The 230686-nt window shown below is 58.3% G+C and carries 209 protein-coding genes and 3 pseudogenes (2 of these 212 only partly in view); 99 read left to right on the top strand and 113 right to left on the bottom strand.

The window, feature by feature from the left end; translation table 11 throughout:
• The 3 genes from RDA78_RS24435 to RDA78_RS24425 all read right to left on the bottom strand — a co-directional run.
• Positions 1–238 carry the 5' portion of a ParB N-terminal domain-containing protein gene (locus RDA78_RS24435; protein ID WP_434052364.1) on the bottom strand. It extends 635 nt beyond the left edge of the window, so the window shows 238 of its 873 coding nt (coding positions 1–238); it begins with the start codon at positions 236–238; its stop codon lies beyond the left edge, outside the window.
• Between the two features lie 2 nt (positions 239–240).
• Positions 241–804 (bottom strand): hypothetical protein, encoded by a 564-nt coding sequence (locus tag RDA78_RS24430; RefSeq protein WP_434052363.1) that lies wholly within the window; start codon positions 802–804, stop codon positions 241–243.
• A gap of 238 nt (positions 805–1042) precedes the next feature.
• Entirely contained in the window at positions 1043–1609 is a 567-nt protein-coding gene (locus RDA78_RS24425; protein WP_434052362.1) for a recombinase family protein, read from the bottom strand.
• An 810-nt stretch (positions 1610–2419) separates the two neighbouring features.
• Between RDA78_RS24425 and RDA78_RS24420 the strand changes: the two genes are divergently transcribed.
• Complete coding sequence (locus RDA78_RS24420) at positions 2420–2932, top strand: hypothetical protein (protein WP_434052361.1); 513 nt, start codon at positions 2420–2422, stop codon at positions 2930–2932.
• Positions 2933–3487: 555 nt separating this feature from the next.
• Here RDA78_RS24420 and RDA78_RS24415 read toward each other — a convergent pair.
• Both RDA78_RS24415 and RDA78_RS24410 read right to left on the bottom strand, forming a co-directional pair.
• Positions 3488–3940 (bottom strand): annotated as a pseudogene (locus RDA78_RS24415) (IS3 family transposase); the annotation flags it as partial.
• 103 nt (positions 3941–4043) lie between these two features.
• Positions 4044–5153 (bottom strand): DUF6161 domain-containing protein, encoded by a 1110-nt coding sequence (locus tag RDA78_RS24410; protein ID WP_434052360.1) that lies wholly within the window; start codon positions 5151–5153, stop codon positions 4044–4046.
• A 750-nt stretch (positions 5154–5903) separates the two neighbouring features.
• Between RDA78_RS24410 and RDA78_RS24405 the strand changes: the two genes are divergently transcribed.
• The gene (locus RDA78_RS24405; RefSeq protein WP_434052359.1) at positions 5904–6866 is read left to right on the top strand and encodes an IS5 family transposase; all 963 of its coding nucleotides are present in this window, start codon (positions 5904–5906) and stop codon (positions 6864–6866) included.
• Between the two features lie 75 nt (positions 6867–6941).
• Here RDA78_RS24405 and RDA78_RS24400 read toward each other — a convergent pair whose 3' ends face one another.
• The gene (locus RDA78_RS24400) at positions 6942–7280 is read right to left on the bottom strand and encodes a helix-turn-helix domain-containing protein (RefSeq protein WP_434056202.1); all 339 of its coding nucleotides are present in this window, start codon (positions 7278–7280) and stop codon (positions 6942–6944) included.
• A 1525-nt stretch (positions 7281–8805) separates the two neighbouring features.
• Between RDA78_RS24400 and RDA78_RS24395 the strand changes: the two genes are divergently transcribed.
• Both RDA78_RS24395 and RDA78_RS24390 read left to right on the top strand, forming a co-directional pair.
• Positions 8806–9189, top strand: a complete 384-nt coding sequence (locus RDA78_RS24395) for a winged helix-turn-helix domain-containing protein (RefSeq protein WP_434052358.1) — start codon at positions 8806–8808, stop codon at positions 9187–9189.
• Between the two features lie 183 nt (positions 9190–9372).
• The gene (locus tag RDA78_RS24390) at positions 9373–9765 is read left to right on the top strand and encodes a hypothetical protein (protein ID WP_434052357.1); all 393 of its coding nucleotides are present in this window, start codon (positions 9373–9375) and stop codon (positions 9763–9765) included.
• On the opposite strand, the gene pcaF is transcribed toward RDA78_RS24390, so the two are convergent.
• Together pcaF and RDA78_RS24380 are read right to left on the bottom strand one after the other, a co-directional pair.
• Complete coding sequence (gene pcaF / locus RDA78_RS24385; RefSeq protein ID WP_434052356.1) at positions 9732–10937, bottom strand: 3-oxoadipyl-CoA thiolase; 1206 nt, start codon at positions 10935–10937, stop codon at positions 9732–9734. The genes RDA78_RS24390 and pcaF overlap by 34 nt on opposite strands.
• Positions 10938–11033: 96 nt before the next feature.
• A complete protein-coding gene (locus RDA78_RS24380) occupies positions 11034–12422 on the bottom strand; it encodes a mannose-1-phosphate guanylyltransferase/mannose-6-phosphate isomerase (protein WP_434052355.1) in 1389 nt (462 codons plus the stop codon).
• A gap of 179 nt (positions 12423–12601) precedes the next feature.
• On the opposite strand from RDA78_RS24380, the gene RDA78_RS24375 reads away from it, so the two are divergent.
• From RDA78_RS24375 to RDA78_RS24340, 8 genes are all read left to right on the top strand, one after another.
• Positions 12602–13453 carry an ATP-binding cassette domain-containing protein gene (locus RDA78_RS24375; protein ID WP_434052354.1) on the top strand — a complete coding sequence of 284 codons (852 nt, stop codon included), beginning with the start codon at positions 12602–12604 and terminating at the stop codon, positions 13451–13453.
• The gene (locus RDA78_RS24370) at positions 13443–14243 is read left to right on the top strand and encodes a metal ABC transporter permease (RefSeq protein ID WP_434052353.1); all 801 of its coding nucleotides are present in this window, start codon (positions 13443–13445) and stop codon (positions 14241–14243) included. Before RDA78_RS24375 ends, RDA78_RS24370 begins: the two co-directional genes overlap by 11 nt.
• Before the next feature lie 40 nt (positions 14244–14283).
• Positions 14284–14694 carry a Fur family transcriptional regulator gene (locus tag RDA78_RS24365; RefSeq protein ID WP_434052352.1) on the top strand — a complete coding sequence of 137 codons (411 nt, stop codon included), beginning with the start codon at positions 14284–14286 and terminating at the stop codon, positions 14692–14694.
• A gap of 168 nt (positions 14695–14862) precedes the next feature.
• Positions 14863–15444 carry an NnrU family protein gene (locus RDA78_RS24360; RefSeq protein ID WP_434052351.1) on the top strand — a complete coding sequence of 194 codons (582 nt, stop codon included), beginning with the start codon at positions 14863–14865 and terminating at the stop codon, positions 15442–15444.
• Between the two features lie 194 nt (positions 15445–15638).
• On the top strand, positions 15639–16319 hold the full coding sequence (locus RDA78_RS24355) for a tetratricopeptide repeat protein (RefSeq protein ID WP_434052350.1): 681 nt from the start codon (positions 15639–15641) through the stop codon (positions 16317–16319).
• Positions 16316–17668 carry a PQQ-binding-like beta-propeller repeat protein gene (locus RDA78_RS24350; protein ID WP_434052349.1) on the top strand — a complete coding sequence of 451 codons (1353 nt, stop codon included), beginning with the start codon at positions 16316–16318 and terminating at the stop codon, positions 17666–17668. Before RDA78_RS24355 ends, RDA78_RS24350 begins: the two co-directional genes overlap by 4 nt.
• 152 nt (positions 17669–17820) lie before the next feature.
• Complete coding sequence (gene der, locus RDA78_RS24345) at positions 17821–19248, top strand: ribosome biogenesis GTPase Der (RefSeq protein WP_434052348.1); 1428 nt, start codon at positions 17821–17823, stop codon at positions 19246–19248.
• Positions 19249–19328: 80 nt separating this feature from the next.
• Complete coding sequence (locus RDA78_RS24340) at positions 19329–20129, top strand: inositol monophosphatase family protein (protein WP_434052347.1); 801 nt, start codon at positions 19329–19331, stop codon at positions 20127–20129.
• 188 nt (positions 20130–20317) lie between these two features.
• Here the strand turns inward: RDA78_RS24340 and RDA78_RS24335 are convergent, their stop codons facing one another.
• The 11 genes from RDA78_RS24335 to rpsF form a co-directional block, all read right to left on the bottom strand.
• Positions 20318–20689: a VOC family protein gene (locus tag RDA78_RS24335; protein ID WP_434052346.1), complete on the bottom strand. Its 372-nt coding sequence runs from the start codon at positions 20687–20689 to the stop codon at positions 20318–20320.
• A gap of 122 nt (positions 20690–20811) precedes the next feature.
• On the bottom strand, positions 20812–21537 hold the full coding sequence (locus RDA78_RS24330) for an SDR family NAD(P)-dependent oxidoreductase (RefSeq protein ID WP_434052345.1): 726 nt from the start codon (positions 21535–21537) through the stop codon (positions 20812–20814).
• 11 nt (positions 21538–21548) lie between these two features.
• A complete protein-coding gene (purF, locus tag RDA78_RS24325) occupies positions 21549–23015 on the bottom strand; it encodes an amidophosphoribosyltransferase (protein ID WP_434052344.1) in 1467 nt (488 codons plus the stop codon).
• 152 nt (positions 23016–23167) lie between these two features.
• Positions 23168–23779, bottom strand: a complete 612-nt coding sequence (locus tag RDA78_RS24320) for a CvpA family protein (protein ID WP_434052343.1) — start codon at positions 23777–23779, stop codon at positions 23168–23170.
• Positions 23780–23852: 73 nt separating this feature from the next.
• The gene (gene radA / locus RDA78_RS24315; protein ID WP_434052342.1) at positions 23853–25247 is read right to left on the bottom strand and encodes a DNA repair protein RadA; all 1395 of its coding nucleotides are present in this window, start codon (positions 25245–25247) and stop codon (positions 23853–23855) included.
• A gap of 11 nt (positions 25248–25258) precedes the next feature.
• On the bottom strand, positions 25259–26401 hold the full coding sequence (alr, locus tag RDA78_RS24310; protein WP_434052341.1) for an alanine racemase: 1143 nt from the start codon (positions 26399–26401) through the stop codon (positions 25259–25261).
• A 145-nt stretch (positions 26402–26546) separates the two neighbouring features.
• Positions 26547–26822, bottom strand: a complete 276-nt coding sequence (locus RDA78_RS24305; protein ID WP_434052340.1) for a PilZ domain-containing protein — start codon at positions 26820–26822, stop codon at positions 26547–26549.
• A 198-nt stretch (positions 26823–27020) separates the two neighbouring features.
• On the bottom strand, positions 27021–28505 hold the full coding sequence (locus tag RDA78_RS24300; protein WP_434052339.1) for a replicative DNA helicase: 1485 nt from the start codon (positions 28503–28505) through the stop codon (positions 27021–27023).
• A 369-nt stretch (positions 28506–28874) separates the two neighbouring features.
• Positions 28875–29486, bottom strand: a complete 612-nt coding sequence (gene rplI / locus RDA78_RS24295) for a 50S ribosomal protein L9 (RefSeq protein ID WP_434052338.1) — start codon at positions 29484–29486, stop codon at positions 28875–28877.
• A 108-nt stretch (positions 29487–29594) separates the two neighbouring features.
• Complete coding sequence (gene rpsR / locus RDA78_RS24290) at positions 29595–29843, bottom strand: 30S ribosomal protein S18 (RefSeq protein ID WP_029066450.1); 249 nt, start codon at positions 29841–29843, stop codon at positions 29595–29597.
• A gap of 6 nt (positions 29844–29849) precedes the next feature.
• Positions 29850–30278, bottom strand: coding sequence for a 30S ribosomal protein S6 (gene rpsF, locus RDA78_RS24285; protein WP_434052337.1), 429 nt, complete (start codon positions 30276–30278; stop codon positions 29850–29852).
• 531 nt (positions 30279–30809) lie between these two features.
• Here rpsF and fabD point away from each other — a divergent pair.
• From fabD to gmk, 7 genes are all read left to right on the top strand, one after another.
• Complete coding sequence (fabD, locus tag RDA78_RS24280) at positions 30810–31754, top strand: ACP S-malonyltransferase (protein WP_434052336.1); 945 nt, start codon at positions 30810–30812, stop codon at positions 31752–31754.
• Positions 31755–31820: 66 nt separating this feature from the next.
• Positions 31821–32558: a 3-oxoacyl-[acyl-carrier-protein] reductase gene (fabG, locus tag RDA78_RS24275; protein ID WP_434052335.1), complete on the top strand. Its 738-nt coding sequence runs from the start codon at positions 31821–31823 to the stop codon at positions 32556–32558.
• Between the two features lie 244 nt (positions 32559–32802).
• Positions 32803–33036, top strand: coding sequence for an acyl carrier protein (locus RDA78_RS24270; protein WP_006931822.1), 234 nt, complete (start codon positions 32803–32805; stop codon positions 33034–33036).
• An 83-nt stretch (positions 33037–33119) separates the two neighbouring features.
• Positions 33120–34385 carry a beta-ketoacyl-ACP synthase II gene (gene fabF, locus RDA78_RS24265; RefSeq protein WP_434052334.1) on the top strand — a complete coding sequence of 422 codons (1266 nt, stop codon included), beginning with the start codon at positions 33120–33122 and terminating at the stop codon, positions 34383–34385.
• Positions 34386–34508: 123 nt separating this feature from the next.
• Positions 34509–35642: an endolytic transglycosylase MltG gene (mltG, locus tag RDA78_RS24260; protein ID WP_434052333.1), complete on the top strand. Its 1134-nt coding sequence runs from the start codon at positions 34509–34511 to the stop codon at positions 35640–35642.
• 66 nt (positions 35643–35708) lie between these two features.
• Positions 35709–36602 (top strand): YicC/YloC family endoribonuclease, encoded by an 894-nt coding sequence (locus RDA78_RS24255; RefSeq protein ID WP_434052332.1) that lies wholly within the window; start codon positions 35709–35711, stop codon positions 36600–36602.
• 5 nt (positions 36603–36607) lie between these two features.
• Complete coding sequence (gene gmk, locus RDA78_RS24250; RefSeq protein WP_434052331.1) at positions 36608–37303, top strand: guanylate kinase; 696 nt, start codon at positions 36608–36610, stop codon at positions 37301–37303.
• Positions 37304–37327: 24 nt separating this feature from the next.
• On the opposite strand, the gene rsmA is transcribed toward gmk, so the two are convergent.
• The 6 genes from rsmA to RDA78_RS24220 all read right to left on the bottom strand — a co-directional run bounded on the left by rsmA (position 37328) and on the right by RDA78_RS24220 (position 44994).
• Positions 37328–38176, bottom strand: coding sequence for a 16S rRNA (adenine(1518)-N(6)/adenine(1519)-N(6))-dimethyltransferase RsmA (gene rsmA / locus RDA78_RS24245; RefSeq protein ID WP_434052330.1), 849 nt, complete (start codon positions 38174–38176; stop codon positions 37328–37330).
• A 9-nt stretch (positions 38177–38185) separates the two neighbouring features.
• Positions 38186–39205, bottom strand: a complete 1020-nt coding sequence (gene pdxA, locus RDA78_RS24240) for a 4-hydroxythreonine-4-phosphate dehydrogenase PdxA (protein WP_434052329.1) — start codon at positions 39203–39205, stop codon at positions 38186–38188.
• A 6-nt stretch (positions 39206–39211) separates the two neighbouring features.
• A complete protein-coding gene (locus tag RDA78_RS24235; protein ID WP_434052328.1) occupies positions 39212–40132 on the bottom strand; it encodes a SurA N-terminal domain-containing protein in 921 nt (306 codons plus the stop codon).
• Between the two features lie 277 nt (positions 40133–40409).
• Complete coding sequence (locus RDA78_RS24230; protein ID WP_434052327.1) at positions 40410–42779, bottom strand: LPS-assembly protein LptD; 2370 nt, start codon at positions 42777–42779, stop codon at positions 40410–40412.
• 5 nt (positions 42780–42784) lie between these two features.
• The gene (gene lptG / locus RDA78_RS24225) at positions 42785–43879 is read right to left on the bottom strand and encodes an LPS export ABC transporter permease LptG (protein WP_434052326.1); all 1095 of its coding nucleotides are present in this window, start codon (positions 43877–43879) and stop codon (positions 42785–42787) included.
• Complete coding sequence (locus tag RDA78_RS24220; RefSeq protein WP_434052325.1) at positions 43876–44994, bottom strand: LptF/LptG family permease; 1119 nt, start codon at positions 44992–44994, stop codon at positions 43876–43878. The genes lptG and RDA78_RS24220 overlap by 4 nt, the downstream gene beginning before the upstream one ends.
• 298 nt (positions 44995–45292) lie before the next feature.
• On the opposite strand from RDA78_RS24220, the gene RDA78_RS24215 reads away from it, so the two are divergent.
• Positions 45293–46792 (top strand): leucyl aminopeptidase, encoded by a 1500-nt coding sequence (locus RDA78_RS24215; RefSeq protein WP_434052324.1) that lies wholly within the window; start codon positions 45293–45295, stop codon positions 46790–46792.
• Between the two features lie 452 nt (positions 46793–47244).
• Positions 47245–47697, top strand: a complete 453-nt coding sequence (locus tag RDA78_RS24210) for a DNA polymerase III subunit chi (RefSeq protein ID WP_434052323.1) — start codon at positions 47245–47247, stop codon at positions 47695–47697.
• Between the two features lie 58 nt (positions 47698–47755).
• Here the strand turns inward: RDA78_RS24210 and RDA78_RS24205 are convergent, their stop codons facing one another.
• The 3 genes from RDA78_RS24205 to RDA78_RS24195 form a co-directional block, all read right to left on the bottom strand.
• Positions 47756–48538 carry a hypothetical protein gene (locus RDA78_RS24205; protein ID WP_434052322.1) on the bottom strand — a complete coding sequence of 261 codons (783 nt, stop codon included), beginning with the start codon at positions 48536–48538 and terminating at the stop codon, positions 47756–47758.
• A gap of 34 nt (positions 48539–48572) precedes the next feature.
• A complete protein-coding gene (locus RDA78_RS24200) occupies positions 48573–50456 on the bottom strand; it encodes an ABC-F family ATP-binding cassette domain-containing protein (RefSeq protein WP_434052321.1) in 1884 nt (627 codons plus the stop codon).
• A 100-nt stretch (positions 50457–50556) separates the two neighbouring features.
• Positions 50557–51630, bottom strand: a complete 1074-nt coding sequence (locus RDA78_RS24195) for an alpha/beta hydrolase family protein (protein ID WP_434052320.1) — start codon at positions 51628–51630, stop codon at positions 50557–50559.
• Between the two features lie 144 nt (positions 51631–51774).
• On the opposite strand from RDA78_RS24195, the gene RDA78_RS24190 reads away from it, so the two are divergent.
• A complete protein-coding gene (locus RDA78_RS24190; RefSeq protein WP_434052319.1) occupies positions 51775–52812 on the top strand; it encodes a helix-turn-helix domain-containing protein in 1038 nt (345 codons plus the stop codon).
• Here the strand turns inward: RDA78_RS24190 and RDA78_RS24185 are convergent.
• Positions 52782–53639 carry a DUF4344 domain-containing metallopeptidase gene (locus RDA78_RS24185; RefSeq protein WP_434052318.1) on the bottom strand — a complete coding sequence of 286 codons (858 nt, stop codon included), beginning with the start codon at positions 53637–53639 and terminating at the stop codon, positions 52782–52784. The two genes, RDA78_RS24190 and RDA78_RS24185, sit on opposite strands and share 31 nt — an antisense overlap.
• A gap of 527 nt (positions 53640–54166) precedes the next feature.
• Here RDA78_RS24185 and ndk point away from each other — a divergent pair.
• From ndk to RDA78_RS24165, 4 genes are all read left to right on the top strand, one after another.
• Entirely contained in the window at positions 54167–54589 is a 423-nt protein-coding gene (gene ndk, locus RDA78_RS24180; protein WP_421982610.1) for a nucleoside-diphosphate kinase, read from the top strand.
• Between the two features lie 176 nt (positions 54590–54765).
• Positions 54766–55863 carry a YHYH protein gene (locus RDA78_RS24175; RefSeq protein WP_434052317.1) on the top strand — a complete coding sequence of 366 codons (1098 nt, stop codon included), beginning with the start codon at positions 54766–54768 and terminating at the stop codon, positions 55861–55863.
• 113 nt (positions 55864–55976) lie between these two features.
• Complete coding sequence (locus RDA78_RS24170) at positions 55977–58085, top strand: molybdopterin-containing oxidoreductase family protein (protein ID WP_434052316.1); 2109 nt, start codon at positions 55977–55979, stop codon at positions 58083–58085.
• Positions 58086–58387: 302 nt separating this feature from the next.
• Positions 58388–61534: a hypothetical protein gene (locus RDA78_RS24165; protein WP_434052315.1), complete on the top strand. Its 3147-nt coding sequence runs from the start codon at positions 58388–58390 to the stop codon at positions 61532–61534.
• Positions 61535–61615: 81 nt separating this feature from the next.
• On the opposite strand, the gene RDA78_RS24160 is transcribed toward RDA78_RS24165, so the two are convergent.
• The 3 genes from RDA78_RS24160 to RDA78_RS24150 all read right to left on the bottom strand — a co-directional run bounded on the left by RDA78_RS24160 (position 61616) and on the right by RDA78_RS24150 (position 64873).
• The gene (locus RDA78_RS24160; RefSeq protein WP_434052314.1) at positions 61616–62023 is read right to left on the bottom strand and encodes a DUF983 domain-containing protein; all 408 of its coding nucleotides are present in this window, start codon (positions 62021–62023) and stop codon (positions 61616–61618) included.
• Between the two features lie 178 nt (positions 62024–62201).
• Positions 62202–63596, bottom strand: coding sequence for a PLP-dependent aminotransferase family protein (locus RDA78_RS24155; protein ID WP_434052313.1), 1395 nt, complete (start codon positions 63594–63596; stop codon positions 62202–62204).
• A gap of 116 nt (positions 63597–63712) precedes the next feature.
• Complete coding sequence (locus RDA78_RS24150) at positions 63713–64873, bottom strand: WD40/YVTN/BNR-like repeat-containing protein (RefSeq protein ID WP_434052312.1); 1161 nt, start codon at positions 64871–64873, stop codon at positions 63713–63715.
• Between the two features lie 191 nt (positions 64874–65064).
• Between RDA78_RS24150 and RDA78_RS24145 the strand changes: the two genes are divergently transcribed.
• The gene (locus RDA78_RS24145) at positions 65065–65946 is read left to right on the top strand and encodes an amidohydrolase family protein (RefSeq protein WP_434052311.1); all 882 of its coding nucleotides are present in this window, start codon (positions 65065–65067) and stop codon (positions 65944–65946) included.
• A gap of 32 nt (positions 65947–65978) precedes the next feature.
• Here the strand turns inward: RDA78_RS24145 and purN are convergent, their stop codons facing one another.
• Entirely contained in the window at positions 65979–66629 is a 651-nt protein-coding gene (gene purN, locus RDA78_RS24140) for a phosphoribosylglycinamide formyltransferase (protein WP_434052310.1), read from the bottom strand.
• Complete coding sequence (gene purM, locus RDA78_RS24135) at positions 66626–67708, bottom strand: phosphoribosylformylglycinamidine cyclo-ligase (protein ID WP_434052309.1); 1083 nt, start codon at positions 67706–67708, stop codon at positions 66626–66628. The genes purN and purM overlap by 4 nt, the downstream gene beginning before the upstream one ends.
• Positions 67709–68005: 297 nt before the next feature.
• Here purM and RDA78_RS24130 point away from each other — a divergent pair, with 297 nt between their 5' ends.
• The 4 genes from RDA78_RS24130 to RDA78_RS24115 all read left to right on the top strand — a co-directional run bounded on the left by RDA78_RS24130 (position 68006) and on the right by RDA78_RS24115 (position 73626).
• A complete protein-coding gene (locus RDA78_RS24130) occupies positions 68006–69094 on the top strand; it encodes an AI-2E family transporter (protein ID WP_434052308.1) in 1089 nt (362 codons plus the stop codon).
• A gap of 11 nt (positions 69095–69105) precedes the next feature.
• On the top strand, positions 69106–69786 hold the full coding sequence (locus tag RDA78_RS24125; protein ID WP_434052307.1) for an AAA family ATPase: 681 nt from the start codon (positions 69106–69108) through the stop codon (positions 69784–69786).
• 110 nt (positions 69787–69896) lie between these two features.
• Positions 69897–72104 carry an RNA degradosome polyphosphate kinase gene (locus tag RDA78_RS24120; protein WP_434052306.1) on the top strand — a complete coding sequence of 736 codons (2208 nt, stop codon included), beginning with the start codon at positions 69897–69899 and terminating at the stop codon, positions 72102–72104.
• Between the two features lies 1 nt (position 72105).
• Positions 72106–73626, top strand: a complete 1521-nt coding sequence (locus RDA78_RS24115) for an exopolyphosphatase (protein WP_434052305.1) — start codon at positions 72106–72108, stop codon at positions 73624–73626.
• 10 nt (positions 73627–73636) lie between these two features.
• Here the strand turns inward: RDA78_RS24115 and rnd are convergent, their stop codons facing one another.
• Positions 73637–74824, bottom strand: coding sequence for a ribonuclease D (gene rnd / locus RDA78_RS24110; protein ID WP_434052304.1), 1188 nt, complete (start codon positions 74822–74824; stop codon positions 73637–73639).
• A gap of 144 nt (positions 74825–74968) precedes the next feature.
• Between rnd and RDA78_RS24105 the strand changes: the two genes are divergently transcribed.
• From RDA78_RS24105 to RDA78_RS24095, 3 genes are all read left to right on the top strand, one after another.
• The gene (locus RDA78_RS24105) at positions 74969–75595 is read left to right on the top strand and encodes an AAA family ATPase (RefSeq protein ID WP_434052303.1); all 627 of its coding nucleotides are present in this window, start codon (positions 74969–74971) and stop codon (positions 75593–75595) included.
• A gap of 212 nt (positions 75596–75807) precedes the next feature.
• Entirely contained in the window at positions 75808–77589 is a 1782-nt protein-coding gene (gene aspS / locus RDA78_RS24100; protein WP_434052302.1) for an aspartate--tRNA ligase, read from the top strand.
• Positions 77590–77688: 99 nt separating this feature from the next.
• Positions 77689–79494 carry an ABC transporter ATP-binding protein gene (locus RDA78_RS24095; RefSeq protein WP_434052301.1) on the top strand — a complete coding sequence of 602 codons (1806 nt, stop codon included), beginning with the start codon at positions 77689–77691 and terminating at the stop codon, positions 79492–79494.
• Between the two features lie 61 nt (positions 79495–79555).
• On the opposite strand, the gene RDA78_RS24090 is transcribed toward RDA78_RS24095, so the two are convergent.
• Together RDA78_RS24090 and RDA78_RS24085 are read right to left on the bottom strand one after the other, a co-directional pair.
• Positions 79556–80725: a hypothetical protein gene (locus tag RDA78_RS24090; RefSeq protein ID WP_434052300.1), complete on the bottom strand. Its 1170-nt coding sequence runs from the start codon at positions 80723–80725 to the stop codon at positions 79556–79558.
• Positions 80726–80847: 122 nt separating this feature from the next.
• A complete protein-coding gene (locus tag RDA78_RS24085; protein WP_434052299.1) occupies positions 80848–81747 on the bottom strand; it encodes a sugar kinase in 900 nt (299 codons plus the stop codon).
• A gap of 157 nt (positions 81748–81904) precedes the next feature.
• Here RDA78_RS24085 and RDA78_RS24080 point away from each other — a divergent pair, with 157 nt between their 5' ends.
• The 4 genes from RDA78_RS24080 (at position 81905) to RDA78_RS24065 (ending at position 88506) form a co-directional block, all read left to right on the top strand.
• Entirely contained in the window at positions 81905–83548 is a 1644-nt protein-coding gene (locus RDA78_RS24080; protein WP_434052298.1) for an EAL domain-containing protein, read from the top strand.
• Between the two features lie 147 nt (positions 83549–83695).
• Positions 83696–84253, top strand: a complete 558-nt coding sequence (locus RDA78_RS24075; RefSeq protein WP_434052297.1) for a TetR/AcrR family transcriptional regulator — start codon at positions 83696–83698, stop codon at positions 84251–84253.
• A gap of 20 nt (positions 84254–84273) precedes the next feature.
• Positions 84274–85368 carry an efflux RND transporter periplasmic adaptor subunit gene (locus RDA78_RS24070; protein WP_434052296.1) on the top strand — a complete coding sequence of 365 codons (1095 nt, stop codon included), beginning with the start codon at positions 84274–84276 and terminating at the stop codon, positions 85366–85368.
• A 33-nt stretch (positions 85369–85401) separates the two neighbouring features.
• Positions 85402–88506, top strand: coding sequence for an efflux RND transporter permease subunit (locus RDA78_RS24065; RefSeq protein WP_434052295.1), 3105 nt, complete (start codon positions 85402–85404; stop codon positions 88504–88506).
• Positions 88507–88609: 103 nt separating this feature from the next.
• Here the strand turns inward: RDA78_RS24065 and RDA78_RS24060 are convergent, their stop codons facing one another.
• Both RDA78_RS24060 and RDA78_RS24055 read right to left on the bottom strand, forming a co-directional pair.
• Entirely contained in the window at positions 88610–88771 is a 162-nt protein-coding gene (locus tag RDA78_RS24060; RefSeq protein WP_434052294.1) for a hypothetical protein, read from the bottom strand.
• A gap of 72 nt (positions 88772–88843) precedes the next feature.
• Entirely contained in the window at positions 88844–89029 is a 186-nt protein-coding gene (locus RDA78_RS24055; RefSeq protein WP_306143521.1) for a YdcH family protein, read from the bottom strand.
• A 124-nt stretch (positions 89030–89153) separates the two neighbouring features.
• On the opposite strand from RDA78_RS24055, the gene RDA78_RS24050 reads away from it, so the two are divergent.
• The 4 genes from RDA78_RS24050 (at position 89154) to RDA78_RS24035 (ending at position 92771) form a co-directional block, all read left to right on the top strand.
• On the top strand, positions 89154–90092 hold the full coding sequence (locus tag RDA78_RS24050) for a LysR substrate-binding domain-containing protein (RefSeq protein ID WP_434052293.1): 939 nt from the start codon (positions 89154–89156) through the stop codon (positions 90090–90092).
• A gap of 11 nt (positions 90093–90103) precedes the next feature.
• Positions 90104–91318, top strand: coding sequence for a trans-sulfuration enzyme family protein (locus tag RDA78_RS24045; protein WP_434052292.1), 1215 nt, complete (start codon positions 90104–90106; stop codon positions 91316–91318).
• Between the two features lie 132 nt (positions 91319–91450).
• Positions 91451–91771, top strand: a complete 321-nt coding sequence (locus RDA78_RS24040) for an antibiotic biosynthesis monooxygenase family protein (protein ID WP_319387053.1) — start codon at positions 91451–91453, stop codon at positions 91769–91771.
• Between the two features lie 139 nt (positions 91772–91910).
• On the top strand, positions 91911–92771 hold the full coding sequence (locus tag RDA78_RS24035; protein WP_434052291.1) for a GNAT family N-acetyltransferase: 861 nt from the start codon (positions 91911–91913) through the stop codon (positions 92769–92771).
• 11 nt (positions 92772–92782) lie between these two features.
• Here the strand turns inward: RDA78_RS24035 and RDA78_RS24030 are convergent, their stop codons facing one another.
• From RDA78_RS24030 to RDA78_RS24020, 3 genes are all read right to left on the bottom strand, one after another.
• The gene (locus RDA78_RS24030; RefSeq protein ID WP_434052290.1) at positions 92783–94111 is read right to left on the bottom strand and encodes a GNAT family N-acetyltransferase; all 1329 of its coding nucleotides are present in this window, start codon (positions 94109–94111) and stop codon (positions 92783–92785) included.
• A 121-nt stretch (positions 94112–94232) separates the two neighbouring features.
• The gene (locus RDA78_RS24025; protein ID WP_434052289.1) at positions 94233–95009 is read right to left on the bottom strand and encodes a glycerophosphodiester phosphodiesterase family protein; all 777 of its coding nucleotides are present in this window, start codon (positions 95007–95009) and stop codon (positions 94233–94235) included.
• A 51-nt stretch (positions 95010–95060) separates the two neighbouring features.
• Complete coding sequence (locus RDA78_RS24020; protein WP_434052288.1) at positions 95061–95525, bottom strand: RidA family protein; 465 nt, start codon at positions 95523–95525, stop codon at positions 95061–95063.
• A gap of 273 nt (positions 95526–95798) precedes the next feature.
• On the opposite strand from RDA78_RS24020, the gene RDA78_RS24015 reads away from it, so the two are divergent.
• Positions 95799–96671 (top strand): cell envelope integrity EipB family protein, encoded by an 873-nt coding sequence (locus RDA78_RS24015; RefSeq protein ID WP_434052287.1) that lies wholly within the window; start codon positions 95799–95801, stop codon positions 96669–96671.
• A 52-nt stretch (positions 96672–96723) separates the two neighbouring features.
• On the opposite strand, the gene RDA78_RS24010 is transcribed toward RDA78_RS24015, so the two are convergent.
• The 3 genes from RDA78_RS24010 to RDA78_RS24000 are packed head-to-tail and all read right to left on the bottom strand — an operon-like array spanning position 96724 to position 99034.
• A complete protein-coding gene (locus tag RDA78_RS24010; RefSeq protein ID WP_434052286.1) occupies positions 96724–98028 on the bottom strand; it encodes a DNA polymerase IV in 1305 nt (434 codons plus the stop codon).
• 51 nt (positions 98029–98079) lie between these two features.
• Complete coding sequence (locus RDA78_RS24005) at positions 98080–98742, bottom strand: hypothetical protein (RefSeq protein WP_434052285.1); 663 nt, start codon at positions 98740–98742, stop codon at positions 98080–98082.
• The gene (locus RDA78_RS24000) at positions 98735–99034 is read right to left on the bottom strand and encodes a DUF3572 domain-containing protein (protein ID WP_434052284.1); all 300 of its coding nucleotides are present in this window, start codon (positions 99032–99034) and stop codon (positions 98735–98737) included. The genes RDA78_RS24005 and RDA78_RS24000 overlap by 8 nt, the downstream gene beginning before the upstream one ends.
• 133 nt (positions 99035–99167) lie before the next feature.
• Between RDA78_RS24000 and RDA78_RS23995 the strand changes: the two genes are divergently transcribed.
• The gene (locus tag RDA78_RS23995) at positions 99168–99539 is read left to right on the top strand and encodes a response regulator (protein ID WP_434052283.1); all 372 of its coding nucleotides are present in this window, start codon (positions 99168–99170) and stop codon (positions 99537–99539) included.
• 517 nt (positions 99540–100056) lie between these two features.
• Here RDA78_RS23995 and rpmG read toward each other — a convergent pair.
• The 12 genes from rpmG to ruvX form a co-directional block, all read right to left on the bottom strand.
• Positions 100057–100224, bottom strand: a complete 168-nt coding sequence (gene rpmG / locus RDA78_RS23990; RefSeq protein WP_299471361.1) for a 50S ribosomal protein L33 — start codon at positions 100222–100224, stop codon at positions 100057–100059.
• Positions 100225–100387: 163 nt separating this feature from the next.
• Complete coding sequence (locus RDA78_RS23985) at positions 100388–100780, bottom strand: RidA family protein (RefSeq protein ID WP_434052282.1); 393 nt, start codon at positions 100778–100780, stop codon at positions 100388–100390.
• An 11-nt stretch (positions 100781–100791) separates the two neighbouring features.
• Entirely contained in the window at positions 100792–101538 is a 747-nt protein-coding gene (locus RDA78_RS23980; protein WP_434052281.1) for an NUDIX hydrolase, read from the bottom strand.
• Entirely contained in the window at positions 101535–102005 is a 471-nt protein-coding gene (locus RDA78_RS23975; protein ID WP_434052280.1) for a DUF983 domain-containing protein, read from the bottom strand. Before RDA78_RS23975 ends, RDA78_RS23980 begins: the two co-directional genes overlap by 4 nt.
• Positions 102002–104254, bottom strand: coding sequence for a ribonuclease R (rnr, locus tag RDA78_RS23970; protein WP_434056201.1), 2253 nt, complete (start codon positions 104252–104254; stop codon positions 102002–102004). Before rnr ends, RDA78_RS23975 begins: the two co-directional genes overlap by 4 nt.
• Positions 104255–104316: 62 nt before the next feature.
• Complete coding sequence (gene topA / locus RDA78_RS23965) at positions 104317–107007, bottom strand: type I DNA topoisomerase (protein WP_434052279.1); 2691 nt, start codon at positions 107005–107007, stop codon at positions 104317–104319.
• 216 nt (positions 107008–107223) lie between these two features.
• Positions 107224–108363, bottom strand: a complete 1140-nt coding sequence (gene dprA, locus RDA78_RS23960) for a DNA-processing protein DprA (RefSeq protein WP_434052278.1) — start codon at positions 108361–108363, stop codon at positions 107224–107226.
• Positions 108360–109025, bottom strand: a complete 666-nt coding sequence (gene plsY, locus RDA78_RS23955; protein ID WP_434052277.1) for a glycerol-3-phosphate 1-O-acyltransferase PlsY — start codon at positions 109023–109025, stop codon at positions 108360–108362. The genes dprA and plsY overlap by 4 nt, the downstream gene beginning before the upstream one ends.
• A 156-nt stretch (positions 109026–109181) precedes the next feature.
• Complete coding sequence (locus tag RDA78_RS23950; protein WP_434052276.1) at positions 109182–109961, bottom strand: DUF3108 domain-containing protein; 780 nt, start codon at positions 109959–109961, stop codon at positions 109182–109184.
• A 396-nt stretch (positions 109962–110357) separates the two neighbouring features.
• On the bottom strand, positions 110358–111659 hold the full coding sequence (locus tag RDA78_RS23945) for a dihydroorotase (RefSeq protein ID WP_434052275.1): 1302 nt from the start codon (positions 111657–111659) through the stop codon (positions 110358–110360).
• 11 nt (positions 111660–111670) lie between these two features.
• Positions 111671–112627, bottom strand: coding sequence for an aspartate carbamoyltransferase catalytic subunit (locus RDA78_RS23940; protein ID WP_434052274.1), 957 nt, complete (start codon positions 112625–112627; stop codon positions 111671–111673).
• Between the two features lie 118 nt (positions 112628–112745).
• Positions 112746–113231, bottom strand: a complete 486-nt coding sequence (gene ruvX / locus RDA78_RS23935; RefSeq protein WP_434052273.1) for a Holliday junction resolvase RuvX — start codon at positions 113229–113231, stop codon at positions 112746–112748.
• A 140-nt stretch (positions 113232–113371) separates the two neighbouring features.
• Here ruvX and RDA78_RS23930 point away from each other — a divergent pair, with 140 nt between their 5' ends.
• The 3 genes from RDA78_RS23930 to RDA78_RS23920 all read left to right on the top strand — a co-directional run bounded on the left by RDA78_RS23930 (position 113372) and on the right by RDA78_RS23920 (position 115887).
• Positions 113372–114076, top strand: coding sequence for a metal-dependent hydrolase (locus tag RDA78_RS23930; RefSeq protein WP_434052272.1), 705 nt, complete (start codon positions 113372–113374; stop codon positions 114074–114076).
• Positions 114077–114135: 59 nt separating this feature from the next.
• Entirely contained in the window at positions 114136–114621 is a 486-nt protein-coding gene (locus RDA78_RS23925; RefSeq protein WP_434052271.1) for a cupin domain-containing protein, read from the top strand.
• 342 nt (positions 114622–114963) lie between these two features.
• Positions 114964–115887 (top strand): hypothetical protein, encoded by a 924-nt coding sequence (locus RDA78_RS23920; RefSeq protein WP_434052270.1) that lies wholly within the window; start codon positions 114964–114966, stop codon positions 115885–115887.
• Positions 115888–116002: 115 nt separating this feature from the next.
• Here RDA78_RS23920 and RDA78_RS23915 read toward each other — a convergent pair whose 3' ends face one another.
• The 3 genes from RDA78_RS23915 to RDA78_RS23905 form a co-directional block, all read right to left on the bottom strand.
• Positions 116003–117199, bottom strand: coding sequence for a lytic murein transglycosylase (locus tag RDA78_RS23915; RefSeq protein ID WP_434052269.1), 1197 nt, complete (start codon positions 117197–117199; stop codon positions 116003–116005).
• A 142-nt stretch (positions 117200–117341) separates the two neighbouring features.
• Entirely contained in the window at positions 117342–117839 is a 498-nt protein-coding gene (locus RDA78_RS23910) for a hypothetical protein (protein WP_434052268.1), read from the bottom strand.
• 180 nt (positions 117840–118019) lie between these two features.
• Entirely contained in the window at positions 118020–119204 is a 1185-nt protein-coding gene (locus RDA78_RS23905) for a hypothetical protein (RefSeq protein WP_434052267.1), read from the bottom strand.
• Between the two features lie 275 nt (positions 119205–119479).
• On the opposite strand from RDA78_RS23905, the gene RDA78_RS23900 reads away from it, so the two are divergent.
• From RDA78_RS23900 to RDA78_RS23890, 3 genes are all read left to right on the top strand, one after another.
• Positions 119480–120667: an ABC transporter substrate-binding protein gene (locus tag RDA78_RS23900; protein WP_434052266.1), complete on the top strand. Its 1188-nt coding sequence runs from the start codon at positions 119480–119482 to the stop codon at positions 120665–120667.
• A 201-nt stretch (positions 120668–120868) separates the two neighbouring features.
• Positions 120869–121369 (top strand): TetR/AcrR family transcriptional regulator, encoded by a 501-nt coding sequence (locus tag RDA78_RS23895; protein WP_434052265.1) that lies wholly within the window; start codon positions 120869–120871, stop codon positions 121367–121369.
• A 111-nt stretch (positions 121370–121480) separates the two neighbouring features.
• Complete coding sequence (locus RDA78_RS23890; RefSeq protein WP_434052264.1) at positions 121481–122587, top strand: alkene reductase; 1107 nt, start codon at positions 121481–121483, stop codon at positions 122585–122587.
• A gap of 107 nt (positions 122588–122694) precedes the next feature.
• On the opposite strand, the gene RDA78_RS23885 is transcribed toward RDA78_RS23890, so the two are convergent.
• Complete coding sequence (locus RDA78_RS23885; RefSeq protein ID WP_434052263.1) at positions 122695–124044, bottom strand: sugar porter family MFS transporter; 1350 nt, start codon at positions 124042–124044, stop codon at positions 122695–122697.
• A 163-nt stretch (positions 124045–124207) separates the two neighbouring features.
• Here RDA78_RS23885 and RDA78_RS23880 point away from each other — a divergent pair, with 163 nt between their 5' ends.
• From RDA78_RS23880 to RDA78_RS23865, 4 genes are all read left to right on the top strand, one after another.
• Positions 124208–124423, top strand: coding sequence for a hypothetical protein (locus RDA78_RS23880; protein WP_434052262.1), 216 nt, complete (start codon positions 124208–124210; stop codon positions 124421–124423).
• A 139-nt stretch (positions 124424–124562) separates the two neighbouring features.
• Positions 124563–125600, top strand: a complete 1038-nt coding sequence (locus tag RDA78_RS23875) for a class I SAM-dependent methyltransferase (protein ID WP_434052261.1) — start codon at positions 124563–124565, stop codon at positions 125598–125600.
• Between the two features lie 4 nt (positions 125601–125604).
• Positions 125605–125925, top strand: coding sequence for a hypothetical protein (locus RDA78_RS23870; RefSeq protein ID WP_434052260.1), 321 nt, complete (start codon positions 125605–125607; stop codon positions 125923–125925).
• Between the two features lie 139 nt (positions 125926–126064).
• Positions 126065–127153, top strand: a complete 1089-nt coding sequence (locus tag RDA78_RS23865) for a metal-dependent hydrolase (protein ID WP_434052259.1) — start codon at positions 126065–126067, stop codon at positions 127151–127153.
• A 4-nt stretch (positions 127154–127157) separates the two neighbouring features.
• Here the strand turns inward: RDA78_RS23865 and RDA78_RS23860 are convergent, their stop codons facing one another.
• The 3 genes from RDA78_RS23860 to RDA78_RS23850 form a co-directional block, all read right to left on the bottom strand.
• The gene (locus tag RDA78_RS23860) at positions 127158–128099 is read right to left on the bottom strand and encodes a hypothetical protein (protein ID WP_434052258.1); all 942 of its coding nucleotides are present in this window, start codon (positions 128097–128099) and stop codon (positions 127158–127160) included.
• Positions 128100–128457: 358 nt separating this feature from the next.
• A complete protein-coding gene (locus RDA78_RS23855; RefSeq protein WP_434052257.1) occupies positions 128458–128982 on the bottom strand; it encodes a TerB family tellurite resistance protein in 525 nt (174 codons plus the stop codon).
• Between the two features lie 65 nt (positions 128983–129047).
• On the bottom strand, positions 129048–131234 hold the full coding sequence (locus RDA78_RS23850) for an anthranilate synthase (RefSeq protein WP_434052256.1): 2187 nt from the start codon (positions 131232–131234) through the stop codon (positions 129048–129050).
• 405 nt (positions 131235–131639) lie between these two features.
• On the opposite strand from RDA78_RS23850, the gene sthA reads away from it, so the two are divergent.
• Positions 131640–133040, top strand: coding sequence for a Si-specific NAD(P)(+) transhydrogenase (gene sthA, locus RDA78_RS23845; protein WP_434052255.1), 1401 nt, complete (start codon positions 131640–131642; stop codon positions 133038–133040).
• A 111-nt stretch (positions 133041–133151) separates the two neighbouring features.
• Entirely contained in the window at positions 133152–134570 is a 1419-nt protein-coding gene (locus RDA78_RS23840) for an 8-oxoguanine deaminase (protein ID WP_434052254.1), read from the top strand.
• A gap of 69 nt (positions 134571–134639) precedes the next feature.
• Here the strand turns inward: RDA78_RS23840 and RDA78_RS23835 are convergent.
• Both RDA78_RS23835 and RDA78_RS23830 read right to left on the bottom strand, forming a co-directional pair.
• Positions 134640–134933: pseudogene (locus RDA78_RS23835) on the bottom strand (rhodanese-like domain-containing protein); the annotation flags it as partial.
• Positions 134934–135020: 87 nt separating this feature from the next.
• Positions 135021–135404: pseudogene (locus tag RDA78_RS23830) on the bottom strand (FKBP-type peptidyl-prolyl cis-trans isomerase); the annotation flags it as partial.
• 111 nt (positions 135405–135515) lie between these two features.
• On the opposite strand from RDA78_RS23830, the gene RDA78_RS23825 reads away from it, so the two are divergent.
• Positions 135516–136547 carry a M23 family metallopeptidase gene (locus RDA78_RS23825; RefSeq protein ID WP_434052253.1) on the top strand — a complete coding sequence of 344 codons (1032 nt, stop codon included), beginning with the start codon at positions 135516–135518 and terminating at the stop codon, positions 136545–136547.
• A gap of 65 nt (positions 136548–136612) precedes the next feature.
• Here RDA78_RS23825 and RDA78_RS23820 read toward each other — a convergent pair whose 3' ends face one another.
• Entirely contained in the window at positions 136613–137191 is a 579-nt protein-coding gene (locus tag RDA78_RS23820) for a MarR family winged helix-turn-helix transcriptional regulator (protein ID WP_434052252.1), read from the bottom strand.
• Positions 137192–137416: 225 nt separating this feature from the next.
• Between RDA78_RS23820 and RDA78_RS23815 the strand changes: the two genes are divergently transcribed.
• Positions 137417–138418, top strand: a complete 1002-nt coding sequence (locus tag RDA78_RS23815; protein WP_434052251.1) for a DMT family transporter — start codon at positions 137417–137419, stop codon at positions 138416–138418.
• Positions 138419–138421: 3 nt separating this feature from the next.
• Here the strand turns inward: RDA78_RS23815 and RDA78_RS23810 are convergent, their stop codons facing one another.
• A complete protein-coding gene (locus RDA78_RS23810) occupies positions 138422–139315 on the bottom strand; it encodes an ROK family protein (protein WP_434052250.1) in 894 nt (297 codons plus the stop codon).
• Between the two features lie 367 nt (positions 139316–139682).
• Positions 139683–140618 carry a pirin family protein gene (locus tag RDA78_RS23805; protein ID WP_434052249.1) on the bottom strand — a complete coding sequence of 312 codons (936 nt, stop codon included), beginning with the start codon at positions 140616–140618 and terminating at the stop codon, positions 139683–139685.
• Positions 140619–140765: 147 nt separating this feature from the next.
• On the opposite strand from RDA78_RS23805, the gene RDA78_RS23800 reads away from it, so the two are divergent.
• A complete protein-coding gene (locus RDA78_RS23800) occupies positions 140766–141293 on the top strand; it encodes a DNA topology modulation protein FlaR (RefSeq protein WP_434052248.1) in 528 nt (175 codons plus the stop codon).
• Between the two features lie 36 nt (positions 141294–141329).
• A complete protein-coding gene (locus RDA78_RS23795) occupies positions 141330–141944 on the top strand; it encodes a thiamine phosphate synthase (RefSeq protein WP_434052247.1) in 615 nt (204 codons plus the stop codon).
• A 7-nt stretch (positions 141945–141951) separates the two neighbouring features.
• Here the strand turns inward: RDA78_RS23795 and RDA78_RS23790 are convergent, their stop codons facing one another.
• Complete coding sequence (locus tag RDA78_RS23790; protein ID WP_434052246.1) at positions 141952–142830, bottom strand: LysR family transcriptional regulator; 879 nt, start codon at positions 142828–142830, stop codon at positions 141952–141954.
• A gap of 280 nt (positions 142831–143110) precedes the next feature.
• Here RDA78_RS23790 and RDA78_RS23785 point away from each other — a divergent pair, with 280 nt between their 5' ends.
• Positions 143111–144610 carry a CoA-acylating methylmalonate-semialdehyde dehydrogenase gene (locus RDA78_RS23785; protein WP_434052245.1) on the top strand — a complete coding sequence of 500 codons (1500 nt, stop codon included), beginning with the start codon at positions 143111–143113 and terminating at the stop codon, positions 144608–144610.
• Positions 144611–144657: 47 nt separating this feature from the next.
• On the opposite strand, the gene RDA78_RS23780 is transcribed toward RDA78_RS23785, so the two are convergent.
• Entirely contained in the window at positions 144658–144975 is a 318-nt protein-coding gene (locus RDA78_RS23780; RefSeq protein WP_434052244.1) for a hypothetical protein, read from the bottom strand.
• A 257-nt stretch (positions 144976–145232) separates the two neighbouring features.
• Between RDA78_RS23780 and cydD the strand changes: the two genes are divergently transcribed.
• From cydD to cydX, 5 genes are all read left to right on the top strand, one after another.
• A complete protein-coding gene (gene cydD, locus RDA78_RS23775) occupies positions 145233–147008 on the top strand; it encodes a thiol reductant ABC exporter subunit CydD (protein ID WP_434052243.1) in 1776 nt (591 codons plus the stop codon).
• Positions 147005–148657, top strand: a complete 1653-nt coding sequence (gene cydC / locus RDA78_RS23770; protein WP_434052242.1) for a thiol reductant ABC exporter subunit CydC — start codon at positions 147005–147007, stop codon at positions 148655–148657. The genes cydD and cydC overlap by 4 nt, the downstream gene beginning before the upstream one ends.
• Before the next feature lie 286 nt (positions 148658–148943).
• Positions 148944–150551, top strand: a complete 1608-nt coding sequence (locus RDA78_RS23765; RefSeq protein WP_434052241.1) for a cytochrome ubiquinol oxidase subunit I — start codon at positions 148944–148946, stop codon at positions 150549–150551.
• A 6-nt stretch (positions 150552–150557) separates the two neighbouring features.
• Positions 150558–151715 (top strand): cytochrome d ubiquinol oxidase subunit II, encoded by a 1158-nt coding sequence (gene cydB / locus RDA78_RS23760; RefSeq protein WP_434052240.1) that lies wholly within the window; start codon positions 150558–150560, stop codon positions 151713–151715.
• A 12-nt stretch (positions 151716–151727) separates the two neighbouring features.
• Positions 151728–151859: a cytochrome bd-I oxidase subunit CydX gene (gene cydX / locus RDA78_RS23755; RefSeq protein WP_434052239.1), complete on the top strand. Its 132-nt coding sequence runs from the start codon at positions 151728–151730 to the stop codon at positions 151857–151859.
• A 49-nt stretch (positions 151860–151908) separates the two neighbouring features.
• Here the strand turns inward: cydX and RDA78_RS23750 are convergent, their stop codons facing one another.
• The gene (locus RDA78_RS23750) at positions 151909–152784 is read right to left on the bottom strand and encodes a Vgb family protein (RefSeq protein WP_434052238.1); all 876 of its coding nucleotides are present in this window, start codon (positions 152782–152784) and stop codon (positions 151909–151911) included.
• Between the two features lie 264 nt (positions 152785–153048).
• Between RDA78_RS23750 and RDA78_RS23745 the strand changes: the two genes are divergently transcribed.
• From RDA78_RS23745 to dusA, 4 genes are all read left to right on the top strand, one after another.
• Positions 153049–153486, top strand: a complete 438-nt coding sequence (locus RDA78_RS23745; protein WP_434052237.1) for a TRAP transporter small permease subunit — start codon at positions 153049–153051, stop codon at positions 153484–153486.
• Entirely contained in the window at positions 153483–155039 is a 1557-nt protein-coding gene (locus RDA78_RS23740) for a TRAP transporter large permease (RefSeq protein ID WP_434052236.1), read from the top strand. The genes RDA78_RS23745 and RDA78_RS23740 overlap by 4 nt, the downstream gene beginning before the upstream one ends.
• A gap of 16 nt (positions 155040–155055) precedes the next feature.
• On the top strand, positions 155056–156120 hold the full coding sequence (locus tag RDA78_RS23735) for a TRAP transporter substrate-binding protein (protein WP_434052235.1): 1065 nt from the start codon (positions 155056–155058) through the stop codon (positions 156118–156120).
• Between the two features lie 98 nt (positions 156121–156218).
• Entirely contained in the window at positions 156219–157238 is a 1020-nt protein-coding gene (dusA, locus tag RDA78_RS23730) for a tRNA dihydrouridine(20/20a) synthase DusA (RefSeq protein WP_434052234.1), read from the top strand.
• 12 nt (positions 157239–157250) lie between these two features.
• Here dusA and RDA78_RS23725 read toward each other — a convergent pair whose 3' ends face one another.
• The 4 genes from RDA78_RS23725 to RDA78_RS23710 all read right to left on the bottom strand — a co-directional run bounded on the left by RDA78_RS23725 (position 157251) and on the right by RDA78_RS23710 (position 160181).
• Positions 157251–157967 carry a retropepsin-like aspartic protease family protein gene (locus RDA78_RS23725; RefSeq protein ID WP_434052233.1) on the bottom strand — a complete coding sequence of 239 codons (717 nt, stop codon included), beginning with the start codon at positions 157965–157967 and terminating at the stop codon, positions 157251–157253.
• Positions 157967–158146 carry a DUF1289 domain-containing protein gene (locus RDA78_RS23720; RefSeq protein ID WP_434052232.1) on the bottom strand — a complete coding sequence of 60 codons (180 nt, stop codon included), beginning with the start codon at positions 158144–158146 and terminating at the stop codon, positions 157967–157969. The genes RDA78_RS23725 and RDA78_RS23720 overlap by 1 nt, the downstream gene beginning before the upstream one ends.
• A 71-nt stretch (positions 158147–158217) precedes the next feature.
• A complete protein-coding gene (locus RDA78_RS23715) occupies positions 158218–159405 on the bottom strand; it encodes an alpha/beta hydrolase (RefSeq protein ID WP_434052231.1) in 1188 nt (395 codons plus the stop codon).
• Between the two features lie 26 nt (positions 159406–159431).
• The gene (locus RDA78_RS23710; RefSeq protein ID WP_434052230.1) at positions 159432–160181 is read right to left on the bottom strand and encodes an adenosylcobinamide-GDP ribazoletransferase; all 750 of its coding nucleotides are present in this window, start codon (positions 160179–160181) and stop codon (positions 159432–159434) included.
• A gap of 228 nt (positions 160182–160409) precedes the next feature.
• Between RDA78_RS23710 and cobT the strand changes: the two genes are divergently transcribed.
• Positions 160410–161432: a nicotinate-nucleotide--dimethylbenzimidazole phosphoribosyltransferase gene (cobT, locus tag RDA78_RS23705; RefSeq protein WP_434052229.1), complete on the top strand. Its 1023-nt coding sequence runs from the start codon at positions 160410–160412 to the stop codon at positions 161430–161432.
• A gap of 2 nt (positions 161433–161434) precedes the next feature.
• Here cobT and RDA78_RS23700 read toward each other — a convergent pair whose 3' ends face one another.
• Entirely contained in the window at positions 161435–162985 is a 1551-nt protein-coding gene (locus RDA78_RS23700) for a sensor histidine kinase (RefSeq protein WP_434052228.1), read from the bottom strand.
• Positions 162986–163116: 131 nt separating this feature from the next.
• On the opposite strand from RDA78_RS23700, the gene RDA78_RS23695 reads away from it, so the two are divergent.
• Both RDA78_RS23695 and RDA78_RS23690 read left to right on the top strand, forming a co-directional pair.
• A complete protein-coding gene (locus tag RDA78_RS23695; RefSeq protein WP_434052227.1) occupies positions 163117–163755 on the top strand; it encodes a uracil-DNA glycosylase family protein in 639 nt (212 codons plus the stop codon).
• Between the two features lie 160 nt (positions 163756–163915).
• The gene (locus tag RDA78_RS23690) at positions 163916–164401 is read left to right on the top strand and encodes an Lrp/AsnC family transcriptional regulator (protein WP_421984461.1); all 486 of its coding nucleotides are present in this window, start codon (positions 163916–163918) and stop codon (positions 164399–164401) included.
• A 13-nt stretch (positions 164402–164414) separates the two neighbouring features.
• On the opposite strand, the gene RDA78_RS23685 is transcribed toward RDA78_RS23690, so the two are convergent.
• Complete coding sequence (locus RDA78_RS23685) at positions 164415–165059, bottom strand: TetR/AcrR family transcriptional regulator (RefSeq protein ID WP_434052226.1); 645 nt, start codon at positions 165057–165059, stop codon at positions 164415–164417.
• Positions 165060–165224: 165 nt separating this feature from the next.
• Here RDA78_RS23685 and RDA78_RS23680 point away from each other — a divergent pair, with 165 nt between their 5' ends.
• The 3 genes from RDA78_RS23680 to RDA78_RS23670 all read left to right on the top strand — a co-directional run bounded on the left by RDA78_RS23680 (position 165225) and on the right by RDA78_RS23670 (position 169719).
• Positions 165225–167264, top strand: a complete 2040-nt coding sequence (locus tag RDA78_RS23680; protein WP_434052225.1) for an FAD-dependent oxidoreductase — start codon at positions 165225–165227, stop codon at positions 167262–167264.
• 141 nt (positions 167265–167405) lie between these two features.
• The gene (locus RDA78_RS23675; protein ID WP_434052224.1) at positions 167406–168641 is read left to right on the top strand and encodes an aromatic ring-hydroxylating oxygenase subunit alpha; all 1236 of its coding nucleotides are present in this window, start codon (positions 167406–167408) and stop codon (positions 168639–168641) included.
• Positions 168642–168645: 4 nt separating this feature from the next.
• A complete protein-coding gene (locus RDA78_RS23670) occupies positions 168646–169719 on the top strand; it encodes a 2Fe-2S iron-sulfur cluster-binding protein (protein WP_434052223.1) in 1074 nt (357 codons plus the stop codon).
• Here the strand turns inward: RDA78_RS23670 and RDA78_RS23665 are convergent.
• Entirely contained in the window at positions 169716–170414 is a 699-nt protein-coding gene (locus RDA78_RS23665; RefSeq protein ID WP_434052222.1) for a DNA alkylation repair protein, read from the bottom strand. The two genes, RDA78_RS23670 and RDA78_RS23665, sit on opposite strands and share 4 nt — an antisense overlap.
• 320 nt (positions 170415–170734) lie before the next feature.
• Here RDA78_RS23665 and RDA78_RS23660 point away from each other — a divergent pair, with 320 nt between their 5' ends.
• The 4 genes from RDA78_RS23660 to RDA78_RS23645 all read left to right on the top strand — a co-directional run bounded on the left by RDA78_RS23660 (position 170735) and on the right by RDA78_RS23645 (position 174385).
• Positions 170735–171820, top strand: coding sequence for a LysR family transcriptional regulator (locus tag RDA78_RS23660; RefSeq protein WP_434052221.1), 1086 nt, complete (start codon positions 170735–170737; stop codon positions 171818–171820).
• Positions 171821–172139: 319 nt separating this feature from the next.
• Positions 172140–172991, top strand: a complete 852-nt coding sequence (grxC, locus tag RDA78_RS23655) for a glutaredoxin 3 (protein WP_434052220.1) — start codon at positions 172140–172142, stop codon at positions 172989–172991.
• 87 nt (positions 172992–173078) lie between these two features.
• Positions 173079–173618, top strand: coding sequence for a hypothetical protein (locus tag RDA78_RS23650; RefSeq protein ID WP_434052219.1), 540 nt, complete (start codon positions 173079–173081; stop codon positions 173616–173618).
• 233 nt (positions 173619–173851) lie between these two features.
• Positions 173852–174385 carry a hypothetical protein gene (locus RDA78_RS23645; protein ID WP_434052218.1) on the top strand — a complete coding sequence of 178 codons (534 nt, stop codon included), beginning with the start codon at positions 173852–173854 and terminating at the stop codon, positions 174383–174385.
• Positions 174386–174486: 101 nt separating this feature from the next.
• Here the strand turns inward: RDA78_RS23645 and RDA78_RS23640 are convergent, their stop codons facing one another.
• From RDA78_RS23640 to RDA78_RS23610, 7 genes are all read right to left on the bottom strand, one after another.
• Positions 174487–175449, bottom strand: coding sequence for a hypothetical protein (locus tag RDA78_RS23640; protein WP_434056200.1), 963 nt, complete (start codon positions 175447–175449; stop codon positions 174487–174489).
• Positions 175450–175632: 183 nt separating this feature from the next.
• Positions 175633–177054, bottom strand: coding sequence for an amidase family protein (locus RDA78_RS23635; RefSeq protein WP_434052217.1), 1422 nt, complete (start codon positions 177052–177054; stop codon positions 175633–175635).
• Between the two features lie 300 nt (positions 177055–177354).
• Positions 177355–178650 (bottom strand): TRAP transporter large permease, encoded by a 1296-nt coding sequence (locus tag RDA78_RS23630; RefSeq protein ID WP_434052216.1) that lies wholly within the window; start codon positions 178648–178650, stop codon positions 177355–177357.
• Positions 178647–179210 (bottom strand): TRAP transporter small permease subunit, encoded by a 564-nt coding sequence (locus RDA78_RS23625; protein ID WP_434052215.1) that lies wholly within the window; start codon positions 179208–179210, stop codon positions 178647–178649. Before RDA78_RS23625 ends, RDA78_RS23630 begins: the two co-directional genes overlap by 4 nt.
• 55 nt (positions 179211–179265) lie before the next feature.
• On the bottom strand, positions 179266–180261 hold the full coding sequence (gene dctP / locus RDA78_RS23620; RefSeq protein ID WP_434052214.1) for a TRAP transporter substrate-binding protein DctP: 996 nt from the start codon (positions 180259–180261) through the stop codon (positions 179266–179268).
• Positions 180262–180302: 41 nt separating this feature from the next.
• Positions 180303–180956 (bottom strand): GntR family transcriptional regulator, encoded by a 654-nt coding sequence (locus RDA78_RS23615; RefSeq protein WP_434052213.1) that lies wholly within the window; start codon positions 180954–180956, stop codon positions 180303–180305.
• Positions 180953–181819: a dihydrodipicolinate synthase family protein gene (locus tag RDA78_RS23610; protein ID WP_434052212.1), complete on the bottom strand. Its 867-nt coding sequence runs from the start codon at positions 181817–181819 to the stop codon at positions 180953–180955. The genes RDA78_RS23615 and RDA78_RS23610 overlap by 4 nt, the downstream gene beginning before the upstream one ends.
• 89 nt (positions 181820–181908) lie before the next feature.
• Here RDA78_RS23610 and RDA78_RS23605 point away from each other — a divergent pair, with 89 nt between their 5' ends.
• A complete protein-coding gene (locus tag RDA78_RS23605; RefSeq protein ID WP_434052211.1) occupies positions 181909–182757 on the top strand; it encodes a PfkB family carbohydrate kinase in 849 nt (282 codons plus the stop codon).
• A gap of 94 nt (positions 182758–182851) precedes the next feature.
• Here RDA78_RS23605 and RDA78_RS23600 read toward each other — a convergent pair whose 3' ends face one another.
• Together RDA78_RS23600 and RDA78_RS23595 are read right to left on the bottom strand one after the other, a co-directional pair.
• The gene (locus RDA78_RS23600; RefSeq protein ID WP_434052210.1) at positions 182852–183961 is read right to left on the bottom strand and encodes a serine/threonine protein kinase; all 1110 of its coding nucleotides are present in this window, start codon (positions 183959–183961) and stop codon (positions 182852–182854) included.
• 206 nt (positions 183962–184167) lie between these two features.
• The gene (locus RDA78_RS23595) at positions 184168–185151 is read right to left on the bottom strand and encodes an NAD(P)H-binding protein (protein ID WP_434052209.1); all 984 of its coding nucleotides are present in this window, start codon (positions 185149–185151) and stop codon (positions 184168–184170) included.
• 245 nt (positions 185152–185396) lie between these two features.
• Between RDA78_RS23595 and RDA78_RS23590 the strand changes: the two genes are divergently transcribed.
• Positions 185397–185936, top strand: coding sequence for a heme NO-binding domain-containing protein (locus RDA78_RS23590; RefSeq protein ID WP_434052208.1), 540 nt, complete (start codon positions 185397–185399; stop codon positions 185934–185936).
• Positions 185936–187666 carry a response regulator gene (locus tag RDA78_RS23585; RefSeq protein WP_434052207.1) on the top strand — a complete coding sequence of 577 codons (1731 nt, stop codon included), beginning with the start codon at positions 185936–185938 and terminating at the stop codon, positions 187664–187666. Before RDA78_RS23590 ends, RDA78_RS23585 begins: the two co-directional genes overlap by 1 nt.
• 136 nt (positions 187667–187802) lie before the next feature.
• Here RDA78_RS23585 and RDA78_RS23580 read toward each other — a convergent pair whose 3' ends face one another.
• Together RDA78_RS23580 and RDA78_RS23575 are read right to left on the bottom strand one after the other, a co-directional pair.
• Positions 187803–189350 carry a permease gene (locus RDA78_RS23580; RefSeq protein ID WP_434052206.1) on the bottom strand — a complete coding sequence of 516 codons (1548 nt, stop codon included), beginning with the start codon at positions 189348–189350 and terminating at the stop codon, positions 187803–187805.
• Positions 189347–190144: an ABC transporter ATP-binding protein gene (locus tag RDA78_RS23575; protein WP_434052205.1), complete on the bottom strand. Its 798-nt coding sequence runs from the start codon at positions 190142–190144 to the stop codon at positions 189347–189349. Before RDA78_RS23575 ends, RDA78_RS23580 begins: the two co-directional genes overlap by 4 nt.
• 210 nt (positions 190145–190354) lie before the next feature.
• Between RDA78_RS23575 and RDA78_RS23570 the strand changes: the two genes are divergently transcribed.
• Both RDA78_RS23570 and araD read left to right on the top strand, forming a co-directional pair.
• Complete coding sequence (locus RDA78_RS23570) at positions 190355–191803, top strand: xylulokinase (RefSeq protein WP_434052204.1); 1449 nt, start codon at positions 190355–190357, stop codon at positions 191801–191803.
• A 192-nt stretch (positions 191804–191995) separates the two neighbouring features.
• Positions 191996–193726, top strand: a complete 1731-nt coding sequence (araD, locus tag RDA78_RS23565; RefSeq protein WP_434052203.1) for an L-arabinonate dehydratase — start codon at positions 191996–191998, stop codon at positions 193724–193726.
• A gap of 603 nt (positions 193727–194329) precedes the next feature.
• Here the strand turns inward: araD and RDA78_RS23560 are convergent.
• The 5 genes from RDA78_RS23560 to RDA78_RS23540 all read right to left on the bottom strand — a co-directional run bounded on the left by RDA78_RS23560 (position 194330) and on the right by RDA78_RS23540 (position 199520).
• Complete coding sequence (locus RDA78_RS23560) at positions 194330–195448, bottom strand: patatin-like phospholipase family protein (protein WP_434052202.1); 1119 nt, start codon at positions 195446–195448, stop codon at positions 194330–194332.
• Between the two features lie 326 nt (positions 195449–195774).
• Positions 195775–196944, bottom strand: coding sequence for a trans-sulfuration enzyme family protein (locus RDA78_RS23555; protein WP_434052201.1), 1170 nt, complete (start codon positions 196942–196944; stop codon positions 195775–195777).
• A gap of 43 nt (positions 196945–196987) precedes the next feature.
• Positions 196988–197899, bottom strand: a complete 912-nt coding sequence (locus RDA78_RS23550; protein WP_434052200.1) for an ABC transporter permease — start codon at positions 197897–197899, stop codon at positions 196988–196990.
• Complete coding sequence (locus tag RDA78_RS23545; protein ID WP_434052199.1) at positions 197896–198609, bottom strand: ABC transporter permease; 714 nt, start codon at positions 198607–198609, stop codon at positions 197896–197898. The genes RDA78_RS23550 and RDA78_RS23545 overlap by 4 nt, the downstream gene beginning before the upstream one ends.
• Before the next feature lie 134 nt (positions 198610–198743).
• Positions 198744–199520 (bottom strand): ABC transporter substrate-binding protein, encoded by a 777-nt coding sequence (locus RDA78_RS23540; protein ID WP_434052198.1) that lies wholly within the window; start codon positions 199518–199520, stop codon positions 198744–198746.
• A gap of 403 nt (positions 199521–199923) precedes the next feature.
• Here RDA78_RS23540 and RDA78_RS23535 point away from each other — a divergent pair, with 403 nt between their 5' ends.
• Positions 199924–200571: a glutathione S-transferase family protein gene (locus RDA78_RS23535; RefSeq protein ID WP_434052197.1), complete on the top strand. Its 648-nt coding sequence runs from the start codon at positions 199924–199926 to the stop codon at positions 200569–200571.
• 112 nt (positions 200572–200683) lie between these two features.
• Here RDA78_RS23535 and RDA78_RS23530 read toward each other — a convergent pair whose 3' ends face one another.
• Complete coding sequence (locus tag RDA78_RS23530; RefSeq protein ID WP_434052196.1) at positions 200684–201607, bottom strand: LysR family transcriptional regulator; 924 nt, start codon at positions 201605–201607, stop codon at positions 200684–200686.
• A gap of 182 nt (positions 201608–201789) precedes the next feature.
• Between RDA78_RS23530 and RDA78_RS23525 the strand changes: the two genes are divergently transcribed.
• Positions 201790–202785: an MBL fold metallo-hydrolase gene (locus RDA78_RS23525; protein WP_434052195.1), complete on the top strand. Its 996-nt coding sequence runs from the start codon at positions 201790–201792 to the stop codon at positions 202783–202785.
• Between the two features lie 36 nt (positions 202786–202821).
• On the opposite strand, the gene RDA78_RS23520 is transcribed toward RDA78_RS23525, so the two are convergent.
• The 7 genes from RDA78_RS23520 to RDA78_RS23490 all read right to left on the bottom strand — a co-directional run bounded on the left by RDA78_RS23520 (position 202822) and on the right by RDA78_RS23490 (position 208338).
• Positions 202822–204099 carry a molybdopterin molybdotransferase MoeA gene (locus RDA78_RS23520; protein WP_434052194.1) on the bottom strand — a complete coding sequence of 426 codons (1278 nt, stop codon included), beginning with the start codon at positions 204097–204099 and terminating at the stop codon, positions 202822–202824.
• Positions 204096–204617, bottom strand: a complete 522-nt coding sequence (mobB, locus tag RDA78_RS23515; RefSeq protein ID WP_434052193.1) for a molybdopterin-guanine dinucleotide biosynthesis protein B — start codon at positions 204615–204617, stop codon at positions 204096–204098. Before mobB ends, RDA78_RS23520 begins: the two co-directional genes overlap by 4 nt.
• A complete protein-coding gene (gene mobA / locus RDA78_RS23510; RefSeq protein ID WP_434052192.1) occupies positions 204614–205267 on the bottom strand; it encodes a molybdenum cofactor guanylyltransferase MobA in 654 nt (217 codons plus the stop codon). The genes mobB and mobA overlap by 4 nt, the downstream gene beginning before the upstream one ends.
• Positions 205264–206127: a formate dehydrogenase accessory sulfurtransferase FdhD gene (gene fdhD, locus RDA78_RS23505; RefSeq protein WP_434052191.1), complete on the bottom strand. Its 864-nt coding sequence runs from the start codon at positions 206125–206127 to the stop codon at positions 205264–205266. The genes mobA and fdhD overlap by 4 nt, the downstream gene beginning before the upstream one ends.
• 248 nt (positions 206128–206375) lie before the next feature.
• Positions 206376–206834, bottom strand: coding sequence for a BLUF domain-containing protein (locus RDA78_RS23500; protein WP_434052190.1), 459 nt, complete (start codon positions 206832–206834; stop codon positions 206376–206378).
• Positions 206835–207036: 202 nt separating this feature from the next.
• Positions 207037–207627, bottom strand: coding sequence for a GNAT family N-acetyltransferase (locus tag RDA78_RS23495; protein ID WP_434052189.1), 591 nt, complete (start codon positions 207625–207627; stop codon positions 207037–207039).
• Between the two features lie 30 nt (positions 207628–207657).
• Positions 207658–208338 carry an SDR family NAD(P)-dependent oxidoreductase gene (locus tag RDA78_RS23490; protein ID WP_434052188.1) on the bottom strand — a complete coding sequence of 227 codons (681 nt, stop codon included), beginning with the start codon at positions 208336–208338 and terminating at the stop codon, positions 207658–207660.
• 251 nt (positions 208339–208589) lie between these two features.
• Here RDA78_RS23490 and apbC point away from each other — a divergent pair, with 251 nt between their 5' ends.
• Complete coding sequence (apbC, locus tag RDA78_RS23485; protein ID WP_434052187.1) at positions 208590–209738, top strand: iron-sulfur cluster carrier protein ApbC; 1149 nt, start codon at positions 208590–208592, stop codon at positions 209736–209738.
• A 309-nt stretch (positions 209739–210047) separates the two neighbouring features.
• Positions 210048–211286 carry a multidrug effflux MFS transporter gene (locus RDA78_RS23480; protein ID WP_434052186.1) on the top strand — a complete coding sequence of 413 codons (1239 nt, stop codon included), beginning with the start codon at positions 210048–210050 and terminating at the stop codon, positions 211284–211286.
• Between the two features lie 40 nt (positions 211287–211326).
• Here the strand turns inward: RDA78_RS23480 and moaA are convergent, their stop codons facing one another.
• From moaA to RDA78_RS23465, 3 genes are all read right to left on the bottom strand, one after another.
• Positions 211327–212316, bottom strand: coding sequence for a GTP 3',8-cyclase MoaA (gene moaA / locus RDA78_RS23475; protein WP_434056199.1), 990 nt, complete (start codon positions 212314–212316; stop codon positions 211327–211329).
• A 404-nt stretch (positions 212317–212720) separates the two neighbouring features.
• Complete coding sequence (locus RDA78_RS23470; RefSeq protein WP_434052185.1) at positions 212721–213167, bottom strand: MarR family winged helix-turn-helix transcriptional regulator; 447 nt, start codon at positions 213165–213167, stop codon at positions 212721–212723.
• On the bottom strand, positions 213160–214266 hold the full coding sequence (locus tag RDA78_RS23465) for an Acg family FMN-binding oxidoreductase (RefSeq protein WP_434052184.1): 1107 nt from the start codon (positions 214264–214266) through the stop codon (positions 213160–213162). Before RDA78_RS23465 ends, RDA78_RS23470 begins: the two co-directional genes overlap by 8 nt.
• Positions 214267–214425: 159 nt before the next feature.
• Here RDA78_RS23465 and RDA78_RS23460 point away from each other — a divergent pair, with 159 nt between their 5' ends.
• From RDA78_RS23460 to RDA78_RS23435, 6 genes are all read left to right on the top strand, one after another.
• Positions 214426–214872 (top strand): cupin domain-containing protein, encoded by a 447-nt coding sequence (locus RDA78_RS23460; RefSeq protein ID WP_434052183.1) that lies wholly within the window; start codon positions 214426–214428, stop codon positions 214870–214872.
• Positions 214869–215210, top strand: a complete 342-nt coding sequence (locus tag RDA78_RS23455; protein WP_434052182.1) for an ArsR/SmtB family transcription factor — start codon at positions 214869–214871, stop codon at positions 215208–215210. The genes RDA78_RS23460 and RDA78_RS23455 overlap by 4 nt, the downstream gene beginning before the upstream one ends.
• Positions 215207–215641 (top strand): SRPBCC family protein, encoded by a 435-nt coding sequence (locus RDA78_RS23450; RefSeq protein WP_434052181.1) that lies wholly within the window; start codon positions 215207–215209, stop codon positions 215639–215641. The genes RDA78_RS23455 and RDA78_RS23450 overlap by 4 nt, the downstream gene beginning before the upstream one ends.
• Before the next feature lie 100 nt (positions 215642–215741).
• Positions 215742–217178: a cryptochrome/photolyase family protein gene (locus RDA78_RS23445; RefSeq protein ID WP_434052180.1), complete on the top strand. Its 1437-nt coding sequence runs from the start codon at positions 215742–215744 to the stop codon at positions 217176–217178.
• A 63-nt stretch (positions 217179–217241) separates the two neighbouring features.
• Positions 217242–217610 (top strand): gamma-butyrobetaine hydroxylase-like domain-containing protein, encoded by a 369-nt coding sequence (locus tag RDA78_RS23440; RefSeq protein ID WP_434052179.1) that lies wholly within the window; start codon positions 217242–217244, stop codon positions 217608–217610.
• Positions 217611–217783: 173 nt separating this feature from the next.
• Complete coding sequence (locus tag RDA78_RS23435) at positions 217784–218512, top strand: DNA helicase (RefSeq protein WP_434052178.1); 729 nt, start codon at positions 217784–217786, stop codon at positions 218510–218512.
• Between the two features lie 75 nt (positions 218513–218587).
• Here the strand turns inward: RDA78_RS23435 and RDA78_RS23430 are convergent, their stop codons facing one another.
• From RDA78_RS23430 to RDA78_RS23405, 6 genes are all read right to left on the bottom strand, one after another.
• The gene (locus tag RDA78_RS23430; RefSeq protein ID WP_434052177.1) at positions 218588–219181 is read right to left on the bottom strand and encodes a L,D-transpeptidase; all 594 of its coding nucleotides are present in this window, start codon (positions 219179–219181) and stop codon (positions 218588–218590) included.
• Positions 219182–219531: 350 nt separating this feature from the next.
• Positions 219532–221223 (bottom strand): DUF1963 domain-containing protein, encoded by a 1692-nt coding sequence (locus tag RDA78_RS23425; RefSeq protein ID WP_434052176.1) that lies wholly within the window; start codon positions 221221–221223, stop codon positions 219532–219534.
• A gap of 142 nt (positions 221224–221365) precedes the next feature.
• Entirely contained in the window at positions 221366–223003 is a 1638-nt protein-coding gene (locus tag RDA78_RS23420) for a fumarate hydratase (RefSeq protein WP_434052175.1), read from the bottom strand.
• A 138-nt stretch (positions 223004–223141) separates the two neighbouring features.
• Positions 223142–223699, bottom strand: a complete 558-nt coding sequence (locus RDA78_RS23415) for a YceI family protein (protein WP_434052174.1) — start codon at positions 223697–223699, stop codon at positions 223142–223144.
• 24 nt (positions 223700–223723) lie between these two features.
• Positions 223724–224308, bottom strand: a complete 585-nt coding sequence (locus tag RDA78_RS23410; protein ID WP_434052173.1) for a cytochrome b — start codon at positions 224306–224308, stop codon at positions 223724–223726.
• Positions 224309–224364: 56 nt separating this feature from the next.
• The gene (locus RDA78_RS23405; RefSeq protein WP_434052172.1) at positions 224365–224949 is read right to left on the bottom strand and encodes a YceI family protein; all 585 of its coding nucleotides are present in this window, start codon (positions 224947–224949) and stop codon (positions 224365–224367) included.
• A 389-nt stretch (positions 224950–225338) separates the two neighbouring features.
• Here RDA78_RS23405 and RDA78_RS23400 point away from each other — a divergent pair, with 389 nt between their 5' ends.
• Positions 225339–226061, top strand: a complete 723-nt coding sequence (locus tag RDA78_RS23400; protein ID WP_434052171.1) for a glycerophosphodiester phosphodiesterase — start codon at positions 225339–225341, stop codon at positions 226059–226061.
• A 158-nt stretch (positions 226062–226219) separates the two neighbouring features.
• Here RDA78_RS23400 and RDA78_RS23395 read toward each other — a convergent pair whose 3' ends face one another.
• On the bottom strand, positions 226220–226399 hold the full coding sequence (locus tag RDA78_RS23395) for a hypothetical protein (RefSeq protein ID WP_434052170.1): 180 nt from the start codon (positions 226397–226399) through the stop codon (positions 226220–226222).
• A 49-nt stretch (positions 226400–226448) separates the two neighbouring features.
• Here RDA78_RS23395 and RDA78_RS23390 point away from each other — a divergent pair, with 49 nt between their 5' ends.
• The 3 genes from RDA78_RS23390 to RDA78_RS23380 all read left to right on the top strand — a co-directional run.
• Positions 226449–227276, top strand: coding sequence for a FecR domain-containing protein (locus tag RDA78_RS23390; protein ID WP_434052169.1), 828 nt, complete (start codon positions 226449–226451; stop codon positions 227274–227276).
• A gap of 58 nt (positions 227277–227334) precedes the next feature.
• Positions 227335–230106, top strand: coding sequence for an EAL domain-containing protein (locus tag RDA78_RS23385; protein WP_434052168.1), 2772 nt, complete (start codon positions 227335–227337; stop codon positions 230104–230106).
• 125 nt (positions 230107–230231) lie between these two features.
• Positions 230232–230686 carry the 5' portion of a DeoR/GlpR family DNA-binding transcription regulator gene (locus RDA78_RS23380; protein ID WP_434052167.1) on the top strand. 349 nt of this gene lie beyond the right edge of the window, so the window shows 455 of its 804 coding nt (coding positions 1–455); its start codon is at positions 230232–230234; the stop codon falls past the right edge of the window.

The following is a 230686-nucleotide window of genomic DNA, read 5'->3' as shown; positions in this document are numbered from 1 at the left end:
GCGGTTCGAGTGAACCTTGCGATTTGATTGCTCTCCTGAGGTCTTGAAGGTGCTGTTCCTCCATGGCCCTGGGTTGGAACAATTCCATCCTCTGTTCGATTGCTGTAAGCGGGAGTGACGTTGTGTCTTCAAAGGAGTTTTCACTCGATTGAGCAAGTGCCTCCAGTTCGGCCCGTATTTTCGCTGGGCCAAACTCGTCGTATTCCGTTTCTTCCAAAGGCTCTTGGTGGATGGTCATACTTACTTTAACTCCCGAACAGCTTGAGCGATGTCTTCAATCTCATTTCTCCGCCGCTTTGCCTCCTCGATCTCCTTCTTCGCAAGAAGACTTCCGGCCATCCCAAAGACGTCGACAAACAGCTTGCCCAATGCAAGTGTTACCTCTGCTGGCGCATCGCGATAAATCAGCCGCATTCTGTTGGACGAATGGTCAATTCGGCTCCCACTATGGATATCACCTACACGAATGGTGCGCCTTGCAAGCTGATGCCAAAACGCCCGGTCCGACACGAAGCGGCGCGGTTCGAATTCCTGTAGGATGAACATCGCCATTGCCGTGTCTGCGATCTCTGTCCGGTCCGATGTTTGTGAAAGTTGCTCAATCGCTGCCGCAGCTAGTCGACCGTGGCGGTTCCCAGCTTTGCCACTTCTTGCGAGCCTTAAGCTCTGCTGTGCGTTGTCAACAACAGAAAGCCACCTGCTGTCGATCATCCCCCATAGTGGGCTATCTGTATTGCGCTTGCGGCGCTCTTGGATCAGCCTCAGGTACGGCTTGAGATCTTGCTTTGTGACCGGGATCTGCAAGGGGTCGCCATGCCTTCGTTGATGATTTCGATGTGCTGAACAGAGTTTTCCATATTGTGATGTTGGTCTGGAGCAGTTCGCCATCGAACACACGCGCATAGATCATCCACTTAAATCCTAGTGCCCGTGCCCGTCGTGACAGGCGTGAGCAACAATTTCAATCCGCTTTGCGAGCAATGCGTCCTTGGCCTTCGGTAACAATCAGATTCTGCTTTCGGCATCAATGTTTGAGAACAACCTACTTCAGTCCGGCCTGTTCCAATGCGCGATAAACAGATCCCCTGCCAATGCTGATTTCCCGGGAGATCTCAGAAACGGATTTTCCATCCTTGAATAGCCGTACCACTTCGTTGGCCTTCAGCCGCGCACTCGGTTTGCGGCCTTTGTATTTACCGGCGGCTTTCGCCTTTTGGATGCCCTCGATCTGACGCTCTTTCATCAGGCTGCGCTCAAACTCGGCAAAGGCACCAAACATGTTGAGAATGAAACGACCGTATGCGCCGCTGGTGTCCAGCGTCTCGTTACCGAACTGGAGCACCTTCAGTGCCACTCCGCGCTGGTGCAACTGGTCCACGATATCACCGAGGGCTTGGGTGCTGCGGGCTAGTCTGTCCACCTTCGTGACCACAAGCGTGTCGCCTTCGCGAAGGAAGTCCAAAGCCGCATCGAGCTTTGGGCGTGCGCTCGCCGCTGACACCTGTTCAGAGAAAACCTTCTCGCATCCTTCGCGCTTTAGGTCCCGGAGCTGAGCTTCCAAGCCAGCCACTTGTTCAACGGTGGATGTTCTAGCGTATCCCACGTTCATCAGTTTACCTCGTTCTGTCCAATAGGCTCTAGAGGTATGAGTCAGAAGTGTCCAAATTGCAAGACCCATTTTATTGGACAGCCACTTGAAGAGCCAAAGGGGTGTCCGCTGGACCCTGCTCTATTGGACACAACAGCTTGTTGGCGACAGAGAGGTGGTGTCCCGCTTGTCCATGATGACATCAAGCGAGCCCGGGGGGGGGGGGACCAGCGTAGCATTTTTATCGAATGCCTGTTCACGTATTTTCGCCAAATCCAACTCTGGTTTTTCAGCTCGTTAACACAATTGACAAAATCACATGAGCTGTTGTGGCTTTATGACTTCGTCAAAAGAACCTAATTGATTTTCTTGGTCGTATGCGCTTTTAAAAAATTTGCCTTATGATACAATTATTGATGATCAGATCAACTTCGGTCAATACATGGTTGCGTATTCTAAATATTTGTGGCTTTTAGTTTTTTTTATTGCAGTTCGTGTTTCTGGTACAGTAGCGGCTGACAGCGACTGCCCCGGCCCAGGCTGTCCTTACAGCAGGATAGTGCCCGGGCTTGAATGTAGTGTGTTGAGCGACGGAACCAGTGTATGCAAAAGGATTTTTGAACGTGTCCCAACAGAAAATGTATATCTCTGTGTGACTGCTCTTGGTGCGTGTGCAACGCTAAAGCAAGAACTCGGTTCCGATTGTATGTGTCCCGCGCCTGTCGGTGGTATCCACGGGAAAGTTATACAAAATCAATCTAGTCCGGAAACCTTGCCGTAAATTAGGTAGGATCGAGTAATCGTCAAAACGACAAATCCCCGATAACGAATATGTTCTATTCTATTGAGCAGGATACAATCTATTACATAGCCTTAACAAGGTGGGTGCCGCCCCTTATAACCATTTTGGTTGGTGGTTTATTTGCATCAATCTTGTTTCCGCGATGGCAGGAAAACTATGCAAGGAACAAGGCGCGAGAACAACGAAAGCTTGAAATCTACGAGGAAGTTGCCCGGTGGACATACAGGTACGGGGTGTTTTGGGACCGCTTAATAACGATATCAAGATTAGAAAAAAGTAAAGCGGGTGGTCTTGAAGACGCCGAGATGGAGAGGAAAAAGCAATTCGTCGAAGACCGCAACGAAGCCCGGCTCCAACTGTCCGATGCTCTTTGCAGAGCGGAACTCTACTTTTCAGACGAAACGCTTAGGGCCGTGCAGCGTTTCAGAAAGTGGGATGAAGGTCTGAGCAAGTTGTATCTAAATCAACTACCCAGCAAAGAAAAATTCGATGAAGAGATAAGAATAATCACTCGCTTTTTGTCAAGGGAGTTGATTAAATGAATGCACCATTAAAGATTTTTTTGATTTATTTTATTACATCTGTAGCAATTGGTTGTGCATCCACTAAAGGAGACAATTCAAACGCAACAATTGCTTCAGATATACTTGGAGGCATAACAAGCGCTGTAGCGATTTCGAATGACGCCACGGACACAGATAGTATTATCGAAGATGGAACTAATTCGCCGGAGCCTGATAGTTTGACAGTCGCGCGGGATGCTAATTGTCCAGGACCTGGTTGCCCTAGCAACAAGGATGCTACCGTTAGCAGTACGGTGACGATCAGCCCTCCTGCGAGCGTCCGATAGTGTCTAATTGGCTATGGATTCGTTCAACTTGATGATCTTGTGGCAGGCGATGTGGACCATGCAGGCGATTTCGCGCTTCTTCCCGTCAGACCAATGCCGCCGCTTCCGCCGTCTCTGCACCATCGACAATTCCGGATCGTGCCCACTTATCCATAGTATTCACCATCAGCCCTCTGTCATAGGCAGCTTCACATCTGGATTCGGAGCAAAGCAAGTCCGTTCAGGCCGGACGCTTAAGCGGGCTGCTACGCCGATCATGCAGCGGCTCTTCCGAAGCGTCGAGGACGAGGGTTGCATGTGTCGGTCGACTTACACGCCAGCCGACAATACGGCGAGCAATTGTATTAATGAAGAAGGCGATGTAGATGATGCCCTGTAATGGGGCGACATAGGTGAAATCCGAAACCCAGAGCCTGTTCGGTAACGGTGGCTTGCAATAGCAGTTCACACGGTTGGGCGGACTGGGTACAGACCTGTCCGGGAGCGTCGTCTTTATCGGCTTGCCGCGGATTATCTCCTGAAGCCTCATGGACCTCATGAGCCGGGCAACCGTGCGGCGGGCAACGTCACAGCCTTCCAACTGCAATTGCAGCCAAACCTAGCGCACACCATAGACGCGGAAGTTCTCTTCGAGCGCATGGTGAATCTCGATCTTCAAAGTGATGTCGCGGTGAGCGCTGGGCGACAGGCGATCCGCGTCCAGGGGGAAGCGGCGCTGTTGTTTGTTTGAGTTGGTTCCAAAAATTTTTGCGCCACAACATCCTGATTTCGCCTTTGTTCATGTCGGCAGGGGTTGAGTGATGTCAGTTGGGCTTGCTGATGAAATCGGAGAGGTTGGGGGGCTGAAGGTCTTGTTCTTTAGCTCCCGGAACCGGCCTGAAGAGTGCGTTGAGCATAATCGTTCGGTCCGTATCCTCTTCGACCTTTCCCTCGCCGCTCAAGCGAATAAACGTTTTCGCCATAACGCTTCGTTGCAAGGCATCATCGGCAAGGTTGAGGTTTTGAAGTGTAAAGCGGCTAAGAAGCCGCAGAACCCAAGCACAGGCTAGAACTGGGACCGTTACAAGCACCAGATTTCCCAGAGCAATCGATTGGCCTTCAGGCACCAGGCTCTTTACCGCCAGAGTGACGGGTGTCCAGTGCCAGAGCAAACCAACGACCGCTACAATAATCGTAGCGCTGAATATGAAGGCGCCAAAATAAAAAAAATTCATATGCCGTTTGGCTTTATCTTCCCAGAGTGTCATTGCGTCTTGAAGAATAAAGTTTTCCTTCAATTCATTTTTTACATTCTCAAGATGTTTTTTGCTGTTGTTTTCGATATCTCTCAGTGTGCTCGCTTTTTTTGCGTCAACTTCACTGATGACATTCTTCGTCATTACTTCTATCTGCTGCTCACCAGTCTCACTTATTTTGCTCAACCAAAATTCCGTTTTCTTTCTAGCATTTTGAAGGACGTTTTCCGTCTCTTCGGCGAACGTGGAAGTGGTGAGGGTAGATTGTATTTCAATCATATTCATCAGCGCTGGAACAATCTGCACATGAGGAAGAAAATCCCGAGTGCTGTTCAAACCGAGATGGCTTACTTGCACCTCATTGCGAAAAATTCTTCCCGTCGTACCAAAGACAATGGCGACTATGTTCAGCTCGCTGTTCTTCGGGCGCTGTTCTAGGGTCACTTCCAAGTCGCTTATTGCGTGTTTGTCGAAAGCAAGCGCCTTGTTTGTTGTGGGATTCGCCCATTCGTCAATGAACGTTCTGATGCCATTTCTGTTTGCTCTTACGCCTATGGCATTGAGTAAAAGGAACGCGGTTTCGTAGCCATCGAGTACTTCATCTTTTTCGGCTTCGGCAGTCTCATCTAACCTACTTTTTCGAAACGCGTCCGTCCAGAAAATGACTTCTTCAAGCATAGAGACTTCCCCCAGAACAACCTCGGCCTGGTATCATTTACTACGTTCTAATAATCCTTTCCACATGGGGTTGAGGCACGAGCCAATGGGCCAAAACCTTCACGGCGCAGCGAGCGCAGGTATTCTTCACGCCGGAAGCCAGACCCAGGTTCCCAAAGAAACTGCGGAACGAGAGGGCCAGATTTAGGCATATGCCGAACTCAGACAGGGCGGCGTAGAACTCATCACGAACATTCTGGTGTCAGTCGAAGCTCTCACCGGCTTCTTCGTTCTCGACCTTGGGTACGAGCCCGCGGCGGAACTCGTTCTGTGGTAATCTGATCTTGAAATGATTTTCGAGATTGCAATGAAGTCGACATTGGGAAAGCGAAATTGCGCCAACAGTCAATTCGCAGGCTGTGTCTCGTTCTCGATATACGAAGTGTGCGCAAATTTAGCGACAGGTAAATCCAAAACCCAAATTGCAGCAACTATCGCTAGCAGGAACGTCGCCAAAATCGCAGCCCAACCCTCTATTACCAGCTTGGTTCCACTCGCGTTCTTTTCCAGTTTAATCTTGCAGGGTCCAAGTTGCATTGACATTGCCTCCCTATCCCTGCGTTCGCGATAGATAGTCCGGATCGGTGCGGGCGAAAGATGCCAGTGCATCGACCAATCCACCAAGGTCGCAAACTACTCTCTCTTTAGAGACCTTTGCATAACCTGCTGATTTTGTGATTCACTGAGTTGAATTTGAGTCGGGAGGCGTTGATGCATCGATCGAGTGGTCAGCTTGGGTTTGGCGACGGTTTTTTGGATCCGGGCCTAGGTCGCAATCAGCGTCTGGATGCAATCGACGCGGCGATTGATTGGGAGCCTTTGGATCGTCTTGTGCGCGTGCTTTACAGCGCTGGTGAAGGGCGTCCGAGCTATCGTCCTCTGACGATGGTCAAGGCGCTGTTGCTGCAGCAATGGTACGGTTTGTCTGATGTGCGTTTGGAAGAGGTCTTGTCTGACACGCTGTCTTATCGTCGATTTGTGGGTCTGTCGTTGGAAGATGGCACGCCGGATCACTCGACCATCAGCCGCTTCCGCACGGCACTGTGTCGTCACGAGCTTGATACAGCTTTATTTGAGGAGGTTTTGGGTCAACTGGAAGCCAAGGGCATGGTTCTGAAAGAAGGAACATTGCTGGATGCCACACTGGTTTCGGCTCAGGCACGCCGCCCGGGTCGAGAGGCAGGCATGGGAGGCAAATCCTCTCACGATCCGGACGCGGACTGGACGCGCAAGAACGGGCGTTCCCATTTTGGCTACAAGGCTCATGTTGCCGTCGATCAAGGATCAGGCGTCATTCGCCAGGCCATTCTGACCCCGGCGAAAACCTCCGAAAGCGAGGTGGCTGACGATCTTGTCTGTGGCGACGAACAGGCTGTGTATGCGGACAAGGCTTATGAGCACAAAGAGCGCCGCGCCAGGCTCAAGGCAGCTGGCATCAAGGACCGTGTGATGCACCGGAACCATCGATATCAAGCGGCTCTGCCATACTGGCAGCAGCGGCGCAATGCTCTGATAGCTCCCATTCGCGCTGCCGTGGAGCGCGTATTTGGAACGCTCAAACGAAGTTATGGATACGAGCGTGTGGGCTATGTCGGATTGAAGCGCAACGCAACTCAGTTCCGCCTGCTCTGTATCGCCTTCAACCTCAAAAAAGCGGCTAAGCTGAGCGCCTAACGCTCACAACAACATGAAAAACACCTCGTCCTTCAGACGATCATCAACAAAACCCGCAAAATCAACCAAAACAGATCAAGTCCAACGCCTCAAAGACGTTATGCAAAGGTCTCCTTTAGGAGTGCCCTTGTCTTCGGTTTCCCGCTTCATGAGCCCCAACTGTGTGAGCTTCTTCATAGAGCGTTGAACTGTCCGGTTATCTACTCCCATGCGACTAGCTATCGTTGTAGTGCGTGGGAAAGGCCTCTGTTCGCGGTACCACCAATGCATAGTCACATTGATTAGGACGACTAGGTCCGTGGCCGATAGGCCGAGTTCCGACTGCTTCTTGAGGAGAAGGTCCGGAAGGACTTGGAAACCGGCCTCGCCAGCCTCTTTCCATTTGGTTGTCGCCCTTTGGGGTGCTTTGTCGATGCTCAGGCTCCACTCAAATCACAAGAGGCGTTACCAGTAAATAGATATCTGTTTCTTGACGACATTCGTGTCGCTTTTTCGTCATTTTGTCACACGAGAGGGGAAGAGAGACGAGCGTAAATAGCAGGCCATTTTCATTCGGAATGCTGTCGTTCCACTCAGGGAGCGGATCGAACCTTCTCAAGCTAACAAAATAACGCATCTGTTTGAGAAGGAAAAATTGAAAAAGGCAGTATTTGGTTGAGCATTCGGGTCTAATGTGCATTTGCGCTGACGATGCGGAGAAGGGTCCCTATTTAGGGTACCCGCTAAATGCACCAGGGAAATAAAAAAACAATAAAAACAATCAAATGAGAGGAAGCCTGAGAGCGGACATCGCCTGGCACTGGCACGCGCATCACGGCCGCGTTTAGTTTGCGCAACGGAATGTGTTTCAGGGGCTGAAATAAATTCGCCCCGACAGCCGTTTCCCGGGCGGCTGACGGGGCATTGAAAATTTCTGCTCGCAACAACGTCTAGAAATCGCATTTCGTTACGTAAGTAAACACTTCGTTAAATTTAACCTTAAGATTTAAATCTGCTTGGAACTTCTCGATTTGCTTAACGGTTGAGTTCTGCCTGACAGGGCGTTGCTGCGATCGATCAGAAGGTGATCCGAAGGTCGCCGGTTCGTTGCACTTTCGTGCCGGTTCGTACGCGCTGGATCTGCGGCCCGTCGCGTCAACGCTCGTGTCGCCACCACAGTGTCGCAAATACATCCCTGAAAACATTAACCATTCTGAGCCGTGTCTCAAAATGATACGAAAAGCTGTGAATTTTGAAGTTTTTCCGGGAAGGGAATTGTGTCTTGCGGGTTTTGCAGACGGTGGGGGAGTGGAACTGATGGGATGTGGGTCCCGTTGGTTCGCTCAAATGCAAGGCCGGGAAACCGGCTTGTGTTGAACCAGGTGGATGTTGGGCAAATAGACTGTGGATCTCTCAACTGAACGTACTTCGTTAGACAGCGTATTCGATCATGGCATTCTTGGGTTCAAGAACCCGGGAGGGCTATTCCGGTCCGTGTGTTTTATCCGGGAACCCAAGGATACGTTCAGGCCAGGAGTTCTCGCAGACGGTGGTCCTTCGCTCGAAGCAGAAAAAATCGCTTCCGGAAAAAGCAAGGTCCAGCTCTCTGAAACCGGTTCAGTGAGGCACATCTCCAAAGCTGACGATGTGTCTTGTAGGGCGTGCGCGCCGTCGCTGTTTGACGCGCTTGCCTCGCGTCACTCCAGAATGGATGAAACAGCGTTTCTCAAAGAAAACAGAACCGAACATCGCGGCAGCTGTGCCGGTAAGCCACTCCTGGTGGCTGTGCCGAATGTCGCGGCAAAGAGAGAACGAAACTCCATGAAACCACTAATGCGGCAGACACTAAAAAAACGTGGGCATAATGGGATCGATCCGGAAAGCAAGATCCTCGTCGGAACATCAAACTTGGCAGCGCAAACTGACTGCGCTGTCTCAAAAAATCGCGGAGGGCTTTGAGATGAGCCTTGCGCTTGATTATGAAATTGTGCACCTGCGCGAACAGCTGGAGCAAAAGGAAGCCAGAATTGCGGAGCTGGAGCGTCTGATCGCGGACCAGCAGGTCGCGTTCCCGCCTGAATGGGATCTGACCCGCATCCAGACCCGCATTCTCAGGTTCCTTTTGAAACGGAATTTCGCCAACAGGGAGCAGATCCACGCGTTCCTGTACGCGGACCGGGATGATGGCGGGCCGGAACTTGAAAATGTGCGCGTACACATTTGCCTGCTTCGCAAGAAGCTGAAACCGCACGGTGTGAACATCAGCTGGCTGGTCGGCATGGGCTACAGGCTTGATGACGACACAAAAGAGAAGATCAGAACGTCTTCCTTGCTTCCGGGCTGACGACACAAGCGAAAAGCCTGATGGGCGGGTGCGCCGGACGCGCCCGCCTTTTCGTTTGTGAACGGAATTAACCTTACCACCTAAAATACAACTTAAAACTGAGCAATCTGTATTGCCTGTTTCGCGTGCATCGCCTACCACCTCAAGAGCTTAACGTTTTGTTAATTAAAGCTTGGGGTTGAGATGCGGTTCGTAGCCAAGAATTTTCATATAGTTGTTTTCGCTTGCTTTTCTTTGATTGTTGCGGTCTGGGTTGCAACCGAGCCCGGGCGTGCGGAAAAGATAGCTCGCCCTCTGGTGGAAGATGCCCGCGAGGTCAAAGCGTTGGCATCCGGCGCGTATCGGGAGCTGCGAGACTTTCAATGGCGCGCGGCGTTCGACGAGTTTGTGACGATGTACATCACGGCGATGCGCTTGCCGTCCCTGGTCTTCGAGAGGTTGGCCGAGCGGCTCGACAAATTCAATGACGACATTTCCAAGCGGGCACAAGGCGCGCCCGCTCTGACCCCGGACACGGATGCGAATGGGCGTTTAGCGTTCCATCACGCGGATGCCAGCGCGAGCGCGATGCCCTGACCCAAGCCTATGCACATCGTTGCAAGCGCAAGCTTGCCGCCACGCTTCTTCATTTCAAGCGCGGCAGAGCCGGTGATGCGTGCACCCGACATGCCGAGTGGATGACCGAGAGCAATAGCACCGCCATTGGGGTTCAGCGCGTCGCCGTCTTCAGGCAGTCCAAGGTCGCGCATGACTGCAAGCGCCTGCGCGGCAAAGGCCTCGTTTAGTTCGATCACATCGAATTCACCTGGCGACAGGCCAAGATGCGCGCAGAGTTTTCGCGTCGCCGGCGCAGGGCCAATACCCATGATCCTCGGAGGAACCCCGGCGGTCGCGCCGCCGAGATAGCGCGCAATGGGGACGAGATTGAATTTGCTGACGGCGGTTTCCGAGGCGAGCAGGAGGGCTGCCGCACCGTCGTTGACCCCCGAGGCATTCCCCGCAGTAACGGTTCCGTTTTCCCGGAAGGGTGTTTTCAGCGCTCCGAGCGCATCCCTGGTCGTTTCAGGCCTTGGATGTTCGTCAGCCGTGATCAGGATCGGGTCACCCTTTCTTTGCGGGATCATGACCGGCACGATTTCTTCCTCGAGGCGCCCGCTTTTGCGAGCCGCTGCCGCCTTTTGTTGACTTCTGAAGGCGAAATCATCCTGGTCCGTGCGCGAAATCGAAAACTCCGCCGCGACGTTCTCCGCCGTTTCAGGCATTGAATCGATGCCGTACTGACGTTTCAACAGCGGATTGACGAACCGCCACCCGATCGTCGTGTCGTAGATCTCGGCCTTTCGCGAGAACGCGGCATCGGCTTTCGGCATGACAAGCGGCGCTCGCGACATGCTTTCAACGCCGCCGGCAATTGCAATCTCCATTTCACCGGCCTTGATGGCCCTTGCGGCGGTCATCACGGCATCCATGCCGGAGCCGCACAGCCGATTGAGGGTAAGACCGGGCACGGTGTCGGGCAGCCCGGCAATAAGGGCTGACATACGCGCGACGTTGCGATTGTCCTCGCCCGCCTGGTTGGCGCATCCGAAAAAGACATCGTCAAGCAGAGTCCAGTCCAGGTCCGGGCTCCGCTCCATGAGGGCTTCGATCGGAATGGCGCCGAGATCATCGGTGCGAATACCCGACAGTGCGCCGCCGTAGCGGCCAATGGGTGTTCGGACGTAGTCGCAGATAAAGACATGGTGCATTGGACGTCATCCCGGAAACGCGGTCTCAAAGTCTTGGTCTTGGACAACCTTTCCGCAGATTGCAAGCGCGGTTCCGGCGATTGTCAGGCAGCACCGTCAATCGGTATGGCGGACGATGTCGTCCTCGGCAAGATATGTGCCCGATTGCACCTCGATCATTCTCACGGGTATCTTGCCTGGATTGTGCAGCGTATGACGTGCACCCAGGGGAACATAAGCGGACTGATTTTCTGTCAGCAGGCTTGTCTGGCTGTCGATCGTGATTTCCACGGTTCCCGACACCACGATCCAATGCTCGGTTCGGTGCAGATGGCTTTGCAGGCTCACTCGCTGTCCCGGCTTGATCATCATGGACTGCACTGCGAAGCGCTCGCCCGCGTTGATCCGTTCCGTGTATCCCCAGGGCTTGTAGGCGCGGGTGTGGCGGTCGACTTCGTCGCGGCCTTCGGCTTTCAGCTGATCGACAACCCGCTTGACGTCCTGCGCACTGTTCTTGTGGGCAACAAGCACGCTGTCGCTGGTCGCGATCACCATCACGTCTTCGAGTCCGATCACCGAAACAAGACCCTGCTGCGAGTAGGCGAGGCAATTTCGGCTTTCCAGAAAGCGTGTATCGCCGAGGCCGGAGTTGCCGCGCTCATCCTTGTCCAGCACTGTCCAGATCGCGGACCAGGATCCAAGATCGTCCCACTCGGGCGCAACCGGCGCGCAGGACACGTTTTGCGCCTTTTCCATGATCGCATAGTCGATTGAAATGTCGTCGAGCTCCGCAAAACGCGTCTCGTCGAGCCTTGTGAAATCCAGGTCACCGTGCCGTGTTTCCATGACCTCGCTGACGGCCTTGAACAGGTCGGGCTGATGGCTCTTGAACGCGTTGATCATCGTGTCCGCGGAATAGAGAAAGATACCTGCATTCCAGACGTAGCTGCCGTCATCGAGAAAAGCCTTCGCCCGATCAAGATCCGGTTTCTCGACGAATTTTTCAACGGCGCGGACAGGCGTCTCTCCAGGCGCAACCTTTATGTACCCGTAGCCCGTATTCGGTTCTGTGGGCGTGATGCCGAAGGTTACAATCGATCCGTCACGGGCGGCATTTTCAGCCGAACGGACTGTTTCCAGAAAGACGTCTTCCTTGCGGATGAGGTGATCTGAAGGCAATAGGAGAATGAGTGCGTCCGGATCGATTTCTGCCGCGACGATTGCCGCCATGAGCGCGGGTGGCGCCGTGTTCCGGCCCACTGGCTCAAGCAAGATGCTCGTTGCCGCAATTCCCAGTTCGGCGAGTTGTTCTCCCATTTGAAACCTGTGGGTGTTGCTTCCGATCACGATCGGATCGGCAAACCCCAGCTGCCGCACCCGTTTACAGGTCTTTTGAAAAAGGCTTTCCCCTTCGAAAAGGGGCAGAAACTGTTTCGGCCGGTCTTTGCGGGACAAGGGCCACAGGCGAGAGCCGACACCGCCGGACAAAATGCATGGAAAGATCATTGAACCAAACCTGAAGAAAAACGTTACCGGACATTAGCTTATACACGTCAATGCATCTGAATTAATTAATGGTTCATGTCAACGGACGGGTTCTGACTTGACTGTTTTTCATGTAACAATATAACGCGAGTTCCTGTTTTCCGCTGGAAAACCGGGCGTATTCGGTACAGGCTTGGCAAATGGTCCTTGAAAACAATCAGTTGGTAGCACTCGACAGGGCAGGGATACGCAGAGGCGAACGCTGGCTTGTAAGAGGGGTCGACCTCTCGGTCTCTCCGGGCGAGATTGTGACCCTCATTGGTCCGAACGGATCCGGAAAGTCCACAACCGCGAAAATGACGCTGGGCATATTGAAGCCTTCGGAAGGGGCAAGCCGGCGCAAGAGGGGCTTGAAGGTCGGTTACGTACCGCAGAAGCTCACGATCGACTGGACCCTGCCTCTGACGGTTCCGCGTTTCATGCGTCTGACCAACGCTCTGACGGATAAAGAATGCTTGAGCGCTCTGGAGCAAACCGGTGCGCACCATCTGCTCCATGCCGAAATGCGAACCCTGTCCGGCGGCGAGATGCAGCGCGTCATGCTCGCAAGGGCGATTGCCCGTAAACCTGATCTTCTTGTGCTGGATGAACCGGTGCAGGGCGTCGACTATGCCGGTGAAATCGCCATCTACGGGCTCATTTCACAAATCCGGGATGCGCTGGGATGCGGTATATTGATGATTTCACACGATCTTCACGTGGTGATGGCCGCGGCTGACCAGGTGATCTGCCTGAACGGGCATGTCTGCTGCCGCGGTACGCCGTCGGATGTCAGCAACAACGACCAGTACCAGGCCCTGTTTGGAACGCGGGCGAGCGCCGAGCTTGCTGTCTATAAGCACAAACACGATCACGTCCATCTGCCTGACGGATCGGTAAGGCATGCGGACGGAAGCATTTGCGATGATTGCTCCGGAGAGCATCACGACCACGATCAAGCCTCAAAAAGCGCTCCTGAGAATGCGTCTGGCGGAGCCGTGCATGCTGGATGACTTCTTCACGCGGGCGCTCGTTGCGGGCGTTGGGGTGGCGCTGGTGGCTGGACCCCTCGGCTGTTTCGTGATCTGGCGTCGAATGGCCTATTTCGGAGATACGTTGTCGCACGCCGCGCTTTCGCTCATGTTCGATGTCAATACGACCCTGGCGGTCGGCGCGACCTCCGTAGCACTGGCCTTGATGCTTGTGTCCCTGCGCCGAAGTGAGGTTCTCTCGTCGGACGCCCTGCTGGGGCTTTTGTCACATTCCGCGCTCGCGCTTGGACTGGTGTGCCTGGCCTTCATGACCTGGGTCCGCGTCGACCTCCTTGGCCTGTTGTTCGGAGACATACTCGCGGTAACACGTCTCGACATTGCCATGATTTATGGTGGTGGCGCTTTCGTTCTTTTCGTCCTGGTTGTAGTATGGCGCCGACTGTTCGCCGCGACAGTCAACCCGGACCTTGCAGGCGGGGAGGGCCTGGAGCCCGAAAGAATGGAGCTGGTGTTCATGCTGCTCACGGCGATCGTGATTGCAATATCGCTCAAGATTGTCGGCGCATTGCTGATTACCGCGCTCCTGATCATCCCGGCGGCCGCAGCACGCAGAATTTCCGCCTCTCCGGAACAGATGGCGTGTCTTGCAGCTGTTATCGGAGCGGTCTCCGTTGTCTCGGGGCTTTACGGCTCGCTGACATATGACACCCCATCAGGCCCGTCCATTGTCGTGGCCGCAATGACATTATTTGTCCTCAGTCTTGTCCCTGTAGGGGGACTCATGAGAAGAGTGAAGCCAGGCTCCGACTGATGACATCTCGTGCTGGCAAAAAGAAATCAGGAGACCGTCCGTGTCCGCTCATGCGCATCCAGAATTGACGAAAAACCAGTCACTGGTTTTCGGTTCGCTCTCTGAAGCCGGCGGGCCGCTGACGGCCTATGCGATCCTGGATCTGCTTCGCGAAGACGGGTTCCGGGCACCGCTTCAGGTCTACCGGGCGCTCGACAAGCTGGTCGAATACGGCATGGTGCATCGGCTGGAAAGCCTGAATGCGTTTGTCGCTTGCGCTCACACGGGGTGTTCAGCGCACGGGGCGGCGGCGTTTGCCATTTGCGAACAGTGCGGCGATGTCATCGAGTTCACGCCGGACGAGGCGCTCAAGGTGCTGGGCGAATGGACGAAAGCGCAGCAATTCAGCCTTTCCCGGATGACGATCGAACTGCGTGGAACCTGCAGCACCTGCGCGTTGAAGGCAATTTGAACGCATAAGGAGCCGGTTATTTTCCGCACGCTGCCGCTCCGCCCTCCTTGATTTGGAAAGGTATGCACGCACGCGCGATCATGTTGCAGCCCGGGCCAACGCCTCCTATGGTCCGTCAGCACACGCGGCGCCAGTCGGCAGTTTGCGGGGAAATTGAGGGAGAACGGCATGGCTCTGCTTGTGGCCGGTTTGGTGTTGTTTCTGGGAATTCATGCGGTGCCGATGTTGCCGGCATTTCGCGGCGGCCTGGTCGAGAAACTGGGCGAAAATGGTTACAAGGGCCTTTTCAGTCTCGTATCCTTCGCGGGTTTGGCGCTGACGATCTATGGATACGGCGAAGCCCGTTTTGACGGAGCGCCCATCCTCTACGACCCGCCGGTCTGGCTCAGCCACGTGACAATGCTGCTCATGGTGCCGGTTTTTATTTTCCTGGTCGCGGCCTACATCCCATGCAAGATAAAAAAGGTTCTCAAGCACCCCATGCTTGTCGCCGTGAAGCTTTGGGCGCTGTCGCACCTTCTGGCGAACGGGGATCTGGCTTCGGTTTTGCTCTTTGGCGGGTTTTTTCTTTGGGCGGTGCTTGATCGCATTTCCGTCAAGCGCCGAGGCCCTCTTGCGAGCCAGGGACCGGCTGCTGGAGCAGAACCGGGCCGGTACTCCGATGTCTGGGTGATTCTCATCGGGTTGGTTTTGTACGGGCTTTTCGTGTGGAAGCTGCACGTCCTGCTGATCGGCGTTCCCGTCGCCTAAGCGCGGGCGCGAAAAATCCCTCGGGATTTTGTCATTTCCGGACAGATTGCCCCACTTGCGCCACGAAGGGGGGCTTAAAGCCCGTGCAGGGAATTGCCCAAGACGGATCAAATGGATAATGTGCGCCACTCGAAACAGGGTGGTAGCTCAGCACGCGAACGGGCCGCTGAGATCAATGCAGGAAATAGACACGCATGTCTGATATTTTTCGTGAGGTCGATGAGGACATCCGCCAGGAGAAATACCGCCGGCTTTGGAACAAGTTCGGTATGTGGATTATCGGCTTCGCGGTGCTGATTGTCGTCGGTACGGCCGGGTATCGTTTCTGGCTGGGGTACGAGGAAACGCAGTCGCAGAATGCCGGGGATAAATTCTTCGACGCTGTTGCGCTGTCCGAGCAGCAGCAGTTTCAGGAAGCAGCTGAAATCTACAGTGAACTGGAGAGTTCGGTCGGCGGATATCCTGCACTTGCAAAGTTCCGCAGTGCCACGGATCTCGCCAATTCCGGCGAGTCACAGGAAGCGCTTGATGCGTTCGATGCTCTTTCACGCGACAATGCGCTCATGGAAGCGATGCGGAATGTGGCAGCGCTGCGTGCCGGCTATATCGCCGTTGATACGGAAGACTACACTGCGGTGGCGGATCGGGTTGAAGGCCTGACCGGGGACACCGGTCCGTTCCGGGCAGCCGCGCGCGAGCTGCTTGCACTGAGTGCCTGGAAAAACGGCGACTTTGAAACCGCCAGCCGTTGGATTACAGCGCTGGAAGATGATCCGGAAACACCGGTTGACGTTAGCCGGAGAGCATCGCTGCTCGGCGAGGTGATCCGCGCAAATGACGGCAGTGCAACGTCCGGTGAGGGAAGCGACCAGTGATTTTTGCAGCAGGCTTTGGCGGCAGGCATACGCTGCTGGGAATATTCGCACTTTCGCTGGCATTGACCGGTTGCGGATCGGTGAGCGAGTTTGGCGATTCCATCAATCCGTTTTCGCGTGAAAAGATCCTGCCCGGCGAGCGCCAACCCGTCTTTGATGGTGCTGATCCCGCTGCCAGGGCACTTGGCCAGACCGCCAATGTCGGCCCGGCAACGGGCGGGCAGACATGGACGACCAGCGGTGGCGGGCTGACCAACGATCCGGGAAATGTTGCCGTGTCCGTCTCCGGCAGCCAGTCATGGCGCTCCAACGTCGGAACTTCCGGGCGCGGACTGACGTCTTCCGCCCTGAGACTGTCCGCGCGGCCGGTGAGCGACGGCAGCAAGATCTACATATACAAACCCAATGGCGAGGTTGTCGCGCTGTCGACCGGTGGCGGGCGCGTCTGGACCCAGAACCTGCGGCCGGAAGGCGAGCGGGATGTCGGGCCAGGCGGTGGCGTTACCGTTGCCGATGGCGTGGTCTACGCGGCGACAAGCTACCGGCAGCTGATTGCACTTGACGCCGGCTCCGGACAGGTATTGTGGACCGCCGATCTGGACACGCCTGCGCGTGGTGCTCCGGTTGCCGGGGCTGGACATGTTTTCGTGGTGTCGCAGTCCAACGAAGTCTACGCCCTTTCGCAGTCCGACGGGGCGATTGCCTGGACTTATGCGGGCATTGAGGAAACCGCAGGCTTGCTGTCGGTTGCAAATCCGGCGATTTCCGGCAACCGCGTGATCGTTCCCTTCTCCTCGGGCGAAATCATGGCCATTGACATCAAGTCCGGTGAGGCGGAATGGATTGACAGCGTCTCCCGCGGGTTCAGAACCCTGGCTTTGTCGGGCCTTGCCGATGTCTCCGCCAGCCCGGTCGTTGCAGACAACATGGTTTATGCAACCGGGGTTGCCGGCAGAACGGTCGCAGTCGATGCCAGGACCGGGTTGCGGCGCTGGGAACAGGATCTCGGCAGCGTACACACGCCTGTTGTGTCGGGTAGTGCCATGTTCATGGTGGATCTCGACGACCGCATGGTGGCGCTTGACCTGAAAAACGGCGAGACGTTGTGGGCAACATCCCTGCCGCGCCCGGAAAAGAAGAAGCGCCGGCGCAATTGGGCCGGGCCCATTCTGGCAAACGGTGCCCTGGTCGCGTTTTCCAGTGACGGGCAGATTGCGATCGTGGATGCAACGACCGGAAACATCATGACGTCGCAGCGCACGAATGCCGATGTCTATGTGACGCCGATCGTCGCCGGCGGCCGGATCATCGTCCTGAGCGGCAACGACGGGGTCACCGCATTTAACTAGATTGGCGCTGTTCCCGTTGCCTCGTTGCGATGGAAACCGGTGATCAGGATTCGAATAAAGAGCGATTTGTCCGCGGTCTTGCGGACAAATCGCGTTTTGGCGCGGCTTTGGGGTTGGGACCTGCATCTGCCCGCCTGTCAGGAGAAACTGCTGTGGGCGCAACTGTCGCCATTGTCGGACGGCCGAATGTCGGCAAGTCCACCTTGTTCAATCGTCTGGTCGGCAAGCGGCTGGCGCTGGTTGACGACACGCCGGGCGTCACCCGGGACCGTCGTCCCGGCGACGCGCGCCTGGGCGACCTTCGCTTTACGATCATAGATACGGCCGGGCTCGAGGAAGCGGACAGATCCAGTCTTGAAGGGCGCATGCGCCGGCAGACGGAAGAGGCGATCGACACCGCCGACGCTGTTCTGTTCCTGATAGATGCGCGCGCCGGGGTAACTCCACTGGATGCGCATTTCGCGGACGTCGCGCGGAAAACCACGCGTCCGGTGATCCTTTTGGCAAACAAGGCCGAGGGGCGTGCCGGAGAAAGCGGACTTTACGAATCCTATTCCCTGGGCCTTGGCGAGCCGATTGCAATTTCGGCTGAGCACGGCGAAGGCCTGGCTGATCTTTATGATGCGCTGAAACCGCATGTGGACCGGGTAACCGAAGAGGAAGAGGCGCGCCGCGAGGAAGCGATCACCAATGTCGACGTGAACGAAGACGGCGAGCTGATTGATGAAGAAGATCCGGTCGGGACGGCGGAGCGACCGCTTCGCGTCGCCATCGTCGGCAGGCCCAATGCGGGCAAGTCGACGCTGATCAACAAGATGCTCGGCGAGGACCGGATGCTGACCGGGCCGGAGGCAGGCATCACGCGGGACTCCATATCCGTGGACTGGACCTGGCGCGAACGGCACATCAAGCTGTTCGACACTGCCGGGATCCGCAGGAAGGCGCGCGTTCAGGAAAAACTCGAGAAGCTCTCCGTCGCCGACGCGCTGCGTGCGATCAAGTTTGCCGAAGTGGTTGTGGTCACGCTCGACGCCACGATGTCTTTTGAAAAGCAGGACTTGCAGATCATCGATCTGGTGGCGCGTGAAGGGCGCGCGCTGGTGATCGCGATCAACAAGTGGGATCTAATCGAGGATCGCGAAGCGGCTTGGAGAAAGATCCGCGACGCGAATGAACGGTACTTCAACCAGATCAGGGGCGTCCAGATCGTCACGCTTTCCGGCATTCAGGGGCAGGGCATCGAGCGCCTCGTGGAGACCGTTTTCAAGGCATACGAGGCCTGGAATGCACATGTTTCGACGGCCAAGCTGAACCGCTGGCTCGACAGGGTCACGGCAAATCACCCGCCTCCGGCGGTCGCCGGACGGCGCATTCGCTTGCGCTACATGACGCAGCCGAAGACCCGGCCGCCGCATTTCGTAGTTTTCTGTTCGCGCCCCGAACAGCTGCCTGAAAGCTACACCCGCTATCTGGTCAACTCAATGCGGGAAGCTTTCGACATCAAGGGCACGCCTGTCCGTCTTGTCTATCGCAAGGGTGAAAACCCCTACGCCCCCAAGAAGAAACGAAAGATACAGTAGCAGCCGGTTTGTCGGACCGTCCGCTGCAATGAGTGTGTTTTTCCGGCTTTGCTCGAAAGAGATAATGAAGGAGCTTTTTGATGATTTCCGAACGACTTGCATTTGCCGAAAGCCTTGCGATCAAGGCAGGTGAACTCGGTCTGGAATATTTTCGAAAGCTGGACACGCTGACGATTACCCAGAAGGGACACCAGGATCTGGTCTCCGAAGCGGACAGAAATGTTGAGACGCTCATCCGGAAGGAACTTGCGGCCGCCTATCCCGATGATGGAATTCTGGGCGAAGAACACGGCATGGAAGAAGGCGCATCAGGGTTCACCTGGGTGACTGATCCGATTGACGGCACCGCGAACTTCGTCACCGGCATCCCGCAATGGTGCGTCATCATCGCCTGCGTGCATCAGGGGCAGGTGATCGTCGGCGTCATCCACGATCCGGTCGCCGGTGAAACATTCACCGCGGGTGCCGGGCAGGGCGCGTTTTTGAATGGCAAGGCAATCCGTGTGTCGGACAGCGACAGCCTGGCGGTTGGGTCGGTTGGTGTCGGCTTCAATGGCCGCACAGCGATCACCGATGCCGTCAATGTCGTCGGCGCGCTGGTCTCCAAGGGAGGCGTGTTCTTCCGCAATGCGTCAGGCGGCCTGATGCTCGCCTACACCGCGTCCGGACGCCTGATCGGCTATGTCGAATCCCACATGAATGCCTGGGATTGCCTGGCCGGCATGCTGCTGATCAGAGAAGCCGGTGGCACTGTCATGGATCAGGACGTCAATCATGCGCTTTATCACGGTGCCCGCATTGTTGTCGGTTCGCCAGGCGTATACGGCGACCTGAAGGAAATCGCGGACAGCTCCTTCGCGCCGCTCGAAGCGGCTGAATAACCATCTGCTAGTGCGGTGAATTTGAAGTTCGCATCATTGCTTCTGCAGTCTCCGAAGCGAACTTCAAATTCGTAAACCGCACTAGAAACATAGACTTGCTAGTCACCTTCTTGAATCTGAAGTTCGTTCAAAGCCCGCTGCAAAATGAGTCGAACTTCAGATTCAGGTGACTAGATCAAACGGATAGTCTAGACGTGCTGGTCGACCAGGACCGGGTTTCCATCCGGGTCCACCAGCACGAAACTGGCCGGGCCACTGGTGGTTTCATCGGCTTCCGACTGAAAGGCATAGCCTTTGGCCTTGAGCTCTTTCTGCAACTCCCGGATATCCTGAAACTCGTCGAGTGTCTGCGCGCTCTGATCCCAGCCGGGATTGAACGTCAGCATGTTTTTCTCGAACATGCCCTGGAACAGGCCGATGACGGTGTCACCGTTCTTCAGGATGGCCCATTCGTCCGATCCCGAGCCGCCCAGATCCGAAAACCCGAGTCCTTCGTAAAACGCCTTCGATTTCTGAAGATCCTTGACCGTCAGGCTGATAGAAAACGCACCGAGCTGCATGACACGGCCTCCTGTACCGTTGATTGAACCAACGGCATGGTTTCAAAGGCCGAGAAATGTTGCAAGCTCTGCAGCGCAGTTCCAGTCAGGCGACATACGCCTGGGTGAGCAAAGCGCACCGTTCAGCTGGACCACTCGCCGCTGACACGGTCGAACACGCCGCCTGTGCGGTAAACGTCCGGCGAGACGAGGTCCACGATTTCCCCGGCAATTTCGGCCGGGGTCGGCAGGTTTTCCGGTGTTTCGCCCGGCATCGCTTTGGCGCGCAGCCCCGTGCGCGTCGGACCCGGATCGACCAGGTTGATCTTCATGTTCGTTTGCAGGCTCTCATTCGCCCATGTCTTTGCCATCGCTTCGACCGCGGACTTGCTGATCGACTGCAATCCCCAGAACGCGGTGAGGGTCTGCGACTGAACAGACGTCAGGAAGAGCGCGCGCCCCGCGTCGGACTGCCGCAGGAGAGGGTCGAGCGATCTGATCAGACGCCAGTTGGCGGTGACGTTCACCGCCATCACCTTTTCGAAATCCTTCGGGCTGATATGCCCGAGTGGGGACAGAACACCGAGCATGCCGGCATTGCCGACCAGAATGTCGAGTTTCTTCCAGCGCTCGAAGATGGCTGCGCCCAGGCGGTCGAGTGCATCAAAGTCCGTCAGGTCCACGGGCACCAGGGTCGTCTGACCGCCGGCCGCCTTGATCTCGTCGTCGAGATCTTCCAGTCCGCCGACGGTGCGGGCGAGGGCGATGACGTGCGCACCTCGCGCCCCGAGAAGCTTTGCAAGGTGATAACCAATACCGCGGGAGGCGCCGGTCACAAGGGCGATCCGGCCTTCAAGATCTTTCGTCATGTTCTTGTCTCTTACCCGACCTCCACGAGCCGCGGCGCGCTGACGAAGTCGTTGTCTTCCGACAGGTCCGTCAGGGGCGTCGGGTAGTCGCCGGTAAAGCAGTGGTCCGTGAACTGTGGGTTCGCGTCATCGCGCCCGTCATAGCCCATCGACCTGTAAATGCCGTCGACGGAGAGGAACGCCAGGCTGTCGGCGCCGATATAGGCCTGCATCTCTTCCAGGCTGTATTTTGCCGCAAGAAGCTTTTCGCGAACCGGTGTGTCGATGCCGTAGTAATCCGAGTAGCGGATCGGCGGGCTGGCGAGGCGGAAATGAACTTCGCTCGCGCCTGCTTCGCGGATCATCTGGACGATTTTAACGGACGTCGTGCCGCGTACGAGGCTGTCGTCGACGAGCACGACGCGCTTGCCCTCGATCTGCGCCCGGTTCGCCGAATGCTTCATCTTGACGCCAAGCGCCCGGATCTGCTGGGTCGGTTCAATGAAGGTCCGGCCGACATAGTGATTGCGGATGATGCCGAGTTCGAACGGAACGCCGCTCTCCTGGCTGAACCCGATCGCCGCCGGAACGCCGCTGTCCGGAACCGGGACAATCACGTCGGCCTCGACGCTGGTCTCGCGCGCGAGCTGTTTGCCCATTTCGCGGCGAACGTCATAGACACTCCGGCCACCGACGATCGAATCCGGCCGGGAGAAATAAATGTACTCGAAAATGCAGGGCCGGGCCGTCTGCTTGCCGAACGGGAAATAGGACTGGATACCCGTCGAGGTGCACACGATGACTTCGCCGTTTTCCACTTCCCGGATGAATTTCGCACCGATGATGTCGAGGGCACAGGTTTCCGAGGCCAGGATAGGTGCGCCGTTCAGGTCGCCAAGCACAAGCGGCCGGATCCCAAGCGGGTCGCGCGCGCCGATCAGTTTCTTGGAGGTCAGGGCCACGAGTGAGTAAGCACCCTCCATCTGCATGATCGCTTCAATGAAGCGCTCGACGATCTTGCCCTTTCGGGAGCGGGCCACCAGCTGCAGCACCACTTCTGAATCCGACGTCGACTGGCAGATGGCACCGTCGCGTATCAGCTGCTGTCTCAGGGTGAGGGCGTTGGTGAAGTTGCCGTTGTGACAGACCGCGATACCGCCGCCGTCGAGTTCGGCGAAGAGCGGCTGCACGTTCCGCAGGATCGTTTCGCCGGTCGTTGAATACCGGACATGGCCGATCGCGGCCCGGCCCGTCAGCCTGCCGATCGTTTCGGCGTCCGAAAAGTGATCGCCGACCAGACCCAGGTGGCGCTCGGCCCGGAACTGCTCATTGTCGAATGTGACGATCCCCGCTGCCTCCTGGCCACGGTGTTGCAGAGCGTGCAACCCGAGCGCCGTCAGCGCGCTGGCATCCTCGTGTCCGAGAATTCCGAACACGCCACACTCTTCTCGAAGCGTGTCGCCGTCCATAAGATCATGCACTTCGGTTCCGCCAGCCATGGCGAACACTCCTTCTTATGTTGGCTTGGCGATGAAACCAGCCCGGAAGTTGATTGCTTCGCTATATGCGCGAAAGCAGCATTGTCGTCCAGCACAGGGCAAGGCGAAGGCAGGACATGTCTGTCACAATTCGTAATGCGCCTGTTCGGGCGTCAGTTGTTGTCGCTCGTCAGCTGCTCCAGCCCCTGACGTTCAGCGTCACTGTATTCCGGCTCTTCGGACGGCGCTCCGGCGCCGCTGCCTGTCAGGTCGGCATCCCTGATCCTGTCGAGGATCGCCTTCTCCGGATCCTCCGGCAGCACCGCAACAAGGCGTTCGCCGATCGAAAGCAGAATGGGCCGCGACTTGGCGTCAAGTACCCATTCCGGCTGCTGGTCCGGTTGCACGAACCAGTTGAAGAACATCATCGCCACGACGACCAGAAGCAGGCCGCGCACGGCGCCGAACACGAAACCGAGTGTCCGGTCGAGTGCGCCGATCCGGCTGTCCAGGACGAAATCGGAAATCCGCATGGTTATGTAGCTGACAACGACGAGCGTCACCAGGAAAACAGCGGCAGCCGAAGCTCCCGCGGCAACCAGATCGTGAGATATGTATTGTTTTGCATAGGGCAAGACCCGCTCGTAGAGCAGAAATGCCGCAGCTGCGGCCGCAACCCAGGAAACGATCGACAGAACTTCCCGGACAAAACCGCGGATCATCGCAAGAACCGCCGAAATGAACATGATGGCCAAGAGCAGTCCGTCCAGAATGGTTATCGGCATGTTCCTGAAAAGTCCCTTTGTCTGGCGCTCACATGCGCTTCAATCTCAATCCCGATCCGCCCGGCATTTTGCGTCAAGTGCCCCCCGACGCACCAGCCTCAGCGGACAGTTTGGCAACAAAGTCCCCAAGTTCCGCAAGGCCTGTTGCCTTGAACGGCGACCCTGCACCGTCCTTCAGGTTTCCTTCCGGACATATTGCCTGGTCAAAGCCGAGTTTTTCCGCTTCCTTGAGCCTTGATTGCGCCTGGGCTACAGGCCGGATGGCTCCCGACAAGCTGACCTCGCCGAAATAGACGCAATTGGCCGGAAGGGCAAGCCCGCTGAGCGATGATATCAAGGCCGCCGCGACGGCAAGATCGGCCCCGGGTTCGTTGATTTTAAGGCCGCCCGCCACATTCAGGTAGACATCGTGCTGCGAAAAGCGGACACCGCAGCGCGCTTCGAGCACGGCCAGGATCATGGAGAGGCGGGCGTTGTCCCATCCGATGACAGCCCGGCGCGGAGTGCCGAGCGTAGACTGGGCGACGAGGGCCTGGATTTCGATGAGCAGCGGCCGGGAGCCTTCGAGACCTGCGAAAACGGCAGCGCCGGGGGCGGACGTGGTTCGGTCGCCAAGAAAGAGCGCCGATGGATTGGCGACCTCCACAAGGCCCTTTCCCGTCATTTCGAAGACGCCGATTTCGTCAGTGGCTCCGAACCGGTTCTTGACCGACCGCAGGATGCGGTACTGGTGCGCCCCGTCGCCCTCGAAATAGAGGACGGCGTCGACCATGTGCTCGACAACCCTGGGGCCGGCTATCTGGCCGTCCTTGGTGACGTGGCCAACGAGCACGAGGGTCGTACCGTTTTTCTTCGCATAGCGCACCATCGCCTGCGCGGAGGCGCGAACCTGCGTCACCGTTCCAGGCGGCGATTCCACCTGGTCGGTCCAAAGGGTTTGAACGGAATCGAGGATCAGCATTGCCGGCGGCTTGTCCACCTCCAGCGTTGCAAGAATGTCCTCGACACTGGTTTCCGCCGCCAATGCGACCGGCGCATCCGACAGGCCGAGGCGTTCGGCACGCAGACGGACCTGACCGATGGCCTCTTCCCCCGAAATATAAACTGTCTTGTGGCCGAGATGGGCCAGTTGTGCGGCCGCCTGAACCAGTAACGTGGATTTCCCGATCCCCGGATCGCCGCCGACCAGCAAAGCGGAACCGCGGACAAAGCCACCGCCGGTGACCCGGTCCAGTTCAGCGACATTTGTCTGGATCCGGGGTGCTTCCTTGGTGTCGCCCGACAGGCCGACCAGCGGGACGACACGCCCCTTGCTGCGTGCGGCGCGTGCCGGACCGCCGCCGATCCCGCCGCCCGACTGCTCCTCGACGATCGTGTTCCATTCACCGCAGGACTCGCAGCGGCCGACCCATTTTGCGGTGATTGCGCCACATGACTGGCAGACAAAGGATGTGGACCGCCGGGCCATGCAATCTCCAGTCAGGCGAGGGGGGCGTAGACGCGCTCGAAGCGCCGCCCGAGACTTGTCAGGTATTCGTAGTCGATCGTGTCCGCATAAGCCGCCAGATCCGCCGCTGCAACACCCGGCCCCATCATTTCCACATATGCACCGCGTTCGAGCAGGTGGTCCGGAATGTCAGTCACGTCCAGCGTGATCATGTCCATGGAAATGCGTCCGAGGATCGGGGCCTTGTGACCTGAGATCAAGGCGAAACCGCCGGGTCTCTCATCCGTTGAGCCGGCACGGCGGATCATCCCGTCGGCGTAGCCCGCGGCCACCACGGCGTTCTTGAGAGGGCGTTTGGCCGTGTGCATCGCGCCATAGCCGATCGTGTCGCCCTGCGGCACGTCACGCACGATCATGATCCGTGCCTCAACCTTGGCAACAGGTGCCATCGGGTTGGGTTCGTCATCGATTGCCTTACCGCCGTAGAGCGAGATGCCGGGCCGTACGATATCGAAATGATAGTCCGCCCCCATCAGCACGCCAGCGGAGTTGGCGAGCGATCTCGGTATGCGGGCATGGGGAGCCGTCACCTCGCGAAACAAATCGAGCTGGCGCTTGTTCATCTCGTGAGCCGGAGTTGAACCGCATGCCAAATGGCTCATCAGGAGTGATGGCACAAAAGGGCCCATCGCTTCGGTATCGCCGAGTGCGCCGGAAAACTCCGCCGGAGAGAGGCCAAGACGGTGGATTCCGGTGTCGACATGAACGGCGGCATCGAAGGACCTGCCGGATGCCTTGCAGATCGCAATCCACTCCTTCAACTCGGCAAGAGAGCCGAGCACCGGCCGTATGTTGTGTTCAAGATATGGGCCGCTTGTGCCGGGCAGGAGACCGTTCAGAGCGTAGATGGTCGCCTCCGGCAAGACCCGCCTGAGCGCGACCGCCTCGGCCGGCACGGCGACAAAGAACGTTCGGCATCCGGCCGCGAACAGCGCCGGTCCAACCACCTGTTGGCCTGTCCCGTAGGCATCTGCCTTTATGGCCGCGGCGCATTCACTTCTTCCGTTCAGCCGATCGTTCAGAAAGCGCCAGTTTCGTGAAACGGCGTCGACGTCTATTGTAAGCCGGCCGCCATAGAGATCGGACTGGTATCGGTTTTCTGGAGGGGCTGACACTGTCTGGCGCTGCTCCGGCACTTTGGACGGCTCGAGGATTCGCGCGCCAGTCTAGCCCATCGTCCGGGAAAAGTTCCAATTCAAAAACTGGTAAAATAGACCAAAACTTGCGCATGTTTCACAGCACAGGACGCCCTGGTGCTGCTCAATCCTGATACAGAAATTCGATGCCGGCCTCGTCCGTCCGGATCCAGCGGATCTCGCCGTGAAAGCGCAACATCTTGCTTTCCACCTCAAGCACGATTTTCTCGTTACGTTTCAGGCCTTTTGTCTTGGTCGCAATGCGGCAGCCACCCGCGCTGATGTCTTCAACGACGCAGGGCTGATGAGACTTCTCGAATTTCAGGATTCCGGGCCACTTGCAACGCTTGCGCGGGAAGATCCTGGTCTCCTCGAGTATTTTCTGCGTCGGTGGAAGCACGTGGGTCGTTCCCGGTGTGAGGCGCAACTGACTTAATATTATTGACCTAAAGTAAGAAAAGGGACTTAAGGATGGTTTAAGATTGTTACTTTGTGCAATTCGAAATTGTGGTTAAGTTAGTTGTATTCATAGGCAAACTTCTACCAGGGCGTGTTTTTTGGCGACAGCTCGAAGGTGCATTGGACCCGCGCTGCGAACCTATTCGTAGCGCTGCGGCAGATGATCGTCTTCCGCAAGATCGGAAAAGCGCGTGAATTCGCCCTGGAAGTGGAGGTTGGCCGTTCCTGTCGGTCCGTGACGCTGCTTTGCGATGATCACCTCGGCTTTGCCTTTGGCCGCATCGTGCTTGGCCTCCCAAGCGGCATATTCCGGCGACCCGACCTCAGGCTCGGTCTTGGAGAGGTAGTATTCCTCGCGATAGACAAACAGCACCACGTCCGCGTCCTGCTCGATCGATCCGGATTCGCGAAGGTCGGACATCATCGGCCGTTTGTCGTCGCGCGATTCGACCTGGCGGGAAAGCTGGGAGAGGGCAATGATCGGTACGTTCAGCTCTTTTGCGAGCGCTTTGAGGCCGGTCGTGATTTCCGTGATTTCCTGGACCCGGTTGCCGGAGTTCTTCGCGGAGCCGGACAGAAGCTGGATGTAGTCGACGACCAGAAAGTCCAGTCCGCGTTGCCGCTTGAGCCGGCGCGCCTTCGCCACGAGAGATGCAATGGAGATGCCGCCGGTCTGGTCGACGTGTAGCGGAACCGACTGCATGGTCTGCGCGCATGCGGCAAGTTTCTCGAACTCAGCTTCCGTGATGTCACCGCGGCGGATCTTGGAAGACGAGATTTCGGCCTGTTCGGAAATGATACGGGTTGCCAGCTGTTCGGCCGACATTTCAAGGGAAAAGAATCCGACAACGCCGCCATTCACGGTCTTGATTGCACCGTCCTTTTGTTCTTCCGCCTTGTAGGCCTGGGCGATGTTGTAGGCGATGTTCGTGGCAAGCGAGGTTTTGCCCATTGCCGGACGTCCCGCAAGAACGATCAGATCCGAATGCTGCAGGCCGCCCATGAGCCGGTCCAGTTCACGCAACCCGGTGGAAATGCCCGACAGGGCGCCTTCCCGGTTGTAGGCGGCGTGGGCCATTTCGATCGTTTCTGTGAGGGCGTCGCCGAAAGCAACAAAACCGCCTTCGCTTCGCCCGGTTTCGGCAAGCTCGAACAGCCTGCGCTCCGCGTCGTCGATCTGTTGCCCCGGGGGCACATCGATCGGCGCGTCGAACGCGATATTGACCATGTCTTCGCCGATTCTGATCAGGTTCCTGCGAATTGCGAGATCGTAGATCGTGCGCCCGTAGTCTTCGGCATTGATGATCGAAGCGGCATCACCGGCCAGGCGCAGCAGGAACTGCGTTGCGGACAGGTCCGCAATTTTCGCGTCGGCCGGGTAGAAGGTTTTCAGCGTGATCGGCGACGCGGTCTTGCCGGCACGGATGAGATGGCCGATTTTCTCGTAGATGTCCTGGTGGGACGGAACGAAAAGGTGGTGCGGTTCCAGAAAGTCGGACACCCGGTAAAAGGTTTCGTTGTTCACCAGGATGGCCCCCAGTAGCTGTCTTTCAGCTTCTGCATTATGCGGCGCGAGACGTTGAACGTCTTCTTCTGTTTCGACCTTCTTAAGCGTGCCCTTCATACCGACCCCCGATGACCCAAGTCCATTGGGCATACCTTCACTTGCTGGCCGTCTCAAGGCTCAAAAACAGCTGTCTCTGTTTCCCACCGGCTTATGCAGATCAGCGGGGATAGACTCAAATCCGCCTTGACTCCAAAGCAGTTTGAAGACTCAAGGCGATAGCTCTTAGTCATTGAAATCAATTATGTTTTTAAACACGCTAACAGACAGTTAACGAATTCCGCTGTGCTTTCAAAGCCTTGCCTGAGAATCTGTACCTGTTGGATTAGGGGGGTGCTACCGGGTGCCGCAAAGATTGCCGGCAAAACAAAAAAACGGCGCTGCAAGCAGCGCCGTTTCATAAATTCGCCGGAATGAATCAGAAGCCGTTCAGACTTCTTCTTCCGTTGCAGCTTCCTCGGCAGCTTCGCCTTCGCCGTCGGTTTCAGCCGCAGCTTCTCCGTCTCCGTCTTCGGCTTCTTCGTCTTCCTCGAATTCGAAGACGTCCTGCTCAGGGGTCGTGAGGTCTTCACCGGCAGCCTGGCGTACCGCTTCGTCTTCGGAGCGGGCAACGTTCACGCTGATGGTCACTTCGACTTCCGGGTGCAGGCGGATCAGAACGCTGTGGAGGCCGATCGTTTTGATCGGCGTACGCAGTTCAACCTGGCTGCGGGCAACAGAGAAGCCGGCCTCGGTCAGGCCTTCGGCAATGTCGCGCGTGGATACGGAACCGTAGAGCTGGCCTGTCTCACCGGCGGACCGGATCATGACCAGCGCTTCACCGTCCAGTTTGGAGGCGACGGCTTCGGCTTCGCTCTTGCGTTCCAGGTTACGTGCTTCGAGTTGTGCACGCTCGCGGTCGAAACGCTCCAGGTTGGCCTTGTTGGCGCGAAGCGCCTTGCCCTGCGGCAGAAGATAGTTGCGGGCATAGCCGTCACGAACGCGGACGGTGTCGCCCATCTGTCCGAGCTTGGCGATGCGCTCAAGAAGAATGATTTGCATTTTGTTTCTCCTACTGTCCCGCCATGTGGCGGTTAGAGACCGTTTCTCCGCGGTCCCAATACGGATCTCCCGGGCAGCCCCGGGAGAAGCAGGTTCTGTTCAGCGGCCTTAGCTGATCACGAACGGCAGCAGGCCGAGAAGGCGCGCACGCTTGATGGCGCGGGCCAGCTCACGCTGCTTTTTCGCGGAAACCGCGGTGATGCGGCTCGGAACGATCTTGCCGCGCTCGGAAATGTAGCGCTGCAGCAGGCGGATGTCCTTGTAGTCGATCTTCGGTGCGTTGGAACCGGAGAACGGGCAGGTCTTCCTGCGGCGGAAGAAGGGACGGCGGCTTGGAAGCTGTGCAATATCAACCATTGTCTCTTACTCCTCTTCACCACGGCGCGGCGGACGGCCACCACCCGAACGTTCACCGCGGTCGCCACGATCACCACGGTCGCCACGGCCACCGCCACGGCGGTCGTCACGATCACGCTTCTGCATCATTGCGGACGGTTCTTCGTCCAGTTCGTCGACCTTGAAGGTCATGAAGCGAAGAACGTCTTCGCTGAGGCCCATCTGGCGCTCCATCTCGGCAACAGCCGCATGCGGCGCCGTGATGTTCATCAGCGTGTAGTGAGCCTTGCGGTTCTTCTTGATGCGGTAAGCGAGGGACCGCAGACCCCAGGTCTCGATTTTGCCGACAGATCCACCAGCGCCTTCGATGAGGCCCTTGAACTGTTCGACGAGCGTTTCGACCTGCTGGGCCGAAACGTCCTGGCGCGCCAGGAAAACGTGCTCATAAAGAGGCATGGATATAGCCTTTCTTCGTGTTGACAACGCGGGATTGGCGCAAAGCCTCCTCGTAGACCCGGAAAGGCGAACGAGAAATCTTACGGGAGTGGGAACACGGGAAGTCGGATCTTTTGAAAGGTCCTGGCAAACGCCCTTCCGTTCAGCCCCCGGCCAAAGCCCGGATGAAGCGCGCTCTATACCCTGTTCTGGGTGAAATGCAAGGGCAATCGCTTCAAACGGCGAAATCGTTGCCTATCTAACTTCCATGATGTCGGCGCATGGCTTGATGGACTGACGGCAGCGGAACAGGGTAGAGTGCTTGAGAACACGAAAAATCAGCGCTTGTCCGGTGCAATTCGCACAAAAGTGGCGAGATTCTCGATTTGAACTCCTTCCGGGTCTTGACAGGTCGGGCATCAGCGTATCATAGCCTCGCGCCAAGTTAGACGTCGCCCGGTTCGGCGCGACACTTCGCTTTCTTCCAATCGCCGATGGTCGTTGCCTCAAGCAGGAAGCAGACCCGAGCACGTACATGGAGGCGTATCCCGTATGACCATAGCTTTCACCTTTCCAGGCCAGGGCAGCCAGACTGTCGGGATGGGCAAGGTTCTTACCGACACCTTTCCGGAAGCAAAAGCCGTCTTTGACGAAGTGGATGATGCGCTCGGACAGAAGCTCTCCGACATCATGTGGAACGGTCCTGAGGAAACACTCACGCTCACGGCGAATGCACAACCTGCACTGATGGCCGTCAGCCTTGCCACGATGCGGGTGTTGGAAGCAAAAGGGCTTGACCTGAAGTCGAGCGTTGCCTTTGTCGCGGGTCACTCCCTTGGAGAGTATTCCGCGCTTGCGGCTTCAGGCAGCATCGATGTCGCTACCACAGCCCGGCTCCTGCGCGTGCGCGGCGATGCCATGCAGAATGCTGTTCCGGTTGGCGTGGGTGCCATGGCGGCGCTGCTCGGACTGGATTTTGACCTGGCGGCAGAAATCGCCGAAGAAGCGGCACAGGGAGAAGTCTGCCAGGCCGCCAATGACAACGCGCCCGGTCAGGTCGTGGTTTCCGGGCATCTGGCTGCCGTTGAGCGTGCGGTCGAGATTGCGAAGGCGAAAGGCGCACGCCGGGCTGTGATGCTGCCGGTCAGCGCACCGTTCCACTGCTCCTTGATGGCGCCGGCTGCTGACGCTATGTCCGTGGCACTCGCAAATGCGGACGTGAACTCGCCTGTCGTGCCACTGATCGCCAACGTACTGGCCGAGCCGATCAAGGACCCGGCAGACATTCGCGCCCGGCTGGTCGAGCAGGTGACCGGCACCGTTCGCTGGCGTGAGAGCGTGCTTTGGCTTGCCGGTCAGGGCGTTGAGACCTTTGTCGAGGTCGGCACCGGCAAGGTGCTGACGGGTATGGTCCGCAGGATCAGCAAGGGTTCGACGGGCATCGCTGTTAACACTCCGGAGGACATTGACGCGCTCGTGGAAACGCTCGGCGGATAGCAATTGTCCCAAGCGCTGTGGTTTGGTGATGTCAAAAAACGAAATTCGATGAGGGAAGGACCCCATATGTTCAGCTTGGAAGGCAAGAACGCGCTCGTCACGGGTGCGACGGGTGGTATCGGCGAAGCCATTGCCCGCATGTTGCATGCGCAAGGAGCGTCTGTCTCTCTCTCGGGCACACGCGCGGAAAAGCTGGAGGCGCTCGCGGCCGAACTGGGTGAACGGGCATATGTGACCCCGGCCAACCTGTCGGACCGCGAGGCTGTCGATGCCTTGCTGCCGGCTGCTGAAGAGAAAATGGGGTCGGTCGACATTCTCGTGAACAATGCCGGGATCACCCGCGACAACATCTTCATGCGCATGAAGGACGACGAGTGGGATCAGGTGCTTGAGGTCAACCTGAGTTCCGGTTTCCGCCTTTGCCGGGCTGCGATCAAGGGCATGATGAAGCGCCGCTCGGGCCGCATCATCGGGATCACCTCTGTCGTCGGCGTCACCGGAAATCCGGGCCAGGTCAACTATGCCGCCGCAAAGGCCGGCATGATCGGCATGTACAAGTCATTGGCGCGGGAAGTGGCGAGCCGCAACATCACGGTCAACGCGGTGGCGCCCGGATTCATCGAGACAGCCATGACCGATGCACTCAACGACAAGCAAAAAGAATCAATTCTTGGAAGCGTTCCGGCCGGACGATTGGGGACGTCTGCCGAGATTGCTTCTGCCGTCCTTTACCTGGCGAGCGAAGAGGCGGCTTACGTGACCGGCCAGACTCTCCACGTCAATGGCGGCATGGCTATGATTTAAAAGGGATTTTTGCCGAGCAGGCAAAAAGAATCCGGACCGTTTCAAAGCGGTCGGGACTGGCTGGTAATGGTCAACAAAGTGTGTTACCAACCCGCCGATTGTTACGAATTGCGTTATCGGGCCCGGTCTCCCGGCCAAGTAACGCTGAGACATCTTCAAGACCGCGAGTTGGTACTGTCTCTTTACTCAATGGGCCGAGGCAGTTTCGCGAGTGATGAATAGACGAAAAATAAGGAAGTGAAAGATGAGCGATATCGCGGATCGGGTGAAGAAAATTGTTGTTGAACACCTGGGTGTTGACGCTGACAAGGTTGTGGAAGGCGCAAGCTTCATCGATGATCTTGGCGCTGACAGCCTCGACACCGTCGAGCTGGTCATGGCATTCGAGGAAGAGTTCGGCGTTGAAATTCCCGACACGGCTGCCGAGACCATTCTTACCGTGGGTGACGCGGTCAAGTTTCTGGAAGCAAACAAGTAAGGGCTGGCCTTACTTGAATTTGGTTTTAAGTTTGGGCCGGCGGGGCGAGCTCCGCCTGGCCCTTCCAACGTAAGTGCAGGTGTATGAGGCGAGTTGTCGTAACTGGGTTGGGCATGGTGACGCCGCTTGGCGGTAACGTCGATGTCACTTGGAAAGGGATCCTCGAAGGAAAGAGCGGGGCCAACAAGGTCACGAATTTCAAGGTCGACGATCTGGCTTGCCAGATTGCCGCGCAGATCCCTCGCGACCCTGGCGAGGAAGGGGCGTTCAATCCGGACGACTGGATGGACGTCAAGGAACAGCGCAAGGTCGACGACTTCATCGTCTACGCCATGGCTGCCGCCGATCAGGCGATGGCAGACTCGGGCTTCAAGGCAGAGACCTACGAACAGCAGGCGCGCTCCGGTGTCCTGATCGGTTCGGGCATCGGCGGTTTGCAGGGTATTGAACAGGGTGCTTATCTGCTGGCTGAAAAAGGCCCGCGCCGCGTCAGCCCCTTCTTCATCCCCGGTCGCCTGATCAATCTCGCCGGCGGCTACGTTTCCATCCGGCACAGTCTGAAAGGTCCGAACCATGCTGTCGTGACAGCATGCTCGACCGGTGCGCATGCGATCGGTGATGCGTCGCGGCTGATTGCCTTCGGCGATGCCGATGTCATGGTAGCAGGTGGAGCGGAGTCTCCGGTCTGCCGGCTGGCCATCGCGGGATTTGCCGCCTGCAGGGCCTTGTCGACCGGCTTCAACGACGCGCCCGATAAAGGGTCGCGACCCTATGACGTGGACCGCGACGGTTTTGTCATGGGCGAAGGCGCCGGCGTGGTCGTTCTCGAAGAATATGAACATGCGGTCAATCGGGGCGCCACGATCTATGCCGAGGTGATCGGCTACGGTCTTTCCGGAGATGCCTATCACATCACCGCGCCCTCATCCGACGGCGATGGTGCCTACAGATGTATGGAAGCGGCGCTGAACCGTGCCGGGATCACGCCTGCGGACATCGACTATGTCAATGCACACGGCACCTCTACACCGCTCGGGGACGAGATTGAGCTCGGCGCCGTGACCAGGCTTGCCGGTCAAAACGCGGCTGGCCTGACCATGTCGTCTACCAAGTCCTCGATCGGGCATCTGCTTGGCGCTGCCGGCGCGGTGGAGTCGATTTTCTCGATCCTGGCGATCAGGGACGGCATGGCTCCGCCGACCATCAATCTCGACAATCCTTCTGTTGAAACCGAAATCGATTTGGTGCCGCATACCCCGAAACAAATGGACATCAATGTGGCTTTGTCGAACTCATTCGGCTTTGGCGGAACAAATGCATCACTTGTCTTCCGTAAAGTTGCCGCATAACCCTTTCAAATTCTGTCTGGCCGGGACTGATTCTCAGCGTCCGGCCGGAGAAGTTGACTGTGACGACTGGTCCGCTTGAGCTCAATTCATTCCGGGGGCTCAATTTTGGAGGTGTGACCCAATATGCGCATAAAGCCAAAAAGCCCACGCGAAGCCCTGCAGCCTGAGCCAGCGCCTGCACCGCCGCAGCGTTCCAGGCATGTGCGCAATCCCCTGGTAATCCTGAGCAATCTGATTATCACGCTTGCCGTGTTTGGTCTGGCCGCCGTCGGCGGGGCGCTCTATTTCGGAAAAACGAAATTCGAGGAGCCGGGTCCCTTGACTGAAGATGCGACCGTCGTGATCGCATCGGGGTCGGGTCTGTCGGGCATTACCAACAGATTGGCCGGTGGTGGCGTTATCGGCGACAGCGTATTTGACGAGTGGGTCTTCAATCTCGGCATCCGCTTCTACAAGAATGCGACCGATCTGAAGGCTGGCGAATATGCATTTGCGCCCGGCGTGTCGATGCACGAGATCATGACCGATCTCGTACAGGGCAATGCCGTCACCCATTCGGTGACGATACCGGAAGGCTGGACAACCGCGCAGATCCTGGAGCGTGTGCGCGAGCATCCCATCCTTGTCGGCGAAATCACCGATGTTCCGGTCGAAGGCGATTTGTTGCCGCAGACCTACACGTTTGCCAGAGGCACAACGCGGCAAGAGGTTCTCGGCCAGATGAAGGAGGCGCAGGAGCGGCTTCTTGCGGAAATCTGGGAGCGGCGCACGGACGATCTGCCGGTTACCTCGCCCGAGGAACTCGTCGTTTTGGCGTCAATCGTTGAAAAGGAAACGGCGCTTGCCGACGAGCGTCCGAGGGTTGCGGGTGTTTTTGTCAATCGCCTCAACAGGAACATGCGCCTGCAATCCGACCCGACAATCCTGTACGGGCTCTACGGTGGCGAGGCCTGGCTCAAGGATCGCTCCGCGATCAAGCAATCCGAGATCAACGCCCAGAACGAGTACAATACCTACCAGATCGACGGGCTTCCGCCCGGACCGATCGGTAACCCGGGAAGGGCCGCCATGGAGGCGGTTGCAAACCCGTCCCGGACCCAGGATCTGTTTTTTGTTGCCGACGGCACCGGCGGGCATGTGTTCGCCGAAACCTACGAGCAGCACCAGGAAAACGTTCGCAAGTGGCGGCAGATCGAACGGCAGCGCCGGGAAGCCGAACAGCAACAGCAGAACACGCAGCCTGCGACGTCCAACTAGCCGGATCTGAACGCAGGATCGCAGTCGGACGGGCGCGATGGTCTGTCCCAAGTCCGGAGGGGGCATATGGCGCTAGCCAGCATGACAGGATTTGCAAGATCGATCGGGGAGTCCGGGGCGGTTCGCTGGACTTGGGAACTGAGGTCGGTCAACGGAAAATCCCTGGACCTGCGCATTCGTATTCCAACGGGCCTGGAAGCACTGGAGCCCCAGATCAGGGAGCGGTGCAGCAAGGTTCTGAGGCGCGGAAACGTGTCCATCGGTCTCGCCATGCATCGGGATCAGTCAGAGCAGCTTCTGCAGGTGAACGAAAGCGCGCTGGAAGCGGTGCTTTCGACCATCGATCTTCTGAAAGATCGTGTGCCGGACCTCGCGCCGCCCTCGCTTGACGGGATCCTGTCCCAAAAAGGCGTGTTCGAACTGAAGGAACCCGAGGACGACGAAGAGACACAGGCGGCGTTGCACAGCGCTCTTTTGACAACGCTTGACGCGGCATTGATCGATCTTGTGGACATGCGGCACACGGAAGGGCAGGCGATCAGCGACGTCGTGCGCGGACAGTTTGACAGGATTTCGCAGCTCACGCAGGCGGCTGAAGACCTGCCTGCAAGGCGGCCTGAGGCGATCAGGGAACGGCTGCGCAAGCAGGTCACTGACCTGATGGAAGCCTCCGATGGCCAGTTCGACCCGCAGCGGCTGCATCAGGAAGCGGTGTTTCTGGCGACAAAGGCCGACATCCGGGAAGAACTTGACCGGCTCCACGCCCATGTTTCCGCCGCGCGGGACCTGATGGGCACCGGCGGAGCCATCGGGCGGCGCCTGGATTTTCTTGCACAGGAATTTAATCGGGAAGCCAATACACTGTGTTCGAAGTCCAACGATGTGGATCTGACGGCGATCGGGCTGGACCTGAAGGCTGTTATCGATCAGATGCGCGAGCAGATACAGAACCTGGAGTGACACCGATGACCGCGACACCTGCAGGAACCACCGTCAGTGCAGAAGAGGCGGAACAGCAACGGCGGGGGCTGATGCTGGTGCTGTCCTCCCCGTCAGGTGCCGGCAAATCAACGATCGCCCGATTGCTCCTGGACAAGGAAGAAAATCTGGAACTGTCCATTTCCGTCACGACGCGCGCGCGCCGCTCCAGTGAAGTGGATGGAGTTCATTATCGTTTTCTGGACTCCAAGCGTTTCGAGCAGATGCGCGAGCATGATGAACTGCTGGAGTGGGCGGAAGTTCACGGAAATTACTATGCAACACCCCGTGGCCCTGTCGAGGATGCCATAGAAAGCGGGCGCGATATCCTGTTCGACATCGACATTCAGGGCACCTTCCAGCTTTACGAGAAAATGCGTTCGGACGTGGTTTCGGTATTCATTTTGCCGCCGTCGATCGCGGAAATGAAATCGCGCCTGTTCCGCCGGGCCGAAGATGCCGACGAAATCATAGCAAAGCGCATGAAGACGGCTGTCGGTGAAATGCGTCACTGGTCCGAGTATGACTATGTTGTCGTCAACGACGACCTGGAACGTGCCTATGAGAACGTGCGTGCCATCTTGAGAGCCGAACGTTTGAAACAGTTCCGCTCGCCAAAGATCGGACCTTTGATCCAGGGCATGGTCGATGACCTGGAAACGGAACTGGTCGGCAAAAGCTGACGCTCCAGGGTACGGGTCCACCACCTAGCCCGCTGGCGGCGGAAACGTGTTTGCGAGGCGGACAAATCCGCCAATATCGATTTCCTCCGCGCGCGCTGTCGGCTTGATTCCCGCGGCTTCGATCAGGCCTTCCGCGTCGCGGGACAGCGGTTTGAGACTGGCACGCAACATTTTCCGGCGCTGACCGAAAGCTGCAGCGGTCACTTTTTCCAGCGACTTCAGATCACAGGGCAGGGGATCTGCTTTCGGTGTCAGGTGAACGACGGCAGACGTCACCTTCGGAGGGGGCGTAAAGGCCGTTGGGCTGATATCGAAAAGAATCCCGCGATGACATCGCCAGCCCGCCAAGACGCCCAGTCTTCCATAGGCTTTCGAGCCCGGTTCCGCGGTGATCCGCTCGGCGACCTCCTTTTGAAACATTAGCGTCAGGGAGGACCAGAACGGCGGCCAATCCCGTGCCGTGATCCAGTTCAAGAGCAGTTGTGTTCCAACGTTGTAGGGCAAGTTCGCAACGATCCTGACAGAACCAGTCCCTGTCAGTGAAACCGGGACCAGTTCAAGCGCATCGCCTTCGATCACTTCGAGGCGATCCGGGTAGTGACCGGCGATGTCCGCCAAGGCGGGCAGGCACCTTGTGTCCTTCTCGATCGCGACAACTTTCCGCGCACCGGCGGCCAGCAATGCCCGGGTGAGCCCACCTGGGCCCGGGCCGATTTCCAGCACCGTTGCGTCCGCAAGATCTCCTGCCGACCGCGCGATGCGGGATGTCAGGTTGAGATCAAGCAGAAAATTCTGGCCAAGTGATTTCTTGGCGTTCAGTCCATGTGCCGCGATCACGTCACGCAGCGGGGGCAGGTTGTCGATCTGGGCCACGGGGATCAGCTACAGCAAATGCGGGTTGGACAGGGCATGGGCCATGCGCACGGACGCGGCAAAGCTGTCAATGCGGGCCGTGCCGGTACCGGCGATGGCGTAGGCGGTGCCATGATCGGGGGACGTTCTGACAAAGGGCAATCCAAGCGTCACATTTACACTGTCGTCGAAGCCAAGGGTCTTGGCGGGGATCAGAACCTGATCATGGTACATGCCAAGGACGCAATCGTATTCTCGTCTCGCCGATGCGTGAAACAGCGTGTCCGCAGGGTGAGGTCCGGTTGCGGAAATACCCATTTCGTTGAGTGTCTCGATTGCCGGTTTGATGATGTCCTCGTCCTCGCTCCCCATGGATCCACTTTCACCTGCATGCGGGTTCAGACCGCAGATCGCAATCCGTGGGTTCGTGTATCCAAACCGCGCCTGCAGATCCTTTGCTGCGATCTGAGCGGTCTTGACGATCAGGTCCTGGTCCAGTGCGTCGGGAACCTCTCGGATCGGTATGTGGATCGTGACGGGGACAACCATCAAGTCCGGGCCCGCAATCATCATGACGGGCCTTGCTTCGGTGTCCGGCCAGTGCTTCTGGGAGAGGGCCCCCAGGAATTCCGTGTGGCCCGGAAATGTGAAACCGGTCCTGTAAAGAGCCGCCTTGTTGATCGGATTGGTGACGATTGCAGCTGCGCGGCCGCCCTTTATGTCTTCAACGCAACACTCTATCGACCGGACGACCGTGTGAGCGGCTGCCTGCTGCTCGACACCGGGCGTATCGGTGAGCGGGTCACCTGTCTGCACGACGGGCAATCCCTTGTGAAAAATCTTCGGCGCATCTTCAGGTGAGCAGGAAACGGTTTTGATCTTCAGGCCAATTCTCTTTGCCCGCGCATCAAGCAGGGACTGGTCTCCCCGAACGTAAAAACAGGGCAGCTTGATCGCCTTCCTGTTGTACCAAGCAAGGAGGGAGAGTTCAGGACCGATACCGGCCGGCTCCCCCATGCTGACCGCGATGGGCGCTTGCGTGGACCTCATCCTGGATCAGCGGTAAATGATTGTTGCGCGCCTGCGCACATCCATCAGATATTTCCGCGATTGGCTTTCGCCTTCCTTGGCGCGCAACTCGTTTTCAAGCTCGGCACGGACACCGATATCTGACGCAATTTCCCGTTTACCGCATACGGCGATCATCTCGTAGCCGACCGGCGTCGTCGATGGTTTGGTCAGGTTACCCGGGGTCATGGCGCTGATCTCGTCGCGCATATCGGCGGGCAATTCGGTTTCCAGCCGTCGACCGATCGGTTGAACGACGACTTCACTGTATTGACCCAAAACGCTCCCTGCATCGTCACAACCGCTGAAAGCCGAGCGGATCTTGTTGCTTTCCTGTTTGCGTTTGGACTTGAAACCACCGGACGAGTTTTTCGGCACGACCACAATTACGCGTTTCAGATCGTATTCGACGGATTTCTGCCGGTCAGCCTCGTCTTTCTTCTGCAGGGCAGCGATGATGTCTGACTCGTCAACCTCGATCTTGCCGCTGAACCTGCGTTGAAGCAATTGGTTCCAGGCAAGCTGCGCTTTCAGTCGGGACTTGAGGGTTGCCGGCTGAACGCCGCCGCTGCGCAGCGCTTTGGACAGCTGCGAAGGCGACATCTTCACGTTGCGGGCGATGTTGTTGAACGCGTTGTCGACCTGTGACTCGCCAACTTCGATGCCCATCCTGTCCGCTTCGGCAAGCTTGACCTGATCGTCGATCAGTTCCTGCTGCGCCTGACGCTTTGCCACCGATGAAGACTTGCGCTGTGTCAGCGTGATCAGGCGTGCGCGCTGGCTGATATCGTAATCGGTGATCGGGACGTCATTTACGATCACCTTGATTGCTGCATAGGCCGGGGTGATTGCCGGCGTCATAAGCGCAAGGGCAAGGCTCAAGAAAACAGGGGCAAAACGCAGTCGCATTGGTTAACCTTCTGTGTTGGCCCACAGCCAAACCGAAGTTAGTGTTATTGTGGTTTGCTTTCTCGCATATAAGGGGCGCAAATTCAAAATAATACCTGCATGATGCCTGAATTCATGGCAGCAAAATGTCTCGCGAAATCTTATGCGGACATAATCTCGTGAACCGCAGTATTTTTCGTAACTGTAAACCGTTTCAATGCGCGGCCGGACTAGTCAGGTGAATCTGAAGTTCGACCCATTTTGCAGCGGGCTTCGAACGAACTTCAGTTTCACCGCACTAGTTGAGCGCGCCGCTTGAAACCTGGGTGTTGCCGATCGTTCTCAGGCCGATCCGGAAATAGAGCGTACGGTTGACCGAGTCACCGTCATTTCGGCTGCGGTCCTCAGCATAAGACACGGAGAACGAAAAGCCCTCGTCATCATATCCGAGGCCGACACCGTCCTGGACAATGTTCGAGTTCTCGATGTCGTATCGCATCGAACCGAATACTCGCCAGTTTTCCTGGAGACGCAGGCTTGCAGAGCCGAGGATTTCCTCACGCGGGGAATCAATCCCCACATCGGGTTGCTCACCCAGAAAGGCGTAGGCGAGCGAAGAGACCACAGGTCCGTAGATCGCGCTCGCCTGGGCCTGAAGACGATTGACGGAGAAGTCTTCCCTGTCGAACCGTGCCTGGGCTCCGACTTTGACGCCGTATTGCGTATCCAGATAGAGGCTGCCGACATAGTCGGACAGCGTTGTTGCCAGGCCGGAGTCCTCGGTGGCCCCGAGAATGTCCGGCGTTGCGTAGGAGTTTTCACCGGCCAACTGATACGAGCGCCCAAACAGGCCGCTCAGGTAGTAGCCGCTGTTGAGCTGCAGCTTGTAGTTCAGACCGACATTTAGGCGGGTGCCGCCCTCGGCGCGGTCGAAACCGGAAAACTTGTCGTAGTCGAACAAAGTGGTCGTATCGAACACGATGCTTTGCGCATCGTCGTTCGGTAATTCGCCGATCCTCTGTTCGTTCGGGCGCGCGACAATCTGGGCGATGGGTTCGAAAACCTGGTTGCCGCCTTCGAATGCGGCGATGATCGGATACCGGTATTCAAGTCCGACGGCCGGCATCGCGCGGCCAACGAAGCTTTCCCCGGCCAGCGCAGTGACATCGGAGTCCGGCGACGCGAGGAAGAAGAGATCACCGCGCATGTAGGCGAACGGCGTGAAGGACTGCCCAAGCGGGTCGATGAATGTGCGCCGCCAGTCTCCCTGCAGGGAAAGACGCGAGAACGTACCATCCACACCGCGGAACCTCGCGGTTGTCCCGCCGTCGATCGAAAACGCGTCGGTTTCGTCGCGCGTCAGGGAGGTGAAATTGGCGGCAAGCGACAATTCGCCGGCCAGGATCGGATCAGCGAACACGTAGTCGTAGTCTATCACCGGCAGAACGAGCGGCTGTTTGTCCTGAAGCGAACTTCCGACAGGCGAGAAGCCGTTCGCATCGAAATCGCTGTCCTCATAATCTTCCTGCGAAATCTGGAAGGCATAGGCTTTGACCGACAGCAGATTGCGGTCATTCCTGCCTTCGAAATAGATCTCGGAGGGGTCCCCACCGCCAAAGCTCGCCATGGAGTAGTCTTTGAAGAACTGACGGTCGCTCTTGTAGGTCACGTTCCAGCCGAGGGTCCAGTCTCTGCTCAGATCGAAAGATGCCGTCGAGTTGACCGCGCCGCGCCAGCGTTCGTCAGCCCGAGGTGTCGAAAACTCGCTTGGCTGCGCCTGAAACAGTCCCGCTGCCGAGAAACTGATCTGCCCATGATGGAATCTGTGACGGTATTGAGCGTCGCCAAATAGTCCCTGCTTGGTCAGCGGGGTGAGCGTGGTCGTCAGATCGTAGTGTGGGTTGAGCGCCCAGTAGTACGGAATGGTCACGCCGTATCCGAGTTTGTCATTCACAACGCCGCTGGGTATCAGAAATCCCGATTTTCGTTTGATCGTCGGGTCTGGCATGGACAGATAAGGAAGCCAGGCAATCGGCTTGCCGTAGACTTCGAACGCGGCGTTTTCGAAGCGGATAATCTTTTCCTGCTGCTTGTGAATGATCTTTTCAGCCCGAACGCGCCACAGCGGAGGTTTATCCGGCGGGTTCGTCGGTTTGGTGTAGACCGTGTAGACACCGTTTTCGATCGTGGTGACGTCGTTGCCTTCACGACGCGCCTTTTCCGCCAGAAACCGCGTGCGCTTGGTGGTGTCAATCTGCAGAGCGTTGGCAAACCCCTCGGCGAAATCCTCCGACAGCGTAAGCTCGGACGTGCGCACGACGTTTCCGTCCGCTTCAATGAAGATGACATTGCCGCGTGCCGTCAACTGGCTGGATTTCCGGTCGAAGACAATCTGGTGCGCCTGAACAGTATTGCCGTCATAGTAGACTTGGACATCGCCAGTCGCGATGATGACATCATTGTCGAAATCGTAGGTGATTTCCCTGGATTCCAGCAGCATTTCCTCGTTCGGGTCGACATCGCCAGCCAACCCGCTTGTAAGGTCTTGCGCCTGTGCGCTCGGTGAGACCTGTGAAAATCCGGCTGTGATGGCAAGCAGACTCGCTGCCGCCAGAAGGCTGCCCCGTTTGGCCCATATCTCTTTATTCAGGAAAAGCGGCAAAGACATCGGTCTCACCCGTCCTCCTGATGCAAGAGAATTGTCAAACCCATAAGAACTCCAAACACTCCGGGCGCCCATGCAGCCACCAAAGGGGGGACGATACCGGCGCCCCCGAAATCCTTTGCCAGCTCGGTGAGAACGTAAAGCACGAACCCGGACAGGATTCCACCCAGAATCATGGTTCCCAACCCACCAAATCTCGACACTTTAAGGGAAACTGCCGCTGCAATCAAAATCATGGCGACCAAAAGAAGCGGTCGTGCGAGCAAGGTCTGATATTGCAAATTGTACCTGTAGGCCGGCAATCCCGCATTTCTGGCCAGTTCGATGAAGCGGGGCAGGTTCCAGAACGAAATTGATTCCGGCGAACCAATGCTTTCGCGCACCTCGGTGGCCGTCAGGAATGTGCTGACCTGGTACTGCCCATAAGGCTGTGGATCTTGTTCCGTCGTATAGACAATAGCATCGTTCAGATACCAGATTTCATCTCCAAGACGCGCTTCGTCGGCCTCGATGCGCTCCCGGAACGTGCCGTCCTTGTCGAAGGTGAAAACGGTGACACCGAGAAGCCGCGTTCCGCCATCCAGCAACTGCGAGGCAAGCAGCACCGATTCTCCATCGAGACCATCTTGACGGACCCAGACCTCGCTGCTGTCCTGAAGCAGGAACGTCTGATCGGCTCCGAAGAGCCCTGCGGCAACCTCATCGGATTTCTGCTGGAACCAGACCGCAGCCGGATTGTAGATCGTAACGGACATGATCCCGAGAATGATCCCGACCACGATCGCAGGCATGGAAAACTGCCAGACGGAGATGCCCGAGGCGCGCGTGACCACGAGTTCCAGCGCGCGGCTGAGCGTGACAAACGCTGCAATCGACCCGAACAGCACCGTGAAGGGGATAACCTGCTCGAGAAGCAGGGGCACGCGAAGCAGGGAAATAAGGGAGACTCTGAGCACAGAGAAGCCTTCGCGGTCACCGCCTCTTCGCACCAGTTCGAGAACGTCGAACAGAAAGATCAGCACCGCTGCGAACACAAACAGCCCGAGGATCGCCTTTAGAAAACGATTGGAGAAATAGATCGCGAACGTGCGGCCGAGGATCATGAAGCGCCCCCGGTCTGCCGGTTGTTGAGGCGGTTACTGAGAGCCTCCAGCCTGTCCTGAAACGCGTGATGCAAGGAGCTCAGCCAGCGCGGCTGGGTGCGGCGTTCGTTGAAAATGGAGACCAGCGCCAGGATCGAGCCGGCGATGGGAACGACATAAAGCAGACTGAGGAGAGCATTGGAAACTCCGGCGATGGCTGTCACGCCGAACCCGGATGTCCGCAATATGACGCAACATGCAATGGCGCCGACGATGGCACTTCCTCTTCCCTGCCTGGTTGTTCTCGCCTTGCCGAGAAAGGCAAAGACAATCAGACCGAAGGCGATTGCATAGAGCGGCTGACTGAACCGTTCGTGCAGTTCCTTGGCCAGCTTGTCCGCGTTGTTCAGCGCATAGGCATCATTGCGGCCGGGCGAAAGCAGGTTGGCGGTAGTTCGCTCACTTGCCTTGAAAACCGGCTCTCCCGCTTCCGGGATCAGGTTAGAAAGATCAAAGGCATAAGACTGAAAGCGGACAATGGAGATGTCGCCTTCCTGCTTGGGGCGCCGCTGAATTGTTCCATTCTGCATGACAAGCAGCGTCCGATCCGCCGCCTCGACGATGTTCCCGGTGTCCGCCTGATATGTGAACGCCGTTTCCCCGTCGCGTGTGTCGTGGAGCAAAAGGCCGTCGAGGGTCCCGTTTCCGGACCGGTTTCGGATATGAAATGTGAGTCCGTTTTCGACTGTGATGAACTTGCCCGGCTTGACGATGTTCGCCACGAGATCTGCCCGGACGCGGGTAATCTCCGTCCTGAGCTGAGCCAGTCCCCCGGGCGCCACGTAGAGCGACAGGCCGGCGATGAGGAGCATGACTGCAAGGGAGAAGATCATGACTGGTTTGAGGACAAGAAACCTGGAACCGCCGCTGGCGTCGATGACGATAAGCTCGCTGTCACCGGATAGAGCATTCAGAACAAGGATCAGTGCGAGCATCAGCGCAAACGGGGCGACGATCATGATCAGGAAGGGCAGGGCCAGCATCGTAATGCCGACAAACTGAACGATTGTCTGGCCTTTTGATGTCACCAGATCGAGCTGCCTGAGCGCCTGCGTGGCCCAAACAACACCGGTCATGGCTGCAATCGTCAGAGTGAATGCATACAAGGTCCGCCGGATAATGTACCGTTCGAGCGTCTTCATGTCTGACCGGACATGCCCTTTGCAAAAACTAGAAAAAATCCCCAGTCATCGAATAACACGTAATGTGGTGAACGCCGCATAAATAAGAATGGTTAATTTGCATTAATTTTGTTCGCTGTTGCCGAAAAGTCGTTAAAACCCCATGATTTGCGTTAAACAGGTCACAGTCGCAGGCCCCGCAGACGTGACCTTCGAACACAAAGACAACCGAAAGCCGAACAAGGACCGACGCATGACCAAGCTAGCAAAGATAACCATATCCAAAGCTGACACTCCCAAGAAGGGCGTGGCCGTTGTTTTGGCTACCGAGAAGCTTGGCCTCGGCACCATCGCGCAGGAACTCGTGTCCGGGCTGCAGGGCGGACTGGAGCGGGCTGCGGGCATCGCCGGGTTTTCCGGAAAGAAGAAGACGACGCTGGATCTTGTGGCACCCGCCGGTCTGACACTGGACCGGCTGATTGTCTTCGGTATCGGCAACGCCGGGGACGTCTCGCAAGGAGACTGGCGCGCGTTTGGGGGAGTGGTTCTGGCCGCACTTCAAAAAGCCAAGGCCGATGCGGCTGAAGTCCTGTTCGACGTGCCTGAAGAAGTGGAACTTTCAGCGTCGGACATCGCCGAGTTCTCGATGGGAGCCAAACTCCGCGCCTACAAGTTTGATACATACAAATCGAAGAAGAAGGCAGGTGAGCCTGAGAAGGATCTCAAGCTCACCTTGAAGGTCGCGGACACGAAAGCGGTCAGGAAAAGCTGGAGCGCTTCTGACGCCATTGCCGATGGTGTCATCCTTGCGCGCGACCTCGTGAATGAACCGGCAAATGTGCTGGGTCCCGTCGAGTTTGCAAAAAAGGCCGCGGATCTGGAAAAACTTGGTGTCGAGGTCGAGATCCTGGGCGAGAAGGAGATGAAGAAGCTCAAGATGGCTGCATTGCTCGGTGTGTCGCAGGGCTCCGTCCGTCCACCGCGCCTGGCGGTGATGCGATGGAACGGTGGCAAGAAAGGCGTTGCGCCAGTCGCTTTTGTTGGCAAGGGCGTGGTCTTCGACACCGGCGGCATATCCATCAAGCCATCCGGTGGCATGGAGGACATGAAAGGCGACATGGGCGGCGCTGCCGCGGTCACCGGTGTCATGCATGCTCTTGCCGCCAGAAAAGCGAAAGCCAACGTGATCGGTGTTATTGGTCTGGTTGAGAACATGCCCGACGGCAACGCTCAGCGGCCGGGTGATATCGTGACTGCCATGTCCGGCACAACGATTGAAATCCTGAACACCGACGCGGAAGGGCGTCTCGTTCTGGCGGATGCGCTCTGGTATACCCAGCAGAAGTACAAGCCTGCCATCATGATCGATCTTGCAACGCTGACCGGCGCTGTTCTTGTGGCCCTTGGCAATCTGAACGCCGGCCTGTTCTCCAACGATGACGATCTCGCCGAAAAGCTTCTTTCCTCAGCCGGCGCAAGCGGTGAACCGCTCTGGCGCCTGCCGCTTTCAAAGGAATACGACAAGATCATCGACACGCCGAATGCAGACGTAAAGAACACTGGCGGCCGCTGGGCAGGGTCGGTGACGGCGGCTCAGTTCCTGCAGAGGTTTGTCAATGATGTGCCATGGGCGCACCTTGATGTGGCCGGAACGGCCTTCGGTGCTCCCAAGGACGACATCAGCCAGGGCTGGGCATCCGGTTATGGTGTCCGTCTTCTCAACCAGCTTGTTGCCGACCACTACGAAAGCTGAGGCGCACGTCTTCGCATACATGAAAAAACCCGCCGGAAAGGCGGGTTTTTTTTACGTTCTTCATTGTGCGCTCAGCAGGTCTTGTAGGTCTGGCAGGCGGTTGCCGGCTCGACAAGCATTCCCATTCCAAGCGTTGCTCCGGCAACAACAGCAACCAGCGCACAAAACACAAATACGCGTGCAATCATTCACAAAATCCCCTCTTTGGCCGGTTCGGGACCACCGGACACCGGCCACCCAGCAATGATCCTTGGATCGCTCCCGGGAACGAACACTAGTCAATCGACATTTGCGAAGGGTTAATGATACAGGTCTTGCGGCCTGTCTACGCCGCATGTGCGACGACACGAATTTGTCCGGGAGGCTGTTGCAGGCGCGCATCAGTTTTGCCGGTGCGACTAGATAACCTGTGCAAAAGAAAAAGCTGGCAGGGTTTGGTTTGGAGCGAGGCAATGGGCGTTGAAGTGATGTTCTATCATTTGTTGCACAAGCCGCTTGAGACGGCTTTGCCGCAACTGCTGCTCAAGTGCCTGGAACGGGACTGGAAGGTTGTCGTGCAGACCGGAAGCGAAGAGCGCTGCAATGCGCTGGACGCTCATTTGTGGACCTTTTCCGACGACAGTTTTCTGCCCCACGGCACGAAGACGGACGGTTATGCGGAGCAGCAGCCGATTTACCTCACGTCTCAACAGGACAATCCGAACGAGGCTGACGTGCGTTTCCTTGTGGACAGGGCCGAACCGCCCGCTCTGGGTGGTTACAAGCGCGCGATATACATGTTCGACGGCAACGATGAGGCCGCCCTTACCGAGGCGCGATTGAGGTGGAAGGACGCGAAGTCCGAAGGCTTCGAGATCGCCTATTGGCAGCAGACGTCATCAGGCGGTTGGGAGAAGAAGGCCTAGGTGAATTGCAGAGGCGCGGGACCCCTGCAAACTAGGCCAAGTGGACGGATCGTCGCTGTCAATTGACCCGATTGAACCGGAGGTCATCCTCGGTCGGTGCGTTGCCCGCGGGCAGCGCAGCCGTCTGATCCGGACCGTCGACCGGAGTGTCGGCCGCTGCCGGGTCTTCCGTTGCGTTTCGGAATTCTTCGGTCTTGCCGTCAAGGATCTCTCTTGCCCAATCGACCATTTCATCGTCGATCGCATCGACGCGATTGTCATTGATCATCCCGGCAAGTGCGTCCCTCAGGGCCTCGTCCGAAACGCTGTCTTCAAGCCCGGCGACGTTTGTTTCTGCGTCTGCAAGTTCATTTTCCGCATCTTGCAGATCGGCGAAAGTCTGGCTCTCAACGACGCCGTTCAAGGCATCGATCTGCGATTGCAGAGCTTCAATCTGATCACTCACCGGAACCGCATCATCAGGAAGATCGGTGTCATCCAGTGACTCAAGCTGTGAAATCTGGGTCTCAAGGTCGGTGATCTGCTGGGCGACCTTGTCGGCGATTTCCTGCGTCGACAGACCAGAGATGTCGAAATCAGCCGGCAAACGTGTCTTGTCGATCAAACCCAGCAAAGTATCGCGCGCCGCATCCAGATCTTTGGATAACATTTCCAGGGTTTCCGAAGCTTTCTGGAACTCTATCGACGCCCCGACAAATGCCACGACCGATGCAAGATGCGGATCATTGGAGTTGATATAGGCGTTGTAGTTTCGCTTGAGCGAGTTGAGCCGTTCGAGCCTTGGATTCAGGTTTCTTTGAATTTGGAAAAAGGTCTCGGGGTTCCTGAATGGGGCGGTCACAAAAGGCGGCGAATCGGCAGGAAACGCTCTCCGTTTACCCGGCCTCTTCGAATTCTGCAGAAAGCTCCAGCCATTCCTCTTCGGTCTTGACCAGTTTTTTCTCGCAGTAAGCGCGTTCCTTGGCAAACTTCGTGGCCCGGTCCGGTTCCCGCTGGAAAAACTCCGGGTCCGACAGCGCATCGTCCAGCTTGCCGATCTTCTCCTGCAGGCGCGCCATTTCCTTCTCTGCCGCGTCAATTTTCTGTTTCAGCGGTTTCAGCAGACTGCGCTTCTGGGCGGCCTCCCGTCGCTTGGCCTGCGCAGACGCCCGTTCGGCTTCTTCCTCGGCGCGGGTTCTGGCCTTTTGTACCGCTTCCGGGCCTTGCAGGATCAGCCGGCGGTAGTCCTCCATATCCCCGTCAAAGGGCGCAACCTTGCCGTCGGCGACCAGCCACAGCCTGTCGGCGCAGGCCTCGACGAGATGCCTGTCGTGGCTGATCAGGATAACCGCTCCGCGGTAATCGTTCAGGGCCATCACCAGCGCTTCACGGCTGTCGATGTCGAGGTGGTTCGTCGGTTCATCGAGTATCAGAAGATGCGGGCCGTCGAATGTCGCAAGGCCGAGAAGCAGACGGGCTTTCTCACCTCCCGAGAGATCCTTTGCGGGCGTGTCCATCCGGTCGGTGGGCAGGCCGAAGCGGGCAACCCTGGCACGGACCTTCGCTTCGGGCGCGTCCGTCATGAGCGTCCTGACATGTGCAACGGCGCTTTCGGCGGGACGCAGTTCATCGAGCTGGTGCTGCGCAAAGAAGGCGATCTTGAGTTTTGTTGCCTTCGTGATGTCTCCGTCCATGGCGCCGAGCCGTCCGGAGATCAGTTTGGCGAAGGTCGACTTGCCGTTTCCGTTGGCACCGAGCAGCGCGATGCGGTCATCCGTGTCGATGTTCAGTGTCAGCCTCGACAGGATTTTGGTATCGCCGTATCCGGTCGAAACGCCCTCCAGCTTCATGATCGGGGGGGCGAGTTGTGCACCGGGGTCGGGAAACTGGATCGGTTTGCCGCTTTCTTCTGTCAGCGCAGTGATCGGCTGCAGTTTTTCTAGCATCTTCAGACGCGACTGCGCCTGTCGCGCTTTGCTCGCCTTGTAGCGAAAACGGTCGACGAAAGCCTGCATGTGCTTGCGTTGCGCGTCCCGTTTCTCCTTCGCCTTTTCCGCCAGCACCATCGCCTCGCGCCGCTGGCGGTCGAAACTGTCATAGCCGCCGGAGTAATAGGTCAGTTTTCCGCGCTCCAGATGAACGATGCTGTCCACGGCCTTGTTCAGGAGATCGCGATCGTGGGAGATCAAGAGCACCTGATGCGGATAGCGCGCAACGTAGTTTTCAAGCCAGAGCGTGCCTTCAAGGTCGAGGTAGTTTGTCGGCTCGTCCAGGAGCAGAAGGTCGGGTTCGGAGAACAGGACTGCGGCAAGAGCTACGCGCATGCGCCAGCCGCCGGAAAAGGATGAACACGGACGCTGCTGCGCGTCGGCATCAAAACCCAGTCCCGCCAGGATGGAGCCCGCGCGCGCCTCGGCGGTATGAGCGCCGATGTCCGCCAACCTGGTGTGAATTTCCGCGATCCGGTCAGGGTCGGTTTCCGTTTCCGCATCTGCGAGCAATCGGCTTCGTTCCCCGTCCGCCGCCAGAACGACTTCCATGAGTGTGTCTTCCGTGCCCGGAGCTTCCTGGGCAACCTGACCGATGCGGGCGCGTTTCGGGATTTGCACCGATCCGGTCTCGACGGAAAGGTCGCCAGTTATGATCTTGAACAGTGTCGACTTGCCGGCGCCGTTCCGGCCAACAAGGCCGGTTTTGGATTTTCCGGGCAATGTGACGCTCGCCCTGTCGATCAAAAGGCGATCAGCGATCCGGTAGGTAAGGTCAGAAATCTGCAACATGGCCGGATGTTTGGCGGAGCATCGCAGCGGATGCAAGGGGAAAGGTCGCAGAAACAGCCTGGCGGCGCGGTTCTGCCGCGCCGCGCCCTTATGACGAGGGTCACTGCGCACCCAGAAATCCCAGTATCTCCGCAAGAATACGCTGGTGCTGCGCCTCTCTTTCGGTACCGCCCTTGAGACAGACGATCTCGTCACCTGGCTCGTGTTCCTTGAGAATTGCAAAACCTTCCGGCTTGCAAACGCCCATGAAGTCGAAATGCCCCGCATCGGCGAGTTCAACGTGCTGCATCACTGTCCTTGGCAGGAGCGAGGCAAGCATGCGCGACTCGAGATCCTGATCGAGCATGTCCGCGCGCCCGGAACCCAGAACCAGAACGGGAGTTCGAACCTGACCGAGGCTTTTTGGCGAAAATACTGGCGTGCCGCCAAGATCCATGCTGACGACCTTGCGCACGCGCCTGTCCATCCGCGAAAGTTCCATTTCATGCCGGTCCGCGTCGGTTTCCGCGACAGACCAGCCTTTCAGAACCGGACAGACGACGTTTGTTCCGTCTCTTGCGCACAGGCTTTCATAAAGACCGGTATCGAATTCCGCGCCAGCCAGAAGCAGGACGGTATAGCCGCCGAGGGAATGGCCCGCCGCAAATATTCTGCTCCGGTCGATGCGATCCGCCAGCGCGCTCCGTTCGAGCAGGAACGTGATCAACCGAGACAAATCCACCGGCCGCTCCCACAGTTCGCGTGCCTGATCGGCATCGCGCAGGAAGGTACTTGTGCCAGGGTGATCGACCATCGCCACGACAAAGCCATGGCGCGCAAGGGCGGAGCCCAGCCATGCCTGATTGAGCGTGTTGCCGTACATTCCGTGGGAAACAACGAGCAGCGGAAAAGAGCCGGATGCGGCACTTCCATCCGGATCCGCGTCTGCCATCTGCCAGACCTTGCTCTTGTCCGCCCTTTGAAACTTCTCTGGCGTTGAGGTCGGGTACCAGACAGTGCCGGAGAGCGGGCGGTCCGCGCGCGCGTCGACGACGGTCAACTCCGTTACGCCCGGTCCGTAAGGCAGATCATAGGATGCATCGGCCTCCCGTGGGATTGCAAAAAACAGCAGGCAAAAAACGAGAATGCTTATGGTTCGCGGCGCGCTTGCCATGAACGAATTTGACGCGGGCATTTTTCAACGACCTCCTTTTCGGGTTGGCTCGTTGTCAAAATGTGTTTGCATGGAAGGTGTTGACAATCGCCGGAAGGCCGCTGTCCTGTCCTTAATCGTGATAAAGGACAGGTCGAACAAAGTGTTTTTTCGGCGGGCGATGACATGATCAGCATCCCGGTTTCGTTTTTGCTCGCTGCAGTCTTCCTGGGTCTGGGCCTGTCGGTCCTTTTCTGGCGCGGTCTGCCGCGGTCTTCCATGATGCTGTTCGGTGTGTTCTTTGGTCTGCTTTTTGTTGAAGCGGCATTGGTCGGGCTGCGATTTGCTTACGGGTTTGTCGACTTCGTCGCATTGCAGCGGAGCCTGCCTGTCTGGATCGCACCGTCTCTCTATCTTGGTTTTGCGGCTCTTGCTTTTCCGGAAAGCGCGATACCGCGGTCAATCATCCGGAACGGGTCTGTTGCCGCTGTCCTGACGCTCGCGATGCTGTTTCCGCTTCCGGTTCCCGGCTTCGTGGATGGCCTGATTGCTTTGTGTTTCTCGGTCTACTGTTTTCTGCTGGTTCGGCTCTGGGCAGGGGGACCGGACCGCTTGTCGCAGGCATCGACCGGACAGGCACGCTTCGTTCACAAGCTCCTTGCCGTTGCCGTCCTTATAATGCTCGCCACGATCGCGACGGATCTTTGGATTGCAATGCTTTTCACCCAGCAGATGGAGGAGACGGCATCGCTCGTGATCTCCTATGCGAGTCTTGCTTTCATCGTGACCGCGCTCGGTGTCTCTGTCTTTGTCGCGCGCCAGGGTGTGCCGCGCCGCAAGGCCGGAAAAAAGATCGTTGAGGACGAGGAAAACAAGGCGCTCACGGACAAGGCCAGAGCGATCCTGATCGAACAGGGGCTCTACGCGGACCCAGGGTTGACGCTCACGCGCCTTGCCCGGCGCACGGGGGTGCCGGACCGGGACCTGTCGATTGCGATCAATGATGTGGCCGGTGTAAATGTCAGTCAGTTTGTCAATCAGGTGCGGCTGGAGGAAGCTGCAAGACTGTTGACGGAGACCACGGCCCCGGTCACCCGGATCCACGAACAGGTCGGGTTCCTGACCCGGTCCAATTTCTACCGGGAATTCCGCCGTCAGTTCGGCGACGCTCCGGGCGTGTTCCGGAAAAAGGCTCAGCCGTCTTCTGAAATCATGTCGAGGTAGAGCTCGGCAAACCCACCCAGCAGTTCGTGGCAGATGATGACTTCCCGCGTGTCCACGTCCCAGAATGCGTTGTCTTCCCGGCAAAGCGCAGCGCGGAAGGTGACATTCTCCGGCAATTCGTAAAACGTATCGAACTCAGCGGCGATCGTCTCCAGGATTTTCTCGTCTTTGAGAAACGTGGCCAGGAATGCGAGACTTGCCGGTGCATCCTCGTGGACAACCTTGATCCTTCCGGCCGCCGTATCTTCCTCCCGCACGTAAGGCTCGGTCACGTATTCCCAGGAATCGGCGGCCTGTTCAAAGTCGAGAGCGCAGCTTTCAATGCGGTCCTCCGGAAGCTCGAGATCTTCGGCAAGATCGATGAACGCGTCCTCGTCGGCGCCTACCATCAGGCACAGCATGCGATATCCGCGCTGCTGGTCGAGATCGTGCTCTCCGTAAAAGACCAGGGCGTCGGTGTCCTCTTCCGACATGAGAAACCAGCCGGTCATCGCGTGCGTGAGATAGACGTCCATGTCCTCCGTATCGGCGGCCAGCATGGAGACCGTGGCCAGGTTGTCGACCGCGTCCTCCTCTTGAGCCAGGACCGGGAGTTCCAACTCGGAAACGAGCATGTGTCCGGCCTCGTGGTAGGTCACGAACACCGTGTTGCCGGCGACAAAGTCGAGCAATTCGGCCTGTTCTTCCTCAGGCAAAGCCTGGAACTCCGATGTCAGATCTTTGAACCTGGAGGCATCGTCGGCAGTTGCCGCATCCGGTTGAAGGGCCCCGAGGCTCACTGCAATCGACAAGCAGATCGCAGCCAGCAAGGTATCTGGGTTTCTCACGTGTTTTGTCCTGCCGGTTCAGGTTCTGTCGAAATTCATCGGCGATGCGAAAACGGTCCGCAAGCCGTGTTTCTCAGACGAGGGTACGGTCTCATAGCCGAAGTCAATTTGGTTTGGATCGTTTTGACCAGCTGCGAGAAGCGAAAGCGCAGGAAATGTGGTTCATTTTCAAGCCTTTCGCGACGTGGCAGATGGCCAAAACGGCCAAATCCGAAGGACGGCAAAATGGCTGTACCTCGCAGCGTCACCGCGCTTGACCGGGCAAAAAGCCCGCTCTGCGCACGCTTCCTCCCGAGATCTTGCCATTTCTGCCACCAAATCGGCTTCAGTTATGAGTCCGTACCCTAGGCAGAGTCTCCGGGCAATTCCAGTTCCATTGCGGGTCGCAGGCGTGTTGCGAACGCCAAAAAAATGTCATGGGCGTGCCCCTTGCGGCTCAGGCGCAGCGCCGCTATTAAGGCCGCGAAAACTATGAAATTTTGGACCGGCATGGCGTCGGCTCCTTTTGAAACGAGAAAGACGAAACCATGGCGATTGAACGCACGTTTTCCATGATCAAGCCGGACGCGACGAAGCGGAACCTGACCGGTGCCATCACCGCAAAGCTCGAAGAAGCAGGACTGCGCGTTGTCGCGTCCCGCCGCGTTTGGATGTCACTGCGTGAAGCTGAAGCCTTCTACGCAGTTCACAAGGAACGTCCGTTCTTCGGCGAATTGACGGAATTCATGTCCTCCGGTCCGACGGTTGTTCAGGTTCTGGAAGGTGAAAACGCGATTGCCAAGAACCGCGAAGTCATGGGTGCGACCAATCCGGCTGAAGCTGCTGAAGGCACGATCCGCAAGGAATTCGCGCTGTCCATCGGCGAAAACTCCGTTCACGGTTCCGATGCACCGGAAACCGCAGCCGTCGAGATCGCCTTCTGGTTCTCCGGCACCGAACTGGTCGGCTGAGCCCGCACAGCGCTGCGAACAGACTTGAAAAGCCGGTCCTGTTGGACCGGCTTTTTTCGTTTTGAAACGCTCTCCTGATACATCCCGTTACACATTCATACCAAAAGGCGACAGCACGCCCTGGTTGAACCGGCCATACTGTCCAGGTCGTGGCATTGGATCTGGAGAAAGAAAGCATGCGTTTACGTCTTGCGCTAGCAAGCGCGCTCTTGGCGTCACAGGCCGCGGCTCACGACGGTGGAGCGCCAATCGGCGGAGAGGAACCGATTGAACATATCCATCTGACGGATGAAATCTGGGATTTGCTCCTGCCTCAGGCAAAGGCAAGTGCCGACATCACGGTTCAGGGAGACAGCAGGCGCATTCACGCCAATGGCTATCCCAACAAACCGCCCGGGAAGTTCCCGAACCGTAACAATCCCCACGCCATCGCGAAGAAGAACTACAATTTGAAGGTTCCGCTCAATCCGCAAAAGACTGCCGAGCCGAGGGATGCGCAAGGATCCGTTTTCGGGATCGCGATCAATGGGGTCGTCATGGATCCGGGAACAGCGGAATTCTGGCAGAACGACCGTCGCTCAGGCTGGAACTATGAAGCGCTCGGCGGCGCCTGCAAACTCGGCCTCGACAAGTACAACGCGCATGTTCAGCCAAACGGCACCTATCACTACCACGGCATCCCGACCGGGGTTGTTTCCGACACTGGTGGACGGTCCGTTCCCGCGATGATCGGCTACGCCGCAGACGGCTTTCCGATATACGGTCAGTACGGATACTCCGATCCTGCCGGGAAATCTCCGGTGAAGAAGCTCAAGAGCAGCTATCGGATCAAAAACGGCAACAGGCCGGATGGACCGGGCGGACGCTACAACGGCAAGTTCACGCAGGACTGGGCATATGTGAACGGAGCCGGCGATCTCGACCGCTGCAATGGCCGTTTCGCCGCGACCCCCGAATATCCGGACGGGACCTATCACTATGTGCTCACGGATACCTTTCCGTTCATTCCCCGGTGCTGGATGGGCAATCCGGATCAAAGTTTCACAAGGCTCAAGGGTCGGGGGCAGCGACGTGGTGAACCGCTGCCTGAAAGCAACGCGCCCGACCACGATTTCGCTGCAGTCGGCGATCTGGATGCCGCGCCTTTGATCAAGGTCCAGGGCGGTCCCCCACCGCGCCTGCGGCCCGGCGGTCCGCCACCGCAGCGCGGTCAGCGCGGACCGCGTCAGCAGCGAGGCGGACCCGGAGGACGAGCGCCCTGCAGTGGAAGCTGAGGCATCTGCGGGCGAAGGATTGAAAAGGGAGGCGCTTGACGGCGCCTTCTTTGCTATTCATTAGGTCAGGAGAGGTCTGCCTGCCAGATCGCACAGAGCCGAATGGATAATCAATGAACCAGTCACCGCCGAAAAGCACGTTTTCCACCTGTCCGCACGATTGCCCTTCAGCCTGTGCCGTGGAGGTTCACTTCTATCCGCACGGCGATATCCGGCGGCTGAACGGCGCCAAGGAAAACACGTATACCGCCGGTGTGGTCTGCGCCAAGGTCGCGCGCTACCCGGAGCGGCTCTACCATCCGGAACGTCTGATCAACCCGTTGCGGCGTGTCGGTGCAAAAGGCGAGGGGCGTTTTGAAGAGATTTCATGGGACGAAGCGCTGGATCTGACCGCGCAGAAGTTCCTCGCGGCCGAAGCCGAGTTCGGGGCTGAAAGCATCTGGCCGTACTATTACGCCGGAACGATGGGACAGGTGCAGCGGGACAGCATACACCGTCTGCGCCACGCAAAGGGCTATTCGCGTCAGTTCGACAGCTTTTGCACCAACATGGCCTGGACCGGCTTCATTGCGGGAACCGGACGGCTGGCTGGGCCCGATCCGCGCGAAATGGCTCTTTCGGACCAGATTGTCATCTGGGGAACCAATCCCGTTGCGACACAGGTCAACGTGATGACCCATGTCGTCGCCGCGCGCAAGAAACGTGGCGCGCGCATCATCGTTGTCGACGTCTACGAGACCGAAACCATGAAACAGGCCGATATCGGCCTGGTGCTGAAACCGGGAACGGACGCCGCGCTTGCCTGCGCGATCATGCATGTGCTCTTTCGCGATGGGCATGCGGACCGTGACTATCTCAAGGCGTACACGGACTGTCCGGAGGAGTTCGAGGCCCATCTCGAGACGCGGACGCCGGAATGGGCCGCATCCATTACCGGACTTGAAGCTGTGCGGATCGAGGAAGTTGCCGCGCTGATCGGTGAGACCAAAAAGACGTTCTTCCGGCTCGGCTATGGCTTCACCCGTCAGCGCAATGGCGCTGTCGCAATGCATGCCGCGGCATCCATCGCCTGTGTCACCGGTTGCTGGCAGTACGAAGGCGGCGGGGCCTTTCACAACAATGGCGCCATTTACCAGCTCAACAAGGAAATGATCGAGGCAACCTCGCTCAAGGACACCAAGGTGCGGGCGCTCGATCAGAGCATGATCGGCCGGATCCTGACGGGAAACGAAGACGCACTGCTCGGCGGCCCTCCGGTGAAGGCAATGCTGATCCAGAATACCAATCCCGTTTCGGTCGCGCCCGAACAGGAGCTTGTCAAAAAGGGCTTTGCACGTGAGGATCTCTTCACGGTTGTTCACGAGCAGTTCCTGACCGAGACCGCGAAAATGGCGGATATCGTCTTGCCGGCGACCCAGTTTCTGGAACATGACGATATCTACAAGGGCGGCGGTCACCAGTACCTGTCGCTCGGTCCCAAGGCTGTTGAGCCGCCTGAAGGTCCAAAAGAAAACATATTTGTTATCAACGAGATCGCAAAGCGCGTTGACTCAAAGTCTCATCCGGGTTTCGAGATGAGTGCGCGCGAACACATTGAATGGATGCTTCAGAAATCCGGCTACGGCACCCTGTCGGATCTTGAGGCGGAGAAGTGGCGCGACCTGCAGCCCGACTTCGAAACGTCGCACTTTCTGAACGGGTTCGCTCACGCTGACGGTAAGTTTCGGTTCAGGCCCGACTGGGGAAATACGGCAGCTCCCAACAAACCTGACGGCGAGACCGTCTTCGGACCATTCGCGGATATGCCCGAGTTCCCGGACCAATGGGACGCGATCGAACTGGCGGATCGGGAACACCCGTTCCGTCTTGCGACATCACCGGCGCGGTCCTTTCTCAATTCCACCTTCAACGAAACACAAACTTCACTCAAGAAGGAGGGGCGGCCGGAAGCCTGGATCAGACCGGATGATGCGGCCAGTTTCGGCATCGAGGATGGCGCTAAGGTCGAGATGGGCAACGCGCGCGGTGTTGTCACACTTCATGCCCGTCACGTGGAAACAGTTGCGCGCGGTACGCTGATCTCCGAGGGCATCTGGCCAAATGCGGCGTTCGAGGATGGCAGGGGCATCAATACCTTGACCGGCGCCGACCCTGTCGCTCCCTATGGCGGTGCAGCGTTTCATGACACGGCTGTGTGGATCAGGCTGGCCGAAAGAGAATGACCGAGGTGCAGCGTTCTGCGAAGACCGCTTGAACGTCCGGTTTGTAACTTTCCTTTACAGTCAATTTCACAGTATCCTCTCATTGAATCAAACAGTGCAAACAATTGATGCACTCCGGTACTTGAAATTGCCCAAAGGGCAAATATTGTTAACATGTAACGCGCGCCACCGACCGAAACGCCCAATCATCGTAAGAGGGTCTTGTTCTGATAACGACAGATCAGCGGGATGCCACCAAGCGGAACAATGAGTGGCCGAGCTCTTACGGTGCCCTTTTGCCTCATCTGCAGGATGCGTGGCAGGTGCAGGAGGGAATATATCTTAATCGCCGGCTGAGCGGTGGCAAGTCGGGCGCACTTGTATATCTGGTTGACATCACCACGGAAGCGTTCGAGGGTCTGGCGATCCTCAAACTGGACAATGCCCCGGACCCCGCATTTGAAGACGAGCATGAGGCTTTTCTGCACGCGCAAGCCATCTCGGATGCGCCTGAATTTGCAGACAGACACCTTCCACGCGTTATCCACGCAACCGTTCAAGACGAACAACTGGCGATCCTGTCCACGGTCGCTGGACGGCGCCTTGAAAATGCAATCCCGCTGACCGAATGCTCGCACGAGCGGCAAATCGCAGTTCTTCAAACAGTCTCGAAAGAGCTATTACACGACTGGAATTCGGATTACCGGCTCGACGGGGATGTGCGACCGCCGGAGGACCTGCTTCGATCCTGGCTGGGTTTCCGGTTGAACCCTGAGCAGGGAGGAGGCATTCACAGGTTTGTCGAAGAGATCTGCGGTCTGCCATACGCGATCCCGACATTCAGCTGCAACGGACATTGGCTGCCTAACCCGCTCTTTTTCGCCGAGGGCAGGGCCGATCTGCCAGAGCGACTGGAATTGCGCGGCGCGATCGGCCATTGCCATGGCGACTTTCACGGCCTCAATCTACTTGTCGACAGCAGGTCGGACGACCAGAACAATTACTTCCTGATTGACCTCGCGCATTACCAGAGCAGGCAGTTCCTTTTCTTTGATCACGCCTATTTTGAGCTTGCGCTACTCGTAAACCAACGCGGAAGCGCTTCGGCATCGGATTGGAGCGCGCTGATATCGAACCTGTGCCGCTTTCCAAACCTCGATGAGCAGCCGCCGCTGCGAACGGACGACATTGGCTTGATTGATCTGGTGAATTCGCTGAGGCAGGGCATCGACGGCTGGATTGAGACAAACGAGGTCGAACGCCTTGCCTATATGGAAAACCAGGCACTGCTTGCGCGCGTCGCGGCCGGGCTCAACTTTGCGCACAAAAGGATTGCGCCCGAGCTCAAGCTGATGGGGTTTTACTACGCTGCAGTCAACCTGAAGGACTATTTGAAACTGAACCGCATCGATTGGGATCGGAGTGGTCCGGATTTCGAACTGGAGACGAAGCAGACCGGGCAAACAAACGGCGCAACAGCCACCGGAGCAGACTCCGCGTCAGCGATCGTCGGGTCCGAGCCTCGTATGCCGGTGCCTGCGCAATCTATAAACACGGGAACGAGCGAGCCGCAAACGATAGCGATACCGGAAGCCGACGGCGCTGAGCCCGACGAGCACCAATCCGTGTTTTCGTTTCTGTACGAGTTGCGGCGCAGAAACGTTGTGCGTGTCGCCGGTCTCTACATCGTCGTTTCATGGCTTTGCATGCAGGTCGTTGGCGCCTTACAGCCCGCCCTGAATCTTCCGGAATGGAGCGCATCGCTTGTCGCGGTTCTACTGGCTCTCGGTTTTTTCATTGTCTGCACGATCACCTGGGCATTCGAACTCGGTGAAAAAGGGTTGCAGCGCACGTCAAAGGCATCGTCGACGGAAACACCTGACAAGGCCAAAATCGGTGTCGATTACGCGGTGATGATCGGCATTGTCGTGATTATCCTGATGACTGGGCGTCAATACGTCCCTTTGGATTTCTTCGAGGGGACGCCAGTGCAGCAGGACGTGACTTCCAGGGGCGCCGATGCCTTGCCATCCGGGGAAACGGCCAATCGGCCTTCGATCGCGGTCCTGCCATTTACCGGCCTTGGCAACGAAGGCAGCGATTTCAGAAAAGGGCTCACAATCGAATTGATCAGTGTTCTGGCACAAACCGGAATGTTCCAGATGCCGGGCATCAACTCGTCATTCCAATTCGAAGACACCGCTGTTGATCCGCGTGAGATCGGAGAAACTCTGCACGTTGAGTATCTTGTAGAGGGTGTGGTTCGCGAAAGTGGAGACAAGATCCGCATTGAGGCCAATCTGATCAGGACGTCGGATGGATTTCTCATCTGGTCGAACACCTACAATGCCGGCAAGACAGATCTGTTCGAGACACAGGAAGCGATCGGCCTTGCAATCGGCGCTGCGCTGGCGACACCGCTCAAGATTGAAGCCCGGGCCCTGGAAGCGCAACGAACGGAAAACCCCGAAGCCTACGAAAACTTTCTGAAGAGCCTTCCGTTGCTTGCGCAGCGCGGAAAAGCGCTGCTCAAAGCAGAGGCACTTCTTCTCCAGGCAGTGGACCTGGCGCCTGACTTTGCGGCCGCGTGGGCCGCATTGTCGCTCGCGTATGAGAGAATTCCGAACCATCTCGATGAAATTAACGGTCGCCCCATCCGGCCGAACCTGCTCTATCGCAAGGCAAAGCGGGCGGCGCTGAGGGCACAGGAACTAGCTCCGACACAACCGATCGTCCGGCTCGCCGTCGGCAACATGTATTTGCGGGATCTTCAGTGGGTGGCAGCGGAGACGCAGTTCAGAAGCACGGTGGCCAAGGATCCGTTCTACGTGCCTGTGGTGCTCCCCTATACCGCTTTGCTCTACAGTGTCGGCAAGTTCAAGGAAGCGGAAGAAATCGCCGCGCGGTATGTGGCTCTAGATCCCTTGAATGATTTCCAGATATTCAACAATGTTTTCATAAATGAATACGTCAAGTCCGGTCGCACGAACGTCGACGGGTTCTCAGATCTGTTCTTCAAGAACGCATCCTTGAGGCCGATGATATTGAGGATTTTTCTGGATTACTTCAGCCTGAGAGGGGATCTGGAGTCGGTTTTGCCGATCGTCGAAGCCTGCGAAAACTGCACAGAGGCATTGCTGAACGAGGTGTCCGAGCTTGTGTCCGACACGAGCCGCCTGCCGCCGGAGGATCTTTACTCAAAATACAGGGATCACGGATTTTTTGGCTACGGACTGGCCTTTTCCGTCGGCGGTGCGGACATGGCGTTGCGCCTATTTGAGTATGATGCCGAAGATGTTGGCTCCAGACAGAAGCTCTTCACCGTGCCCTGGAACATAATCACGGAAGTTGGCGCCACACCGGAGTTTGTGCGTATTGCCGAAGAGATCGGGCTGATGAAGTACTGGAAACTCATGGGCTGGCCCGAAGGGTGCCGACCAACCGATGACGGCGGATTTGTCTGTTCCTGAGGCTGTTAAAGGAATGACAGCGCATCCCGGGGGAATGCGCTGCCTTGCCAGACGTGAGCACAGGTTTGGGGCTCCCGGATATCACGGCTGGGTTTGCGGCGTGTCGTCGTCGGCTGTCACAAGCCTTCCTTCCTCGGCCTTGTAGAAATACTGGCTGGAGATAAGCCATCCCTTCAGTGGTCTCAGCATCGGGATACAGGTGAGGAGGATCAGCGGCAGGGTCGTGATCAGATGCACCCAGTAAGGGGCGGTGAACGCGATCTCCAGCCAGATGGCGAAGGCGACCGCAGGTACGCAGCCGAAACAGATCACGAAGAATGCGGGTCCGTCGGCAGGATCTGCGAAGCTGTAATCAAGGCCGCAGTGGTTGCAGCCTGGCTTGAGCTTCAGAAATCCGTCAAAAACCTTGCCTTCGCCACAGCGCGGGCAGCGTCCCCGGATGCCTGTCTGGATCGGTGAAAGCTTCGGCCAGGTTCGGTTCGTGTTCATCTGCTTTCCAGTCCTGAATATGTCCTGAGAAGGGGTCTTGCGCATCTGTTGATTTGCGGTCATTAAAAGAATGACCGTAATTGAATGCAATCAAAATAAGATATTGACGGCCATAGTCAAGGAGAGTCGCTGCGGCAAATTGGCCGGCATGACCCGATCATCCGGGGATGTTTCAACGTCAGAAGTAGACGGAAGACCGCGCCGGCGATGCGTCAAGTGTCTGGGCGAGGACTTCAAGGGCCTGGCTCAGCTGCAACCGGTCTGCCGGACCTCCAAGGCCTATCCGGACACGTTCAGCCGGCTTTCCTGAGACCGTGAATGCGTCAGCCTCCGTGATCCCGATAGGCAGGTTGCGCAGTTGGCTGACCAGGGCGGAGCGGGTCCAGCCATTGGAAAGTTCCAACCACAGGTGAAACCCCTCGGGATCTGACAGAAGATTCTGATTTCGCAAATGTTCTGCTGCGAGCCTCTGACGCTCCGCACTTTCGGTGCGGATATGATCCAGGAGAAGAGAGGCGGTCCCATCTTCGATCCAGCGGGTCGCAAGGGCTGTCATGATCGGGGAGGGCATGACCTGCGATGTACGGACGGCGCGTGAGAATTGCCAGCGCGCTCCCGGGTTCGGCGCAACAACGTAGGCCAGCCGCAATCCGGCACCGAGTGTCTTGGAAAGGGAGCCGATATACCATGTCGATCCGGGTGAAAGAGCAGCAAAAGGAAGGGGAGCCTTGCGGCAAAGCTGCCCATAAGCATCGTCTTCGAGAATTGGGATGCCCCACTTTTCCGCAATGGAGACGAGTTCCTTCCGCCGATGATACGGAATTGTTTTTGTCGTCGGGTTTTGAATTGTCGGGTTGAGATAGAGCGCTTTCAGGCGGCCTGTCCCGACCGCGGATTGCAGACCATCGGGAACAACGCCTGCGTAATCGGTATCCAGTCCGATCAACTCCAGTCCAAGTTGGGCTGCAAGCGAGCGAATGCCGGGATACGTCACGTCCTCGCAGGCGACTTGATCGCCCGGTTCCGTGATCGCCGCGAGGATATGGCTCAGCGCTGCCTGAGCACCGGATGCGAACAGGATCTGTGATGGTTCGGGCGAGAGGCCGGTCCCTTCAAGCCAGCGGGCGGCAGCGCGTTGATCCTGCTCGCACGCCTCGAGGGTCTGGTAGCGCAGCAAAGGCATGAGATCTGCAGAAAGCGCACTGTATCCCGCCTGCATTTTGGCGGCGAGCGCGTGATCAGTCGGCTCTGGCGGCAGGTTCATGGAAAAATCGGGCGGGCTGGTGCGCGCAGGTCCGGCTTCGGAGCGGTCTCCGAACGAGGTGAATGCGGGATCCGTCACGAACGTGCCGCTGCCGACATGAGACGCCAGCAGACCGCGCCGTCTTGCTTCGGTGTATCCACGTGCGACTGTCGTGAAATCAAGGCCCAGGGATTTCGCCAACTGGCGCTGTGCCGGAAGCCTGTCGCCGGGTGACAGTCTGCCGTTGGCAAGGTCGGCTGCAATGCTGTCGGCAATGGCAATGTAACGCGGAGCGTTGCTGCCTTTCAGGTCGGGATTCCACTCGGTCATGCGGTATGTCATCTTTCGGAGAATTGACTGCAAATGACTGTATATAGCAAGCGGATTGACTTGTCACCTGCGGAAGAACAGCATCGCAATGCGACATCCGGTCTCCGGACGTATGCCTAAGTCAGGTCGAGCACTTCGACAGAAAGGATCGTGGGCAGGTGCCTCGCAATTTCGTTCCAGCTTTCGCCTTCGTCGAAGCTTGCATAGAGCGAACCGGAGTTGGTTCCGAAATAAAGGCCTGCGGGGTCTCTTTCATCACCCGCCATGGCTTGTCGAAGCACCGTGAAGAAACATGCGTCGTGCGGCAGTCCTTCGCGCTTTGCCTGCCAGCTCTGTCCGCCGTCTCTGGACTTCCAGACCGCTGCGGAAGCGTCGGGCGGAAACCGTCCGGCGGAGTCGCCGTTGAGCGGGAAAGTCCAGATGGTTTGGGGGTCGCGAGGATGCACCCTGATGGGGAACCCGAAAGTGGAGGGCAGACCGGTATTGATGTCGTCCCAGCTTCGGCCACCGTCGGAAGATCGCCAGACACCGTGATGGTTCTGCTGGTAGAGCAGATCGCCGTTTCCGGGCGCGCGCATCATGTTGTGCACGCAATGTCCCGTTTCGCCGTCCCTGGGGCCGGCAGGATGGCCATGTCCGTCACAGGCGGCAGCATTGGAAAGACGATTGCGCCGTTCCCAGCTCGCGCCGCCGTCCTCGGTCGCAAAAACCCCGGCTGCGGAGATACCGATCCAGAGTTTTTCGGGCGAATTCGGATCGGCGACGATCGTGTGCAGGACGAGACCGGCCGCACCCGGGTTCCAGCTTTCGGCCGATGGGTGGTTCTGGAGGCTTTCAAGGTTCTGAAAGGTTTCTCCGCTGTCGTTGCTCTTCAAGAGCCTTGCCGGTTTGGTGCCTGCGTAGAGTGTCCCGTGGGAGAGGCCGAGCGACCAGATCTGGGAAAATTTGTCGGTGAAAGCCAGCGGTTCATCGCTCCAGCCTATCATCTCGGCAAAATCCGGGTCCGTCGCCGCCCAGTCGTCGATCGTTCCCCTGGTCAGCCTTGTCAGCTCCCAGCTTGTGCCGCCGTCGCCGGAGCGCCAGACACCGGCCCCGTTCCAGTCGCCACCACCTCCTGCCCATATCTGACCCGTCTCCGGATCGCCGATCACGTGGTTGATGGGCCAGCCGTCGCAGTATGGACCCGTAACGGTCCAGCCTGTTCGCTCATGACATCCGGCAACGAAAAAGGCCCCTTTGGTCGTGCCGATGAGCACTGTCAGATCTCCGGAACGCATTTCTTGGGCTCCTCAACTCCATCGTGAATTTTACCACGTTACGCGCTCAGAAGCCTCAGCTGCGCGGAAATTTCGATGATGCGATGCGTAAAACATCAATTTAAATTAAAGAATGATAGGAAAGTCGATTTTTTTCGTTATTCTCAATCCGCCATGAAAAACGGGAAAGGCCGGCAATGCCGGGAGCACGAATGAAACAATTCCGTCTTGCCGGGTTTCTGCTTGTTTTTGCGATGTCTCCGGCCATTGCTGACGGAGACCATGAACCGATCGGTGACGACGTCTGGAACCTTCCTCTGTTCGACGCTCATGTGCACTACAAGGAGCCGGCGTGGGATCGTTATCCGGTCAGCAGCGTCGTTGAACTGATGGACAAGAACGGTGTTGCCATGGCCCTGGTTTCTTCAACACCTGACGAAGGCACCATCATGCTCTGGGAATATGCGCCGAACAGGGTCGTTCCCGAGCTTCGTCCGTATCACGGCGCTGCGGGGTCGTCGAACTGGACCAAGGCGGACGGCATGGATGCCTACTTGGAGAGGCGGCTCGAAAGCTATCCGCATGAAGGCATCGGCGAATTTCATATCCGTCAGCTGGACATGTCTGACGAACCGTTGTTCCGCAAGATCATTGCAATGGCAAAGGAGCGGGACATCTACCTGCATGTTCATTCGGGAACCGAGCCGATCCGCTGGCTCTACAGCCTTGATCCGGAGGTGAAGATCATCTGGGCCCATGCCGGACTGGGAACGCCGCCACCTGAGGTTTACGAACTGATGAACGCGTTTCCCGAACTCCTCGCCGACACCTCATTGCGTGAGTACAGCATTCTCGGGCGCGGCGAGACGCTGGATCCGCAATGGCTTGAAATCATTTTCGATTTTCAGGACAGACTGATGATCGGCAGCGACACATGGGTCAACAGCCAATGGGACAGCTATTCCGAAATCATGACGATGAACAGGCTGTGGTTGTCGAAACTGCCGCGCGAGGTGGCGGAGAAAATTGCCTACAAAAACGCTGAGCGCTATTTCGGGCGCGAGATTTCCATGGACCAGATCGGCACGAAATAAGCGATTTGAGAGACTTCCGGGCGAAACGCAATTCAGCCCGGCCAGAGCAGTTGAAGATCGGAGTCTCTTTCAGTTCCGGTCAGGACACGGGCTCCCGTCACCTTCGTTCTGCCTGTCGCGACAAGCTCAAGCGCCCTGGGATAGATCTGGTGTTCGACTTCCAGAACGCGCGCTGCCAGCGTGTCCGGTGTGTCGTGGTCAAGCACAGGGACGGCACCTTGCACAATGATCGGCCCATCATCCATTTCGGCCGAGACGAAGTGAACCGTCGCACCGTGCAGTTTCACGCCTTCGTCCAGCGCGCGTTCATGTGTGGCAAGACCCTTGAAGGAGGGCAGGAGAGCCGGATGGATATTGATCATGCGGCCTGACCAGGCGTTCACAAGGTAGGGTGTCAGGATGCGCATGAATCCCGCCAGCGCGACAAGCTCGATCCGGTGCTCCTTGAGAACGGTATCAATCGCCTTTTCAAATGCCTCACGATCACCGGCAAACCCGGTATGGTCGACAACGGCGGTCGGAATTCCGAACTCCGCAGCCCGGTCCAGGCCCTTCGCGTCGGGCCGGTTTGAAACGACAAGTGTGATTTCCGCAGGGTAGGAGGGCTCCATCGCTGCTGAGATCAGCGCTCCCATGTTCGTTCCGCGCCCGGAAATGAGAACGGCTGTGCGTTTGCGGCTCATCCGGAAAATCCGAGACTGTTGTCGAACAGGACCGGGGTATCTCCGGCGGTTTCGATCGAACCAATGATCGTGACGGTCTCGCCGTTTTCGCGCAGGACACGGCAAACCTTGTCCGTTTCATCCCTGGAAACGGCGACCACCATGCCGACGCCGCAATTGAAAGTGCGCAGCATCTCGTGTTCGGCGACACCGCCGGTCTTCGCCAGCCATGAGAAGACAGGCGGTGGATCGATCTTCGAGAGGTCGATGCGGGCCGAGCAGTTGTCCGGCAGCACACGGGGAAGATTTTCAGGCAGGCCGCCGCCCGTGATATGCGCCAGTGCCTTGATGCCCCCGGTTTCTTTCAGCGCCGCCAGCAGCGGTTTGACGTAGATCCGGGTCGGCTCCATCAGAACTTCACCGAGTGACTTGCCCGTTTCGAAAGGAGCGCCGTCGGACCAGGAGAGCCCGGCCAGTTCCATGATCTTGCGCACCATCGAATAACCGTTCGAGTGCACGCCGGACGATGCGAGACCAAGGAGAACATCGCCTTCGGCCACATCGCCGCGCGGCAGGATCCGGCCCCGTTCAACTGCGCCGACCGAAAAGCCGGCGAGATCATAGTCGCCGTCGGAATACATGCCCGGCATTTCGGCTGTCTCGCCGCCGATCAGAGCGGCCCCGGCAAGTTTGCAGCCGTCGGCAATACCGGCAACAACGTCGCTCGCCGTGTCGATGTCCAGCGCCCCGGTTGCAAAATAGTCGAGAAAAAACAGGGGCTCGGCCCCCTGAACAACCAGATCGTTGACGCACATGGCAACAAGGTCGATGCCGACCGTGCGGTGCTGTCCGGTTTCGATCGCGATCTTTAGCTTCGTGCCGACGCCGTCATTCGCTGCCACCAGGATCGGATCGGTGTAGCCCGTTCGCTTCAGGTCGAAAAGCCCGCCAAAACCGCCTATATCGCTATCCGCTCCGGGTCGCGATGTCGCCTTGACCAGAGGCTTGATCCGGTCGACGAGGGCATTTCCCGCATCGATGTCGACGCCGGCATCGGCATAGGTCAGGCCATTGCTTCCTTCGGCTTTGGACGGGCTCATGGCTGCTCCAGACGTTCGTTCGCGGGTTGGGCGGCGTATGACCTGGGGTGCGGACTCATAAATGAAGTCAATTCGGTCTCACTTATGAGTCCGCACCCTAGTCTTGCTGCTGCCGCGAATACAGCCTTGCGCCATATTTCTCAAGAGCTGCGCTGACTGTTCACCTGCAAATCCACCTCTTGACCGGGTGACGTCCGACAACCTAAGAGCATTGCGCGGGCGAAATGCATTATTTGTCATGTATAGTACCGCAGATTTTTTGGGACACATTCCCGGTCTTTGTCCGGAGGAACATTTATGACTTTGCGCCGTCAGGTTCAGTTCTGGTTGCTTTCCCTGGCCGTTTTCTGCGTTTTTCTCTACATTTTCTCCGGCGTGCTTCTGCCTTTTGTCGCCGGAATGGCCGTTGCCTATCTGCTGGATCCCGTCTGTGACCGTCTTGAGCGGCTTGGCATGGACCGGCTCTGGGCGACCCTGACGATCCTCTTTTCTTTCATTCTGGTGCTGGTGCTGTTTTTCGTGTTGCTGTTGCCGGTTCTCGGCAATCAGCTGGCCTCGTTTCTGGAAAACTTTCCCGATCTCGTGCGCCGGCTACAAGTCCTGCTTCAGAAGTACTTTCCGGCAAACCTGGCGAGTCTTGCCGGACTGTCGCCGGAAGACCTGCAGTCCTCGATGACGGACCTGATCGGGCAGGGCGCTTCGTTCGTCGGCAAACTGGCCCAGTCCATCTGGAGCGGAGGTCAGGCGCTGCTTTCGATCCTGTCGCTTTTCGTGATCACGCCTGTTGTCGCCTTTTATCTGCTGCTCGACTGGGACCACATGGTCGAGCGTATCGACAGCTGGATCCCGCGCGACCATCTGGAGGAAATCCGCGGTCTCGCAAGGGAGATGGACGAGGCAGTGGCCGGCTTTGTGCGCGGTCAGGTTTCGGTTTGCGTCATCCTAGGTATCTTTTACGCGGTTTCGCTCGCACTCGTCGGGCTGAATTTCGGGCTTCTTATCGGCATGGTCGCGGGCCTTGTCAGCTTCATCCCATTCGTCGGTGCCGCGCTTGGCTTCGTGTTGTCCATCGGTGTTGCGCTCGTCCAGTTCTGGCCGGACTGGCCCTGGATCCTCGCCGTGGGTGCCGTTTTCGCGGTCGGACAGTTCCTTGAAGGAAACATTCTGCAGCCGAAACTGGTCGGAGAAAGCACGGGTCTTCATCCGGTGACCCTGATGTTTGCCTTGTTTGCCTTTGGCTTTCTGTTCGGCTTTGTCGGAATGCTAATCGCGGTGCCTGCGGCAGCGATGATCGGAGTGCTTGCGCGTTTCGGTCTGAGACAATACCTAGCAAGCCCGGTTTACAAGGGAAAAGCTCCGCCCTCGACCGTGAGTAGTGAAGAGTAAATGGAACGATAATGGCGGAACCACCGCGCCAGTTGCCGTTGGAATTGCCGCACGAGGCGGCTCTGGGGCGTGACGACTATCTTGTCGGCGCGTCCAACAAGGCCGCATATGAGTTGCTGGAAAGGTGGCCGGAGTGGCCATCACCGGTCGTCGTTCTTGCAGGGCCCGTCGGGTCCGGCAAGACACACCTCGTGCAGGCGTTTCTGGACGAAAGCGCTGCCTGCGTCGTTGCAGCATCCGATCTTGCCGAGCACATGGTGGATGACTTGGCTGCGGCCCCTGCAGCAGTGGTCGAAAATGCCCATCTCGGAGTAGATGACACGGCGTTGTTTCATCTCCTCAACGCGTCGCGGCAGGCCGGCAAGACTGTCCTGATCACCAGCCGTACTTGGCCGGCGAGCTGGAAACTTGCTCTGCCCGACCTGATATCCCGCCTGCGTGCCGCCACCCCGGTGGAAATTCTCGAACCTGACGATGACCTGTTGCGCCGCGTTCTCGTAAAACTTTTTGCAGACAGGCAGATCTCGGTGGACATCGGGGTGGTCGACTACCTTGTCGTGCGTATGGAACGGTCCCTGGATGTTGCCATGCGTGCCGTGGAGGCGATTGATCAGGAGGCACTGGCCGGACGTGTCAAAATAACCAAGCCGCTTGCAGGACGTGTTCTGGAAGATGTGCATAAGGGGCGTTGAGAAAGCGTGTTGCGACATAGGTTTCATTTTCCTGCCGCGCTCTCCGTGGTACTCACGTCTCAAGGGTTTGCGGCACGGGGCGCCAAAGCCCGGCTCTGAAGGGAAGCACCATGAACGAAACAACCGACCTTTCAGATGTTTTCGCCGCTTCATCCGATCTGCGCGGTGAGATTCAGGAACCGGCATCCGACTCGACGGATGCGCCCGAGCGGTACATGAACCGGGAACTGTCCTGGCTTCAGTTCAACCTGCGCGTCCTGGAAGAAGCGATGAACCAGAACCATCCGCTTCTGGAGCGGGTGAGGTTCCTGTCGATTTCGGCCAATAACCTGGATGAGTTTTTCATGGTGCGGGTTGCAGGGCTCCGCGGTCAGCAGCGGGCCGAGGTGACGAACCTTTCAGACGATGGCCTGACACCCACCGAACAGCTTGAAAGGATCAGCGAGGCCGTGCGCGATCTTCAGGCCTCGCAGCAGCGGATCTGGGGAGAGCTTCGCGGCGAAATCGTCGAGCAGGGTATCGAAATCCTGCACGGAGACACGATCGACGACACGGACAGATCCTGGCTGCAGGACTATTTCCTGGGATATGTTTTCCCGGTCCTTACGCCTCTTGCGATCGATCCGGCGCACCCGTTCCCGTTCATTCCAAATCTGGGCTTTTCCATCGTATTCGAACTCGTGCCCACCTCCGGCGGGCGTGGAATGATTGCACTCCTGAGGATCCCGAACCAGGTGGAGCGGTTTGTTCGCCTGCCCAATCGCGGCGCTGGAGCGGCGCGTTTCATTGCGATCGAACGCGTGGTCAGCATGTTCATCGGCAGACTGTTTCCCGGCTACGAGATCCGGGGAAAGGGCGCTTTCCGGGTCATTCGCGACAGCGACCTCGAAATCGAGGAAGAGGCAGAGGACCTCGTGCGTCTGTTCGAAAGCGCACTCAAGCGCAGGCGGCGCGGGTCAGTCATCAGGCTGGAGATCCAGGAGACAACGCCGCCGGCGCTGCAGGAGTTCGTCGCCGATGCACTTGACGTGAGCGAAAGCGAGATCTTCCAGGCGAAAGGCCTGCTCGCGCTCAACAATCTTACGCAGATCGTCGATCTGGAGCGCCAGGACCTCAAATTCGAGCCGTACACCGCCCGTTTTCCCGAGCGCATCCGCGAACATGGTGGTGACTGCCTCGCGGCGATCCACCAGAAAGACATCATCGTCCATCATCCGTATGAGTCGTTTGACGTTGTTGTCCAGTACCTTCGCCAGGCGGCCCGCGATCCCGATGTCGTCGCGATCAAACAGACGCTCTACCGCACCTCCAACAACTCGCCGATCGTCAAGGCGCTGGCGGAAGCGGCCGAAGCGGGAAAGTCCGTGACCGCGCTGGTGGAATTGAAGGCAAGGTTCGACGAGGCAGCCAACATCAAATGGGCTCGTGACCTGGAACGGGCAGGTGTTCAGGTCGTTTTCGGTTTCATCGAACTGAAAACACATTCCAAGCTGTCCATGGTCATCAAACGCGAGCATGGTCAGCTTAAGACCTACTGTCACATCGGCACCGGCAATTACCACCCGATTACAGCCCGGATATACGAGGATCTGTCGTTTTTCACGGATGATCCGGGGATCGCCGAAGATGCGGCGAGGGTCTTCAATTTCATCACCGGTTACGCGGAACCGGATGAACTCAATCATCTGCTTGTGTCGCCGGTCAATTTGCGACAGCGGATGCTGGAATTGACCGAGGCGGAGATCGAGCATGCGCGAGAAGGGAGGCCTGCCCAGATCTGGATGAAAATGAACTCGCTCGTCGATCACGAGATCATCGACGCGCTCTACCGCGCCAGTCAGGCCGGTGTTCAGATTGATCTGGTGATCCGCGGCATATGCTGCCTCAGACCCGGCATTGAAGGGCTGTCGGACAACATCCGGGTCAAATCCATCGTCGGGCGCTTTCTCGAACACTCGCGGATCTTCTGCTTCGGAAACGGCCATGGCCTGCCGTCGCCCGAGGCACATGTCTATATCGGGTCGGCCGACCTGATGCCGCGAAACATTGACCGGCGCGTGGAAGTGCTTTCGCCTTTGCTCACCGCGACGGTGCATGAACAGGTTCTGGACCAGATCATGGTGGCGAACCTGAAGGACAACCAGCAGAGCTGGCGCATTCTCGCTGACGGAAGCCACGAGCGTATCGAGCCGGGGCCGAACGAAGAGCCTTTCAACGCACACCGTTATTTCATGACCAACCCATCACTTTCCGGACGGGGAAAATCCTTGAAAAGTGACCGCCCCAAGCCGTTTCTGAAACGGCAAAAACGAGGATGACATGAAAAGCCAGTTCAAGCCGGCACGCGGCCGGCTCAACGGGACAGGGCCGGTGGCCGTGGTCGATATTGGCTCGAATTCCGTGCGTCTCGTCATTTACGAGCGCAAGGCCCGCACGCCAACGATGCTTTTCAATGAAAAACTTCTTGCCGGACTTGGACGAGGGGTCGCGGCAACAGGTCAGCTTGCGACCGAGTCCGTGGACCTCGCGCTCGGAGAACTGGTGCGTTTCAAGGCTTTGATCGAACACACCGGGTGCAAGGAGCTTTATGTTGTCGCCACCGCCGCCGCACGTGATGCGGAAAACGGGCAGGAATTCGTGGCGGAAGTGGAGCGCATTCTCGAAGCGCCCGTCCGGATCCTGGATGGCAGCGAGGAAGCCTATTATTCCGCACTCGGCGTTGTTGCCGGTTTCTGGCAGCCACGCGGCATTGTCGGCGACATGGGCGGCGGCAGTCTTGAACTTGTTGAGATCGGCGAAAAGAAGCCTGGTGGCGGCGCGACCTTTCCCCTCGGCGGCCTGCGTCTGTCGGAAGAAGCGGGCGGCTCCATCCAGAAGGCCCACAAGATCACCGAAGCGGCCCTGAAGACCTATGAGTGGCCTGACCTGGCCCCCGGAGAACGCACGTTCTTTGCGGTTGGGGGAACGTGGCGGTCCTTGGGCAGACTGCACCTGATGCAGAACAACTATCCCCTGCACGTAATGCATAACTACGAGATGGACGCCGAAGAGGCGATCGCATTCTGCCGCGAGATCGCCGTTCCCAACCTCGAAAACATAAAAATGGCGGAAGTCGTCTCCAAACAGAGACGTCCGTTGGTGCCGATTGGCGCGGTTGTACTGGAGCAGGTCCTGACGGCCATGAAGGCCGAGCGGCTCATGTTCTCCGCAACTGGCGTGCGCGAGGGCCTTTTGCATGAAAAGCTGTCGCCGGAAATGCAGGAGCAGGATCCCGTCATCGAGGCGGCACGTGAATTATGCGAACTGCGCGCGCGTTCTCCTCAGCACGCCGTCGAGCTGATTGACTGGACGGATGATCTCTTCCGAGAACTTCAGATCGAGGAAACCGCAAACGAAAGGCGGCTGAGGCACGCGGCCTGTCTTCTTTCCGACATCGGATGGCGCGCGCATCCGGACTACCGCGGAGAGCAGAGCCTCAACATTATCTCCAACGCCTCCTTTGTCGGTCTTGACCACGCAAGCCGTGCCTATCTCGCTGCCGCCGTTTTTTACCGGCACCAGGGACTGCGGGAAGGGGCCCTTTCCCAGGTCATCAGGGAACTGTTCACCGACCGCCTCAGGATACGCGCAAAGGTGCTTGGAGCCACCTTGCGCGTTGCATCGCTTCTGAGCGCTTCCATGGCCGGACTGCTTCCCAAGATCGGCGTTGCGCGCACCGAAACCGGGATTGCGATTGAACTGAGCAAGGATCTTGCGAATCTGGACGGAGAACGTCTTCGCAAACGCGCGGCGCAGCTCGGCAAGGTGATTGATGCGGACGTGGTTCTGAAAGTCGCCTAGCGTGTGCCGGCTATTCTGCCGCCTGCGTTTTCACGTCGCCCTGTTCAGCTGATTGCGGTAGCGCAACGATCTGCCGGTTCTGGAAGGCGAGGGCGACTTCACCGCGCTTCAGCTTGAGCGCGAGCTCACCGAACAGTTCGCGGCGCCAGCCTTTCATCGCCGCGACATCGGCGTCGTCGTTTGCCGCTATCTTTTCAAGATCGTCCACAGTCGCAATCACCTTGGCTGCAACACCGTTGGCCTCACTCACCATCTTCAGGAGAACCTTGAGGAGGTCGACGGCGGCTGCCGACCCATCCGGAGCCTGCCGTCCTTTGGGGAGCCTGGGCAGGTTCTCGCGTGGGACTTTCAGTGCGCGGCGGATCGCTTTCAGAATCTCGTCAGCCGACTTGGACCGTTCGAAACCGCGCGGGATCGTCCTGAGGCGGCTGATCGCCTCCGGGTCCTGGGGCTGCTGAGCAGCAAGTTCGTAGATCGCATCGTCCTTGATCACGCGGTTGCGCGGCACGTTCCGCTCCTGTGCTTCGCGTTCGCGCCACGCGGCGATTTCCATCATGACAGCAAGTTCGACCGGCTTGCGCACGCGCAGCTTGAGCCTTTTCCATGCCTGTTCCGGATCGGCCTTGTAGGTCCCGACCGACGTCAGCACTTCCATTTCGTCGCGTACCCAGTGGCTGCGGTTCTGTTCTGCGAGATTGGCTTTCAGGAACTGGTAGGCATCCCGCAGATGCGTGACATCGGCAAGTGCGTAGTCGAGCTGCTTGTTCGTGAGCGGCCGGCGCGCCCAGTCCGTGAACCTCGACGACTTGTCGATTCTCGCACCCGTAACCTTATAAATCAGCTGATCGTAGGAGATGGAATCTCCGAAACCACAGACCATCGCCGCCACCTGAGTATCGAACAAGGGTGCGGGAATCAGTTCACCAAGGTGGTAGATGATCTCGATATCCTGGCGCGCGGCGTGGAACACCTTTGTGACGCTATCGTCGCGCATGAGCGCGAAAAAGGGAGCAAGATCCAGCCCTTCGGACAAGGCATCGACGATGAAAGCCATGTCGGGCCCCGCCATCTGGATCACGCACAGTTTGGGCCAGAAGGTGGTTTCCCTGAGAAACTCCGTATCAACCGTTACGTAGTCGTGGGCTGCAAGACGTGCGCAGGCTTCAGCGAGATCTTTTGTTTTTGTAATCACATGCATGGTGAGACACAGCTATAACGGAGTTCGGCCGCTTTGTCGCCACGAAATGAAGAGTTTAGAATATTCTCCTCTTGTGGAAGCGCAATGAGTGCGCCTATGTTTGGAGGGGCTCAAATTGGTTTGCCATGAAGCAGGAGATGCCGGATGCGCAAAGTACTTGTGGTGAATTCCAAGGGGGGATGCGGGAAAACGACCATCGCCACGAATCTTGCGGTCGCACTTGCTGCGCGGGGAGAAGATGTGGCACTCGCAGATGCTGATCGGCAGAAGTCCAGCCTCTCCTGGGTCAAGCGCCGTCCAAAGAACCTGGTGAAAATCGAGGCGCTCAACTGGAGCAAGGAAGGCAATATCGGTGACATGGACAAGAAACTGGACGCAGTCGTGATCGATGGTCCCGGCGGTCTGCGCTCCGAACTTGCCAAGAACCTGATCGCCGAAGCGTCGGATATCATCGTTCCCGTCCTGGCGTCCGCGTTCGACTGGAACGCCACGCTGAAGTTTCTGGACAACATTTCCGACATCAAAAGGGTGAGAAAGGGCAGGGCGGACATTCTCGTTGTCGCCAACAGGATCAACCGGCGTTCAACCCAGGTGGCAGATCTGGAGCGGACCTTCGCGAAAAAGGGCTACCCTCTGCTCGCGCGGATTTCCGACCGGGTTCTGTATGCGCGCCATGCCGCCAACGGCACAGGCGTGTTCGACAGTTCGGATGCAAAGGCCCACGAGGTCCGGGGTCAGTGGCATCCTTTGTTGCAGGCGGTGGATTCTTAGAACCCGGCCTTGCACGCGGCGGCTTTGTCGGTAAGACATGCGCGCGCCGCATGCGAATCCGCATCCTCCGGGATTTGCAAGGGGATCAGCGGGTATCGGCAAACGCCCTCCCTTGACTTTCGCTCCGCAACATGGCTTTTGCAGCCGGACACGGCCTGCCATTGGTGGGCCGTAACGATTTTTCATGCCAAGAAGAATGCCGAGGAAATAGAATGCACCCCTACCGTAGTCACACGTGCGGTGATCTCCGTCTGTCCGACGAAGGCCAGACCATCCGTCTTTCCGGCTGGGTCCACAGGGTCCGCGATCACGGCGGGGTGCTGTTCATCGATCTGCGCGACCACTACGGCATGACCCAGTGCGTCGTCGATCCCGATTCCGATGCATTCGGGCTTGCCGAGAGTGTGCGTTCCGAATGGTGCATCCGCATCGATGGAAACGTGAAGAAACGCACGGATGAAACCATCAATCCCGAGCTGCCGACAGGTGAAGTCGAGATCTTTATCCGTGAGATGGAAATCCTCGGCTCCGCCAAGGAACTGCCGCTGCCGGTATTCGGTGATCTTGAATACCCGGAAGAGGTCCGCCTGAAGTACCGCTTTCTCGATCTGCGGCGCGAGAAACTGCACAACAACATGATGCTGCGCTCGGACGTCATCCGGGATCTGCGCGATCGCATGTGGTCCATCGGTTTCAACGAATTCCAGACGCCGATCATCACGGCGTCGTCGCCTGAAGGTGCGCGTGACTTCCTGGTGCCGTCCCGTCTGCATCCCGGTAGGTTCTACGCATTGCCGCAGGCGCCGCAGCAGTTCAAGCAACTGCTGATGGTGTCCGGCTTCGACAAGTACTTCCAGATCGCGCCCTGTTTCCGTGACGAAGACCCGCGTGCCGACCGCTCACCGACGGATTTTTATCAGCTCGACATGGAGATGTCCTTCGTCACCCAGCAGGAGGTCTTCGACACGATCGAACCTGTTCTTGCCGGCTGTTTCGAAAAATTCGGCGGCGGACGTCCGGTGAACCGCGACTGGCCACAGATTGCCTACAAGGATTCCGCGCTCTGGTACGGCACCGACAAGCCGGATCTGCGCAACCCGATCAAGATGCAGATTGTGTCCGAACACTTTGCCGGATCCGGTTTCGCCATCTTTGCCAACCTGCTGGAACAGCCCGGAACGGAAATCCGCGCGATCCCGGCGCCCAAGGGAGGCAGCCGGAAATTCTGCGACCGCATGAACAAGTTCGCGCAGGGCGAGGGCCTTCCGGGCATGGGCTACATCTTCTGGCGGAAGGCCGAGGACGGCTCGATGGAAGCTGCCGGACCCCTTGCAAAGAACATCGGTCCCGAGCGGACCGAAGCCATCCGCACACAGCTGGGTCTGGAAGTCGGCGACGCCGCGTTCTTCCTTGGCGGCAAGCCGAAACAGTTCGAAGCCGTGGCGGCAAAGGCGCGTGTGATCATCGGTGAGGAACTTGGCCACACGGACAAGGACCGGTTCGAGTTCGCGTGGATCGTGGATTTTCCGATCTACGAAAAGGACGAAGAAACCGGAGAAATCGACTTCGAGCACAATCCGTTCTCAATGCCCCAGGGTGGTATGGCAGCGCTTGAGGGCGACCCCCTTGACGTCAAGGGCTGGCAATACGATCTGTCCTGCAACGGCAACGAACTTGTTTCAGGTGCGATCCGGAACCACAAGCCCGAGATCATGTACAAGGCATTCGAAATCGCCGGATATCCGGCCGAAGAGGTGGACAAGCGCTTTGGCGGCATGGTGAACGCGTTTCAGTACGGCGCCCCCCCGCATGGCGGCTGCGCGGCAGGCATTGATCGGATTGTGATGCTTCTGGCCAATGAGGCCAACATCCGCGAAGTCATGCTCTTCCCGATGAACCAGAAAGCCGAAGATCTCATGATGGGCGCACCCAGCGATGCGACTGCAGCCCAGCTTCGTGAACTGCATTTGCGGCTGAACCTGCCGGAAGAGTGAGTGCGGCGATTAGCGCCTGTAAACAATTGAGACAAACACGCGTGCTAACATGCCCGGGGCTTTGCGTGTAAAGTCTTGCTCTCCGAGGCGAAGTGACCCATGGAATCAAAACGCTTGGTGCGTAACCCGTTCAAATCGAAAACGTGGACCGATCCGAACGGAATGGTTCAGCTCATCAAGCGCGTCCTGAGTGAAAATTTCAGGAAATACATTCCCAAATACCTTCTGGCATTTGTTTTCATGGGGCTGATCGCGGCAACCACGGCAGCCAGCGCATGGATCATGCGTGATGTTGTAAACGAGGTTTTCGTGAACAAGGACGCCCAGATGGTTTACGTCATCGGGGCATTTGTTCTGTTCATTTTCACGCTCAAGGGCGCGGCGACCTACGGTCAGATTGTCGTCCTGGCACGTGTCGGCAACGAGATTGTCACAGATCTGCGCAGGCGCATGTTCTCGATCCTGCTGCGCCAGAACCAGACCTATTTTGACCGGCACTCCCTCGCGGAGATCAGCGTCCAGGTCAGCCAGGGTGTCGGCGCTGTCAAAACCACTCTCGACATGATCGTCACGACGCTGGGCCGGGATGTTTTGACGCTCATCGGCCTTGGCTTCGTGATGGTGTTTCAAAACCCGTTATTGAGCGTTTTCGCGCTCATCACGATGCCGCCGGCGGTGATCGGCGTGACCTTTCTTATTCGCCGCGTGAAGGAATACGTGAAGCGACAGGTCGTTTCGAAGCAAAAGGTCAGTACGGTGATGCAGGAAACCGTGCTGGGTGTTCGCGTGGTGCGGGCATTCGGCCTGGAGCCGGTGATGCGCGACAAGATGGAAGTCGGTCTCCAGGAAGTGCAGAAGCAGTCGAACAAGATCGCCTCCCTGACGGCCAGGACGTCTCCTTTGATGGATACGCTCGGCGGATTTGCAATTGCGCTCGTCATTTTCTATGGCGGCTATTCCGTAATTGAATTGGATCAGGATCCAGGTGCTCTGTTCTCGTTCATCACCGCGTTGCTGCTGGCTTATGATCCGGCACGGCGGCTCGCACGCCTGAACGTCAATCTCGGCAAACAGGTTGTTGGTCTTCGCATCATGTATGAGCTGGTTGACCGGAAACCCGACCATGAAGATGCGCCTGACGCGCAGGACCTTTCCATCCGCGGAGGAAAGGTGGAATTCCGCGATGTGGAATTTTCCTACGGTGAGAGTGCCGCGCTGCACAAGACGAGCTTCGTGGCGGAAGCCGGAAAAACGACCGCGTTGGTTGGAGCATCCGGGGCCGGAAAGTCGACCGTGTTTTCGCTGCTGGAGCGTTTCTATGATCCGCAGTCCGGCGTGATCTCGATTGACGAACAGAACATCAAGGACGTAACGCAGCGTTCGCTCCGGGAATGCATGGCATTCGTCAGCCAGGATCCGTACCTGTTCAATAACAGTGTTCGCGAAAACATCGCTGTCGGTAAGCCCGGCTGCACACAAGAAGAGATCGAGGCAGCCGCCAGGGCCGCCAACGCGCATGACTTCATCATGGCTCTTGAGGATGGCTACAACACCAGGGCGGGCCAGGGTGGCAGCAACCTGTCGGGCGGCCAGAAACAGAGGATCGCAATCGCACGCGCGATGCTTCGCGATGCACCGATCCTTCTGCTTGATGAAGCCACATCGGCGCTGGACGCGGAGTCGGAAGCAACCATTCAGTCAGCGCTTGAAAAGCTGATGGAAGACCGGACAACCCTTGTGATTGCACACCGGCTGAGCACCGTTCGGCATGCCCACCGGATCTACGTCATGGACAAGGGGCGCGTTATGGAGAGCGGTAGCCACAACGAGCTCTTCGAACACAACGGGATCTATCGCCGTCTGTGCGAACTTCAGTTTCAGGACAAATCCGAAGCTGCCGAATAGCATCCGGTCTGACAAAAAAGCCCGGGGATTGCCCGGGCTTTATTCACCTCTAAACCGAGACCTACTGGTTGGCGGTAATGCCGACCGACAGAATTTGCGGGATCATTTGCGGAGCAAGCATCGCTGTTCCCATCACCTGCGAAAACGGAACCGGAGCACCCGGGGCCGCGGTGATTTCCAGCGATCCGGGAGAGCTCAGGTAGTCGGTCACGGCCTTGGCGACTTGCCCTTCGAGATCCTTGTTCTGGAGCATCCCGAGCATAAGCGGCAAGGTGCCGGTCAATCCTCCGACATAGGTTGGCACGTCAACACCGGCTTTCTTGGCCTCCTGGTCCAGGATGCGTCCGGTCAGCGAAGCATCGTCAAGCCGAATCTTGGCGTTCACGACAGACACGTTCTGCAGCAGCCCCATGGCTTCTTCCGGTTTGTCTGACTTTTCTTCCAACTGCTCCACAACGTCCCGTGTCACGCCGCCAAGAGAAAGGGAGAGTGTCAGGCTGGCGGCGTCCTTCGCATCAATCCTGAGTTCCGGGATATCGACGGTTGCCGCGTCGACGTCCCACTTTCCGGATGCGGTTACGTCAAGAGACAGCGTTTCATATCCGAGCTCGGAGAGCGTTTTCGCCTCCTCGACCTCGAGTTCCTTCACGTCGACGACTGCGCCGTTCAAGGCAAAGCTGCCCGAGGTCGGCAGATCGCCGTCCATGCTGTCGATTGTCGATGAGATCGACTGGATATCCGCGACCTTGCCATCTTCGTCCTGGATCTGGATGGTCTTGATCTCGACGGTTCTGTAGCCCGGCCCGCCGGGCGATGTCTTCGCTGCTGCTTCCGCCGGCGAGGGCAGAACGAGCTGTGTTGCGTCGAGCGTTCCGACGGACATGCCGCCGTCATCCGCTTTCAGTTCGAGCGCTTCAAGGCCGAGGCTCTCGAGCTTGAGACGGCCATTGTCCAGCAATTCGCCGCCGCCGAGCATCGTCTTTGCGATCGTCACCTTGCCGTCACCACCGTCCGAGACCACGAGCCCGTCGATGGTGACCGTATCACCCGACGCGTTGACGGCCTCGTAGCTTTCCACGGTGCCTTCCTGAGCATCCACGACGGACAGAAAGGCATCTGCAATCTCGTTGCCGGTCGGGTCGAATGCGACGGCGGGGATCGACTGGAGGGCGATAAGGCTGACAGCCGTGCAAAGGCCGAACGCAAATCGGGGCGAGGGGGAAAACATCATGTAAAACTCCACCATGAAAAGGCGGGCACACTCTGCTTGATGTTGTGTGCCGAAGCAAGGCCGTTGCACTAATCGTTCGTCGCCGGTGAAGCCGGGCGCTGGCCTTCGGATCATGAACTGCTCTAGGCGGCGGCCTTTTCGCGGAATTCCTGTTTGGCCCGCTCGATATCCTCAAGCGACGGGAGGCTCGCTTCGTTTCCGAGATGCTGGATCGCATGGGTGGATGCAGCCCGGGCAAACTCGAAATGCGCGCTCCAGCTGCGTTCCGGATGCTTGAGATAGGAGGCGATATAAGCGCCGTGAAAGACGTCCCCAGCGCCGTTGGAATCGACAACTTTCTGCATTGGAACGTCGAGTGCAGGCAAGATCTTGTCGGTTCCTCCGGCTTCGTACCAGACCGTGCCGTGTTCGCCGAGCGTCACGGCGCCAACCGGGCAGTTTTTGGATCGGAGATATTGCAGGGTTTCGCCTGTCGACTTTCCGAGTTGCTGGCAAAACCGTTCGGAAACAACGGCAATGTCTATATGGTTGAGCAGTTCATCCGTGTTCTCCCTGACCGCACCGCCATCGAGTGACGTCAGGATGCCGAGATTCTTGCAGGTCGCTGCATAATGGTGCGCGGCGTCAGGCATGTGGCCGTCCAGGTGCAGTGCTTTCATGCCGGTCAGCGTAAGCGGAGGAAAGGGATGGAGAAAGTCATTGTCGCGGCAACGCACGATCGCACGTTTTCCGGATTTGGGCATGATGAATGAAAGCGAGGAGTCGCGCACCTTGCGGCCATGGACGGAAATGCCGTAGGCGGCTGCCATGTCCAGGAACATGCGCGCCAGCCAGTCATCCGCAAGCGAGCACAGAACATCCGGCCGGCCACCGAGCTTTGCGCAGCAAAATGCGGCCGTGACGGCGTTGCCGCCGAAGCTGATGGCATAGTCCCGGGCGATCGCTTTCTCATCGCCTGTCGGGAGGTTGTCGGTCAAAAAGGTAACGTCGATATAGGCTTGGCCGATAAACAGTGCCTGCATGAGCAACTCCCGCATTCCCGTGAAACGTTTCGTAGCGGCATCTGACCACATGCCGGGTTCAGGCCGCCTTGATCTCGATGAAACCCCGACACATTCAGTCCTTGTTTACCCAGATCGGCCATCTTCTTGAAGAGTCTATTGGTCTGCAGGTACAGAATTGTCCTTCCGGTATCTAGGTTTCGCGAAAACGGTCCTGATCGCCCTTGTCCTGGCGACCACGCCGCTATTCGCGATCAATATCATTTTGAACCAGTTTGCCGAGCGCCGGGCGTTGACCGAGATGGAGGCCATGGGCGAGGTATCGATCCATCGCGCCGAAGAAGTTATCAGCACCACCGTCAGTCTGCTTCAAAGGCTCGACCGCGACGGCGTACAGACCTGCAGCGCGGAAGACCGGGTTATCTTCGAAAGACTGATTATTGAAAACGGCATGATAGATGCCCTTGGTCTCGTTGATGGCAAAGGTCAGCGAATGTGCATCGTTCCCGATCGCGATCTCGCCGGCAAGATCATTCTTCCCCCGGTGCGCACCGATGGGCCGCTGGTGGGTATCGGCATGCTGGACCGCGACTATCTGGGTGCGAAGGCGGCGGTCATCAGCTGGGACCTGAAGGACCAGACGAGACTTTTCGCAGAAGTTACACCGGCGGTCATCGCGATGGATCCGGGACCGGAATATCTGAGGTCTTACAGAAGAGCCGAGTTGCGCCTGGGCGACAACCTGCTCTGGTACACAGTCGGCGGCTACAATTCCGAGGCGTCCAGGGCGGAGGGCGTTCTATCGGTTGATGTCATGTCGGAACTCTATCCGCTTGCCGCCACGATCACCGCGCCCGAGAGCGCCGCAGCGCACGTCGTCAAGGATCTTAAAGTTGTCGCGGCAGCTGCCTGCGCCGGAATTGCCGTTCTTTTTGTTGCGATCGGTGTCTGGTTGTCATGGCGGCCTGAAAGCGAAGCCAACGACGAGTTTGTTGCCGCCATCCGCAATGGCGAATTCATTCCGTTCTATCAGCCGGTCATGGACATCGAGACCCTGCGCCTTCGCGGCTGTGAAGTCCTGATGCGCTGGCGCCGTCCGAACGGAACAATCGTGTCGCCGGGCCAGTTCATGGCCTACGCGGAAAACAACGGTCATATCTTCGACATGACCCGTCACATCATGCGTCTTTCTTCGGAGGAGGTGGGGGATCTCTACGGCGAGAACCCCGACTTCAAGCTGTCGATCAACCTTTTCGCGGGACATTTTCTGGATCGTGAGGTGGTCGCCGACATCAAGTCCATATTCGAGAACTCCAAGATCTCGTTCCAGCAGATCGTTGTCGAGGTCACTGAACGGCATCCGCTGGAGGACATGGAATTCGCGCGCAAGATCATGGCGGAACTCCAGGCGCTTGGCGTCCGGGTCGCCCTGGATGATGTCGGCACCGGTCACGGCGGCATGGCGTATCTGCAAAAACTCGGCGTCGATATCATCAAGATCGACAAGATGTTCATCGACACGATCAGTTCTGACGACAACTCCACCACAATCGTCGACTCCATGGTGGAACTCGCGGACAACCTGGGCATGGGCATCATCGCCGAAGGCGTCGAGCAGGAAGAACAGATTGAGCGCCTGCTCGAACTTGGCGTAACGGCGGCACAGGGCTACTTCTTTGCAGCGCCGATGCCGGCTGACGAGTTCATTGCCTTTGCGGAGCGCATGGAACAGGAAGCCCTCGAGCGGACACGCCTGGCGGCCGAAGCTGCCGCTGCCGAAGACGCTGCGAGCGAAGCGGCAATGTCCAACGCGGCTGCCTGATCCCATATCAGACGCCTTGCCTGGCATCTCTTTCCCCTGAACATTTTCAATCAAATTCACAGGGCGGTGAAAATCCGATAAAGCACTTGTCTGTACCGGCTGGACGGTTTATGTATTGCTTAACTATACTGACCAGACGGTTTAGAAATGACGGTACGTGCTTCGAGACAATCTCCGGATTCCAAGTCGGAAATTCTGACGGCAGCGATTGAGGTTATTCGCCGCTCCGGCGCTCAGAATTTCACCATCGATGCGGTCGCGGAGGAAAGCGGGTTTTCCAAGGGCGGTGTCCTTTACAACTTTCCGACCAAGGACGCCCTCATCACGGGAATGGTCGGTTTTCTGGGCGGACAGTTCGAAACCGATGTGCTCGCCGCGCGTGCCGCAAATCTCGGCTCGAAATCGCCGACGCTCAGCGGCATGATCGATGTGACGGAGACATGGCTTGAAACCAGGCGTGACGTTGCGCAGGCCATCCTTGCAACAACGGTGGACCGCCCTGAGTTGACGGAGCCTTTCCTGAAGGTGAAGCGGCGGTTCAAGGCGGCCATTGCGGAAGAGACCGACGAGTTCGGCAAGGCAATGGCAATCTGGGCGAGCCTTGAAGGCCTGCATTTTTCGGTCGCGCACTGTGTTTCGGTGCTGGACGACAACGAACGGGCCAAGGTGCTGAGCGAACTCAGAGACCACCTCGAACAAGACTAGGCAAAACGACGGGACGGCAGATGGTGACGGTTCGAAGAGGGAATATCGCACGCTGGATGGCATTTCTGGTTGCGGCGGCCGTTCTGGCTGCCTGCCAGGACGATGCGGCAAATCCTGTCGCGGAAGCGGAAGCAAAACTTCATGCCGCTCCGAGACCGGCAAAAATATTCACGGTGACCGATGAAATCGGCCTGATCGAACGGCGGTTCGCCGGACGCGTGGCAGCGGTGCAGACGGTCGACCTGTCCTTCCAGGTTTCGGGCAAGCTGCTCGAATTGCCTGTTCTGGAAAGCCAGCAGGTGTCGAAGGGCGACGTGATTGCGAAGCTGGATCCGACGGATTACGAGCGCGCGGTCCGCGAGGCGACGATCAATGTGGATCAGGCAAAGCGCGAGTTGGACCGGCTCGAGACGCTGAAAGAGCGCTCGGTGATTTCCCAGTCCGCATATGACGAGCAGAAAAACGTTTATGATCTTGCTCTGGAACGGCTGGAAGAAGCGCGCCAGAATCTCCAATACACGAGCCTGACAGCGCCTTTCGACGGCATCGTGTCTCTTCGCCTCGTTGACAATTTCACGACCGTCAGCGTGGCAACCCCTATCGTCCGCATGCATGATGTTTCGGAAGTGCAGGTCGACATCAATGTCGCCGAAGCGCTGTTCGGGCGTGTGACGGAATCCGAGGTTTCCTCGATCGAAGCGAAATTCCCGGCCTATGGCGAGGAGATCTTCCCGCTTCAGTATCGCGAACATTCCAGTCAGGTGGACGAGGTCACCCAGACCTACCGGATCACCCTGGCAATGCCGCGGGAGGGTGTTGATCAGCTTTCGCCCGGCATGACGGCGTCCGTCATCGTGAAACTCGTTCCGGAAGGATTGGAGCTCGGCGAGCAGTTGCTCGTGCCGACAGCATCGGTCGCCGTCGATGGCGAGGGCAACACCTATGTCTGGAAGTTTGCCGAAGCGACGGGGGCAGTTTCCAAGCAGCCGGTCGAGATTGGAACGATCATGGGAGACTACATTCCCATCCGCTCCGGCGTTGAAACCGGAGACGAAATTGTTTCAGCCGGCGTTGCCTACCTCAGTGACGGCCAGATCGTGCGCCGCCTGCGCTGACAAGCGCTGCAATAAGTTAAGGGATCACGGACCGTGGACATTGCACGCTACTCCATCGAGAAGCCGGTCAACACATGGATGATCGTGCTGATCGCACTTCTCGGAGGCCTCTGGGGGCTGATTTCGGTCGGGCGTCTAGAGGATCCGGCCTTTACCATCAAGGAAGCGCAGGTCATCACCGCCTATCCGGGTGCAACGGCTGCGGAGGTTGAAAACGAGGTCACGGAGATCCTCGAAACCGCAATCCAACAAATGCCGCAACTCGATGAGATCAGGTCCGTCTCCGAACCCGGACTGTCGCGGATCAGCGTGGAGATCAAGCCGACCTACGATGGCGCGGAACTGCCGCAGGTTTGGGACGAACTGCGCCGAAAGGTGGGAGACGAACAGAGGAACCTGCCTGCGGGTGCTCAAACGCCTCTCGTCTACGACAGTTTTGGCGATGTGTTCGGTCTGTTTTACGCCTTCACAGCCGACGGCTACACGAACCGCGATATACGCGACACGGTTAAGCGGATCCGCCGGGAACTCCTTGCCGTGCCCGGGGTTGGCAAGGTTGAAGTCGATGGCGAACCGGAGGATGTCATCTACCTGGATGTCGACCAGGACAAGATGGCCGGCCTCGGCATTTCCATGACCGATATCGTCGGCGTACTGGATGCCGAAAACAGGATCCAGTCCAATGGATCAGCTGTTTCCGGGCAATCCCGTATCCGTTTGATGACACCATCGGCATTCGAGGATTTCAGCGGTATTCAGGATCTCATCGTCGGTCGTCCGGGCTCAACGGCGATGATCCGGTTGTCGGACATATCCACGCTGGAACTCGGAGAGCCGGAGCGTCCGCGCAAACTGATCCGTCACGACGGCGATCGGGCCGTGACGATCGGTGTTTCCCAGGTCGACGGCACCAACATTGTCGACGTCGGCAACCGGGTCGTGGAAAGACTGGAGGAAATAGAGGCGCTGCTGCCCGTCGGTATGCAGATCCATCCGATCTACGAGCAGAATATCGTCGTCGACGCATCCGTGAACGGCTTCATTCTTAACCTGGCCGCGTCAGTCGTCATCGTGATCGGCGTACTTGCGCTTTTCATGGGATGGCGGGCAGCTGTGGTTGTTGGAACGGTTCTCCTGCTGACCGTCATGGCCACCGTGCTGTTCATGCGGATCTTCAACATCGAGATGGAGCGCATATCGCTTGGCGCGCTGATCATTGCCATGGGGATGCTCGTGGACAACGCGATCGTCGTGGCTGAGGGCATGATGATCAACATGCAGCGTGGACATCGGGCGATAGAAGCGGCGAGCCGCGTGGTCAAACAGACGATGTGGCCGCTTCTGGGGGCAACCGTGATCGGCATCATGGCCTTTTCGGGGATTGGCCTGTCGCCTGACGCAACCGGTGAATTTCTGTTCTCGCTCTTCGCGGTGATCGGAATTTCACTTCTGTTGTCCTGGGTTTTTGCCGTCACCGTAACGCCGCTGTTCGGAAAGTACTTTTTCCGCACGGCAGAAGGAAATCCCGACGATCACGATCCCTACAAGGGTGTTCTTTATGCCATTTACCGCGGGTTTCTGGTGGGTGCGCTGCACGCACGGCTTCTGTCCGTCCTGGCACTCGTCGGCATAACCGTCGCCTGCGTCATGGCATTCGGCAATGTGAAACAGGCCTTCTTCCCGGACAGCAACACGCCGATCTTCTATGTGCATTACTGGTCTCCGCAAGGCACGGACATCCGTGCGACCGAGGCAGATCTGGCGGAAATGGAGAAGCTTATTCTTGCTGACGAGCGCGTGGCGGCCGTGACAAGTTTTGCAGGTGGCGGCGCGACACGGTTCATGCTGACTTATGCTCCGGAAGACGCCAATCCCGCATATGGCCACATGCTCATCCGAACGAACAACCGTGACGAAATCGACCTCCTGGCTCTGGATCTGCGCGAGCAGTTCGGCGAGCGGTTTCCCGCTGCCCAGATCATCACGAAACGTCTCGTCTTCGGCCCGGGCGGCGGCGCCAAGATCGAAGCGCGTTTCTCCGGACCGGATGCCAATGTCCTCAAGCGGCTTGGTGATGAGGCCCAGGCGATTTTTTCCCTGCCAGAAAACAGGCTCGCCGACGTCAACACGGACTGGCGCCAGCGCGAACTTGTGGTTAGACCGGTCTTTGAAGAGGATCGGGCACGGATCTCGGGCGTCACGCGCGAGGAGCTGTCGCTGTCACTTCAGTTCGCAACGGAAGGAGTGCAGGTCGGATCCTATCGCGATGTGGATGAGAGTATTCCGATTGTAGCCCGCAAGGCCGGCCCGGAAGGCATTTCGGTCAATGAAAGCGTCTCCGACTCGCTTGTCTGGAGCACGGGTCAGCGCCGCTATGTTCCGATCGACCAGGTGGTGAGCCGGTTCGTCATGGAACCTGAGGACACGCTGATCCACCGGCGAGACCGCGTGCGCACGCTGACCGTGAAGGCGGAAACCACGGCCGGCGAAACGGCCACGGCCGCTCTGGCCAGGGTTCGGCCGCAAATCGAGGCGATCGCGCTGCCGCCGGGCTATGCGCTGGAGTGGGGTGGAGAGTATGAGAGCACCAATGACGCCCAGGCGTCGCTTGGCGCCCAGTTGCCGCTTGGATTTCTGGTGATGCTGATCATCTCGATCCTGCTGTTCGGATCTGTCCGGCAGCCCCTGATTATCTGGCTGATGGTGCCGATGTCCATCAACGGCGTCGCGATCGCGCTGCTGGCGACTGACACGCCCTTCGGCTTCATGTCTCTGCTCGGGTTCCTGTCGCTCTCCGGCATGCTGATCAAGAACGCGATCGTGCTTCTGGAGGAGATCGACCGGCTGATCGAAGAGGGAAGCGAGAAATACGACGCCATCGTTACGGCAAGCGTCTCGCGTATGCGGCCGGTCATGCTGGCGGCAATCACCACGATCCTCGGGATGGCGCCGCTCTTGTCGGACGCGTTTTTCCGGGGCATGGCTGTGACCATCATGGGTGGTCTGGCCTTCGCGACCGTTCTGACCCTGATCGCCGCGCCAGTTCTCTACGCCCTGTTCTTCCGGGTGCGTCCGTCCAAGCGGGCTGACAGGGACGCGGGAACATTGGATGCCGCCGCCACGGTGCCGGCGGAATGAAGACCGCACAAAAGGAAAACCCGTCCGCGGGGCCTGCGCGGACGGGTTGATCCAGCTGCCGTGGCATTGCCGGTTTCGGAATGTCGAAACGCGGACCGGTCTCTCAATCGGACGCCATCTCACGCTGGACGGTCGACTTGGCGACCTTGATATTGTCGAGCACCTTGGGGCAGCTGGTGCTCGACGCCTGCTTTTCCGACAGGAAGGACGACATGCGTGCTTCCAGGTCTTGCAGCCTCGTCCGGCGGGTGAACTTCGGTTGCATTGCAGGTAAAGCCATAAAAGGCCAGAACGGGTTCATAGCAGTTTCCTTTCGCGGGCACGCTCGAGGTGCGGATCAGTATGCCAACTGGTTCGCGTTCAGGCTTGTTTCAATCCTGGAGATTTCATCTCGCAGACGAAGCTTGAATTTCTTCAAAGACCGAATGTGCTGCGTGTCGGGATAGGGATGCAGTTCCTCACGGCGGATCAGGGAATCCAGCGTGTTGTGCTGGCTGCGCAAGGATTTCAAACGGTTATACATCGCCTACCTCCACGTTGTTGGCTGTTGCTGTGTTGATGACCATGATATGGGGTGATTTGGATATAGAAGAAATACATTGTTTGTATTAAAGTGATAGAAGAAATCTATTAATGAACGGAAACCGATGCATTTCAGACCGTCGCCGCGTCAACTGGACTATTTCATCGCCCTTGCCGAGACGCTTCATTTCGGTAAGGCAGCCGAAAAGTGCAATGTCTCTCAGCCGACTTTGTCCACACAATTCAAGCTCTTGGAGGACAGTCTCGGGTGCGGGCTGCTTGAGCGCGGCGGCGGGGATATCAGTCTCACGGCTGCCGGTGAGCGCCTGTTGCCGCTTGCCCGGCAATCTCTTGAGAGTTTGGACGAAATTGTGGCGGTTGCGCAGGCTGGCCGGGCAAATTTGGGTGGTTTGATACGTTTGGGGGTCTCGCCCACATTCGGGCCATATTTCATGCCGTATCTTCTGCCGATTCTGAAGGCCAACTTCCCTGATCTTGAGCTCTACATCCGCGAAGACCGGCCCAACTTGCTGGAGGAAGGGCTGGCGGCAGGCGCTCTTGATTGCATCATCACGCCGGACTTCACGCCAACGGGGCACCTGAGCGAACGGGTGATCTGCAACGAGAGTGTTTCGCTTGCCGTGCCGAGGTCGCATCCGCTTTCCGGCCTCGAAGCTGTTCCGGTGTCGCTCCTGAAAGGGGAAAAGCTCCTTTCGCTCGGGCAGGGCTTCCGGCTGCACAATGACGTCCAGGCGCTTGCGAGGGCAGCCGGTGCTGACTTTCTTCAGGACTACGAGGGGACGAGCCTTGATGCGCTGCGCCAGATGGCCTCGATCGGCATGGGACTGGCGCTCTTTCCTGCCGCCTATATCGCGTCTGAGTTTCCCAAGGAGCAGAACCTGCTTTTGAAGCCCATTGAAGGCATCGCCATGCAGCGTGTCATGTATCTCGTGTGGCGCAATGGCAGTTCCCGCGCCGCGCATTACGAAAAACTGCTGTCTCTCGCTCAGGAGGCCGTTAAGAGTATGGCAGCGGAGGGCGTCGAACCGGCGACCGGGGTGTGAGGGAGACTGGCGTGAAACGAACAAACAGACAGCTCGGACCGATGACCACCGCCATACACGGCGGTGAAAAGCCGGATCCTGCGACGGGTGCGTCCGCGCCACCCATACACATGAGTTCAACTTTTGTGAGCGAGGATGTTGCCGGCTTTTCCGCGCACGATCTGGACGACACCGGGGAGGGGTTCATCTATTCGCGCTGGGGCAATCCGACCGTCGCGATGCTCGAACAGAAGATTGCCGCGCTTCAGGGAACTGAAGACTGTCTTTGCCTGGCGTCCGGCATGGCCGCGGCCACGGCGATCTTCCTGACGTTTCTGTCAGCAGGCGAACATGCCGTTGTTTCCGATGTTTCCTATGCAGGCGTCGCCGAGCTTGCGCGTGAAACGCTGCCGCGCCTCGGCATAGACGTCACGACGGTGGATATGTCGGATCTGGATGCCGTTGCCGCCGCAATCCGGCCAACCACCCGGCTGGTTCACACCGAAACGCCGGTCAATCCGATCATGAGACTGACGGACCTGGAGGCGGTTTCGGACCTGGCTCACAAGGCCGGTGCCCTGCACAGCTGCGATGCCACATTCGCATCGCCGATCGGGATGGATCCGTCCGCTCTCGGTGTCGACCTGGTGATGCATTCGATCACAAAGTATATCGGCGGGCATGGCGATGCTGTCGGTGGCGCCATTGCGGGCCGGGCTGATCTGATCGCCGGTTTGCGAAAGGAAGCGGCGATACACCATGGCGGTGTCCTGTCGCCCTTCAATGCCTGGCTGATCGCAAGAGGCGCTGCCACGCTGCCGCTGCGGATGAAGGCGCACCAGACCGGGGCTACGGAGGTTGCCCGGTGGCTCGAAGCGCACCCGGCCGTGACGCGGGTCATGTATCCCGGACTGCCTTCACACCCGCAGCATGATCTGGCAGCACGCCAGATGACAAACTTCTCCGGCATGATGTCCTTTCAGGTCGGATCCGCCGAGCATGGTAGGAAACTTGCGCGCCGGATGATCGACCGTTTGCGGGTCGTCCACTATGCCGTGTCGCTCGGCCATCATCGCTCGTTGATCTTCTGGATGGAAACCGGGCCGCTGATGGAGACGTCTTTTCGTCTCAAGGGCGCGCAATGCGCGTCCTACAAGGAGTTTGCCGGAGAGGGAATCTTCCGCCTGTCCGTCGGACTGGAAGATGCGGAAGATCTGATCGCTGATCTGGAGGGAGCACTCGGCTAGCGCGTGCATGCGGTTCAGGCGGCAACAAATGCGAGTTGCCGCTTTGTGTTTTTCGTGCCAGCATTTCTGATCAGGTTGTGCCCTCGTGATCCAGGTCTATGGGAGTGTGACCTGGGGCAGAGGAGGAGAGCGATGCCTGAGATTTCCAGCGACAGCGATTGTCAGACCGTGATCACCACGTTCGAGATGACACCGGGAACCTGTTTCGACCTCCTGGATGAACTCAAGGACGCATACCAGAATTTTATCCGGCATCAGCCGGGGTTCATCGGGGCCGGGCTCCACGTCAACGATGCTCAGACCCGGATCGCCAACTATTCTCAGTGGCGCAGGCGGGAGGATTTCCTCGCCATGTTGCGGACACCGGAAATGCGCGAGAGAAACAGGCGCATCCACGCGCTCTGCAAGAGTTTCGAACCCGTCATGTACGATGTCGCGGAGAGTTTCAACTGACCTGCATTCGTGCCGGTAGCCAAACCGGTCAGCGACGTGCGAGGTGCGCCGCGATCGGATAACGCTTGCGTGCGGGCGTCATGCTCCTTGTTGCGTCCAAAAAGTTCGCTTTTCGAAACAGCGGTCCAAAAGAGAATTCATGTCCTACCAGCTTATCAATTGCAGGGCCTTGCAGGCTCCGCAGCTTTGCGCAGCGATGAATGCGGCCTTTTCCGACTATGTCGTGCCGCTGTCCCTGACGGCGGACAAGTTCACGGATTTTCAGAAACAGCGCGGTTTTTCAGCTGATCATTCCTTTGTTGCGATGTCGGGCACTGAGATCGCCGCATTCTGGTTCTCCAGCCCGCCCTTGTCCGCGTATCAAAACTGCGCCTACACCCTGTCCGTCGGAACCCTCCCGGCATATCGCCGCAAGGGCCTGTCCCGCCAATTGCTGGATAAGGTGATTGAACGGCAAAAGTCTGATGCCGGACGCGGGCTTCAGCTGGAGGTCATAACCACCAATGAGAAGGCGGTGAAAGCCTACGAAAAATCCGGGTTTGAGACGCGGCGCACACTGCGCGTGTGCCGGATCTCCGAAAAGCGTCCGGTCAGTATCCCGCGCGCCCGTTTCCCGCTCGAAACGTTTTCGGTCGATCAGCTTCCCGATGACGAAAGCGCTTTCTTCGACACCCGGCCGACACCGCAGAACAGCCGGGCGGCATTGCGCGCCCTCCGCGAACAGACGCGCGTGCTGGGTTTGAGACTGGATGGCATCGTGGTTGGCTGGGGCGCTTCGTATGAAGACGGGTCGGTTGCCCAGATCGCCGTTCGCAGGGATTTCCGGCGGCGCGGGATCGGACGGGCCCTGCTGGACGGCCTGTCGGCCGCGACACGCACGGATCAGCTGACATTCGTGAATGTCGATACTGCAGCAAAGGGGGTGAACGCCTTTCTCGATCGCATTGGTGTCGAAGACCGTATCCATCAATCCGAGATGAAGCTGATGTTTCAGGACTGAGACGGTTTCGTTCACTCGCCTTTCTTGAATGGCGCGTGTTCGGCCAGAGCCACGTTTTCACGTTCCACCGCGAAGCGTTCCCGTTCCAGATAGTCCGCAACCGCCTGATGCAGGCCTTCATGGGCAATCCAGTGGGCTGAATAGGTCGTCGTCGGCAAATAGCCGCGGGCAAGCTTGTGCGAGCCCTGTGCACCCGCTTCAACCCGTTTCAGCCCCCTTGCAATGGCAAAATCGATCGCCTGATAGTAGCAGAGCTCGAAATGAAGGAAGGGGTGGTGCTCGCTGCAGCCCCAGTGCCTGCCGAACAGGGTTTGCGAACCGATGAAGTTCAACGCGCCCGCTACGTAGCGTCCGTCCCGTTTGGCGAGCACCAGGAGCGTTTGCTCGGCAAGCCGTTCGCTGATCAGGGAAAAGAATTTCCGGTTGAGATAGGGGCGGCCCCATTTGCGGGAGCCCGTATCCATGTAAAACCCGTAAAAGGCGTCCCAGTGCGCTTCGGTCAGGTCCGCGCCGGTTACCCACTCGACTTCGATCCCATCGGCGCTCAGGGCCTCGCGGCGTTCTTTTTTGATCGCCTTGCGCTTGCGGGAGGCAAGGTCGGCCAGAAAGCCGTCGAAGCTTTCATATCCGTTGTTTTCCCAGTGGAATTGCTGATCGGTTCGCCGCAGGTAGCCGAGATCGCCTAGGCCGTCCCATTCCGGTTTGGTCAGGAAGGTCGCATGAACGGAGGATGCGCCGCTGCGTTGGCACACCTGAACAAGACCGGCCGCGAGTGCTTGAAGCCCCGCTTCCCGGTTGATGCCGGCACCGACCAGGAACCGCCGGCCCGTTGCCGGTGTGAAAGGAACGGAAATCTGCAGCTTGGGATAGTAGTCGCCTCCGGCACGGTAAAATGCGTCTGCCCAGCTGTGGTCGAAAACGTATTCGCCCTGGGAATGGCTTTTGAGGTAGGCCGGGACGGCCCCCAGCACGTTTCCGTCATCGTCCTCAAGCAGCATGTGACGCGGCAACCAACCCGTGGCATTCGTGGCACATCCGGCTTCTTCCAAGGCTTCCAGAAAAGCGTGTGAAAGAAAGGGGTTGAATGAGGTTTCTTCATGTTCAGCATGAGGAGCGCCCAAGGCGTCCGCGAGGTCCGATCCCGCGGATATCGCGGCAGCATCGCAGGTGTCAGCCCTGGTGAGTTTCCCGCTGCCGTCCAGTTGCCAGCCCGGATTGGCAACTGCATCCCACTTGCTTGCGGAAACGTCCTTCAGCGAGGACAGGATGCGCAAAGAAATCGTGTTTCCGTCAGCAGGAGCGTCCGGATCTTTTTTTTCCTCGGTAGGGGAAGAACTCATGCGTCAAAAAGCATCCAAAAATTGGGCCACTCTTGAAATGTAGCGCTATCGTTTTGCATCGCAAGAGGGATCGGACTGCTGCTTCCGGCAAATTGGGTCTGTCATTGCGAAAACACGGCGATTACGATGAACGCGTCACCGCATCCGGGTCAAAGCCTTCAAACACGATCTGGTCCGCATACCGGTCCGCGCGCAAACGTTGTTCGCGTGTCCGCACCGTCCACGCCATCAGCGGGACCTTGAACACGGATCGCAGCAGGCTCGGCCCCGCCTTTGGCAGATCGTTGATTCCATAGGAAATGAAATTCGGGCGGGTGCGCGGTGCGTGCAGCAGATGCCGCAGGATGAAGCGGTCCGTGCGTGAATACCTGGCGTAGGACGGTCCCGGTTCCGCTCCATCCGCAACGATGCCGCGCAGGACAGCCGAATTCCGGCTCCGCGCGATGGACAACATGTCGGGGTCGAAGGATTTCAGGCAGGACGGCCCACGGTAGCCCGCTATCTGATCGGTGACGCTGCGCACGAAGTCGCCTTGCGCGTCGCGCCGCATCAGCGACTTGATCTCGATAACGAGCGGAACCTTGCCGTCGACGAGATCGAACAGATCCTGCAACAGCCACAGTTTGTCCGTGCCGGTCCGCATATGTATTGCGAGCAGGTCTCCGGAAGAAAAATCGATGACTTTTCCCGTTCCTTCCGCCAGCCGGTCCAGCGTGTAGTCATGGAAGACCAACGCCTCGCCGTCGGCAGTCTCCTGAAGGTCGACTTCAATCGCGAGATTATGCTCGACGGCGCGGCTGATTGCGCTCGGTGTGTTCTCGATGATGCCATTGTCGGCATCGTGAAAGCCACGGTGAGCGACCGGCCGGGAAAAGATGGCCTGAAGATCATTGGACATGACGGAAACGATCCGGAATTGTCGGCGGCGAATGTCCCGCCGTTGCTGAGGTCAGTCTGTGATTTCGAAGATGGCTTCGATCTCGACAGCCGCACCGAAGGGCAGGGAGGCTGCACTGACGGCTGAGCGGGCGTGCCGTCCGGCGTCTCCCATCGCGTCCACCAGAAAGTCGGACGCCCCGTTAATGACCTGTGGCTGATCGGTGAAATCGGCCGTCGAGTTGACGAAACCGACGATTTTCACCAGCCGAACGACCTTGTCGAGATGGCCGGTTGCGGCCTTTGCCTGCGCCAGCAGGTTGATTGCACAGGTCTTGGCGGCAGCCTTCCCGTCTTCAAGGGAAACGTCGTTGCCAAGCTTGCCGGTAAAGAGGATCTTGCCGGCTTCCATCGGCAACTGACCGGAGATGAAGAGCTGGTTGCCAGTCCTGACAAACGGCACGTAGTTGGCGGCCGGGGCTGCGGCATCCGGCAAGGTAATTCCAAGGTCTGTCAGACGATTTTCGATTGCACTCATGACATGGCTCCAACTGGCAACATTTTGCGGTGTCTTGGCGCAAATTCCAGGATGTGACAAGGCCAAAAGACGGGCTCGCTGAAATAAGTGGGAGTGAGGTTTGCGGATCGGCTACAGGTGGGTCGCTCAATCGCCGGAATTATGAAATAAGTCACTCTGAGAGGATTTTCGGGGCACCGTCTCACATTCGCTGTGGCGCACGTCCTGGATACCCGCATAATACCAGGAGTGTTCCGGCAAGATACACGCCGGAGCTGTAAAGAGGAATAACAGATGCAGCGCGTTCTCATGAATGGTTCAATGGCCGGGGCATTTCTTGCCACCGCAGCAATAGCCGGTGTTTTTTCATGGGAAGCAGGTGCTGCGACAGCGGGTGGGAAGGGCGGTTACAAGCTTGTGCCGCATCGGGCTGTCTACGATATGAAACTTGGTGACAAGGAAGACAATTCCGGCATCGCCGGGCTTGCCGGACGGATGGTTTATGAGTTCTCCGGCAGCGCCTGTGACGGATATAGCGTCAACTTTCGCTTCGTGACCCGGTTTCAGAACACCGATGGCGGCTCCCAGGTGACGGATCTGCAGACAACTTCCTTCGAGGAACCTGAGGCTGAGAGCTACCAGTTCCTGTCCAAGACCTTTGTCGATCAGCAACTTGTCGAGGAATCCCGTGGGACCGCCAAGGCCGGGGCCAAGGGCAAGACCGTCGAGTTGAAAGAACCGTCCGAAAAGTCTCTTGAGATCAGCCCGGAAGTGATGTTTCCAACCGAGCACTTGCTGAAGATCCTGGATTCTGCCGAGAGCGGCGTCTCGTTCATCGCAGCCGACATTTACGACGGTGCCGAAACCGGCGAGAAGGTCTATTCCACGACAACCGTCATTGGCGCGAAGGCACCCAGCGAGGCCAAGGCCGGAACAGAAAACCCGGATGCGTCGCTTGCCGGTCTGAATTACTGGCCCGTTACGGTCGCCTATTTCGATCCGGCCGATGAAGATGCGACGGGAGAACTGACCCCTGTATATCAGCTGTCTTTCTGGCTCTACCAGAACGGTGTCAGCGGTCGCCTGACACTCGATTACGGTGATTTCACCATCAAGGGCAAGATGGCAGCGCTGGAACTCTATGACGAGAGTGATTGCAATCGCTGACTGCTTGTGGAATGCCGTGCCCTGAATGGGGTCCTGACCATGGGTCCTGACCCTAGCCTTTCCGTGGTTTTTCTGCGGACTTGGCGGCCAGGGTCAACCCGAGTTCGACGGCCGAATTACCGAATTTGTCGCGAAGTTTGTCGACCGCCCGCTCGGCGTTCTTGCGCCGCTCTGCCGACTGGTCGAGCAGGTCTTCCGGGTCTGCGCGCTCCGAGGATTCCAGATCACTGACACCAATCCCGATCAGTCGGAACCGTCTGCCGTCGGCCTCATTTTCCAGCAGCGCATCACCGGCAGCGTAAATCTTGTCCGCCAATTGAGTCGGGTCCCCGAAATGACGTGCGCGCGTAATCGTCTTGAAATCGGCGGTTTTCAGCTTCAGCGTGACGCCGCGTCCCGCGAGATCGGACTTCTTCAGTCTTGCCGACACCTTTTCCGATAGACTGCGCAGGATCGGACGAAGGGTTTCAAGACTTGAAATATCGGTCCGGAACGTGGTTTCGGACGACACGCTCTTTGCACCACGTTGCGGTTTCACCGTCCGGTCGTCCGCCCCGTGTGAGAGCGTGGCGAGCCTGAGGCCGATTGTGCCGTAGCGGCGCGCCAGGTCGGCTGCCTCCATGGTCTGCAACTGACCGATCGTTCGGATACCGTCCTTTTCCAGCCTCTTCTGAAAGACCTTGCCGACACCCCAGATACGTCCGACAGGCATGGCAGCCAGGACAGTTTTCGCCTCCGCAGCGCCGATAACCGAGAACCCCCTCGGCTTTTCGAGGTCTGACGCAAGTTTTGCGAGAAACTTGTTCGGCGCGAGACCGACCGACGCGGAAATGCCGATGTCCGCCTCGATACCCCGGATGAACCTTGCAAGCGTTTCCGCCGGCGTCGCCTGGTGCAGCCTTTCCGTGCCTGTCAGATCCAGGAACGCTTCGTCGATCGACAGCGGTTCGACCAGTGGGGTGAGGGCACGCATCCGTTCCCGTATTTCCTTGCCGGCCTTCGAATACTTCTCCATGTTCGGCTTGATCACCACGGCGTCGGGGCACGCCTCCAGGGCCTTGAACATGGGCATGGCCGAACGAACACCATAGATGCGGGCGATATAGCAGCAGGTTGAAACAACGCCCCGTTGCCCACCGCCGACAATGACAGGAACATCCTGGAGAGCGGGGTTGTCGCGTTTCTCGATGGACGCGTAAAACGCATCGCAATCGATATGCGCGATCGAAAGCTGGTCCAGTTCCGGATGCGAAACCAGCCTGGGACTGCCACAGGCAGCACACCGCGATGCGGTCACCGCGGGCCGGTGGCCGCAATCCCGGCAAAGTGCTTTGTCGATTTGGAGTTCTTCAGACACGGAAAAGCGCCGTCGTTCGGTATGGAAGATCGTCCCGGATTGCTTCTGAGTTCAAAGAATAGACCGAATGAAAGCAGCCGTCTCCTGCCAGTCTCCCGTAAGGAGGTCAATGTGGGCTTCCGGTTCGGTCGCACCGAGAAATCTTTGATCTGCGATGAACTGTATCTGTACGGAGGAGGGCAGTGACGCCTGGACCGAAGAGTGGTTTGTCGGACTGTCGTCAATGAAGACGACCGGTCCGGAACGGTTTGCCGCAAGCGCTGCGACCGCGCCTCCCTTCGGACCGGAATTCGTCACCACGGGGAAGGGGACACCCAGACTGTCGAGCAGCTTTTCGCGCGCCGGCTTGTTGTGGCTGCCGGGAAGATTTGTCAGCAAAACAATGTCCCAGTGCTCAGAAAGCGTTCCCAGGGCTCGGTCTGCGCCGTCAACCAGGTCCTGCGCGTGACTGATCTCATCGAAAAACGCCAGCAGATGGTTTCTGACCTCAGCAGAAGACAACACGCCCCGGTCAGCCGCGCGTCCGATGTTGCCGGTCAGCCGGTATTCGTACTGCAGGAAAACCAGGTCGCGTGCGTTCAGATAGTCCTCAAGATGCCGTATCAGATGAAGTATGACTTCATCGACATCGCAAATGATGAGCCTGTTGTCCGACGCCGGCAGGGCCCTGATCTGGTCAAGGACTTCGGGCAGGACGGGTGTCGGTTCAGGCATCCTCACCGTCCCCTCCGGCAAGCGCGTAGCGTGCGGCTGCCATCATGGTCGGTCGAACGCCTGCATTTTCACAGAATGCAAGCAGGAGCGGTTCATCCATCATGTAGAACTCCAGGACGCCGGCCAGAAAGCCCGGTTCATTCGCCGCTGCTCGAATCATTTCCGGCCCTATACCGGAAAACGCAAGAAAACGGCCGATCTGTTCAGGGTCACGGCTTAGTTGAAGCAAAGCCTCCGTTGCAATTCCTTGAGCTTCTTCAACGGACAATGACTTTCCCTGTGTATTTTTCATTGTGTTTTTTTGCCTTTCTGAAACGATTCCGGGTTACAACAAATCTAATGCGGACCGAGGCGGGGTTCTACCGCAGACGGGAAATGGGTCGAGAAATGGGACCGGTCATGCGCCGGGCAAAGGGCCGAACTGAATGGCAAAAACCGTATTGATCGTGGAAGACAACGAGCTGAACATGAAGCTGTTTCATGATCTGCTGGAAGCGCACGGCTACAATACGCTTCAGACCCGTACCGGCATTGAAGCACTGCAGCTTGCCCGCGAGCATCATCCGGATCTGATCCTGATGGACATTCAGTTGCCGGAAGTGTCGGGGCTGGAAGTCACCAAGTGGATAAAGGAAGACGAGACGATTTCCTCCATTCCTGTCATTGCGGTGACGGCCTTTGCCATGAAGGGCGATGAGGAACGCATTCGGCAGGGCGGATGCGAGGCTTACATTTCAAAGCCGATTTCCGTGGCCAAGTTTCTGGAGACCGTGCGCGCCTTTCTGGGCGAAGATTGAGCGCTCACGCGGAAAAGTTTTCCGGCGAAGAAACCGCCTGAGCGCCATCATCGTGCGGCGACGTTTTCGCAAGTCTTCGCAAAAGCAGCCTTTCGAATCAGTTACTCGCTTTCACGTTAAGGTTACGAATTTACTAAAAAGGCATTGTTTCTGTGCATATTTCGTGGAATTTATTGCATTCGGTTTTTTATGGAGTAGTGTGACGGCAGGTCTTGGTGATCCTTGACCGCGCCATGAACGCCGGACACTGGTCCATAAATGCGTTCGGCAAAGTTTCCCCTCGGAGTGCTCAGGTCCGCCGCATCTCCTGGGTCCGTGGGGCAGGTCGGCTGGGAACCGGCCGAAGAGTGGCCTCCTCGAATGCCGTGTTCCCGCCGACCACTAATTCTTCAAAAGAGTATGTGATCCGTGTCTCAGAGCTTAGACAGCGCTGACGCGTGCGGATTTTAAAGATCGGTTTTTCAACAAAAAACCCGCCTGTGCGGCGGGTCATTGTTCATCCGGCTAAGAACCGGACTTACTTGATCTTCGCTTCCTTGAACTCGACGTGCTTTTTGGCAACCGGGTCATACTTCTTCTTGACCATTTTTTCGGTCATGGTGCGGGAGTTCTTCTTCGTGACATAGAAGAAGCCGGTGTCTGCAGTGGACACAAGCTTGATTTTGATTGTTGTCGCCTTGGCCATGGCCTTGGATCCTGTTCTCGTGTGTCGGGCATAGGGTTCGTGTGGCCAGATGGGCTGGCGGTGAATCTGCCCCAATGTCTGAAATTAGCGCGCAAACTACCCATCGGGACGTGAAAGTCAAGCACTGCCTGCGGTGCCGCAAGGTTTTGATGAGGAAATGCGCCTATTTTTTTCGGCTGGCAATAACTCTCACTTCGACAATCGCGTCTTCGTGCACAAACCCGGCAACTTCAATCGCCGTCCAGGCCGGGTAGGGAGGCCGCACAAACTCGGAGCGAACGTCCTTGAAGAGCTGCAAGTGCTCCCGAAGACCAACGTGATAGGTGGTCATCTCGACAACGGCGCTGAAGTCCAGGTCCGCCTCGGCAAGCACCTGCTCCACCTTCCCGAACGCGTTTCTCATTTGTGCTTCCGGATCGGTCGACATACTGCCGGATGGATCAGCGCCCGTGAAACCCGTCAGGAACACAAAATCGCCGCATGCGAGACCAGGCGACATGTTCCAGTCGTCATAATAGGTTTGCATGTCGCGGGGAATAACCGCGGTTCTTTCCATGGATACCTGCTTTAGATCTGATCGCGCTTGAACGCACCCTTGCGGAAAAAGTAATAGGGAACCTCGGTGCCCGGTGAAAGATCCGGGTCTCTTGCAAGTCTGTCTTCAAGGTCGGTCAGGATTTTCTGGGTAATCAGCGGCAGCTCTTTTTCGCGCGCTTCCTCAAGTGTCAGCCAGGCGCAGTCTTCCAGTTCACCCGATGGGCCGGTGCCCTCCGGCAGTTTGTCTGCAACCGCATCCGACCAGACGGCCAGAAACCTTGTGTCGAAGCGCCGCGGCCTCTGAGGCGGTGTGATTGCCCTGGCGACCATGCGAAGGCCGCTCAGATCCGGCTGAATGCCTCTGTCGGCGAATGCTTCGAAACCCTTGCCGAGACGCAGGCCGGTGTTTCCTGACTTGCGGCCGACAAAAATACCGGCCTCTTCATAGGTTTCCCGGATAGCGGCCAGAGCAAAAGCCCGCACGCGAGCGGCTGACTTGCCGTTCTTCAGACCCTGGGAGAGTTTGGTTTCGACCGTCGGATGGTAGGGCAGAACGTTTGCGATGCGGCTGTCGCCCGGGTCGACGCGTCCGCCCGGAAAAACGAACTTGCCCGGCATGAACGTGTGCCGTTTGTGGCGCCGCCCCATCAAGAGGCGGACGGCCCCGCCGGCGTCACGATCCAGGATTAGAAGCGTTGCCGCGTCCTTGGGCCGGATGTAGGGAAAGTCCCCGGCTTTTTCGTCCTTTGCCAGCTGTTTTTCAAACGAACCCGTCATGTGATCCTTTCGGAAGGAGCGGGTGCGACCGGAAACTCGTCTTCAGACTCCGGATCGAAGCCGTGCATGTAAAGTGCCCACTGAAGTCCGACCAGAGCGCCCTTTATGGGGCGCATGAGCGCAAAGGAAAGCAGGAGTGTGAGTGGCAGCCAGATCGACATATGGATCCAGATTGCGGGCCGCCACATTACCTCGACGATCAGCAGAGCCGGAATGATGATATGCCCGACTATGGTGATTGTGAAATAGGGAGGAGCGTCATCTGCCCGCTGATGATGAAACTCCTCACCGCACTCGGAGCAGTGGTGGCGTGTTGTCAGGAAGCCATCGAACAGCCTACCGCGGCCGCAATTCATGCATGCGTTCCCGGCACCGCGCAGCATCGCCGGAATCACCGGCCGGCGCGGCTTCTCCGCGTGGTCTTCGGGGATTTCCACGTCATCCGTCAAATCGTATCGAACCGTCACCTGGGCCTCCTTCGGCTCGTCTTCTTCGTGGAGGCCTTCGCGCGCCCGCCTTTGGGAGGTCCGCGTCGTAATTTTGGAGCCGCTTTCCGGATCTTCTTGCCGGCGATGCGTCCGTGACTGAGCAACTCGAATGTGAGCGCTCCGGCGAACGGTGCTGCTTCCACAAGCCTGACTTCCACCTGATCCCCAAGTTGGTAAGTCTCGCCCGATTTGTCACCTACCAGTGCATGCGACCCTTCGTCGTAGCGGTAGTATTCAAGGCCAATCGTGGAGGCTGGAACGAAGCCGTCGGCACCTGTGTCTTGAAGCCGGATGAACAGACCGGACTTGACAACGCCGGCAACACGTCCCTGAAAAGTCGCCCCGATCTGGTCGCTCATCCACAGCGCGATCAGACGGTCGATCGTGTCACGCTCTGCCAGCATGGCGCGGCGTTCGGCTCCTGAAATTTCGGCACCGATCGCCTCAAGCTTGCTTTCAATGCCATCCGGCAGGCCGTCCTTGCCGAAGCCCAGTGCCGAAATGAGGCCTCTGTGCACGATGAGATCTGCATAGCGGCGGATTGGCGATGTGAAATGCGCGTAGCGCCGCAGATTGAGCCCGAAATGACCAATGTTCTGGGGCGTATATTCAGCCTGGGCCTGGCTGCGCAGAACCACTTCGTTGACAAGATTGGCCTGCGGCGTGTCCTTCACCTTGGCCAGAATGCCGTTGAAAACCGAGGGGCGCAGTCCGCCAGAAGACGGCAGCTTCATGTTCAGGGTCGAGAGAAACTCTTTCAGGCTCTCCAGCTTCTCCGGCGTGGATGCGTCATGAACGCGGTAGAGAAGGGGGCTCTTCTTCTTTTCCAGCGTTTCGGCCGCGGCCACATTGGCCTGGATCATGAACTCCTCGATCAGCTTGTGCGCGTCCAGACGTTCAGGAACATAGACGTGATCCACGGTTCCGTCGTCTTTCAGCTTGATCTTGCGCTCGGGCAGATCGAGTTCCAACGGTTCGCGCGCCTCGCGGCCTTTCTTGAGAGCCTCGTAAGCAGCCCAGAGCGGTTTCAGCACTCCGTCCACAAGCGTTTCGGTCTTGTCGTCCACAATCCCGTCGATGGCCTTCTGGGCCTGCTGATAGGAGAGCTTGGCCGCTGAGCGCATCAGCACGCGGTGAAAACTATGACCGGTTTTGCGGCCGGTCTTGTCGAAGATCATGCGCACGCCGAGGGCCGGCTTGTCTTCCTTTTCACGCAGCGAACACAGCTGGTTGGAAATGCGCTCAGGCAGCATCGGAATGACCCGGTCGGGAAAGTAGACCGAATTCCCTCTGATATTGGCTTCCCGGTCCATGGCCGAGCCCGGCGTCACGTAATGCGCAACATCTGCGATTGCGACATAAACCACGTGACCGCCGCTGTTCTCAGGGTCTTCGTCAGGCTCCGCATAGACCGCGTCGTCGTGATCCTTTGCATCTGGCGGGTCGATCGTGATCAACGGCACCTGCCGCCAGTCCTCCCGCTTGCCGAGTGTGTCTATGGGCCTTGACGCTTCGGCCTGGGCTTCGACGGCAGACGGAAAAACGTGGGGAATGCCATGCGACTGCAGCGCAATCTCCGAAATCGCCTTCTCCGAATTCATCGAACCGAACCGTTCGACGATCGAGGCGCGCGGATGCCCGAATCGGCCCGAGCGTGTTACCTGAACGCTGACGAGATCGCCATCATCCGCTTCCTTGAGGTCCGCAGGGTCGATATCCAGTTCCCGCTGCTTGCGGTCGATCGGTTCAAGGTAAGGAGGACGCTCGCCATCCCGCTTGCGGAAGATGCCCAGGATGGCACCTTGCTTCTTTTCAAGCACCTTGATGACGCGGGCAACGTGTTCTGCTTCCGGCCCGGCTTCTGCTTCCGTAAGGCGAATGAGGGCGCGGTCCCCGACGCCCGGCTGTGTTGCTTTCGTTTTGCCGCTCAGGACCAGAATGTTCGGCGGATCGCCTGCTTCCTCGTCCCAGTCGAGCGGCGCACCCAGAAGGTCTCCGTCGCTGTCGCGTCCGAACAGCCGCGCGACAAAGACCGGAGGCAAATCACCCGGGCGGATCATGCGTTTGTTGCGCTTCTCGATCAGGCCCTCTTCAGAGAGGTCCTTGAGCATTTTTTTCAGGTGAATGCGCGCGCCGCCGATGATCCCGAAATGACGGGCGATCTCGCGTTTGCCGGCTCGGCCCGGATTATCGGCAACAAAGGCGAGAATGTCCTCGCGTGAGGGCATCTCGCCGGGAACCTTCGCGTGTTTTCGTTTTGTATGCTTGCGCGTATTGATCCGTTTCGCGTTCAAGACGCGTCATCCCACGGAACGTCTTCGGACGATGCGTCGACCTCCGCCTTTTTCGAGGACTTGGCGGTCGTCTTCTTTGCGGCTGATTTGGCCTTTCCGTTTGCGGACGAGGCCTTTTTTGTTATCGACTTTTTGGCGGCCGCTTTCTTCTTTCCGCCGCCTTTTGCTGCCTTTGCTGCAATCAGTTCAAGAGCCTGCTCAAGGGTCACCGCCTTGGGATCGCTGTCCCGCGGCAGGGTTGCATTGATCTTGCCGTGTTTCACGTAAGGCCCGTAGCGGCCGTCATAGACGTTGACCGGTCCGCCTTCGTCGGGATGCTCGCCAAGCTCCTTCAGCGGCGTTGCGGCCGCACCTCTGCGTCCGCCGCCCTTGGCGCGTTTTTCCGCAAGTGCATCCACCGCCCGGTTGATTCCGACGGAAAAGACCTCATCCGGGGTGGAGAGGTTGGCATACGTTCCCTCATGCAGGACAAACGGTCCGTAGCGGCCGATCCCGGCCGTGATCATCTTGCCGTCTTCCGGATGGAGACCGACCTCGCGCGGCAGTGAGAGCAACTGCAGGGCCTTTTCCAGATCCATGTCCGGAGCGGACCAGCCTTTGGGCAGGGAGGCGCGCTTGGGCTTGGCTTCTTCCCCGAGCTGGACATAGGGTCCGAAGCGACCGTTGCGCAGCGACACATCCTGTCCCGTTTCCGGATCGGTGCCGAGCACCTTCGGACCTTCGTCCGCGTCACCGTCTTCACCGTTCGGCTTGCCGAGCTGACGGGTAAAGCCGCATTCCGGATAATTCGAACAGCCGATGAAAGCACCCCAGCGGCTGACCTTCAGCGACAGCTGACCGGTATCGCAACTCGGGCACTTGCGGGGATCGCTTCCGTCTTCTTTTGGCGGGAAGATATGCGGTCCGAGCAATTCGTTGAGAGAGTCGATGACTTCGGCAACACGCAGATCCTTGATGTCGTCCACCGAGCCTGAAAAACTCGTCCAGAAATCACGCAGCACATCAAGCCAGGAAAGCTCTCCGGCTGAGATCTTGTCGAGCTGTTCCTCGAGGCTGGCCGTGAAATCGAACTCGATATAGCGCCGGAAGAAACTCTCCAAAAACGCGGTGACGATCCGTCCCTTGTCCTGGGGAACCAGCTGTTTCTTTTCAAGCTCGACATAGTCCCGGTCGCGCAGGGTCTGAAGCGTGGAGGCATAGGTCGACGGGCGTCCGATCCCCAGCTCTTCCATCTTCTTGACGAGGCTGGCTTCGGTGTAGCGCGGCGGCGGCGTGGTAAAGTGCTGGTTTGCCTCGATCGGGTCCGATGATCCATCCACCGAAGTTGCGACAAGGGTTGCACCATTGTCGACGGCGGGCAGGCGTCTCGAGTTTTCGTCTTCCTCGTCGTCGCGTCCTTCCTGGTAGAGCGCGAGAAAACCGTCGAACCGGACCACGGAACCGGTCGCTCTCAGGTTGGCATTCTTTCCCGAGCCGCTGGCGACAATCTCGATCGTTGTGCGCTCCAGAACGGCGGACTCCATTTGGGAGGCCATCGTGCGTTTCCAGATCAGCTCATAGAGTCGCGCCTGGTCGGGATCGAGAAACTTGGCGACGTCCTTCGGCCGCCTGGCAAGGTCCGTCGGGCGGATAGCCTCGTGCGCTTCCTGGGCGTTCTTCGCCTTGGAAGAATAGGCGCGGGGCTTTTCGGGCACATACTTGTCGCCGAAATCCTGTGCGATCACGCTGCGCGCGGCGGCAATCGCCTCACCGGCAATCTGGACACCGTCCGTTCTCATGTAGGTAATGAGACCGGAGGTTTCCCCGCCGATGGAGATGCCTTCGTAAAGCTTCTGGGCCACCTGCATCGTTCTCGAAGCGGCAAAGCCGAGCTTGCGCGAGGCCTCCTGCTGCAGGGTTGATGTCGTGAACGGAGCAGCCGGATTGCGCTTTGCCGGTTTCGACGCAACGCTGTCGACCGTGAAACTCGCGGTTTCGAGCATCGACTTGATCGTCGTCGCTTCTGCCTCGTTCTTGATGTCGTGGCGACCGATCTTGCGGCCCTCGAAGCCCGTCACACCAGCCTGGAACGTGTCCCCGGCCGGGGTCTTCATGTTTGCGAAGATTGACCAGTATTCCTGGGGCTCGAAGATCTCGATCTCCATTTCACGGTCGCAGATCAGGCGGAGCGCCACCGACTGCACGCGTCCGGCGGACCGGGCGCCCGGCAGCTTGCGCCACAGGACGGGAGAGAGCGTGAACCCCACAAGATAATCAAGTGCGCGGCGGGCAAGATAGGCATCGACCAGGGGACCATCCAGCTGGCGCGGATTGTCCATCGCCTCAAGGATCGCCTTCTTGGTGATCGCGTTGAAAACCACGCGCTCAATCTGCTTGTCTTTCAACACGCGTTTTTTCTGCAGCACCTCCAGAACGTGCCAGGAAATCGCTTCTCCCTCGCGGTCGGGGTCGGTCGCGAGGATCAGGCGATCGGCTTCCTTGACCGCGTTGGCGATTTCCGAGAGCCGTTTCTGGGACTTGCTGTCCACCTGCCAGCTCATGGCGAAATTTTCATCGGGCAGAACCGAGCCGTCTTTGGGAGGCAGATCGCGTACATGTCCGTAAGAGGCCAGGACCGTGTAATCGGTGCCGAGATATTTGTTGATCGTCTTGGCTTTCGCCGGCGATTCCACAATAACGACGTTCATTCTTACCCAAATAATTTTGCCGGAAACGGAGCCCCCGCCCGGTGGAGAAGGAGAATTAAGGTGCGCAGACGATCACGGATCATGCGCCGCCTGTCAAATGGACCTTTGCGCGTCCGGGGTCAAGTGACCTCGCATTCGTCATAGTTTTCCACGGTTGAGTTGCCCACAGGGCATACACGCCTTAACTGCCCGAACACATGGCCGATCGGAACACGATTATCCCATGATCAGTGAAATCCTGTGCCCGGTGTGGCGCTCGAGCCGTCCGGCAAGCTCGAGTTCCAGCAGCACGACACTCACTGTTCGCGCATCGGCCTCGACAAAACGGATCAGTTCGTCGAGTTCCATCGGCGCCGGACCGAGTGCTTCCATGATCCTGGATCTCATGCCATCCACCGGCTCCTCCGGGTCTGCGTCCGGCCGTGGAGCGGGTTCTGCCAGCCCGCGAAAAAGCGGCAAGGCCGATCCGGTTTGTCCGGCCAACCCTTCCAGAACATCCCGAGCCGATCTTGCAAGGGTCGCGCCGTCACGGATCAGTCCGTTCGCGCCTTCCGACCGCGGGTCAAGAGGCGAGCCCGGCACCGCGTAGATGTCCCGGTTCTGTTCGAGCGCGTAGCGCGCAGTGTGCAGAGAACCCGACGCCTTGGCAGCCTCTATCACCACGACGGCGAGCGACACGCCTGAAATCAGACGGTTGCGCCTCGGAAAGTCCCTTCCGCGCGGTTTCCATCCAAACGGCATTTCACTGATGGCCGCACCTCCGGCGGCCAGGATTGCCGCAAGAAGACGGTCATGCTCGGGCGGATAAAGAACATTCAATCCGCCGGCAAACACGGCGAGCGTACCTGTCTGCAACGCCGCGTCATGTGCTGCGGCGTCGATGCCGCGCGCAAGGCCGGAGGCAATCGCAAATCCCTGTGCGCCAAGATCGCGGGCAAATCCGGCTGCGAGTTTGCGCCCGGAAAGAGACGCGTTGCGGGCACCGACAATTGCCGCCATTTGCGGATTGGCGGTGACCTTGCCCCCCTTGACCGAAAGCAGCGGGGGCGGACTGTCGATGTGCTTCAGATGAGGCGGGTAGTCGGCTTCGCCGAGGGCCACAAGGCGGGCATCGAAGCGCCGATGGGCCTCAAGTTCTTCGATTGCATCCTGTTCGGGACACAGGCGATAGCTTTTCTTGCCGCCCCGCCTTGAAAGCGCGGGCAGCATTTCAAGCGCCCTTTCAGCGGAACCGGCATGGTTCAACAGGTCGCGGAAAGTTGCCGGGCCTATGTTTTCGGATCGTATTAAACGCAGCCAAGCCAGACGCTGATCCTCGGTGAGGCTCAGTGTTTTATCGGGTTGGCTCGCGTTCATTTCCCTCCGCTGCTTGTATCAGGTTCGCCGGCCGGTGCCGGTTTGGATTTGGATCCGATCCGGCTCTCGTCACCTCGCAGCAATCTGCCGATATTCTCGTGATGCTTGATCCAGAGGAGGACGGTCATGAAGAGCGTCATTTCTGCAAGCTGAAAACGGCTCAGAACGAGATAGAGCAGAACCGGGGTCACAAGGCTCGCCGTCAATGCCGAGAGGGAAGAGTAGCGGAACAGGACCGCCATGCCGACCCAGATGCCGACGAAGATCAGGGCGGCCGGCCAGTACAGCCCGAGCAGGATGCCGATATAGGTCGCGACACCCTTGCCGCCCTTGAATTTGAGCCAGACCGGAAAGAGATGACCGAGAAACGCGCCAAGTCCGGCAACGAGAGCCATGTCCTGGCCGTAAAACGCGTTCGCCACCAAAACCGCGACGGTCCCCTTCAGCCCGTCTCCGAGCAGGGTCGCTGCGGCGAGCGACTTCCTGCCGGTTCGAAGAACATTTGTTGTGCCGATGTTGCCGGAACCGATGTTGCGGATGTCACCGAGGCCAGCCATCCGCGTGACGACAAGCCCGAAGGGGATCGAGCCCAGCAGATAGCCGAACGCAAGCGCGGCAAGGTAGTAGGGCCAGGCGAATTCCCAGCTGATCGGATCAGGCACGCGAATCTTCTCCCTTTCGCGCTTTGGCAAATTTCTGCGGCACTGTAACCGGCTGTCGGTGCGGATCAAGTCCCGAGATCGCGTGCGCCGCGCAACAGGTTTGTCGCGGTGGGTGGCATCGGCTGCTTGCCGTCCACTAAAGGTAGGCGTTGCCCATCACCCTTTCAGTTTGTATTTCTCCGCCTTGACGACAAGCGAACCGAACGGCGCCTTGATGCTTGCCCTGAGCGGTACAAGGTAGGGTTTATCGCCAACCGGCGCCAGCCAGATTTCCATTGACTTGTTCTTGGCAAGCTCCTGGATTGTCTTGCGCTTCGGACGATGCCCGGAAACCGGTTCATACCGGGCTCGGCACACAAGCACGTCGCCCTTGAAGCGGCCGTCAGACGTCTTGGCCTGCCGCTTCGACTTGTAGCTCAGGTGGACATTATAGCGTTCCTTGCCGTCGAAAAGTTCCAGCGTTCGGTTGCAGCTTTCCGGGGCGAGGCCCTTGGGTGCAGGAAAAACCGCTGCTGTCAGCGGGTCCAGAACATTCTTTAGATGATCGGATGTGACTTTGATCCGTTGGTTCATGCGGTCCTGCGGCGGGTTCACGGCGACTTTCTTGACGGTTCCCTTGCGCATTTGCATTGAGACGGTCCCGTTTTCGTCGTCGCTTTTGACTTTCAGGGCAAACTTGTTTGGTTGGAGCTTGCCGCGGGAGATGTCGCCGCGCACGTTCACCGACCCTTTTCCGTCCGACACGAGTTTGCCGAATGCTGCGGTTCCGCCGTCCGCGTCAATGGAGTAGGAACCGTCGTCGAAGTCGACGGACATGACGCCGGAACCGATCGGAAGTCCGACTGCGAAAAGCTTGTATTTCATGTAAAGATCGGCTGCCTGGGCCGGTCCGCCCGCGACCGCGGCCGCAAGAAGTATCAGGTAAAAGAGACGCATAAGATGATCCACTGGTTCCGTAGGATAGGCGCTGCGCGAACGAAAGCACCGCAGGTAACTGCATTGGATCGAACACTAATTCACCTGAACGCAGTCTGAATGCCCTAGGTGATGGACCCCTAAATGAGATTGTAATGGTTTGAGGCGGCTTGGTTCTCCTCAAGGCGCGGGCGCGCAGGAAATGTCCCTCAGTTTCAAGCCTCTCGCAACGCCGAGGAGGCGCAAGCCGGTAAAATCCGAAGGACATGGAAATGGCGTCACCCCGTGGCGTCAGCGTGCTTGACCGGGCAGAAAGCCCGCTCCGCACACGCTTCCTGACGGGATTTCGCCATTTCGCATGCCATTGCAGTGTCATTTATGGGTCCATCACCTAGGGCAAGGTCTCGTCGCCGCGCCTCAGGAATGGGCGAACACCGTCTTGCCTGCGACGACCGTGCGCAGAACCCGTCCCGAGAAGCGCGCATCCTCGAACGGCGAATTCTTGGAATGCGACCGGATGGCGCTTTTTTCCAGCACCCACGGGCGGTCCGGGTCGAACACGGCGATATCCGCAGGTGCGCCCTTGGACAAACGGCCGGTTTCCAGTCCGAGCCGGTCAGCCGGCTTGTGTGTCATTGCGCCCAACAGGGTGACAAGGTCAACCTGCTCGGAGTGAAACAGCCGCAGGGCCGCCGCCAACATTGTTTCAAGACCGATCGCGCCGTCTTCCGCTTCTGCCCAGGGGTGGCGCTTCGTTTCGACGTCCTGCGGATCGTGGTTGGAACAGATGATGTCGATAGTGCCGTCGGCAATTGCAGCGATCATCGCTTCACGGTCATCCTCGTCGCGAAGGGGAGGCGACATCTTGAAGAACGTCCTGTAAGCGCCGATGTCGTTCTCGTTGTGGGTGAGGTGGTTGATCGAAATCCCGGCGGTGATGTCCAGTCCCCGTTTCTTGCCCGTACGGATCACGTCAGCGCTGTCGGACGTCGAGATAAGGTTTGCGTGGTACTTGCCCTTGGACATGCCCACGAGACGCAGATCCCGCTCCAGCATGATGATCTCGGCTTCTCGCGGCACCCCGGAAAGACCTTTCCAGCTTGCATTCAGGCCCGCATTCATCACGCCTCCGGCCAGGTCCGGATCCTCGGTATGGTGGATGACAAGAGCGTCGAAGTCGCGCGCGTATGTCATCATGCGGCGCATGACCTGCGCGTTCTCCACCGACCTGTGTCCGTTCGTGAAAGCGACCGCACCGGCCTCTTTCAGTAGGCCGATCTCCGCCATCTCGGTGCCGTTCAGTCCCTTTGTCAAGGCGGCAAGTGGATGAACATTGACGACGGCCGTATCCCTCGCTCGGCGGAGGATGAAGTCGACCAGGGCCGGATCGTCGATAACCGGATCGGTATCGGGCATCGTGCAGATTGTGGTGACGCCGCCGGCGGCGGCCGCCTGTGACGCGCTCGCGAGCGTTTCACGATGCTCGGCACCGGGCTCTCCGACGGAAACGCACATGTCAATCAGGCCGGGACAGGCAATTGCTCCCTTGCAATCGACGATCTCCGCACCGTAGGGCGCACCCTGGTTGGCTGCTTCCGGACCTGCTGCCAGAATGGTGCCGTCCACAATGATGATCGAGCCCGGAGCATCCAACTCGCGAGCGGGATCAATTACCCTGGCGTTGGAAAGAACCAGCGGTCTGGGAGTATCGAGTGCCACAGGCTTTTCCTCTATTGATTGGGGAGATTGGCGGCCAGGGCCTCGAGGATCGCCATCCTGACGGCGACACCCATTTCAACCTGTTCCCTGATCAGGCTTTGAGGACCGTCGGCGATCGAGGCGTCTATTTCAACGCCCCGATTCATCGGGCCGGGGTGCATGACCAGAACATCGTTTCTTGCAACGGAGAGTTTTTCAGCGTCAAGACCGTAATAGCGATAGTACTCGCGTACCGAGGGGACGAAAGCGCCATTCATCCGTTCCCGCTGCAGCCGCAGCATCATGACGATGTCCGCATCCTTCAGTCCGGCGCGCATGTCGTTGAAGACTTCGACACCCATCTTCGCGATCCCGGAGGGCAACAGCGTCGTAGGTGCCACGACACGCACCCGCGCGCCGAGGGCGTTCAGGAGAATGATATTGGATCGGGCGACGCGCGAGTGCGCGATGTCTCCGCAAATGGCCACCGTCAGCCGGGCGATCTTGCCCTTGTGGCGCCGGATCGTGAGCGCGTCGAGAAGCGCCTGGGTCGGGTGCTCATGCGGTCCGTCGCCGGCATTGACGACCGAGCAGCCAACCTTGCGTGCCAGAAGGTGAACAGCGCCCGCAGCATGATGCCGGACCACCAGAAGATCCGGATGCATGGCATTGAGCGTTGCCGCCGTGTCGATCAGCGTTTCCCCCTTTTTCACCGAGGACTGGGACACGGCCATGTTCATGACGTCTGCGCCAAGCCGTTTGCCGGCAAGTTCGAAGGAACTCTGCGTGCGCGTGGAATTTTCGAAAAAGAGGTTGATCTGGGTCCGGCCCTCAAGCACCTGCTTGCGCTTGGTGACCTGCCGCGAAACCTCGACGGCTTCTTCGGCACGGTCCAGAAGGCCCAGAATTTCATGGGGGTGAAGCCCTTCAATGCCCAGCAGATGGCGATGGGGGTAGGGGCTGTCTCGATGGGTGTCTTTCGCGGTCATCGAGACCATCCCTATAGGGGGAATCGGCAATGTGCACAAGGCACGAATTCAACTCATGCCCGATGTCCACATGGGCGGGTGGTTCATCGGGGTTGCAAGGCGATTGTTACGCGACGCGTCAATCCTGGCTGGACATGAAGCCAAGGCGATCCAGAAAACCCTGCAGGATGAAGGCGGCGGCCATCTTGTCGACGACATCTGCACGCTTCGCACGGCTGGAATCGGCCTCCAGCAGCGTCCGCGTGACAGCGGCGGTCGACAGGCGCTCATCCCAGTACGTGATCGGAAGCTCGGTTTTCTGGGACAGGTTGCGGGCAAAGGCGCGCGTTGCCTGGGCGCGCGGGCCTTCGCTCCCGTCCATGTTCAGCGGCAGTCCAAGGACGATGCCGCCGACATTCTGTTTAGCGCAGACTGCAAGCAATTGCTCGGCATCGATCGTGAATTTCTTTCTGCGGATCGTATCCATTGGAGACGCAATACCGCGCCCGATGTCCGACAGTGCAAGACCGATGGTCTTGGTGCCGAGATCGAGCCCGATCAATCGGCTGTTGCTGGGCAGCGCCGATACGAAGTCTTCGATGGAAAGTGCGGGATCATTTGCCATTGGCGCGCTTTATCAGGACCGGGGTGAAAAGACCAGTTGGAACTGCCTATCGAAACCGCCGCCGGCAACAACCCTTTCTTGCACAAATGGGACCAGCGTCTAAACTTGAATTGCCAAAAGCGTTTGTGCTGGAGATTTAGATGAAACTCACCTGGTACGGTCATTCTGCCTTCAAGCTCGAATTCGCAGAAACCTCCATCATGTTCGATCCGTTCTTGAGCGGAAATCCGTCGTTTCCGGACAGTCTTGCGGTTGATCAGGTCACCGAGGGCGTGACGCATGTGGTGCTGACACATGGTCACGACGACCACATTGGAGATGCGATAGAGATCCTCAAACGGAACGGCGCTCAGCTGATTTCGAACTTCGAAATCTGCATGTGGGCGGGTAGGCAGGGTGTTGAAAACATCAACCCGATGAATTCCGGTGGCATGGTCGATACCGGAGCTTTCAAGGTGGCGCTGACGCGGGCCGATCATTCCTCGTCGAAGCAGACGGACGGGGAGGCGATCTATCTCGGCAATCCGCACGGTGTCATCATCGAAGTTCCGGGGAAGAAGGTGCTCTATCACATGGGAGACACTGACATATTCTCCGATATGGCGCTGATCAACGAGATCTATCGGCCCAAGATCGGAATCGTTCCGGTTGGTGACCGTTTCACGATGGGCGGTCGGGCTGCTGCCCTGGCCTGCACGAAGTTTTTCGATTTCGACACGATCGTGCCTTGTCATTTCGGGACATTTCCGATCATCGACCAATCGGCCGAGGCATTCGAAACCGCCATGGGGCCGGAAGCGGCGAAGGTGAACACATTGACGCCGGGTGCGAGCATCGAGGTATGAACAGGGAAATTTGCCGGGACCGCTCACGGTGCTTTGGAACTCTGGCTGCGTGCTTTGTGATGCTCGCGTTTGTAACCGGTTGGCCCGCATATGCAACCGAGGCAACGGCGATACCAGCGGAAAAACCGGCCGCCCCTTCCGCGGTTGCGGCACCGGAAACCGGTTCATCGCAGGAACCCTATGAAAAGGTGCATGAAGTCTTTTCCGGCAATCGGACCATCGCTGGCGAGAAGATCACTTTTCCGCAGAAGAATGCGTCGGTAAGAGCAATCGTCGTGACACTGGAACCAGGTGAGACGACGGCCTGGCATCAGCACGGCGCGCCGCTCTTTGCCTACATTCTGCAAGGTGAAGTCACCGTTTTCTACGAAGGGATCGGCGACAAGGTCATTCGGCAGGGAGAAGGCGTGATGGAAGCCATGGCCGTGACGCACCAGGGACGGAACACGTCCGATGGCGAAACGCGCATCCTCGCCGTTTTCCTGCTGGGAGATGGCAGGGCTGCCGTTGTCCCTGAGGAAGCGCCTGCAACAAGCCTTCAATAAGACCGGCAGCAGCCGATCTGCGCAGGATGATCACACCGGACAGGACGGGTGTTTTCACTGCGCAATGCTCTGCGCCGTCCCCGCGGCGTGAAAACACCCGCAAACGAGACTTAAGCACTGTTCGGAGATGCCGATATCGTCTGTCTCGTCCGTGTTTTTACATAAGAGCGAAGGCGATTATTTGCTTTCTTAGAGAAACATGAAAAATTACTAATGTGAATCAGCGCTTTATGAAAAAAAATTCACAAGTAATTCCAGTTTCGCAGCTTATCTCTCTTTAGGAACGCGCCGGGCAGAAGGATGTGGTCCAACTCGGGCGCAGGCAACCAGGAGAATACGCTCGTGCACTTGGTCAAGTCGGACAGTCTCATTGAACGCGGTCTGGACGCTGCGAACTACAATATTTTTGAACAGAACAGGATCTGGGCGCGTTACGCGACCGAAAAGCCTAACGTCGCTGCAAGCCTTATGCGAACGATCCGGGCAATCCACATGAGGATGAAGGAAGAGAGGGACCTGTCCGCTCTGTCGGTCGGCGCTGGAAACGAACCGCAATTCCGTATACTCCAGGCCGCATTTCAAAAAGGTCTCTGGCTCTACGATGTTGATGGAGCAGCCCTGGCAACACTTCAGGAGCGCCAGACACGCCAACTGCTGGAAAACGTGCACCTCGTACAGGGTGACTACACGATCGATTTTCGCGACCGGGCCGCTGCGGGACGTGCCCGCGAAGCGCTGCTTGACGGTAGCAGGCAGGATCTCACCACCCTCCATCACAGCCTTTATTATTCAAATGCGGCCACCTGGCCCGGGCTGATGAAGGCGCTCTACGATGAGGTTCTGGCCCCAAACGGAGCGATTCACACGGTCATGATGTCAGCTCGGGAAACACGGCCTTACACGACCACGTGGCTGTACAACTTCTTTGCCAACAGGTTCTTCGGTGCTTCGACGGATCAGGATCTGCTCGGGCTCAGGCAGGAGCTATGCGACGTCTACTCCCTGAAGGATTGTGAAATCTGCACGGAGACGCGGCAGGTCCAGTTCTGGTCGGACGATTTCGATCTCTTCATGGCAGTGGTTTGGATGATCCTTCTCTATCCGCATGCACATAACTATACCTTGGAGCAGCGGATCGAGATCACCGAGTTTGTCATTGAGAATTTCTGGATCCCGAAAAGGCCGCTCGTTCAAACCCAGGACTATGTCACGGTGCACAAGCTTGGCCCATCACGAGCGGCGACTGTCTACCATCGCAGATACTGATCGCCGATGTGCCGACGCGGAGCAGAACCAGCCAGGAAAGTCATAGCCTGCGGACCAGCCCGCTTCTCGTGATCACAGGCCGAGGCGCAGGTGCGTATCCGCGCGCCTCCATTCCCTAAAGCTTGTTCAAGAGGGCAGGGGTCGGCCAGGCGTCTGCCGGCATGCCGAGCTTTTGCTGCATGTCCTGGACGGCACCGCGGGTTCCGGCTCCCAGGATGCCGTCGATCTTGCCGACGTCGTATCCTCTGCTTTGAAGCTTCGTCTGCAACTGCTTCATCTGGGCATCGTTCAGCCCCTGATCGGGGTTTCCAGCGTTGTAGCGTGGCGCGCCTGCAAGACGGGTTGCGAAATAGGCGGCGGACGTCGTGTAAATGAGCGACTGGTTCCATTCCAGGTAGATGTCGAAATTCGGATAGGCAAGGAACGCCGGCCCCTTGCGGCCTTGCGGAAGAAGCAGTGAGGCAGGCAGGTTGGGCGAGATCTGGCCCCAGCGCGGCTGAACGCCGAGCGCGGCCCATTGCGCGCCAGTCTTTGTCTTGCCGAGCCCCGTCTCAAACCAGTTCAGGTTCTGCGGCACCGTGACTTCCTGCAGCCAGGGTTCGCCCTGACGCCAACCAAGATGATTGATGAATGCGCCGGCGGTCAGGATTGCATCCGAGGCGCTCTGCTTCAGCTTGACATGTCCGTCGCCATCGCCATCGCGGCCGAATTTGATGATGTCTTCGGGCAGCATCTGTACCATGCCGATTTCACCGGCCCAGGCCCCGGTGGTCCCCTGGGGGTCGAGATCCCCGTTTTGCACCATTTCGATGGCAGCGATCAGTTGCGGACGGAAAAGCTCCGGCCTCCGGCAGTCATGGGCCAGCGTTGCCAGGGCATTGACCGTGTTGAAGTCGCCCTGAACCGCACCGAAATCGGTCTCCAGTGCCCAGAAAGCAGTGATGACCGGTGCCGGAATACCGTATTCGTTCTCCGTTCGCTGGAAGATGGCGGCATGTTTCTTCATGTTTGCCGCACCATTCTTCATGCGGTAGCTGGAGATGACCCGCTTGGAGAAGTCGAGGAAGGTCATCTTGAAAACGCCCTGGGCGCGGTCGCGCGACAGAACCTTCCGATCTATCTGGGCGCGCGCAAGGGTCCGGTCTGCCGCTTCTGCAGAAAGTCCCTTGGCAACGGCTTCCTGTTTGACACCGGCAAGGAACTGCCCGAAGTCACCGCCGCATTGTTGGGCCGATGCGGCGGACGTGAGAAGGCAAACGCCTGCGACGATACCGGTCGCAAAGGTGAGTGCGAAATTCTTGCGGCGGGTCATGGATGATCCTGTTGTTGCGATGTTGCGGCCAGATCCAGGTCGTCTGAAACTCTGGCGTAGTTGACTTCGCTTCGCCGACAACGTCAACCGGAACGGCAGGCGAAGACAGGGTCATCCACGGACAGAACGTGTTGGAGGGGCGTTACTGGCAACCGCCGAAGTCCGACCCCACCATGATACCGCCTTCCGGGCTGCGTCGGAGTGGAGCGTTGACACGTGCCGATGAACGGCAATTGGACGACGGAGCCTGAAGATTGGGTGCCGGCGCGTAGGCCGGGTCGCCGTAGTAGGGGGCGGCGTTGACACCGGACGTCTGCTGAAGGCACATCTGGTAGGCCGTGTCATAGAGCGCCTGCCAGCCACCGGGCATGGACCCCATGTTGTTCAGGACACCAAGGGCCCCGCCGGCGCGCGCTCCGCGCGCGACGCCCGAGCGCCCCGCCCAGGCACCGCCGACGACCGCGCCCGCCATTCCACCTGACACCGCGTCTCCGACAACATCGCCGTTGCCGACATAGGAATTGGCGTAGTCTGTTGCATAGACCACGCAATCGGTGCCATCTGCCAAAGCAGCGAGAGGGGTGCCGATCACCAATGCGAAGCCGAAAACGCAGCCGGTTATCCTGTGCCGATGAAACATGTCTGGTCTCCCGTTGGCAGAACAATCGGGACTAGGTAACGGACTCACAAATGAGGCCGTCAACCCGGGCAGGCCTCGTTGCCAGGACACCTGCACACGCCCTTGTTGCCGGAATTCTGCTAGACCAGCCTATGTCACCCGCCTTAACAACTCTCTACTCAGGTCGTTTCGATTTGAAGCTCATTGCGCGGTGCGCTTGACAAATCTCTGGCCGACAAACCCCGTTTTTCCGTCATATTCGACACCGCACCACCATTTGCCGCATTCATTGAAGCTGATGGTGGTGTTGCCTGGAATGACGGCGATGATTTCGCTGTTCTTCTGTTCGGATAGGCGCATGTTGACGGAGGCCGTTGTCTTGCCTGAATTGGCATATGCGCCGATGCCCTGCACGGGCCCGCTTTCAACCGGTGTCACGTCGGCTGTGGCTTGACCCGCAGCAACTTCAGGACTGTTGTTCGCTGCAACCGCACCTTCATCCGGCACAGCGGTCGCTTGGGACTGATCCGCCTGTGATGCCAGCAAGGCATATGCCGGTGTGGTAAGGTCGGCGGTGGGAGCGGAAACGGGGTCGGGATCGCTCGGCCGGTCGTTTGCGGTTGTCACCTGATCAGGCGATGCTTGCGGATAGACCGGAGCAGCGGCACCTTCATCGGCCACCGCCGGAGCCGGGGACGCGCCCGTATTTCCGGAGGCAAACGCGACCCTCAACCGGTTTTTCGCATCTGCGATCTGTGCCGGTGTGGCCGCATTGAACGGTTCGGTCTGCGCGGCACGTGTGGGGGCACCCACGGTTTCCACATTATCGGTCACCGCACCTTGGACGGTGGACGCCTGCGGCGGGTCCGTGACGATCAACTGGGTCGCAACAGGACGGGTTTCAGGCTCGTCCGCGGCCATCATGTCCGGCAGGCCGAGCGCGAGAGCAGTACCTCCTGCCACGCCGACCAGCAACGCGGCAGCCACCAGGTGTCTAACGCGCGGCCTGCTCGGCTGTTTGCCTGTGCCTCGTGGTGCCTGCGGATTTTTTTCCGCGGACCGTTTGACGACATCTGCAAGTTTCTCGGCGTCGTCCGACTTGCGCAGAACACCCGGGATCTCGAACGGCACGTCCTGCGGTTCTGCGTTCATGGTCGGTTTTCGCAGGTCGATATCGTCTTCCCTGTCGGCAGCGGCATGCAATCGCAGGATTTTCGAAGCAAGTTCGCCAGGGTCAATTTTCCTGAGCGACTTTCGAAATTCGCCGCTTGAATGGGCGCCGCTGATGACCTTGAAATCGCGTCTCGCCGAAAGGTCTTTTCCGGTCTTTTTGCCCGGATCTGGCTGAATGGCGCATGATTTGGCTGGCGCGGTTACTGGATACATCTGGCCCTCCTGTTGATGCGGTTCGGGCACGCGCGAGGCGGTCACCTGGAATGAGTAAGGTGGCATTAACCTTTGTTAATGCGTCCGGATACGGGCCGGATTGCGGCGAGACTGGGGAATTTGCCGTAAATTTTGACGAGCTTGTGATCCGGAAAGCGAGCGGGGCTGGAGCGTTTGCAAATGCATAACCTGTCTTTGCCATGCTTGAATGAGCATCGGCATGTAGAGATTCGGTGCAGGACGCGAAGCACGTATCGATGAACGGACGGGAAACGATGAAACGCTGGGTGATCTCGAAAGCTGTTGGAGCGGTGATGGGGCTGGGCGTGGTTCTGTCCGCAGCCCACGCGCAACAGCCACAACAGCAGCAGGAACTCAGGATCGGTTTCATGGCCACGCTGTCCGGTCCGGCCGCTGTCTTTGGCGAACACATGCGCGATGGATTCATGCTCGCCGTCAACCAGTCGAACGGCGCGCTTGGCGGCATGCCGACCAACGTTCTGGTGGTCGACGACAAACTCGACCCGGATCACGCAGTTACCGAGGTTACGAAACTGATCGAGGAGAACGGCATCGATCTGCTGGTCGGTGTCAATTTCTCCAAGGTGATGCTTGCGGTTCACGATCCGGTCGTCCGTTCCCGGACCTTGTTCATCGGAACAAGCTCGGGACCTGCGCCGATCGCAGGCCGCAATTGCAGCCGTTACTTCTTTTCCACCGCGGCACAGGACGATCAGGTGCACGAGACCATGGGGCGCTATGCCAGCCTGAAGGGATACCAGCAGGTGGTGACCATCGCCCCGGACTACGAGGCGGCCCGTGACGCCATCTCAGCGTTCCGGCGGCATTTCAAGGGACAGATCGCGCGCGAGATTTTCCCGAAGCTGGGACAGACGGAGTTCTCGGTCGAGTTCGACCAGATCGCGGAGATCGAACCGGATGCGATTTACGCGTTCATGCCCGGGGGAATGGGTGTGGAACTCGTCAGACAATTCCAGACCTCCGGAATAAAGGGTATTATTCCGTTCCTGTCCGCCAAGACGGTCGATGCCGTGACATTGCCTTACACAAAGGAGACGGGCGAGGGCCTGTTTTCCGCCGCACATTGGGCTCCGAACCTCGACAATCCTGCGAACAAGCGCTTTGTGCGCGAGTTCCGGCGGGCCTATAATTACGCTCCGTCGATCTATGCAGCGCAGGGCTACGACGCGGCGAAGCTGATCCATTTTGCCCTGGAACTCACCGGGGGCGCCAAGGACAGGGAAGCGATGATCTCGGCAATCAATGCCGCGCCTTTTGAGAGCGTGCGCGGGGATTTCCGGTTCAATTCCAACCAGTTTCCCATCCAGGACTTTTATCTGGTCGAAGGTGTGCGCCGGACCAGCAGGCTTTACGAGATGGAAGCCGTGGCGCGTGTGTTCGACGATGTCGGCGACGCGTTTTCAGGGTCCTGCCGGATGTGATCAGAGGGTGCAAACGTCACTGTTGCGCAATTCTGAAATCGGTAGTCCAAAAATCACGAGCAGGCATCTTGCATTCAGGACCGGGCAGTCCATATTAGGCTCATGTCCAGCACCGCACGACAGACCTCCGATCGCAAAACCCGTTCTCCGGGCCCCGGAAGACCGAGGAGTTTTGATGAGTCCGCTGCTCTGGAAGCCGCATTGCTGGTTTTCTGGCAGAACGGCTACGAGGCGACGTCGCTGGATGATCTGACTTCCGCGATGGGGCTGAGCAGATCGAGTTTCTATGCGGCCTTCGAAAGCAAACAGGCACTGTTCCACCGGGCTCTGTCGCACTACTCCCGAAACGGTTTGCAGAACTTGAAGGACGTGGCCAGCTCCGCGCACGACAATCCTGTCGACGCCATGATGCAGGCACTTTCCAATCCGCAAGGCGGCGCTAAGGGCTGCATGCTGGTCAATTGCATCACCGAACTTGCGCCGCATGATGAAGGCGTGGCCGAGATCGGGCGCCGGCATCTGGAAAGGATCGAGGAAATCTTCGCCGAGGTTCTGGACCCTGAAAACCCTGAAGCCCAGCGCGACAGGGCGCGTGCCTTGTCCTCGCTCGCGATCGGAACCCTGGCACTGAGAAAAGCCGGATATCCGGCGGATCGGATCGCCGAAACTCTGAAACAAGCAAAGGTCATTCTTCCCGCCTGACGAAGACCTCCGTCGCGCAGGAGCTTCGCATTGGACGCCACACGCATAAATATGGACTGAATGGTCCGTAATTCGAAAAATCACAGTCCCCCTGATGAAAAGGAACTGATAATGTCTGATCAAAAACTGTTCACGCCAGCGAAGGCAGGTTCGGTTGAACTTAAGAACCGCATTGTCATGGCACCCCTGACGCGCAACCGGGCGCGGGCCGAAGACGACGCCCCGTTCGAACTCCACGCAGAATATTACGGTCAGCGCGCCGGGGCAGGGTTGATCATAACCGAAGCTTCCCAGATCTCGCCGCAGGGCAAAGGCTATGCCTGGACGCCCGGCATTCATTCCGAAGCGCAGGTCGAGGGATGGAAGAAGGTAACGGATGCTGTTCACGCCAAAGGCGGCAAGATCGTCATTCAGCTCTGGCATGTCGGCCGGATTTCCCACCCGGTGCTGCAACCCGGCGGTGTCGACCCCGTCGCACCGTCCGCGATTGCTGCGAACTCCAAGACATTCGACGGCACTCAGTTTGTCGATACGCCAATGCCGCGTGCCCTCGAAGCGGAAGAGATCCCGGGCATCGTGGAAGACTATCGCAAGGCGGCCGAAAACGCGAAGAGAGCAGGTTTCGACGGTGTCGAGGTGCATGCCGCGAACGGTTACCTGATCGACCAGTTCCTGCGCGACGGATCGAATAAGCGCAAGGACGCCTATGGCGGTCCGGTGGAAAACCGGTCCCGGTTTCTCAAGGAGGTCATGGACGCGGTCGTCGCCGTCTGGGGTGGTGACAAGGTGGGTGTGCGGCTCAGCCCGTTCTCCAACGCCAACGACATTGCCGACAGCAATCCGCAGGAAACGTTCTCCCACGTGATCAGGCTGCTCAACAGCTACGGCCTGGCGTATCTCCATCTCGTCGAGGGCCAGACCGGCGGCCCACGTGATCTTCCCGAAGGCGGAGACCTCGGCAAGCTTTATGCGCTCTTCGATGGCGCACGCATGGGGAATAACGGCTATGACCGTGCCCTTGCGATCGACGCTGTTGGTTCAGACACGCTTGATCTCGTGGCCTTCGGACGCCCCTTCATCTCCAATCCCGACCTTGTCGACAGGCTGGAAAAGGATTCTCCGCTCAACGCACTCGATCCGGAGACTCTCTACGGCGGCAACGAGAAAGGCTATACGGACTACCCGACACTGGCCGAAAGCGCCGTCGCCGCACAGTAAAAACAGGTTCCTCGGGTTGCCGGGCATCCACTCTTCCAGGGCAGCCTGAAGAAAAGCCGGTGCAGGTGAACAGCCTGCACCGGCTTTTTTTGGCGGCGTTGGGCGCGCTATCCGGTTTTGCCGGTTTGAGGCGTACCCGCAATTGTCTGATCGATCTCCTCAAGCACCAGCCCGCGTGTTTCGGGTGCGAAGGTCCAGGCGTACCAGATGCCGAAGGCACAACAGGCGGCGAACATGCCGAATGTCAGCGCTTCGCCGAGACCGGCTGCCAACACCGGAAACAGGAAAACGACCAGAAAATTGCAGAGCCAGTTGGAAATGGAGGCAATCGCCATGCCTTTGCCCCTCAGGGCCAGCGGAAACAGTTCCGACATGTAGAGCCAGGGAAGCGGGCCGAGGCTGATCGCAAAGAAGAAGACGAACGAGAACAGGCCGAGAAGCGACAGCCAGGCCAGGTTGTTGTCGTTTAGCTGGAACAGAACCGCGACCAGCGCCATGCTCACGAAAGCGCCCACGAACCCGAAGATGAAAAGCGGACGGCGCCCCAGACGGTCGACAACGATCATCGCGAGGATGGTCACTGTCACATTCAGCGCGCCGATACCCATCGTTGCGACGAGCTCGTTTGCAAGACCCTCAAATCCGGCGTTTTCAAGGATGCGCGGTGCGTAGTTCATGATCACGTTGATGCCGCTGAACTGCTGCAGGAAGAACGCGAGAACCGAAAAGATCAGGAGCCCGCGCAGGGCAGGTTCCTTGAACCTGCTCCAGCTCTCCTCCGCGGGGTCTGACGGCCGGCCGCTCTCGATTTCCTCAACGATTTTGTCCAGCCTCTCGGCGCTCGCCTCAGGCTGAACGGTCTTCAGAACGTCGCGCGCCTGTTTGTCCCGGCCTGCGAGTACCAGCCAGCGCGGGCTTTCGGGGGCCTTGATGATGCCTGCCAGACAGATCATCGCCGGCACGAGGCTGAACCCGAGCATGTAGCGCCATGAACCGGTGAAGGAAAACGCCCAGTCGACGATGAACGCCGCCAGGATGCCGATCGTGATCATCAGTTGAAAGGCGGAGACAACCGCGCCGCGGATCCGGGCAGGGGCGATCTCCGCAAGGTACATCGGAGCGACAAGCGACGATGCGCCGATGGCTGCGCCGATTACCAGCCGAGCCACGGTGAGGGACCACACACTGAAGGCCAATGCCGCCGCGAGGGACCCTGCGGCAAACAGGAGCGCACAGAATGTCAGAACCGGACGCCGGCCAAACCGATCGACGGTAACGAGCGCCAGAATTGCACCGAAAATGGCACCGAACGGAACCGCGCCGGTCATGAAACCTTCGCTTTGTGCCGTGAAGACGAACTCTTTTTTCAAAAGAGGCAGGGCGCCGGAAATGACTCCCTGGTCAGTGCCGAACAGAAAGCCGAATATCGCTGCCAATAAGGCAATCAGGAATAGCAATGCGTTTCTCCCCACAACGCTGTACCACGATGTCGATCCGCGTTCGTTGCACGGGTTTTGTCATATGGTCCGCAACCTTCGCCCGACACCCTTCGCCGATGCAAGTCAAAAGATAGCTTCCCGGGAACGATTCACGGATTCTCTCGATACTGAAAGGAGTTACATGCGTCGGAAGCCACTCGGTGAAGCGGGACCGCACCTGGGGTTCGGCGTCTGTGACAATGTGCATGCAAAGCGCGACGCGGTCATGGATTTCACTGTTGCGGGAGGGCGGAACCCTGTCGAAGCACGAAAGAACCAGGTCACCTACGCAAAAATGACCACAATCCGGGCAGCGGACGTGGTGTGCATGCGGATCGAAATTCATAAATTAATCTGATTTAATTAACAGTCGAGGGTTTGAGAAAAAATTCACGGCCACTTTATCTGTTTCAGAGCAGTTTTCGCTGTTTTCCGTGTTGATTAATTCGATGGCTGGGCAACCATATCTTGATCAGGCGAGCACCAAGGGAGGAAAAATGAAACAGAAACGCCTCCATCGTTCCGTGAATTTCGACACGGATGTCGACACGTTGCTTCCGACGCTCTTTTCTGCGAGCGAACAGGCGCAAAAATTTCTGGAACACGTCAAGAAGTCCGGCGGGAAGGTGAAACTCGTTCTCGAACTGGGAGGCGAGGATGATGTCTGCATGACCATGGAGGCCAGTCCCGAACTCGCGTCAATGGCAAGGGAACTCAAGCTGCAATTCAGAACTGGTCTGATTGCCGACGGGTACAACATCCGGAAAGTGGATTTTTCCAAGATCCACGGTGTTGCAGGGAATGACCTCAACAAGCTGGCCGATGCTCTCGAACTGACCGATGGGGCCAACGTGCTGGACCTGATGTGCGGCTATGGCGCAGTCAGTAGCCACATTCTGGGATATGCGAAGGACAACGGTAAGTCCGTGCGGTTGAGCATGTGCGACCTGCACAAGGTTCAACTCGACCGGATACCGGATGACGTGCGTTCGTCGGTTGAAGACGTGACTGTCAGCGATGCGAGGAACCTGCCTTACCTTGACGGGAAGTTCGACGCGGTGGTCATCAAGATGGGGCTTCACGAGGTGCCCCAAATCGATCAGCCACTGATTTTCCAGCAGGTTTTCCGCGTGCTGAAGCCGGGTGGGCGTTTCGTCATCTGGGAAGTCATGCCGGATACCGGTGAGCAGCAGGATGCGTTCACGGAGCAGATGCAGAAGAAGAACGAACTGGCCGGCTACGAATCCATCGTGGTTGACCGGTATTTCACCCGCGGCGAGCAAATGCCGTGGCTTTTCGAAGAGGGTGGTTTCGTCGACGTCAGACAGGTTTTTGAAGCCAACTTCCACCAGAGTACGCTTGGCCGGCTTGACAGTGAACTCGGTGGCGACCGGACGAAACTCGACGCGTTGAACGCCTTCGTGCGCAGATGCACACCCCAGTCGATCAGACCATCGGTCGACTACAAGGATGAAGGCGACAGCATTTCGATGAAAGTTCCAAATCGCATCTTTCGTGCGAAAAAGCCGGAGTAGCAACATGCCCACGCTGAAAGTATTCGTTAACGCCAAGAAACCGGTTTCGAACGCGCAACTGGACGTGTTGAATGACGTCGTGATCAAAGGACTCGAAGCGCATGGAGAACATGCCGTCGTTGCTGTCGTGCCGGATTCAACCGTCAACCTGAGTGGTTGTTACGTCGAACTGACCTGTAGGCACAAACCCAACAGGACGCTCGAAATGCGCCAGAAACTCGCGGATAAACTAGATCAGACCACACGCGAACTCTTCGAAATCGATGCGCCGGTTCGCGTTCGCATCATCATGGTTGATGAGGATCTGTTGGCCGCTGTGAACTGAGACGTCTGATAGGTCGCGTACCGCGGAAGTACCAAAAGGCGGGTTTTTACCCGCTTTTTTGCGCCGTTGCATTGCCAAGGCGGCCGCTCTACCACATATCCCGCTAACGCTAATTCTGTCAGTCGAAGTCGCCAGCTTTATGGATTCAATCACACAATTCGTTCTGGGTGCCGCCGTATCGACCGCTTGCCTTGGAAGCAAGATCGGCCCTCGAAAGGCTGCGATTGTCGGTGGGTTGCTCGGCACGCTTCCGGATCTGGACGTGTTCATCCCTTTCGACGACCCGATCGACAGTTTTGTCTACCATCGCGGCTGGTCGCACTCGATCTTCGTGCACGCGCTGGCAGCCCCGGTTGTCGGCGAGGTGCTGGTCCGGCTCTTCAAGGGACTGCGGGAACATCGCTGGCTGACCTGGGGTGCCGTTTTCCTTGTGTTCGCGACCCATGCCATGATCGACGCGATGACCGTTTACGGCACGCGAATATTCTGGCCGGTCTATCCGGACCCGGTTGGCGTTGGTTCGGTCTTCATCATCGATCCGCTCTATTCGATACCTTTGCTGATCGTGGTGATCTATGCGCTCTGCAAGAAAAACTGGACGTCACGGCTGCGCAACTGGGTCGCCGGTGCTTTGATCGCCACCACCGCGTATATGGGACTGAGCGTGGTTCTGCAGCAATATGTGCAGGGACAGGCGCGCCTTGCCTTTCAGTCCGAAGGGATTGAACCGGATGCGGTTTACGCCATCGCGGCCCCGTTCAACATCCTTCTCTGGAAGGTCATCGGACTTGAGGAAGACCGCTACGAGAACCTCTATTACTCGCTGCTCGACGGGCCTGGAGACCCTGAAATCTACGAACATCCGCGCCATCCCGAACTGGCGGCGTGCCTGTCCGATACGGCAGCCTTCCAGAAACTGGAATGGTTCAGCCGGGGATTCTTCAGAACGGAACTTGTCGGCGACAAGGTCGTGGTGTCGGACCTGCGCATGGGTCTGACGCCGGGCTATGCCTTTCGCTTTGCGATCGGCGAACTGGATGACAACGGCATCCGCCCGATCGAGCCCGAGCGGGACACGGGTCTCGAACGGATCGATTCCGATGACTGGGACTGGTTCGTGGCACGGCTGAAAGGACTTCCGAGCGTGCGTAACGCGGAAGCGAACGCCAGCGCCGTTGTTGCATCAGGTGCGCCGCGCGCCTGCGGGGCAAGCTCCGCAACGGGCTAGAGCTTCATTCCTTCGGCCCGTTTTCCGGGATCGGCAGCAGAAGCGTTTCTGCAAGCAGAGCGTCGGGATCGTGAATTTGCGGTACCTGCAGGCAATCTGCAACCTGCTCAACGGTTTCGCCCTGGTGTTCCTTGAGCGTCGCGCATATCGGGATCGCAGACTGCCGTGTGCCGCTGACTGCAACACTCATGACGTCGTGCAGCGATCCTTCGGTTTCACGCAGCGCAAGTGCAAGGTGTTTCGCAAAGAGGGAAATCGTCCGGTCTGCCGAATAGTTTGCGCTCTGGCCGTCACCGGCGGAGGAAACGAGCGCCTCCGGTCTGTCTTCATGATCGACGGAATGTCTGTCGAGCAGATGCATGTTAACGGCGTAGGAATCGTTGGTGTCGAGGATCAGGATGACCTCTGCCGCCGGGATTGTGTGAAGGATCGCCGCGAAGGCAGGCGCTGTTATCCATATGCCGTCGCTTATGGCTGACGCTGCCGTTTCCGGTTTCTCTTCGGCCCAGAATTCTAGAACGAAGCCGTTCTCTTCTTCCGTTTGATCGCCTTCAAGTTGGCCGAGCGGCAGGTTTGCATAAATGATCAGCCGGTCTTGCGCTCCAAGACGGTTGGCAAGCTCCGTCGCCTTGAGTTTCAGGGCGGAAGCGCTGGCCCCCTCGTTGATGAGAAGATGCAGGTTGTCGGGACCTGCGTCGAGGCGCGGGCTGAGCGCCTCCACGACACGTTCCAGACTGTTGTAGCAGACCTCGAGGGCCTGTGCGTTCCACGGCGGACAGTTGCCGATGCCCAGCACATGATTGTTCAGGCCGATTGTCTCTTGTGCCCTGACGTCCGGACCGTAGGCAAGACATGGCAGCAACACGCTGGCCAACGCCAGTGCGCCGAACAATCTGCGCAGTGTGCGGGAACACCTTGCGGTGTCCATCTTGGCGTTTCCGGACATTGGTCCTCCCCGGATCCCGAACGCTGGAACTCTGCTGATTCCAGGGTCAGGACCCATTCATTTGGTTGAATTTGCCCGGCAACGTCGTTGCAAATCTTTGGAAACCGGACGGTTTCCGGCAGCCTTGCGCCTCGTATCCGAACAAATTCATCCCTACCAATCCATCCAAATTAATGAGTCCTGACCCTAGTGCAAGCCTATGAAGACAATGCAAAAGCGCGCCGGAAATTCAATGGAACTCCGACGGGGTCTGTTAATCAACTTATTTTCACACCCTGTCTTCAATGAGGCGAAAGTTAAGTAACGATCGGTATTTTGGCTGCCTTACGCCTTTCAAGGAAAGGAGAGTCAATTCCGGTCAATTACTGAGTTGTTTCAGTTTTTCTACTATGTTCACGGTGTCGTCGGTGAGGGTGCCCGTATCCGCATTCCCGACGCTCGTCACCATCTGAATGAGGTCGGGCAACGTGTCCCGGCCGCCCAGATGCACCGTTCTCTTGATCAGCCGCCGGATCATGTCGTCCGGATTGCTGCTCTGGCTGGCGAGCCATTTGGAGAAAACGTAGAGGTCTTCGGCTTCAGCCGTGTGCATGTCAAACACCGATTGAAGCTGCTCCATGATGGCTTCCTGTTCGGCCCGGGAGATGCCTCCGTCGGTCTCTGCGGTCAGAACGAGGAGGGCTGCCGCCGTAACACGCGGATCGTCAACGCCTTCGCTGGCATGCTGGTTCGCGCGTGTACGAAACCCGAAGCGGCGGGCAGCCGCCTTGACCTCGTGTGTGGCGTCCAGCACGACGCGTGTCGTGTCGGCTGCCTGGCGCGCGCGGTAAAGCCAATAGGCGGCCCCGGCGACAAGGGCGATGACGACCAGCAAAGTGGGCAACGAGGGTCTCCTTCAGTTTTCGGCTCTCCGGTTAACGCCACAGATAAGAACGCGTCATGACAAAGTCACGATGCAGCTTCTATTTCCTGCCTTTGAACATGCACCAGGCGCTCGACGACATTCTCAATGATCTTGTGGCCGGCCTCCTGGTCCAGTGACATGATAGACTCCGGATGGAACTGGACGGCGGCGATGGGTTCGCTTTCATGTTCGATCGCCATGACAACACCATCTTCGGTTTCCGCCGTGACCCTGACATCGCCAGGCAGCGTCGTTCGTTTGGCGAAGAGCGAATGGTAGCGCCCGACGACGACCGGGGCGTTCAGGCCCTCAAACAGCAGGGAGTTGCCGGAGAGTTTGATCGGAGAGGGCTTGCCGTGCATCGGGATATCCAGCTGACCGAGCTCTGCTCCGAAGTATTCGGACAGCGCCTGAAGGCCGAGACAGACCCCGAAAATCGGCAGAGCGCGGGCGCGGGCCCGCCCGATGGTGGCTGCGCAGTCGAAATCCTTCGGATTGCCCGGGCCCGGTGACAGGACAACCAGGTCGGGGTCGACATCATGGAAGACGTGATCGGCGACCGGCGACCTGTAGGTCACCACATCCGCGCCCGTCTGCCTGAAATAGTTGGCAAGCGTGTGAACAAAACTGTCCTCGTGGTCCACCAGGAGGATCTTCAAACCTTTGCCGTGTTTGGTGTTTTCCGGACGAGTGGTCGCCTTGGCGGCAAGACCTGCCTCGCGCACGGCAGCCCGCATTGCCTCCGCCTTGAGTTCGGTTTCTGCCTCTTCGTCCTCCGGAACACTGTCATAAAGAAGCGTTGCCCCGGCCCGGATCTGCGCAAGACCGTCCTTGATGCGCACGGTTCTGAGTGTAAGCCCGGTGTTCATGTCGCCGTTGAACAGGACCGCACCAATGGCGCCGCCATACCAGGCGCGCGGAGATTTCTCGTGGTCCTCGATGAACTGCATCGCCCAACGCTTGGGAGCGCCGGTCACGGTGACCGCCCAGGTGTGGGAGAGGAACGCATCGAGCGCATCCATGTCCGGGCGCAGGATGCCTTCGATATGATCCACCGTGTGGATCAGCCGCGAGTACATTTCGATCTGGCGGCGTCCGATCACCTTCACCGAACCGGGCACGCAAACACGGCTCTTGTCGTTTCGGTCGACATCGGAGCACATGGTCAGCTCGGCTTCGTCCTTCGCCGAATTCAGCAGTTTGCGGATCTGGGCCTCGTCCTCGATCGCGTTTTTCCCGCGCCGGATGGTTCCGGAAATCGGGCACGTCTCAACGCGCCTGCCACCGGTCACGCGGACATACATCTCCGGCGACGCGCCGACGAGATATTCAGCGTTGCCCAGATTGAAGAAGAATGAGTATGGAGACGGATTGATCTGCGCCAGACGCCTGGAAACCGCCGACGGAGGATTGGCGCAGGGCTCATAGAACACCTGGCCGGGTACGGTTTCAAACAGGTCGCCGCGCCTGAAATAGTCCTTGGCTTCCTCGACCAGCCTTGCGTACTCACCCGGTTCGTGGTCGCCACGGCCGGGGTCGCGATTGGCGGGCACATAGGCGTGTTTCCCGCCGGTTCTTTCCAGGCCCTTGGTGGTTCGGCCGTTCACCACGAAGTCGTATTCCAGCACATAGGCGCGCTTGCCGTGGTGATCGACGATCAGGATTTCGTCGGGCAGGAACAGGACCACGTCCCTCTGGTCCTCGGGCCGTTCCAGCTTCTGCTCGATCGGCTCGAACTGAAAGGCGACGTCGTAGCCGAAGGCGCCGTAGAGCCCCAACTGATCGTCGTCGCACGCGAACAGATCCTTGAGTGCGCGCACGATCGAAAAGGTCGACGGCTGGCGGGACCGCTCTTCTTCGTTGAAGAGCCGGTCGGGCGTCTTGACCGTGAGCGTGATCCGCTCCTCGGAAGCGCTGAATGTTTCGATTACGTCATGGGATTTGAGGGCATCTGCAATGGCAGGGACCAGAACCTTGCCGCGTTCGTTCAATGCACGGATATCGACGGTTCGGTCGGCGGCTTCCAGAACGAGGGGCGGATTGACCAGCGCCATGTCCCAGCGCGTGTAGCGACCCGGATACTCGTAGGAAGACGCAAGCACAGCGCCGAGCTCGCTGTCCAGCCTGTCGATCCAGTCCGACGTGCCGGTTTCGTAGTCCGAGGGGCGCGATGTCCGCAGTATCGTGATCCCGCTCTCCGTTTCAAAGGTCTGGTCTGCCAATGCCGGCATGGTCTTTCCGTTCCCGTTTCGTCGGCCCGTTGGAAACCCGGCGGCCTCAAAATGCACCAAGGCCGCCGTCGGTATCCCGCGGCGGCCTTTGGTGCGTAGTTTTGATCCCTTCAGTGCATGATCCATCGCCGGCCGCCTATTTCGCGCCGCGCCACCACCATGCTGCTTTCAGGTTCGTTCTCATGGATTGACGCATATCTTATGAGCGCCGTGATGGCAACGGTCTATCGCTATCGCACTCTCAGGTGCTGCTTTTTTGCCCATATCCGGGATCCAGCTGCCCATATTTTTTCTCAAGTCTTGACCCGAAAACAAAGATGCTGTTTTGCAGTGCGTCAACCATTGTGGATGTATCATCGGTTCGATGGGCATTCACAATGCCGGTTCGGGTGTGATGAGGGGCAAATGGAACACTACGATCTGATCGTGATCGGCAGCGGCCCGGCGGGGCGCCGCGCTGCCATTCAGGCGGCTAAATTCGGACGCGACGTACTTGTCGTGGAAAGGGGACGCAGGGTCGGCGGTGTTTCGGTTCACACCGGTACCATCCCGTCCAAGACCTTGCGCGAGACGGTCCTGAACCTTACCGGATGGCGGGAGCGCGGGTTTTACGGCAGTTCTTACCGCGTGAAGCAGGACCTCACCGCAGCCGACCTGAGGGCGCGCCTGCACATCACCCTCAATCACGAAGTCGATGTCCTTGAACATCAGTTCTCGCGCAACAAGGTCGATACGGTTCGCGGCGAAGCCAAATTTCTGGACACGAACCTGATCGAGGTCGAGGGCGATGCCGGCGAGATCCTGAAATACTCTGCGGACAAGTATGTCATCGCCGTCGGAACAAAACCGTTCCGTCCCGACTACGTTCCCTTCGACGGCGAGTACGTGCTCGACAGTGACGAAATCCTGGATTTGAGCGAGATACCGCGGTCTATTGCTGTGATCGGGGCAGGGGTCATTGGAGTTGAATACGCGTCGATCTTTTCGGCGCTCGACGTTCACGTCACTCTGGTCGAGCCGCGCGACAGCATGCTGGATTTTCTGGACAAGGAGCTCGTTGCGGATTTCACGCATCAGCTTCGCGACCGCGGCATCGCATTGCGTTTCGGCGCCACGGTGCAGAAGATCGAGAAGCACGGGCCGGGGGACTGCGAGATCACGCTCGAAGGCGGCCGCTGTGTCCGCACCAACGTCATTCTGTTCGCGGCCGGCAGAATGGGCGCGACGCCGAAACTCCAGCTCGACAACTGCGGCTTGTCGGTCGACCACCGCGGCAGGCTGAAGGTCGATCCTTCAACGTTCCAGACCGAAGTCGGCCACATTTTTGCGGCCGGAGACGTGATCGGCTTCCCCAGCCTCGCATCGACTTCCATGGAACAGGGACGCATTGCGGCGTGTCAGGCGCTCGGTGAAACGGCATACGACCCACCGGAGTTTTTTCCCTACGGGATCTATGCGGTGCCGGAAATCTCGACGGTGGGCATGACCGAAGAGGAAATCAAGGAACGCGGCATTCCCTACGAATGTGGCGTTGCCCGCTTCAGGGAAACGTCGCGCGGGCACATCATGGGCCTCGATACCGGCATGCTCAAGATGATCTTCTCGCTGAAGACCCGGCGCCTGCTCGGGTGCCACATCGTCGGGGAAGGGGCAACGGAACTGGTGCATATCGGCCAGGCTGTTCTCAACCTGAAGGGAACCCTTGAATACTTCGTCGAGAACACGTTCAATTATCCGACGCTTGCCGAGGCCTACAAGATCGCTGCACTGGATGCCTGGAACCGGATGCCGCCGCTGGAGGAATAGTTTTTTCGGAAGCTGAAAAAAATCGTGTTTTTCCGGTCTCCAGCCAAAAACTTCTTAACGCATAGACTGTTAGGATCATCCATCGATGGTTCGTATGTTTGAAAGTTTTTGATGGCACGCACACTGCTTCTGAAAAACGCGGATGTCCTCGTCACGATGGATGGCGGCCGGCGGGAGATCGACAACGGCGGCCTGTACGCCGAAGACGGCCTGATCACCGCCGTCGGTTCGTCACACGAACTGCCCGAGACTGCCGATAAGGTCATCGATGCCTCCGGCCACATCGTCCTGCCCGGATTTGTGAACACGCATCATCATCTCAACCAGACGCTGACGCGCAATCTGCCTGCTGCCCAAAACAACAATCTGTTTCCATGGCTGCAGGCCCACTACCGGATCTGGGCGCGCACCAATCCGGATGCGTCCCGTGCGAGTGCAATGGTTGGCCTCGCGGAACTCGCCTTGTCCGGCTGCACCACGGTCTTTGACCATTCTTACCTGTTTCAGAGCGGCAACAAGGTCGACTACCAGATCGAGGCTGCACGAGACCTCGGCGTGCGTTTCCACGCCAGCCGGGGATCCATGTCGCTCGGTGAAAGCAAGGGCGGCCTTCCGCCGGACGAGTGCGTCGAAGATGAAGACGAGATCCTCAAAGACACGATTCGCGTGATCGACCGGTATCACGACGCCTCGGTCGGGGCGATGACCCGGATCGTGGTCGCACCATGTTCGCCGTTCTCCGTCTCCGAGGACCTGCTGCGGGACAGCGCCCGGCTCGCACGTGACAAGGGGGTCATGCTGCACACGCATCTGTGCGAAACGCTGGACGAGGAACGCTACACGTTGGAGCGCTTCGGCAAACGGCCCGTGGAGTGGATGGAAGGCCTGGAATGGACCGGGCCGGACGTCTGGTACGCGCACGCCATCCACGTCGTCGATGACGAAATCCGCGTGTTTTCATCGACAGGTTGCGGGGCTGCACACTGCCCATGTTCCAACATGCGCCTTGCCTCGGGCATCGCGCCGGTCAAGAAGTACATGGCCGCTGGCGTCAAGGTTGGACTTGGGGTCGATGGCTCGGCGAGCAATGATGGTTCGAACATGTTGTCGGAAGTACGCCAGGCCATGCTTCTGGCGCGCTTGAATCTCGGGCTGACGCCGCCGGACGCGCACGAACACGCGGCGCTTCCTCCCTCGCATCCGCTGCGCTCCGGCGAGTGGATGACCGCCAGGGAAGCCTTGGAACTTGCGACACTGGGTGGTGCCGCCGTCCTCGGGCGCGATGACATCGGTTCATTGGAAGCCGGCAAATGCGCCGACTTTTTCACGCTCGACCTCAATACGATCGAGTTCGCGGGTGGCTTGCATGATCCGGTCGCAGCTGTCGTTTTCTGCAGTCCCAAAGGGGCGAAGACAACCGTTGTCAATGGCAAGGTTGTTGTCGATGACGGCCATATCGTGACCCTGGATATCGACAGGATCATTGCTGAACACAACAGGTTGAGCCTGGAACTCGCTGCGGGCGTCTGATGCACCCGATCGGAACCGATGCATTTCACTCAAAAACCGGCTGGTGCTTCTGTTCTAAGGTGGGACCGCTCAGCACAGCCAGCAGTTTTCGGGCAGGGTGGCCGCCGCGACGGTTTCACCGTTGCCGATCCAGTCCATGATGCCTTTTTCAACGTTGACGACGTTGGTAAACCCTGCCTGGCCCGCGAGATATTCCGAAAGGACCTGGCTGCGCCGGCCCGTGCGGCAGATGAACACGACTTCCTGGTCCGGACCGGATACAAGCTTTTGCAATTCGGCTCCGAAATCCGGATTGACGTTTCCGTTGGCGTCGAAGAACGTGACAAGGTGGGTGCCGGGAATAACCCCGGTTTCCTTCCACTCGTCGGGGCGGCGGATGTCGATTACTGTTGAGCCTGCCGTAAGCATTTCCTTCAGTTTGTCGTTGCCGATGTCGGAGTATTTCTTGCCTTTGACGTCCAGCAGCTCGATCTCGAACTTGAGCGTGGCATTCGGCGGGATGACGCCTCCCGCGCCCTGCGCCCCATAGGCCAGGTTCGGCGGTATGATCAGTTCGCGTTTGCCGCCGACCTGCATGCCTTCGACACCTTGCTCCCAGCCCGGGATCACCCGTCTTTCGCCAAGCGTGAACGAGAACGGTGTTCCCCGGTCAACGCTTGAATCGAATTTGGTGCCATCCATGAGCCAGCCGGTATAGTGCACGACGACGGTTTCACCGACATTGGCCTCTTCCCCGGTTCCTTTCTCGATGTCGCGTATTTGCAGTTCGGATTGCGCGAGCGCCGAGGTGCTCACAAAAACCGTCACAAAAAGAGTGGTCAGCCACTTAATCATCACGCTTGATCCATAATGTCCGTAAATTGAGTTGCCCGAGGGTCGACTATCGCCCCCTGGAATGCAAGTCACGCTCTTTTAACGAACGATCACGTGAAAAGGATCACATCAATGATGCGGCGCATTGGCACATTCGGGCTCATTGCTGGCGTAACTGCCGGCCTCGGCATGCTCTCCGGAACTCCAGCGTCTGCAACGGATCTTGAGCTGACGCTTCCGATCGACTGCACCCTGGGAAGAGACTGTTTTGTTCAGAACTATGTCGATATCGATCCGGCCGACGCCGTGATGACGGCGTCCTGTGAGCGGGCGGGTTACGATGGTCACAAGGGCACGGATTTCAGGGTCCTGAACACGGGCGAAAGCGCTGACGTCATCGCCGCTGCACCCGGCATCGTCAAAGGTGTCCGGGATGAAATGCCGGACAGGCTCGTTCTTTCGGAAGACGATCGCAAGCAGGTCGGCGGCAAGGAATGCGGCAACGGCGTCGTGATCGCCCATGACGGCGGCTGGGAGACCCAGTACTGCCATCTCCGCCTCGGATCCGTGACCGTAACCGCCGGAGACCGCGTGGACCGGGGCGCCAGGCTTGGCCGCGTCGGCTATTCCGGCTTTGCCGCGTTTCCGCACGTGCATCTGTCCGTCCGCAAGAACGGTGAAATGATCGACCCCTTTCTGGGAACCGCGGAAAATGCGCGCTCCCGTCTCGAAACCTGCGAGGCGAACGGCAGCGACCCGCTTCAGTATCAGGACGCGCTCTGGCAGGCCGACATAAACAGCCTGCTGATCGACGCCGCAGGCAAGATCATCGAAACCGGCTTTGCCGACAATCCGGTAAAATCGATTGACGTTGAACGCGCAGAGGTCAAGACACCTGCGGCAGGGTCTCCCGCGTTCGTGTTCTTCGCAAGGCTGATAAATGTCCGAAATGGAGACCGGATCGCCTTGCGGCTTGTCGGTCCGCAAGGGGTTCTGGCCGAATCGGAGGGTAAACCGATTGAAGGACAGAAGGCACAGTGGGTTGCCTTCGCGGGACGCAAACTGAAACAGGAGAGCTGGCCGGCCGGAAATTATGTCGGAACGGCGATGCTGATCCGGGACGGCGAGATCATTCAGAAGGAAACATCAGTGTTGTCGCTCTGATGCAGATTTGGTGATTCTCCAGCACAGCGTTCTGACAACGCGTGTCAGTTCCGGGCGGCTTCGATCTACTTTTCACCGACCGGGTCATTGACGCTCCTGATCAACTTTCCAAGGAGCGAGGATAGCTGTTTCTGTTCAGATCCGCTCAGCCCGTCAACCGCCCTGTGCTGCATATCGACATAGTCGGGGATCATGTCCTTGACTAGCTTCAGGCCTTTTGGCGTCACACAGACCGAGAGCGCCCGGCGGTCCTCGGGATGTGGACGGCGTTCCACCAGGCCCGCTTTTTCCAGTTTGTCGACACGGGCGGTCATGCCGCCGGAACTCATCATCGTGGATCTGTAGAGCTCAGTTGGTGTGAGCTGATAGGGTGGGCCTGACCTGACAAGCGTTGCTAGCACATCGAACTCGCCGAGTTTAAGTCCGATCTCAGCATAGGCCGGAACCAGATAGTCGCGGTTCATGATCTGGGCTGCTTCGTTGAGCCGGCCGAGCAGAACCATCGGCTGCAGCTTTTCAGCGACCACCGGCACTTCCTTTTGCCATTGCCGGCTTGCCCGTTCGGCCCGGTCGATCAGCAGGTCTTCAGGGTCGCCAAAGAGATTTTTTGCCGTTCTCGAAGCGTCTTTGTCTGACTTTGTCATTTGAAACTCTAAGTTCAGGCATTCAGGACCTGTCAGCATGTCATCCACGACACCGACGGGAAACCATCGATCTTTCAGGAATTTAACCAGAGAACCTTTCCTGTTCGGAAAGGCATTGTCAATCAATTTCAAGAATCTTTGAATCAAGTATCTTGAAATAAAGATAAATAATGTTAATTGTTGCGGGTGGGGAGAAGGTCCTCGGAAAAAAGTGAGGAAGGCGCCATGACCGCTGCCGCAGAGTGTGAAGAACAGACCGATCCAGATGCCTTTGGGCCCCGGAAACAGAAAACCACCGATGCCGCCAGTTTGTTTGAGACGCCATTGGTGCTGTTGCTGGTCATCGGCACGTTACTGGCCGTTTCAACCGTGTTTGCCAAAGCGGCACCGGATCTCGGCTGGCACCCGGTCAGTTTGCTGCAATGGTCGGTTCTGGGCGGTGCTGCTGGATTGTTTGCTGTAACACGGCTGTATGGTCGGAAAAAGGGTGTTAGAGGCCCACGCAAGGCGGCGGCCGGCCGCAGTCAATTGCTTGTCTACGTCCTTGTCACAGGGGTCCTTTTCATCCTGCCAAACATGATTGCGGTTACGGCCGCGCCGAAGGTCGGCGCCGGATTTGTGGCGCTTTGTTATGCGTTTCCTCTGGTGTTGACCTACGCCTTTGCCGTTGTGCTGAAATTGCAGCGCTTTCAATTGCTCATGGTTGGTGGCGTGCTCTTCGGAGTCGCCGGCGGCGTGCTGCTCGCCATTTCGGGCAAAACTCTGACTGCAGAGGCTTCTTTGTGGTCCATATGGGCGCTGTCGATACCCGTTTTTCTGGCGGCAGGTAACATCTATCGCACACTCAAATGGCCGGACGGTGCAAAACCCGTCGACCTTGCGCTCGGAATGATGGTGGTCGGCTTTGTGGTGTTGTTTGTGTTCACCACACTTTTGGGCATTCCCGCCGCGCCGGCAGCCTGGACAGGGGAGGCGGTGACGCTGCTGGTCGCACAGATAGCGATCTTCGGCCTGCAATACGGTCTTTATTTTCGTTTGCAGCAGACCGCGGGCCCGGTCTATCTGAGCCAGATCGGATCGGTCGCGGCCGTGGTCGGACTTGCGCTCGGTTACCTGGTGTTCAACGAGATCCCGAACACGGCCAAGCTTGCTGCCGTTGTATTTGTCGGGATTGGCATCATACTCGTCACACTGGGCCAGCGGCGTCTGTTACGCAAAAAGCATTGAGCGTCAGTTCCATAGCCAGGCCGCACCGCGCACACCCGAACTGTCACCGTGAACCGCCTTGCGGATCGGCGTGTCGAATGTGTCTGAGAAGATGTAAGGGGCCATCGCGGGCGGCAGATCGGCATAGAGTTCTTCGATATTCGACATGCCGCCGCCGAGAACGAACACATCCGGATCGAGCAGGTTGGCAGACATGGCAAGAGAGCGGGCCAGGCGGCTGACATACGCGTTGTAGATCTGGTTGGCCACCGGATCGCCATCTCTCTTGAGCGCCATGATTTCATGGCCTTTGAGCAATGTGCCGGTCTGTTCCTTGTAGTCGAGCTGAAACCCGGTGCCCGAGCACCATCGGTCGATCACACCCTTGTGGCCGATCCAGCTGTCAGGCCCGGGAAACTCCTCTTCCGACAGCCAGGGCACGGTGATCGCCCCCCATTCGCCGCCTATACCGTTGGCACCCAGATGTGCCTTGGCATCGATGGCGATGCCGGAACCGCTTCCGGTCCCGATGATGATGGCATGCACAACATGCGCCCCGGCACCAGCGCCATCCGTCGCCTCGGAAACGGCCAGGCAGTTGGCATCGTTCTGAATACGGACGGGCTTGCCGACCACTCTTTCCAGGTCTTGATCGAGCGGCTTGCCGTTCATCCAGGTCGAATTTGCGTTCTTGACAAGACCCGACTTGGGCGACAGCGAACCGGGAATGCCGAGCCCGAGGGTGCCGCTTTCACCGGTTGCGGCCTCGGCGGCCTCAACCAGAAACTTCACGGCCTCAAGACATCCTTGATAGTCGTCCCGCGGGGTGTCGACGCGCTGCCGGAACAGTTCTTTGCCGTCCTGCGACAAGGCGATGATTTCAATCTTGGTGCCGCCCCAGTCTATGCCAAGCCGCATGATGTCTTTTCCCCTTGTCGCCCGCCGGCTTCAACCAACGCTTAGAATGCATCGAACGTGGTTCCGAATTCGCCGAAGCTGACGCACACAGGGCGTTCCGGTGCAGTGCGCTTCGGCTCGCCGGGTAAAAGGGCGATGTCGATAACGCAACCTGCGCCGAATGAACCCGGTGCACGTGGACTGTTGTCAGAACGGGGCTTTATTTGCCGAGAACCGGACCCAATTGCAAGGGTTGACCTGCCGAAACAAACCGAAACCCTTGGTTTTCACCACGGATCCGTCCCGTCTGCGACTGCACGAAAAAAGAGAGCCGGGCACTGCCGGCTCTCCTGATGTGTTGTCCTGCGTTGTGCTGTCGCCTCTGGCCTCAAGGGCCGGGCCGGTCGGGCAGTGGGATAAACTCTTCCGCATCGCCGGGGACCGTGTCGAAGTGGCCCTGTTTCCAGTCTTCCTTGGCCTGTTCGATCCGTTCTTTCGAAGAGGAAACAAAGTTCCACCAGATATACCGGTCACCATCCATCGGTTCGCCGCCGAGCACAACGAAGCGTGCGGGGTGGGGGCTGTTGTTCTCGATGACAAGATGATCGCCTGGCTTGAAGACGAGCAACTGGGCCGGGTCAAACGCCTGACCGGCAATCGTTATCTGACCCGAAATCGTGTAAAGGCCGCGCTCTTCCCAACCGGCATCGAGCGGAACTTTTGCGCCCGGTTCCAGGGCGATGTCCGCATAGAACATGTCGGATGCCGTCTTGACCGGGGCCGTGTGCCCGTAAAGGCTGCCGGCAATCAGTTTAACCGACGCGCCATTATCCGCGAATTCCGGCTGTTCGTCGGTGCCATGGTGTTGGAATGTCGGATCGCCTTCCTCAAGATGTTTCGGCAGGGCAACCCAGCTCTGCAAGCCGAACAGGGGCCGTTTTTCGGTCAAGCGTTCGGGCCGCTCGCGCTCGGAATGCACGATGCCCTTGCCGGCACTCATCCAGTTGAGTGCACCGGGTGCGATCGCGATTTCCGTGCCCAGACTGTCGCGGTGATACATCTCCCCTTCAAAGAGATATGTGACGGTTGCGAGCCCGATGTGAGGGTGTGGACGCACGTCAATGCCGCCGCCGACCAGAAGTTCCGCGGGTCCCATCTGGTCGAAGAAAATGAACGGCCCGACCATCCGGCGTTTCGCCGAGGGCAGGGCCCTTCGAACCGAAAAGCCGCCGAGATCGGACGTACGGGGAACGATTATCGTGTCGATGGGATCGCAACTTGATGCGACACCCGGTATCGGATCCGGACTGTTCAACCAGCTCATTGACCTCTCCTTGCCGTCAAACCTTGCTCTGGCCTTTAGATAGGGCCACCGGACCGAAAGTGTCTATTGAACAGTCTGTTTCCATCTGGTCAGTCGTTTCCGGGCGTGTATAACGGCCATCCAGCAACCGCTTTCGGAAACATTTCAATGAAACGCGTCATGATCGTCGGTGGCCCGGGTTCGGGGAAAAGTACGCTTGCGCGCCGCTTAGGTGACCTGACCGGCCTGCCGGTCTTCCACATGGACAAGATCCACTGGCGTGCAGGCTGGGTGGAACGCACACGCGAAGAGAAGGGTCGCATGACCCACGAGGTGCATATTCAGGATCGCTGGATATTCGAAGGCGGCCATTCGAGCACCTATCCCGAACGGGTCGAAAGGGCGGACACGTTTGTCTGGCTCGATGTTCCGGTCGGCCTGCGCATCTTCAGGGTTCTGAAAAGATCTGTTGTCAACTACGGAAAGACACGACCGGATCTGGCGGACGGCTGTCCCGAGCGTCTTGATCTGCAAACAATCGAGTTTGTTAACTTCATTTGGCGCACGAGGCATTCTGCACGCGCCAAGCTGCTTGCCATTTATCGGAATCCGCCGGCGCACCTGCAAGTGTACAGATTGAAAACCAGGGTTGAATTTGACGCGTTTTTGCAGACATGTGCGGACGGCAAAGACTAAAACAACAAGCGCTGGCGGAACACGCAGAGGGACTTCATGCAACTCGATCCATTCTACCCGATTGTCGACAGTTCAGCTTGGGTTGAGCGCCTTGTGCCTCTGGGCGTGAAGCTGTTGCAACTGCGTATCAAGGACGTCGAAGACGAGAACAGGCTGCGACAGGAAATTTCGGCAGCGAAGACGGCCTGTAAAAAACATGGCTGCCAGTTGATCATCAACGACTACTGGCGCCTAGCAATCGATGAAGCCTGTAATTTCGTTCATCTCGGACAGGAAGACCTGGTCGACGCGGACCTGACCGCAATCCGCCGCGCCGGTTTGCGGCTGGGTGTTTCCACGCATGACGGGGAGGAACTCGAAACGGCGCTGTCCGCAGATCCGGATTACATCGCGCTCGGTCCCGTTTTCCCGACAAGCTCGAAATCATTGAAATGGGCTCCGCAAGGAGTTGAAAAGGTCTCGGGCTGGAAACGGCAGGTCGGCAATCTGCCGCTGGTTGCGATCGGTGGAATTACTCTCGAAAAGGCCAGGGAGGTTTTGCGCAGCGGTGCGGACAGCATCGCCGTCATCAGTGACGTAACGCGCAGCCGCGACCCCGAGCAGCGCACGCGTGACTGGATTGAAGAGACGCGCGACGGGATCGCCGTTTGACGAAGGCTCAGAAAATAGCTCTGTCGCGTGCGACCTGATCGCGCAAGAAGTCCTGGACGGCGGCAACGTGACGAAGAGGGCGGGAGCTTTCATGGGTCACCATCCAATAGGCACGGCGCAATTTCAGTTCGGGAAGCACTGAGACGAGGTCAGGATCCTCGCGCGCGATGAAATCGTGCAGGATACCGATTCCGGCGCCGCCCCGGACGGCTTCTGTCTGTCCGAGTGCAGACGCGATTTCGAAACGTGCGGTCCAGTCCTTGCTGAATTCGGTCCCGTAATTCAGCTGCGGGGAATAAAGAAGGTCTTCCACGTAGCCGATAAGATCGTGCGCGTTAAGATCGCTCGATGCATCAGGCATGCCGCGCTCCTTCAGGTAGGACTTCGAGGCGTAGAGGCCGAGCGCGTAGTCGACCAGTTTGCCTGCGACGAGGCGACCAGCCTCGGGCCGGTCGATCGTCACCGCTATGTCCGCTTCGCGCCGCGACAGCGAAAATGACCGGGCAACCGGAACAAGCTGCACCGTCAGACCGGGGTGTCTTTCGGTCAGCTTGCCGAGCCTGGGTGCGAGATAGGCAACACCAAAACCGTCCGGAGCGCCAATGCGCACGGTTCCCGCGATTTCCGGCGTGTCACCGCCAAGGTCTGCTTCTGCAGCGACAGCTTCCGCTTCCATGCGCTCGGCGCGCTCGAAAAAGCGGCTGCCTGCCTCGGTCATGAGACACCCGGAGGTCGACCGGTCAAAAAGCCGCGTGCCGAGGCTCACTTCGAGCGATGTGAGCCGTCTGGCAACCGTTGCATGGTTCACACCAAGACGTTTGGCGGCGGCCAAGATCTGACCGGTGCGGGCAATCGACAGGAATATTCTGATGTCGTCCCAGTTCATGGCTTTGGATCCGTTTCTCCCGCTGTCCTGCGGAACCGGGCTTGACCCGGTGCAGCGCGCCGTATTCTCTGGTTTCAATCAGCCTCTGACGTGGGTCAGGTCACTGCCTGAAATGCCGGCGACAGTCAGGCAACTGAATGCCATAACTTTAAAAAGTGCACAACAGATCCGGAAAACTGGATCTTGTTTACGACAAAAATAAAAGCGACAAAGATCGCAATCGGAGTGAACAAACTGCCGCTGCCGACGGATCGGCTTCGGTCGACTGGGAGAACTTGAAATGCAGAAAATCGGTCACTTTATCGACGGCAAGCATGTCGAAGGGACGTCCGGCCGTTACACCGACGTCTACAATCCGGCGACGGGTGAAGTTCAGGCGCAGGTCGCGCTTGCCAGCCAGGCCGAGATCGACGCAGCCGTGGCCAATGCCGCTGAAGCGCAGCTTGGTTGGGCCGCCACAAACCCGCAGCGCCGCGCCCGGGTCATGATGAAGTTCGTTGATCTGCTGAACCGGGACATGGACAAGCTGGCGGAGGCACTCTCCCGCGAGCACGGCAAAACATTGCCAGACGCCAAGGGCGACATCATTCGTGGCTTGGAAGTGGCCGAGTTCTGCATTGGAGCTCCACACCTCCTGAAAGGCGAGTACACGGAAGGCGCGGGACCGGGCATCGACATGTACTCCATGCGTCAGCCTTTGGGCGTCGTTGCCGGGATCACCCCGTTCAACTTCCCGGCCATGATTCCGATGTGGAAGTTCTGCCCGGCGATTTCCTGCGGCAACGCGTTCATCCTGAAGCCGTCCGAACGGGACCCATCGGTGCCGATCATGCTTGCCGAACTGATGATCGAAGCCGGACTTCCGGCCGGTGTGCTCAACGTGGTCAACGGAGACAAGAGCGCCGTTGACGCAATCTGCGACGACGAGACCATTCAGGCAGTCGGCTTTGTCGGTTCGACCCCGATCGCGCAGTATGTCTATTCCCGCGCGACAGCCAACGGCAAGCGTGCCCAGTGTTTCGGCGGGGCCAAGAACCACATGATCATCATGCCGGATGCTGATCTTGATCAGGCCGCTGACGCGCTCGTTGGTGCTGGCTACGGCGCGGCCGGCGAGCGCTGCATGGCGGTTTCCGTGGCCGTTCCGGTCGGTGAGACAACTGCCAACGCACTGATCGAAAAGCTGGCCCCGAAGGTCGAAGCCCTGAAGATCGGTCCCTACACGGCAGGCGACGATGTCGATTTCGGCCCGCTCGTGACCAAGGAAGCTCTTGGCCGTGTGCGCGGGCTTGTTGACCAGGGTGTCAAGGAAGGTGCAAACCTAGTCGTGGACGGACGTGATTTTTCCATGCAGGGCTATGAGGACGGTTTCTTCATGGGTGGCTGTCTTTTCGACAATGTCACCAAGGAGATGGACATCTACAAAACCGAGATCTTCGGTCCGGTTCTGTCCGTGGTCCGCGCCGAAAGCTACGAAGAAGCGCTCGACCTGCCTCTCAGCCACGAATACGGCAACGGCACCGCGATCTTCACCCGTGACGGTGACACGGCACGCGATTTTGCGTCCCGCATCAACATCGGCATGGTCGGCATCAATGTTCCGATTCCCGTGCCGCTCGCCTATCACACCTTCGGAGGCTGGAAGAAATCCGGCTTTGGTGATCTGAACCAGCATGGTCCGGACGGGTTCAAGTTCTACACCCGCACCAAGACCGTAACGTCTCGTTGGCCTTCCGGCCTGAAAGACGGGGCAGAATTCGTCATTCCGACGATGAAGTAGCGCATTGTCTGATATGCGAAGAAAAACGGCGCCGGTGGCGCCGTTTTTTATGCGGCAACGGCTGGCGCCTCCACGGTCCGGTCAGGCGCATAGTGCGCCATGCTGACGATTCCGTCGATTTCGGCAAGAAGTGCCGCGAATGTTGGATCGCTCATGATCTTCTCGGAGGCGGCTTTCGCGCAGTCCAGATCCTTCCAGAAAACGACATCGGCGAAGGCGCTCTGGTCTTCAATGGCCTCATAGGCCGTCCAGGCGACGAAGCCTTCGAAGGTCCTGGCTATGTCCTGTGCCGCGCGGCGCGCCAGCCGCGCCTTCTCTTTGTCCTTGACCTTGAAAACGACGAGTTCGAGGCAGGGATGTGTCATGACTTGCTCCATGTGGTTCCATAACATTGACGAGCGGGACCATGGCACAGGCTTCCTGACAGCATCCCGTCAGCACATTTCCCGCATCCGTGCGCCAAAAAGTCCCGAGAGTTTCGTCTGCCCAATTCTGGCGAAACCGGAATGGTCGTTGTAAGACGACATGCCGGGAGACGAGATTTTGCAACTGCGTGAAGTTTGTGGATAGGCTGCTCGTTTGTAAAACGATTTGACCGGCTTAAACGGCGCTGGGGCACGGATTGGGAAGTGACGCGAAAAACGGTCCCGGGATCGGAGATCCGGATGGTTCCGACCGGAGGGAGTTGAACCGGGCAGGGTGGGTCCTGGCACTCGCGGATCTTTTGTGGGTGCCGCAGGCAGGATTTGTCGCCTGGTCTTTGGGCACGGTGTTGTCGCAAGCGGTTGGTGCGGCTGCAGCGGGCACGCAAACCGAACTGACGGGTACTCTCCTCATGGCGGCAGCCGCGGTGATCCTGATCGCCGTCGTTCGCGTTTACCTCCAAAAACGTGCTCAGGACTCGGCGCGTCGCGCGGCGCGGCAAGTTCAGGAAAAATCCAGGACCGCGTTACTGGGTGCCGCCGCGGCGCGATCCCCGTCCGAGAGTTTCCCTTCGTCCGGGGCCTTTGCCGCGCATGTTGTCGATCAGGTGGATCTGCTGGGACCCTATTACCGGAACTTCATGCCGCAATCGATGCGACTCAGACTGGTGCCGATCAGCATCGTTCTGGTCACGGCATGGTTCAGCTGGCTCGCGGCCCTGATCCTGCTTGTCTGCGGACCCGTAATTCCGGTTTTCATGGCGCTTATCGGGTCTCGAGCCAAGGCTGCGAGTGAGGACCAGCAGGAAGAACTGACGCGTCTGAGCGGCATGCTGCTCGACAGGATCAAGGGGCTGGAAACCCTCACCGTCTTCGGTGCGCTCGATCGCACGAAGGCCGACATACATGTCGCAGGCGAACGTTTCCGGCTTGGCACCATGAAGGTGCTGAAAGTGGCGTTCCTGTCGTCCACTGTCCTGGAGCTGTTTTCCGCACTGGGCATTGCCTTTTCTGCGGTCTATGTCGGGTTCACGTTGCTGGGTGATCTGAACATCGGCACGTGGGGGACACCGCTCGGTTACGCAGGCGGCCTGTTTGTCCTCCTGCTCGCGCCGGAATTCTTTGCGCCCTTGCGCGCTTTTTCCGCAGCCTACCACGACCGCGCCGCCGGCATCGCGGCATGCCATAAGCTTTCGGACCTCCTCAACGACATGCAAGCCGGCGGTCGTGAAACGTTAAATGAGAGCATCAGCGGCCAGCAACGCAGTGCGGCGCAGGTCTCCGGACATGTTGTCGATGCGCCGGAGATTGTGTTTCAGAACTTGTCGATCACCTTGTCGGGCAGGGCGATTTTCGACCGGTTTTCGTATCAGGCGGCTCCGGGAGAGATCCTTTTGCTCACCGGCGAAAGCGGAAGCGGCAAGTCGACACTCCTTGATTGTGTGCTTGGTTTCCGGACACCGGATGACGGGCAGGTGCGGCTCAACGGGACCGACGTGCAGCTTTTGGCGAAGGAACTCCGATCACAGGTTATGTGGTTGGGGCAGGCTCCGAGACTGTTTCATGGCAGTCTCAAGGCAAATCTCCTCAAAGGTCAGCTGCATGCAGACGCCATCACACCGGATGACATCTGGAAGGCACTGTACCTAGCGGGCGCGGCAGAGCTCGTGGAGCGTTTGCCGCAGGGTCTTTCAACCCGGATCGGCGAAGATGGTTTTGGCCTCTCCGTCGGCGAGATTCGCCGGATCGCGTTGGCACGCGCAGCGCTGCGCGGCGATGCTGTTCTTCTGATCGCCGACGAGCCGACCGCCGGCCTTGACGAAGAGACGGCAGCAGATGTGGTTAAGGGGCTGGAGCAATTGGCGAGAGGCAGAACAACCCTCATCGCTTCGCATGATGCCGCCGTCCTGAACCTGCCCGGACGCCTGCTGGATCTGGACACGTTTCAGACGCACGCGCTGGAGCCGGCAACATGATGGCGATATGGCAGATCATACAGCGTCAGCGCACCCATGACCGCATCTATTTCTGGATCGGGATCTTCGTGGCTCTCATTCCCGCCGTTGCCGGTATCCTGCTGCTTGGCGTCTCCGGCTGGTTCATCACCGCCGCGGCAGTCGCCGGCTTGAGTGGAGCATTCCTCAACATTTTCGCGCCGAGCGCGATCATCCGGGCCCTTGCCATTCTCAGGACGGCGGGACGCTATGGCGAACGTTTGCTAACCCACGATGCGACGTTTCGCTTCCTCGGGGATCTGCGTGAACGGCTGTTTGCGCTTTGCTCTCAAGAGGTGCCCCACGGGCGCCGCACTGGCTTGCTGCTGAACCGATTGACGGCAGACATAGCCGCGCTCGATGCGGTGTACCTGCGTCTCGTCGTGCCGAGCGCCGTGGCAACAATCATTTGCATTTGCCTTCTCCTGTTCTGGTCCACGGTTTCGACGCCTGTTTTTCTGACGGGACTGGTATTTGCCCTGGCCTGGGGCCTTCTGGCCTGGCGGTTGTTTGCGCGGCCCGACAAGAACACGGCACGTCGTGCGGATGCCGCTTCTGAAGCGATGCGGCTCCGTGCGGCTGATCTTGCGGCAGGACGGCGGGATCTTGCGATCTATGGCGGGCTCGACTTAGCGGCCGACGACGTCGCTCGTGCCGGACACAGGCTGCAACAGACGGAAGATCGTCTTGAGAGCCGGGCGGCATCAACCAGCGCCGTTTCAAACCTGATCGGGCAAACGTTCCTGGCGGCAATGCTGGTGGTTTGCGGATTCGGAGTTGCCGATGGCGCGATCAGCCTGGCCTTTGCGGTCGGTCTCGTGCTCGTGGTCACCGCGTTGCCGGAAATCATCGCGATGATGCTCGCCGGGCTCGAAAATCTGCCTCGAATGTCCTTGGCCGCCCGGCGCACGGTCACGGCGGAAGAAGCGTCTTCGCACCCGGACAAGGCCCGGGAACCTTCTTCCAGTCCGGACCGGCCTGCGCTCAGCGCCTCAAGTATTCTCCGATTCGATCGGGTATCGTTCAGCTACAAGGGTGCTGCCAAAACAGTGCTGAACGATTTGTCTTTTGAAATCGGTCCTGGAGAGATTGTTGCCGTCGCCGGGCGTAGTGGCTGCGGCAAGAGCACGATCGCTGCTCTCACAGCCCGGCTGATACGGGTCCGGAACGGTCAGGTCCTGCTTAAGGGTACCCCGATTGAAGACTATCCGGAAGACGCGCTCCGCCGCGCGGTTACGGTCGTCAGTCAGCGTCCGTACCTCTTCAACGACACGCTTTCCGCGAACCTGCGTTTGGCCGATCCGGAGGCTGGCGAGGGTGATCTCTGGCAGGCTCTGGAGCAGTCCGCGCTCGCAGAACGCATCGCCGCCGGTAAAGATGGACTGGGCACCGTTCTTCGGGAGGGCGGTCTGGGATTGTCGGGCGGGGAACAGCGAAGGCTTGCGCTCGCCCGGGCGTTTCTGACGCGTCCCGCTCTCTTCGTTCTTGATGAAATGACCGAAGGCCTTGATGACAGAACGGCCGAGGACGTTCTGCGCAGATTTCTGGAATACAGAGGCACATCGGCCGTGTTTATGATCGCGCACAAGCAGCGTGAACTGGAAGCCGCCGACCGGGTGCTGCACTTGTAAAAAGTGCCCAGTTGCCGGGGAATCCCTCTGCCGGTGCTTGTTTTTTCAAAGATGAGCCGCGGCTTTTCTGCGATTTGCGGTTGTCGACTACGACTTGTCGCATTGACCTCCCAGCTGGCCTGCGCCACCATCCTGACTCGGTAGCCTATTGCTCTTAACGGTTTTTTTTGACGGGAAAAGACTCATGCATGTGCCCGGCCGAAAGCACGCCGCGTTGCACCATGTCGGTTGAGAGTCTGGCGAGACCTGAAGCTCAGATCCGAAAGGTCTGAAAAGGGGGAATACGATGGAACTTAACGTCGTTGATCTGTCCCGGCTGCAATTTGCCATGACAGCGCTCTACCACTTCCTGTTTGTGCCCTTGACCATCGGCTTGTCGATCCTGCTCGCGACCATGGAGACGGTCTATGTCATGACCGGCCGCGAGATCTGGAAGCGGATGGTCAAGTTCTGGGGCACGCTGTTCGGGATAAATTTCGTCCTTGGCGTTGCCACCGGCCTGACGATGGAGTTCCAGTTCGGCATGAACTGGGCCTATTTCAGCCAGTATGTGGGGGATGTCTTCGGCGCACCACTGGCGATCGAGGGACTGATGGCCTTCTTCCTCGAAGCCACGTTTGTGGGCCTCTTCTTCTTCGGATGGGACAAGCTTTCCAGGCGCCAGCACCTGGCGGCAACCTGGGCGCTTGCGCTCGGAACGAATTTCTCCGCGCTCTGGATCCTGATCGCCAACGGCTGGATGCAGAACCCGGTCGGTGCCGTGTTCAATCCGGACACCATGCGCATGGAGGTCAACAGTTTCTTCGAGGTGCTGTTCAATCCGGTTGCGCAAGCCAAATTCGTTCATACGGTCTCGGCGGGCTATGTCACCGCAGCGCTCTTCATGCTGGGCATTTCGGCCTGGTATATGCTTCAGGGAAGACACCTGCAGATCGCCAAGCGGTCCATGGCAATCGCGTCCGCCTTCGGGTTTGCCTCGGCGCTGTCAGTTGTCGTGCTCGGGGATGAAAGCGGGTACGAGGCCAACCTGAACCAGAAGATGAAACTCGCCACGATCGAGGCCATGTGGGAGACCGAACCGGCACCCGCCGCCTTTAATGTCGTCGCCTGGCCGGACATGGAAAAGCGGGAAAACATCTTCGCGATCGAGGTGCCCTACGTGATGGGCTTGATCGCGACCCGGTCTCTGGACACGGTGATCCCGGGGATCAACGAACTTGTCGACCGGTCCAAGGACCGCATTCGCCAGGGCGCAATAGCCTGGGATGCCTTGCAGCAGATCAGGGAGAACCCCGAAGCTGTGTCTGAGGAGGTCCGCGAAACCTTCAGTTACAATGCCAGCTCGCTCGGCTATGCCTATCTGTTGTTGCCCTATACCGATAATCCGCTCGAGGCGACGACGGAACAGATCGAGGAGGCTGCCTGGTCGACCGTGCCAAATGTCTGGCCGATGTTCTATGCGTTCCGGATCATGGTGGCGTGCGGGTTCTTCTTCATCCTGCTGACCACCGTCTTCTTTTACTTCTCCTCATCGGGAAAACTGGATCTTCTGCGCGAAAAGCACCGGTGGCTGCTTCATGTCGCAGTCTGGTCGATCCCGCTGCCCTGGATTGCCTGCGAGATGGGTTGGTTCGTCGCCGAGTACGGTCGCCAGCCCTGGATTATCGAGAGTATGTTGCCGACTTCCGCTGCGGTTTCCAGCCTGTCTGTGACTGAGGTCCTGCTGACCCTTGCGGGCTTCGTGATCCTATACAGCACACTGCTGGTGATCGAGATCGCGCTGATGATCAAATACATCAGGATCGGACCCGACGAGGGAGAGCCGGCGGATACCTTGCCGCCTCCTGCAAGCGCACAGCCGGTATCCGGTGCAGCCCCTGTTCCTGCGGAGTAAGCGGCCATGATCCTCTACGAAATGATGGACTATTCGACGCTGAAAGTGATCTGGTGGGTCCTGCTCGGTATCCTCCTGATCGGCTTCGCGGTGACGGACGGTTTCGACATGGGAGTTGGCGCTCTTCTGCCCTTCATTGCCGAAACCGACATCGAGCGCCGCGTGGTGATCAACACGATCGGGCCGACATGGGAGGGGAACCAAGTCTGGTTCATTCTCGGAGGGGGGGCGATCTTCGCCGCCTGGCCGCCGCTTTATGCGATCAGCTTCTCCGGTTTCTATCTCGCCATGTTCGTGGTGCTTGCCGCGATGATTCTGCGGCCGGTTGCGTTCAAATACCGGTCGAAGCGGCCTGATCCCTCCTGGCGGAGCAGCTGGGACTGGGCGCTTTTCGTCGGATCGTTCGTGCCGGCCCTGGTGTTCGGTGTCGCGGTTGGTAACGTGCTCATGGGCGTTCCGTTCTCACTCGATAACGACCTTCGCATGACCTATGAAGGGTCTTTCTTCGGTCTCTTCTCTCCATTCTCGTTGCTGTGCGGACTGCTTTCGGTCGCCATGCTCGTCATGCACGGCGCTGTATGGCTGGTCATGCGCACATCCGGTGAGATTGCAACACGGGCCCGCCGCTACGGCACCATTGCCGCGCTTCTCGGGATTGTCCTGTTCGCGCTCGGTGGCTATCTCGTTGCGAGCGGATATGTCGACGGGTTCCGGATCACGTCGGAGGTCGACCCGAACATGCAAGCGAACCCGCTGGCCAAGACAGCCGCGATTGAAGACGGCGCCTGGATGGCGAACTATGCCGCCTATCCCTTGCTCTGGATCGTGCCCGGCCTTGGTTTCGTTGGATTGATCGGAACGCTGCTGCTGCTTCAGACCAGGTTGGAGATGCTCATCTTCGCCTTTTCGAAATCGGCGATCGTCGGGATCATCACGACTGTCGGGATATCGATGTTTCCGTTCATCCTGCCGTCATCGGTTCAGCCGGAGGCAAGCCTGACCGTCTGGGACGCGTCCTCGACGCACAGGACACTGTTCAACATGCTGGTGGCAACCATCATCTTCCTGCCGATCATCCTTGTGTACACAGCCTGGGTCTACAAGGTGCTCTGGGGCAAGGTGGATGAGGAAACCATCGAGCGTGACAACCACACGGCTTACTGAGGAGACGACAAGATGTGGTATTTTGCCTGGATCCTCGGAATGCCTCTGGCATGTTGCCTGGCGATCCTGAACGCCATGTGGCTGGAACTGCGCTCGGACGACGAGCGCAAGGAGCATGAGCGCCAGCGCTTCCGTCGCCCGTGATTGGCATCTCGGCCGTGGCACTTTACCCGGCCGTTCCGTCCCGGATGGATCAGTTGATCGCCACCGTGTAGCGGACAATCCGGTTGTTGTCGCTGTCGGAGAAGTAATACTCGTTGCCGCGAATGGCCACGCCTTCCGGATCGTCGAAGAGGTTTGGACCTTTGCCGGGCTCGCCCGTCCCGAGGACACCAACGAGAACCGCGCCGCCTTCTGCATCCGGATCGATCATCAGGATGCGGTGCGCGTCCTGGTCCGCGACCACGAGCCTGCCGAAACTGTCGACGTCGAGATAGCGGGGCCCGTAAAATCCGAACTGCGGCCCTTCGACCGTCTGCAGCTTTTCAAGGCCGGGAGAATACCGCACGAGCCGCCGGTTAAAGTTGTCGGCGACCCAGATGGAGCCGTCCGGACCTTCCGCAACATCATGCGCGCCCGGGTGCGAACCGGCGCTTGCGACCGCTTCCCCGTTTTCATAGGCAATAAGAAGTCCGGTTCCTCCGGCCATGGCATAGATGCGCCCGTTGCTGTGGGCGAGCGCTCCTTCGGTTCGGGGTGCGGGCAACGTCGCCTTTGGTGCGATATCGAGTGTCTCGATACCGCTGAACACGAAAACGCTGCCGAAGCCAGTAACTGCAACCGCAACTTCTCCGCCCGGACCAAAGGAAATGTCATGGGCGCCGGGCAGTTTGCCGGCGCTCAGGCTTTCGACGACATCGAGCGTGGCGGGATCCACGACGGCGATCCGGTTTCCGAACTTGTCTGCGACATAGAGGCGCCCATCCGGTCCGAAGGCGAGGTCATGCGGATCGTTCAGCACTTCAGGCCCGGCCTTGTCGAAAGACGCGAAAGGGGCGGGTGTCTCCTGAGCGGATGCCGCGCCAAACGCGAAACATGCAAGAACAAGAATTCCGATACCGACCCGCATGTATGAGCCTCCAATTGGCCTGAGAGCATGGACGAAAAAGCCAGGCAAAATATCGTGCGGTGAAAGCCGGTGCCGGTCAACCGGAAGATCCCGTCGCAAACCCTCTCACACCGCTCAGCAGTTGTCTGTATACAAAGCACCAGGCACTGAATAAGTTGAGGCTCCCGGTGGGGCGGGCCGCGGCATCGAAGCTGCTTCGGGCGTCATTTGGCAGGATGGGTGCTTTTGATAAGAGTGGTGTTTTCGGGCGTCAGGCGGATTTGCATGGTCCTGGCTGTGATCGTGTTTCTCGGCCAGTTGTCCATGGTCCTGATGCGTTATCTTCTGGGCTTCGGCTTTCTGGAAATTCAGGATGCGGTCAACTACGCCTTCGCCTCGCTGGTAGCCCTTTCCGTTGCTGTCTCGTTTGAGGCGGACAAGCATGTCCGGGTTGACGTTTTCCGGCAAAGACTCACCGAAACCGCCAACAGGCGGATCGACTGGCTGGGTGACATGGTCCTGGCGTTACCGGTCTTCGTGATCATGCTCTGGATGGCCTATCCGCTGGTGCGCAGCTCCTGGGCAATCTTCGAGGGCTCGCCCGAAACCGGCGGTCTGCCGGGGCTTTTCGTTGTCAAAACCTGTCTGCTGATCCTGCCGGCGCTGGTGGTCTGGCTGACCCTTGCACGCGTGATCGGGTTCTTTCGGCGGGACGCATCATGAGCATTGAAATCGTCTGGTTGCTGGTGATGGCGCTCGCCGTCTTCGCCTGCATTCTGTCCGGCGTCCCCGTCCTGCTTGCGATCGCGGGTGCTCCGACCCTTGTCGCGCTTCTGGCTGCAGCATTTGGCGATTTCGACCTGGTTTTCTTCCAGGCGGTTCCGCAGCGGATTTTCGGCATCATGACAAACCCGCTCCTGCTGGCGGTGCCCCTGTTCGTGCTGATGGGGCTGCTTCTGGAAAAATCGCAGCAGGCCGAAAGAATGCTCAAAAGCCTGAGTGCCGCGCTGGGCGGAAACCAGTCGGCGCTCGCGCTCTCCGTTGTTCTCGTGAGTGCCCTGATCGCCGCATCGACCGGAATCATTGGCGCGACCATCGTCATGCTGGGATCGATCATGCTTCCCGCTCTCCTCAAAGCCGGCGTCGACAAGCATATGAGCAGCGGGCTGATCTGCGCGAGCGGCACGCTGGGCCAGATCATACCGCCGTCGATCGTATTGATCCTGCTGGGCGACCAGATCTCCAACGCCTATTTCGAGGCACAGCAGGAAGCCGGAAACTTCGCGCCCGATCCCGTCACGGTAGGGGACCTCTTTGCAGGTGCCTTGCTTCCCGGTCTTCTGCTCGTTGCGCTCTATGCAGGCTACGTTGTGTTCCGGCTCAGCCGCAGCGGAGAGGGGCCCGGGCAGAGTTCCGACCGGGAAACCGTCACCGCCCCGCTACTGGCAGGGGCCATTGCGCCGACGCTTGGTCTGATTGTCGCCGTTCTCGGCAGCATTCTGATCGGCGTCGCAACCCCAACGGAAGCGGCCAGCGTCGGCGTTGCCGGTGCGTTGCTGATTGCCGCGGCGGGGCAGGGCCGTGCCATCGCCCGCCCCGCGCTTCTCTGCGCCTTTCTGGCCGTTTCATTGCTAGCGATGCGGCAGGCAGGTCTACTGGGGTTGGATTTCGATGCGGGGCGCATCAGCTGGACACTGAAATCCGCGATTTCCGTTGCCGCGACCGCCGGAACTTTTGCCCTTATGCTCGCCGTGTCCGCTCCGTTGTTGCGCAGTGGTGTGCTTGTATCTGCGCTTCGCGAAACCGTCACGATTACCGGCATGATCTTCGGCATCGTGATCGCCGCCAGCATCTTGTCACTGGTGTTTCGGGGGTTCGATGGGGATGAGCATGTTGCAGAGCTGCTTCAGGCGCTTCCCGGAGGTGCCTACGGCATGCTGCTGCTGACGATGCTGGTGATCTTTCTGCTCGGCTTCATCCTGGAATTCGTGGAAATCATCTTCATCGTGGTGCCCATTGTCGGGCCCATCATTTTGCAGACGGATATCAGCCCGGTCTGGTTCGCGGTCCTGATTGCCCTGAACCTGCAGACATCCTTCCTGACACCGCCTTTCGGATTCGCGCTTTTCTATTTTCGGTCGGTCGCACCGGCCGAGATAAGAACCTCGCAGATCTATGTCGCCGTGATACCATTCGTGGCAATCCAGCTCGCGGCACTCGGCCTTGTTGCAATCTTCCCCGCTCTTGCGACATGGTTGCCCGGAGTTTTGTTTTGATGAGAGGAGTTTGGACATGAAAAGACGGGAATTCCTGAAGGCGGGCGCCGTTGCCGCACCTGCCGCCGTTCTCGCGGCACCGGCCGTCGCACAGGGCAAGGTCGAGTGGAAACTTCCGACGTCCTTTCCCGCAAAGGCACCGGGCGTCGGCACGAATGTGACTTCATTCGCCGAGCGTGTCGCAGCCATGTCCGACGGGCAGCTGACGCTCAAGGTGTTTTCCGGCGGCGAGCTTGTTCCGCCCTTTGGCGTGGAAGACGCCGTGGAACAGGGAACGGCGGAAATCGGCCACTCGACGCCTTACTACGCAGCCTCCAAGAACTCCGCGCTTCACTTCTTCTCTGCGGTTCCGTTCGGCATGACGGCTGTCGAAACCACCGCGTGGCTTCGCTACGGTGGCGGACAGGAGCTCTGGGACGGGATCTACGCCGAACGCGGCCTGAAACCGTTCTATTCCGGAAACTCCGGGGTGCAGTCCGCGGGCTGGTTCAAGAAACCGATCGAAGGCCTGAACGACCTTGCCGGACTGAACATGCGCATCGCCGGTCTTGGCGGCGAAGCCATGCGCAAGCTTGGCGTCAATGCCGTGCTTCTGCCGCCCCCGGAAATTTTTCCGTCCTTCCAGTCCGGAGCGATCGATGCCGCCGAATGGGTTGGACCGATGCTCGACATGGCGTTCGGATTGCAGAAAGTCGCCAAATACTGCTACGTGCCTGCTTTCCATGAGCCGTCCGCGGCGCTGGAAATCGTCGTGAACAAGGAGGCCTATGAAGGTCTTCCGGCGCATCTCCAGGCGGTGATCGCCAACGCGGCCGAAGCAACCTCGGTCGAGACGACAGCCCAATTCGACTATTTCAACGCGGTCGCAATGCAAAAGCTCAAGGCCGACGGCGTGACCTTCGGCGCATTCCCGGCCGACGTGATTGCGGCCCTGAAGACTGCCGTTGCCGAGGTGATGGCGGAAAACGCCGCCGCCAATCCGGCCTTCGCCGAAGTCCAGAAGAGCTACGACGCGTTCCTGGAGCTCGCCCGCGACTACGCCATCGAAGTCAAGGCCGCAACCTTCACCCAGCGCGTCTAGGCACATGTCTCTTGGCGGCGATGCCCTGCATCGCCGCCGCAGCCGTCCAGCAAACCATATCTTTGCGTCGAAACGGCTATGATGATATGGAGGCGCGCATGACGACATCCGACCGCCTCTACACCGGCCACAAGCCGCGCTTCGCCGTTGCACCGATGATGGAGTGGACGGACAGGCACTGCCGTGCGTTTCACAGGCTGTTGTCGCACCATGCGCTGCTCTATACCGAGATGGTGACGACCGGGGCGGTCATTCATGGGGACCGGGATCATCTGCTCGGGTTTTCCGGTCTGGAGCATCCGATTGCCTGCCAGCTTGGCGGTTCTGACCCGAAGGACATGGCGGCGTCCGCGAGGATTGTTGACGAATTCGGTTATGACGAGGTCAACATCAATGTCGGCTGTCCGTCCGATCGCGTGCAATCCGGTCGTTTTGGAGCCTGCCTGATGCAGGAGCCGGAGCTTGTTGCCGCGTGCGTTGCCTCCATGAAAGATGCAGTTGATATCCCGGTGACGGTCAAGTGCCGGATCGGCGTCGACGACCAGGATCCGGAAGAAGCACTGGACCGGATGGCCGAAGCGGTTTTTGCTGCCGGTGCGGACGCGCTCTGGGTGCATGCGCGCAAGGCCTGGCTGAAGGGCCTGAGCCCCAAGGAAAATCGCGATATTCCACCCCTCGACTACGATCGCGTTGTGCGGCTGAAGCAGCGCTTCCCGGACAAGTTCATCGGCCTGAATGGAGGCCTGCAGAGCCTCGACGAGGCCGAGCCTTACCTTGGGACCCTGGACGGGCTGATGTTCGGACGGGCGGCCTATCATACGCCGCAGATCCTTGGAGAGGTCGACCGCAGGCTATATGGCGCATCGACGCAGGACGTGTCTCCCTGGGAGGAGGTGAGTGCGCATATGGGCTACCTGGATGAGCAGCTTTCGAAAGGCGTGAAGCTGGCGCACATGACGCGCCACATGCTTGGTCTCTTCCACGGACGTCCGGGCGCACGCAGCTGGCGGCGGATCCTGACCGTTGAGGCGAGCAGGCCCGGTGCCGGGCTGGAAGTTGTCGAAAAAGCTCTGGCCGCTGTCAGCCCGGTGACTCACTATTCGGAAGCAGCAGAATAGCGTTTCGGAAAATCAGGGATTCATGATCAGCCGATCACCTTCGATCCGCCAACTCCGGAGCTTGTCCAGAGCCGTCAGACCAAAGAGGCTTCCGCTCAAGGCTCCGTCTCGGGCCACGAAGCCGCGGATATTGCGCAGGCTGTGGTCGCCGACCGTGATTGTCTCAATGAGGATCGGAGCGACCATTGCCCGGCCGTTGGCCGTGGACACCGGAACGGTGAAGGAAAGCTCGTCCGGATTGAACCCGGCCCGGCGCGCGTCATCATAGGTCAGAACAACGGCACTTGCGCCGGTATCAAGCAGGAAATGGGCCCGTGTTCCGTTGACCCGCCCGTCGAGCACGAAATGCCCGGTTGCGTCCCGGACGATCAGGATCGAGCCGTCGGGCTGCGTGACTGCGAGCCCCGGGGCAAGGGCGCCAAGCACGCGGTAGCCCGCCTGGACAAGGTCCGTTCTGTAGGTGTAGCCCACGACCAGAAGCGCGCATAATCCGCCCCAGAAAAGCGTGCCCTGCACGATTTCCCGGATTTTCGGCTGGCCGAAGATGAAACTGGCGAGGAAAACGAAGGCGAGTGCGGATAACGCAACGATCCGCGGCCCGCTGTCGTCGAAGTTGATGTTTTCCGGATCTGTCGGATCACCGAAGAAAAAGTAAAAGCCTGCCGAAAACATGATGACGATCAGTGCAACGACGACGAAGCCCCGGATTTGTCTCGGCTTGTCACTCATCACTCGCCGCCTTCTTGCCCCTCGGCGGAGCGGCGTCCGGGCAGGTCGGCCATGATTTCGGCGCGTTGCTCTTCACTGTAGCCGGCCCATCCGGCAATTTCGTCAAGCGAACGCGAACAGCCCGCACACAATCCTGTGGCATGGTCGATCTGGCAGAATTTGATACATGGCGAGTTCATACTGCCGATATGGCCACAGATTGTGGCTTTGCCAAGTCATAAAAACGTCGGTCCACGGCGGGGAAGCGTCGTCAGCGAAGTCCGCTCGGATTGAACGGCGCGGTAATGATATTGACCGGAAGCGCCACCGTGTTCCCGACAAAGGTACCGAGGTTGTCTCCCAGCGTCGCGCCGCGCGAGCCGTCGGTTGCCGATCTGAGGCCCGATTGCCCAAGTGTCTCCCGGAATTCCGGACTGAGCTGTGCAAGCTGCGCGAACTTGGAATGATTGGCCGAGTCGAGCGAATCCAGCTCCGTCACATCGATCACGATCGCGCCCAGTTCGGCAAGTTCCTCGTCATTCGAATACGCTCCGACGCGCTCCTTGCCGCCCGCAATCGCCCTTGAAAGGCGCAGGGCTCGGTCATCTCTTGAAACAACGACTACGTAAGGATTGGTTGGCCTGCCGAGTTTCCTGAGCTGTGCCTTGAAGAGATCGATGTCGATGTCCGGTGCGGCCAGGATAACGACCTTCACTTTTCCCTCAAGCGCCCGTCGTTGCTGGGGCGAAGACTGGATTGCCGTCTCCATCAGCAGCCAGTTGCCCATGGAATGCGCCAATATCGTGATGTTGTCCGCGTTCGTCTTGGCGAGCAACAGCATGGTTTCCGCGAGCGATTGCCGCGCAACCGCCGCGCTGTTCAGGTCATAGACATAGTCCTGCAGTTTCCCGCGTGACGCCCAGGTGAAAAGAACAGGGACGCCGTCAATGTCGCCGTCGTGAACAACCTGCACGAATCGATAGAGCGCCTCGGGAAAGAGCGTGTTGTATCCGTGAATGAACAGAAAGATGTCCCGCTTTCCGCGGGGCATTTTGGCCAGGCGGTTGTTGATCTGGCGAACAAAGGCGCTCTGGTCTTCTATATATCCGGCATCACGCGCAACAAACTCTGTCTCCGGGTTGCCGGGCAGGCTTTCCGGCCATTCGACCTGGCTGACTTCATGGTTGGGTGGAACGGAGATGGTCGCGTGGGCGTAGCTGATCTTTTCGCCGCGCTCTCCGTTGAAATACGTGTCCGGGCGGCTGTCGCGCTCACGGGTCGTTACGATCATGATGTCATGAGACTTTGCGCCCTGTGCAGGGACTTCAGTGAGCGCGAGCGCACCGAATTCCGGCCGGCTGCCGCATCCGGCCAGCACAAGAAACAGCGCCAAGAACAGAACTGCCCTTGGTGCAAAAGACCAAAGGTCTGCCGAACCATCGCGAATTTGATCAGTCATCGTGTCGCCGCCCACCTAACACCTGTTCAAGGCACCATAAGCATCCCGACAAGGAATCCAAGCCCGCAGATTTGCTGAATGGCGCCCAGAACATCTCCGGTCACACCGCCGATCTTTGCCACAGCGATGTGCCCGATGGCGAACCCCGCGGCGAGTGCGATTGCCAGGCCGAGAAAAAGAGCCGCCGGGGACAAAAGCAAAGCTGCGGGAATGAGAAAGGGAACGGACAGTAGCGCGGCTTTTCGCGCTGTCGCCGCATCCGGTTTGCCGAATCTTGCTGCGAGGCCATCCGGACGCGCCAGTGGTCTCCGGGACCATTGCCAGACAAGAACGGCGCGGCTGATGACTTCGATGCTCAAGAACATGAGCGCCGCGTCGGCCGGACTGAATCTCTGCCACAGAACCGCCAGAAGGGAAACGCGCAGAACAACGCTCAGAACAAGGGCAAGGGCGCCGAAAGCTCCGATGCGGCTGTCCTTCATGATTTCAAGCCTTCGGGCCGGTGTTGCGCCGCCAAAGAAACCGTCGGCAACATCGCTCAGGCCGTCTTCGTGCAAGGCACCGGTCGTTGCGCAGAGTGCCGCAAGCACCAGCGCCGCGACCGCGAGCGCGGGCAGAGCGGTGTGGCCAAGCAGGGTGCCCAGGCCTGCGGCCGGCAAGGCAACAACAAGCCCCGCGATTGGCGCTGCTCCTGCGATCCGGGGAAAATACGGCAGGGCTGCCGGATCGTCCGCGCTGTTCACCTTTGGCAGGGGAAGGCGCGAAAAGAAACGCACGCACGCGGCGGTGTCCGCTGCAAGCAATGCCGGGGAACCCAGGATCGATAAAACTACTGAGCCTGATCCGTTCTCACGGCGTTTTTCCCGAGAATCTGAGGATTGGTCGGTTTCCGAGCTCATCAGGCCGGTCCTGTGCTTGAGTTTTTCCAACGCGCCGTTATAGATCAGCCGCCAGAGAGCACCAAGTATAGGCACTCCAAGAAAAACCAGACCGGGAAAAACAGCATGTCCCTATCCGAAACCGCGCTGCCGTTCGATGATATCCGCAACCTCGTCAAGTCGATGCCCGGCCCGGACGAGGAGGCATTGCAGAAGGTCAGGGAAAGAGACAGTCAGCTGACGAAGCCAGCCGGGTCTCTCGGGCGTCTGGAAGAGATTGCGGAATGGCTGGCCGCCTGGTCAGGAAACGCTCCGCCAAAGGTAACTCGTCCGATGGTCGCGATCTTCGCATCGGCGCACGGGGTCGCCGACGAAGGTGTCTCGGCGTTTCCAAGTGCCGTAAACAAGCAGATGGTGGAAAACTTCGCTGCCGGAGGTGCCGCCATCAATCAGCTCTGCCGCGTGAACGACATCGGCCTGAAGGTTTTCGATTTGGCAGTTGACATGCCGACACCGAGCATCACCCGCGAAGACGCCATGGACGAAGCAAATTGCGCGGCGACAATGGCTTACGGCATGGAAGCGCTCGCCGGCGGCATTGATCTGGTCTGCCTCGGTGAGATGGGTATCGGTAACACCACGGTGGCAGCCGCCGTCTTTCACGCACTGTTTGGAGGCGAAGCCTCCGACTGGATTGGCCGTGGAACCGGCGTCGATGATGATGGCCTCTCCAGGAAGCGCGATGCGGTTGAAAAGGCAGTCGCCCGGCTGAACGGCGAAAGTGATCCGCTTGAGATTCTCAGAAAGGTCGGCGGCCGGGAAATTGCGGCCATGGCGGGATTGATCATCGCTGCACGCCTGCAACGCGTTCCGGTCATCGTCGACGGGTTTGTCACAACGGCAGCCGCGGCGGTCGTCCATGTGATGAACCCGTCCGGTCTGGATCATTGTCTGTTCGCGCATGTCTCCGCGGAGCATGCGCACGGGCGTGTGCTTGAGCGCCTCGGCAAGGACGCCCTGTTTGATTTCGGAATGCGCCTCGGGGAAGGGTCCGGAGCGGCGCTCGCAGCCGGCGTGGTCAAGGCGGCCTGCGAGATGCATTCGGGCATGGCAACGTTCGCCGACGCGGGTGTTTCCGGAAAATCCTGACGTCAGGCGCTGCGGGCGGCTTTGTTTCGCGTTCCGGCGGCAGCACTCGCGGTGTTTGTCACCTCAGACGTGTAGTTCATGTTTCGCGACGGCGGCAGTGACACGATCACTTCCGTACCTTCTCCCAGCCTGGACTTAATGGTGAACTTGCCGTCATGCATGCTGACAAGCGCCTGGACGATGGAAAGACCGAGACCGGTTCCCTGTTCGGCGCTCTTGATGGCATGCGAACCCTGACCGAACGCCTCAAGCACCGTGGGAATTTCCTCTTCTGGAATTCCCGGGCCGTTGTCGCGAATGGAAACATATTGTCCGCCATCTGAAGTCGGTCCGAGATTGACCCGGACTTCGCCTCCGACCGGCGTGAATTTGACCGCATTCGACATCAGATTGAGGATCACCTGGCGCACTGCGCGTTCATCCGCCCAAACACGGGGCAGGTCCGCCTGATGCGCGTGATGAAGGGCAATCGACTTTGCCTTTGCCCGCACCTTCATCATCGTGCCGCACTCGGCGACCACGTCATGGAGGTAAATGCTTTCCTCGTGCAATTCGTGACGGCCGGCCTCGATGCGCGACAGGTCGAGTATCTCGTTGATCAGATTGAGAAGATGTTCGCCTGAGCCGTGAATATCCTCCGCATAGGACCGGTAGTTCTTGTTGGTCATGGGACCCAGAACCTCGTCCTTCATGATTTCGGAAAATCCGAGTATGGCGTTGAGCGGTGTTCTGAGTTCATGGCTCATCGTCGCGAGGAAGCGTGATTTTGCAAGGTTCGCCGCTTCGGCGCGCCGGCGCGCTTCATCGGAAACGGAATTGGCGGTTTCGAGCTCAGCAATCAGATGATCCTTGTCCGCGCGGTATTCCAGCATCGTGTTGGCATTTTTCAGAAGCTGGTTGCCAAGGATCAGGAAAAAGCCCTGCGCCCCGATGGCCATGGCCGCAAGCGTGTAGTGAACGGCGCTTGACTGCTGCAGGAAACTGAACGTGACGACGAATGTGATCGGCAGTGTGCTTGCCAGCAGGCACTTTGGCAGATTGGCCGATTGCATCGTGTTCATCGCGATCACGATCAGGAGCGTGGCAAAGTGAAAGATGACTAGGCCTTCTCCGGACCCGATCCGCTCCGGCATCAGGAAGAACATGGCCCAACTGCAGCCGTAAATCAGATCCCCGGCCGTGAACCGTCGTCGCCAGACGACCCGCACTTTCTGGTCCGAAGGCGCTTTTTCGTAAGAGTGGCTGATCACGACCATCAGGAAGTGCGTGCAGATGGTGACAAGGAACCATGCACCCATGAACTGGGGGCTGACCCAGAGCGAGGAGATTGCGGCGACGATCAGGGCGAGCAAAGGCGCGGCGAAGGCCGCATTGATGCGCGTATCGGCGAACAGGTGCTGGCGTTCGTGCTCGAAAGTCGATTGACGGTTTTCGGGAGCCCCGAGGCGGCTGCGGATATCGCGTACCGAACGGGCAAGCTCGCGCCGACGCTCGGCGCGCTGCCTGTTGATTGCGATCGTGTCGCCCACTGTATCTGACGCTTGGGACTTCATTTGACGCCGGAAAATGTTGATATCGTTATTGTGATACTGCTTGTTTATGCACTCTGACTCATCATTTCTTAAGATCGTCCTCAGGATCGTGGTAAGCATTGCGTTAATCGGCTGTATCAGGGTGCAACTCTTTGTCCTTTCAAGATAATTCCCAACCGCTCAATGATCTGGTCTCACGCATTCGCGCGTGCCGGGAATGCTTTGAAAATCCGCTTGGAAAGGCCTTGCCGCATGAGCCCAGACCCGTTCTGCAAGTGTCCTTGAACGCACGTCTGTGCATCAGCGGGCAAGCACCGGGCACGCGGGTGCACAAAAGCGGCCGGCCGTTTACCGATCCCTCCGGCGACAGGCTCAGGGACTGGATGGGAATTGATGAGAAGATCTTCTACGACGCCGAACGGCTCGCCATCGTGCCGATGGGGTTCTGTTTCCCTGGTCTGGATAACAAGGGCGGCGATCTCCCGCCGAGAAGGGAATGTCGTAACCTCTGGCACGACGCCTTGTTTGCCGAAATGCCGAAAATCGAGATGATCCTGGTGATCGGACAATATGCGCAGGCGTATCACCTCGGTGCGCTGCGCAAGAAGAGCCTGACGGAAACCGTCGGATCTTGGGAGGCGTATTTCACCGCCGCGGTCGCCAGCGGAAAGCCGAAGGTATTGCCGTTGCCGCACCCTTCATGGCGCAACAATGCATGGCTCAGAAAAAATCCCTGGTTTGAACGTGACCTTCTGCCGGTTCTCAGAGCGGAGGTGGCGCGGTTGATTTGAGTAATCAGCGCCAGTGGAGGATTTTTTGCTCCAAATGGTGCTGATTGACTTGATGGGCGAAAAATTACATACGTGTTTCGCTCAAAACTGAAATCATTTCCTTCAAGCCCGTTCGTTCGGATTGAAGCTTACGCGCCAATGGCCGGAAGTCACCACCATGATTGATCGCATCGATCGCCGTATCTTGTCCATTCTTCAGGAAGACTGCACCGTGCCGGTCGCGGAGATAGGCCGGCGTGTCGGCTTGTCCACGACGCCTTGCTGGCGCCGCATCCAGAAGATGGAGGAAGACGGGGTCATAACCGGGCGTGTTGCGATACTGGACCCGGCGAAGGTGAATGCGAAAGTGACGGCTTTCGTTGCCATCACCACAAGTCAGCATTCGGAAGACTGGCTGAAAAAATTCGCCGACGTGATCCAGGAGTTTCCCGAAGTCGTCGAGTTTTATCGGATGGCGGGGCAGGTCGACTATCTGCTCCGTGTTGCCGTGCCGGATATCGAGGCCTACGACGCCTTTTACAAGAAGCTGATCGCCAAGATCGAAATTTCAGACGTATCGACGACGTTTGCAATGGAGCAGATCAAGAACACCACCGCGCTTCCGTTGTCCTATGTCGTTCCGGAAAAAGTCCGGGGAGACGCTTGACGCCTTGAATGCTTCAAGCGCCGTTGAGCGGATGCCGCGCGAAAAAACGGGCGGCTTCGGCATCCGTCACGGGCTGACCGGCAAAGATCTCTGCGTAGTAGCGCATGCGCTCCAGGCGAGGCGCCAGCGGATCCGTCGGCCCGTCCTTCTTCATGGAAATGTAGCCGATCTGGGTTTGATAGACGTTGTTCGCCCGAACACTGGCGTGTACCGCGTCGAACCCGAAGCGTTCGAACATCGATTGCAGCGCCTCAACCCGGACGAGGTCGGCCTCGTCCAGCATACCTGAAAGCCGCATATCGGCATGAGCCCAGTTGCGAACGGCAAATTCCAGCCTTGAGTCAAACAGATCGGGCGAGAGCCACAAGTCGAAGACATTGAGGATCGCTTCCGTGATCGTCTCCGCATAGGCCTCGGTCCGCCTGACGAGATTGCCGGTGTTTTTCGATTGCCAAAGCCCGATAAGCGCATCGAGCAGATCGTTGCGATCGGAAAAATGACCGTAGAAACTCGTGCGCGACAGGCCCATGCGTTCGGCAAGCGGCATGACCTTGACCGCATCGATGCCGCTCTCCAGCAAGGCACCATAAGCCGCCTGAATCCAGAGTTCCCGGGTTCCGCGCCAACCGCTGGTTTTTTCGATCAGGGGTTCAGTCATGCTTGCTCGTTAGCAGCTGGTTTCCTTCCTAACAACCCAAATTGACATACATGTCTTTAAAAACGACATAAATGTCGTTTTTGCGGCTTTTCACCCGGCAGTACCACGCAATAAGCTCCCGGCTGACCGGACAGGAACCGGGCGGATGCGAAATGAGGGAAGCGCATGTCGAAGGATCCATTGCTGCAGCCTTACCAGCTGAAGCATCTGACGCTGAAAAACAGGATCATGATCACGTCTCATGAGCCGGCCTATCCTGAGGACGGCATGCCCAAGGAGCGGTACCGGGCCTATCACGAGACCCGTGCCAGGGCAGGGGTTGCGCTGACAATGACGGCAGGCTCGGCTGCGGTTTCACGAAACTCACCGCCCGCATTCAACAACATCCTCGCCTACAAGGACGAGGTCGTGCCCTGGATCCGCGAACTGACGGACGCCTGCCACGACCACGGCTGCGCTGTCATGATCCAGCTCACCCACCTGGGCCGCCGGACCGGCTGGAACAAGGGGGACTGGCTGCCTTCCGTTTCTTCCACGATGGCACAGGAGCCAGCGCACAGGTTCTTCCCGAAACTGGTTGAGGACTGGGACATTGCCCGAATCATTCAGGACTATGCAGACGCTGCCGAACGCATGAAAGAAGGCGGCATGGACGGCGTCGAACTGGAAGCCTACGGTCACCTGATGGACCAGTTCTGGTCACCGGCAACAAATCACCTCGACGGTCCTTATGGCGGTGAGACGCTCGAGAACCGGATGCGGTTTTCGCTTGAAGTGATCGATGCCATCCGGAAGCGGGTCGGCGAAGACTTCATTCTCGGAATTCGCTTTACAGCCGATGAGGCGATGAAAGGCGGGATAACAGCCGAGGAGGGACTGGAGATCGGCCGGCGGCTGAAAGCGACGGGGCAGATCGACTTTCTGAACGTCATCCGGGGCCATATCGACACGGACGCTGCCTTGACGGACGTGATCCCGGTGCAAGGCATGCGCAACGCGCCGCATCTCGATTTCGCCGGAACGGTGCGGCGGGAGATTGGTCTGCCGACGTTCCACGCTGCCAAGATCCCCGATGTCGCCACCGCGCGACATGCGATCGCAGAAGGATTGCTGGATATGGTCGGCATGACGCGCGCGCACATGGCAGACCCTCTGATCGTCCGGAAAATCTCTGAGATGCGGGAAGAGGATATCAGGCCGTGCGTCGGTGCAACTTACTGCCTCGACCGGATTTATCAGGGCGGTGAAGCCCTGTGCATTCACAATCCGGCCACAGGTCGAGAACTGACGATGCCGCATGAGATATCTCCGGCAAGCATCAAGAAGAAGGTCGTTGTTGTTGGCGCGGGGCCTGCAGGTATGGAAGCGGCCCGTGTTGCCTCCGAGCGGGGTCACGATGTCGTTGTCTTCGAGGCAGCACCCGATGCGGGTGGGCAGGTCCGGCTGACGGCACAGTCCGAGCGTCGAAGAGAGATGATCTCGATCATCGACTGGCGCATGGACCAGTGTCTTGCCAGGAATGTCAGATTTAACTTTAATACATACGCAGAAGAATCTGATGTTATGTTTGAAAATCCCGATGCCGTCATCGTTGCAACGGGAGGTTTGCCGCATACCGAGTTGCTGTCTGAGGGCAACGATCTCGTCGTTTCCGCATGGGACATAATCTCCTGTGACGTCAAGCCGGGCAGGCAGGTTCTCGTGTTCGACGATGCGGGTGACCACGCCGCGCTGCAGGCGGCCGAAATGATTGCCAAGACCGGCGCGCATGTGGAAATCATGACACCGGACCGCTCCTTTTCTCCCGAGGTGATGGGAATGAACCTGGTGCCTTACATGCGCGCGCTTCAGGACAAGGATGTCCGGTTCACGGTTACCTATCGGCTGAAGGCGGCCAGGCGTACGGGCAACTTGATGACCGCAGTGATCGGAACGGATTACTCCAGCTTTACCGAGGAGCGCGACTTCGACCAGATCATTGTCAATCATGCGACGGTTCCGCTTGATGAGCTTTATTTCGAGCTCAAGCCAAGATCAAAGAATCTCGGCGCCGTGAATCAGGAGGCCCTGATCTTCGGCCGTCCGCAGCCGCTTGAGGCGAATCCTGACGGAGACTTTGCCCTTTACCGGATTGGCGATGCCGTTTCGGCAAGAAACACGCATGCCGCGATTTACGACGCACTCAGGCTGGTAAAAGACATCTGACTTCAAGCCATTGCGGATTTTTTGGGCAACGTCTCACTTGAATAAGCGGATGCCGTTTTTGAGCTATGGCAGCCGATGATTGCGGGACTAATTTTCGCTGCATCAACGCTCGGTGGCAGCGGACACATCAGGATGAGACACATGTACAGCGACTCGGACATTCTTTCGTTATTGATGAGCCGGCGATCCGGCTACTCACTGCCGCAGCCGTTCTACACCGACGCCGACGTGTTTCAGGCCGATCTCACACATATCTGGCAGAAAGACTGGGTTTTTGCGGTCTGTTCGGCTGAACTTCCGAAATCGGGCAACTTTGCCACGCTCCAGATCGGCGCTTATTCCATCATCGTGGTGCGCGGGGCGGATGGTGTTATCCGTGCGTTCCACAACTCGTGCCGCCATCGCGGCAGCCGTATTTGTTCCGCCGCTAAAGGATCAGCGCCCAAGCTGGTGTGTCCCTATCACCAATGGACCTATGAACTCGACGGCAAGCTCCTTTGGGCGCGCGAAATGGGCTCGGACTTCAAGCCCGAGGAACATGGGCTGAAAACGGTTCACTGCATTGACGTGTCCGGCATGGTTTTCATTTGCCTTGCGGAGGCCGCGCCCGACGCTTCCGGCCTGAAACGACAGGCAGAACGCTATCTCGGGCCCCATGATCTTGGAAATCTGAAGGTCGCGCATCAGTCGACAATCACCGAAAAGGGCAACTGGAAGCTCGTTCTGGAGAACAACCGCGAATGCTATCACTGCTCAGGTTCGCATCCTTCCCTGTGCCGGACATTCCCGGACGATCCGAACCTTGTGGGAGCGGACGATTCGTCCACGTCCAACGTCGGGAAGCAGCATGTCGAGCGCTGCGAAAGCGCAGGACTGCCCGCGAAATACGTGATCTCGCCGAACGAGCAGTGGCGCTTCGTGCGCATTCCGTTCCTCGGGGACGCTGTCAGCTACACGATGGACGGCAAGTCGGCTGTCTCGAAGCGGATCGGAACCGTTCCCTTCGACAATGCGGGCACATGCCTCTTCTTCAACTATCCGAATACCTGGAACCATTTCCTGTCCGACCAGGTGCTGACCTTCCGCGTGCTGCCGATTGGGCCGATGGAATCGGAAGTGACCACCACCTGGCTGGTTCACAAGGATGCTGAGGAGGGCGTTGACTACGATCTGGAGCGGCTCACCGAGGTCTGGACTCACACAAATGACGAGGACCGCCGGATCGTCGAGGAAAACCAGATTGGCATCTGTTCACCGGCCTACGAGCCTGGGCCGTATTCGCCGGTTCAGGAAAGCGGCGTCATCCAGTTCGTCGACTGGTATGCCGCGCATCTGGAAACGTCCCTTCTCGGGCGCTTCCGTGTAGCGGCGGAGTGACCCGATGATACCGATGCCGGGACGCGATACGCCTGTCTGGTCCGACAGCGAGCTGTTGGAATGCGTGATGGTGGTGCCCGAAGCACCCGATGTGAAGACATTTTCGTTCCGCCCGCCGTCCGGAGCGACCTTCGTCTACCGGGCCGGGCAGTTCATCACGTTGGATCTACCATTGCCCGGCGGCAATGTGCAGCGAACCTATACGCTGTCGTCGTCACCGGTCTCCAGCGCTTACGTTTCGGTGACCGTGAAGGCCCAGTCCGATAGTCAGGGATCGCGCTGGCTCCTGGACAATCTGAAGCCCGGCATGCGGCTGAAGGCATTCGGCCCTGCCGGTCTTTTTCATCTGCCGCCGAGCCCGGACGGCAGGTTTCTGTTCATTTCGGCTGGCTCCGGCGTCACGCCGATGATGTCGATGGCGCAGACGCTTTTCGAACGGGGTGAGGACCCGGATATCTGTTTCATTCAGTGCGCGCGGCGTCCGGCGGATCTCATCTTCCGGCAGAAGCTGGAATACATGGCGAGCCGGGTCACGGGGCTGCAGCTGCACTTTGTGGTCAAGCAAAGCGATCCCTACGAGGTCTGGACCGGGTATCGCGGGCATTTCAACCAGTTGATGCTCGGCCTGATGTGCAACGACTACCTTGAACGCGATGTCTATTGCTGCGGTCCGGAAGGGTTCATGGATGCCGTGCGCGAAATCCTGAATGCGCTCGGATACGACATGGACCGCTACCACCAGGAAAGTTTCCAGGCGCCGGCAGAAACAAAGGCGGAGTTGACCGAATTCGACGATGTCGTGCCTCAGGACGACACGAAAGCGCAGATTGTCTTTGCGAACTCGGGCGTGTCCGCCTGGTGCACCGAGACCGATACCGTGCTGGCGGTCGCCAAGGATGCCGGTCTGAACATTCCGTCCGGGTGCACATTCGGCGTCTGCGGCACCTGCAAGGTTCGCAAGCTGGACGGCGAAGTTCACATGGTCCATTCCGGTGGGATCAGCGAAGACGATATCGAGGCAGGTTACATTCTTGCGTGCTGCTCTAACCCGATTGGCACTGTGGAAGTCGAGGTTTAGCTGAGTCCGAGACGCTCCCATACCTTTGGGGAGGAAAGCTCCTTGACGGTTTCACGGCCGATCTTGCGTGCCGTCCTGTCGCCGGTACGGGTCAGTTCCTCGCCGAGGCGCAGCGCCGGGCCATGAAGGTCCGCAGAGCGCTTTCCGATCTGCCTCAAGGACCAGTGAACGGCTTTCCAGACGAAATTCCGGTCATCCGTCGAGGCGGCCCGGATGAAGGTGAAGCAGTCGAGAAACTCCTGATCCGGAGCTTTTTTTGCGTGGACGGCACGCCAGGCGATCAGGGCAAAGCCGGCGCGTTTGATGAATTCGCGTTCGTTGGTAACGAGAACCGGAACAAGCGCCCCCGAGTCGGTCCGGCGGGCATGGACATTCGTTAGCTGGTCGCACAGGTCCCAGGACTGGATGTCATCCAGCCAGCGCTGGGTCAGCTCTGCTGTCATCGCCTTGGGAGGCGTGATCAGAATGGCGAGCAGCCTGGCCTCGTGAAAGCCGGACGCCCAAAGATCGCGTGCGAGATCAGGCGATTTTCCAAGGTCTTTTGAAAATGGGCGCAGAACCGAGAGCGGCACGCCAAAAGCTTTGGAGGCATCGATCCCGAACCGGGCCATGCCTTGCCGGTTTTGCTCGGTCCCGAGCTCGCCAAGGTGCTCAAGTACAGCTTTTGCTGTCCAGTCTGAAGTCGAACGGCTCATCGATGCCTCTGGTGAACGCTTGTTCTGACCGGTGATCGGGTCACCAAAGAATAGCGCCGTTTCAGAGGGAAACGGAAGCCGCTTGCTGATCGCGTGATCTGGTGTGCTTCCAAAAAAAGGTCCGGCGTTTGAGCCGGACCCTGCTTTGTTCAGACTGTCGGTTTCAGGTGTTCAAGATCCAGCCTTCCGGCAGGACGCGCCACCTTGCGGGGATCACACCCAGTAAGGCCTGCGCCACCAGACGCGCGCTTCTTGTTCTTCCCGGTTCCGCTCCTCGGCCAAGCGGCGCTTGGTGCGCGGGTCCATCGTTTCAGCGCTCGATGACCGGGTTGCTTCCAGAAGGCTGCGTGCATAAATATCTAACATTGACTTACACTCCTCGGTTGGCGTCTGATGAGAATATGGCTCCAACGTTGGACAAACGCGAGTCAGGAAGAATTTGGATATGTAAGGAAAAGTTACATATGGATTGGCGTTCGCTTCCTCCGCTCAACAGCCTCAAGGTGTTTGCCGTCGTGGCTGAATCGAAGAGCCTTTCTGCAGCTGGCCGAGAGCTTAACGTGACCCATGCAGCGGTCAGTCAGCAGATCCGGAGCCTCGAAAGTTTCATGGGACTGAAGCTCATCGTTCGAGAGGGACGGGGTGTTGCGCTGACGCTGGAGGGGGAACAGCTGTTCAGCGGGTTGAAAGGCGGTTTCGAGGCCATTCGGGACACAGTCGATGCGCTCCTCAAGGACGACCAGGCAAGGCCGCTGAACATCACAATGACGCCCACCTTTGCTGTCAGCTGGCTGATGCCGCGGATCAACGATTTCCGTTTGAAGCATCCGGACATTGAATTGATGCTCAACCCGACGGCGGAAGTCATTGAACTGACACCCGGCGGCACCGACATGGCGATACGCTTCGGCAGGGGCGACTGGCCCGGCCTGGATTCCGAACTGCTTTTGCCAACCAACTTCGCCGTCGTCGGCGCACGGTGTTTGATCGGCGACAGGCCGATAAGCAGCCCCGAGGATATTCTGGACTTTCCGTGGCTGCAGGAATACGGCACCAACGAATTGGCCATCTGGATGAAAAATCAGGGTGTCGTGCCCTGCGAAAAGCTCAACGTTACCCATTTGCCAGGTTATATGCTGCTTGAGGGATTGCGCCGCGGCGAGGGCGTGTCGGCAACGGCAAAGGCATTTATCAAGCCCGATATCGATGCCGGCAGTTTGCAGGTGCTGTTCGAGGATGAAGAAGAACCGTGCACCGGTTATCACATGCTGACGCGTCAAGGCGTCAAGCGCCCGCCCTTGAAGAAACTGATGGCCTGGCTTCGCACCATGATCGCTGAGGACAACGAGAGAGCGCGGAACGAAACAGACCGCCCGCACAACGGAACGCGTGATTGGTGCCTTTGAAACGCACTTCACATGTCATCGGCCGTGCAGAAACCGTTGATTGTTTCGGCAGATTGATTTCACGGCGGAACTGAAACAACAGCGCACTAATCGTTGCGTTCCATATCGTTCAGCTCAAAGCTGCTGTCGAGCAGGGACAGTTCCGGACCGTAAAAGCGGGCCAAACAATCATTTTCAGGACCTCGCACAACAAGATGGAGGACTGATTTTCTGTTCCATCATCCGTGTATGGAACCAGTCCATTAAAAATGCACAGACTGGACCTATCCGCGAAAGCAGTTATGGGGCACCAATAGGCGAGCAAAAGAGAGCCGCCTCCATGACGAATTCGCAAAACACCACCAACCCTCTTGTCCTGCCTGACGATCTGCCGCGGCCCGTCGATGATGGCGGTGTGGATCATCTGACGGGTATGACAGTGCCTTCCGTAAAACTGCGCGCAACGACGGGAGAATGGGTGGATCTGTCCAGGGTGCCGGGCCGCGTGGTCGTTTATGCCTATCCAATGACCGGCGTCCCCGGAGTGGAGTTGCCGCCAGGTTGGAACGACATTCCGGGCGCGCGCGGTTGCACGCCTCAATCCTTGTCGTTTCAAGCCGAGAAGGACGTTTTCGCAGCCTTCGGCGTGACCGTGTTCGGCCTGAGCACCCAGACGGAAGCATACCAGAAAGAGCTTTCGGACCGCCTGGAACTGTCTTTCACGATCCTGAGCGATGCCGACTTCGAACTTTCCGATGCCATGCACCTTCCAACCATGGTGGTCGAGGACATGCGGCTCATCAAGCGGCTGACCCTGATCCTGAAAGATGGCGTTGTCGAGCATGTTTTCTATCCAGTTTTCCCGCCGAACCGGTCGGCGGCAGACGTGATTGCCTGGCTTCAGGAGAATGCTTCGCATGCACACGGATCTGGCGTCCTGATATACACGACACCGGACTGCCCGCATTGCCGGGCCGCAAAGACGCTCCTTAGCGAAAAAGGGATCGCTTACGCTGAGGTTGATGTGGACCGCGACTCTGAGGCGGCGCATGTGATGGTTGCCCGCAGCAAAGGCCAGCGGACCGTGCCACAGATTTTTGTCGGGCCGACCCATGTTGGCGGTGGCGATGACCTTGCCGCTCTGGAAAGGAACGGAGGGCTGGACGCCTTGCTTGCAGGAACGAAGCAATAGGAGCGATCATGAAACCGGGTTCGTGTGTGAAAGGGGCAAGATAGTCAGCCTTGCGCAGAACCTGAGCACCGCTTGAGAGCCAGCAACTTGCCGAACAGACCCACTGAACACGAGGCGGTTCACTTCACCCTGGGCCCCGAAGGCACAAATCATGATTTCGTGTTGCGCAATCATCTGCGCGAACGCGGGTGCAGGGCACGCATACTCCATGCAGCGGACGCAAGCAGCATGCTGGCGCACTGCGTCCGGGGCGACGCCTCGCACATGATGATTTGCGCCGCGCATCCGGATGCTGCGGAGACGGTTGCGATCGCCCAATACGCGCACGGTATCCTGTTGACCGATATTTTCATTGCCGAGAGCTACCCTCTGGCGATCCTGAGTCGGGCTGACATTGAGACCTGTCGAACGATCGCACTCCATCCGGCGACGCGCCCCTACACATCGCTTTCGCTGTTAGACGAGGTGTTCGAATTGACGTCGACCGTTGCCGCTTTTGAAGGATTGTTGCAGGGAAAATGGGACAGCGCTCTCACGCAGCGCCGCTATGCGGAAAACGAAGCTGTGAAGATGGTCCGTCCCGTTGATGCGGCGCGGGACGCATGGCTGGTTCTGTCGCGGGAATGAATGAGGAAGCGTTCAATCCGAACATGCGCGGGCGGTTTTTCGGACGCCCTTGATTTCACGCGGGAGCGAGACGTTGCGCGGTTTGTCCCGGTGCTCGTTTCCAGACAGGGGAATGAGACTTCCTTTTAAATCAAAAGTTGTATAACCCGGTTTTATGTATATTTTCAAACGGCATAGCTTTGCTCTGTGAGATCGCACTCGCGTTGGAACCAGAACAAGACAATGGACGCGGAATGGGACAATCATCCAAAATAGTCTTCAGTACCAAGATCTACCTGATCGCCGTTGTCGCCTCCAGGGTGGCGTCGACAGCCGTGCTGTTCGTCGATGAGGAACCCGACGCTCTCCAGTTCGCTCTGAGAGGCATAATTGTCTGGTTCCTCTGGCTCGTTTTCACCTATGGGTGGCTCAACAACATTGAGCGGGGTTTCCGTCTCGCCACAAAGAAGCAGAAATACACGTGGCCGGCTTTCATGGCCGTTACTGCGCCGTTTGCAATGGCCGTAGCGCTCGTCCTTTGGGCATCAACATACGCAGAATCTGCCGGTGTCGAAGGCACTCTCGTCGATGAATTTCTGTTTATGGCAACGACCTTTCCGTGGGCACTGTACGACATGTTCAGCATGGGATTTTACTTCCACGCGCTGTCGGTCGTGTTGGAGCTTGGCGTATGGCTGGTCTATCCGATCTGGGCGCTATGGTTCTGGTCCGCTGCGAAAGACATTCAGTTGCAGGATTCCGAGCCTGACGCGGAAGTCTTTAACTGACGGATATGGTTCCGCCAGGGTCTGCCTTGTTCGGTCGAAGGTCACGAGCCATCTGAAAACGTGCTGACGCAGAAACGGCAACTGCACGGGTGAGATCGGCTTTACTTGCAGATCGGCAATTCCAGAGGCGGTTGCTTGGGCAAGGAACGCCGCCACTCGTTGATAATCGGTTGGAGCTTCCGTTTGGGCCAGAACTTTGGCGAACCGATTGATTTCAGGCAACTTGCGTTCCAGTAAAGCCCTGCGTTTTTGAGCGATTTCCGTTTCCGAACGGCATTTGCGACTGCGTTGATGTCGCGTCCTTCGGGATAGATGTAAAGCGTGGTCGGATTTCCTTCAACGAGAGAAAGGATGTCTCTGGATTCAGCTGGCGACCAGGTGGTGCAGCCATTGCTGCGGCCGCCGGTATAGTTCACCAGCTTGCCGTAAGGGACATAGCCATCCTTGTCCGCGTGAGGGCTTTTCGGGTTTTTGAAACGGCACTGCCATTTCAGAAACACGGCAGGGTGCCCGCCGATTGCCCGTTCTCTGGCATTTGCGGTTTCGCCTTCACCGTCGAACAAAAGGAATGTCCGGTGAAACGCTTTCCGTTTGCCGGACCGGCGGTAGTATCCCTTGAAGGAAGTCCTTGATTCTGCCGTGACATAGGATCCGCCGGCGGTCAGTTTCGATCCTTCCGCATTGCTGAAATTCTTGGCGCATTGGCGCCCGTTCGAGAAATTGGCGCGCCGCAGCTTCCGGCCATTGCCGTAGCCCGATGACACGGCCCGAAAGAACTTTCGTTGTTCACAAATCACGTAAAACCGCCGTCCAGGCTTGCCACTGCGAGAGGTGCTCGGGCGGGTTGCATCCTTGGCAAAATAGCAGGCGTTTCTGACTTTGCCCTGACGGCGCTTTCGCTCGTAAAGCGCACGTGCCCGTTGAAGCACGATCGGAGCAATTTGACCCTCCGCCGTCCCCACATGTTTTTGCAGCCAGGCAGGGATCTTTGAACTTTGCTGCGCCGAAGCTGCGAGCGGTGACACGGCCACGGTGGCGGCAGCGAGCAAGGCGGCGAACGTCATATGAAACCAGGCAAATGGCAATGTCGGTTCTCCTGCAAATCGCACCCTGCGATACTACACGCAATGTGTCGGTTTGGTCTCCGAAAAGCTGGGGTCAGGACCACGGACAACCAGAGATCGGTGCAAAACCTTCCGCTAGGTCAGAGTTCCCGCGTCCTTTTGCGACGCGCAGGTGGCAGTGCGTCATGCCACGCCGCGCTCGAACAGTTTTCCGGCCATGACGCCCATGCGTGTTTCCACCGCTTCAAGAGCATCAAGAATCAGGTCTTCGCGGAAGCGCTTGCCTGCAATTTGCACCGCGACCGGCATTCCCTCGTGCATGCTGGGCGACACGATGCCTGCAGGATAACCCATGTAGTTCATGGCGAATGACCAGATACCGCACCCGAGCACTTCCATGATGCCGTCTTTGCCTTCTGCATCCCTGTTCCAGGCATAGGTCGGAGACGGCAGAAACGGGCTCAAGACGAGGGGATAGCGCTCAAACAGGAGATTCCATTGGCGAATGAAATGAGAGCGTCTTGCCATCTGGTGCAGCAGATCGTCGCCCTTGAAGGGCGGAAACAAGTCGAAATACTCGTCGAACATCCGGTTGATTTCGGGACTGCCGTGCCGCCTTACGTCATTCAACATCAGCACATTTACCTCGCCCATCAAGGCCCGGTAGCCTGTCTCGCCGATTTCGCTGATATCTGGAGGCTCGATCTCGACGACCTCGTAGCCGGCCTCAATGAGGCAGTCGCGCGCCGTATCTAGAGCCTTTACAATCGCAGGGTGGATCTCGAACTGATAGGTGTTTCTGGTGAAGCCGACTTTTGTGGGCCGCTCCGGAGCTGGCCCCTCGAAAGGAACGGGAACCTGCCAGGGATCGTGCGGGTCGTAGGTGATGGCGGATTTCATGGCAAGCCGCACATCGCGCACTTCCCGGCAGATGACACCTTGCACCGACATGAGTTGCGCAAGCATGCCGCGCTCGGCCGTCTGCGAAGGGTTCCATGCCGGTGTTCGGCCAAGCCCCGGCTTGACGGTGACCGCGCCCGTCGCAGCGGCCGGGAACCGCAATGAGCCGCCGATATCATTCCCGTGCGCGATCGGCCCCATGCCACTCATGATGGCGGCCGAGGCACCTCCGGACGATCCGCCGGGCGACGCCCACTCATTCCAGGGGTTGGAGGTGCGTCCGTGCAGTTCGTTGGTTGTCGTTGCGCGAAAAGAGAACTCCGGTGTGTTCGTGCGGCCGATGACAATCGCACCGGCATTGGTCAGGTTTTTCACAAACGGCGCGTCATCCGGCGCGACAATATCGGCAAACGCCTTTACGCCATTTGTGGTCGATCTGCCCTTTTGGTCCACATTGACCTTGATGGTCACCGGCACCCCATGGAGGGGGCCAACAGGTCCGGATCTGCTTTGAAGGGCGTCGAGACTGCGTGCGGTTTCAATGGCCTCATCACCCAGGTCATCGACAATGGCATTCAGGCCCGGGTTGATGGCACGCATATGCTCCACGGTGCCCGCCACAACCGCTTCGGCCGTCGTTTCGCGTTGCGCGATTTTTTGTGCAAGTTCACTGGCACTCAACTGCCAGACTGGTTTTTCCGCCATGTATCAGGGCTCCCGCATGCAGCCGGATTGCGCAATGAGTGTCTCTACAAAGCAGAGATGCAACAACTTGGTACTAGAGCAGGTGGTTCTGGACAACACCGTAGAATTGCTGTCCGGGAAACACAGGAAGGAGACCATTCGTTCTTGTGGTCCGGATAGGCCATTGGATGCAAGGCAAGTATGCTTGCCCCTCCCGGCGCTGCGTTTTCGTGGGACAACATTCGTCTGAAATCGTGTGTCGGCTGCGTCGCCCGGCTTCGCGCGCCTTTGATATGACCTGGCTCATAGCCTTCGCTGATGTCAGCTCACATAACCGAATGCCCGCGGCAGCCAGAGTACAAGCCCGGGAAACAGGATCAGAGCGGCCAGCGCTGCCAGCAAAACGCCCAGAAACGGCCAGATCTCTCTGATGATCTCGTTGAGCGGAATACGCGTGACGGCATTGATGACGAACAAAAGAATGCCGTAGGGCGGGGTGATCAGACCGATCATGCAGTTCACGACCGCCACCACGCCAAAATGCACCAGATCGATACCAAGTTCGCGGCATGTCGGTATGAAAAGCGGAATGATCACGAGAATGATTGTCGTGGCATCGAGAACGCATCCCAATAGCAACAGCAGAATATTGACCATCACCAGGAAGGCAAGAGGATGGACGTCGAGACCCACCAGCTGCGCCGCCAGTATCGTCGGAATGTTTTCCGACGCGACCACATAGTTCAGGATCAGCGCACCGCCGATCACGATACCGACGGCAGCAGATGAACGGGCACTTTCAACCAAGATCCCGTAAAGAGCGCGCAGTGACAGGGCGCGATAGAACAGGCCGGCAAGAATGAGCGCATAAAAGGCGGCAACTGCGGCAGCTTCTGTTGGGGTCGTAACGCCTCCGTAGATTCCATAAAGGAGGATCGCCGGCATAAGAAGGGCTGGGAAGGCATTCACGGTCAGCCGCGGCAGTTCAACAAGGGGAACCGGGGTCTCCAGTGCAAAATTCCGGCGATGCGACAGCCAGATGTTGAGCCCCATCAGGACGGCTCCCATCAGGAGGCCCGGAATGATCCCCCCCAGGAACAGATATCCGATAGACGTGTTGGAGACGAGTGCATAGAGCACCATCGGGATCGAGGGGGGGATGATTGGCCCGATGGTGGCCGAAGCAGCGGTTATCGCAGCCGCATAGCCGCGCGTGTAGTGACCGCTCTTGGTCATCATCTCGATGATGATCTTGCCGATCCCGGCAGCATCGGCCACGGCGGATCCAGACATGCCGGAAAAGATCAGCGACGCGACGATATTGACGTGACCGAGACCGCCCCGGAAACGGCCGACAAGAGCAACGCAAAACTGCAGAAGCCGATCGCTGATCGTCCCCGCATTCATGATGTTCGCGGCAACGATGAACAGGGGAACGGCCAGAAGCACAAAGCTGGAATAGAGCCCGTCCATGAGCACTTTTCCCGCAAGACCGATGTCTTGTCCGGCGGCAAACAGATAGACGAGCGAGGAAACCAGGATGGCATAGGCAATTGGTGCGCCCATGCCTGCCAGCAGAAACAGCGTTCCGAGGCACAGCAGAAACTGAAAGCTCATTCGCTCAGCCTCTCGCCATCTGGGTCGGGCGTATCCGGCACGCCGTATCGGAAGGCCTGCCAGACGATCCAGAAGTAGCGTGCGGAGACAGCGAAGAGAAACAGCATGTAGACCACATAAAGGTCGCGCATTCTCACCCAGTCGCCGAACAGCGAGGACAGCGTCGCGGTTTTCTTGAGCCGCAGGATATAGAATTTGGCCCAGGTGGGTTCAATTGAAACGGCAAGGCCGACGGCAATGCAAAGGCCGAAGACAATCACGAATATACGGCGCATCTTCCGGCTGACCCGGCTGTACAGAATATCGAAACGCACGTGGTCGCTTTCACGAACCACAAAGGCATTGCCCCAGAATACCAGCCACAGCCACAGGACGAGACAAAGCTCGAGGGTCCAGCCAAATCGCGTTGGTTCCAGAAAGGGAAGATATTCCGGCAGCCATTCCAGGCGCGCCGAGTACCGGATGAAGATCTGAAGGACGAAGGTCAGGAACATGGCTGCCATCATGGTGGCCGCGACGGCCTGGGCGGCGTGTTTCAGACCTGCTGTAATCTGTTTCATGTGTGCCGTTCATCAATTCGGGCAAGGGCGGACCGCCACCCTTGCCCTGCTTGGGTCAGTTGCCCAGTGCGTTGATCTTGTCCAGGACACCGTCGGGCCAGGAGGCGGCAAATTCCGAACCGACATATTGTGACTGAACGTGTTCGCGGAAGGCTTTCAGGTCGGGCTCGTAAATCGCCAGGCCCTGTTCTTCCAGGAACGACACCAGATCAGCTTCCTTCTGCAATTGTGCCTTGCGGCCACTTTCCGCAGCCGCTTCTGCAGCGGCTTGCACCTTCGCCTGCTGTTCAGGGGTCAGCGCATCCCAGACGGCTTTCGAGAACGCCACATAGTTCAAGTCGACCAGGTGCGACGTCAGGGCGATCTGATTGGTGACTTCGAAGAATTTTGCATCCACCACGGTGGGCAGCGGGTTGTCCTGTCCGTCAACCGAACCTGTCTGCAACGCGGTATAGACTTCCGTGAAAGCCATCGGGGTCGGGTTCGCACCCAGAGCTTTGCCGAGGAACTGCCAGGCGTCGGTGCCAGGCATGCGCAGGTTCACGCCGGCGAGATCCGCCGGGGTCGTGACCGTCAGCTCATCCTTCGATTGCCGCAGGTTTACATGACGTCGGCCCAGATACATGACGGCGAGAAGTTTTATGCCGAGTTCGTCTTCCACCTTCTGCTTGAACGGGTCCATCAGCGGATCGTTGAAGACACGCACCTGGTGATCGGCATCCTGGTGCACGTAACCGGTCGCAAAAATCGAGAACTCGGGGAAATACTGCGCCAGCTCCTGGGCGGAGGCGATCGACATTTCCAGATCGCCCGAAGCGATGGCCTCAAGCTCCGAGTTCTGCTTGATCAGCGACGCGTTGTAGTGCGGTTCGTAGGTCGCAAACTCTGCAACCTCCGGCGCAAACACTTCGGCCAAGGCCACCGAACGCTGGTCGGTTTCAGATGCCGGCGTCGACATGCGCAGCGTGACCTTGTCGTCAGCAACCGCGGTCGCCGTAATCGCTGCAGCCGCCAGTGCGGCCAAGCCACCAAGAATAAAAGAAGACTTCATTACACTTCCTCCTCTGTGATTGCGGTTTTCCGCATTTATCGTCAGACCCCGAGGGCCCGGCGTTTTGCGCTGTCCACGTGGGCATGCACAGCTTCAACCGTTTTCTCCACGTCGCGCGCTTCAAGCGCGTCGATGATCACCAGGTGTTCGCTCATGACGGACACCACCAGTTCCGGCAACATCCTTGTTTCTGAGTTTCTGATCAGACGGATCTTGATCGCGTTCACCCTGTGAATGTCGGAAATGATCCGATTGCCGAGAGAATCGATCACGTGATCATGGAAGGCCCAGTCCATATGCTGCGCGCGCGACAGCAATTCCGGTGTCACGCCACGCTCGGCTTCGCTCAATGTCTTGCGATGCTCGCTGGCAAGACGCGCGATATCGGTATCGGGCGCGCTCCTGCAAAAGGAGGCGAATGCCTCGCTTTCGATGATCCTGCGCAACTGGAACGCATTTCGGATCAGTTCGAGATCGATACTGAGCACCTGTAGCCCACGCTTGGGGACCGTGCGGATCAAACCATCTGCCTCGAGCCGCGGGATCATCTCGCGTATTGCGCCCAACGGCATTCCCGTGAGTTCGACGAGCTCCCGCTGAGAGACGATCTGCCCGGGCTGAATGTCACGCGAAAGAAGCTTTTCGGTGAAACTGGAGTAGGCGTCATCGCGGAGGCGTCGTTCCGACCTGTTCATGCGGCCATGCCCCTTCCTTCGAGTGCCAGGATTTCGGACTTCTGTTCCGCCGTCAGGCCAAGCAGCGGCGGGCGCAGGTTTTCCCAGGCGGGGGCCCCCAACGCGTCGGCGAGCAACACTTTGAGAGTCGGGATCACGGGCAGGCCCACAATCCTGTCAACGGTTCGCGTAAGCATGGGGTCTTCGGTGGAAGAAGTGAGGACATTGCAAAGCCTTTCGGGATAAAGATTGGCGACGCCGGTGATCGACCCGACACACCCCAGCGGGACAGCCTTGTGCAGCAGGCGCTCGTCACCGATCAGAACCGGCAAGACTTTCCCTTCCAGTAGCCGGACTGCGTTGGGCCAGTCCCCCGAACTGTCCTTGATGGCAACGATCCGTTCGGGATGGAATTCCTTGAGGCGCGAGGCAAGAGAGGGTGAGACGCCGACGCCCGTGACCTGGGGAATGTTGTACAAAATGATGCCGGCTTTTGGGCTGCTCAAGGCCATGAGTGCGGCAAACCACAAAAACACCCCTTCGTCCCCGGCATCGCTGAAATAGAAGGGCGGCGGGACCAGGAAGCGCGTGATACCGGCCCGCATGCCTTCGTCAATTTGGGCCGCAGCATCGGCAGCTGCCGAACCGTAAGCACCCAGAACGATCCGCTCGGGCGACAAACCGCATTCGAGCAGGGCACTGATTCCGGCCTGTCGCTCGCCGGCGGCGATCGAAGCGCCTTCGCCCGTGGTGCCGAACAAGGTCACGCCGGAAACACCCCGCTCAACCATCGATGCGGCGTGACCCGCGAGCCGGTCCCCGTCGATCGAACCGTCCGCTGCAAACGGGGTCAGAAGAGCGGTCAGAATGCCAAATTGTGCCATCGGTTCCCCTGGATTGAAGAATTCCATGATACATGACATTTTAATAATGTACAGTGTAACATGTTACGCGCAAATGTTGGAGTGCCGTCATGCCGACCGTCATCTGTGCCGGGTTGATAACGCTGGATGCGATTTATGATCTGACCGCCTTTCCGCAGGAAGGCAGCAAGGTCAGGGCGAACGCCGCCCGGCTTCTGCCCGGCGGGGGCGCGTTGCTCGCGGCAACGACGATTGCACGATTGGGAGGGACAGCACGGCTAGCCGGGGCTGTTGGAGACGACCTGTTCGGTGAGTACCTTCGCAAGCAAATCGTGTTGCGTGGGATTGATGGCGCCCTCGTTCGGACGCTCCCGGGTGAGGCGACTGCTCATTCCGCGATCTTCATGACGGGCGCGGGCGAGCGTACCATTGTCAACCAGAGATCGGATCGTCTGCTCGACATGGGAATGACGGCCGGCGTTCCCGAATTCGATGTTGTTTTGGCCGACACGAGGTGCCGCAATCTGGCAAAAGGACTGTTTGAAGCGGCACGGCAGCAAGGCAAACCAGCGGTTCTGGACGCCGAAGCCCCATTGCCACGGGATCTTCTGCCGTCCGCCAGCCATCTCGCGTTTTCCGAACAGGGACTGGCTGATTGTGATGGCAAGTCGCTGGCCGAGATCGCGGCACAGAACCAGTGCTGGGCTTGCGTGACGCGTGGAGCGGCGGAAGTGCAAGTTCACGACGGAAGCAGATTTGCCCCGCCGCTAGTTACGTCACTGGACACGCTGGGAGCCGGGGATGTCTGGCACGGTGCATTCGCGTTCGCTTTGGCCGACGGAACCGGGGAAGGGGACGCGGTCAGGTTTGCAAATTCTGCTGCGGCGCTGTTTGTGTCCCGGCGCGCAGAGGAGCGGTTTCCGACCCTGAAAGAGGTCGGGCAATCGCTTGAGCACTGACGTGATGCCGGTCAAGAGGCGCGTCACCGGCACCCGGCCGGAACCGGAGACAATTCCGGTTCCGGCCATCTGACACGCCGCAAGCCGTTCGATGCTACTGGTTTGGAAAATAGTCTTCGCAGCTGCCTTCCCGGTAAACATCGGCGGTACAACAATGCAAACCTCCGCCGAAGGCGTAGGCGTCGCGCAACTCGACTTCGACGACTTCCATGCCAAGCTTGTCCATCTGTTCAGCCTGGTACACTTCCGACTTTTCGACACAGACCGTCTTGGGATCGAGAACAAGCACATTCATCGACAGCCAGACGCTCGAGTAGCAGAGCGGTGGCGGCGCATTGTGGGCCGGCTGCGCGGCATCCAAGATTTCCCAGCCGTTGGCCTCGAACAATCCGCGCTGCTCCGACGGCAACCGCCTTTGCGGGTTGTTCAGGATCAATCCCGGTCGCAACGGTGTAAAGGTCGCATCGATATGAATGGGGTAGGGGTCTCCGGGGAAATTCACGGTATGGACGCGATGGTTGGGAAAGTGCCGGCGCAGCCACTCGATGCCTTTCAGGTTGGTCGTGAAACCGTGCTGCACCACAAGGTCCCTGCCAAATCGGAGGACGTCCGCGGCATCGAACAGCGGTTCTTCTTCCGTGGTGACAAAGAACTTCTCCGCCGCCCATTGCAAACGCTTTTCAACGCCGATCCTCTCCGAGAGGTAGTCCGGATGATAATCGGCATCGGTGAGCCGGGGCTTGGGCGCGGCTTCATGCCGGAAATTCGGGTCCTCGTCCCAATACCGTTGCAGCAGGGGACGGTAATTCAAGTACTCGAACCAGCGGCAACGATAGGACATCGTCGCTTCGAGTATTTCCGAGCCGACGGTGAGCAGAACATCGCGTGGCGGCATGCACCCGAACTGGCTGTCGGTATGAAAATCGGGCGTTGTGGCCGGCTGTGAATGATCGATGGGTGTCGGCCGGTCGACCCGAATTCCGCGCGCTTCCAGTTGGCCGGCAAAGCGGTCCAGCAACTCATTGGCGCGATCAATCGTTTCTTGCGGGCGACGTCCCCATTGGCCGCGCATGTCGCTGTCTTCCGGAACTTTTGCATCCAGTGCCGGTTCCTCCGGCGGAATATGGCAGTCATCGGCACGTCCGACGATGACATGTTTCAAAGGATCCCATTCGTTCCAGCTACTTACGACCGTTTTGTTCATTCTTTCCTCCGCCCTGCAAGGGTCGCAGAAGATAGGAGTTTTCTCTCTCTACGACAAGGCATGTTGAGGCGGGAAAAGGAGCCGTTTCTGCCGCGGCCGGATTGGTCTGAAATCAGCTGTTGCCTGCCGCTTCCAGGCGAAGCACGGTCTGGTTCTTTGGTGGATTTTGGAATGGATGAAGTGAATTCCCGTTTCCGGGCAAACGCTCAGAAGACCGCATGTGCACCCCGGTCATCGGGAACGTTGGACGCGGCCAGTTGGCGATAGTGATCGGCCAGGGTGTCGGAGCCGAATTCAGGCGTGGACGCCGCATCGTAGGCTTTGACGCGATCATCCCAGAGCAGCATGGATTCACTCGCGTAATAATGTCCGATGCGTGCGAGTTCCGCTTTCTCGCGGGCACTTTCGGACAGCCGGCCGCACACCGACAGGCCGCTTGCGATGACAGACAGCATGGCGATCGGAACGTGCCGGAATTTCGGCGGATGATCGAGGGCCTCGAACAACATCGTGCCCTGGTTCAACGGCGTGATTGCAGGGCCCGGGCCCCCGACGGGAAGGATCTTGTTCTGACACTCCGGGGCGTCGAGGCATCGGACGAGGAACCGAGCCAGGTCCGCATCGCTGATAGGCTTGCACGCGGTCATCTGCCCGTTGCCGAAGACCAGGAATGGTTTTCCGCTCCGGACCCGGTTGAATTGGCCGGAAAGGGATTTGAAAAACGCGGTCGGACGCACGATCGACCAGGTTATGGACGCTTGCTGCAATTCGGCTTCAAAGGCCAGCTTTGCAAACTGGAAGGCAAGCCTTGGTTTCTGGACGCAAATCGCTGACAGATGGACAAAGCGTGGCACGCCTGCATTCACGGCCGCTGTCAGAAGACGGCTGTTGAGCGCGTGATCCACGTGCCAGGCATCATCCGGAACGCCGGTCCGCGAGGTGAGGCAGGACATGACTGCATCGCATTTATGTGCCTTTAGCAAAGCCGATAATTCATCTTGCGAGAAGGTGCAGGGAACCGTGCCGTCGAGCCCGGACACGTCTGACCCCGGGCGGACCGGTGCAACGATCTTATAGCCGGATTGGTGCAGCGCCTTGTAAGCTGCCCGGCCGATTGTACCCGTAGCACCGCAAAGGAGCACTTTGCCTCCGCGAGCACTTGATACTGACGATGCTTTGTCGCTTTGCATTTCGAGATGTCTCGGCAATTTCAGACCGGTTCTCCCGGTCCGGCTTTGCCCAATCATGCACAGATTCGCGAATATTGCTCATGCGGTCGGCAAACCGGCGCGCCCGGACCCGGAGCCTTCGATCATGAAACGGGCGTCATCGGATCTAATCCGAGCTTTCGCCGTCAAATGCATGTTCGGTTGCGCTGCTCGCTTTTTTAAGCTTTTGCCGTCAAGCTGTCGGCTCACTATTGGAGAGGGAAGCTATGCTGGGCGTCGTTTTCACCGAGTTTATGGAGATGGTTGAAGACAAGTTTTCCTTCGACGTCGCCGATGAGATCATGGAACTCTCAGGGGTGGGCAGCGAAACCGGCTTCACCGCTGTGCAGGACTACGATCACAATGACATGGTCAAACTTGTCGCCGCACTTCACAAGGTGACCGGCATCGATATCGACACCCTGATCGTCGTTTTCGGAGAGCACCTGTTTGGCCGCTTTACCGTTACTCACTCGCACTTCTTTGAGAACACCGAAAGCAGCCTGGATTTCCTGGAGAAGATCGAGGAATACATTCATGTCGAGGTGAAGAAACTCTACCCGAATGCAGAATTGCCGACGTTTCTGTGTGACCGCGTGGATGAAGACAAGCTGATCATGAACTACAGCTCCAAGCGTCCGTTTGGTGATCTCGCACATGGCCTCATTCAAGGGTGCGGGGCGCATTTCAAGGAAAACCTGACGATCGAAAGGACGGATGAGAACGGCCCGATGAAGGTTCAGTTCGTCATCAGCCGGAATGCCTGATGACCGAGAACCTTGAAGCATCCAAATGGATCCGGCGGTTTGAGCGGGAAAGAGCGGCCCGCAAGGAAGCCGAGCGGCTTCTTGAGCGCAAGAGCAGTGAGCTTTACGAGATCAACCAGACGCTCAAGGCAACGCTCGCGCAACTGGAGCGGCAGGTTCAGGAGCGAACGGCGGAATTACAGTCTGCAATGCAGGATGCCGTATCCGCGAATGAAGCGAAGTCGCAGTTCCTGGCAAATATCAGCCACGAAATCCGGACACCGATGAACGGTGTTATCGGCATGATTTCGCTGTTGCAGGGAACCGGCTTATCGCCCGAGCAGCAGCGTTACGCCGACGCAGTGCTGTCCTCGGGCGAGGCGCTCCTCACAATCATCAATGACATCCTGGACCTTTCAAAGCTCGAGGCCGGCCGCATTGACCTGGCCGAAGATATTTTCAACCTGCGAAGGGCGATCGACGGCGTTATCGAAATCCTGACGCCTGTCGCGTTTGCCAGCAACACGGAACTTGCTTGCCACATAGCGCCGGCGGTGCCCTTCAATGTCGTCGGGGATCCAGGCCGGTTCCGGCAGATCCTCATGAACCTGATCGGGAACGCGATCAAGTTCACTACAAAAGGGGCTGTCGTTCTCCGGGTTTTTCCGGCAACGTCTTCGCAGGGGCTGCGCTTCGAAGTCGAAGACACCGGCATCGGGATCGAAGCCGGCCGGATTTCAAAGCTGTTCGACAAATTCTTCCAGGTTGATCAAAGCAATTCCCGGCGTCATGGCGGAACCGGCCTCGGCCTTGCGATTTCCAGGCAATTGGTCGAGTTGATGGGAGGCCGGATCGGGGTTGAGAGCCAACTCGGTATCGGCAGCTGCTTCTGGTTCGAAATAGCGTTCGGTCCCGTCCACCCGGATCCTGAGACGCAGGAAGTGACAACACAGCCACCCCGCGGCCGCACGATTTGTTTCAGTGCGCTTGATCTTGTTGGCAAAGTCTATGGCGAGACACTGCAAGACCTCGGTTTTGAGGTTGATTACGCGCATACGGACGAAGAGGTCCGAAAGTTTCAGGCCGCGCATGGCTGTGAAGCAGTCCTGATCAGTGCCGTGAACCGTACGCAACTGGATGCCCTTCTCTCAACGGAACCGAGCGGCACCGTGCCGATCCTGCTGGCGACGACAAGGGATGTCGGATCTTTGAACGCGGCTCCGAATCTCGTCGTGCTCCCAAAACCCATTGCGCATGACAGCGTTGCAAGGGCTTTGCTCACGGACCAATCAGCAGCTCAGCGCGAAACCGACTGCGGAACTGTTTCCGACACTGGCGATCCCGCCGGACGTGTTTCCGGGGAACGGCGGCTCAGGGTTCTTATCGTGGAAGACATCGTCACCAATCAGCTTGTGCTGACAGGCTACCTGAACACCTTGGGTCATGAGGCTGACATTGCAGCCGATGGCCGGAACGCGCTGGCAGCCGTTCAGGAAACCGACTATGACCTCGTCTTCATGGACATGCAGATGCCTGACATGGACGGATTGGAGGCCACACGGGAGATACGCAAATTGCCGGGTGCAGCCGCGAAGGTGCCGATTGTCGCAATGACGGCCAACGCGATGGCGCAGGATAAGGAAAACTGCCTGCAGGCCGGGATGGACGGGTTTTTGTCGAAACCGGTTCGTATTGATCAGATCCGCACAGCCCTGGCAGAGTTCACGTCAGCCGCAGGCGGCGCGCTTTGAGCCGGCAACGGCCTCGCCAAAGCGTCACCGGGCCGGGGAACGGCTCGGATCATTCCACGTCATGCGAGCGCGAAACGGAAAGTCCGGTGATCGCAAACCACCGGACGAGTACGCAATCCGCACGGGTGTTGCCCCGTCAGGCCAGCGAGAACTGTTTCGGACGAACACTCCTTGCGACCCCGAGCACAATCAGGAGCAGGAGGACGGGCAGGAGCGCCAAAGGGCTTCCCGCTGCTATGAGTGCAGTGCCGGCAGCGCAAGAAATGGAGGCGGCTGCCTCTGCCAGCGTCGACGCCTTCGAAGCAACCTGCCGTCGCCGGAAAGTGGTGCGTTTGGCTTGCGCCCGAAACCAGAGCTGAACCAGGATTGCGCTTGCTGCCGCGACCATAGCACCGGCGAAGGTAACCACGGCACCCCATACCGAGACAAACGCGAGTGCGAGCGTAAGCGGCAGCACGATCCCAGCGACGAGCGTGAGCACGGACAGGACCTTGGCCCACAGGCGCGTAAAGGCGGAGATGGGCGCGGTCGCGATCAGATCGGGCGCATCTTCGCCGGATATCGTCAGCCAGGCGAGGCCGCCCGCAAGCTGCCCGACCGCCATGACAATGACAGGCGCGATGATCACGGAAATTTCGGTGTTCTGGCCAAAGCTGACCCAGAGCATGACCGCCGGCGGAACAAGATAGAGAACCTGCATCAGGGTCTGGGAAACAAGCCAGGGATCGCGCGCGATCAGCTTGAGTTCCTTGTGAACGAGCGCACCGAGCGGAGAGAAGCCGCGAAACGCGCGTTCGGCGACACTCCTGCGCGGGGTCTTTTCCGTGACACCAAGTGCCGAAACGACAATGCGCCGAAACTGCACTGCTCCGAGCCAGGCTCCAGACGCAAAAAACACAAGGGATGCGCCGAACAACAGGAGCACGGCACCGGGCTCTCCGTAAACCGCGTACGCGGGGAACCATAATGGAGAGCCAGCAGCGGGCGCATGCTGCGCCAGGAAGGTTGCGTCAAAGAGCGTGAAGCGGGACATTGACCCGAAGGAAAGGATGGCAACAACCTGCATTCCGATCAGAAAGGCCGCGCCGACCACCGCTGCCAGGATCTGCGCGGTAAGGCGCGTACGCTGCGCGCCGATCGTTCGGAACAGGGCAAGCGTACTCAACACGCCTGTTCCGGTTGCAGTCAGCGACACGGCCAGCAGAACCACATACCCCGCAAGCCAGCGCTCTCCGTCAAGCGCTACAGCAACGTTCAGGAAGGGAGAAATAACCAGCGCGGACATCACCCAGCTTGTCAAAGCCATCATGACGATGCGCACCAGAAACAGGTCGCGGGAGGGCGCAGGTGACGAAAGGATCAGGTCGAGGTCGTCCCGGGCATAGAACGCGCGCGTTACCGACTCCATTGCCTGCGACAGCATCATGGTGAAGCTGAGCAGGACCGTGACCGAGAGCATTGCCAGCGCGGTCTGATCGAGCACGAAGCCGGTAGCGAATTGGCGGGAAAGAACGGCATACGCGATCAGATGCATGATTGCGTAGAACAGGCTCATGCCGATGAGTGCACGCCGCAAGCTCGTATTGCGCCAGCCTGAAAACATCCAGGACCAGTCGCGCCAGGCGAGCCGCAATTCATGCCGTGAGAAACGCATCAGGGCGGAAGGTGTCGTCAAAGCACTCATGCAACTTTTTCGTCAAGGAAGCCTGTTTTGCCTGCGTTCGCACCGCCGTCGAAAGAGCCGCCCACGATCTCAAGGAAAATATCTTCAAGGGAGTTTCCGTCGGCGCTTGCCCTTTCGCGCAACTCCTCCAATGTTCCTTCCGCGACGAGCTGCCCTTGTGCGATGATCCCGATCCGGTCGGCCATGCGTTCCGCCACTTCGAGGATATGCGTCGTCATTATGATCGACACACCCTGCGCAACGAGCCCGGTCAGCACCTTCTTCACCTGCCGCGCAGACCCTGCATCAAGCCCTGTGAGCGGCTCATCGAGGATGATCAGGCGCGGTTCATGGATCAACGCGCCGGCAAGCGCCACCTTCTGACGCATCCCCTTTGAGAAACCGCCACAGCGTTCGTTGCAATGAGGGGCAAGCCCGAAGGACTCAAGAAGAGTGTCGGCCATGAAACGCGCGAGATCCGCTTCCATGCTCCATAGGCCGGCCACGAATTCAAGATATTCCAGAGGAGTCAGCTTGTCGTAGACCATCGGTTCGTCCGGGACCCAGGCCAGGACTTGCTTGGCGGCAATCGGATCCGAAAAAGCGTCGACACCGCAGATCTTGACGGAGCCCGCATCGGCTTCCAGCAATCCCGCGACCATCCGCAGCGTCGTTGTCTTGCCTGCGCCGTTCGGACCCAGCAGCGCATAGAATTCGCCGCCATTCACCGTCAGCGAGAGATCGTTGACTGCAGGCTCGCTGAAGCGCTTGTGAAGATTGAAAATCTCGAGGGCGGCGGTGCTGGAGGACGGCATCTGTCTCTCGTCTGTGGGCGGTTTCGGCCAGTTTACCGGAGGGACCTTTCACGAGGGTAAAACCCGGCCCTTCGTCGCGAGGCGCGGACAAGGTGCACGAACTCTGCACAGCATAACGTGTCGAAACCGGCGAGCGCCTTTGCGGCTTGTTTCAACGCCGGCCACTGGGTATCTGTCTCATGCTGTCAAACCGCAAACAAAGGCCGGACCGTGACCGATTTGCTTCTTGGAACTGATCTTGGCACGACCTCTGTGAAGGCCGGCGTGTTTGCTCGCGACGGAACTCAGCTTGCCAGGTTTGCCGAGAACTATCCGACAACACGTCCTGCGCCGGGCATGTGTGAACAGGACCCAGCAGACTGGATACGGCTCATTGACGCCGCGATGAACCAATTCCGTGCTGCCGGTCTCGTCACTTCGGTTCGATGCGGTGCATTGACCAGCCAGGTCAATACCCACGTGTTCGTGGATCGAACCGGGAGACCGCTTCGGCCGGCCATCCTCTGGCAGGACACGCGGGCAATGCCCGAAGCGCGTGAGTTGAATGCTCGCATCACGGATGCTGAAAAGATCGCGCTCCTCGGCGCGCCGATACCGATCGATGCCTCTCATCTTCTGGCCCGGATGCTCTGGGTTCAGCGCAATGAACCCGAAATCTGGGAAAAAACGGCTTATGTCCTTTTGCCGAAAGACTATGCGCTTCTTCATCTGACAGGCGAACTCGCGACGGACGCTCTGTCAAACATCGGGCTCGTCGGACTGGACGGAAACTACGTGAGCGCGATTCTCGGCCTCGTCCCGGGTGCCATGGAACGCATAGCCCCGCTTCAGTCGATGACGTCGCTCGTTGGCGCCAGCCGGGACGGTCCACCTTTCGCCGTGGCCACGATGGATGGCTGGGTCGGTCTGGCCGGGGCTGGGGCATGCCGGGAAAATGCATTCGCCTATCTCAGTGGCACCAGCGAAATACTGGGACTGTCCAGTCACACCGTTACACATGAGCCCGGTGTCGTGGTCTTTGCCGAAGCTCAGGGCCAGCGGCTCCATGCAGGGCCGACGCAGTCAGGCGGAGCGTCGCAACAATGGTTCTGCGATGTCGCAGGGATCGCAATTCCCGTCATGGCCAAACTGGTTGAAGACAACCCCTTGTCTCGAGCGCCGCTGTTTTTGCCGCAGTTGGCCGGAGAACGCGCGCCGGTCTGGAATGCCGACCTGCGAGGCGCGTTTCTGGGGCTGGAAGCTGGAATGCAGACAGCCGAATTTGCACGTGCGGTCTATGAGGGTGTCGCCTTGTCAGCGCGCCATGTTCTCGGTGCACTGGAAGCCTCTGGAGATTTGCGGGCCACCCATCTGACCTGCGCGGGAGGCGGGTTCAGGTCCGACGTCTGGGGCCAGATCCGCAGTGATGTGCTTGGCCGCCCACTGCAGCGCCTTGCCCTCGCCGAAGCGGGCGTTGTCGGCGCTGCCTGCATCGCCGCCGTTGCTTCGGGCTTGAGCGAAACACTGGCGCAGGCACATGTGCCGTTCTCGGAAAGCGACAGGGAATGGGAGCCCGATCCGAACCGGCGCGCTTTCTACGACGATCTGTTTGAAATCTATCTCGAGGCTCTGAAAACAACGGAAGGTCTCGGCAAACGTCTGGCTGCGCTGCGTCCTTGAGACTTTCTGCGTCTTTGACATTCCCCGGAAGCGTTCCGTCAGATCTCCAACGTCCTTCATTTTGTACAGCCGATCGAAAATGGGTACCGTGCTGAGGCAGCCGGGTAACCGTGCGTGGAAGCCGGTACATTCTCCAGTTCGGTTCTCCAGGTTACCTTAGTTCATACGATGCGCTGAAAGTGAGTGCCCTCCATGACCAAACGCCCTGAAGATCTTCGCTCGGCCCGCTGGTTCGCCCCTGATGATCTGCGATCCATGGGCCACCGGTCGCGCGCAATGCAGATGGGTCTCGACGGTGCGGACTGGCAGGGCAAGCCGGTAATAGCAATGATCAACACGTGGTCGGATCTCTCGCCATGTCATCACCACCTTCGCGATCGCACGGACTTTGTCAGGAAAGGTGTCTACCAGTCCGGCGGCATGCCGGTCGAAATGCCCGTGCATTCCTTCTCCGAACAGTTCCTGAAGCCGACATCGATGCTCTATCGCAACATGGGAGCCATGGAGGTGGAGGAAACGCTCAGGTCTCATCCGATTGACGGCGTCGTGCTGATGGGCGGCTGCGACAAGTCCACGCCCGCATTGATCATGGGGGCACTCAGCATGGGGCTTCCGTTCCTGTTCATGCCCGCCGGAGCAATGCTTCGCGGGAACTATGCCGGCCGCAAGCTGGGCTCGGGCACGGATGTCTGGAAATACTGGGATGAGCGGCGCGCAGGCACCATCGGCAAGGAGGAATGGGACGGGGTACAGGGCGGCATTGCCCGCAGCTACGGCACCTGTATGACCATGGGCACGGCCTCGACAATGATGTCGATTGCCGAGGCTTTCGGCCTGACCCTTCCGGGGGCTTCCTCCATCCCGGCACCGGACGCCGCGCACAAACGCATGGCTGCCGCCTGCGGACGCCGCATTGTCGACATGGTCTGGGAGGACCTGACGCCCGACAGGATCGTGACCGGCGCCTCCACGGCAAACGCGACGGCAGTTGCCATGGCAACAGGCTGCTCCACGAATGCCATTATTCACCTGATCGCCATGGCGCGGCGTGCGGGGGTGAAATGGGGCCTCGACGATCTGGACCGCATCGGTCACGAGGTTCCGGTTATCGCCAATATCCGGCCGTCCGGCACCGAGTATCTCATGGAGGATTTCTATTATGCCGGCGGTCTGCCCGCCCTGATGAGGGAAATGAGCGAAAAGCTGGACCTGTCGGCACTGACAGTGAACGGAAAGACACTGGGAGAGAACATCGCGGCTGCAGAAAACCACAATTGCGATGTTATCCGGCCGCTCACCAACCCGGTCTATCACGAGGGTTCGCTTGCCGTCTTGCGCGGCAACCTGGCGCCCGACGGGGCTGTCATCAAGCCGGCTGCCTGTGATCCGAGATTTCACCGGCACAAAGGTCCGGCAATTGTCGCTGACAGCTATCCCGAGCTGAAGCAGATCATCAATGACCCGGACTACCCGATGTCTCCGGATCACGTTCTGGTCCTGCGCAACGCGGGACCGCAGGGCGGTCCGGGAATGCCGGAATGGGGCATGATCCCGATGCCGCAGGCACTCCTCAAGGACGGGCACCGTGACATGGTGCGCCTTTCCGATGCCAGGATGTCCGGAACGTCCTACGGGGCCTGCATTTTGCACGTCGCACCCGAAGCGTTCATTGGCGGCCCCCTGGCCTTGATCGAAACAGGAGACATTATCGAGCTGGACGTGCCGAACAGAACCCTCCGTGTCGATCTTGAAGACGAGGTCCTGGCGGCGCGCAAGGCCAAGTGGTCGCCGCCGGAGCCCCGCTATGAACGCGGCTACGGCCACATGTACTCCAGACATGTCGAACAGGCCGACAAGGGCTGCGACTTCGATTTCCTTCGAACCGATTTCGGAAAGCCAGTCGCGGAGCCGGACATATTTTGAGGGTTAGGTGATGGACCCATAAATGAGACTGAAATGGCATGCGAAATGGCGAAATTCCGTTAGGAAGGGTGTGCGGAGCGGGCTTCCTGCCCGGTCAAGCACGCTGACGCCACGGGGTGATGCCATTTCAATGTCCTTCGGATTTGACCGGCTTGCTTTTCCTCGGCGTTGCGAAAGGCTTGAAAATGAGCCACATTTCCTGCGCTTCCGCGCCTTGACGAGAAGCAAGCCGCCTCAAACCATTTCGACCTCATTTATGAGTTCATCACCTAGAGCCTGCGTTTTGTGACACCAGCGGCTCAGATATGCTCTTGAGGAGGGATGGAAACTCGAAAGCTCCAGGGTACGGACCCATAAATGAATCCGATTTGGCGGCAGAAATGGCAAAATCTTGAGAGGAAGCTTTTGCAGAGCGGGCTTTTTGCCCAGTCAAGCGCGGTGACGCTGCGAGGTGCAGCCATTTTGCCGTCCTTCGGATTTGGCCGAATCGGCCATCTGCCACGTGGCGAAAGGCTAGAAATGAACCACATTTCCTGCGCTTTTTCTTCTCGCAGCTGGTCAAAATGATCCAAACCAAATCGGCTTCATTTATGAGTCCGTACCCTAGAACACTCTCGGTCTGGACGTTTCCAGATCGCGGCGTTGGCCAGCCCCGTAGCCAAAGTCGTAAAGCGCCTGCATGTAGGTCTTGTCGAAGGGTTCAGTGCTCTCTTCGTCAAACTCGATCGGTATGGAAACGAAGCGAAGTTCGGCCCCGGTGCGGTTTGCGAAAAGCTTCAACCGCTGGACATCGGCTTTTGTGCTGTATTTCAGCAGCGTGGAAAACGCACGGCCTGCCAGAGGAATGGTCCTGACTTTGACAGGTTTGTATTCCGGGAGGTATTTCCCATTGGTCAAAATGAAGATCCGGCCCTTCCGCTTCGGTTTGTCGTTGAAGACTGTCAGATTTAGCGGAGCGAGGAACAGGTTTGTCGTCGTAGCTCCGTCAACATGCAACTCGCTGTAGGTTTGACCGTCTGCGACCACATCAATTTGAACCGGGGGAAAAGCGCCGGGAATCGATGCCGAGGCCAGCACGACCTTGCGGAAGAGCTCGAGGGATTGGACGGTGCCGATTTCTGCGATTTGGCCCATGTCCCAGATAACCGGACGTTGCGCTTCGATATTGGTCGTGATCAGTGCGAGGCGCCGCCCACGCCGATGTTCTCTTGCGACCTCTGCCAGAAATTCCGGTGTTATGAATTCCGCAATGAGGTTTGCAAGCGGTGCGCTGTCGGTGACAGCCGTGCCGCTTAGCAGACCTGCGATGTAGTTCGGCTTGATGATGTCGCGCGTGCTGTGCGTGGTGTAGAAGAGTTCCAGGTCAGCGTCGTATTCCGGTCCGAGAAATGCGAGCGGAGCAATCAGTGCACCCGTGCTGACACCCGTCACGATTTCAAACTGCGGACGGTCTCCGCGCCTTGTCCAGCCATTCAGATAGCCCGCACCGAAGGCTCCGTTTTGCCCGCCACCGGACAAGACCAGAATATTGGCATCTCCGCTGGCGAGTCCCGAAGCCAAGATCTGCTTCTCGCGTGTCTTCAGTGTTGCGGAGTATCCGGGAGAAAACGCGTCCGCCCACGTTCTTGCCGTTTCAAAGTTCAGGACCTGTGCCTCTTCGACGAGGTCTTCTGGAAGCGGCTGATGGGTTATTCCGTTTCCGGCACAAGACGCTACGCCCAAAGAAATCGCCGCCAACAAGCAAAAGCGTTTGATTGCACTCACGAATTGAACTCGCCCTTAGATATGAAACGCCAGAATCCTATCACGTTGAAAATTGGGCGTCGTCGGCTGCCGGTGTATTCGATCGGCTTGACTGCAGTTTAATTGCCGCTATTAGCGTTTGCGCGCGGATTTGGCCGTCATCGGAAGATGCTCCCGTCAGGACGACCGCTGCACATATCGGCAAAAATCGCAGCCAATCTGCGCGTGCCGCTCTGTGCCAAAGTTCGAGCGGAGGCTTCGGAGGCCGTCTTTGCGCGCTGGATTTTGGCGGCTTCTCGCTATGCTCACTTGATCGCCGTCAAAGCCTGCTCGAAATCTGATACCAGGTCGGCCTGATGTTCGATCCCGACGGAGAGCCGTAGCAGGTTTTCCGGAACGCTCGTCACGTCACCTTCGATCGTGTGGCGGTGCTCAACGAGGCTCTCGGTGCCGCCCAGCGATGTCGCGCGCTGAAAGACATCGAGACTTCCGGCTACCCTGAGCGCACTGGCTTTACCGCCCTGGACCTGAACGGACAGGAGCGAGCCAAAACCGCCGGTCATTTGCGCCTTTGCGAGGTCATGGTGCGGATGGCCGGGAAGGCCGGGATAAAGCACGGTTTCGACTTTCGGGTGCGTTTCAAGATATCGGGCCAGCGCCATCGCGTTCACGTTCATGCGTTCGACCCGGAGCGCGAGCGTTCTGAGGCCGCGCAAAAGCAGCCAAGCTTCGAACGAACCGAGGATGGCACCGGCGATCTGGCGTTCCTCGCTGATGAATGTCCAGGCCTCGCTGTCAGGTTCCCTGGTGGAAACGACACCACCCAGAAGGTCCGAGTGTCCGTTGAGCGCCTTGGTGGCCGAATGCATGACGAGGTCCGCACCGAGCGCAAGCGGTTTCAGGATCAGCGGCGTTGCCGCCGTGGCGTCGACGGCGAGCAGAGCACCGTGTTCCTTGCACAGTTTTGAAATCCGGCTGATATCGGCAACTTTGAGATACGGGTTGCTTGGAACTTCCAGCCAGACCATGTCGGGTTTCGTGATCGAAATCTCGTCGTGAATGCTGTCGAAATTGCTCGCATCCGTTTCGACGAGGACGATGTTGTTGCGCTTGCAGTGCTTGCGCAGGAAATGGGTCGTGCCCCAATAGATGCCGGACTGCACCAGCAGCGTGCCGCCCGGCTTGATGCTGCGCACGATCGCTGCAATTGCCGCCATTCCAGATGCAAACAGGCGGCTTTCGGCGCCGTCCTCCAGCGTGGCGATCAGCTTTTCGGCCTTGAGATAAAGGTCGTTGCTGTCGCGGCTGTAGATGTGGCCGGGCCGGACCGGTTCGTAGTCTTCATCGCGCACGAAAGTCGTCGCGGTCTGGATCGGCGGAACCACCGCTCCCGTAGCAGGGTCGAACCCGCCGCCCGCATGGGCGAGGAGACTGTCTGGGTGAAGACCGGAATTCGGACGTGGTGACTTGGACATGTGACCTTGACGGGTTGTGACGTAGCTTGAAAAACGGCTGAGCTCAGCGTTTCAGGTGACGGGTGAGACGGGCTTCGATCCTGTCCCAGATCCGGCGAAGCGTTTCCACGATCATGAGATAGATGACCGCAGCCCAGATATAGGCCTGAAAATCATAGGTGCGCGAATAGGCGCGTCGGGTTTCTCCCATGATATCGTAGATCGTGATGATGGCTGCAATGGCCGATCCCTTGATCATGAGAATGATTTCGTTGCCGTAGGGGCGCAGCGCCACCATGAGGGCCTGGGGCAGTATGACCTTGAAGAACGTGACAGGTCGTGTGAGACCGAGCGCGGCCGCGCCTTCCCACTGGCCCCTTGCGATATTTTGGATCGCACCACGCAGGATTTCCGCCTGGTAGGCTGCCGTGTTCAGCGAAAACGCAAAGACGACACAGTAAAACGCGTCCCGGAAGAACCACCACAGACCGACGGCCTGCAGTTCGGGCCGGAATGACCCGAAGCCGTAATAGATCAGGAAAGTCTGGGCCAGCAGCGGTGTCCCGCGGAAGAAATAGACATAGGCATAGGCTGGAGCGGAAAAGATCTTCCACTTCGAGGACCGTGCCAGGGCGATCGGAATGGAAAGCAGGGCTCCGAAGAGCAGTGACAGCCCGACAATCTGGAGTGTGACCAGAAAGCCTTCAACGTATTTAGCGCCGTAGCGTTCCAGGAAGCTGTCGAACTCATGTGTTTCGAGACGTCCATCCGCCCAGCTCGCCCAGTCAGCGGGCAGGTAGGGGCGGAGGGCTTCCAGGATCGGTTTTTCGAGATTGCCGAGCAGATAGACGATCAGGGAAATTCCGGCAACGATCCACAGCGCCATGAGCACGTGGCCGGCGATCCTCGTATTGGTCCACGGGCGGGAAGGCGCGGGCGGCGGTTTCATTCCGGTCGTCGGGTTCGGTGCAATCATCGTTGCACCTCGCCGCGTTTGGACCAGCGCTCGATGCGGGTGAAGGCCGAGGAGGAAATCATCGCAAGGACAAGGTAGATCAGGCAGGCAAGGCCGAAGAAGAGGAACGGCTCCTTCGTGACCCGCGCCGCGATGCTGGTCTCGCGCAAGAGGTCCGAGAGACCGATTGTCGATACGAGAGCCGTGTCCTTTAGAAGGATCAGCCAGAGATTTCCGAGCGCGGGCAGGGCGAGGCGGATGAGTTGGGGCAGGATGACCAGTGTCATCGTCTGGAAGCGCGACAGCCCAAGCGCATAACCGCCTTCATACTGGCCCTCTGGGATGCCGCGAAAGGCGGAAAGGAACGCTTCGGAGGCGAAGGAGGAAAAAACCAGGGAGAGCGCAATCATGCCTGCGACGAAGGAATTGACCTCGATATAGATGTCGAAACCCATGAGCTTCATGAGTTGCTGCAATCCGATCTGGACGCCAAAAAAGACCAGGAACAACGTCAGGAGTTCCGGCAGGCCGCGAAAAATGGTGGTGTAGATGTTGGCGGCCAGTTTGAGGCTCGGCTCGCTGGAGTTCTTGGCCAGCGCGATCAGGAACCCGATGATCAGTCCAAAGGGCAGTGTGGCAAGCGAAAGCGAGACGGTGATCAGCACACCCTTGGCGATCGTGTCGCCCCAGCCATTTTCCCCGAAGGACAGCAGCGTCAAAGCTTCTTCCATAAGCCGGCGCTTCTTTCTTTTCTTGTCGTTGCTGGCCCGGCCACCCCTCTGGCCGGTGTTGCGAATTTGGTCGCAAACGAAAGCGCGGCGCTTGTTTCGCGCCGCGCTCCCGTATTCGTCAATAAGCCGTCAAATCAGCCGCCATAAACGTCGAAAGTGAAGTACTTGTCGTTGATTTCCTTGTACTTTCCGTTCGCGAGGATGGCTTCGAGCGCCTCGTTGAACTTGTCTTTCAGTTCGCCGTCGTCCTTGCGGATGGCGATACCTGCGCCTTCACCGTTGATGACCGGATCCGGTGTCAGGGTACCGAGGATCTTGCAGCAGGCACCGTCTTCGGTATCCAGCCAGTCGGACAGCACCACGACATCGTCGATCACGGCATCGATACGGCCGCTGGCAATGTCAAGCTTGTACTCGTCCGGCGTCGGATAAAGCTTGAGGTCGGCCGACCCGAGTTTTTCCTCAGCATAGTTCGAATGGGTGGTCGACGACTGGGCACCGAGCGCGATGCCGCTCAGGTCCGCATCGGAGGTTCCGGCAATGCTGGAATCCTTCGGCACGGCGATTGCCGGCGGCGTATTGTAGTACTTGTTCGTGAAGTCGACCTTCTGCTTGCGCTCGTCGGTGATCGACATGGACGCGATGATGGCGTCGTACTTGCCTGCCTGAAGGCCGGGAATGATTCCGTCCCAATCCGAAGTGATGAATTCACACTCGACCTTCATCTCTTCACACAGGGCCTTGGCGATGTCGACGTCAAAACCGATAAGCTGACCGTCGGAGGTCAGTGAGTTGAATGGAGGGTAGGCGCCTTCAGTACCGATACGGACCTTGGACCAGTCCTTCGCTTGAGCACCACCAACGGCAGCCAGAACAGCAACTGCGGCTGCAGCCATACGCAAAACACGCATTTTTACTTCCCCTAATATCTTGTCGCGGCGCAAGCGGGTTCTTCCCGCCTTTTTGCCCGAAGGCCCTATTCCATACACTTCCGTCTAAATTTCAAGCATGCCCAACAAAAAAACACATTGTAATTTGCCCTTTTTACGTCTTCAGATTGTATGCCGATGCGGAAGGCACCATCTGGCTGTACTTCGCATGGTGCGATCCGCGCGCCTGGTGAGGCATTGCTGACCGGCTGATCCTTACGGTTCAGAGACGTTTGCGGCGCCGACGGATCAATCTTGTTCATCGAATCCATGAAATAGTTGAATTTGTTCGTGCCGATCCGACCCACTAAGCAAGTGTCTCCACGCAACCGTTACTGTCGCGAACTGGCCTTGTGATGTCCGTTCCCGATTTTTGGAGGCCCGAATGACATCCTTCGAACTCTTCATCGGAAACAAGAACTACTCATCCTGGTCGTTCAGACCCTGGATTGCCTTGCGGCACAAGGACATTGCCTTTGACGAGAAACTCGTTCCGTTCGACTTCGAAAACGGCAACCCGGAGTTTCGCGACTTCTCACCGAGTATGAAGGTGCCGGTGCTGAAGGATGGATCTCTAACCGTCTGGGACAGCCTCGCGATCCTTGAATACATTGCAGAGTGTTTTCCGGAAAAGGATCTGCTGCCGCAGAACAGGCAGATGCGCGCAAGGGCGCGCGCCGTTTCCGCGGAAATGCACTCCGGCTTTTCTGCGCTCAGGAACGCCTGCCCCATGAACATGCGCCGCCAGGTGGAAGTGCTGGCCGTCGACGACGCCGTCATGGCGGACGTGTCGCGGATCCTGGACATCTGGAGCGAATGCCTCAATGCCTCCGGCGGGCCGTTCCTCTTCGGCGATTTCACGATTGCCGATGCCATGTACGCACCGGTTGTCAGCAGGTTCGCGACGTATACCCTGTCGGAGGACCCGGTGTTTCAGCAGTACCACGCCGCCTTGACCGGAACGCAGGCCTGGCAGGCCTGGGAAGCGGATGCGCTCAAGGAAACCTGGTACGTTGCCGTCGACGAGATCTAGGGTACGGACTCATAAATTAAGCCGATTTGGCGGCAGAAATGGCAAGATCTCGGAAGGAAGCGTGTTGCCTTGTCCGATCTGTAAACCGGCACACCCAAGCCGGAAGGTTCTCTCACGTCCGCGTGTCGAAGGACTTGTCCAGCGCACCCATTTCCTTGAAATAGTCCTGCAGCCGGTCCACGAACCGTCGCACCTTGATCGGAATGAAGCGGTTGGAGGGATAGACCGCGTGGATCGGGTGAGGCGGATACTGCCACTCGGGCAGGACCAGCTCCAGTTCTCCGGAGGCAAGGTAAGGCTCAATCAGCCAGCGATTGGCAATTGAAATGCCGAGTCCGGCAAGCGCTGCCTGCCGCAGGGTCGAGGAATTGTTGACGATCATCGCCGGATTGATCTTGATCGACAGCTTTTCGCCAAGTGTGCTGATGAACGGCACCCGGTCTCCCGTCGAGATATTCTTGTAAAGCAGGTACTCATGCTCCGGCAATTCGGCCGGATGGCGCGGCCGGCCTTTTCGGTCGAGATAGTCCGGCGAAGCCACAAGGCAGCGCTGCGCGACCCCCAGGCGCCGCACGATCAGCCGCTCGTCCCTGATTTCTCCCATTCTGATGGCGACATCGAGCCGTTCCTGGATAACGTCGACGAACTGGTCGGACAGGGAAATATCAAGCAGAAGACAGGGATGTTCCTTATTGAACCGGATAAGGAAGTCGGACAGGACGCTTTCTGCAAATCCGAGCGGCAACCCGATCGAGAGCGGCCCCGACATCTGCGTCTCATCGCTCTGGATCGATCTGTCGGCCTCGATCAGTCTTTCCAGGATATCGCGCGCATAGGCGTAGTAGCGTTCCCCGGCTTCCGTCAGCTGAAGTTGCCGTGTCGTGCGATTGAGCAGACGCGTGCCGAGCTGGTCCTCAAGGCCCCGGATCTGCTGGCTGATGGCCGGTTGAGAGACGCCGAGATGCTTTGCGGCTGCCGAAAAACTGCCGAGATTGACCGATTGAACGAAGCCTGAAAGCGCGCTGAGTTTGTCCATGGATGTCTTGGTTCCGACGAATGCAGGTGTGTCGATATATATATAAATGATGCTTATGAGTTTTATAAGGTTTGGCGCTCTTCAAAAACAAAATGAATGAAACAAATTCTAGGGAGCCCCGCCGGTGTCACGGTTGGCGGCCTTCAAATACATCATCTTCAGGTCAAGCCGGGAGGCAGTTCATGACCCAATCCGATTTTTCCCTTTCCAGACGGTCCCTCTTGGGTGCCGCTGCTGGCGTTGGCGCGATCGCGGCTGCAGGCGGCGTCACGCTCGCCGGCGGCGCTGCGAACGCTGCTGCACCCAAAGCCGGTGCGCCGATGGCAGGTGCCCTGCGTTACAAGGTGGGCGATATGGAAGTGACCGCACTTTTGGACGGTTACCTCGACGTCACGCCCGAAGTCGTCGTCGGCTACGACGCGGATGAAGGCAAACGGCTGAGAGACGCCGCGCTGATTGAAGGCGAAGCTCTGCGAATTCCCGTCAACGCCTATCTGGTCAACACGGGCGACCGTCTCGTGCTGGTCGATGCAGGGACCTCCGATGCGCTTGGCCCGACCATGGGCCGGCTTCCATCTGCGCTCGAGGCAGCCGGTGTCTCACCGGATCAGATCGACGCCATCCTGATTACGCACATGCATCCTGATCACCTCTTCGGAGCGGTTGATGGCGATGGCAACAGGGTATTCGCCAATGCGGAACTGATGCTTCCGGAAACCGACAATGCCTTCTGGTTCGATGACGCGGCCATGAACGGTGCGCCGGAACAGTTCAAGCCTTTCTTCCTGGGCGCACGCAAGGCAGCTGATGCCTACAAGGGCAACCAGACGCTGTTCTCGGGCGACAAGGAACTGCTGCCGGGTGTCAGTGCAATGGCGCTTCCAGGCCACACACCGGGTCACACGGGTTACGTTTTTGACAGCAACGGCGAAACGCTGGTGATTGCGGGCGATATCATTCACATGACCGTCTACCAATTCGATCAGCCGGGCTGGGGCATTGGTTTCGATATCGATTCCGGCAAGGCGGCCGAGACCAGAAAGTCGTTCTTCGATCAGGCGGCAAGCGACAAACTGCTCTTTGCCGGTGCCCACATCCCGTTCCCGGGCATGGGCCGCGTCGCCAAGGACGGTGATGCCTATCGTTTCGTGGCCGCCGGGTGGCCCTACGCCTATTGATGAGTTCGACCTTGAGCCCGGCGCAAGCCGCCGGGCTCACCTTATCCCGAAACCGGAGAAGGGCAGGTAGGCAACCATGTCTCCGGCCCTGATTTCAGTGGTCTCTTCGGGGATCTCAATGAGGCCGTCGGCCTCGCGCAGACCTGTGATCAGCCCGGATCCGTCGCGCATGAACTTCCGGGCAACCTGCGCGCCCTCGCCATCCGTTTCCAGATAACCCCGGTAGAATTCCCGCCGGTCCGGCTTTTTCTTCGGAATGTCGAACCCGGCCGGCACCTGAAAGCTCTGCGGTTCGAGGAAGCGCCCGCCCGCGAGCACACTCAGGACGGGCCTTGCATAGAGTAAAAAGCAGACCATCGCGGCAACCGGGTTTCCCGGAAGACCGAGAAAGACAGACGAACCGATGGTTCCGAACATCATTGGTCTGCCGGGCTTGATCGCCAGCTGCCACATGTGCTGCTGCCCGAGCTTGTTGAGTGCTTCAAGCATGTGGTCTTCTTCGCCGCGGCTCGCACCGCCTGTCGTCAGTATCACATCGAACCGGCCGGCCGCGTCACGCAGGGTGCTTTCCACAAGGACCTTGTCGTCCTTCAGGATGCCAAGATCTTCCGTCTCGACCGGAGCGATGGCAGACAGACCACGCAGCAGATAATGGTTGCTGTCATAGACGTCACCCACCGATATCAGGTCGCCCGGACGGCGCAATTCATCGCCGGTCGACACGAGGGCGACCCTGAGTTTCCGGTAGACGCTGATCTCCGGCTGCCCCGTCGACGCTATGGCCGCAATGTCCTGCGGCCGAAGTCTCTGGCCTGCTTTCAGGATTGACGTGCCGGCGGAAACATCTTCGCCCGCTTTCCGGCAGTTTGCTCCGGGCTTCAGGCCTTGCGGAACGATGACGAAGTTCTCGCCGTCCTGAGTGTGGGTCTCGCAATCTTCCTGCATCGCCACAGTATCCGCGCCAGGCGGCATGACAGCGCCGGTAAAGATCCTTGCAGCAGCCCAGGGGCCCAGGGCAGTGTCGCTCGCATGACCGGCGGCAACCCGCTGGTTGAGCCGGAAGAAGCCGCCGGCCTCGTCGAAATCCGAGTGCCGGAAGGCGTAACCGTCTACGGCAGAATTGTCGGCAAGCGGAACGTCGCGGGGTGCGGTGATGTCTTCGGCGAGTATCCGTTCAAGGGCGTTTTCAAGCCGGACTTGTTTAACTTCGGCGATCACCGATAACCGATCCTTGAGGATCGCAAGCGCCTCGTGATGCTTCAGCCTGTCCTTGTCATGCAGAAAACAGTCGTCCAGAAGGCGCTTTGCCGTCATCGTCCCGTCCTCTTCAGATCGAGGTGCTGCTCGATGAAGTCCGCCATGGCCGGTACATCGTCCAGGTCGAAGACGCGCAAGACCTCGTCCGGCAGGGCATGGTCCGCGGCAATGGCCAGGATATTGGGGTCTTGCGGGGCGAGGGGGCCACGGTCGATGGTCTCCGTGCGTCGTGCCTCGATTTTCGGATGATCTTCGCGTTTGTAGCCCTCGATCAGGACCAGATCGCAGGGTGCGAGCCGTGACAGGATCTCAGCGAGCGATGGTTCGTCCTCTTCCCTCAACTCGTGCATGAGAGCCCATCGGCGGCCGGAAACCAGGGCCACTTCGCTGGCGCCGGCTTCGCGGTGCCGGTAGCTGTCCGCTCCCGGTTTGTCGATATCGAAATTGTGGTGGGCATGTTTGACGGTGGACACCTTGAACCCGCGCGCCGTGAACTCCGCGACCAGCCGGGTCACCAGTTGGGTCTTGCCGGAGTTCTTCCAGCCCGTGATGCCGAAAACGGGTGTGGTTGTCATGTGATACGGGCACTCAGCGTATTGCGCACGGTCGCCAGGTCGTCGGGCTTGTTGGCATTGAAAAAGGGATCGAGGCCCGTCGCCTGGTCCAGTTCGAAGGCCACTTCCACGCTGTCGTGCCGGTCAACGAAGGCAAGCACCTTACCGCTCTGGCCGGTATCGAGCCACTGGTGCAGATCGTCCTTCAGACTGACGGGCCACAGCCCGAAAACGGGGTGCAATTTGCTGGAAGACGAGGCAAGCGCAATCACCGGGGTGTCGGCCGGAACGGAGGCGCACAAGCGTTCAACGAGATTAGTTGGAAAAAATGGAGTGTCGCCGGCGACCGATATCACGTGACTGACCGCTGGGACGTGGTGGTCTGCATAGGTCAGTCCCGCCAGGACCCCCGCAAGAGGTCCTGCAAATTCGCCGACCGGATCGGGAACGACCGGAAGTCCGAACTGTGCAAACCGTTCCGGGTCGCCGTTGGCGTTGAGAACGATCTCGGGGACCTGTCCCGATAAACGTGCGAGGATCACGTCGAGCATCGACTTTCCCCCGATATCGAGGAGGCTCTTGTCACCGCCGCCCATGCGCCGGGACTGCCCACCTGCCAGGACACAGCCCATAACCCGGTCAATGGTCAAGGCGTTGCGCTTTGCCATCATTGCGCTGCCAGGCTCCCTTTTCGTTTCGACTTCTCCGGTTCGTCTTCGGCCGTTGCGGGGTCCATGTCGAACTCTATCCGCTCAGATCCCGCCAGTGCCACGAACCTCTTGCCCCGCGCGCGGCCGATCAGCGTCAGTCCGGCCTGCTTCGCAAGTTCAACGCCCCAGGCGGTAAACCCGGAGCGCGACACGAGAATGGGAATTCCCATCATGACGGTCTTTATCACCATCTCGGATGTCAGCCGGCCGGTCGTATAGAATATCTTGTCTCCTGGCGGAACGCCGTTGAGCATCATCCAACCGGCTATCTTGTCGACGGCGTTGTGGCGTCCGACGTCTTCCATGTAGACGAGCGGCCTGTCTTCCTGGCACAAAACGCAACCGTGAATCGCCCCGGCTTCCAGATAAAGGGACGGCGTGGTGTTGATCGCCTTGGTCAGCGTATAGAGCCAGGATGTCCGTAATCTTGCCTCAGCCGGCAGGGAGGTTGTTTCGAAGCCTTCCATGACGTCGCCGAAAACAGTTCCCTGTGCACACCCCGACGTGCGGACTTTCTTCTTCAGCTTTTCCTCGAAATCGGTTTCCCGTTCGGTGCGGACGACGACGACATCAAGATCGTCGTCATAGTCGATCTCGGTGACGACATCGTCATCGGCCAGCATGTTCTGATTCTTCAGATATCCGACGGCAAGCAGATCCGGATGATCGCCGATGGTCATCATCGTCACGACCTCCTGCGCATTGAGATAAAGGGTCAGGGGTTTTTCGGTCACGACCCTTGTTTCAACGGATTTGCCGTTCTGATCGATTCCGGTGACCGTCGTTGAAAGCCTGGCATCCAGGGGGTCGGGTTTCAGCACGTAAGGGCCTGACAAAGGCGCATAACTCCACAACAGATCGTTCTGGAGACACTATGGGACGTGGCGGGGAAAGGGCAAGGTCTTAACTGCGCAAATCGAACTGCGCCCGCTGTGGTGACGGGCTCGGGCAATTCGGTGCACGGGAGAAGATACCGGCATACGGGAAACACCGACTGGACAAGATGTGTTTCCCGTTGAGCACGCGGGCGGCACCGCAGTCAGCGAAAGCCGGCGATGCGCAGTTCTGTTCAGATCATCAGCATGTCATTGGTGAGTCTGCCCGCCTGCAATTCTGCCGCGAAGTGGCTGAAGGCCAGATAGGCCTCGTCCCGCGTGACGTCGCCCGGATGATCCAGCAGCGGACGCAGCACCGGGTAAGACGACGCGGCCACGCCATCGGTCAGATCCCGGAAGAACATGAGCGAATTCGGGAAAAGGCGAAAATCGACAGGCTCGTGGATGATACCCTCGATGCTTTCGAGACGCGGATCGTTCATCACGCAGTAAACGGTGTCCAGCACCTGGCCGGTCTGCCCCTCAAGAACCTGGACTATATGCTGGTCGACCAGCAGCAAAGCACCGGTTACGCCAGCCTTCCGGTTTATCCTGCGAATCCGAAGAAGTGTTCTGTCGATCTCGTCGGGCAACGGCAAACGCATGTTGTCCCATTTGATTTTGCTGCGGTAGCAGGCGCGATAAAGCTCCATTGCGTGTCCAATCGTTTCTGTGCCGATAGACCAAGCCTGCGCTTCAATTCCTCACAATTGCTTAAAATCTTAGTCAAATTGGAAGAAGAAATGGGGATACGCTCAATAAACTGCGAAGTTCTGAGGGGGGCAGTGCTTCACGGTTGCGTTCTTGGTTAAAGAAACCTGTGAAAAACCGGATTCCAAATCTTTATGTGGAAAACTATCGTTGCTGCGACAGTTTGTAATCCAGTCCGGTTCTGACAGCCGGCCATTCATGCGCGAGAATCGAGTAAACAGCCGTGTCCCGGAGTGACCCGTCCGAGGCGCGCTGGTGCGATCTGAGCACACCATCAAGCTTTGCGCCGAGGCGCTCGATCGCCGCGCGGCTCTGCCTGTTCATGAAATGGGTTCTGAACTCTACGGCAATGCAGTCGAGGTCTTCAAACGCGTGGGCCAGCAGCATGCGTTTGCAATCGGAATTCAGACCGGTTCTCTGAACGGATTTGCGGTACCAGGTCGAGCCGATTTCAACGCGTTTGTGCACGGCATCAATGTTCATGTAGGTGGTCATTCCCACCGCCGTTCCATCCGGCGTCAGCACGGCGAAGGGCAGCATCGACCCGGTTTCCTGTAACGCGAGGCGACGCGTGATTTCGGCTTCGACCTTGTCCGGCTCCGGTATGGACGTGTACCAGGCCTTCCAGAGTTCTCCCTCGGCGGCAGCTTCAGCCAGATCTGCCGCGTGGCTATGTGCAAGTGGACAAAGGGTTGCGTGGATGCCTGACAGGGTAACGGGAGGGGGCCAGCTCATGCGTATACTCCGGAGTTGCTTTGCCGCGCGTCAGAATGAACGTTCTTCGCCGCTCCACTTGAAGAACCTTCCGGTCCGCTCAAGGTCGAGCTTGGCAGCGACGTCCAGGATACCTGCGGCCACATCGATCGGACAATTGTCCGCGGCAGCCCCTCCCATCGACGTGCGCACCCAACCGGGATCGATGAGGGCGACCGGAATGCCTTCGGGTTCCAACTCCGTAGCGAGGCCCTGCATCACCTTGTTCACGGCAGCTTTCGATGCCCGGTAGGCCAGGGTGTCCGGCTTGCGATACCCCATCCAGGACATCTGGCTCGAGATAGTCAGGATTTTCGCGCTCTGAGATTTTCTGAGGTGCGGCAAGAACATCTGCGAGACGGCGAGCGGGGCGAGCGTGTTGACCTCGAGCGTTTTGAGGAAACCCTCGAAGTCCATGTCGAGTGGGGACTGCCGCGCCGGTGTGATGATGCCGGCATTGTTGATAAGCAGGTCGAGCGTGTCATCGAGATCCGCCGCAGCGCGGCCCACCGCGTCATGATCGGTTACGTCGAATACGAGCGGGACATATCCGTCGCCCAAGACTTCGGCGCTTTCCCGTGCGGCCGATTGCGACCTGACCGATCCATAGACTTTCCAGCCGTCGGCAAGCGCCTTTCGTGCAAGTTCGAATCCGATCCCGCGATTGGTCGCGGTGATGAGGCAGGTGGGCATGTGCGTTTCCGATGTTCCGGTGTTTAGAAAATTTCCGCCATCCGGTGCGGCCCGGTAGACTACAGCCAGACGCTTTCCGTGCAAGCCGCATCTGGTAAATCCGCGAGAATATGGTGTGCCAAGCCTTTTCTGTCCGTCAAAGAGACAGATGCTGCAATTTGGCGGCTTGTTTTTATCGGCGTGCAAATTAGATTCCGGAGCGAAATGCAGCTGTTTCTTCAAGACAGCGTGCCAAGGAACAGGACGGTGAAATGAGCGACGGAATCAAGCAGGCGGTAATCGAGAGCCTGAAACAGATCAAGGGTCCGGACCTTGAAGGAAACATCGTCTCGCTCGGCCTGGTTTCCGATGTGTTCGTATCCGACGGCCGCGTTGCCTTTTCGATCACTGTCCCTGCAGAGCGGGCGCAGGAACTGGAACCCCTTCGGCAAGCGGCGGAAAAAGTCGTCAAGGAAGTCGAAGGTGTTGAAAACGCTATGGTCGCGCTCACCGCGGAGCGCGCGCCGGGAGCTGCGCGCAGCGCCCCTCAAGCGCCAAAACCCGCACCCCGCCCGGCGCAACGCGCGCCTGAAGAACAGGCTGCGGCCAAGCCCGGTGTGCCGGGTATCAAGCACATTATCGCAGTCGCTTCGGGCAAAGGTGGGGTCGGAAAGTCGACGACCACCGCCAACCTGGCGCTGGGGATGGCGGCAAACGGCCAGAAGGTCGGTGTTCTGGACGCGGACATTTATGGTCCTTCCGTACCGCGGCTGTTCAATGTCTCTGGCCGCCCTGAAACCGTCTCCGGCCGTGTTCTGAAACCGCTGGAAGGGTATGGAATTAAGGTCATGTCGATGGGCTTCATGGTCGAAGAGGAAACCCCGATGATCTGGCGCGGGCCGATGGTCATCTCCGCCTTGACGCAGATGCTCCGGGAAGTTGCCTGGGGAGATCTTGATGTGCTTGTCGTTGACATGCCCCCCGGGACTGGGGATGCGCAACTCACGATGGCGCAGCAGGTGCCCCTGGCCGGCGCCGTGATTGTATCGACGCCACAGGACCTGGCATTGATCGATGCCCGCAAGGGCCTGAACATGTTCAAAAGGGTGGATGTTCCCGTTCTCGGGATCATCGAGAACATGAGCTATTTTCTGTGCCCGGACTGCGGCAGCCGCCACGACATTTTCGGCCATGGCGGCGCGCGCGCGGAAGCAGAGAGGCTCAACGTTCCCTTCCTCGGCGAGATTCCGCTGACCATGAAGATCCGTGAGACGTCCGACGCCGGTACACCAATCGTGGTTTCCGATCCGGAAGGCCCGGTCGCCGCGATTTACAAGACGATCGCTGGACAGGTCGTTGCAGCCATCGAAAGCGCTGCATCTTCGCCGGAAAAGGCCGCTCCGAAAATCGTGTTCGATTGAGGATAAAGGCAGTCCACTGCCTATGAAAACCGCTCCGGCCGTGCTCGATTCAGCCGATACACGGAAAAGTATTGCTTGAATGCTGCCGCAGACCAGTCTTGGAGAAGCTTTTTCAACAGGCTTATGGGTTTGTTGGAAAGCTCAATAATTCAAATATTTAACGATAGATTCCGCTAGGTAAAGGAGCTTTTGCTGGAAATGGCCGGAGGAGGCCTGGAGTGTTTTCACGGGCGGATCACGCTTCACCGATAGAGTACCATGCGTTGAAAAGCGAAAAGTATCAATCTCACGTAGGGATCGCGCAGCGGAATGGATTATGGCCATCCACAGCAGAACAGGACTGTCGAGGCACCGTCTCTTGGCGTTCTGATTGCGATTTCCACCGTCAGTCCTTTGGCGATGCAGATTTATCTGCCGTCATTGGCAGGCATGATGATTGTGTTCTCGGCATCGGCCGGAGAAATACAATTGTCGATGTCCGCCTATTTCATTGCCGTTGCGGTCTCACAACTGTTTTGGGGGCCTTTGTCCGATCAGTTCGGACGCCGGCCGGTGATCATCGCGGGAATGGCTCTTTTCGTCGCCGGAACCCTATGGTGCTTGTTCGCTCAGTCGATCGAGTGGCTGATCGCAGCACGTGTCCTGCAGGCTGCCGGGGGCAGCGCCGGCATGGTGCTGGCGCGTGCCATCGTCAGGGATATCTATGGTCCAGCGCGGGCCGCAAGCAGGATCGGCTATGTCATGATGGGTATGACCGTCATGCCCACGATCGCGCCGGCACTCGGCGGTGTTCTGGATCAGTATTACGGCTGGCAGGGTGGTTTCTTCCTGCTGCTGCTGATCGGGATGGGGGTCTTCATAACAAGTTATCTGTGTCTGCCTGAAACCAATCACATACGCAGTTCGGCAGGTTTCGGGAGAGCATTCCGCGCCTATCGCTCCCTGACGGGTGAGCCCCTTTTCTGGAGCTATGCGCTCACCGCGTCCTTCGCTGCCCTGACTTATTTTGCCTATCTCGGCGGAGCGCCCTTCATCGCGGCGCAGCTGCTTTCCCTGAGTGCGGCCGAAATGGGTTTGTATTTCATGCTCGTTGCGATTGGATACATCTGCGGAAACTTCCTTTCCGGCAGGTTTTCCGAACGTGTCGGGCTCTATCCGATGATCATTTCGGGTACGCTTTTGAGCTTGCTCTGCGTCGCGCTGATGGGAGGTTTCGCCTCTGCGGGTATCGTCACGCCGGCGAGCATCTTTCTGCCGATGTTCGTCCTGGGCCTGGGTAACGGAATTTGTCTGCCAAGCACTATTTCAGGTGCCGTCAGTGTTCGCCCGGAACATGCCGGATCCGCTTCAGGGCTTGTTGCTTCAATGCAGGTCAGTCTGGGGGCCGCCGCCGGAACCCTCGTGGCTTGGCTGTTCGCCGACAGTTTTCTCTCAGGATCGGCCTGGAGCATGATCCTCATCATGATGATTGGAGCGGTCGCCAACCTTGTTGCCGCGCTAACGATCAAGCGGACTTCGGCAGCGCACCGCCTCGTTCCCGCCGAGTAGCACCGCCTCGGATTAAAGCTGAGAAACCGGTGGGCGGCGATCAGCCGCCCGTTACGCTCATATGACGCGAGACTGCCGGCTGCTTCGATTTCCGGTCAATAACGAAATCATGACCCTTGGGTTTGCGGCCGATCGCCTCGTCGATGGCGTCGTTCAGCACTTCGTTGCCTTCGGAAGCACGCAGCGGAGCACGCAGGTCGGCCATGTCGTCCTGCCCGAGGCACATGTAGAGCTGTCCGGTACAGGTGACGCGCACCCGATTGCAGCTTTCACAGAAATTATGGGTCAGGGGCGTGATGAAGCCCAGGCGCCCGCCGGTCTCCTCGATGGTCACATACCGCGCCGGACCGCCTGTCTTGTAAGGGATATCGGTCAGCGTGAACTGCTCCGAAAGCCGCTGACGCACCGTTGAGAGCGGCAGGTACTGGTCCGTCCGGTCACCGTCGATTTCGCCAAGAGGCATGGTTTCGATCAGGGTCAGATCATGGCCCTGGCCGTGACACCACTCCAGCATATCGACGATTTCGTGTTCGTTGACGTCCTTGAGGGCGACCATGTTGATCTTGACCTTCAGGCCGGCATCGGTCGCCGCGCGAATGCCGCCGAGCACCTTCTCAAGATCACCCCAGCGGGTAACCGCCTTGAACTTCTGCGCGTTGAGCGTGTCGATGGACACGTTGATACGGCGCACACCGCAGTCATACAGCTCATTTGCGTAGCGGGCGAGTTGCGATCCGTTCGTTGTGATCGTCAATTCTTCGAGAGCGCCGCTGTCCAGATGCCGTCCCAGGCTCCGGATCAGGCTCATGATGTTTTTGCGCACCAGCGGCTCGCCTCCCGTGAGACGGAGCTTGCGGACGCCTTTTTCAATGAACGCAGAACAGAGCCGGTCAAGCTCTTCAAGGCTCAAGACTTCCCTTTTGGGAAGAAAGGTCATGTCTTCCGCCATGCAGTAGACGCATCTGAAATCACAGCGGTCGGTCACCGAAACGCGCAGATAGGTGACCGCGCGGCCAAAGGGATCGATCATGGGAGGTGTTGGGCTCGGGGCATCGGCCGAATTGGTAGGAACGACAATTTTCCCGTCAGTCACGCTTATCTCTCCCATGCGTTCATTTTTTGTTGCCCCATCATATGGCGCGCTTCCGGACAATAGCAATGGAAACCGCCACGCGGGTCAACTCTGTGAGAACAGGTAAACTTGTGAGTGTATTTTTGTCAATCGAGCGCTATCGTTCTTTAGGGTACGGCTTCATTTATAAGCCCGTACCCTAGTGCGGTGAATTTGAAGTTCGCATCATTGTTTAAGCAGACTCCGAAGCGAACTTCAAATTCGTAAACCGCACTAGAAACATAGACTTGCTAGTCACCTTCTTGAATCTGAAGTTCGTGCGAAGACCGCTGCAAAATGAGTCGAACTTCAGATTCAGGTGACTAGTCTCGATTTGAATCGAGGATAGTCCGGATCTCGGCAAGCGCCGGAACCAGATCCCTGATTTTCTCCTCCGCGTACTGGGCGCGGAACACGTCGATATCGGGATCGATAGATTTGATGGCCGCGTCGCGAAACCGCTGGCCGGCTTCTGTCAGCCAGACGGTCTTGCTGCGCCCGTCTTCCGGGTTCGGGCGGATCTCAACAAACCCGTGCTCTGCGAGGCCGTTGAGCGTGTGGGTCATCGTTGTTTTCGGGACCTGGAATGCCTTTGCAAGGGCAAGTGGCGTCTGACCGTTTTTGACCCGGATGAGGTGATTGATTACGCTGAAATGCGGCAGGGTCAAACCCTTCGGCAAACGCGCCTCCAGCGCCGTACGGCTGAGCTGTGCGATGATTCCGATTTCGTTGAAGAACGCGAAAAAGAGCGTTCTGGTTTCGTTATCCATTCATGATCCGTGTTTCGAGCGGCCAGCGCGGTGAGGGGGGCGTAGCCGGACCATAACCCAACCTGCCCAGCATCTGAACGGTTTCTCCTGGTTTGGCAAGAAGTTCATGCGCTCTGCGGTAGTGCGGCCGCATTTCCTCAAATTCCTGCAGTGCCTGGCTTACCGGATGCAGTGCAAGACCGAGTCTCGTGGTTTCAAGGTTGAGGCGCAGCCATCGGCGGCCTGCGTGTATCTGGTCGTTTTGCGCGTTTGCTTGGCTCGTCAGTACGACATAGGCCGGGGTTGCAGCCAGCATCTTACGATAGATCTTCACGCCCTCCTGAAACCCGGTCGAATCCGGGTCGAGTTGGTCTTCTCGGTTCAAAACACCGGCTAGCATAAGCGTTTCAAGAAACGGACCGCCCAGATCGATACCGTCGGGGTTGGCGTTGATTTCGGACTTTCCAAACCGCATCAGGTCAACGCTTTCCTTCAGCGTTCTATGGGTCTGCATCTCTGTAAGCCAGGCGTTCCAGGTCAGGTCCTTGATCTGCGCCACCTGTCCCGTGTCGGTAATGACGGCGCCAAACGGCTCAAGTGCCGCGATCATGGTGTCCGGGATTGCCTTGTCCTGAAAGGGCTCCTTGCAGCTGCGTCGCGAAAGAATATGGGCGGACAGGGGATCGGCGTCGCTGCCCGGCAACAATTTCACTTCGGCGACCGGGCCGTCTTCGCCTTCTGGGAACAACGAGACTTCCGCGGAACGGTCCTTCAACGTTGCGGCGATCGACATAAGTTCGAGAAAGCAGCCGAGACCGATGAAAATCTGGCGATGAAACGGATCGGTATGCGGCAGGCTCCGCGTTTCGTCGCGGTGCAGAAGGAAGGCGTCGTCTCCCCGGAGTTCAAGAAGCCAAGGCTGGCGGTTGTGCGGATTGGGAGCGAGCAGCGCGTGAGACAGGGCGAACATCCTCGGATCTTCATAGGTGCCGGCGGCATTCCAGGGGGCGAGTGCTTTTTCCGGCGTACGCGTCGCCAGGAAGGTGCCGGTCGATGCAGCCGCCGCAACCACTGCGCCACCGCCGAGAATTGCGAGGGTCTGTCTGCGTGTCAGGGTCATGTTTCTCTCCATTAGTACGATATTGAACTAAATAGTGCGATGTCGTACTAAAATCAAGAGTGCTCGTGAAATCTCGAAAAGTTGTGCATTGACGCTTGTAATGACACTAAAAGGTGTTATTTAAAGTAGCACCAAAAGGTGTTGCAAAAGGAGTGGCCAATGCGAATGATGAAATGCCTGGGAGTGGCGGCTCTCTCCCTGATCGCAAGCAACGCGGCGATCAAGGCAAGTGCAGAAGAGATCAAACGGGCGGTGCAACAGGATCTGGATTGGGAAACGACCGGTGAGGGCGTTGCCTTTGCACCGCTGAAAGGCGATCGCTTCAAGGAAAGCTACATGGCAATGGTGCGATTGCCGGCAGGTTTTGTCAGCCCGGTCCACGTCAAGAGTGCCGGCATGTACGGCCTCGTTGTGGCCGGTGAAATGGTGCACGTGGCCGAAGGCCGGATTGGCGATGCGGAAAACGTGCTGAAAAGCGGGGATTACTACGAAATCCCCGCCGGACTGCCCCATCTGAGCAAATGCGTGTCGCAAGTCGATTGCGTCACGTTTCTCTACCAGGACGGAAGGTTCGACTTTGTACCGGTCGGGGAGGAGCCCCAATGAATACGGGACCGCAGCCGGTTTTCCGGGCGTTGTCGGATCCGACCCGGCGCGAGATTCTACTTCATCTGAGCCGGGAAAGCCTCGCGATTTCCGAGATTTCGGAACGGTTCGGGATCACCCGGACCGCAATCAACAAACATCTCGCAATTCTTGAGGAAGGCGGTCTCGTCAGGAGCGAGACGATCGGGCGCAAGCGGAGAAAGAGCCTCTCGCCCGAACCGCTTAAGTCCGCGTTCGAGTGGCTCGGCTTCTTCGAGCATTTCTGGGACGCCAGGCTCGCCGATCTGCAGCGTGAAATTGACAAGGATATGAAGGAACAGGAAGGGAAACCGAAATGACTGCGACAACGATCACCAAGACAATATTCCTCAATGCGCCCCGCGAACATGTCTGGGCATTCCTGACCGAGAAGGACAAGCTTGCCCGCTGGTTTCATCCGGCCGAGGAAGACCTGAAGGAGGGAGCGGACTACACGCTTCTCGATCAGCACGGCGACATGGAACGGATTTGCTGGGGCAGGGTTCTGGAAATGAAACCGCATGAGCGCCTTGTCTATACCTTCACTGTGAAACCGTTGAACGGAGCCATGACCACCGTGCGCTGGAAGTTGGAAGACGCGGCCGGCGGAACGCGCCTGACGCTGATCCACGAAGGGATTGAGCAGGCGGCTGGAGAAGCCGCGTTCATGATGCTGAGCGCGCTCGATGCCGGCTGGGACGAGCACTTTGGACGGTTCCGCACGCAAGTTCGCGAACCTGTTCCTGCGTAACTGGGGCTTGATGACCGCGGCCGGCGCAAATTGCCGGCCGCATGGCTGATCCAGTCGCTGTCACGGGCGTATCTGGAAGAGTCAAAAACCTCGAGGCAACATGAAGACACTTGTTTGGTTCCGGCAGGACCTGAGAACGGCAGACAACCCGGCTCTTTTTGAAGCAGCGAAAAACGGTGCGGTTCTTCCTGTATTCGTGCTTGAAGACGCTGCGCAGACCGGTGAGACACATCCGCTGGGAGGCGCGAGCAGGTGGTGGCTGCATCACAGTCTTGAAAACCTCGCAAGAGACCTGCCGGGGCTCATCGTGTGCAGAGGCGATGCGCGCCTCGTCATTCCTCAGATCGCTCGGGAAACCGGGGTCCGCTCTGTCTACTGGAACCGCTGCTACGAGCCACACGCTATCGAGCGCGATATGGAAATCAAGGCCCTCCTGAAGGACGACGGCTTCGAGGTCCAGAGCTTCAAGGCCTCTCTTCTGTTCGAGCCCTGGGAGCTCACCAACAAAACCGGCGGATCCTTCAAGGTCTATTCGCCGTTCTGGAAGACGGCGCAACAGCGGCAAGTCGGCGCGCCCTTGCCCGCACCGCACAACATGACATTCGTGGACAGCGCACACGGAGACGCCCTTGAAAATCTTGAACTGCTGCCGGCAAAGCCGAATTGGGCGGCAGGATGGGAACGTCTTTGGCAGCCAGGTGAAGCCGGTGCGGCGGCGCGTTTGACGGCTTTTCTGGCCGATGGCCTTGAAGGCTACGGTGAACTGCGGAACCGCCCGGACCTGCCGAATGTTTCCAGATTGTCGCCTCATCTGCATTTCGGTGACATCTCGCCCCGGCAGATCTGGCACGAAACCTGGAAGGCGATCGATGCCGACGAGGGATACCGCAAGGATGGCCTCAAGTTCCTGTCGGAGATCGCCTGGCGCGAGTTTTCCTATCATCTCCTCTATCATTTCCCGGACCTGCCGCAGGCGAATTGGCGTCCTGCATTCGACGCCTACCCCTGGCGGGAGTCTCCCGCTGATCTCGAGCGCTGGCAAAAGGGCCAAACCGGCTATCCGATTGTGGATGCGGGCATGCGTGAACTCTGGCACACCGGATACATGCACAACCGGGTCCGGATGATCGTTGCGAGTTTCCTCGTCAAGCATCTTCGATTGCACTGGCATCATGGCGAAGAATGGTTCCGCGATACGCTGCTTGACGCGGACCTCGCCAACAATTCCGCCAGCTGGCAGTGGGTGACCGGATCAGGAGCCGATGCGGCGCCCTATTTCAGGATCTTCAATCCGATCACACAGGGCAGGAAATTCGATCCGGACGGAACCTATGTGAAGACCTGGGTGCCCGAACTGAAGGAACTGGACACGAACTACCTTTTCGAACCGTTCAGCGCCCCCAAATCCGAACTGGAGCGGGCCGGGATCGTGCTGGGCAAGGACTACCCAGCCCCGATTGTCGAACACGCTGCTGCACGCCAGGCGGCCCTGGACGGGTATGAAGCGGTAAAGCTTTCCGGACAAAACGCCGCTTGACGCTCCGCCTGTGGCCGGTATCGTCCCGGCAATGCGAAACAACTCATGTTCCGGAAAGAACCAATGGCGGACGACTCCACTCCCTGGCCGACAGAGCTGCGGGTCTCAAGCGACAGGAAGACACTGACGATTGCATTCAACGATGGTGCAAAACACGATCTGAGCGCCGAGTATCTGAGGGTTTGCTCTCCATCGGCTGAGGTCAAGGGGCACGCGCCGTCGCAAAAACAGACGGTTCCCGGAAAGCGGAATGTCGAGATCATCAAGATTGAGCCGGTCGGCAACTATGCCGTTCGCATCCATTTCGACGACATGCACAGTTCGGGAATCTTTTCCTGGCGCTACCTGCTGGACCTTGGAGAACGCCCGCAAGATCACTGGGGCGTCTACCTGCAGGAACTGGCGCAAAAGGGGCTGAGCCGGGACATTTAGTGTCAGAGTTCCGACCTTGGCGGCGAGAATCGGGTAGTCTTTCACAGGGCTGAACCCGCGCCTTCCCCCTCCGACCGGAGAAGCAGCCGACCTGCAGGGTAATTCAAAACCATTGGCTTGCAATGCGCACGCATGAGGAGGGGTTGCGGATCTGCGCGAACGGGATGTCGCCAATGAAGTTATCCGCACCAGTCCACCGCCTGAGGCGTAACGCCAGAAATCTTGCCAGGCGCGAAAACATCACTCTTTCCAGGGCACTTGACCGCATCGCGAGCGCAGAAGGTTTCAGCAGTTGGAACCGACTGGCCTCAGTGCTTCGAAAAGCGGCGCCATCAGAGCGACTGCTTGAGATGCTTGAGCCAGGCGAGTTGCTGCTGCTGGCCGCCCGTCCCGGGCACGGAAAAACCCGCCTTGGCCTTGAATTGCTGGAAGACGCAACGGATCGTGGTTTGCGGGCGGTGTTTTTCTCGTCCGAGATTTCGCAAAGAGATCTGTACGACCTGCATCCCGCGATACGAAACGCTGATCCAGGCGGGAAAACCATTGAAACCGTGCTTACGGATACGCTCGACGCAAACACGGTCGCGGATTGTCTTGCAGGAAGCGCCGGCGGGTTGATCGCCGTCGTCGATTATCTGCAGGTGCTGGATCAGCGCCGGTCGTCACCTGAACTTTCGGAACAGATCGAAACTCTCAAGACGGTTACGGTCCGGACCGGTGCGCGGCTGGTGCTCTTGTCGCAGGTTCATCGATCCTATGATCCGAAGCAAAGGGATCTTCCTGGTTGGGCAGACATCCGGTTGCCAAACCCCGTTGACCTGTCGTTGTTCGACAAGGGCTGCTTCCTGAATGACGGGCATCTGGCTGTTCACCCGGCCCCCCGGGTGAACGCTCCAGGCTGAAGCCGCAGCGAAGGAGAAACGAAAAAGGCCGGATCAGACGATCCGGCCTTTCTCAGAATGAATTGCGGTCGATGCTCAGCGCTTGACCACGATCTTGGAACCGACGTTGACGTTTTTGTAGAGGTGGATCACGTCTTCGTTCGCCATGCGGATACAGCCTGAAGAGACCTCTGAACCGATTGTCCACGGCTCGGTGGTTCCGTGAATGCGGTACAGTGTCGAGCCGATGTAAAGCGCACGGGCTCCCATTGGATTGTTCGGGCCGCCCGGCATATAGGTCGGGAGGATCCGGCCTTTCTTGCGCTCGCGGGCCCGCATCTGCGCAGGCGGCGTCCAGCTCGGCCATTCCGCCTTGCGGGTCACGCGGTGCGTACCGGCCCACTGGAAGCCCTCTTTGCCGACGCCGACGCCGTATTTCATCGCCTTGCCATTGGGCAGGACGTGATAAAGGCGGCGTTCGGAAGTGTCGATAACGATGGTGCCGGGCGAATAAGGTCCGCTATACTTGACCTGCTTGCGCCGCACGGGCGACTTTCCGCCGGGATGGTATTTGGGTGTGACCCAGGTGTTGGTGCTGTGGTCGAAGTAGCCTGCGCGAGCGGACACTTCGGCCGGGAGCAGGAACGAGCCTGCCAGTATTGCAATCACTGCGTAGAAATAAGTCTTCATTTTTATCCCCCTTCAGCGCTTTCCCACTTCAGAGCGCGCATCACATCGAAGGTTACGTTAGGAAAATCTCCTTGCCGCACTATTAACAATCATGGCCTAAATTTGATCCGAAGGGAATCTCACGATGATGTGAGCGGCCCATGGTTCGATCAATTGTGCCGAATTTGCAACGTAAAATTCCCTTAATAAGAGCGCTCGAAAGAGAAGCGCGCAAAAAGTGTGCAATTGTTTTCAAATCGGCAGTGATCCATCCCGATTATATACTTCAGGGAAAGGAACCGGCGTCTGATAGGACCGCACCCGTTTTCTGTCAGGACACGATTGGCCTGCGCCGATTCCGTTCACGATTGTCAGTGAGCGCAATGCGCTGCAGATACCTTGTCGAATTCATGCGCGCCGAGATCGCTTTCATCGATCATGAAGTCGAATTCACCGCCATCGCCAATCGTCATCTCGGCGCCCCAGTCGCTGAACAGCTGCAAGAGCAGTTGCTCCGGGCTGTCATGGGCCATCTTGAACTGGACGGAGGAAAGATGACCGAACATCTGATGGTAGCAGTTGCCTGAACGGGCGCCTGGAAACTCGGGGCACTGAACACCGTCGCCGTCCTTCAGGAATACGGGATGCCGGTCCGCGGCGGCAACATAGACCAGCTCCGGAATGTGCTTTGCAAGGTTCGGATCGGCACCGGACTCCGTCACCAGCCTGTGCATGGCCCGCTCGATGTCCGATTTCAGGTAGTTGCTGTATCTCTTGTCGGCCGCCTGGGTGAGAAAATCGTTCAGGTCTTCGATAAATGCCTCGATCGCGCGCTGTTCGATCGCCGTTTCATGAGAGCGGTCCGCCTGCAACTGCCAGTCTTCGAAACAGGCTTCGAACCCCGTTTCTTCCAGCTTTGCGGCGTGCCGGTTGCGCAGAATACGGCAGATCAGACCGATGCCGCGCGGTGCGAACGGAAATCCGGTTTCATCGTGCGGCCTGACAACGAGCGGCTTGCCCGCCGCCTTGTCCTCTTCGGTCCAGGGCGCAAACAGGTGGAACTCTCGGTTCCGGGCGTTTTCCGCTTCCATTGTTCCGAATGCAGTCAGCAACTGGTCGGTAAGATGGCGGGTATGCGCCTCCGCATATGCCTCAGGCGCTTCAAAGGGCAGGGCTTCGGTGACGGGCATTGTCTCGACCTTAGCGAATTTCAGCGGCCACTCGGGGAAGAGGCGGCTTTTCTCGTCACCCGGGAGACCGAATAGCAAGTCGAAATGATAATTGCCGTCCCGGAGCGAAGGCAGGTTTTTCGGAAACGCCGTCGGAGCCCCCGCGTAATCTGCGTCGTAAAGAACACGAATGTCATTTGCGCTGGCAACATCGGGTTCGGACCACGAAAGGCTCTCGTCAAACCGGCCGAAGAAAAACAGCATGCCGGCTTTCGGAATGCCGTCCGGTCGCCAGGGAAGGTCCGCAAGGTCGATTTGAGCCAGGAAGTGCAGGGGAAGGTCGGCCTTGACCTGGTCGCCGTGTCCCGGTGCCTTTGGCCAAGGGATGCTGTTGGGCAGGTCCGGCAGGCCGCCGATCTTGCTCCGCCCGTGCTGTTCGCGATGCGGCGGGTAGGGGCGGAATGCATAGACGCCCGGGCGCGCGAACCGGCCGCGCAGGCTTTCAAATGTATCGTCGCTATCGAGATCGATCTTCGGTTCTTTTCTCTGCTCGCGCTTGAGTTCCAGCACCTCCTTGCGCTCCGGTGCCGCCTCAGCCTCGTCGGCCGCCTGTTCGCTCTCCACGGGCAGTTTTCTGGTTTCCTTTATGAGGACCTGCTGAAAGCGCCCATCGTTGATGTCTTGCGGTTCGGCATTCTGTTTGCGGTTTGATTTCAGCGGCAACAACGACCAGAGCGAGCTGAACACCGGCTTGAAAAGCGGCTGAAGCACCATGCCCGCGACGCTTCCGAGGATCGCAACCAGAAACAGAAAATACACCTTGGGGAAGCCGAGCTGCTTGCTGCCATACGCAAAAATGACAAGAACCAGAAGGTAAATCGCGAATTTGACCATGCAGACATCTATGATGTTGAGTTTTCACTCGCATTTGTGCCGTCATGGGATAAAGATCAGGTAAAATTTTTTGAACAAATACCAACAGAACCTGTCGGAAAAGGCAGCGGTAACTGCCTTTTTATTCAGATTTCGTATTCTGTCAGCCCAAATTCAGTTCCTTGAAGAAATCATTGCCCTTGTCATCTATGACGATGAATGCGGGGAAGTCCTCAACTTCGATCTTCCAGATGGCTTCCATACCGAGTTCTTCGAACTCGACAACCTCCACCTTCTTGATGCAGTCCTGGGCAAGGCGTGCGGCAGGTCCGCCGATCGACCCGAGATAAAAGCCGCCATGGGCCTGACAGGCCCTGCGCACCTGGGCCGAACGGTTGCCCTTTGCCAGCATGACCATGGAACCGCCGGCTGCCTGGAACTGATCGGCATAAGCGTCCATACGCCCGGCCGTGGTCGGTCCGAACGAGCCGGAGGGCATGCCCTCCGGCGTCTTGGCCGGGCCCGCATAGTAGATCGGGTGGTTCTTGAAATAGTCCGGCAGCGGTTCTCCGCTTTCGAGACGGTCGCGCAGTTTCGAGTGGGCGAGGTCGCGGGCGACGATGAGAGGTCCCGTGAGTGACAGCCGCGTTTTGACCGGATGTTTGCTGAGCTCTCCCAGGATTTCCGGCATCGGCCTGGTCAGGTCAATCTTCACGACGTTGTCGGACAGCGCATCATCGGTCACTTCCGGGAGATATTTCTCCGGCTGCATCTCGAGCTGCTCAAGGAAAACGCCATCCTTCGTGATCTTGCCGACAGCCTGGCGGTCCGCCGAGCAGGAGACGGCAAGGCCGATGGGGAGCGAGGCTCCGTGCCGGGGCAGGCGGATGACCCTCACATCGTGGCAGAAGTACTTGCCGCCAAACTGGGCTCCGACGCCGGTTGCCTGCGTCAGCTTGTGGATCTCCTCTTCCATGGCGAGGTCGCGAAAAGCATGGCCGCTTTCCGAGCCGCCGGTCGGCAATCCGTCCAGATACCTGGCAGAGGCAAGTTTGGCTGTCTTCAGGTTCATTTCAGCCGAAGTGCCGCCGATTACGATCGCCAGATGATAGGGCGGGCAGGCAGCGGTGCCGAGCGTCAGGATCTTTTCCTTCAGGAAATCGATCATGCGGTCATGTGTGAGCAGCGATGGTGTGCCCTGAAACAGGAATGTCTTGTTCGCCGACCCGCCACCCTTGGCCATGAACAGGAACTTGTAGGCGTCTTCGCCTTCGGCATAGAGCTCGATCTGCGCCGGCATGTTGCTCTTGGTGTTCTGCTCCTCGAACATGGAAATCGGAGCGAGCTGGGAATACCGGAGGTTCTTCTTGAAATAGGCGTCCCGGGCACCTTCGCCGAGGGCGGCTTCATCGCCTCCCTTTGTCCAGACCTTGCGGCCCTTCTTGCCCATGATGATCGCAGTTCCTGTGTCCTGGCACATGGGCAGCACGCCATCGGACGCGATATTTGCGTTCTTCAGAAGATCAAAGGCGACAAATTTGTCATTTTCCGTTGCCTCCGGATCGTCGAGAATTTTCTTCAGCTGTTCCAGGTGTCCGGGCCGCAGAAAGTGGTTGATGTCCTTGAAGGCTTCTTCCGCCAGAAGGCGCAATCCTTCCCGATCAACCATCAGGACTTCCTCGCCGTTGAATTCGGCGGTGCTGACATAGTCGGATGTCAGCTTGCGATACGGGGTCTGATCCTCGTTCTGCGGGAAGAGTGCGCTGTGGTGATACTCGGGCGGGGTGACGGGAGCGTTCATGGGGCGTCTTTCCTGATCTGGCTGCCGTCAACCTCAACCGGCGGCGCTGGAACAATATCTGCCGTTCTCTTACGGCAAAAAGGCCGCGAACGCCAAGTCCCACGGCCTGCATAATTGGTTGCACAAACTGTGCAGATGTCAGCGTGTCGCCGTCAGGTCGAGCGTGACGGTGACAATATCGCCAACCGTGTCGGTGCCGACACCGGCTCCGAGCTGGTAATCGAGACGATTGAGTTTTGCCGTTCCGGCCGCCCTGGCCGTGTCGCCGTCGATGTCGAGCGTGAAGTCGAGGGTTACCGGATGCGACGCGCCCTTGATGGTCAAGGTGCCGTCGGCCCGGTAGCTGTTGCCCTCAACCAGCGTTGCGCCCTCAGCCTTGAACTCCGCGACGGGAAAACCGGCGGCGTCGAACCAGTCGGCGGCGGGCAGGGTCGTGTCGAATTGAGGGTTCCCGGTCGCGGCGCTGGCCGGATTGATGGTTGCCAGGATGACGGCGTTCTCGGGCGCGGTGGCGTCGAAATCGATGCTGGCGTCCCAGGTGGTGAAAGTTCCCTTCAGCGGCGAACTGCCTTGCTGGACTTCGAAAGCGAGCGTGCTGTTTGCCGCGTCCACGGTCCAGTTCGCGGCCTGTGCCACGGAAATGGTGCCGATCATTGCAGTTGACAGGCCAAGTAGTGTTATTTTTCTCAGAGACATGCAGAGACTTCCTGAAGTGAGGTTTTAAGACTTGGCCTTGGCCGGTCCGGTTGACACCATGCGTTTCAGGGTGTCGTCACGGGCGATGAAGTGGTGTTTGAGCGCGGCTGCGACATGCACGACGATCAATGCGATCAGCAGAAATGCGCCATACTCGTGCAGGAACTTGAAGAAGCTCTCCGCCTGTTCCTTGGTACCCAGCGCCTCCGGGACGGGAAGATGCGGCACGGGGAGGACATTGAAAAGCACCGTCGGAATGCCCCAGGGCGATGCTGAAACCATGAGCCAGCCTGTGATCGGCATCGCAAAGATGAGCGCATAGAGACCGATGTGGCCAAGATGTGCAGCCGTTTTCTCCAGCGGGTGCATGCCTGCCGGCAGCTTTGGTGAGGGATTCACCAGCCTCCAGCCCAATCTGAGAACCGCAAGCGCCAGGACAACGAAACCGACCGACTTATGAAGCTGGTAAAGCTGAAATGTTTCAGGATCCGTTGGCGGAAGCGACGTCATGTAGAGCCCGAAAGCTAGCATTCCGGCGATCAGCAGGGCCATCGTCCAGTGAAAGGCGATCGCGATGCGTCCATAGCCGGTGGAGGTATTGCGCAGCATGGCGGGCTCCTTCAAATGGGAGGGCCGGATTGACCGGCCCCCGCGTGACAGTCAGGTCAGTTCGTGGCTTCGGAAATCAGCGTTTCCGCATGGAAGGTCACGGTGACCTCGTCACCTACATAGGGCACAAACTTGTCCATGCCGAAGTCGGAGCGCTTGATGACCGTGCTGACCGCGAAGCCGGCTGCCGGTTTCTTGGCCATCGGATGGTCACCCAATGCCAGAACGTCGACGGTCAGCGTGACCGGCTTGGTAATACCGCGCAGCGTCAGGTCGCCAGTGACGTCGAGCTGGTTTTCACCGGTCTGCTCGACCGTGGTGCTTTTGAACGTTGCCTGCGGGAACTTGGCCGCATCGAAGAAATCCGGACTTTTCAGGTGGGTGTCGCGATCCGCCCAGAATGTATCGAGGCTGTCGATGTTGATCGTGAACTCGATGGAAGAGTTCGCAGGCGTTTCCTTGTCGATCAGCAGCGTGCCGTCCCAGTCACCGAAGCGGCCGTCGGTTGTCGAGTAGCCGAGGTGGTTATAGGTGAAGGACAGGTTGGCGTGGGACTTGTCGAAATCATAGGCGACCGGCTCGGCGATCACCGGCGCGGCCAGAAGGGAAAAGGCAAGTGCGGAAGCTGCAAGACGGATCATGGTTGAACCTCATATCGTTGATCGAAGAGCGTTCGCTCATGAACGCTGCAACGGGAAGATAAGAAAGAAATTTTGCAGTGCAATTTGACTGACCGTTCGGCGTGACTGAACAATATGTCGCACTGTCGAAGTGATTCTGTCAGGTCGTGAGATTGCCGGGCAGCTTCGCGTCAGAAGCGAATCGCGTTGGCGGGTGTTTCGTGCGTATTGCGTTTTCAGGTTGTGCGCCGCGGGAGTGCGGCTCATAAGCTCATGAAAAGGCGAAAAGAGTTTTTCTGTCATCAATCCATCAAGAATTTCAGGCAGCTAGTGTTGATAATCTTATCCAAAGAGATGAGGAAGCAATCCGGGGGGCGGCCGGTTCGGTACGGCGACAAGGAGTACGTTACGTGAAAAAGGCAGTCATCGTGTGCCATCGGGGTGCATGCAGACACGCTCCCGAAAACACATTTGCATCACTCGAAAAGGCCATTGAACTTGGCGCGGACGTGGTCGAACTCGACGTCCGGCCTTCAAAGGACGGTGTTCTTTATGTCCTGCATGACGAGACGCTCGAGCGGACGACGAACGGATCGGGCCGGCTGTCGGATTTCTCCTCCGCCGAACTGGACCACCTCGATGCCGGCTCATGGTTTGCGCCCGAGTTTTCCGGCGAACGCATACCGCGCCTTGACAGCTTTCTGGATGCCTGCCGGGGCCGCATCGGAACCTACGTGGAAATCAAGGAAGGCGATCCGGGGGAAGTCCGGGATATGCTTGCCGCACGCGGGATGCTCCATGACGCGTGGACCTTTTCCTTCGATCAGGCGATCCGTGCCGAAGCGCGGGCCAAGGTTCCCGATCTGAAGCGCATGCTGCTCTTCGCGCATGTCGGCTCGGTGGAACGTGCGGTGGCGCAGGACGCGCATATCCTGGAGTTCGATGAAGACACGCTGGAAGAACACCTCGTGATGGAAGCAAAGGCCGCAAACCTGATTACACAGATGTTTTACGCCGGCGATGATCACAAGATGTTCGAAAACGCGGTCCGCTATGGCATTGACCAGATGAATATCGATCACGTTGAAGTCTTCAGAGAAGTCGAAAGCGCGTTGATGTCGCCAGTCGGGTGAATTGCCTTGGTTTGTTCAAAGTTTCAGAAAAGGGTTCACTTTCTGGAAACCTTGTTTTTTGGTCGGGCCAATTATTGCTAAATATTTATTTTGAGTTAAGCAGAAATCGATAAGAAAAAAGCTGAATTTTACCTGTGGGGTAGTTTAGCTATGGTTGTTTATGGCCTTGACAACAACTTAAAGGCCTTGCGGCAGGCAAGATGTTCCAAAAATAAAAGCTGGCTGAAATGCAATTCAGCGCTGCTTTTTGCCGCCTTGTTTTTAATACCTCTTTTCCTTGCGGCATCTGTGAACGGTGCGGCGGCTTCCGAATGGGTCGTCAAGCGCGTGTCGGGCATTGTTTATTTCGTTGCCCCAAATGTTGAGGCTTTTCGCGCGCAAAAAGGAATGGTTTTCAAGAAGGGTTACACCATTGGCACCCGGGCAGGTGGCCGGGCGTTGATTGTACGCGGCGAGGAATCCATCAGCGTGGGTCCAAACACCACCTTTGCGATTTCGAAGTATCAAAGCGGACGTTCGAAGACGACGTTGTTGCAGCGAAAGGGAAGGGTCACGGTTGATGTCTCGAAGCGGTCACGGCCGCACTTCTTCGTCGAAACGCCGTTTCTGGCAGCCGTCGTCAAGGGGACGCGGTTCGATGTCTCCGTCGACGCCAGGCGCGCACGGGTTTCCGTCGATAGAGGTGTTGTCGGGGTCGAGGACTTTTCTTCGGGTGATCGCACCGACCTGACAGCCGGGCAGAATGCATCGAGCGTAAATGGAAACAATGGCGGTCTGAGCGTCGGTGGACGGACCAAACCGAAAGTGCGCAAGGGGCCGAAGCGGAGCCCGAAGGTCGCGGCGCTTGGCCGCCAGACCCCTGCCGAAGTTCAGACCGAAAGTCCACAGAAATCCAAGGGATTTTTCGGCGGTCTGTTCGGTTCGAACAGCAACGGTAACTCAAACGGCAGCAACAACGACAGTTCGAACGGCGACAGCAACGGCAATTCGAACGGAAACGGTAACGGCAATTCGAATGGCAACGGCAACTCGAACGGCAACGGCAACGGCAATTCGAATGGTAACAGCAACGGCAATTCGAACGGCAACGGCAACTCGAACGGCAACGGCAACGGCAACTCGAACGGCAACGGCAACGGCAATTCGAATGGCAACGGCAACGGTAATTCGAACGGCAATGGCAATGGCAATTCGAATGGCAACAGCGGCAAATAACGCGCACACCAAGGGCCCGCGCCCAGTGCAGCGAGAACCACGAACCGGGTGAGGTGGGGTGCTGGTCTGGTACGAGAAATATGGCGGGCGTTTTTTGAACGCACTCCTGGTCGCGGTCTTTCTGACCGCGGCTATTCTCGTTTTGCGGATTGCAGGCCTTACCGACAGCATCGACAGATTTGTCTGGGAAACCAGGTTCGGTCTGGACACCAAAACGGTGTCGGAAGAGATCGTTTTCATCGACATTGATGCAGGAAGCCTCGAGGAGATTGGTGTCTGGCCCTTTCCGCGCCGCACCTATGCCGGTCTCGTTGAAAAACTCGCCGGAGCAGGGGCCCAGGACATTGTTTTCGATGTAGACTTCAGCGCGGCGTCAAATCCGGAGGATGATGCGCTGTTTGCGCGCGCGATCGAGCAGGCTGGCAATGTCAGCCTGGCGGCCTTTCGCCAGGCAGCCTCCGCGCAGTCCGGTGAGGGAGAAGTTATCAATCTTCCCGCCGAGCCTTTTCTTGATCACGCCTGGCCGGTGGTGGTCATGGTGCCGATGGAAGCCGACAGCCGGATCTGGCGTAATCTCTACGGCTACGAGATAGACGGCATCACTGAGATTTCAGCCGCCGCCTTCCTCGGGGAACACAGCGGCGACACGCAAGGTGCGTTTTATCTCGACTACGGAATTGCCATCGACAGCATGCCGCGCATTCCGCTGGCCGATGTGTTGAATGGAACGGCGAACCTTGATCAGTTCTCCGGCAGAAAGGTCATCATCGGGGCCAGCGCACTCGAACTTCGCGACCTCTTTGCCGTGCCGGTTTACGGCATTCTGCCCGGGGCAATGGTGCAGGCGCTCGGCGCGGAAACGCTCCTTCAGAAGCGAGCGCTGACGCCAGTGAGCGAAGGTTATGCGCTCCTGTTCGCAGTGCTGGTATTCGCGCTGCTGCTCATTACAAAGATCGAGGGATGGGCGCTCAAACTCGGCATATTCTTGCTTTCCGCTTCAGCGATTGAGATCGTTGCATTCGCCGTCCAGCAGTCATATCCGGTCCTTGTTCCGACCGGTAGTGCCCACGTCCTGCTGGCCCTGGCGGCAATCATTATCGTGCTGCGCGAGCTTGGATTGCACAAGCTGCTTGCGCATGTCGCCGACATCAAACAGCGCAACAGCGACCGGATGCTGGGTCAGGTTTTCGATGACAGTTTCGATGCCATCATCGTCATCGACAGCGACTGCCTCATCACCGCCGCGAACAGGACGGCACGGTCGCTGTTCTCAAGCGAAACACTGGCCGGCAGCAGTGCGCGCTCGGCACTGCCCAATGCCCTCGTTGAAGAAGCAATCGTGACACTCCAGGCTGCGGAAGGGCGTGCACCGGTGCCTCAGATCCTGGTCCTGGCCCAGGAAGGAACAAAGCGCCGTTTCATCGAATACGTGGTCACGAAGGCCGAGAAGACCCTGGCCGAAGCAAAGCAGCCGAACAAGATTGAAACGCGCGCGCTTGCCTGCCTGACCTGCCGCGATGTCACCGATGAGCGGGAATCCGCAGCCCGGCTGGAGTATCTGGCGCGTTTCGATCCGATTACCGATCTCCTCAACCGCAACGGTTTCGAGCGGGAACTGAACAAACTGACCAAAAGCGCCTGTTCCAAGAGCGAAGCGGTCTGTGTTGTCCAGTTCGCCGTCACCAATCTCGACCAGATCGTTGCAACGCTCGGGTTTACATATGGCGACCGGGTGCGGCAGTCGATCGCGTCGCGGCTGAAGAGTCACCTTGCCAAGGACGCAACCTGGGCCGCGATCACCGCCGATGTATTTGCCGGCCTTGCCGTGTCCAAGACCGGTAGCGAAGCAGAACTCGGGATCGTCGAGGAAGTCCGGAAAATCATCGGTGAAGACTATGCCATTGATGGCGCACGCATCTCGGTGCAGCTGAAATTCGGCTATGTGGTGTCCGAGGGCGAGGGCAATCCGGACCTGATTCTCAAGCGCGCAGGCAACGCGCTGTCTACGGCGCGTCGCGACAGCCAGAACCCGATCGTCTGTTTCAAATCGGAGATGGACACCGCCTTGCAGCGGCGCAGAAAGCTTGAAACGGAACTGTTCAAGGCAATCATTCGCGACGAACTACGGCTGGAATACCAGCCGCTGGTACGGCTGAACGATAGCTCGCTTTTCGGCGTCGAAGCCCTCTTGAGATGGGACAGCCGCGAATTCGGGCCGGTTTCGCCCATGGAGTTCATTCCGATCGCCGAAGAGAACGGATACATCCAGGAACTCGGCGCCTGGGTTCTGAACCGGGGTATGAAGGAAGCATTGCATTGGAAGCAGCCCTTGCGGCTGTCGGTGAATGTGTCGCCAGTGCAATTCTTCCGGGGGGATCTTGTCGAGACTGTCTCCGAAGCGCTGGAGCGGTCCGGTTTTCCGGCAGACAGGCTTGACCTGGAAGTCACGGAGTCCCTTTTCGTCGATGACAGCCCGGAGCTGATGCAGTGCATGGAAGACCTGAAGTCTCGTGGCTGCAACTTCTCCATGGACGATTTCGGCACCGGCTATTCCTCGCTCGGATACATCACCAAATTCCCGTTCTCCAAGATCAAGCTGGACAGATCCTTCATCAAGGAAACGATCGATCGGCAGGAAGACACAGCCGTGATCGAGGCGGTGCTTCTGCTTGCCGAAGGCTACGGCATGTCGGTGGTTGTCGAGGGCATCGAGACATTCGAGCAGTCCTGCCGGCTACAGGAACTCGGCTGCCAGCTGGGGCAGGGATACTATTTCGGCCGCCCCATGACAGCGATTGATGTTGCAGAGCGCCTCGTGGTCGCCGCCTGACCCGGCACTTTCCGCGTCCAGAAACCATTTGATTGAATTCGCGTCTTGCGCGCACTTGGTGGAACTTTGATGAAGATGCACGATTCTTCTTGTTAATGCATATTGATGCATGATATTGCACAATAATGTCCAATATCTCACATCTTCCCAATCAGCGTCGCGCCGCCATTCTCGAAGCGCTTGCCCGTGGCGAAGCGGTGTCAGCCGCAAAACTGGCCGCCGATTACTCCGTCTCCGAAGACGCAATCCGCCGGGACCTGCGCAAACTGGCTGCCGAAGGCCTGTGCGAAAAAGTCTATGGTGGCGCGCTGCCTGTCGCGCCTTCTGCCCAGCCGGTTTCGGTTCGCACGGCTGAAGATGTCGATCGCAAGGAAGCTCTGGTAAAAGCTGCGGTCTCCCTGATCAGACCGCGGGACTGCCTGTTTCTGGATGTGGGCAGCACGAACATCATCCTGGCGGAACACCTCCCGCTGAACCTCGAGTTGACAGTCGTGACCAACTCCATTCCCGTCGTTGCAAAGCTGATGGGCCGGAAGGGACTGCATCTCTTCTCGCTTGGAGGTGCCGTCAACGCCGAAGT

Origin of the sequence: Roseibium sp. (assembly GCF_051016195.1) — a bacterium.
Taxonomy (GTDB): Bacteria; Pseudomonadota; Alphaproteobacteria; order Rhizobiales; family Stappiaceae; genus Roseibium.
Note: the sequence above shows the minus strand (reverse complement) of the source record. Positions and strands in the feature narration are given on the sequence as shown.

Coding starts and splice junctions, on each gene's coding strand:
- RDA78_RS24425 (WP_434052362.1), bottom strand. CDS start 1,609: ATGAACGTGGGATACGCTAGAACATCCACCGTTGAACAAGTGGCTGGC.
- RDA78_RS24420 (WP_434052361.1), top strand. CDS start 2,420: ATGTTCTATTCTATTGAGCAGGATACAATCTATTACATAGCCTTAACA.
- RDA78_RS24410 (WP_434052360.1), bottom strand. CDS start 5,153: ATGCTTGAAGAAGTCATTTTCTGGACGGACGCGTTTCGAAAAAGTAGG.
- RDA78_RS24405 (WP_434052359.1), top strand. CDS start 5,904: ATGCATCGATCGAGTGGTCAGCTTGGGTTTGGCGACGGTTTTTTGGAT.
- RDA78_RS24395 (WP_434052358.1), top strand. CDS start 8,806: ATGAGCCTTGCGCTTGATTATGAAATTGTGCACCTGCGCGAACAGCTG.
- RDA78_RS24390 (WP_434052357.1), top strand. CDS start 9,373: ATGCGGTTCGTAGCCAAGAATTTTCATATAGTTGTTTTCGCTTGCTTT.
- pcaF (WP_434052356.1), bottom strand. CDS start 10,937: ATGCACCATGTCTTTATCTGCGACTACGTCCGAACACCCATTGGCCGC.
- RDA78_RS24380 (WP_434052355.1), bottom strand. CDS start 12,422: ATGATCTTTCCATGCATTTTGTCCGGCGGTGTCGGCTCTCGCCTGTGG.
- RDA78_RS24375 (WP_434052354.1), top strand. CDS start 12,602: ATGGTCCTTGAAAACAATCAGTTGGTAGCACTCGACAGGGCAGGGATA.
- RDA78_RS24370 (WP_434052353.1), top strand. CDS start 13,443: ATGCTGGATGACTTCTTCACGCGGGCGCTCGTTGCGGGCGTTGGGGTG.
- RDA78_RS24360 (WP_434052351.1), top strand. CDS start 14,863: ATGGCTCTGCTTGTGGCCGGTTTGGTGTTGTTTCTGGGAATTCATGCG.
- RDA78_RS24355 (WP_434052350.1), top strand. CDS start 15,639: ATGTCTGATATTTTTCGTGAGGTCGATGAGGACATCCGCCAGGAGAAA.
- RDA78_RS24340 (WP_434052347.1), top strand. CDS start 19,329: ATGATTTCCGAACGACTTGCATTTGCCGAAAGCCTTGCGATCAAGGCA.
- RDA78_RS24335 (WP_434052346.1), bottom strand. CDS start 20,689: ATGCAGCTCGGTGCGTTTTCTATCAGCCTGACGGTCAAGGATCTTCAG.
- RDA78_RS24330 (WP_434052345.1), bottom strand. CDS start 21,537: ATGACGAAAGATCTTGAAGGCCGGATCGCCCTTGTGACCGGCGCCTCC.
- purF (WP_434052344.1), bottom strand. CDS start 23,015: ATGGCTGGCGGAACCGAAGTGCATGATCTTATGGACGGCGACACGCTT.
- RDA78_RS24320 (WP_434052343.1), bottom strand. CDS start 23,779: ATGCCGATAACCATTCTGGACGGACTGCTCTTGGCCATCATGTTCATT.
- radA (WP_434052342.1), bottom strand. CDS start 25,247: ATGGCCCGGCGGTCCACATCCTTTGTCTGCCAGTCATGTGGCGCAATC.
- RDA78_RS24300 (WP_434052339.1), bottom strand. CDS start 28,505: ATGAAGGGCACGCTTAAGAAGGTCGAAACAGAAGAAGACGTTCAACGT.
- rplI (WP_434052338.1), bottom strand. CDS start 29,486: ATGCAAATCATTCTTCTTGAGCGCATCGCCAAGCTCGGACAGATGGGC.
- rpsR (WP_029066450.1), bottom strand. CDS start 29,843: ATGGTTGATATTGCACAGCTTCCAAGCCGCCGTCCCTTCTTCCGCCGC.
- rpsF (WP_434052337.1), bottom strand. CDS start 30,278: ATGCCTCTTTATGAGCACGTTTTCCTGGCGCGCCAGGACGTTTCGGCC.
- fabD (WP_434052336.1), top strand. CDS start 30,810: ATGACCATAGCTTTCACCTTTCCAGGCCAGGGCAGCCAGACTGTCGGG.
- fabG (WP_434052335.1), top strand. CDS start 31,821: ATGTTCAGCTTGGAAGGCAAGAACGCGCTCGTCACGGGTGCGACGGGT.
- RDA78_RS24270 (WP_006931822.1), top strand. CDS start 32,803: ATGAGCGATATCGCGGATCGGGTGAAGAAAATTGTTGTTGAACACCTG.
- fabF (WP_434052334.1), top strand. CDS start 33,120: ATGAGGCGAGTTGTCGTAACTGGGTTGGGCATGGTGACGCCGCTTGGC.
- mltG (WP_434052333.1), top strand. CDS start 34,509: ATGCGCATAAAGCCAAAAAGCCCACGCGAAGCCCTGCAGCCTGAGCCA.
- RDA78_RS24255 (WP_434052332.1), top strand. CDS start 35,709: ATGGCGCTAGCCAGCATGACAGGATTTGCAAGATCGATCGGGGAGTCC.
- gmk (WP_434052331.1), top strand. CDS start 36,608: ATGACCGCGACACCTGCAGGAACCACCGTCAGTGCAGAAGAGGCGGAA.
- pdxA (WP_434052329.1), bottom strand. CDS start 39,205: ATGAGGTCCACGCAAGCGCCCATCGCGGTCAGCATGGGGGAGCCGGCC.
- RDA78_RS24235 (WP_434052328.1), bottom strand. CDS start 40,132: ATGCGACTGCGTTTTGCCCCTGTTTTCTTGAGCCTTGCCCTTGCGCTT.
- RDA78_RS24230 (WP_434052327.1), bottom strand. CDS start 42,779: ATGTCTTTGCCGCTTTTCCTGAATAAAGAGATATGGGCCAAACGGGGC.
- lptG (WP_434052326.1), bottom strand. CDS start 43,879: ATGATCCTCGGCCGCACGTTCGCGATCTATTTCTCCAATCGTTTTCTA.
- RDA78_RS24220 (WP_434052325.1), bottom strand. CDS start 44,994: ATGACCGGTGTTGTTTGGGCCACGCAGGCGCTCAGGCAGCTCGATCTG.
- RDA78_RS24215 (WP_434052324.1), top strand. CDS start 45,293: ATGACCAAGCTAGCAAAGATAACCATATCCAAAGCTGACACTCCCAAG.
- RDA78_RS24210 (WP_434052323.1), top strand. CDS start 47,245: ATGGGCGTTGAAGTGATGTTCTATCATTTGTTGCACAAGCCGCTTGAG.
- RDA78_RS24200 (WP_434052321.1), bottom strand. CDS start 50,456: ATGTTGCAGATTTCTGACCTTACCTACCGGATCGCTGATCGCCTTTTG.
- RDA78_RS24195 (WP_434052320.1), bottom strand. CDS start 51,630: ATGCCCGCGTCAAATTCGTTCATGGCAAGCGCGCCGCGAACCATAAGC.
- RDA78_RS24190 (WP_434052319.1), top strand. CDS start 51,775: ATGATCAGCATCCCGGTTTCGTTTTTGCTCGCTGCAGTCTTCCTGGGT.
- ndk (WP_421982610.1), top strand. CDS start 54,167: ATGGCGATTGAACGCACGTTTTCCATGATCAAGCCGGACGCGACGAAG.
- RDA78_RS24175 (WP_434052317.1), top strand. CDS start 54,766: ATGCGTTTACGTCTTGCGCTAGCAAGCGCGCTCTTGGCGTCACAGGCC.
- RDA78_RS24170 (WP_434052316.1), top strand. CDS start 55,977: ATGAACCAGTCACCGCCGAAAAGCACGTTTTCCACCTGTCCGCACGAT.
- RDA78_RS24160 (WP_434052314.1), bottom strand. CDS start 62,023: ATGAACACGAACCGAACCTGGCCGAAGCTTTCACCGATCCAGACAGGC.
- RDA78_RS24155 (WP_434052313.1), bottom strand. CDS start 63,596: ATGACCGAGTGGAATCCCGACCTGAAAGGCAGCAACGCTCCGCGTTAC.
- RDA78_RS24150 (WP_434052312.1), bottom strand. CDS start 64,873: ATGCGTTCCGGAGATCTGACAGTGCTCATCGGCACGACCAAAGGGGCC.
- RDA78_RS24145 (WP_434052311.1), top strand. CDS start 65,065: ATGAAACAATTCCGTCTTGCCGGGTTTCTGCTTGTTTTTGCGATGTCT.
- purN (WP_434052310.1), bottom strand. CDS start 66,629: ATGAGCCGCAAACGCACAGCCGTTCTCATTTCCGGGCGCGGAACGAAC.
- purM (WP_434052309.1), bottom strand. CDS start 67,708: ATGAGCCCGTCCAAAGCCGAAGGAAGCAATGGCCTGACCTATGCCGAT.
- RDA78_RS24130 (WP_434052308.1), top strand. CDS start 68,006: ATGACTTTGCGCCGTCAGGTTCAGTTCTGGTTGCTTTCCCTGGCCGTT.
- RDA78_RS24125 (WP_434052307.1), top strand. CDS start 69,106: ATGGCGGAACCACCGCGCCAGTTGCCGTTGGAATTGCCGCACGAGGCG.
- RDA78_RS24120 (WP_434052306.1), top strand. CDS start 69,897: ATGAACGAAACAACCGACCTTTCAGATGTTTTCGCCGCTTCATCCGAT.
- RDA78_RS24115 (WP_434052305.1), top strand. CDS start 72,106: ATGAAAAGCCAGTTCAAGCCGGCACGCGGCCGGCTCAACGGGACAGGG.
- rnd (WP_434052304.1), bottom strand. CDS start 74,824: ATGCATGTGATTACAAAAACAAAAGATCTCGCTGAAGCCTGCGCACGT.
- RDA78_RS24105 (WP_434052303.1), top strand. CDS start 74,969: ATGCGCAAAGTACTTGTGGTGAATTCCAAGGGGGGATGCGGGAAAACG.
- aspS (WP_434052302.1), top strand. CDS start 75,808: ATGCACCCCTACCGTAGTCACACGTGCGGTGATCTCCGTCTGTCCGAC.
- RDA78_RS24095 (WP_434052301.1), top strand. CDS start 77,689: ATGGAATCAAAACGCTTGGTGCGTAACCCGTTCAAATCGAAAACGTGG.
- RDA78_RS24090 (WP_434052300.1), bottom strand. CDS start 80,725: ATGATGTTTTCCCCCTCGCCCCGATTTGCGTTCGGCCTTTGCACGGCT.
- RDA78_RS24085 (WP_434052299.1), bottom strand. CDS start 81,747: ATGCAGGCACTGTTTATCGGCCAAGCCTATATCGACGTTACCTTTTTG.
- RDA78_RS24075 (WP_434052297.1), top strand. CDS start 83,696: ATGACGGTACGTGCTTCGAGACAATCTCCGGATTCCAAGTCGGAAATT.
- RDA78_RS24070 (WP_434052296.1), top strand. CDS start 84,274: ATGGTGACGGTTCGAAGAGGGAATATCGCACGCTGGATGGCATTTCTG.
- RDA78_RS24060 (WP_434052294.1), bottom strand. CDS start 88,771: ATGCAACCGAAGTTCACCCGCCGGACGAGGCTGCAAGACCTGGAAGCA.
- RDA78_RS24055 (WP_306143521.1), bottom strand. CDS start 89,029: ATGTATAACCGTTTGAAATCCTTGCGCAGCCAGCACAACACGCTGGAT.
- RDA78_RS24050 (WP_434052293.1), top strand. CDS start 89,154: ATGCATTTCAGACCGTCGCCGCGTCAACTGGACTATTTCATCGCCCTT.
- RDA78_RS24040 (WP_319387053.1), top strand. CDS start 91,451: ATGCCTGAGATTTCCAGCGACAGCGATTGTCAGACCGTGATCACCACG.
- RDA78_RS24035 (WP_434052291.1), top strand. CDS start 91,911: ATGTCCTACCAGCTTATCAATTGCAGGGCCTTGCAGGCTCCGCAGCTT.
- RDA78_RS24030 (WP_434052290.1), bottom strand. CDS start 94,111: ATGAGTTCTTCCCCTACCGAGGAAAAAAAAGATCCGGACGCTCCTGCT.
- RDA78_RS24025 (WP_434052289.1), bottom strand. CDS start 95,009: ATGTCCAATGATCTTCAGGCCATCTTTTCCCGGCCGGTCGCTCACCGT.
- RDA78_RS24020 (WP_434052288.1), bottom strand. CDS start 95,525: ATGAGTGCAATCGAAAATCGTCTGACAGACCTTGGAATTACCTTGCCG.
- RDA78_RS24015 (WP_434052287.1), top strand. CDS start 95,799: ATGCAGCGCGTTCTCATGAATGGTTCAATGGCCGGGGCATTTCTTGCC.
- RDA78_RS24005 (WP_434052285.1), bottom strand. CDS start 98,742: ATGCCTGAACCGACACCCGTCCTGCCCGAAGTCCTTGACCAGATCAGG.
- RDA78_RS24000 (WP_434052284.1), bottom strand. CDS start 99,034: ATGAAAAATACACAGGGAAAGTCATTGTCCGTTGAAGAAGCTCAAGGA.
- RDA78_RS23995 (WP_434052283.1), top strand. CDS start 99,168: ATGGCAAAAACCGTATTGATCGTGGAAGACAACGAGCTGAACATGAAG.
- rpmG (WP_299471361.1), bottom strand. CDS start 100,224: ATGGCCAAGGCGACAACAATCAAAATCAAGCTTGTGTCCACTGCAGAC.
- RDA78_RS23985 (WP_434052282.1), bottom strand. CDS start 100,780: ATGGAAAGAACCGCGGTTATTCCCCGCGACATGCAAACCTATTATGAC.
- RDA78_RS23980 (WP_434052281.1), bottom strand. CDS start 101,538: ATGACGGGTTCGTTTGAAAAACAGCTGGCAAAGGACGAAAAAGCCGGG.
- rnr (WP_434056201.1), bottom strand. CDS start 104,254: ATGCCCTCACGCGAGGACATTCTCGCCTTTGTTGCCGATAATCCGGGC.
- topA (WP_434052279.1), bottom strand. CDS start 107,007: ATGAACGTCGTTATTGTGGAATCGCCGGCGAAAGCCAAGACGATCAAC.
- dprA (WP_434052278.1), bottom strand. CDS start 108,363: ATGAACGCGAGCCAACCCGATAAAACACTGAGCCTCACCGAGGATCAG.
- RDA78_RS23950 (WP_434052276.1), bottom strand. CDS start 109,961: ATGCGTCTCTTTTACCTGATACTTCTTGCGGCCGCGGTCGCGGGCGGA.
- RDA78_RS23940 (WP_434052274.1), bottom strand. CDS start 112,627: ATGACCGCGAAAGACACCCATCGAGACAGCCCCTACCCCCATCGCCAT.
- ruvX (WP_434052273.1), bottom strand. CDS start 113,231: ATGGCAAATGATCCCGCACTTTCCATCGAAGACTTCGTATCGGCGCTG.
- RDA78_RS23930 (WP_434052272.1), top strand. CDS start 113,372: ATGAAACTCACCTGGTACGGTCATTCTGCCTTCAAGCTCGAATTCGCA.
- RDA78_RS23925 (WP_434052271.1), top strand. CDS start 114,136: ATGCTCGCGTTTGTAACCGGTTGGCCCGCATATGCAACCGAGGCAACG.
- RDA78_RS23915 (WP_434052269.1), bottom strand. CDS start 117,199: ATGACCCGCCGCAAGAATTTCGCACTCACCTTTGCGACCGGTATCGTC.
- RDA78_RS23910 (WP_434052268.1), bottom strand. CDS start 117,839: ATGTTTCATCGGCACAGGATAACCGGCTGCGTTTTCGGCTTCGCATTG.
- RDA78_RS23905 (WP_434052267.1), bottom strand. CDS start 119,204: ATGTATCCAGTAACCGCGCCAGCCAAATCATGCGCCATTCAGCCAGAT.
- RDA78_RS23900 (WP_434052266.1), top strand. CDS start 119,480: ATGAAACGCTGGGTGATCTCGAAAGCTGTTGGAGCGGTGATGGGGCTG.
- RDA78_RS23890 (WP_434052264.1), top strand. CDS start 121,481: ATGTCTGATCAAAAACTGTTCACGCCAGCGAAGGCAGGTTCGGTTGAA.
- RDA78_RS23880 (WP_434052262.1), top strand. CDS start 124,208: ATGCGTCGGAAGCCACTCGGTGAAGCGGGACCGCACCTGGGGTTCGGC.
- RDA78_RS23875 (WP_434052261.1), top strand. CDS start 124,563: ATGAAACAGAAACGCCTCCATCGTTCCGTGAATTTCGACACGGATGTC.
- RDA78_RS23870 (WP_434052260.1), top strand. CDS start 125,605: ATGCCCACGCTGAAAGTATTCGTTAACGCCAAGAAACCGGTTTCGAAC.
- RDA78_RS23865 (WP_434052259.1), top strand. CDS start 126,065: ATGGATTCAATCACACAATTCGTTCTGGGTGCCGCCGTATCGACCGCT.
- RDA78_RS23860 (WP_434052258.1), bottom strand. CDS start 128,099: ATGTCCGGAAACGCCAAGATGGACACCGCAAGGTGTTCCCGCACACTG.
- RDA78_RS23850 (WP_434052256.1), bottom strand. CDS start 131,234: ATGCCGGCATTGGCAGACCAGACCTTTGAAACGGAGAGCGGGATCACG.
- sthA (WP_434052255.1), top strand. CDS start 131,640: ATGGAACACTACGATCTGATCGTGATCGGCAGCGGCCCGGCGGGGCGC.
- RDA78_RS23840 (WP_434052254.1), top strand. CDS start 133,152: ATGGCACGCACACTGCTTCTGAAAAACGCGGATGTCCTCGTCACGATG.
- RDA78_RS23825 (WP_434052253.1), top strand. CDS start 135,516: ATGATGCGGCGCATTGGCACATTCGGGCTCATTGCTGGCGTAACTGCC.
- RDA78_RS23820 (WP_434052252.1), bottom strand. CDS start 137,191: ATGACAAAGTCAGACAAAGACGCTTCGAGAACGGCAAAAAATCTCTTT.
- RDA78_RS23815 (WP_434052251.1), top strand. CDS start 137,417: ATGACCGCTGCCGCAGAGTGTGAAGAACAGACCGATCCAGATGCCTTT.
- RDA78_RS23810 (WP_434052250.1), bottom strand. CDS start 139,315: ATGCGGCTTGGCATAGACTGGGGCGGCACCAAGATTGAAATCATCGCC.
- RDA78_RS23805 (WP_434052249.1), bottom strand. CDS start 140,618: ATGAGCTGGTTGAACAGTCCGGATCCGATACCGGGTGTCGCATCAAGT.
- RDA78_RS23800 (WP_434052248.1), top strand. CDS start 140,766: ATGAAACGCGTCATGATCGTCGGTGGCCCGGGTTCGGGGAAAAGTACG.
- RDA78_RS23795 (WP_434052247.1), top strand. CDS start 141,330: ATGCAACTCGATCCATTCTACCCGATTGTCGACAGTTCAGCTTGGGTT.
- RDA78_RS23790 (WP_434052246.1), bottom strand. CDS start 142,830: ATGAACTGGGACGACATCAGAATATTCCTGTCGATTGCCCGCACCGGT.
- RDA78_RS23785 (WP_434052245.1), top strand. CDS start 143,111: ATGCAGAAAATCGGTCACTTTATCGACGGCAAGCATGTCGAAGGGACG.
- RDA78_RS23780 (WP_434052244.1), bottom strand. CDS start 144,975: ATGACACATCCCTGCCTCGAACTCGTCGTTTTCAAGGTCAAGGACAAA.
- cydC (WP_434052242.1), top strand. CDS start 147,005: ATGATGGCGATATGGCAGATCATACAGCGTCAGCGCACCCATGACCGC.
- RDA78_RS23765 (WP_434052241.1), top strand. CDS start 148,944: ATGGAACTTAACGTCGTTGATCTGTCCCGGCTGCAATTTGCCATGACA.
- cydB (WP_434052240.1), top strand. CDS start 150,558: ATGATCCTCTACGAAATGATGGACTATTCGACGCTGAAAGTGATCTGG.
- cydX (WP_434052239.1), top strand. CDS start 151,728: ATGTGGTATTTTGCCTGGATCCTCGGAATGCCTCTGGCATGTTGCCTG.
- RDA78_RS23750 (WP_434052238.1), bottom strand. CDS start 152,784: ATGCGGGTCGGTATCGGAATTCTTGTTCTTGCATGTTTCGCGTTTGGC.
- RDA78_RS23745 (WP_434052237.1), top strand. CDS start 153,049: ATGGTCCTGGCTGTGATCGTGTTTCTCGGCCAGTTGTCCATGGTCCTG.
- RDA78_RS23740 (WP_434052236.1), top strand. CDS start 153,483: ATGAGCATTGAAATCGTCTGGTTGCTGGTGATGGCGCTCGCCGTCTTC.
- RDA78_RS23735 (WP_434052235.1), top strand. CDS start 155,056: ATGAAAAGACGGGAATTCCTGAAGGCGGGCGCCGTTGCCGCACCTGCC.
- dusA (WP_434052234.1), top strand. CDS start 156,219: ATGACGACATCCGACCGCCTCTACACCGGCCACAAGCCGCGCTTCGCC.
- RDA78_RS23725 (WP_434052233.1), bottom strand. CDS start 157,967: ATGAGTGACAAGCCGAGACAAATCCGGGGCTTCGTCGTCGTTGCACTG.
- RDA78_RS23720 (WP_434052232.1), bottom strand. CDS start 158,146: ATGAACTCGCCATGTATCAAATTCTGCCAGATCGACCATGCCACAGGA.
- RDA78_RS23715 (WP_434052231.1), bottom strand. CDS start 159,405: ATGACTGATCAAATTCGCGATGGTTCGGCAGACCTTTGGTCTTTTGCA.
- cobT (WP_434052229.1), top strand. CDS start 160,410: ATGTCCCTATCCGAAACCGCGCTGCCGTTCGATGATATCCGCAACCTC.
- RDA78_RS23700 (WP_434052228.1), bottom strand. CDS start 162,985: ATGAAGTCCCAAGCGTCAGATACAGTGGGCGACACGATCGCAATCAAC.
- RDA78_RS23685 (WP_434052226.1), bottom strand. CDS start 165,059: ATGACTGAACCCCTGATCGAAAAAACCAGCGGTTGGCGCGGAACCCGG.
- RDA78_RS23680 (WP_434052225.1), top strand. CDS start 165,225: ATGTCGAAGGATCCATTGCTGCAGCCTTACCAGCTGAAGCATCTGACG.
- RDA78_RS23675 (WP_434052224.1), top strand. CDS start 167,406: ATGTACAGCGACTCGGACATTCTTTCGTTATTGATGAGCCGGCGATCC.
- RDA78_RS23670 (WP_434052223.1), top strand. CDS start 168,646: ATGATACCGATGCCGGGACGCGATACGCCTGTCTGGTCCGACAGCGAG.
- RDA78_RS23665 (WP_434052222.1), bottom strand. CDS start 170,414: ATGAGCCGTTCGACTTCAGACTGGACAGCAAAAGCTGTACTTGAGCAC.
- RDA78_RS23660 (WP_434052221.1), top strand. CDS start 170,735: ATGACCGGGTTGCTTCCAGAAGGCTGCGTGCATAAATATCTAACATTG.
- grxC (WP_434052220.1), top strand. CDS start 172,140: ATGACGAATTCGCAAAACACCACCAACCCTCTTGTCCTGCCTGACGAT.
- RDA78_RS23645 (WP_434052218.1), top strand. CDS start 173,852: ATGGGACAATCATCCAAAATAGTCTTCAGTACCAAGATCTACCTGATC.
- RDA78_RS23640 (WP_434056200.1), bottom strand. CDS start 175,449: ATGACGTTCGCCGCCTTGCTCGCTGCCGCCACCGTGGCCGTGTCACCG.
- RDA78_RS23635 (WP_434052217.1), bottom strand. CDS start 177,054: ATGGCGGAAAAACCAGTCTGGCAGTTGAGTGCCAGTGAACTTGCACAA.
- RDA78_RS23630 (WP_434052216.1), bottom strand. CDS start 178,650: ATGAGCTTTCAGTTTCTGCTGTGCCTCGGAACGCTGTTTCTGCTGGCA.
- RDA78_RS23625 (WP_434052215.1), bottom strand. CDS start 179,210: ATGAAACAGATTACAGCAGGTCTGAAACACGCCGCCCAGGCCGTCGCG.
- dctP (WP_434052214.1), bottom strand. CDS start 180,261: ATGAAGTCTTCTTTTATTCTTGGTGGCTTGGCCGCACTGGCGGCTGCA.
- RDA78_RS23615 (WP_434052213.1), bottom strand. CDS start 180,956: ATGAACAGGTCGGAACGACGCCTCCGCGATGACGCCTACTCCAGTTTC.
- RDA78_RS23610 (WP_434052212.1), bottom strand. CDS start 181,819: ATGGCACAATTTGGCATTCTGACCGCTCTTCTGACCCCGTTTGCAGCG.
- RDA78_RS23605 (WP_434052211.1), top strand. CDS start 181,909: ATGCCGACCGTCATCTGTGCCGGGTTGATAACGCTGGATGCGATTTAT.
- RDA78_RS23600 (WP_434052210.1), bottom strand. CDS start 183,961: ATGAACAAAACGGTCGTAAGTAGCTGGAACGAATGGGATCCTTTGAAA.
- RDA78_RS23595 (WP_434052209.1), bottom strand. CDS start 185,151: ATGCAAAGCGACAAAGCATCGTCAGTATCAAGTGCTCGCGGAGGCAAA.
- RDA78_RS23590 (WP_434052208.1), top strand. CDS start 185,397: ATGCTGGGCGTCGTTTTCACCGAGTTTATGGAGATGGTTGAAGACAAG.
- RDA78_RS23585 (WP_434052207.1), top strand. CDS start 185,936: ATGACCGAGAACCTTGAAGCATCCAAATGGATCCGGCGGTTTGAGCGG.
- RDA78_RS23580 (WP_434052206.1), bottom strand. CDS start 189,350: ATGAGTGCTTTGACGACACCTTCCGCCCTGATGCGTTTCTCACGGCAT.
- RDA78_RS23575 (WP_434052205.1), bottom strand. CDS start 190,144: ATGCCGTCCTCCAGCACCGCCGCCCTCGAGATTTTCAATCTTCACAAG.
- araD (WP_434052203.1), top strand. CDS start 191,996: ATGACCAAACGCCCTGAAGATCTTCGCTCGGCCCGCTGGTTCGCCCCT.
- RDA78_RS23555 (WP_434052201.1), bottom strand. CDS start 196,944: ATGTCCAAGTCACCACGTCCGAATTCCGGTCTTCACCCAGACAGTCTC.
- RDA78_RS23550 (WP_434052200.1), bottom strand. CDS start 197,899: ATGATTGCACCGAACCCGACGACCGGAATGAAACCGCCGCCCGCGCCT.
- RDA78_RS23545 (WP_434052199.1), bottom strand. CDS start 198,609: ATGGAAGAAGCTTTGACGCTGCTGTCCTTCGGGGAAAATGGCTGGGGC.
- RDA78_RS23540 (WP_434052198.1), bottom strand. CDS start 199,520: ATGCGTGTTTTGCGTATGGCTGCAGCCGCAGTTGCTGTTCTGGCTGCC.
- RDA78_RS23535 (WP_434052197.1), top strand. CDS start 199,924: ATGACATCCTTCGAACTCTTCATCGGAAACAAGAACTACTCATCCTGG.
- RDA78_RS23530 (WP_434052196.1), bottom strand. CDS start 201,607: ATGGACAAACTCAGCGCGCTTTCAGGCTTCGTTCAATCGGTCAATCTC.
- RDA78_RS23525 (WP_434052195.1), top strand. CDS start 201,790: ATGACCCAATCCGATTTTTCCCTTTCCAGACGGTCCCTCTTGGGTGCC.
- RDA78_RS23520 (WP_434052194.1), bottom strand. CDS start 204,099: ATGACGGCAAAGCGCCTTCTGGACGACTGTTTTCTGCATGACAAGGAC.
- mobB (WP_434052193.1), bottom strand. CDS start 204,617: ATGACAACCACACCCGTTTTCGGCATCACGGGCTGGAAGAACTCCGGC.
- mobA (WP_434052192.1), bottom strand. CDS start 205,267: ATGATGGCAAAGCGCAACGCCTTGACCATTGACCGGGTTATGGGCTGT.
- RDA78_RS23500 (WP_434052190.1), bottom strand. CDS start 206,834: ATGGAGCTTTATCGCGCCTGCTACCGCAGCAAAATCAAATGGGACAAC.
- RDA78_RS23495 (WP_434052189.1), bottom strand. CDS start 207,627: ATGAGCTGGCCCCCTCCCGTTACCCTGTCAGGCATCCACGCAACCCTT.
- RDA78_RS23490 (WP_434052188.1), bottom strand. CDS start 208,338: ATGCCCACCTGCCTCATCACCGCGACCAATCGCGGGATCGGATTCGAA.
- apbC (WP_434052187.1), top strand. CDS start 208,590: ATGAGCGACGGAATCAAGCAGGCGGTAATCGAGAGCCTGAAACAGATC.
- RDA78_RS23480 (WP_434052186.1), top strand. CDS start 210,048: ATGGATTATGGCCATCCACAGCAGAACAGGACTGTCGAGGCACCGTCT.
- moaA (WP_434056199.1), bottom strand. CDS start 212,316: ATGATCGATCCCTTTGGCCGCGCGGTCACCTATCTGCGCGTTTCGGTG.
- RDA78_RS23470 (WP_434052185.1), bottom strand. CDS start 213,167: ATGGATAACGAAACCAGAACGCTCTTTTTCGCGTTCTTCAACGAAATC.
- RDA78_RS23465 (WP_434052184.1), bottom strand. CDS start 214,266: ATGACCCTGACACGCAGACAGACCCTCGCAATTCTCGGCGGTGGCGCA.
- RDA78_RS23460 (WP_434052183.1), top strand. CDS start 214,426: ATGCGAATGATGAAATGCCTGGGAGTGGCGGCTCTCTCCCTGATCGCA.
- RDA78_RS23455 (WP_434052182.1), top strand. CDS start 214,869: ATGAATACGGGACCGCAGCCGGTTTTCCGGGCGTTGTCGGATCCGACC.
- RDA78_RS23450 (WP_434052181.1), top strand. CDS start 215,207: ATGACTGCGACAACGATCACCAAGACAATATTCCTCAATGCGCCCCGC.
- RDA78_RS23445 (WP_434052180.1), top strand. CDS start 215,742: ATGAAGACACTTGTTTGGTTCCGGCAGGACCTGAGAACGGCAGACAAC.
- RDA78_RS23440 (WP_434052179.1), top strand. CDS start 217,242: ATGGCGGACGACTCCACTCCCTGGCCGACAGAGCTGCGGGTCTCAAGC.
- RDA78_RS23435 (WP_434052178.1), top strand. CDS start 217,784: ATGAAGTTATCCGCACCAGTCCACCGCCTGAGGCGTAACGCCAGAAAT.
- RDA78_RS23430 (WP_434052177.1), bottom strand. CDS start 219,181: ATGAAGACTTATTTCTACGCAGTGATTGCAATACTGGCAGGCTCGTTC.
- RDA78_RS23425 (WP_434052176.1), bottom strand. CDS start 221,223: ATGGTCAAATTCGCGATTTACCTTCTGGTTCTTGTCATTTTTGCGTAT.
- RDA78_RS23420 (WP_434052175.1), bottom strand. CDS start 223,003: ATGAACGCTCCCGTCACCCCGCCCGAGTATCACCACAGCGCACTCTTC.
- RDA78_RS23415 (WP_434052174.1), bottom strand. CDS start 223,699: ATGTCTCTGAGAAAAATAACACTACTTGGCCTGTCAACTGCAATGATC.
- RDA78_RS23410 (WP_434052173.1), bottom strand. CDS start 224,308: ATGCTGCGCAATACCTCCACCGGCTATGGACGCATCGCGATCGCCTTT.
- RDA78_RS23405 (WP_434052172.1), bottom strand. CDS start 224,949: ATGATCCGTCTTGCAGCTTCCGCACTTGCCTTTTCCCTTCTGGCCGCG.
- RDA78_RS23395 (WP_434052170.1), bottom strand. CDS start 226,399: ATGCCCGACACGCGCTTGACGACCCATTCGGAAGCCGCCGCACCGTTC.
- RDA78_RS23390 (WP_434052169.1), top strand. CDS start 226,449: ATGGTTTTCAAGAAGGGTTACACCATTGGCACCCGGGCAGGTGGCCGG.